Origin of the sequence: Aciduricibacillus chroicocephali (assembly GCF_030762805.1) — a bacterium.
GTDB lineage: Bacteria > Bacillota > Bacilli > Bacillales > Amphibacillaceae > Aciduricibacillus > Aciduricibacillus chroicocephali.
Map to the genome: position 1 here is coordinate 1,911,873 of NZ_CP129113.1, position 230,686 is coordinate 2,142,558.

The following is a 230,686-nucleotide window of genomic DNA, read 5'->3' on the forward strand; positions in this document are numbered from 1 at the left end:
CAGTGGAAGGCACATAAGCTTCCGGCTGATAGTAGTCGTAGTAACTGACGAAATACTCAACCGCATTGTTAGGGAAAAACTCCTTGAACTCACTGTACAACTGCCCAGCAAGCGTTTTGTTGTGGGCAATGACAAGTGTCGGCCGATTGATTTCATTCACAACGTTGGAAACAGTAAAAGTTTTACCTGTACCTGTAGCGCCGAGAAGCGTCTGATGCCGCTGTCCAGCAAGAACTCTTTCCTTAAGCTCCTGAATCGCTTTCGGCTGATCTCCCTGCGGCTTGTACTCGGACACAAGCTCAAACTTGTCATTCACAAGGCAAACCCCCATCTATCCATATATTTTATCCGCACCATTTGTGTGGCCGGTAAGATTCGTACTTAAAACGCTATACTCCATTTTACCATATTACGAACAAGTATTCTCGCAAACGAACTTGGTAAAACAAGAAAAAACGGACGCCCTTTTCCAGACGTCCGTCTCAATTAACCTTGTTGAAACTCACTCATTCTTCTAGATGCATACTTCTGGTCATACGGTTCTCCAACTAGGACAAGTCCGAGGTGACGGTGATCTGTATCATAAAGCGCCGTCTGTTCAAATCGCTTCTCTCCATCATGGCCAATCACTTCCAGCTTGCAGAACGAACCGCTTGTTAGAAGTGCCTCTTCTAGATCAGCCACATTGGATATTTTTGTCCCATTAACTTTAGCGACGCGCTCCCCGACTTGGATACCTCCACGAGAAGCTGGAGAATTAGGCAGTACATCAAGTGCCATCAGCCCATCTTTTCTCTCATGGAAAATTGGATTGCTTCCTTGCTCACGTCTCCGCTGCTGGAAGTGAATCCATTCTTTGCCGAGGAAGGCGAGAATAAATGCTAATGGCGCTATACGGACGTCATAAATGGAAATACAAGCAACAATGACAACTGTAAAACCGACTGTCAGCAGCTGTTTTGCCAATCTAGCTCTTTCGGTAACAGGCAGATCGCCGTGTACTCGGTAGCTGAAACCAATAACAAACGGGATTAGCATAAGTCCGTACGTATTCCCACCGATTGTGACAGCTGGCCAAAAAGTCGATGAATGCTCGATTGCTCCTAAAGGAATCAATACGAAGAACGGAACAATGCCCATCTTTTTCAGTTGATGTCCACCAATCCATCGCCCTCTTTTACCAAGTTCAAGGGAAGGGAAAGATTCATTCGATTTCGTCCGTTTCAACATAAGTGCTTCACCGATAATGAGCAGTCCGGCAAGAATCGCCAGACCCGAATAGTTGACGCCATGTGGCAGAGACTCATTCAGAAATCCTGCAGTTCCAAACCAGTATGGCAGTATGTATAAGGCAAGAGCAGCGAGTACGATTGTATATCCGGCTGACAATAAAGAAAAGCGTATTGTAATTCCAAGAAGAACGACAGCCAGATTCACAACAAGAATTGTTTCGTATGAAAATACAAAACCAGCTCCAAGCATGATGATGCTAATGATAAGGCCTGCAAGAAGCGTGAGGCTCCAAACACCTTTTGTCTCAGCAAGCAGCGGTTTGACCATAATTCCAAAATCAAGTCGTTCACGCCTGATCCGCTGCAGGCTTGCGAAGAACATGATAAAAACTGCCAAATATAACATCGGGTTCAGGAAAACCCGCCCAATGCCTTTGACCAATTCCAAGAGCCAGGATTCAACCATTCTCCCGCCCCCTTCCTGAATCATTTACTCTACATATTTTAGCACAAACCGGCCGGACATGCCCATTTGGACAAAAGGAAACCCTCCGCACTGAACGCTGCGGAGGGTAACTTTCTATTTATAGAGTGTATCAAGAGCTTTTTCAAGCTGTTTGTCGTCTTTGCCTTCGCGAATATGATTGACGACTTCTGATTCAATCTTTTCCGTTGTTTGTTTATCAGCCTTGCCTGTTATTTTTAGTCCATTGCTCTTCTGGAAAGCCTTGACTGCTTTTTCGGTCTCCTTGCTGAAATAACCGTCAGTTCTTCCTGGGTCAAATCCAAGTCCCTTCAGCATGATCTGCAAGTTCTCAATGTCATCACTTGTATGGTCGACTGTCAATACTTTATCAGCCTGTACAGGATTGGCATAGTAATACTTTGGTTGTTTCTGTTCAATCGTCGGTTTGACCCCCTTTTTATGGATCCAGTTGCCATCTGGGGAGAGCCACTTATAAAATGTCAGCTTGATTGTACTGCCATCACCTAGCGGAACAGCCTGCTGGACAGTACCTTTACCGAAGCTTTTCGTTCCGACAGTATCATAGCCTGTTTCTTTCAACGCTACAGCTAGAATTTCAGAGGCAGATGCGCTACCTTCATCAGTAAGCACTGAAATTGGATAGTCTTTTTTCTTCTTCAAGTCGGAGTAGTGTGGCTCTTTATTTCCTTTACGATCCTCAATCTGGACAAAAGGCTTGTCATTCGGAACAAAGTTCCCAAGGATATCCTCGACTGAGTTCAGCAGACCTCCTGGATTTCCTCTTACATCGATGATCAGTCCTTGCATGCCTTTTTTCTCAAGTTTCTTAAGTGCCTTGTTGAAATCATCAGCCGTCGTTTCTGAGAATGAAGTCAGTTTAATGACGCCTGTTTTCTTGCCATCAACCGTCTTCATGCTTGATTCAACAGTTTCCAAAGGTATTTCATCCCTCGTGATTTCCTTGCTGAAAGCACTTTTTGCACCAGGACGCTTGATTTCCAGCTTTACTTTAGATCCCTTTTTGCCCCTGATCTTCTCAACAGCTTCATTTAAATCGAGTCCCGCAATGCTTTTACCATCGATTTTAAGGATTTGGTCTTTCGGACGCAGTCCTGCTTTTTCGGCAGGTGAGCCTTTGATTGGGGATACAATCGTCACTTTGCCTTCCTGCATGCTTACTTCCGCACCAATTCCTTCAAATGATGCTTCGATCTGTTCATTGAACTGCTTCATCGTCTCTGCATCCATATATGTACTGTATGGATCCTTGAGCGCCTCAAGCATCCCTTGAATCGCACCTTCAGTAAGTTTCTTGTCGCTTGCCTTTTCAACATAATGTTTCTGAATCAGCTTATAGGCTTGGTTGATTTTTGCCATGGAGGCCGATTGATTGCCGTCTTCTGCTTCACCCTCTGTCCCGTTATCACTAGGGACAAGACCAATTCCTTCTTCCTGGAATTTCGCAATTGACCATCTGATGCCTGCGTAACCGCCGGCGGCAGCCCCGATCAAGAGCATAAGTATGAGCAGCAGGACGATCTTTGTCCTGTTTCGTTTCATGATATCCACACCTCTTTAAGCTACTTTGTTCGTCCAACCATTTTACCAAAAAAAGACGTCCCACAGTAAGTGTGACGCCTTTTTGTAAAATATATGCTTTTGATTAACAATTCATGATTCGTAATCAGCTTATGGCAGTACTGTTGCCGGGTCAATGGAATTGCTCTTCGCTGCGTTCCAGCCACCATGATGGACTTCGAAGTGAAGATGTGGACCTGTTGATTGACCTGTGTTTCCAATTGCACCAACAAGATCACCCGTATCCACATGTTGACCTGCACTAACAGAAATCTTGCTCATATGTGCATAAAGTGTCGTATATGTTGTACCGCCCATAGAGTGGGCAATCAATACAACATTTCCATAACCATTCATCTGTCCATCATTCGGTGTGTTTGTAGAAATAACAACACCTGGAGCTGCTGCTTTGACAGGAGTCCCTATTACATTTGCAATATCAAGCCCTGCATGCAATGTTCCCCAGCGATGTCCGTAACCGGATGATAGAGCTCCTGATGCCGGCCAGCTGAACTTCGCACTTCCTCCCGTTGAAGGCACACTGCCTGAATAGCTGCTCGTCCCTGAAGAGGATGAGGTTGAAGCTGAAGTTTGATGCTGAGACGATCTTGCTGCCTGTTCTTCAGCTTCTCTCGCCTGACGTTCAATTTCTCCTTTTTTGCCTTCTGCAAGAGAAATGGCTTTATGTACTGCTTCTTCCTGAGCTGCAAGAATTCTCTGTTCATCGTCAATGCTAACTTTGAATTCCTCAAGATGCTTATGTTCTTGTTCAAGTGATGCCATAAGCTTATCTTTTTCAGATTTTTGGTCATCTAGTGAAGCCTTCAAATGATCGAGATCTTTCTTTTGAGCAACAAGCTTTTCTTTCTTATTCTTCTCTTCGGATTTTTTGTTTTCAACAGATTTTTTCTTGCTTTGAAGTTTTTTCTTATCTGCCTCAAGTTCTTCCATGATCGTTTTATCTTGATCCATAATTGTGCCAACAGCGGTTGAGCGGCTTATGAAGTCTCCAATATCTTGGGAGCCCATGAGAACTTCAAGATATTTGATCGTTCCGCCACTTTCCTGAATGGACTTCATACGATCTTTAAGAATTTCTTCACGTTTTTTAATTTTATCTTTCAGTACTTCGATTTCATCATGCAGCTTGCGAATTTCTGTTTCAAGTTTCTTAATCTGTTCATTCGTTTTAGTAATAGACTTTTTCTTATCATTAATCTTCTTAAAAGTCTTTCCGAGTTCTTCTTCCAACTCACTCAGTTGTTTTTCCACCGTTTCCTGCTTACTTTCATTTTCATTCAGCTTTGCTTCAGTGTCTTTCTTATTGCCAGAAAGATTCGCTTTCTGTTCTCTAATGTTGCTTTTCTTCTTGTTCAGATCATCAATTTCTTTCTGAACATCACTAGCGGATTTTGCTGAAACCGTATGAATCTCAGCTGTTGTTCCAACTCCGATTAGAAGCGCTGGAATGAGCAGGCAGGCACTAAGTTTATTTTTCAATTCCGTATGCTCCTCTCTTCAGCATAATTTGCGATATTGTTTGATTTGTATTGTATGAGGTTATATTTTAAGGAACTTCCGTATACTCATGACACTGCCCCAAACACCAATCAAGACGCCAAGCAATATTACGATAATGGATAGCTCAAATGCGAACGGGTTATATGGAAGCAGATCCATGAATGAATAACTGATTTTCCCTTTGACGTAATGATCAAGATAATAATAGCCTGATAGAATCAGGATAATCGGGACAACTGAACCGAGCAGTCCGAGGAGCATGCCTTCAATGAAAAATGGCCAACGGATAAATCCATTTGTCGCACCAACCAGTTTCATGATGCCAATCTCTTTGCTTCGTGCCATAATTGTCAGTTTGATTGTATTTGAAATCAGGAAAATCGCCGTGAACAGCAAGCCAACGATCAGTACGATTCCAATGGCTCGTGCGTATTTATTAAACTGGAACAGGCGCTTTACTGTTTCTTCTCCATAATTCACTTTCTCTACATAGTTCATCTTTTCGATAGTCTTTGCTTTAGCAACGGTATCTTCCGGATTGGATGTTTTTACTTTATACACGTGATTCAGCGGGTTATCCTTCTCAAAAATTTCCCACGACCGAGCATTATCTCCGAAGCTTTTCTTAAGCTGCTTTAACTCGTCCTCCTTGGAAGAGAAGACAACTGACTTCACGCCATCCATCTGTTCAAGCTCTTCTCCAAGAAGTTTAATATCAGCTTCATCGGCCGTATTATCAATTAAGACATCGATTTGAATATCTTGTTCTACCTTTTTTGCAATCTGATTCAAGTTAAGGATGATCGCAAGTGACGCGGCTACAAGGACTAGCGTTGTCGTAACCGCTGCAACTGCGGCTACTGTCATCCAACCATTACGGAATATGTTCTTCATCGCTTCTCGGGCATGACGTGAGAGTGTACTAAATTTCATAGCCATATTCCCCCAATGCCTCGTCTCTTGCAATGGTACCGTTCTCAATCGCAATGACTCGTTTACGGATTGTATCGACAATCTCTCTGCTGTGAGTCGCCATGATTAAAGTCGTACCCCGACGGTTGATTTCCTCGAAGATCTGCATGATCTCCCAAGATGTATCTGGATCGATGTTGCCTGTAGGCTCATCTGCAATGACAATCTTCGGACGGTTAACAATTGCCCTTGCAATCGAAATCCGCTGCTGTTCCCCACCAGAAAGCTCATCCGGCAAGAAGCGGGATTTGTTCTTCAACCCGACAAGATCCAGTACTTCCAAGACGCGTGTTCGCATAGTGGAAGGCGGAGCTTCAATCACTTCCATAGCAAAAGCGACATTTTCATAGGCTGTCAGTTTCGGCAACAGCTTAAAGTCCTGGAAGACTACACCAATGTCCCGTCTCAACATCGGGACTTGTTTCTCTTTTATCGTTGAAAGTTCTTTTTCATTAATAACAATATCTCCAGCGGTCGCTTTTTCTTCTCTATATATAAGCTTGATAAATGTCGATTTGCCGGCACCACTTGGACCGACAACATAGACAAATTCGCCTTTATCAATTTCGACATTAATGCCGTTTAGCGCCGTGACCCCATTTCCATATGTTTTGTATACATTTTTCATTGAAATCATCTGCACTGCATACCACCTTTAATTCCTGTGTAAACCGGTTAATTTTAAGTCGTAATTTTATATGTATTTGCTTAACGAACAAGCTAGCCTTCTGGCAATCCACCTCATTATAACACTATTTATCAACGCATTCCGACACAAAAACATTACATTTACATTTCATATTGAAATACTTTTCGACAAAATGAAAGGCAAAAAAGCAGAGACTGCTGATCTGCAGTCTCTGCTTTTTTTGGAATTACTTATGTTCGGCAAGCCATGTAGAAAGAATACTGATATCACCATCGGCAAGGTTTCCTTTAAAGCCAGGCATGCCGCCTCTACCTTTTTCAATGATTTTCTTGATTTCACTTTCACTCAGCTGTGAACCAATATTTTTCAAGCTTGGACCCGCTCCGCCAGACAAATCTTGTGCATGGCATGAAGCACAGTTGTTGGAGAATAGTTCTTCTGCTTTTGCAGAATCTACTTTGCTTTCTCCAGGTGTTGCAGGTTTAGATGTTTCAGTTTTATTATTGTTGTTTTTCTCTTTGCTGTCAGAATCATCATTTCCGCATGCTCCAAGTACTAGAGCGGAGCCAAATACAATTGCCATAAGCCATTTCTTCACGATTCCATTCCCCCTTAGTCGGTTAATAGTTTCCTAACTATTATAACCGAACAAGGAAGAATTAAACAGAGAAGTCCGGGATATTAAACATATCCCGGACGATAGAAAGAGACTACTTTACTTGTGAACGCAAGTATGCATCAATAAACTGATCAATATCGCCATCCATAACACCTTGGACATTACCAGCTTCGGTATTCGTACGATGGTCTTTTACCATTGAGTAAGGATGGAAAACATATGAGCGAATTTGGCTTCCCCAGCCGATTTCCTTCTGTTCTCCGCGCAATTCAGCGACCTCTGCCTGCTTCTTCTCCAGTTCAAGTTGATGAAGCTTCGCCTTCAGCATTTTCATAGCCTGCTCACGGTTCTTAATCTGAGAACGCTCAGACTGGCATGTGACTACTGTATTAGTTGGAGTATGGGTAATCCGTACAGCAGAGTCAGTAGTGTTAACGTGCTGACCACCTGCACCACTTGAACGATAAGTGTCGATTTTAAGATCGTCTGACTTAATCTCGATATCTACATCTTCAGTAAGTTCTGGAATAACATCACAGGATACAAAAGATGTATGACGACGACCTGAAGAGTCAAACGGTGAAATTCGGACAAGGCGGTGTACACCTTTTTCTGCTTTAAGGTAACCATAAGCATTATGTCCCTTGATCATAAGAGTGACACTCTTTACACCAGCTTCATCACCAGGAAGATAGTCGAGTGTTTCCACTTTGTAACCTTTATCTTCTGCCCAGCGCTGGTACATGCGAAGGAGCATGCTTGCCCAATCTTGAGACTCAGTTCCTCCCGCACCTGGATGCAATTCCAAGATGGCATTATTCGCATCATATGGATCGCTTAAAAGCATTTGCAGTTCAAAATCACCGACATCGTTTGTGAGTGTTTGAATTTCTTGTTCTAGTTCTGCAAACAGTTCTGCGTCATTTTCCTCTTTGACAAGTTCATAGGAAACTTCCAAGTCATCCAGACGGCCTGCAATTTCTTCAAAGCTGTTCACATAACTTTTAAGCCCGTTTGCTTCATTGATGACTTTCTGAGCTGATTCCTGGTCATTCCAGAAATCTCCCGCAGACATTAGTTCTTCAAGTTCGCCAATTCTTGTTTTCTTCGTATCGAGGTCAAAGAGACCCCCTAAAATCTTCGACGCGCGAAGTTATTTGGTCAAGCTTCTGTTTAATTTCGGATAGTTCCATATGATTCACCTCTTAATAGTTTTCGCCCAGCTGTCGTACATGTATCTTTATCCATTGCCATGGCAATTTTTATATTTCTTGCCGCTCCCACAAGGACACGGATCATTTCGTCCAACCCGCTCACCATGTACAATTGGCTTTTTCTTCTTTTCTTCTTCATTTGTGCCGCCGCCTGCGACTGCTTGCGTGTTTTTAGCAACTTCTTCACGTTCAATGTTTTCACTTTCAGCCACTTGGGCTTTCATAATATAAGTTGCCACTTCTTCTTCAATTTCAGCAACCATCTGATCGAACATCTGGTAGCCTTCCAATTGATATTCACGAAGCGGGTCGTTTTGGCCATAGGCACGCAAATGAATTCCCTGACGCAACTGGTCCATCTGGTCGATATGATCCATCCATTTTGAGTCGACGGAACGAAGCACGATCACCTTTTCGAATTCACGCATCTGCTCTGGCGTCATTTCTTCTTCTTTCTCATCATAACGCACTTTTACTTTATCCATTAGAAGATCCGTGATTTCTTCAGGCTCTTTGCCTTTCAGTTCATCAACTGTCAGATCACCTTGTTCAAGCAAATTGTTTTCCGCATACTCGACGATTGTATCCAATTCCCAGTTGTCCATGTCTTCATCAGTAGTATGAGCACTGACTTGTCTGGAAATTGCTGAGCGGATCATCCCCTCAACAATTTCACGGAGATTTTCATCAGCTTCAATTACTTCAAAACGCTGCTTGTAAATAATCTCACGCTGTTCACGGAGTACATCATCATAGGAAAGGATTGTCTTACGTGCATCGAAGTTGTTTCCTTCTACACGTTTTTGTGCGGATTCGACAGCACGGGAAACCATTTTGCTCTCAATTGGCTGTGTATCATCCATGCCAAGCTTCTCCATCATTGTCTTCAAGTTGTCAGAACCGAAACGACGCATAAGCTCATCTTCCATGGAGAGATAGAATAATGATTCACCTGGATCTCCCTGACGTCCGGAACGACCACGAAGCTGGTTATCAATACGTCGGGATTCATGACGTTCTGTTCCAATTACACAAAGCCCGCCAAGTTCTTTAACACCTTCACCTAGCTTGATGTCTGTACCGCGGCCAGCCATGTTTGTCGCAATCGTTACAGAACCGCGTTCTCCGGCTTTTTCAATAATTTCGGCTTCACGATAGTGGTTTTTCGCGTTCAATACATCATGTTTAACACCAGCACGTTTCAGCATGTCGCTAATCAGTTCGGAAGTTTCAACTGCAACTGTACCTACAAGAACAGGCTGTCCCTTTTCATTGCGCTCCTTAATCTCTTCAACGACAGCCTGGAATTTACCCGGCATTGATTTATAAATAAGGTCAGCGCGATCATTTCTCGCAATTTCACGGTTCGTCGGAATTGAGATAACATCCATATTATAAATATTACGGAATTCCTCTTCTTCCGTCTTTGCTGTACCAGTCATACCAGCAAGCTTCTTATACATACGGAAATAGTTCTGGAAGGTAATAGAAGCAAGTGTCATGCTTTCATTTTGAATCTGAAGTCCTTCCTTTGCCTCAATAGCCTGATGCAAACCATCACTATAACGACGCCCGGCCATAAGACGTCCAGTGAATTGGTCAACAATTACCACTTCACCGTCCTGTACTACGTAATCGGCATCCCGCAGCATCGCAACATGAGCTTTTAAAGCTTGGTTGATATGATGCGTCAGAGAGACGTGTTCAAGGTCAAATAAGTTCTCGATATGGAAGTAACGTTCAGCTTTATTAATTCCTTCTTCAGTAAGCTGGACACTCTTTGTTTTAACATCATATGTGTAGTCATCTTCTTTACGCAGCAACTTAACAAACGCGTTCGCCCGCTGATAAAGTTCAGCAGATTTCTGAGCTGTACCCGAAATGATAAGCGGCGTTCTCGCTTCATCAATCAAAATCGAGTCGACCTCATCAATAATTGCAAAATTAAGCGGACGCTGAACCATTTGTTCTTTATAAAGGACCATATTATCACGCAGATAATCAAAGCCAAGTTCATTGTTCGTTGTATAAGTAATATCACAATTATATGCTTCAGCTTTGGCTTCACTCGTTAGCTCATTTGCGTTCAAACCAACAGTCAGTCCAAGGAATTCGAATAGTTTACCCATTTCCTTAGAGTCGCGCTCAGCAAGATATTCGTTCACTGTGACAACATGGACACCTTCACCGGACAGCGCATTCAAATATGCAGGCATAGTAGAGGCAAGTGTTTTACCTTCACCTGTCTTCATTTCTGCGATATTGCCCTCATGAAGAGCAATGGCTCCCATGATCTGCACAGGGAAAGGACGCATGCCAAGCACACGTTTTGCTCCTTCTCTTACTGTCGCATAGGCTTCAGGAAGCAGCTTGTCCAACGACTCTCCGTTTATGAAGCGTTCTTTATATTCAGCTGTTTTTTCACGCAGCTGTTCATCTGTAAGTTTTTCAAAATCCGGTTCAAGGGATTCTATATGATCGGTTATTTTGGAAATTTGTTTAAGTTGTCTCTTGTTGCCATCGCCAAAAATCTTTTTTAATAAAGACATGATATGCGCGCTCCTCAATTGGTCATCTGGTCACATACTGAATCTAAATAATCAATAATCAACAGCCTATATGATAACATTTTATCTTTACAGATGACAACTTTGACCCTCTGCTGTGCACTGCAGATAAAAAGCGAAAGAGCCGTTCAGGAGATGAATCGGCTCTGTTCGCTATAAAAGAGGGGGAGTTACGAGGGAGATGAGGGAAGCTTTTCAAGCTATGCTGATCTTAATGGGCAGGAGTGGGAACTGGGGGATGTCCCGCGTGTCTCGCAATTTGCTGTTTCGCCGCGAGATCAGATACTGCCTTGTTTAATGATGCAAGCATATGCAGCAATTGCGTAATCACTTCTTCATGTTGGGAAATTTTCTGTTCCAGTTCAGAACAGATGCATTTCTTCTTATTTTGCAATTGCACATACCTCCTTTGGTCTTGCTGAATTATTTATAACATAGGTAAGACAGCCTGGTCGAATAGCCAAATATTGCATTCGTCACTTTTTCGACATTATACTATCTTTTTCTTATGCGAATTCGACATAAATACAGTCGTAACATGTCGAATTAGCGTCGAATCTATTTTCCAAATTTAATATTCAGAATAGCGTTCACTTCTTTTCGACAAAGAGACGGATTTATTGTAGATTTGAGTATTATTTTCGTGGCCAATGCAAATAAAAAAAGCCTTTCTTGTAAGAAAGGCTTTTTATCAGCATATGAAATTAGCTGGGCTCAATCAGACCATAGCGGCCGTCATTACGACGATACACGATATTCGTGCTGCCATTTTCAGCATTTTCAAAGACGAAGAAAGCATGCCCAAGCAAATCCATTTGCAACACAGCTTCTTCAGAGTCCATTGGCTTTAAATCGAAACGCTTAGTACGTACGATTTCAACACCATCTTGGTCATCCTCTGCAACGACCTGCTCATTCGCTTCCTGTTCCAATTCAGCGAATACAATCTTTGCACTGCCTTGTTGGCGGTTTTTACGATTCACTCTTGTTTTATATTTGCGAATCTGGCGCTCCAGCTTATCAACAGCCAGATCGACAGCTGCATACAGGTCATTATGTCGCACATCGGCGCGCAACAGTAAATCAGTCATTGGAATAGTAATCTCAATACGTTGTTCATCATTAAACACACTCAAGTTCACATGGACATCAGATGTTGGTGTATGGTTGAAATATCTCTCCAGCTTACCAACTTTCTTTTCGATGTAAGTTTTAATTGCGTCGGTTACTTCTACGTTTTCTCCACGAATATTATATCTCATCAAAAATGTCCCCCTTTTCGTCCTTGCCAATCTACTTTCCACAGAGGGTCGGATAACTCCTGCTTTACCTCTTAAATGACCAAGTTTCGTCAGCTTAAGGACCTAAGTTCCATTACACTAATCCATTCCCTTTACATTAGGTACACAAACATTTTATTAGAGAGGTTTTGAAAATATTCCGAGATTATTTCTTGCTGTCAACGTACATACCGTCCATGGACGCTACATGCCTATATGGGTTTTTATATTGTTGTTTAGAACGTTTCTGTTGCTTGAGATCCTTCATTTCCCTTTTTAATTCTTCGAAAAGCTCGGTCATCCTGACTTCAATACGTGTATTCAGTGGAATAAGCTCTTTTCCCATATTTGTTTCTTCTTCAGTGAAGGGAGGCTGAAGTTCTGCCATGAGAACACCGCGTTCTTCAATGAGTTCGGTTGCTTTGCTAATCAGGATATCACGATCGTCTGCATGCTCATCGGAATGAAGGAGTTCATCAAGCTTTTTAGAAACATCCATAATCACTTTAAGGCGATTCATTACACTTCTGCGCCTTGCGCGTAAGTTACCTGACGTGTCTTCTGTATGACCTGCTTCCATGTATCACGAAACTCGACAGCAAGATCCATAACCTCGTCAAGCGCCTCTTCATTATTCTGGATATTCGCTTCAGTCAGACGGTTCAGCATGAAATCATAAAGAGGAGCGAACTGCTTTGAAATCTCTACTTTCGGATCCAGAGTAATCATCAGTTCACGGATGATATTCTGTGCTTTCTGTATATGCGTGTTCTTGCCTTCAATGTGATTAGCAGCCATATCTCTCTTCGCCTGCTTGATGAATTTGATGCAGCCATTATATAGCATCAAAGTAAGTTCGGCACCTGTCGCTGTATTCACTGCGTTGTTTTGATAAGCCTGATGTGGCTTGTTCATGTTCCTCACTCCTTAGAAATCCTCGGCTGTACTACTGCCCGCCGAATTGTGAAAGCATCTGAGCAGACTGCGAATTCAGTTTGTTAATAGCCTTCTCCATTGCATTGAACTGGTTCCAGTAGCGTGTTTCAATTTGGGTAAGTTTTTTCTCAAAATTGGAAATGCGCTTATCTAAATCTTTCATATTTTTACCGATTGTATATTTCTCTGTCGTATCGGAAGGCTTACCTGCACGTTCGTTGATTTGATCTGTAGTGGTCTTAATAGAAGCTCGCAATTTTTTTATAATCCCTGCATCAGTACCTTTTTCATCAGAACCGTTAGCTGTAAATAGTTTCATGACAGCATCCGGATCTTCAGCAAGTGCTTTGCGGAGCTTGTCTTCAGAACCATTTTCCAAGACAATCTTGCCGCCATCCATATAGTTCTTTGAAGTACCGAGGCCAAGGTCGCTAATTGATTTATACTTTCCATCTGTGTTAACCTTCGAGTAAAAATTACCTCGCATGGAGAAGAGCGCATTTGTAATTAGACCTTCGCCCTTAAGCAAACCACTCTTGGCCTTCTCTTCCCATTGTTTAATCTGGTCTTCAGACATTTCCTTCTTTTGCTCATCCGTAAGTGGCTGGAAGTTACGATACTTTGCTTCCTGTTGCGTGCCATTTAACTTTTCTACGACTTCATTATATTTGTTAATGAATTTCATAACATTGTCGAATGCTTTATCGGTATCGTTTGTGACAGAGAGTTTTGCCGGGCCTTCCTTTGTTTCATTTTTGAAATTGAAAGTAATACCATTTAGTTCATAGCTGTTGGTTGGAGAAGTAAGATCAAGCCCATTATTATAAGTGAATACAGCGTCTTCAGCCGCAAAGTATTTTACGGCCGGTGGTTTGTCAGGAATATTGGGATCTACCTCGCGAGATCGCCCAAAACCTAAAATATCATTAAAAAAGTCAGCTCCATCACTATTTTCATATTTGCCGAATGAAATTTCTTCATCTCTATGCTTTCCAGTATAAGTTGTCTCCATTACTATTTGACTTGATTTGTCATCATAAAACGCCCGGATACCAGCGTCTTTATCATTAATTTTTTTTAAAACACTTTTAATTGTGTCCTTTTCAATGTCTATTTCAATTTCAACCGGTTTATCCGGATTATTACCTGTTGTAAATGTTAATTTATTACCTGTGAAATTTAGATCCTTCAATTTTTTATCAATATTAAAATCACTATTTGTAGATTGGTCACTAATGATCATCTCGCCTCTAGCAAGATTTTTCACTTCAATATCATAAGTACCATCTGTCGCACTTGAACTCCCAGTCGCTGTCACAGCACTCTCTTGCGTTGAGCTAACATTTTTTATTTTGTAGCCTGTTGAAAGGCTCATGTCGAAGAGCATTTTATCAAGTTCAGCCAAAGACTTATTAATATCTCTGAACCCATCTCTCTGCCAAGTCAGCTTCTGGTTCTGCTGCTTCATCTTATCAAGTGGCATACGTTCAGCCGTCATTAATTTTTTTACGAGTTCTTCCGTATCAATACCGGATGCGAGTCCGCCAATTTTCATGTTCATTCGCCCCTTTTAAAGCTTTCTGTCCTGGAAGATTCCCATGAATTCAGTCATGGCCGCGTACATATCCAGTACTTTCTTTGAAGGAATCTCCTTCACTACTTCATCTGTTGATTTATCAATGACAACGACATAGTATTCATTCAGCTTTTCATGGAATCTGAATTCTATGTTCGTCTGAAGTGGTTCAGCAATCTCATTGAACCGGTCAACCGCTTTAATGACTTCAGATCGATTTGTACTGTCATCCGCTTGTCTTTCACCTGTACGTTGAGCTGGTGAAACGGGTTGCGGCTGCATTGCCTCATTCGCCGCATTCTGTTTCGCTATCTCCGGTGTGAGTCCTGCCTGTTCAATCCGCATCGTGCCAACTCCTCTTATCTAATTCTACTCACTAATATTATCGGCTTGGCATTATGTAGATTGAACTGTTTTTGGAAAGTTCCTCAACCCTCAGTCTTATTTTTTGATAGAAGCTGTAGGACATTTGCTGGCATATTCGCTGCTGCGCCGTTCTCCTTCTGAATATCAAGGTAAATTTCCTTGCGATGAATATCTACAGACTTTGGAGCATGAATGCCGAGTTTCACTTGCTCCCCTTCAATGGCAATGATCTTAATTTCAATGTCGTCGCCAATTTGAATAGATTCATTCACTTTTCTGCCTAGTACAAGCATTACGCTTCCTCCTTCATGATCGGCGTCTTAGTTACATAATGATCAGTTGTGAGGATATGCTGTTTAGCCAGCTGCTTGTTCACATTTATGAGAAGTGGGGCTTTCAAATTAATTGTGCTCTTCGCAAATGGATCACGAATTGTAACGATACCGTATATCGCCACATCTTCCGGTTGTTCAATTTCAAGTGACTCTTGTACTGCTTCGTCTATCTCCACCTTGTAGCTTTGGTCAAAGTGATAAGGGCTGGCAACGATGAAGGCAAGTTCAGGAGTCTCAGCCGACTGCAATACTTCAAACATTCCGCCATCTGGCAAATTCATGAGGACAAACCGCGTCTCCTCCTGAAAGCCAGGCAATCCATGAGGGAAATGAATTATCTGTTTCTCTTCTATTGTCAGTTCGCCCAAATACTTAGTATGAATTTGCATAATTCCACCCTTTTTCAAAAGTTTGTTTTATTATTTTCCCGGAAAAAGATTTACAAAATCTATATTCAGTTCTGCCTTTTGAAGCATGCCCACTTCAACACGGCCAGGAGTATAGGTCATTTCAGGCTTATTTATCTGTACGTCAATACGCGGTTTCTGAGGGGTCACCTGTATATCCAGGTCTGCCGGTTCATAATTGATTTTCACCGAACCGTAAGATGGGACAAATTTAATTGCCAGTGTCTTCATTGGGGGATTGGCATAATTAACAGCTTGAGAGACGAGTGGATTTCCACCATCTTCAATGCGCATCAGCTCCGTCCCTTCAGCTGCACGTCGACCAATTCCCTCCTGTATTGCCTGCATCCCTTCTTGGGCAAATTTATCATTCCTGCGCAAAATGCTCATCAAGTTCATTTCCTCAAAAGCTTTTGACTGGTCAATTGTCAGTTTTCCAGGCTTTGTATGCATTGTGATTTCCGCATGTGGCTGTTCAATTGATAAATCTGCTTGCGGCTGGCGAATCTCCTGCTTTGCGTTGATGGTTTGCAGAGAAATTTGGCCTAGCTTTGATTCCATTCGTATCTGTGGCAATTGCATATGCTCTCGCCTCCTTATGTACTGTCATGAAAAAAACCTGGACACGCCTCATGCAGGTCCAGGTTCTTTAATTATCTTAGAAAATCGACGAGGGACGGCTGCATGATACGCGCACCTGCAGAAAGCGCTGCTCTATGCATTGTCTCTTGTGTCAGCAGATCCGTAATCGCTTTTTCATAGTCAACGTTTTCGTTTTTGGACATAATGTCCTTCGCTGTTAGCTCTTGTTGAGAGAGTCGGTTTTCGACCAGATCAAGTCGATTCATACGGGCACCCAAGTCGGCACGAGCGTTAACGACCGATTCAATGTTCGTATCTATTTTAGAAATATATTGATCTATATTCGCACTATCAGAACTTTTCAATGCCTGAGAGAAATTATCAATATTCGCAAAGAAATCTCCGCCAAAAACTGTCTGCCCATTAACATTCGCTGTCAATTCAACTCCTGGGGAAATTGGAACTTTAACAGGTTTTTGATCAGCAAAGCCAGCACTTGGCTGTCCATCACTACCAAATGGAGGTACTGTCGTATTCGTTCCATTAAAAATATATTTATCGTTCACCTTTAAGTTGGCAATCGACATCAAGTCTTCTTTAATCTGATCTACTTCTTTAGCAATATTCTCAAGTTCATCTTTACTATTCGTACCGTTGGAAGCTAGTGTTGCAAGCTCCTTAAGACGCTGCAAACCTTGTGTTGCATGGTCCAATGCACCATCCGAGTTATCCATCCACTGATGTACTTCAGCTGCGTTACTGCTGTATTGCTCAGCCTGTACTAGTTGTGACCGGTATCCTAGCCCCTTGATTGCAATGAATGGATCGTCGGAAGGCTTCGTAATTTTCATACCAGTATTCAATTGATCCATATACTTGTTCATGCTATTAAAACTTTTAGTCAAGTTATTCAGCATGTTATTCGTCATCATGCCCTGTGTAATTCGCATTATCGATTACCTCCCTACAAGACCCATACTGTTAATAATTTTATCAAGCAGTTCATCCATAGCAGTCATGCTTCGGGCTGAAGCATTATATGCATGCTGAAACTTTAGTAGATTTGTCATTTCTTCATCAAGGGATACGGCACTGACAGAAAGACGGTCATTTTGAACATTAGCTTGTTGAAGTGCAGTATTTTTTGCATTACGGCCAGCCTCTTGCGTATTAACCGCCAATTCTCCAATAAGTTTCTGGTAATAAGTTTTTACAGAAGTATTAGTACCAAGACCGGATATTGGTTCAGTAATAACATCAGACAATTTGAGCATATTTTGGCCATCGCCTTTATTATTGGCCTCTAGGCTGGCAGCTATCGCATCCGTGTTTTGCAAAATTTCCGAGCTTACGTTAATATCGCTCGCTTTTGTTCCTGTGAAGAAATTGCGGCCTGTTGTACCGTCCAACCCATATCCACTGCTGTGTATCTCATTGAATGCTTTGATAAATTCACTTGCCATTTTATCTAAATCGGAAAGCATTTTTGTGTAGTAATTCTTGTCGCCGTTCTTAATCCCATAATTCTCCGATAGTGCTTTTAATGAACCATCTACTTTATCAATAGGAACGACTGTGTCACCGAATTTTATTTCCGAAATTGAATTATTTTCACCGTCACCGTAAGCTATTGTGAATTTTTTCAATTCGCTATCTGCCTTTGTCATATCGCCTTTAGTTAATAGGCTAAATGCAGGATTAAATGAATTTCCTGTTGCATCCTCCAATTCAATATTGGCAATTCCATCAGCTATATCCAATGAACTGTTGGAGCTCTTTTCATAAGTTACCTTGATATTCACAATTTGAGATAACTGATCAATGAGAACATCGCGCTGATCATAAAGATCATTTGGTAAATAGCCATGTGGTTCAATCTCGCTGATTTGTTTGTTCAATGAGTTGATTTGTCTTAGCAGAGAATTGGCATCTCCAAGTTTTCCACTTGTACCATCAGCGTCACCAATTTGAGTTTTTAGATCTGTGCGGATCCCTTCCAAAGAAGTTGATAGGTATTTGAATGTTTCTGCAACCGCAAGGCCCTTATTAGCCACAACATCACGAGCACCTGAATTCGTAGCATTCGTCGACAACGACTGCAAAGACTTCCAGAAGTCATCGAGCACCTTATTCAACCCATCGCCGCCTGAGATTTCGTTCATAACACTTTCCATACGTGAGAGTGCGTCAGTCTTTGTTGACCAATAAGAAGCACGGCTCGTTTGGGAACGGTATTGTGTATCCAGGAAAGAGTCGCGCATGCGCTGCACAGTTCCTGCCTTAACACCTTGGCCGATCTGGCCTGGCATTTGCGGACGGTTTCGTGATGCAGACGGGTATGGTGAGAGTGTTTCAAAATTGACTCGTTGTCTTGAATAACCTTCTGTATTGACATTGGAAATATTGTGGCCTGTTGTGTAGAGACCCATTTGCTGGGTGAATAGCGCCTGCTTGGCCATCTCCAAACCGTGGAATGTGCTCATGTCGCTGCTCCTTTATGTTTCAAAGTCTTATTTTAGATTAATAGACTGTAATGCATTTCCTGCCCCAAATGAACGCGAGTTACTTTGACAGTCTTATAAATTTATCCGGCATTCAGCTAGGACAAAGAAAAACCCAACTGAATGGGACTTTTCTTTATGCTTTGGAATCGAATACGGAACGGTTGCCGCTTTTTTTATCCTTGCCGCTTCCGTAATTCATTGTATTAATGGAGGGGCTGAGGAGATTGAGAGAGTATTGTATGAATTGCATGGATTGCTCGACAAGCGCTCTGCTTGCCTGCTCCTTGGATTTAAGTTCGGCGAGTTTCTCCGTCAGTTTGACAGCGGCCTTCTCAAATTTCTGCTGGTCAGTCTCTGAATCAAGACTGTCAAGAATAGCTGTCACTGTCACTTCCGGCAGGCCGCGCTCTGTTGCATATCGTTCTGTCGCTTCTGTACGTCGCTTCTCGCTTTGCTGCAGCTTCTGGACAAGCTTGCGTTCCTTAATAAGAACTTGCTGCAAAGCGGGAATATCATTATTGATAATTGTCTGCGCTTTTTCATCTGATGTTGCAATCAGTTCGTCATGTACGTCTGAAAGCTCATCCATTGTACCGATCATCTCTTGCAATGACATATCATTTCATCCCTCGCTTACTGTGGCTTTGTCCAGAAGTCGATCATTTTGCCGGCTGTCTTTTTTAAATCTATCTTATAATTTCCTGATGACACTTCGTCTTTGATTTTCTCCACTCGGGCCGTCCGTTCCGTGTTCGGTTGCTGCTTTTCAAGCATCTTCTGAGCTTCATTGGAAATCTGAAGCTTATCTTCCTTGCCGATACCTGCTGTACTCTTCGGCTGTCGGTGAATCTGATTCTTATAAGGATTAAAATTCGTCTGGTTCGGTCCATGGATTTTCATTTTAACAATCCTCCTTCTTGCGTTTATTCCCTTATTCCACACATATCTATTATTAATATCGGCAAATACTTAGCCGATGTTTAGCACGATTTGCTTGTTCAGTTCTCTCGTTCCTTATCAATTGCATAATAAACTGATTTTGTCTTTTCTGCTTCTTTCAGTGCTTCCGCCTTTTCCGTAATCAGGTCATATTCATTCATATCATCAAGTATCCGTTGACGGCATGAGTTGCAAAGCTTCCCTTCAATTATCGGATTGCCGCACTTTTCACAGCCATAAGTAAGATTCGGAAAATCAGTTGCACGCAGACGCTTTTCTTTAATGAACTTAATGATCAGATCTTCATCAACGTCTGTCGCTTCGACGATTTCGAGAATTGTTGCCTGTCGGTTCTTCCGCACGCTCAGGAATTTATAAACCATTTTAAAAGCCGCTTCTTCTTCTTCATAGCATTTTCTGCAAATATTACGCAAACCTTTTGCGTAAACATCACCGCATCGTACACAGTTCGCCAGTTCCACCTTGGTTCCCCCCCAGAAATCTATTAAATCAATTTATATTAAATTAGCCGCGCACGAGTGTAAGGCTCTCAACACGTGGGCAGCCAGCTCTTTTTAGTACAGCTGCTGCCTTGTGCAGCGTAGCGCCTGTTGTATATATATCATCGACAAGAATGACCGGCTTTTCAACCTTTTCTTCAATGATAAATGGATTCTCTGCAGTAATTCGTTCCCGTCTCGTTTTCTTGGACTGTTTCTCTCCATGCACACGGCGTAGCAGCAGGGCACTTTTCTTAGGGATAAAGCTCGCCAATTGCAAAGCCTGATTGAATCCCCGCTCCGCAAGCCGTTCTTCACTAAGTGGAATTGGGACAACAATCGTTTTTTTCTCTGTGCCCAGCTTTCTGAAGGCATCGTTAATATCTTGCATGAAGCTGAATCCTACTTCGTAATCACCACGGTATTTCCACTGATAAATCATTTCCTTCATATGGCTATTATAAGTGTAAACAGACTGATTGCCATCCAAAAAGGGAGTTCCATTGTTTATTTTCTTCCAATACAAACAATCCTCACACGCCCCCTTGGCTCCAAGCTTACTACACCGCCGACAACAAGGGGCTTTGATCCGCTCCAACTTCCCACTGCAATCTGGACATAAACTTTGGAGCGGAGAAGGGGTAAAAATATTCGACCAGCTAAGCTGCTCCTGATGATCTTCAAGGCAAAAAGTACAAAGCATCAGAATCCCGCCCTTCTGTTCATTTCAGTAATTGACCGGACTGCCTTCATCATTCCCTCTGTTCTACCGTCATGGAAAAAGCAGACTTCCCCGTCCGGGTCGTCCGAACTTCTGCCTGCCCTTCCGGCAATCTGAACTAGAGCCGCTTCATCAAAAACTTCGTGACCAGCATCAATTACCGCCACATCTACAGATGGGAATGTAACGCCTCTTTCCAATATCGTAGTTGTGAGTAATATCCTCGTTTTCTTATTTCTAAAATCAAGAACCTTAGATTCTCTATCGGGATCCTCTGCATGTACACTTTCCAGGTCGGATACTGATGCAATATGTCCTTCATCAATCAGACGCGATACAATTTGCTCTTGCATTTGATCAGCGAGCTTAATAGTCGGCACAAAAATCAAAAGCTGTCGCTGTTTATTTTGGCGTTTCTTGAGCCATTTGAAAAATGTATGTGGCGGCATAAATCTTTTAAGGGATTGTTTTATAAAGAGGGAGTTAACTAATTTTGGAACAGGCAGGGGATTGCCATGAAAACGACAGGGGATGAAATGGTGGGGCAGTTTATTTCTACGAATTCGAGCAATTTGTGAAGGACGCGGAGTGGCAGTCAGATAAATAGTTGTACAAACAGGCTTCTTCACATGGTCGGTAACTTTATGGAGCTGAGGATCATTATGATAAGGAAAAGCGTCCACTTCATCGATGATCAGCACGTCGAAAGCTTGGCGGAAGCGGAGCAGCTGATGTGTTGTTGCAAGGATAAGCTGGCCTGTAGCAGACTTATCAGCGCTTCCTCCATATAGTGCCTGAATTCCCGTCTTCGCAAAGGCAGAACGGAATCTTGGAAGAAGCTCTCTTATAACATCAGCTCTTGGAGAAGCAAGACATACCCTTTTTCCAAGCGTCAGCGCTTTTGCTACTGCTGGGAAAAGCATTTCAGTCTTACCCGCTCCGCAAACTGCCCAAAGCAGCAGCTCTGACTGCTCCTGGGTAATCGCAGCGGCAGCAATGTTCGCTGCTTCCTGCTGCAGAGGCGAAAGCTGTCCATTCCATGTGAGTGGCGAGGATACTTGCTCCCAACGTGGTTGCGAGCCAAGCCATTCATAAAGGGGTTCACATTCCATCATACGGCCCATTTTAATACAGTGACGACAATAGCGATGTTGGCTACCGCATTTCGCACAGGGAATTGTACCGAACTTTGCAGGATGATCATTAAAGCATCGACCACAACAGAGAGATAAAGCACTGCGGACAATTGCCGGTACCGGGTGTAGCAATCCTGCTGAGAGCAACTGTTCAATTTCTGTTTTCGAAAAAGGAATTTCTGAGCGGAGAAGCCGTTTACCGGCAAGATGTTGAGCAAAACGAAGTTCTTGTTCAGAGGCAATATTAAGTGGAGTCATTATTTCTTAAGGCACATCCTTTCAATATTCCTCCGACAGTCTTTTCACTGCCGGAGATCAGATTATTCATTCAAATACCAGCCAATACCCAGGGCCCCTTCACCAAGATGTGTACCGATTACAGGACCGAATGTGCTGAGAATTGTCTCAACCTCTGGAAATTTCTCACTGAATGCCATCTGGAGCTCTTTTACCATCTCCAGAGCATTTGCATGAATAAAGGTAACCTTAGCAAGTTTTCCAGTTGCCGCATCCTCTTCAAGCATTCCCATAATAGTCGCTATTGCTTTTTTGCGGGTACGAATTTTGGCAAACGGCACAATGACTTTATTTTCAACATGAAGGATTGGCTTGACTTGAAGCATGCTGCCGATTAGCGCCTGAGCACTGGATAAACGGCCACCCTTTTGCAGGTTTTTCAAGTCATCGACCATGAAGTAGGCGCGGAGGGTCTTCTTCATTTCTGCAAGCCGAGCACAAATTACATCAGGTGTCTCACCATCCTGTGCCATTTTCGCTGCTTCCAATACGTAGAATCCTTGAGCCATACAGCTGATTTCGGAATCAAAGCCGAACACTTCCAATTCCTCTACCATAGTGCCTGCGCTTAAGACAGACTGATAGGTTCCGCTAATACCACTCGACAAATGGATGCAAATGCATGCATCGTGTTCTTTCGAAATTTCTTCCAATGTCTCTACAATGAGACCGATTGGGGGCTGTGACGTCTTAGGCAGCTCCGGTGTGCTCCTCATCTTCTCATAAAAAGCTTCTGTTGATAAATCGAGACCTTCACGATACGTTTCACTCTCAAAATTGACACTGAGCGGTACCGTATAAATATTATATTGTTCCAGTAAATTGTCTGGTATGTACGCTGTCGAATCTGTCAGGACTGCAGTTTTCATCCTAACCGCTCCTTTCAATAATTCAGGCAAAAATCAAGGCCCGGGGGCATGCCTCCCGGGCCTGTACATTACTTCATTTCAACCCAGCCTTTTTTAATTGCTGTGACAACGGCCTGAGTCCGGTCTTTAACATTCATTTTCTGTAAGATGTTACTAACATGGTTCTTGACTGTCTTTTCACTAATCTCAAGAGATTCAGCAACTGCACGGTTGCTTTTACCTTCAGCAAGCAGCTGTAGCACTTGGCACTCGCGTTTTGTCAAAACGTGCAAAGGTTTCTCAAAGTCTGGAATCCCGCCTTCTTCCCGATCATTAATATGAGCAAGTTTGCGGTATTCGCTGACGATATTATGCGTTACCTTCGGATGGAGATAGGAGCCGCCTTCTGATACGACGCGAATCGCTTCAACTAGTGCATCTGAATCCATTTCCTTGAGAAGGTAGCCTTGAGCACCGGTACGAAGGGCACGCATGACATAATGCTCATCGTCATGGATGGAAAGGATAATTACATTCGTATCCGGGTAGTGAGCAATAAGTTCACCAGTCGCTTCAACACCGTTCATTTCCGGCATGTTAATATCCATTAGTACGACGTCCGGCTTATGTTGAGCTACAAGTTCACGAGCCATCGATCCGTCATCGCCTTCTGCGACTACACGGAATCCCGGTTCGAATTCAAGAATCCGTTTAACCCCTTCTCTGAAAAGTTTATGGTCGTCTATTAGTACAATATCAATATCTTTAATCGAGTCCACGATAGATTCTCCCTTAGCTACATGTTTTTTAACGAACTTGCGACATAATCATTCAGATTCACTTGTCCATTTCTTATTATCGTCATAAAGTCTATCACATTTAATAGGGATTTGGGCTGTTTGTTACAAAACGGTCATAATACATTTGGGACTTGGATAATTACCGACGTCCCTTTTCCAACATTGGATTTGACCTCCAGTTTACCATCCAGCATTTCAACCCGTTCACGCATACCAATCAGTCCAAATGACTTATCTTTCTTCTTAGACGTATCGAATCCTTTTCCATCGTCCTTGATTAGCAATGTAATGTTATCCTTTGTTATTTCCATCTTTATCTGAATTAGTTTGGCATCAGCATGTTTAATCGCATTTTGCAATGATTCCTGAACGAGGCGGAACAACGCGACCTCATACTTGGAATCGAGACGCCTTTCTTCACCGATCATTTTAAATTCGATATTCGTGTTATTGTAATCAGCTATTGTATCGGCATATTTCTTCAAGGTTGGAATCAACCCAAGATCATCAAGAGCCATTGGTCGGAGATCGTAAATGATTCGCCGTACTTCATATAATGAAGAACGGACCATCTTGCGCACACTCTTAATTTCCTCAAGAGCACTCTGGGCGTTCCCTTTCTTATAGGCTCGCTCAACTAGTTCGGAGCGGAGTAGAATATTCGCGAGCATCTGGGCTGGACCATCATGAATTTCACGGGAAATACGTTTTCGTTCTTCCTCTTGAGCCTCGATAATCTGCAGTCCGAATGCTTGTCGCTCACGTGCCTCTTCGATAATGACATTGACCTTCTTGAAGTCATCACTCAAGTAATTAAGCACTACCGATATCTTGCTCGCAACATCCTCGGCCCGATCAATTGTCTGCATGAGTGAGACAAGACGTCTTTCAAGAGAGTCCCTTTTGTCACGCAGTGTCCGCTCCTCTTGCCTCAGCATGATAAGCCGTGTCTGAAGCAAATGCGTTGAATCATATACTTCACGAATTTCCTTTTCAGAATATCGGTCGAAGTGCTTGCTTACTTCAGCAAGTTTTTTACGTGAATTACGTACTTCTGTCTCGAGTTTGTTGCCTGTATTGATATATTCAAGAACACGTTCTTTTGTAATCTCAATTTCCTTCAACAGCGTAGAATGTTCTTTACGCGCTTCTTCGCTTATTTCAAATATTTCATCCTTGGAATTTTGAACGACTTCAACCATTTCGTCTATGACGGAGTCGATTGCGCCGTCCTTAAACTTCTTCAGCAAAGGCAATCACCAACTTATGTTATAATCATTCGCAGATGGTTTCTATTTTAACAGGGTCGTTATGCCCGTTATTTAAGACCGTTGACATGGGTTGTTTTTCTTGGTTCCATATACTGAGATTTTGAGCAATTTTTTTATGCTCATCTTTTTATTATAAACATTTCCTGCATAAATACTACAATCATAGCTTGCTTGGAGGTTAATGGAATGCTTACAAATTACCTGACAGTCAACCTGCATGGCGAGGATGAGCAAGTGATCCAAAAATCACGTTTTATCGGTCATGTAGCTAGAACGGAGACCGAAGAAGAAGCATTGCAGTTCATCCAAAAGATTAAAGCCGAACATGCTGCAGCGACCCACAATTGCTCTGCTTATATGATCGGTGAACATGATTTGATCCAGAAAGCGAATGATGATGGGGAGCCGAGCGGTACTGCAGGAGTCCCAATTCTTGAAGTGCTGAAAAAACAAAAGCTGAAAGATACAACAGTTGTCGTTACGCGTTATTTTGGAGGGATCAAGCTTGGTGCTGGTGGCTTAATTCGTGCTTATAGCAGCACAGCTTCTTTGACACTTGCCACAACTGGCATTGTAAGAAGACAGCTGATGGATGGTTTCGCTGTATCTGTCGAATACCCATTGCTCGGCAAACTGGAAAATGCTCTGCGCCAGTCTGAGTACGCATTGGAAGGAATAGATTATCAGGAGAAAGTGATTTTTACCGTTTATGCCGAAACCGAAGATGCCAAGCGTTTCGTTGAATGGATGGTCGATCTAACAAATGATCAGGCACATATTGAAACACTTGACTCCAAATATATCGATATTCCACACTCATGAAATAAAAAAAGAAGCTGCACTCCTCAGTGCGGCTTCTTTTTTACTCAGCTGCTATATTATCAGGTACTTTTGAATATGCAGGCTCGTCAACAATCAATGTAAAGTTCGGATGCTTCTTCAATATAGAAGCTGGGAATTCCTCTGAAATCTCACTTTCCATGAAAGCGAGTACTGTATCTGCCTTGTTCTCTCCAGAGATAATCAGTACAACTTCATCTGCGTCCATGATTGTTTGGATTCCCATTGTAACAGCCTTTGTTGGAACTTCATCCAGACTGTTGAAGAAGCGTGAATTCACTTCTCGTGTTGACTCATCGAGTTCCACGACATGTGTACGGCTGTCAAAGGATGTCCCTGGCTCATTAAAGCCGATATGTCCATTAATTCCGATACCCAGGATTTGGATATCTATTTTCCCAGCTTTTTTAATTTTATCCTCGTACGCTTCACAATGCGCCTGCAAGTCCTCGTCTGTTCCACTCGGTACAAATGCCCGTTCTGCTGGCAAGTTTATGTGATTAAACAGTTTGTCTTTCATATAATACTGATAGCTGCCCGGATGCGTTTCATCCAGACCGACATATTCATCCAGATTGAAACTCGTAGCGTTTGCAAAAGTAATCTCACCTGCTTCATAGCGTTCAATCAGGCATTTATAAAGCCCTTCAGGTGTAGAACCTGTCGCCAATCCCAAAACAGGATGTTCAATATTTTTTATTTTTTTCGTTACAATATCGCAAGCAGCTTTACTTAGCTGTTCATAATTTTTCACTTTTAAAATCTTCAAACTAAATGTCCTCCTCTGCCTGACTTTGTCGAAAGCCGGTATAAGCTGATTATTTTCTTACTGGTTGTGCCTGCAATTCGCCGCCTTTTATGAAATCAAGCCCCTTCACAAGAGCTTGTATAAGTTCTTCGGAAGTGTCAATTCGGCTATTTTCAGTTTCGTTTATCAACTTTTCCATTAATGTTTTTATCTTTTCACGTTCTTTCATCAGGATTCCCTCATCTCGTCTTTAGTGAAAACGCGACAAGCGGGGACTCCTTTCCGCAGAGTTACGAATTCACTAATTACTTCGCTATTATACTTGAATAAACCTTGATTTTCATTTTAATTTTTTTACGTTTTCTTTATATTCACTACATACAACATGTTATGTTCCCAATTATCCATTCGGGAAAACCATTTTCCATTCAATTTTGCCAAGAAAAACTATTTTGTGACTCTGTTCTCAATTCAAGTACAGATTCCTCAAAAAATTACAGACAAAATGCAATTTAATTAGACTAAAAGCTCTATATCTACTATAATTTAATCAGAGATTCGACTGCTTTTTCACCTAAGATCATTCTCCAAGACCTAAAAGAGAGCTGTTCTGATAATAATCAGAACGGCTGTTTTTCATAAAATGGCATTCCGCCCCTGCTAATTGGAAACAGAATCTTATAACCTGACATCTTTTGTAAATAAGAAATGGAGGAATACGTATATGAGCAGAAAAATCTGGACATTATCCCTATTGCTTTTCACTATTTTATTGCTCTCCGCCTGTTCCGGTGATCAGGCAACTCCAGAAGAACAGCTGCAAAGCTATATTGACCATTGGAAAAAAGAAGAATTTGATAAAATGTACAGTATGGATACACACAAGTCAAAGGAAAAATATCCAAAATCAAAAATGTCTGACCGTTACGAAAAAATATACAAAGAGCTCGACATCAAAAATTTAAAAATCACATACAAGAAACCCGATGAAGATAAATTAAAAATGGAATTGGAAAAAAATCATGCTACATTTCCTATCAAAGTAAAAATGGACAGTACGAGTGGTCCGATTTCATTCACTGCCGATGTTCAATTGAAACGTGAAAAAAATAAAGATGGTAAGGAAAACTGGTACGTCAACTGGAATCCGGGACTTATATTCCCAGAAATCAAAGATGGCGGATCTGTCACTCTAGCAACACTGCCAGCCGCACGCGGGGAAATTCTGGATCGTGACAAGATGCCACTAGCAATCAACGAGAAAGCGTACAGGATCGGTATTGTTCCCGAACAATTTGGCACTGACTCAGCAAAGATGCAAAAACTCGCCTCCCTGCTAGGCATTTCTGTAGCTGATATCAAAAATCAACTGAATCAAAGCTGGGTAAAGCCAAATCTGTTCGTGCCGCTCAAAGTCATCTCTGAAAATTCAGCAGCACTTGAAGAACTCCCTTCCCTTTCAGGAGTCACGTATGAAGAAACGACAAGCCGCACATACCCTGCCGGTCCTGCCGCGGCACATCTGGTTGGCTATGTAGGCAAAATTAATGCCGAGGAATTGAAAGAAAAAGGGAATGACTACACTGTAGACGACATGATTGGCAAACGTGGGTTGGAAAAGCAATACGAGGATGAACTTCGAGGCAAAGACGGCTCTAAAATTGTTGCCACTAACTCGAATGGCGAAGAGAAAGTGCTTGCACAAACCGACTCTAAAGATGGTAAAAATATTGAATTAACTATTGATAGCAGACTTCAGGAGAAGATTTACAAATCTTATGGTGGTGATGCAGGAACATCTGCTGCAGTCAATCCGAAGACAGGAGAAGTACTTGCACTTGTCTCCAGTCCCGGATTTGATCCTGAAGAATTCGTAACAGGCATCTCTTCTTCACGCTTGAAAGCACTGGAAGATGATCCTAAACAGCCGCTAATCAACCGCTTTAACCTGACATATGCCCCTGGCTCTGTCATGAAACCGATCAGTGCAATGATTGGGTTGGAAAACGGCTCTATTAAATCAAACGAAACGATGACAATCAATGGGCTTGAATGGGGCAAGAAGAACTGGGGCGGCTATAAAGTTCGCCGTGTTACTGGTTCTGGCGGTAAGCCTGTTGATGTTACAGATGCACTTGTCCGCTCCGATAATATTTTCTTCGCTCGAAAAGCTGTTGAAATGGGCGCAGATCAATATGTCAAAGGCTTAAAATCATTTGGATTTGGTGAAGAAATTCCCTTCTCTTATCCGATTAAGAGGTCTCAAATTTCCAATAACGGAAAGCTGGACAATGAAGTCCTGCTTGCGAATACAATTTATGGCCAAGGTGAGATTCAGCTCAGTTCCCTGCATGTTGCACTTGCATATGCACCAATTATCAACAATGGAATCATGCCAAAACCTCTTCTCCTTTCTACAGATGAAAAAGGAAAAGCATGGCATGAAAATCTTTTAAGCAAAGAACATGCTGACGTTATGCAGAAAGCTTTACGCAAAGTTGTCACAGATGGTACCGCGGCGAAAGCGAAAAACGCTAAAGTTGCCATATCTGGAAAAACCGGCACTGCCGAATTGAAGAAATCCCAAAACTCGACAGGCCATGAAAATAGCTGGTTCACAGCCTATCCGACAAAAGAAAAGAATGTAGTCATCTCGATGATGGTTGAGAAGGCTGAAGGACGCGGCCATATCGTAGTTGAACGTGTTTCATCCATTCTGTCTTCAAAAAAATAAACGTAAAAAAGAAGGGACCTACTGTAGCGGGTCCCTTCTTTCAGTTCTATTTATCAAATCAGTTGCTTTCCATTGCTGCTTCATCGCGGCGCAAACGTTCTTCTTTGGACTTCTGAGCCTGAACCTTCTGCTCGGATGTACCGAGGCGATCCCATGGGAACAGGTTTTCCAAGAAGAGTGCAAGAATAATACCGACGAGAAGACCGCTAGATACGAGCGGACGAATGAAGTCAGGTATTGTTGCAAAATAGTTCGAAGGCATTGTCATGATAATGATACCAACAAACAATGGAACAGCAGAGCGATAAACGTTTAGAGTATTAAATGTAACTTGCTGGAAGAATCTCAAAGATGAATTGAAAATTTGTGAGTAAGATACAAACAGTGCCGCACTTCCGATACTTAGTGGAAGCAGCGAGAAGAAGTGTCCAACTGGCGGAATGACACCCATGATGAAGAACATGAATCCTCCAAGAATGAACGGTGTACGTTTGAAATCACCAGTCTGGTTCAAGAAACCGATCGATGATACATATGGTGAATATGGAACGAGCCCGAATACACCTGCGAAAACAGTTATAATTCCAGTCAAAGAGAAGGAAGCACGATACTGCTTATTTGTAGTGAGCTCATTGTACATTTCATCTGTACCTTTTAAAGCTCCAAACGTATTTGCGGAGTTAAGAAGCCCAGCAAGCACAGTCGTAATAATGATTCCTGTATTCCAAACCGGCTTTCCGAATGGGAAGAGTTCAAATCCAAAGCCGCCACCGCTGCCTGCTCCTGCCCCTTCATCAGAACCGAAGATGAGTGTATAAACAATCCAGCCAGCAACGATACCAATTAGCAAACCATAGCGACGTATGCTTGTCGGTGCCTTAATTGAGATCAAGATGACAAGGATAGCAATAACAATTGCCAAACCGGCAACTGGCATATTAATGCTCGCTTCTTTAGCTGCATTACCAAACGGAATGCCGAGCATACCCTTAAGGAAAATACCGCATAGCTGTGTTGCGAACAAGAACATGAACACACCCATGACTCCAGGATTAAACAACTTCGCGATACGTGGTCCCATGCCTGTAATTCCGATGAGAATCGTCAATACACCGGAAATCATAACCCCGATTGCCAAGCTGCCACCAAGTTCAGTCAATGGAACACCTTGAGCCGATGCAGATGTTACAAGTGTCAGGATTACTCCCCACCAAAGACCAGACTGGCCTTCCATAAGTGCTCTACGGTGTCCAATTAATGCTTGGAGCATACAGGCAATACCTGTAACGATGAATGAGAGCTGAAGCAATGAAACAATCTTCTCTGAAGAAAGTCCGAACGCCGCTCCTACTGTTATAGGAATAACTACAATATTGGTGAAAATGAAAAATAGCCACTGCAACCCCGAAATCCAGTTTCCTGATTTCGTTAATTCCTTCATAGGTATACCTTCTTTCTATAAGTGAGAAAAACTAAGAAACCTTAAAAAGACCGCAAACATGCATTAGACAAACTGTTTACCCGCCTTTATGCCGATCAGCATTCCAATGATCGTATCAATGCCGGATGTATGACCGATTTTCTCCATTTCCTCAAGAGCTGAAGAAAACTGCTGTCCATCCCCGTTAGAAAAAGCCATGCAAAGATTTCGGATCGAAGCATGAAAAAAGCCACGCAATGCATACAGAAGATATTCACACGCAACTGGAGTCGTCCGTTTCAGCCCTTGCTGTTCCAGGTATTCCTTAAGTGTAGCTCGCAAGTCCAGAGATAGAATACCCTGCATCTCCATGCTCGCAAGCAGACCCGTCATCATATCATCACCACTTGGTGTCAATCCAGGCCCTCTTCCAATCCAGTAATCATATACAGCCTTCGGAGCATCACTAAAATTCCCTTGGGCGAGCATTTCCAGGGATACAATTCGGGATTCAAATTCTGTCTGTGGAGAACGACCATGAAGCAGATAATTGAGGAGTGAAGTCTGTTCTTCATCCGAATTAATTAAGCCTGCACGAAAACCATTTGCGGAAAGGTGCTCTGCACAAATAACAGAACGTTTGTATAACAAATCTGCATCCGGTTCGTCATCTGCAAGAGCCATATCATGGATTTCTGCGATAGAAACATCAACGGTAATTTTATTACCAATAGAAATCTCTTGTTTATCTGACTTCCAATGAGCTTCTTTTTCATTTCTGACAGAAGCCGTTAACAATGTGGCAAGACTGCCGGATACCGAAATCCCAAAAGGAGATAACCCATTTTCACTTGCACCAATATGTATGAGCCGATCACCGAAAATGAGGTTAAAACTGTTATTGAAGACACTGTGAACCACACCACTCGGGGATTGATCCATAACTGAAAAAACATGACTGCTGGCGTCCTGTGTCATAATGCGCATCTGCATCACCTGCTTTGCTTCAACATGCAACAATTCATATGGATCCTAAAGCTGATTCGGAAATCATTGCATTCAGGCAATTGCATTCCGAAAATACCGATCCGAAAGATTCCATATGTCCACAAACAATTATACGTTATTCCCCCCTGTTCGTCATCCTTATCCGGCAATTTTCCAACGTTTTTACGACATTTGCGAAATCTCCCGAAAAAACCCGCTCACAATTGAACGGGTTTCTGTTACAAGCTATGTTATTGTTTCGGATATGTGAGGAATTCGCCTATTGCTCCTTCTTCAATCCCACGGTCGAGTTCAAATATCGTATTTCCACGTAAAATGGTTCTAGTGACACGACAATTGATTTTCGTACCTTCATAGGCGCTAAATTTATTTTTATAATATAGATTTTCGCTCTTCAGTACATAGGATGCGTCCGGATCCAGTAAAACTAGATCAGCATCTTTTCCTAAAGCGATTTCTCCTTTTTGCGGCAAGTTGAAACGACGGCAAGGATTATATGTTATGCATTTTACAAATTCATGTACTGCCATGTTATGCTCGTTAACAGCAAGATCAAACATGAGATCGACGCTATTTTGACAGCCGCTAATTCCACCCCAAGCTTCAAAAACGTTGCCCTGTTTCAAGTCTTCAGTACAAGGTGAATGATCGGATGTAATCCACGCGACATCTCCAGCCTTTACTTTTTCCCACAGTCGTTTTTGCTCATTAAGATCTCGAATCGGAGGTGAGCATTTTGCCTTATTACCAATACGAGCAAAATCATCTGTATTAAGAGCTAGATAATGGGTGCATGTCTCCATCGTAACGTCGAGTCCTTCTTCCTGTGCTGACTTGATCATTTCGACACCTTCTGCGCAGGCAACATGCACAATGTGCAGTTTACATCCCGTCTCTTTAGCAAAGAGCAAGCAACGCTGTATTGCTTCAAGCTCTGTTACAACGGGTCTAGAAGCTACATAATCATAAACAGATGTTTTCCCCTTATTCACCATTTCAATTGCCAAGTTATCCGTGATAGACGCATTTTCGGAATGTACACAGAGAATGCGGTCAAGCTCGGCAAGTTTTTGCATTCCTTTATAAAGTGAATAATCATCAATATCCTTGAAATCTCCAGGTATTTCATCGTTTCCACATGTCGCAATAAAAGCTTTAAAGGCTAGAACTCCTGCATCCGCCAGATCTTGTAGATCATCCAAATTATAAGGAACAAGACCGCCATAGAAACCAACATCTATCCAGGTCTTACCCTTTGCTGCCTCCAGCTTTTTATCAAAAGCCGTTTTGCTAGTCGTTGCCGGAAGTGCGTTTAGCGGCATGTCGACACAAGTCGTAGTTCCACCTGCAGCCATAGCCTTTGTAGCTGTTTCAAAGCCTTCCCACTCTGTGCGTCCGGGTTCATTAATATGAACATGTGTGTCAACCATGCCAGGCATCACATATTGACCTTTCGCATCCAGAACCTCTTCAGCTGCATCTTCATCAAATTGGTCCGCTATTGCTGCAATCTTGCCATCCTTAACTGCAATCTCTGCCGAGCGGCTCTCATCCCGAAAAACGACAATTCCATTTTTGACGATCAAATCATATTTCAAGCAGCATGCTCCTTTCCATTATTTCATTTGAGTATAAGTAGGTAATCAAACAACTTTTCCCCATTCTATACCTTTACCAAACAATGTAATCTGCATACAAAAAGAGGACCTCTCTCCGAATGGAAAGAGGTCCTCTAACTGATAAAAATTATTCAGCGAACGGATCTTTATGATCGTATTTATTGTTATGAACAACATCAGAAACGAGGTAGTTGTATACGTCATCAACGATTTCAACACCGTTTTCTCTGTTCTTCTCTTCACGAGCAGCACTACGCTGTCCAGGCCAGTTAACCATGTCATAACCTTCAGCAGGTTTAGAGTCGTTAAGCTCCTGCATAGAAGCTGAAAGATGCTCTTTGAATGACTCGATATCAGTGAACTTAGCAGGATCGATAACGATATGCAATTGACCAAGGTCACGACCTTTTGTAAGGTCTGCATACATAGAAGAAACGTGTTTACCGTATGGAAGGCCAAGAAGGATACCAGACAAAACGTCTACCATCAACATCAAGCCATAACCTTTAGGACCAGCGATTGGAAGCAAAGCTTTAACCGCAAATGGATCTGTTGCAGGTGCGCCATTTTCGTCTACTGCCCAACCCTCAGGAATGCTCTCTTTCTTAGAACGAGCGTGAAGGATCTTACCCCATGCTTGTACAGTTGTAGCCATATCGAAAGTAACGATTTGACCGTCTTTACCAGGTGCTGCGAAAGCAATTGGGTTTGTACCGTAATAAGGCTCAGCTCCACCATAAGGTACTACCATTGGGTCAGATTGACACATAGAAATACCGATTAGATCTTCACGAGCAGCCTGATCTACGAAGTAAGAAAGTGCTCCACTGTGGCTGATATGTTTCATACCAACAACTGCGATTCCGCTTTCCTTCGCAAGTTTGATTGCTTCTTCCATACCCTTAATAGCAGCAACGTGACCTACACCGTTGTCGCCTTCGAAGATACCTGATGCAGGACCAGTTTTCTTGAATTCGAATTTAGGGTTATGTGTAATACCGCCTTTAGCGATACGCTCTGCATAATATTCTACGCGCATTGCGCCGTGTGAATGATAACCGCGCATGTCAGCATGTGCAAGAACGTCTGCAACACCAGCAGCATGTTCTTCAGTCAGACCTGCTTTGTGGATTTTGTTTTTGATAAGTTCTTTCAGCTTTTCTTCTGAAATTCTAACCAATGCGAACACCTCTTTGTCGTTTTTATGAAGCCTTCTGTTATGTTGCGCGTGTCAAGCTGTTTTAAACCTGCATGCACAGTTTACTATCTTTCATTTAGATAATAAAGGAAAAAGGTTTATTGTTCGGAAACACGCTCTAAATTCATCATATCATAAATAAAAGTAAACAGCTAGGAATAATACAAAATCGTATTAAACCCTTATCTCATTCCAATTAAGAGTAAAGACAAAAAAGACAAGCAAAAGCTCTGCTCCTCTTCCTTGTCGATTAAATCAGGAAGGGACGGTTAGACGCCGTCCAATTCCTGTTTCTCTCAGAATGCCCCGTCTTATAGTTCTGGATCGCGGTGGCAGTCTTTGGAATAGATGTATGAAATGCTTTCACGGCCTACTGCATAGCAAGCTTGCAAGCAGTATGGAGCCATGTAGATGTAGTCATCTTTTTGTACTGGGAACCATTTGTTATCAAGGTTGTACAAGCCTTCTCCGGAAAGAAGATATGCACCATGCTCTTGGAAGTGTGTTTCAACAAATGGATGGTTACCAGTCGGCTTGAACTCAAGAATATGCATGTTCATGTCAAAAGCAAAATCTACAGGAAGAAGATCCTGGATTAGTACGTTTTCCATGTCATCATAAATTTCTTGTTTAATATCATTTGTATTACCAGTAACAACCCAAGGCTTCTTGCCGCCTTCAAGTGGAGTGTACTTTTGCTTGAAGAGGAATAGCTTTGTGTCTTCGTCCTGAGCGTTTTCGAACTTCATTTGAACGCCTGGAGGGCAGTACAAGTAACCGCCTTGTGTCAAGTCATGCTTCTCTTCACCAGCAGATGCGCTGATTTTACCATCGATTACATAAACGAAAGACTGAACATCTTCCTGGCCAGCAAAACCAGTTGTTTTACCGCCCTTATGCAATGTCACGATATAGTCTGCGAAACGTGCACCAAGACGTGGTGAACCAAGAATTGACATTGTTGTGTTTTCGAATTCAGGCAATACGTTGTTCACAAGACCTTCTGGAGGAATGATTGCGAATTTGCCTTGTTCGAATACTGCTCTGCTCTCTAAAAGACCTTTAGGGTATCCCATTTTACATACGCTCCTAAATGAATATTTTTAAACACGTCTATTCCCAAATAGTGGGCAGTGCCCCCAATTTGGGAATAGAGTGCCTATCTTTTATAACTTAACCAACCTTACAGGCTGATGATTGTGCCGCTTTCGCCGCGAAGTGCTGCATCAACTTTTGAAAGTGAGCCGATGATCGCTTTAGCGCCCTTACGGCTTTTAGCGAAGTTAAGAGCTGCTTCAACTTTAGGGCCCATGCTGCCTTTAGCGAACTGGCCTTCAGCAACATATTTTTCAACTTCTTCAACTGTAACAGTTTCCAAAGCCTTCTGGTCTGGCTTGCCCCAGTTTACAAATACGTTTTCAACGTCTGTAAGGATCATGAATACGTCTGCTTCAACTTCTTCAGAAAGCTTGTAACCACTGCGGTCTTTATCGATTACTGCTTCAACGCCTTCGTAGCCGTTAGAAGTTTCAGCAACAGGAATACCGCCGCCACCAGCTGCAACAACGATGCTGCCGCCTTCTGCAAGTGTTTTAATAGCGTCTGCTTCAATGATTTTAAGTGGCTGTGGAGATGGAACAAGACGACGGTATCCGCGGCCTGCATCTTCCCCTACGCTCCAACCTTTTTCTGCAGCAAGCTTTTTCGCTTCTTCTTCAGAGTAGAAAGGACCGATTGGCTTAGAAGGATCTTTGAAATCTTCGTCATCCTTAGATACAACTGTACGAGTGATCAAGTTTACAACGTTTTTATCCAAACCAAGTGCTTTCAATTCTTCTTCAAGAGCCTGGATGAACATGTAACCGATGAAACCTTGAGATTCTGCACTAAGTGCATCAAGTGGCTGTGCTGGAACAACATCTTTAGCTTCTTCGTTCTGAAGAAGGATGTTACCAACCTGAGGACCGTTACCGTGCATGATAACAAGCTCATAACCGTCTTTGATCAATTTAGCAAGATACTTTGCAGTACCTTTGATGTTGTTATACTGGACTTCGAAAGTGCCTTCCTGACCAGCCTGAAGAATCGCGTTACCGCCGAGTGCAACTACTACTTTTTCGCTCATGTTATACCTCCGAGTAGGAATGATTTGGGTCAATTCATAATTTGGGGCATGCAAGGCTGCCCGTCGACAACTTTGCATACCCGCAAATATATTTTATATTCTTTCAGAAAAGGTAATCTGAATTAAGCTTCTACGCCGTATTTCTCAGCAAGAGCTTCGATTGCTTTTTCGAAGCAGCCAAGTGGAACACGTACAGTACCGGCACCAATCTGACCTTTACCAGCAACTTTGTTTGCAATACCAGTGTTGATAACAGGAGTGATTCCAGTTTCAACTACTTTGCGAAGGTCGATACCTAGGCAAGCGCCTTGGAAGTCCCAAGTTGGGATTGAAAGGTTAGGGTTGTTAGCAATACAGATTTCGCGCATTTCATCAGATGTGTTGATTGCATCAGAGAATCCGCCAGTACCTACGAAACGAGTTACACCAGGTGCTGCGATCATAGCCATACCACCTACGCCATAAGCTTCAGTGATTGCTGAGTCACCCATGTCAGGGCAAGCATCTGCAGAGCTGTAGCCTGTGAAGTACAAGCCATCTGGAGTGTTAACCGGTGCAGTGAACCACTGGTCTCCAAGACCGGAAACTTTAATACCGAACATGTGGCCGTTACGTGCCAAGTGAGTTACGATTGAACCTTCGCCAACTGTTAGAGCTGAGTCCATAACTGCTTTAGCAGAAGCCATCATGATGTTCAAGAAGAACTGATCTGTGTCAGCCAAGAACTTAGTAACTTCTTGCAATTCTTTTTCTGAAAGACCAGCAGTGATCAAGTAAGGAACGATCTCTTTAAGGAACAAAGCAGAACCTGCGATGTTGCGCTGGTGGAATTCGTCACCCATTGTGATTGCTTTTGCAACAAGTACGTTAACGTTCATGCCGCCTTCGATTTGAGCAAGAGCCTTAGAAAGAGCAGGTCCAAGAACATCCTTCATCCAGTTCAAACGGTTGATAACTTCTTCGTTGTAAGCACCGAAACGAAGAACCGCACCGATACCTTCGTTAAGGTTGCAGTATGCACGACGTCCGCTAGCTTTGTCTTCTACAACAACAACTGGGAAGTTTGCAGAAGTGATACCGCCCATAGGGCCTACTGCGTTTACAGAGTGAGCAGAGATGAACTTGATTTCGCCGCCTGCAAGCATTTTGCGAGCTTCTTCTTCGTTGCTAGCCCAGCCTTCGAAAAGTACTGCACCAACACAAGAACCTTGCATAGGATCGTTCATGTCTTCCCACTTGATTGAAGGACCTGAGTGAAGAAGAGCCTTTTCGTTCAATTCGGAAATTACGGATTTTGCAGGAACTACGTCCAGCAAGAATGGCTGGGATTCAATTACTTTCTGGATTACCGCTTCGTTTGCTTCATCAATCGTTTTGTAAGTCATTTTAATCCTCCTGTTATATAAGCCTGTATTTGAAAGCTCTCTAAAATTGGAAGTGTTGTTCTTATTTCTTGTAAAGCTGGTTTACAAGGCTAGCCAGACGCTTGTCTCCGCCTGCGATCGGCTTCCACTGGTACTGGACAACTTGTCCGCCATTATCTGAAACTGTCTGTGCGAAGCTCTTAAGACCAACGTTGATAACACGTGGCTTGCTTGAGAGCAACTCAGAAACTTTTTCAAGATCGGCTGACTTTTTGCTTTCTTTATCAGAGATTGTAATTTCACCGTTCAGATATTTGATAAGGTCTGCAGCAAGCTTTGTTGCTTCGGCATTTGATTCAAGAACGATCACGCCAGCGTCTTCAAGCTTGTCAACCTGATCCTGATACACTTGTGGATCCTGAGCAGTACCAGTAACGGAAGCGATTGCGATGAATGCTTTGCCTTCTTTAGCTGCAGCTTCTTTAGCTTCTTTAATTACAGGAGCGAATACGCCTGCCATGTCCTCGTGTGCACCATAACCGATTACGTTGTCAAGAAGGATGACTGCTGTTTCAGCGTCTTGTGCAGCTTCTTTAACTTTTTCAACACGGAATGTTGGATCGATCATAGGGTGTGCGCGGCCTTGTGTATAAGCGTCATCACCAAGGTCAATGATTTCATGTCCTTCATGCTTAAGCATCATACCTTCAGGGTGTTCTGCTGAGCCTTGAAGTCCGAATGCATCTTCAGTGATCATAGCAGCTTCAAGTGCCAATGTACCACCACAGAAGTATCCTTTGATGAAGCGTTGGCTAGCATTTGCTTTGATTTTCTCGATGTCGTCAGCGTTTTCCTTGACGATCTTATCGATAGAACCGCCAGTGCTTTCAGCAAGTTCAAGTGCAAGAATAGCTGTATCATGCAATGTCCATGCATACTGAACGTTGTCATGAGCTGCAGCTGGCTTGTCACCCATGAAGATTGCTACGACAGGCTTAGACAAAGTCTTGAAGACTTCGACAACCTTTGTTTTAACTTCTGGTGCTGGTGGCTTGGAGATGTAAACGATGATTTCTGTTTCAGGATCCTGATCTAGTGCACGCAAGCCTTTGATTGTTGTCAAAGCGCCGATGTCAGCAGACAAGTCACGTCCACCAGTACCGATTGCCTGAGAAATTCCACCGCCATGGTTAGCAATGATTGTAGAAACTTCCTGGATACCTGTACCAGATGCACCAACGATACCGATGTTGCCCTTTTCGATAACGTTCGCAAATGCGATTGGAACACCATCAAGGATACCTGTACCACAGTCAGGACCCATTACGATCAAGCCGAGCTCGTCAGCGCGTGTCTTCAAAGCTTTTTCATCTTCTACGCTTACGTTATCGGAGAAGAGGAATACGCTTAGGCCGCGGTCAAGAGCTTTGTTTGCCTCAGTTGCTGCATGTTCACCAGCAATTGAGATAACAGCAAGATCAGCGTTTGGAAGCTTGTTAAGAGCCATGTCCCAAGTACGTACAGTAGAGATGTCGTTTTGTGCAGACTCTGTAGCCTGGTTAGCTAGGTAGTTGTCAGTTTCTTCGACAACGTTCGCGGTCGTATCTTCGCTATCAGTGTCAACAACGATGCAAAGATCACTTGGAGCTGCATCTTCCAGCTCTTCAGTATAAAGGCCTGAACCTTTGAAGATGTCTTTGTTGGCAGGCGTACCCATCATAACCTGAATCTTGTTTACGCCTTCAACACTTGACAAGTGATTCGTCAGTAGCATCAAGCTTACTGAGTCTTGATATGTGTTCTTCTTAATCACAGTAGAAAGCAAGTTGTTCACTCCCAAGCCTAGTATTTTGTAGTGCTTTTCAGCTCCATGAGTCATGAGCCTACTTTAGAATTGCATTACCTTATCCAAATGCTCCACAGTCTACTTTAGCGCATTTCGCCATATATTCAAGCGATACCACTTGAATTCAGACAAAAAATGCAGAAGTTGTAGAACATATTGGTCAGGGTATCTTTTCCGCTCAGATCATAACCGTACGGAAAAGCGCATTCCAGTTCAGACCGAAAGCGCCCAAAAGCGGGCTGAACCGATTGTTCCGGCAGTTTAGCCGAGTTTCCGGAGAACGACAAAGCCATGTGTCCAAGTGCAACTGGAATGGAAAGTATGCCGCAGTTTGCGTCCATTTTCGCCAAACATGATCATATGTATGCCGCAAATCTGCCGTTCCTCCTGCCGAACCCCGCTGGAGATAAGCAGACAATGGGAATAGTTCGTTTTATTGCATAAAAAAACGAGCAATCCAGTCTTTACCTGCTCAACTTCCGCAGTAATTTGTCTTTGCTCATCTGCCTGCAGATTCAACTTCTCGAACGCTGCCGGAAGTTTGGCGTCTGCCTTTCTAGTTTACTCATAATCGACATATAAAGTCATTGTTCATAGTAGATAAATCTAAGTACCTTTTTTATGCATAATTAACATATTACACGAAGGCTATTTTGTCCTATTTGCGTTCAACTTCCACATCATTGCACTCTCACTGTAAAGTATGCCCCTTCTCTCTATCAATAATCCGCTCATATATCCTTGGTATATGAAAAAAGCCGCCTCCCCGAATTGGAAGCAGCTTGTTGTAATTCAGACAGATTTTTTGATAGCGGTTGTGCAAGAATTTCAGACATGCGATAACAAGCGCAATAATCAAGACTGACGGTCTGTACAATAGTTATTTAGCCAAAGTAATCTCGGCTGTCGCTACTATGACAACTGTTCGAAATTCTAATATTCCTCTTCAACTAAAACTCCAGCAATTTTTGGACATTCTTCTTGAAGCAGTGAAGTATACTCCTCTGTCTTATATGGCTCTTCGAGTCGCTCCATGATCTTCCCAGCCTCTTTCAGCCATTCAATACCTTCTCCCGCCTTCTTTTTGTATCGTCTCGTCACACCCTCTATGATATCTGCGTACTTTTCATCTGTTCCAGGATTAACGAACAATTCATACGTGTCGATTACTTCCTGCCCCGAATCGTTCGGGTCAGGATTGAAGGCATGAGGGTCAGTCGCATCGAAAATAGCGTAATCCAGCTCTGGCACACGAATCATGTCTACACTTTGAGGATCAAAGCTGCAGTGATAAAGCTCCAAGTTCAACCCTTTTTCAAGACATGTGTTTGCGATACGTTTCATCAGGGTAGATTTACCTGTACCCGCACGGCCGTGAACAAAGTGAATCCGAGATGTGCGGTTTATAATTTCAGGAACAATATTGACAATGCCATCAGGCGTATTCGTTCCGAACATACGACGTTCAATTTGGGGTTCCTTCTGTCTGTCTGATACTTTACCTAGAAGGAGATCTGTGATTGTTTCTGCAACTTCATCGGCTTTTTCGAAGTCCATTTCATCTCCATAAACGGACTCCAGATCATCATGAATTCTTAAACCGGCTAATAAGGCGTCATAAGCTTTATTGCATACTCCTTCTAAAAGCCGGACTTCTGCTGCATCTGGTTCGTTTTCGGCAAAATGGACATCGAGCTCGATACGAATCAATTTACCAAGCAACTTTGTTGGTAAATTGGCACTATCGGCAATTGTATTCGTGAGAATAGCTAGTGAATGATCTCGAATGATCACTCCTTCTAAATATTCCTTACCATCGGGACTAAGCAGGACTTCATGTTCCGAATCGGCCACTGATTCCAGACAAGCATGAAGAACACTCGTTTTCACTGTTTTTGACACATGATCCAATACACAAATCCGCTCAATGCCAATGAGTGTTTGCTCAGAAAGCAAATTGATGAACCCTTTGGATGTATGACCGGTCAAATAATAGGGAATACGATACATGGGGAACCCTTCCTTCTGTAAGATGCTCCAGTCATTATATGCATTCCTACTGCATACTATGCCGGAACATGTGCAGCTACTTTAAAAAACAAAGAGGTGTCTTGCCATGGAAAAGAGAAAAAGAACCGTATTTTACAGAAATAAATATTTCTGGATCATTCTAATTATCGCTGCGATCATACTTTGGTCACTCAGCACAGTCATTTCTGGAAGAAGAGCATCTTTGACAAACAATCTAAATTCAATGCCTGCGACGGAACAGCATATTACAGTTCCTTCATCTGATACAAATATTAACCTATAGCATATAGAAATGCCGATTAGCTGTTCAATTAATTGTCCTGCTTAATATAGCAGCTTTTGCTATAATGGTATGGAATCAAATATATTGGACCGGCATGCCACAGTCGACAGCCATGCCTCTTAACGTTGGCATGGCCGGGCGAATGGCCCGGAAGATCGTGGAGGTAGAACGATGGGGATTATCATAGTTGACGATAATAAAGTCAATCTGTTCGTAATGGAGAAGATTCTAAAAGCAGCTGGGTATGAAGAATTTGAATCATTCACATCCGCTCAATCTTTATATGATCATTTGCAGCTGGCAGAACCTGTCCAGGAACCGGTTGAGGCTGATCTTATCCTCCTCGACATCATGATGCCGGACATTGATGGTATCGAAGCATGTAAGGAAATCAGGAAGCATGCCCGTTATAAAGACCTGCCAATCATCTTTGTCACCTCATTGGATGACAGTCAAATATTGGCCAAAGCATTAGACGCGGGCGGAACGGACTATATATCAAAACCAATTAACAAGATGGAGCTGCTAGCTCGTATCCGTGCTGCTCTGAGACTGAAGAAGGAACTCGATCTTCGCAAAGAAAGCGAGCTAAAAATACATAGGGACCTCAAGCTCGCGGCCCGAGTGCAACGCGGCCTACTTAATAAGCCGATTAGTGAAGACATTCGGATTGACGTAACATACAAGCCGTCCTCCGCTTTGTCTGGCGATATGTACTATTGGCAGAAATTCGACGACAACCGCTATGGAATCATGCTGTTCGACGTCATGGGCCATGGAGTCTCTTCTTCACTCGTCTGCATGTTTGTCTCTTCGATTTTACGAGAAGCTATGAAAAATCTCAGGGAACCAGAGCTCGTTATTAAAGAGTTAAACCGTCAAATGTCACTACTTGATCAGGAAACTTCTGATATCCCGTTTTATTTTACAGCTATATACTTAATCATTGATCCTCTTCGAAAAACCGTTGAATATGTGAATGCCGGGCATCCTCCCGGCTTCTTGAATATTGATGGCTCACAGACTGTAGCACTATCAGGAGGCAGCTGTGCCATCGGCTTCTTTGATGAGATCAAAGTTAAAACTACAACTGTCAGCTACGAAGATCATATTCAGATTATGCTGTTCACAGACGGAGTTTACGAAGCAATGAAGCTTGTAGAAATAGAAGCTGACAAACATCTTGAAAAGGTTACTTCCGAAGATTGGGGAGACTTAGCACCTTCACTGGATGATATTACACCTCACCAAAATGAACAGCCTGATGACATTTGTCTAATCACCATTCAAGTTAAATAACAAAAGAAAGACCCAACTTCATAGAAGTTGGGTCTTCTTGCGGTAAATCCTATTTTGTTCATTGAAGTCCTCATAAGCGTTGGAAATCGTGGTAAACCTTAGAGTCTCTTTATCCCCAAGGCCCAAAAATCCTCCGTCTGAAAGGCTATTGTAAAATAGTTTCTGCACCTTCGCCTGCAACTCAGAGGAAAAATAGATGAGGACATTCCTGCAAATAACTAAATCGAATTCATTGAATGTATAATCCGTCACAAGATTATGCTGCCAAAAAATCATATTCTCCATCAAAGCAGGGTCGATATAGGCTGCATTTCGATCAGCTGTATAATACTCAGAGAAAGCCCTCATTCCCCCGGCACTAATATAATTTTTCGTATACGCCTGCATTTTGGCGAGTGGGAACATACCCTGCCTCGCCCTTTTCAAGATATTGTCATTAAAGTCTGTCGCGAACATGACAGAACGTTCATAAAGCCCTGCTTCCTTCAGCAAAATAGCCATCGAGAAGACTTCCTCTCCTGAAGAACAGCCAGCATGCCAAATACGAATTTCGGGCAGCTTGGCCAATTCAGGCAATACTTGCTCCCGTAGTGCCCGGAAAAACTCCGGGTCACGGAACATCTCTGTCACATTTATGGAAAAATCATTGAGCAGCTGCTGAAGAAAACCTTTTTCATGAAAAGCCTTATCTAGAACCCGGGTTACAGTAGGAATATTATCGATTTTCATGCGATTTAGCACTCTTCGGGTAATGGATGACTTGGCATAACCACGAAAGTCATAACCTGAAAGTTGAAAGATTCCTTCCAGCAGCAGGTCAATTTCCATTTCAACCTGGGGGTTTGATTCCATTTCTTCTTCCCAAAGATGGTAGGCAGTCATTACTGTACTTCCTCTCCAACCGGAGCCAGCCAAACACGCATTGCTGATAACAGCTGTTCCATGACAATTGGCTTGCTGATATAGTCTGAAGCTCCTGCCTCAAGACATCTCTCACGGTCCTGTTTCATCGCTTTTGCCGTCAATGCTATGATCGGCAAATTTGTGTACCCCAACTCATTTCTCAATGTGCTGATTGCTTCATATCCATCCATTCGCGGCATCATAATATCCATCAGGACAATATCGATGTCAGTACGTTGCTGCATTGTTTCAAGACACTCAATTCCATCTCTTGCTTCTATGACATGCATACCATTCTTCTCAAGCACTTTCTTCAAGGCAAAGATATTACGCGGATCATCATCCGTAAGCAACACATGCTTGCCTGCAAATATATCTATGTCATCCGGGATAGCATCTGTTCGAACTTCTACTTCTTCTGTAGCAGCTACTGTTGCAAGCGCAGTTTCTCCGTAAATTACTTTTGCAGTATCTTCCTGACTCCAATCAAGCAGCTGAATATCTTCTATCCCTTTTTTAAGACTAGGGACGAGAACGGTGAATTTGCTTCCTTTACCTTCTTCACTTTCAACCATAATCGATCCACCAAGAAGTTTTGCAAATTCAGCACAGATTGAAAGCCCAAGTCCTGTACCGCCATACTTGCGGCTTGTCGCACCATCCGCCTGCTGGAAAGCCTCAAAGATAAGCGCATGCTTTTCAGGGGGAATCCCGATACCGGTATCCGACACAGAAAGCGCAATCCATTCGTCGCTCACTTGGCGCATGCTTTCTGCCATCTGACTATCCGTAATGGCAGTAAGCTGGAGTTTAACCTCACCAGCCTCGGTGAACTTAAGCGCATTTGATAGCAAGTTTTTTGCAATCTGCTGGAGTCGAGTAGAATCCGTATGGAAAATCTCCGGTACTTTCGGATCCTTTTCCACAACAAGACTAATGCCCTTTTCAGCAGCCTGATGATTAAATTTCAACTGAGTCAATTCAGCGAATTCACTCGTATTCAATTCATCAATGACTACTTCAATCTTTCCAGCTTCAACCTTAGAAAGGTCAAGGATGTCATTGATTAACCCAAGCAGATCTTTACCCGAAGACTGGATAATCTTCGCATATTCCGCTGTTTCACTCTCTGCCTCTTCCGCTTCATATAGCATTTCTGAAAGAATGAGAATGCTATTAAGCGGTGTGCGCAATTCATGTGACATATTTGCCAGGAATTCAGATTTATAACTGGAACTACGACGCAATTCATCATTCTTGTCTTCAAGTTGGCGTTTCGCCATTTCAAGCTCAAGTGCCTTTGATTCAGCTTCGGTCGTGCGATCTTCCAGCTGGTCATTCGTAGTTTGCAGCTCTTCTGATTGCATGCGCAATTCTTCTGATTGTGTTTGCAGTTCCTCATGTTGAGCTTGGAGCTCTTCGGTCATCGTTTGAGAATCTTTCAGCAATCGTACTACTTCCATTCGATTCATAACACTATGAACAATTACTCCAAACGTTTCACTGATTTCTTGGAACAGCATTATGTGGTCTTCCGTAAAATGATCCAACGTCGCAAGCTCAAGAATTGCGACCGCTTTACCTTCAAAGATGACAGGCGCCACAAGAATACTCTTCGGTTTAACTTCTCCAAGTCCAGAACCAATAACGCGGTAATTTTCAGGAATGTCCTGAATAATATGCATTTGCATTTCTTCAGCACATTGACCGATAAGACCTTCACCGGCCTTAAAACGTTCCCGTCCGATGTTTTCGGCACTGTCGGCAAAAGAGCCGACCTTTTCATATTCAATACCGTTCTCGCATTCCTGTCTAATATAGAATGCTCCCATTGCTGCGTTTGTATTTCTCGCCATTTGCCCAAGAAACTCTTTCGCCAATATATCGATCAAGGCGACACCTTGGACAGATTTCAGTATTTCCGCGACACTAACTTGCAGCCAATCACGCTTTTCCATAATATCAAGCAATTCATTCGTCGCTTCACCAAGATCTCGAATTTCGTCTCTTGTCTTCACATGAATACGTTTCTTAAGATCCTTGCTCGAATGAGCGAGTCCGCGAATCGTATTAGTAACACTATTTACAGTTCGAGTAATGGAACGAGCTGTCACATAGGCGATTACAATACTTACACCAGCAATAAGAATAAGGACACTGAATAGGCCAATGGTAAGATTCTTATTTCGCTCATCCAATTTAGCAACATGCTTTTGTGTAGTCATCTGTTCACTCTTGCGAAATGCTTCAAATTGGCGGCGACGCTTGTTCATATCTTCCTTACCCGGATCTTCGGACAGCAATGCTTCTATTTCTTTGCGGTTGCCATCTTCTCTCGCAGCGATTGCAGGCTCACCTGTATTTTTAATCCAATCACGGATCGTTGTCTTAATTTCCCCTAAACGCTTAACCTGCTCTTTGTCATCTCTCAAATAATCAGCTAATTCAGCATAGCTGTCTTCCCACTTCGACAATGCATTGAAAAACGGATTGAGATATGTTTCCTTTCCCGTAATCAGATAACCACGCTGACCTGTTTCCATATCAATGAAATAACTCTCCAGACGGTTAGCCATATTATTGACATCCATCTCATGCTTAATGATCTGATTTCTTTCAGCCTGCAAAGAACCGATCTGCATGTTTAATATTAAGAAGACTATGACGAGACAAACAATTACTCCTGCATAGCCGATAATAATCTTAGGTTTAATTCCGAACTTTCTGCTATCCTTCACAGCTCCCCTTCTCTCCTGTTTGCTAGATTCCATATTTCCATTATAGCCTATTTCTCAGCATTATTGGAGTGTGAAAATCTTTTTCTACTCACCGATAAAGAAAGAACAGCACGCGGTTTAGCTACCGCGTGCTGTTCTTTCGATTGATCATAATGCTGATTTATTGAGTTTTTTCTTATCATCAAAAACATAGCGATTTCTTCCGACAAGAGCACCAAGAATTGATAGAACAAGGACAACTGCCAAAATAACATAAAGCGGCGCTGACCACGTTTGCGTTTTATCATAGAGCAACCCAAGCAGCGTTGGCCCAAATGCAGAGAGAAGATAACCGAGCGACTGGGCCATCCCAGATAATTCTGCGGCATCTTTTCCTGTTTTTGCTCGTAAACCAAAGAATGCGAGTGCAAGGGAGAAGTTACCATTTACAGAGAGACCGATAATTGCTGTACCAATAATCATCACGATATGTGAATGACCAAGAAGCAATGTTAAATAACCGACAAACATGGCGACACAAAGTCCAACTGCAAGAGCACTTTGACTCTTCACTCTATCTGCAAGCACAGGCACTATGAAGCTTGCAGGTAACCCGATAAACTGCATAAAGGAAAGCATCCATCCGGCTCCGGACTCAGTATATCCATTACTTTCCAATATCGCAGGAAGCCACGTGATTGTTACATAGAAAAGAAAGGCTTGCAAAGCCATAAAGAATGACATTTGCCAAGCTAACCCCGATTTCCAAATTCTGCGATCATCGATATAATCCGGCTTTTGCTCCTCAGCTTTATGTTTTCTTTGGGATTTGGTTAAATGATTCCTGCGGTTTTCTTTTATAGCAAGAAAAATCCATACCGCTAGGCCAACAATAGCTGGAATTACCCAAATAACCAATGCCCACTTCCATCCCCATCCAAGACCTTTCGCGAATGGAACACTAAGTCCGGAAGAGATTCCTGAAACACCGCTCATTGTCGTGGAGTAGACGCCTGTCATCAAACCGACTTTCAGTGGGAATTTATGTTTAATGACTCCTGGTATGAGAACATTCATAATAGCAATCCCAGCACCAGCGATCAAAGTACCTAGGAACAGAAATGATAGAAGCGAAACAGACCTGAGCAGCATGCCGCAAATCAGCATGAGCATACCTGCAACAATTGCTAGTTCATTCGTCAATCTCACTCCAACTTGTGGGGCAAGTGGAGACAAAAAGGCAAAGGCTAGTAAAGGCAATGTCGTCAAAAGACCCGCCATCCAATGCGCAAGTCCGTAATCTGCACCAATTGTCTGCAGAAGCGGACCTACTGCAGTAATAGCAGGGCGCATATTGGAGGCTGCCAAGATAATCCCGATAATTAGAACAAATTGATAGACCTTTAAATCCTTCTCGTCGACCAGAAGTTTATTTTGCTTTTCCACAGGCAAGGCTCCCTTAATTTAAAACTTTATTACCAGCTTAGCATAATGCCCTTTCAAGAAAAAGTACGTAAGAAAAAGACGATCGTCCCCTTATCGGGTTCGAATCGTCTTTTTGAACTGCTATTTTATATCTTTTCAGGCAGTACTCTCTTTTGCATTATTTTCTTCCGAAGCCTCGTACTCTGCTACTGGATCATAGTTTGCACCATTCAACCACCAGTTAAGAAGGAAGCAACCTACACCGGCTACTACCGGACCAGTACCAATTAGCATTGCAGCAAGCTGAGGAAGAGATTTGAATGTTTCATCAGAAGCACCTGCGCAAGCAAGAGCAAGACCGATACCAACACCGATAATCAACTGGTTTGAAGCCTTTGTTAGGTCGTCTTTAGCCATCATCTGCATTGAAGCAGCCATTAGCATACCGAACATCGGAACCATAGCTCCACCAAGAACAGCTGAAGGAATCATTGTTGTAACAGCCGCAATTTTAGGAACAAGACCGAGCAATACGAGAATACCACCACCGAAAGCAACTACATAACGTGATACAACTTTAGTAAGGAATACAAGACCTACGTTCTGAGAGAAAGTAGAGTGGTTGAACGAGTTGAAGATACCACTGATAATACCGCCGATACCTTCTGCGCGCAAACCTTTCTTAATAATCTCACCATCAATACGCTTGCCAGAGACTTCACCCAAGGCGAAGAATACACCAGTAGATTCAACCATAATAATGATCCCAACGAGAGTCATCGTCAAAATTGCAGCAATATCAAACTTAGGAACACCGAAGTAGAATGGCTGCGGCAATGAGAACCAGCTAGCATCCTTAAGACCAGATGGGTCAACAAGGCCAATAAACGAAGCAAAAATTGTACCAATAACTAGTGATAGCAAAATTGCACAAGACTTAACAAAACCTTTAGCATAATGGTTTAGCAACAAGAACACACCGAATGTGAAAGCTGCTGCTGTAAGATGCTGCCATGCACCAAAGTTTTCTGCGCTTCCGCCAGCTGCGTTACGCATTGCAACAGGCATCAACGTAATACCGATAACGAGTACTACAGAACCGGTTACAATCGGCGGGAAGAAACGGACAAGCTGTGTTGCAAACTGTGAAAGAACGGTTATGAGCACCCCAGCTCCAATTACACCACCAAGGATATAAGTAAGGCCCTCGGTTCCTCCGCCATGCCCTGTACCTATCGAAATTGCCGGACCAACTACTACGAAAGAAATTGCCATTAATGCCGGAAGCTTCGCACCTACAAAGTTACCAATCCCTAGAGTTTGGATAAGTGATACGATACCACATGTAAACAAGTCAAAAGAAATCAAGTATACGAGCTGTTCTTGCGTTAGACCCAATGCCCCCGCAATAAGAATCGGAACAGCGACTGCTCCCCCATACATTACCGCTACGTGCTGCATACCGAGTACTGTAGATTTACCAAAACCGAATTTCTCATCTACTCTTGAGTTACTCATTTTGGACCCCCTAGTTTAATAAAATTTAGCCAGATCCCCACTTTACTAGGAACCCTTTACAGAAATGACCCGTCCTTAAAGTTGAATAGATAGATAAAGTGCTTTTGCTTTTTGGAGAAAATCAAACTTAGAAAACGCTTTCATTTCTCCCGCGGGCATTCCTATTTTCTATTTTTTTAATGAGGAAATGCCAACCCCCCTCGGCAATAAGTTTGGCTCGCTGCGATCTGTAATATTGTTAATAGTTCAATTGCTTGTTCGCTTGCTTGCCTGCTTTATCCTATTACCCGACTCTCGGCAAAATCACTCCTTTCAAATTAAAAATAAATATTTTTTACTAAGTGTGATTATTGAATAAATTTCTGCCAAAGTTATTGTAAACGCTTTCAATCGATAACTGGGTCTATTGTAATCCATAAAAACAGCTATGTCATTGTTTGTAATGCACAAAATAGAGTTATTTTCGTTGTACAACTTAAACATCTAAATTATTTTTTTATCACTTTTGTTTAAACTATTGGTTAACTTGAACAAACAAAAAATTAAACACTGTCTGTTGCAGCCAGACAGTGTTTATTCTTTACTATAGTATATGAGCATCAATTTCTTTTACAAGCTTAACAATCTCAGGTTTGCTTACTTGAGCACTTGCTCCGACCTTTTCCCCTTTATGGAAGAGATCGTCTGTAATTAATGAAGAGAAGATAATTACGGGGATATTGCTCAACCGCTCATTCTTTTTAACTTTGTCTGTCAGATGATGGCCATCCATCTGAGGCATTTCCAAATCAGTTATGATGCAATTGACCTCTTCTGAAGGTGTAATGCTTTCATCATAGGCAAGCGACTCGAGATGATTCCAGGCATCTTTACCATTTTCAAAGAATTGAACACGATCATAACCTGCTTCTTCAAGGGTATCTCTCAAAAGCTGGCGAAGTATTGCTGAATCCTCTGCCACAATCAAGTTCTTAATTGAGCGTTCCCGTTCACCAAGCACTTTAAGACTTTGAACATTAATACTCGCCTCTGGGCTAATTTCAACAACAATCTTTTCAAAATCAAGAAGCAAAGACATTTCGCCTTCCAACTTGATAATACCAATCGTGTATGCTTGCTGCCCTGCAGAAAGCTCATCAGGCTTTTCAATTTGTTCCCAAGATATCCGGTGGATTCTTGAAACGCTGTGAACATGGAATGCCACTTTAAGCTGGTTCAGTTCTGCAATGATCAACTTGTCCTTCTCAGGATTATCTGATGGAGGAAGGTTGAGAACTCTTGCAAGGTCGATTACCGGGATAATCTCTTCACGCAAACGAATAACACCTTCCACATTCGGATGAGCATTCGGTGTATCCGTGATCGGCAAAGGAACAATGATTTCCCGTACCTTCAACACATTAATTCCAAATGATCCAGAACCAACATGGAATGTCACCACTTCTAATTCATTTGTACCGCTCTCCAACAAAATATCATTTTGCATAAAATCTCCTCCAAATCACGGTATACGCACATTCCTGCGCTTAACAGGTGATAATACACCTAGTATAACAGGTAATTTTTCCTATTTCCATAGCGACTGCAATGATTGTATCTGTTGATGTTTTATTATCGGCAGATTGAGCCCGCTTTGTAAGCTGTCTGCAAATAATATTCAGCTGCAAACACAGTTCGTTACTACATTTGCTGGTTTCCGACTTTTCTTTTGAGGATAAAGCTTTATTTTGTTGAATATTGCCCAGGAAATAATCGAATGCTGAATTCCTCTGCCACTATTCGACTGGCAGGAGTCATATCTGTCCTAATCGATGTAAACGGACCATATTGTTCACATTGATACAAGTGCTTAGGAACAAGCATTTTTCTAACAGTCCCACCTATGTATTATTAATATATAAGCATAACGACAACCTTTACTTGCTGAACGACTAACACCCTAACAAATTTTAGGGAAAAAGATTGGGATAGTAACTTAAAACAGGTGGAATTTTTGGTTAATTATCCTTATTATTAAAATATATTATTTTTTTATTTGAGCACTTATTATATTTCATTTTCAAAATCTTCATTACACTATCCTGTACTGAAAGGTGTGGACACCATGAATGATTTGTTCAAAGAGAACGAATTGGAAGTACTTCATGAAATCGGCAAACGATTGAAATCTTTTCGAAAGTCTTGCGGCTTTACACAAGAAATGCTTGCTTCAAAGGCAGGATTTTCTCGCTCCTATTATTCCGACATTGAAACAGGCAAACGGAATATTTCAATATTGAACCTTTGCAAATTGACTATTGCATTGGATATATCCTTAAGCGATCTTTTGCTACCAACTAAAGAATATGCAGCTCAGAATGAGTTGGAAAAAGGACATGTTATAGATCCCTTGAAGCAAGCTTCAGTGGGTAACATACTTCTATAGCTATCATTTTGCTTTATGAATGTCCTGAATGAGTGTTTCACCGCTTTCCTTTAAAAAACAATTCACAGTCTCTAATCGTTCTGCACGGACACGTTATACTTTATTCGTAGCTTACAATGAAATATTTTGACCATAACGCGTCAGCTTACTGAGCTTTTAAAAAAACATACAGGGGCTTGGGGCTGTGCGTTATGGCATTCCTCAACATATACCAGAAACCCGCTACCCCTCATAACGCTTTTTTCTTACGTTTAAGCGAGGCAATTACTATTTCAACACTCCTATTACAGAGATATGCACTTATACAACTCTTCGATGACATGTTTGCCATTACAGAAGAAGCATAATATTTTACCTTGGCTTTTTTGATTTGCTTTTGTTCAGGTTTACAATAAGAACCATGTATAATATATATAATCCTATGAGACTACTGCCATTTCCTAAAAGATGATGCTGTACCCTTGTTTGCCTTTCAACTGCCGATATGGTTTACTGGAATTGAATAGAATCGTGTATATGCGAGGCACTGGGGGAGCATTATTTGCTGAGAAAGAACTTGGTTCTTGACCCTTTGAACCTGATCTAGTTCATACTAGCGTAGGAAAGTGGCTCCAAATCTCAACTGCATCATGACCGTTTCGTATGAAGCGTCAGAGCGTGGCACCTCCAAATGCTGTTGGTCTTTGCCACTCTTCTCCCTTCATCTCCCGCTTTCGCCAATTATGCATGTCACGCATTCTATAACACTCTTTAAAATAATTAAAAGGCGGAGATTTTTTCATGGCGAAATTCAGCGAACGGCTCTGGAAAACAGTTGAACCTGTATGGCGTTCCTATCTTCAGCACCCTTTTGTTAAAGGAATCGGTGATGGATCCCTCGACAAAGAGAAATTCAAGCACTACATGAAACAGGATTACATTTATTTAATTGAATATTCACGCATTTTTGCGCTTGGTGCAGCAAAAGCAAATGATTTGGAAACAATGACAGCGTTTGCAAATCTGCTGCATGGCACACTGACAGTAGAAATGGATCTGCACCGAGAATATGCAGCTGAGCTCGGCATCTCAAACGAAGAGTTGGAAAACACTGAACCGGCAGCTTCAATGACATCTTATACAAGCTATATGCTCAACAAGAGCCAGCTAGGTGGTGTTGAGAATGCAGCTGCTTCAGTTCTCGCTTGTGCTTGGAGCTATCAATTCATAGGTGAATCGCTCGCTGCAATACCAGGAGCAACAGAACATGAATTTTACGGCAAATGGGTTAAAATGTATTCATCCCAGCAATTCAAAGAGCTTACCCTGCAATGTATTGATCTTATTGATAAAATGGCTGAAGGCAAATCTGATTCAGACCTTGCAATCCTTGAGGATATCGTTGTCAAGACAAGCTACTTCGAGTACATGTTCTGGGAAATGGCAGAAAACAAGGAAATGTGGCCGGTTGCAGCTACTGCCGACTATGCAACGACAAGATAGACTTGAATCTTGTAAACAGGCAGCATTCCGGAGGTGCTACGCTTCTGAAAAAAGAACTTCATATTATATCTGATATTATATTTGATGAGCATGACTTCATTGAAACAACGAAAGAAATTCATCCTTTTATCACTGCTGTCCATCTCAGGGTCAAGGCATGGTCGGCACATAAATTGTACACCTTGGTTGAACGCCTCACTGAAAAAGGGATTCCTGGCAATAAGATCTATATCAATGATCGTGTTGATGTAGCAATTGCTGCTGGCACAGGCGGTGTACAGCTCAATTATCGAAGCCTTCCTGTTAGTAAAGTAAGAGAAGCCTTCCCTTCTATCCGTGTCGGGAAGACGATTCACACTATTGATGAAGCAAAATTGGCTGAATCAGAAGGTGCCGACTATATAATGTTCGGCAAAATTTTTGAGGAAGTTGCTTCATTGGATGCACATGAACAAGGTTTCGAAAAACTCAAAGAGCTGTACGAAGCAGTTAACCTCCCAATTATTGCTTATGGTGGTATTACAGCACGCAATATTGAAAGTGTTCTTCCTTACGCTTCTGGCATTGCAGTAGAGTCAAGCACTTGGCAAGCCGTCGACCGGCCTGTTATGATCAAGCAATTTTATAATTTGCTAATGCCTGATTGACCTGTGCCAACTTATAGAATACTTTCAAACTAGATACAAAAGGTGGAAATCGGCATGGCAGACAAAATAACAAATATGAAAAACTCTGATTCTGCAGCGAATGACCGTTATTCGCGGCAGATTCTTTTTTCTCCAATTGGTAAAGCAGGACAAGAGGAAATTGCTCGAAAACATGTCCTAATTATCGGAGTTGGTGCACTTGGCACGTCGAATGCTGAAATCCTGCTGAGGTCCGGAGTTGGCGAAATGACCATTGTCGATCGGGATTATATCGAATTTAGCAATCTTCAACGACAGCAGCTGTTTACAGAGCAGAATGCCATTGACCGAACCCCCAAAACCGTCGCAGCGAAAGAACGCCTTTTGAAAATTAGGTCATCGGCTACCATTCATGCGCATATCATGGATGTGAATCCTGAAACGATTGATTCCCTTACCGAAAACGTTGATTTGATTATTGATGCAACAGACAACTTTGAGACGAGAATGATCATTAATGATATTTCTCAAAAGAAGGGTATTCCTTGGATTTATGGAGCTTGCGTGGCCAGCTATGGAATCAGCATGACGATTATTCCTGGTGAAACACCATGTTTGCATTGTCTTATGGAAACTGTACCGTCAGCAGGTGCTGCAACATGCGATACAGCAGGCATCATCGCACCAGCTGTTCAAATGACTGTTGCTCATCAAAGCGCCGAAGCTTTGAAAATCCTTTCTGGCAACTTGAATGCATTACGCCGCAAACTCATATCATTTGATTTATGGAATAATGAGTATGCACAGGTCGGCGTGAGCAAAGCACGCAAAGAAGACTGCCCTTCCTGCGGCTCCCATCCTTCCTATCCATTTTTACAGTGGGAAAACCAAACGAAGACTGCTGTTCTTTGCGGCCGCAATACTGTACAGATCAGGCCTGGGACCAACCATCCTCCGAATCTTGAAAATTTTAAGGAACAGATTGAGAGACTTGGCATCCCTTATGAAGCCAATCCGTTTCTCATCTCATTCACCGTTGACTCATTCAGGATCGTTCTGTTCAAAGATGGCCGTGCTCTTATCCACGGTACAAAGGATATTAGTAAGGCCAAAACATTGTATCATCGGTTTATCGGGTAATCGCTCAGGGAATAATGATGCAAGCAACCTAGCAACCTTATTTATTTGTCAAGTGTTGCATTTTGGTAACATTTTGTAGAAGATTGCAATGATTCTATTTCAAACTTGGTGATGGATGCTATAATACAAGCGATCCATTTCCTAAGAAGGGTGGGAAAATATGCGTTTCCCAAATCAGCTAAAGAGTCCCCAGTCATTCAGCAGCGAGAAAGGGATTGCCAAATTACCGCTTGTCCTTCTCGTTGCCGCAGTTTTTGTCATTGGATTGGTCGCCTTTCAACTTTTCCATTCTGCTTCATCTGAATATACACAGGGAGAGCAGAAAACCGATAGACTGCAGCAATTGAAGCAGCCTGTTGCAGCGAAGGATAAAGATCAGTCCATAGCCGCTCCGCATGATCGGACAGGCAATAATTCATCTGTACACTCTAAATCTGTATCCCAATCCACTGCAAATGTTTCCGCTGCGGTAGGAAAGGAACAAACTGCAAACGATCCACACAAATCTTCTTCAAGAGCGGATGTTTCCACTGTAGCAAGTAAAGGACAGACTGCTCCTAGGACCGCAGAGGAAAATACCGTCGAAGTAAAACATGGACAAATGCAACTTGTATTACAGCCAGAGGCCGGACAGCACCAGAAGAAAGCAGTTGTTGCTCAACCGAAGCCCGATGTTCAATCGAAACCTAGCAATCAATCTAAAAATTCAACAGTAAACAAGAGTACAGCAAGTCCTAATAAGACTACTCAATCAGCAACTAAAACGGAAACATTTGCCGAGATGATTACCCGTGCACGTAAATCTTTGTTCACCATCTACAATGTGCAAGACACTTCTGCAGACGAGTACACCATCTTGCAAGGTTCAACATTCCTTTATAACAATAAAGGAATGCTCGTCACGAATGGTCATGTTGTAGAAGGTGCCAAAACAGTAAGCGTTTTGGCGGAAAACGGCAAAAAATATAAGGGTACTGTCATTGGTTTTGCCTACAAACCTGATGTTGCTCTCGTGTATGTGCCGCAACTATTGGGAATGAAGCCCTTCCCTATCGATACGAAGAAATATGGTGTCGATACGCAAGTCGCTGCAATCGCCAATCAACTCTCTGTCAAAACGACAAAAGGAAAAATCATCGAGACGGATCTTAATATGAAAACGAGTGATAATGACCCGTATTTCTATCCGAAAATGTATGTAACAAGTGCAGCGACGCCGCCAGGTTTCAGCGGTGGGCCACTTATCTCGATAAAACAAAAGAAAATCATCGGCATCAATTCTCTTCACAGTCTGACAGAGAACTCAATTGGATACAGTATGCCATTCAATGAGGCGGAAAAGCTTCTTTCCAAATGGAGCAAGAAGCCAATGACAGAAAAAGAAATCATGGCACTTTATAAGAATCCTTCCGCAGGCGATAAAACGACTGCAAAAAGGACTACTGTTAAGAAGTCTGCTGTGAAAGAGAGTCAGAAAAAAGTCTCTGCAGAACAGAAACAAATTTCGGCTCCTCAAAGCTCCAAGCTAAACACAGCCCCAGCACCAACTGAAAAGACAAGCAAAACTTCAGATGTAACTAAGCAAACACCTGGTGACTTGGAAGATCAAAATGCACAAAATGAGGCTACTGTGACGTCTGCAGCAGGAACAAACAAGGAAGATACAGATTCTCAAGTAATTACATCTGACACTGATGAAGAAAAGTCTACGGAAGAAAACTCCGGAGACACTGTCAGCAATTCAGGAGTAGCTTCCAGTAAAAGCGTAAGTGAAGAAAATGAATCAGATAAAAGCATAACATCTGAACAAAACGATTCACAGTCAGCTGAAACTCTTCCAGCATCGGAACAGACAACAGATAAACATAATTTAGAAAACGAGTAATTGAACAATACCGGGAGAAACCCAGCCTGTGCTGGGTTTCTTCTTTTATTTTAATTTGACAGATACTATACATAACTTGAATAATTGCAGGAGACATTTACTTTAGGAGGTGTAAAAATGCAATACATCATTGTGGCAATTGGCGGATTTTTTGGTGCCCTAGCACGCTATTCCATTGGGGTAATCGAAACGAACAATTACCTCTTCCCAGTAAGTACACTGACTGTGAACCTCATAGGATGCTTGTTTCTCGGATGGTTCTCCACATATGTTGCGGGCAAGTCTCCTCACCCACGTCTTGTTCTATTAATTGGAACAGGTTTTACAGGGTCTTTTACAACTTTCTCCAGTTTTTCAGTCGAAACTTGGGAATTGATTCAAGGAGGCCATGTGCTCATTGGCTTAATGAATATTGGTGTTTCCATCATCGCTGGCCTCCTCCTCGTTCTGATAGGTATGCACTTAGCCAAGGCAATGTTGAAGCAGTCTGCATCTTCATGAACTTAAAATTAAGCTAAAGGAGTGATTCAATTGTTTTTACTCGTTGGAGCTGGCGGAATGATTGGTGCTTGTGCAAGATTCGGCCTCGGCGGATGGATCAATCGCAGCTTTCCACAAGCTTCCCCATTCCCTATTGGTACATTCATAATTAATGCAGCCGGTTCATTCCTTCTTGGACTTCTTGCCAACTTACATATTCACGCAACTATTGGAACCGGATTATGGCTATTCCTCGGTGTAGGTTTCTGTGGAGCTTTTACGACATTTTCTACTTTTGGAACAGAGGCGATGGTCCTATTGGAAACAAAGCGGCTTAACCTGGCAGTTTTGTATGTCATTGCATCGGTAATTGTCGGTATCTGTTTTGCCGCAATCGGCTTCTTAATATAAAATTCTTGATTTATCGAAACTTCTCCCCTCTCTTCGGCATTAATGGTATAATATACCTATTACTATAGAATTATGCCGAAAGGGGATATTATTGCATGTTCTGCAAACATTGCGGTTCTGAAATGCCGTCTAAAGGTGCACAATGTTTCAAATGTGGCCATAAAAAAAGCCAGCCTCTCAAAATGCTATTTATCTTTTTACTCTTCCTCTCCTGTTCTGCAGCGGCTGCAATAGGCGCTTATATGTGGGGAGACTTCAACGAACCCGGTAAGCAACAAGTTGCTGCCGAGAAAACACCTAAGCAAGAAAAGAAAAGGGAAAAAGCAAATAACGTAATACAGCCTGTAGCCTCTGCCAAAAAGCTTCCGGTTAAGCAACAAAAGAAATTAACTGATATTATTTCTTCGGCACAACAAACTGTCTACACCATTTACACAGATTCTGCACAAGGGTCAGGGTTCCTATATGACAGCAAGGGACATGTCGTTACGAATGCCCATGTTGTTGAGGGTACTATTAATCTCGAAGTGAAATCGAAGAGTGGAAAAAGCTTTTCAGGTAAAGTGATTGGTTACTCCAACGAAATTGATGTTGCAGTCATATCTGTGCCAGAACTCTCAGGCAGCGTTCCTTACCCGATTGAAAAACAGTCCCAGCTCGAAATCGGTGAGGAAGTCATCGCTCTAGGCAGTCCACTTGGAATGGAAAACACAGCAACAATGGGTCATATTACCGGTAAAGACCGGAACTTTACAATCGGCCATTATACATACAGCAACCTCTATCAGACATCCGCTCAGATTGCTCCGGGATCAAGTGGAGGCCCACTCGTCTCCCTGAAGTCTGAAAAAATTACAGCGATCAATTCTGCACAGAGCACAGAAGCAGCATCCATGGGGTTCAGCATTCCAATTCCGAAAGTATCTGCACTTATTCAGTCGTGGATAGATAAGCCTATGTCAGAAGATGATATTGACAATCTCTTCTATGGGGAAAACGGATCACTCTTCTTTGAAGACCTTTGGAATTATGAAGGATACTTTGATGATGGTGATTACTCAGATGACGAAAACGATTACGACTACTGGGAATATAATGAGGAAGATACCGACTACGGGAATTACGAAGAACCATATGAGAATGAAAGCGATGATAGTTATGAAGATTATGAAGGATTGTATGACGATGAAGAAATAATAACAGAAGACGACTTCATTTCAGAGGATGAGGAAGATTATTCCGATGACATTCTTGATGAATTCGAAGATGAGGACTACGAGGAAGATGTTCCAGACGGTACAGACCAGTCATATGAAGTATATAGTGAACAAGTTACTGACTAGTCCCTCACCAATAAAAGAGCCGAAAATGGCTCTTTTTTTCATAGATAGCTTGCAATTTGCAATCTATCGAAAGAAGATGTATTCTTCAAGATATTCATATCAAATTAGCAGACTTCAGTATATAATAGGGGTCAAAGCAATTGATTTCCGAAAGGGAGATGTAGAATGGAATGTCCAAAATGTGGAAAATCCGTCTCTAAAAAGGATCCCTTTTGCCCTCATTGCGGCAATCGATTAAAACATCCTTTTAGAGCGATTTTCATCACAACGCTTGTTTTCATTGTGGCGATGAGCATCGCGATTGCAGCATTCTGGTTCAAAGATGGTGTACCAGGAAAAACAAAGCCATCAGCAAAAGAAGAACCGATCGCAATCTCGAAGGAAGAAGAACATGCCACGGAAGCGATTAAAGACAAGACGAAAGAAGAACCTGTAAAGCAAGAGACGTCCGAGAAGAATACCTCTGGCAGTTCTGATGAATATATCCAGGGTGCTGATGCACAGCCTGAACAGCCTAAAATCGAAAAGCAGACGATGAATCTTGAGAAAAAAGAAGACATCACGAATTATATCGATTCGGCTAAAGAATCTGTCTTCACAGTGACAACACCAGAAATGCAAGGATCCGGATTCCTTTACAATTCTAATGGCATCATCGTAACAAACGCACACGTCATCGAGGGATGGACAGAAGCTACAGTGCATTCAAGCACTGGAGAGTCATTTACCGGTAAAGTAATCGGTTATTCGAACAAGACAGACGTAGCAATTGTTCAGGTTCCTGAACTCGCTGGACGACAGCCATTCCCTATCGATACGAGCTCGTCTATTAATATTGGGGATGAGATTGTTACACTTGGCAGTCCGCTCGGCAAAGAAAATACTGCAACAATGGGATATCTGACTGGTACAGACCGAAGTTTTATCATCGGAACATTCACCTATGATCATCTATTCCAGATTTCTGCCCCGACGGCCCCTGGTTCAAGTGGTGGCCCACTCATTTCAAAGAATTCCAGGAAAATCATTGCCATCAACTCGGCACAGAGTACATCCAATGTTTCCGTCGGATTTAGTATTCCAATCAGCCAGGTTTCCAGTCTCATCGATGGCTGGATCAGTAGTCCAATGAATGAAAAGCAACTGCTTGCACAATTCTATGGCATGGACGGCGAATATGTATTCGGCGATGATTGGGAAGCGGAAGATGGCCGCTTTGAAGATGGAGACGTCTCCAAAGATAAAGATCATTATGATTACTGGGAATATGATTATGATCAATACTGGAAAGAAAATGGTGAAAAGGCTCCTGACAGTGAGCAAACAGAGCCTGCACAAGGAAATGACAATACATCACCAGCAGATAATAGCGGGCAGGATAACAATACGCCTGATATCCCGCAGAACAGCAATCCAGATCAATCTAATGAAAAAAATCAGAGCGAGACACCTGATTCACCTCAAAACAATACAGATCAGAACAAGGATTCTAGCAATCCGCAAACAGATCAGGAACAGCAGCAATCACCTGACTCTGCTAACGCAGCCTAATAGCATGTTTCAAAGCACGTTTCACTAATAGTGAAGCGTGCTTTTTTTATTTTCACATATTACGCTCATCTATCATACGATTAAGGCCGTCAGCTGTTTCAGAAATGGAATTAGCAGCTTCCGCAATCTCTCTGATGACTAGGTCGAACGCATTCAAGTCTTCCTGAATGCTTGCATTATGTTCCTGATTCTCCGCCATAGACTGATCGATTTTCTCAAATGCTTTCTCTGTGCTATGCATCTGCTCCCTGACACGCAATACATACTCTTCAACCTGCTGAATAGAAGCCGCATTGACAGAAATTTGTTCGTTTGTCTGATTAATCAGTTCTGTGACACTCGTAACTGACTGAGCTGTCTGTTCTGCAAGTTTGCGTACTTCATCAGCAACAACAGCAAAACCTTTTCCATGTTCACCAGCTCTTGCAGCTTCAATCGATGCATTCAAAGCAAGCAAGTTTGTCTGATCAGCGATGGATTTAACCATAGCAACAATATCTTTAATTTTAGTCGAAGTTTCTTCCAAAGAGGACATGTCCTCAGCTACGCGCTGTGTGCTTGCTTTCATGTTTTCCAAGGAATCATTCATGTTCGTCAGTCGCTCACGGCCTTCATCAGCAGCCGCCTTCGCTTCCTCAGCTACCTTATTGCCTGCTTTGGAGTTCTCTGTAATGGTACGCACCTGAACAGTCATTTCTGACATGGATGTGTTTGTCTCTTCAGAAAGTGCAGCGAGTTCTTCAGACGTATGTTCAAGCGAAGAGACCATTTCTCTTCGTGTCTGTTCTTCTAAATCTTTCAAACGGGCAACTTCATCATCATAAGCTTCAAGAACGACTTGCTGTTCCAAGTTGATCAGTTTGTTCACAACAGTCATAGCAAGCAGCTGATCTTCAGAAGTTGAAAAAGTATCGCGAATAATTTTCGTCATATTGTAGGAGATCTTTTCAAATGATGCGATATACCATTTTTGCATCAAACCGATATGGACATGGATCTTCGCGATGACTCTACGCTTTTCAATGAATGCTTCATTCATGACACCCGCAAACATTTCGATTACGTGACGGCTCAAAGTCTTCTTAAGTCGTTCAATAGAACTATGTTCTTCAATAATCTGCATTAGCTTTGGATTAATGTTAAGATTATCATAGAAATCATCAATAATCATTTGGATATTCTCTTGAACGTAAGGTTTCAACACTTGAGCTATCGAAAAATCAACCATTTCCAAATGAAGCATTTTCAATTGCTTTTCGAGATCAGAACCCCTCGGCACCTCTACTTGTGGCTGTTTATTCTTGCTCAGCTCCAACAGTACCGGCTGCGACACATCTGTTCTTTTAAATAACGTAAAAGCCATCTGTCCATCCCCCTTATCCGTAAAAAGCCATCTCTCTATTTCTCTACTTTCTATAATGGCATATTTTCTTGGTTCTTTCCACCTAATTTTAAAAAACAAAAGAAGGATACATGTCCCCTCTCAAGAAACATGCATCCTTCTAATTAATCATTTAGATTTTTGGAGCAATGACAAGTCAATCATTCCCTTTATTTTGCTATTCGGAATGTAATTCGCTTGCTTCGAAACATTGGCCATCTCCTGAACAACTTTCTCATCTACTTTGTCCGTCACTTTCATTCTCGCAAAAGCAGCATCAAGTTCATCAGCAGCGAGTGCCTGTCCTGTCAGCTTCTCAATATGTTTGCTCACAAGCTTCTTAGCCTCATCCGGATGTTCATTGATAAACTGGATAGCCTCTTCATGCGCCTTCAAAAAAGCTTCGGCTTGCTTCTTATTGTTCTTAAGATAACCTGAACTTGTAGCGACTACTGTCACAGGCGTATCTTTACCCCAGGCAAAGTCTTTCCAGTCGGCAATAATCTTGCCTCCTTGCTTTTCAAGCGCATATCCCCAAGGTTCTGGAACTGCCGCTGCTGCTACAGAATTTTGGCGGAACAATGTAGGCATATCTGCTGGTGCTGTTGGATGGAGCTCAACTGTGCCGCCATTTGTTTTAGCTTTCAGTCCAGCGGATTTAAGCTCGTCCCGAAGCATCAGATCTTGTGTATTACCCAAACCCGGAATAGCAATCTTCTTGCCGTCAAAATCTTTGATACTGTTAATACCAGATTTCTTGCTTGCGACAAGTACCGCGCCACCATTGGCCGCTCCGGAAATAATATGATAGTCAGGTGTCTTTGTATAATGATTGAGTACAGGACCCGGTCCTGTCGTTCCAATATCAATTGCGCCTGTTGCCAAAGCTTCCATGAATAGGCCGCCTTGTGTAAACGTCTTTGTCTTAATTTTTACGCTACCGAACTCTTTCTCAAAGTACCCTTTTTCCAAACCGACAATTGTCGTGATATGAGTCATATTCGGGAAATAACCAATTGTTACTTCATTTTTGCCTTTAGCTTTTTCGCTTGCATCCCCATTGCCGCACGCAGCTAATAGACTAGTCAGGACGATCGTCCCAATCAGGATTAACAGTCGCTTCATCATCATCTCTCCCTGTATTCAATACTGATGAGGCATGCTTCACACATGCATGCGGCTGCAGAGGACTGCTCACGCGCTTATTTGAAGTTCAAATTAAATTACTTCGCTTCTTTCAAATACTTCAAGTCAACAAGACCTTTAACATCATCACTCGGAATGTAATCAGCCTCTTTAGAAATCTTAGCCATATCTTGGATGACTTTTTCGTTTACATCTGTTGTAACTTGCAAGTGATCAAAGGCAACATCAACTTCTTTTGAATCGAGTTCCTTGCCAGTCAAGTCTTTCAAATGCTTGATTACAAGCTTCTTCGCCTCATCTGGATTGTCCTTAATGAATTGAACGGCTTTCTTATGAGCAGAGAGGTACTGTTTGACCTGGTCTTTATTTTTCGTAAAACCATCGCTTGTTACGACAACTGTGTTCGTAGAATCTTTACCCCAGGCAAATTTATCCCATCCAAGGATTACATTACCGTCAGCTTGTGTCTCAAGCACATATCCCCATGGCTCTTGTGTAGCTGCTGCGTCAACTGCGTTTTGTTTGAACAATGTTGTCGTATCTGCAGGTGCTGCCGGATGTAGATCGACTGTTCCACCGTTTGATTTTGGCTTCAAACCAACTTCATTCAAAGCTTTTCGCAACATAACATCCTGTGTACTGCCGATAACCGGGATTGCAACTTTCTTGCCATCCAAGTCTTTTAGACTGTTGATTTTCGCATCTTTATCAGCAACAAGGACTGCTCCACCGTTTACCGCTCCAGAAACGATATGATACTTTGGATCCTTAACATAATAATTAATTGCAGGACCTGGTCCAACTGTTCCGATATCGATTGCATTTGTAGCCATCGCTTCCATGAACAAGCCGCCATTATTCACTGTCTTTGTTTTAATTTTAACATCCTTGCCGAAAGCATCTTTGAAATATCCTTTTTCAAGACCGACAATTGTAGCAATATGAGTAAGGTTCGGGAAATAGCCGATCGTCACTTCCTTCTTCGGCTCTGAAGAACCTCCATCATTATTCCCGCAAGCTGCGAGAAGTCCTGCAAATAATGCTGTAATCAAAATAAGTGCAAACTTCTTTTTCATTTTTTCTTTCCCCCATTTTTTTCTATCTGGCCTGCTAATTAGGCTGTTGTAAGTCCCCATTTGCGCTGTACACTTCGTTCGAGTCTAGTAAAGACAACATTGTCAATGATCGTACCAATTACAGCAATGATGATCATTACTGAAATGACAAGATCCATCTGTCCAAGTGAACGCCCCATATCAAGCAATTGCCCAAGTCCTCCGCCAGCTCCAAGCAGCTCTCCTGCCATTAGTGCACGCCATGAGAAGGCCCATGCGATACGCAATCCGGAAATAAGCTGTGGAACGGATGCTGGCAATATGACCGTCCGCAAGAAATGGAAGCCGCTTGAACCGAATGTTTTCGCAACACGCTGATACAACGTCGGAACATTTTTAAAACCACTGGCAGCACTTGCTGTCATTGTCCAAGTCGCTCCGATTGTTACGATGAATAAAATCGAAACATTATTCAGGCCAAACCAGATAATCGCGAGCGGGAACCAGACGATGCTCGGGATTGATTGCAATGCTGTAACGAGAAAACCAAGTGTGTCCTCGACAAACTTCGATCGCCAAATAAGATAACCAAAGAATAGACCAAGGATAATTGCAATAACAAAACCGAGTAGAAGCCTTCCAAGACTCATACCGATTGCTGACAGAATTTGACCGTCCACAATGCCACGGAACAATGTTTCGAATACTTGAGTAAGACTCGGAAACATGAACGGTGGGAGACCGGAAACTCTAGATGCCACTTCCCATATCACCGCTAGTATCACGATGAATCCGATTCGTCTCAAAGCTGTAGTCATCTCCCATTTCCTCCTTCAATACCTTCTCTATTTCATCTTGCAGCGCAGCCAGGATTTGTTGTTCCAGATGCAAAGTAATATCATCCGGTGTCACACCGTCCTTAGTTGATTTCGCTGAGAATGTTGCTTTAATTTTTCCAGGTCTTGTCGCAAAAACGACTATTTTGCTTGAAAGCAGTACAGCTTCCCTAATATTGTGTGTAATAAAGACGATTGTGATTTTTAGCTTTTTCCATATTTCAAGGAGCTCTTTATGTAGCACCATGCGTGTCTGTTCATCCAATGCTGCAAAAGGCTCATCCATTAATAGAATATCCGGCTCCATGACAAGCGCTCTTGCAATAGAAACCCTCTGTTTCATACCTCCTGACAGCTGATGCGGATAGGAGTGGACATACTTGCTCAAATGTACTAGTTTCAGAGTTTCCATCGCTTTTTGGTCAGCATCTGCTTTGCTCATGCCCTTTAGCTTCAGTCCATATGTAACATTCTCAAGGACGGTAAGCCATGGGAAGAGACCGGCTTCCTGAAAGACAACAACCCGCTCAGGTCCTGGTCCTTTAACCGGTTTGCCATCTACAAGGATTTCCCCCTTGTCTGCCTTATCAAGTCCGGCAATCAAATACAGCAATGTAGATTTTCCACAGCCTGAAGGGCCGACAACTGAGAGAAAATCCCCTTTATTCACGTCCAAGTTGATGTTATCCAGCACCTTGAAAGTGCCGCGTTCCCTGCTCGTAAAGCTCTTCTCTATGCCATCAATTTGCAAATACATTCCGATCTTCACCTCTTTATTTCATGCACCTCTGGATGCAAAATTCTTAAGTTAGTTATAACCGATAAAATTAATTGGTTTAGTTGTTAATTAATAATCACTTATTTGAAACTTTTTGTCAACTGAATTCTCAAAATTTTTAGCCTGGCTTTATTAGGTAGCAGAAAAACAGCTTGCCCCCTTCTTTAAGGGGCAAGCTCTGCAAATATCTATTTCACTTTAAGCCAGGCACGTCCTTCCTGCCACTCTACAGAAACCGGGTAATTGAAGAAATCTGACAAACTCTCTTCTTTTAAAACATCTTCATTAGCTCCTTGGGCATAAACCTCCCCACCTCTTAAAAGGAGTGTATGAGAAAACACCGGAAGAATCTCTTCTATATGATGGGTGACAAGTATAATGGTCGGTGCCTTCTCTGATCGTGCAAGTTCATTAATTGTCTTCATTAACTCTTCCCTTGATAGGAAGTCGAGCCCATTTGTCGGTTCATCCAATATAAGCAGTTCAGGGTCTGCCATCAGTCCGCGTGCGATAAGCAATTTCTGCTGTTCACCTTGGGAGCAAGTTTCATAACTGCGGCCGATCAAATGTCTTACCCCAATGCGTTCCATCAGTGCAAACGCTTTTTCAAAATCCCGCTCAGTCGGCATATCATACAATCCTACAGATGCGAACTTACCGCTTACGACTACATCCTGAGTGTCGGTAGTTCCTTGGATTCTAGCACTAAGGGATGAGCTGACCCAGCCAATTCGCTTGCGAAGCTCCCTTATATCGGTTTTCCCGAATGTGCATCCAAGCACTTCCATCTCACCTTCTGACGGCCAGATATAGCCATTTATCATATTAAGCAGTGTCGTCTTACCCGAACCATTCAATCCGAGAATTGCCCAATGTTCCTTACTATTAACTTCCCAATTCACATCATCAAGAATTTTCTTGCCTTCACGCTGCCATTTTACATTTTTAAGTTTGATGATCGGCTCCAAGTCACCACTCCTTTTCCGTAAATTTCAAATTATCTTTCTACTATTATCCTGTAAAACTAAGATGTTTTTCAAGCAAAAGAAAAAGGCTCGGCTTATGCCGAACCTTCAGCTCTATTTTTGCATGGTTTGAAGCTGATCGAATGCTTTTTTCAAATCATCGAGCGTCTTTTCCTGCTTGTTCTTGTCTTTTAACATTGAGTCCGACAGGCGATTAATCTGTTCGAGCTGCTTCTTTACGTCTTTATCTTTTGTTTGCTTAATAGCTGTTGATGCTTGCTCTTTTACCTGCTTTGCAAAAGCCTCTCTATCAGCCTTCGCATTCGCTGCTTTGCCCTGCAATTCTTTCCATTTAGCTTGGGCATCTTCAGCAGCCTGCTGCATTTGATTGGCCTGCATTTGTGCAGCTTTAAGCTTTTTCTCAATTTCCTTACGTTTCGCCTCAGTTAAATTCTTCTGCTTCAGCTGTTTCGCAAGTGCATCTGCCTTTTCTTTTGCTGCCTTTGCATTCTTCAGCTTTGCCTCGACATCTGCCCGTTTCTTCTGCAAGTCTGCAGGAACGTTCATTTGCAAGTCACCCGTATCTTGGTCCAGTCGTGCCTGAGCTTCATTGATCCAGTCATCAATAGCTTTGAATCGAGGGCCCGCCTTGTTCTGGTCAAACAAATCAGTCAGGTCACGAACATCAGCAAGCGCATTGAGTCGATTCAATTTCTTATCAAATTCACTTAGATTCGTATAAAGCTGGCCCAATGCCTGAGCATCTCCGGAAAGCGCAGTTTGTATCAGCTGCTGCAGCTGATCAAGATATTTCACAACATCACTCGAGCAGTTCGCACAGCCTGCTTTCGTCTGCTCCACTTGCGTATTCAACTTATCCAAATCTTCCTTAATATTACCGGTATTGAGTGCCGCTCCGTCAAACGCACCTTCTGCAGCAATGTGATTCATTGTCGCATGCATGCTTTTTGTCTGGCGTTTTAGCTTATCAAGTTGTGGAGCTTCTTTCGGATTGCTCTGATCGAGTCCAACCTTTGGAAGTTCCACACTGAATTCGTTTTTGGAATTATTTTTATCCGCTTTTTCCGACTCTTTTTGTGTATCTGCTGAATTTTCCTTGACCGGGTTGCTGAAGTAAATAAACAATCCAGCCGCCACAACTGCGGCAATAGCAGCCACAAATCGGATTATATTGCGCATGATTCATTTCTCCTGTCCGTAAGTTCGTACTAACAAAATACCATATTTCACGCAAAAAACCCATATTCATGAACGAACTGAATGTACATATGTCAAATCGGTTATGGAAAACAATTCTGAAACATGCAATAATAGTTGAAAATATCCCCGTAAATTGAAAAGAGGGATCGATTTTGACAAACAGGCAAATTTCCGAACGAGTTCAATCTAAAACAAATTCACACACCAGATTGCAAACACCAGAAGCTTTGGTAGGCGAATTGATGCGGACACCTGCGCCCCCACCGTCGCATCAGCTCATCGTTCAAAAAATACTTAGGCTGCTGTATACGGCAATTGGCGAGACTCATGTCATTCTGCAAGCACCATGTGACCTGCAGCTTACGATGAATAAGTTCAGGCAGCCTGATCTCATGGTCATCTCACGCCATAGGAAAGACATCATTGCTGAGCACGCCGTCATTGGTCCGCCTGATGCAGTGATTGAAGTGTTGTCACCTTCCAGCCGCCCACTCGATTGCCGTGAAAAGATAAAAGACTATGCAGCCTTTGGCATTAAGGAATATTGGATTGCAGACCCAGATCAATACACGCTTTTACAATACATCCTTCCAGCTGGAGGCATCCAATATATCCGGGCAGCAGCATATCAAGGTCATGATTCTGTACATTTCCATCAATCAGCGGACAAATTATTCGTAGCTGATGATTTATGGAGCGGATTTTGATCGATTATACACCTGATTAATCTAGACCATTCAGACGCTGTGCCCAGATCGCTAGCTGTAATGTCAAAGCATCGTGGAAGACACGCGGGTCATAGCCTGTCAGTTCACGTACTTTTTTCAATCGATAGTTCAGCGAATTCCGATGCACGAACATCGTTTCCGCACATTTGCCGATGTTCAAATTTTCTCTAAGGAAAATTTCCACCGTTTCAACCAGTTTTGCCGATAGGCCATTCAGTACCCTGTCGGCAAACTGGCGTCGTGCTCGATCGTTCAATCTGTTTAACAATGCTTTCACTTCAATTTCTGCATAAGAAACCAGATCGGCTTCCGATCCAAGTTTTAATGCGCAAAGAGCCTCCTCATATGTGTAGCGGATTTGCTGTTCATCAGCCGCTATCGACCCATGCCCTATTTTCAAAATGGCCGAACCGCCGTTTTCATCCCGCATAATTTTTTGCAGTTTCCTTCTGAACCCATCTTCAGGCATATGCATACCCAATATGAAAATTCTCTGTACACTAATAAAGCCGAATATCGCTTCCGCCTTGCTGAAGTTCATTTCCAGATGCTGAAGCAATTCAGTTCTGCTCGTCTTTTCCAAGTTCACTTCTGCGACAGCAACTTGATAGGGACCTTTCAAATAAGTTCCAAGAATCTGCAGTCTTCTCTCTGCCGCCCCAAGATCGAATTCTCCATTAATCAGTTCATTAAAGATCACTTCTCTTGCATGCTGCTTCCATTCTGTTCTTTCCTGCATCACAGCTTGTCTCAGCATCATTTCCGTACTCATTTTGACAAGCTCTCCAATTTCCCGAATTTCTTCAGGCTCTCCTGTAATACCAATTACCCCGACAATTCTGCCATCAAATTCAATAGGTAAATTTATTCCAGGCAAGGCACCTTGGAACCGACCGATATCATCTGACTGAACAATCATTGCATGTCCTGTTTCAATGACCTGTCGTGCCGCAGCATGTATATGGTTTAACCGACTTTCATCGCCACTTGCAATGATTGTCCCTTTATCATCCATAATATTAATATTCCGATTTAGCCTGGTCATCGTTTCCTTAACGATTTGCCTTGCTATTTCCTCTGTAAGCATAAGAGCCAACTCCATCTATCCGCTTTTTGTCCAGTATATACAAAAAAACAAATGTGACATACTATTTTTTCATTTATGATGCACGATGAATATTCAATCCGGGTTTCTTATAATGAGATTAAAGATAAATGAAGGAGCTATTTTTATGAAAATAATACTTGCCCCTGATTCCTTCAAAGGAAGCCTGACAGCTCCAGAGGCGGCTGAAGCAATGGCCAAAGGCGTGCGCAAAGCGATGCCTGAGGCAGAAACGATAGAAATCCCTCTAGCCGATGGCGGCGAAGGGACAGCAGAAAGTCTTGTCGCAGCAACTGACGGACGAATGGTCCACGTCATTGTCACTGGACCACTTGGGAAACCAGTGGAAGCTGCTTATGGAATACTTGGCGACAATGAAACTTGTGTAATAGAAATGGCTCAAGCTTCGGGCATCTGCCTTGTCGATCCAAATGAACGGGACCCACTGAAAACAACAACATTTGGAACCGGAGAGCTTATCCGCAACGCATTGGATAAAGGACTGCGCCGTTTCATCCTTGCACTTGGCGGAAGTGCCACAAATGATGGTGGAATCGGCATGCTTCAGGCACTCGGCATGAAGTTGCTCGATGCAAAAGGAAAGGATGTCCAATATGGCGGTGGCGAACTCGTCCGTATTGAAACAATAGATGACAGGCTGTTTGATGCTCGTATAGCAGAAGCAGATTTCCTTATTGCAACCGATGTCCAAAATCCGCTCGTCGGTCCAGATGGAGCTTCACATGTTTTTGGCCCCCAAAAAGGTGCAACATTTGAGGTGGCAGAATTGCTTGATACTCATCTGACACACTGGGCAAATCTTGTCGAGGAGAAGACAGGCATGCGCCTTCATGACCTTCCTGGAGCAGGTGCTGCAGGCGGAATCGGCGGTGCTTTCCAGGCATTCTTCCCATCAAGAACGAAACGTGGGATTGACCTAGTCATCGAGTATGCCCGTCTTCATGAACATTTGCCTGGTGCTGATTGCGTCTTTACCGGTGAAGGGCAAATTGATTATCAGACTGCTTCGGGAAAAACCCCGATGGGTGTCGCCCAAGCAGCACAAGCTTTCAATATACCTGTCTTTGCGCTCGCAGGCTCTGTTGGCGAGGGGATTGATACGCTCTACGAATACGGCATTACAAGTGCCCATAGTATTGTTTGCGGGCCCATTTCACTCAAACAGGCAATCACGAGAGCGGCAGAGTTTGTTGAACAATCTGCTGAACAGATTACACGTATATGGCTCGCCGGCCAATCAACAAAATAATTTAAACATCCGGAGGTAGAAGTCCCATGCTTTTCGCCATACTAGCTATTGGTGTCATACTTATTATCGTAGCGACTGCTACATTTAAACTTCATCCGTTCCTTTCTTTGATTCTGGGAACATTATTTGTCGGTATCGCTTCAGGCATGCCACTTGCAAAAGTTGTTGAAAATATGAACGCCGGCTTTGGAAGCATCATGGGCGGAATCGGACTCGTTATCGTGTTCGGTACGATCATTGGTACAATCCTTGAAAAGACTGGTGCTGCATTAAGAATGGCTGAAGTTGTATTGCGTATTGTCGGTCCGAAACGGCCACAGCTTGCAATGAGCCTGATCGGTTATATTGTTTCCATTCCTGTATTTTGTGACTCAGGTTTTGTCATTTTGAACAGCTTGCGCAAAGCACTCGCTAAGCGTGCCAACGTTGCTCTCGCATCAATGTCTGTAGCACTTGCCACTGGACTGTTCGCAACTCATAATCTTGTTCCGCCAACACCAGGTCCAATTGCGGCAGCTGGTAATATCGGTGCAGAAAATTATTTGGGCACTATTATTCTTATTGGTCTTATTACAGCAATACCTGCAACAGTAGTCGGTTATCTTTGGGCTACTCGCGCTGCGAAGAACATCACAATTGATGATGCAGATGATATTCTTGATTATGAAGAAGTCGTAAAGTCATTTGGCAAAATGCCATCAGCATTCGCTTCATTCTTGCCAATTGTCTTGCCAATCGTTCTAATCGGTCTTGGTTCTGTAATTAGCTTCTTTGAAATGAAAGGAAATGCAGCGGCGTTCTTCAGCTTCCTTGGCCAGCCGGTCATCGCTCTAATTGCCGGTGTCGTCGCAGCACTCTTCCTATTGCCAAAGTTGAACGAAGAAACTTTGACAAAATGGATCGGCCAATCATTGCTTGACGCTGCTCCAATTCTCTTGATCACTGGTGCTGGCGGTGCATTCGGAACGATCATTAAGGAAACTGGTGTCGCAGATGTCATCCAGTCATGGAATCTAGCTGGTTCACTAAGCGGCGCATTGTTCTTGCTCATTCCATTTGTTATTGCCGCTGCCTTGAAGACTGCACAGGGCTCTTCAACTGCTGCACTTGTCATCACATCTTCCCTTGTTGCTCCTCTGTTGCCGCAGATGGGTATTGAAGGTGCTGTGCCGCTTGCACTTGTCGTCATGGCAATCGGTGCTGGTTCTATGACAGTCAGCCATGTCAATGACAGCTTCTTCTGGGTCGTTACAGAATTTAGCGGTATGAAAGTAAAAGATGCCTACAAAGCTCAGACAATGGCAACATTGTTGCAAGGCGTCGTTACAATCCTGTTCACTATGCTGCTTTGGATCATTCTTGTTTAAATAAAATAAAAAGAGAGACTAAGACAGAAATGTTTTAGCCTATAGAAAACCCGAACTAAGGCAAAAAATAAAATTGCCTTAGTTCGGGTTTTTCATTTTCGAGTATTGATTCTCAAAAGTATTTTGAGGTAAGCCGTCGCTACGAAAATAATGCTCGCTTTCCTGCGGGCAAGCACTGAGCCATTTTGGCGCAAGCGCCTCACCGTCTCAGTATGCTTGTTCTTCCCGCGGGAGTCTCGCATTTTTTCTACGCTATGTCCAATGTTCTATCTAGGATTGAAGTGGAAGGCGACGACTCCAACGGGAATAGCATGAGGTGAAGATAAATATTCCAGGCGTTCTTGCCTGGAATTTAGCTGAAGCCATGCCCGTGGAAAGCGTTCGCCTGCAGCGGAAATCCGGCGGTTTGCAACCGATACCTTACCATATTGTAATCTGATTCTTTGTGCGTCTCTTACATATGCAATTTTAGTTATGAACCAGCCTATTTTATCATTTTCTTATGAAGCACTCTTGCTAACTGTGGACAGTCTTTTCGCTTTTGCTGATGTAACAAGACGCATGCTTGTCGAAAGCATCAAAACAATAAGAACTGCACACGCAAGAGTTGAGAAGAAGAAAGCGACACTATTTGCTGTAAGTGAGAAAATGATTGGTGATTTCCCAGCATCAATGGCAGCTTTTTTGAAGAATATAACACCAGCTACAAAATGCCAGAAGTATCGTGCTGCTCCACCTATAAAACAGCCGAGCACTACGTAGATAAGCGCAACTCGAGTTTGCCCTTTCGCAGCTGACCGCTTGATCAGTCCGCTGAATAGTCCTGCAAGTCCGACTGAAGCAAAAGCAAGTCCATATTCAACGAAGGCTTGAGCCGGTGACAATATCCACGCATCTCCAAACATAATTTGCATCATTTCCCATAGGAAACCTGCGATAACACCGGATAGTACTCCCCATCTGAATGCAACGATGAAAACAGGCACCATGGCGAATGAAATCGAAATGGATGGACCAAATTTCAAAGATGGGATTGCGATATCAATTACTAAAGCAAGACTGGCAAAAATAGCCGTCTCAATCATCGCCTGCAACGGCAATTTCCTCATAAAAAAACCTCCCTGGTATATTTAGCGCACCATAGGAGGGATATGTCTTCAGGATACTTCAAGGCACATGCCTAGAAAAAAGCATGCATTTTCAGTATCACCACATCCCTGCGCTAGTCCTAACTAACAGGTTCAAAGGGTCAGAACAACATGTTCACTCTCAGCTCATGGCTCCCCTTGTGGAAACAAGTTAATGATTGTCCTCATTATATTATATTGGTCCACAAATGAAAAGCTGAATATTCAGCCGGCAGACTTAAAAACAATTTTCCTTATCCTTTTCAAAACAAAAGCAATATTTATTTCGTATAACGAATTTGATATTGTATTTAAAGCATAATTAAGGATTCAAAATTTGAAATCTGCATTTTATTTTCATTTTTCCGTGTTCGCCTATCCTTGAACTTCCTGATAGAATTAGAAGCGGATATTGAATAGGAGGACATGTTTATGACACAAGCAACGACAGCACCAGCTCCGAATGAACCGCTGTACAGAAGGGCTGTCTATACGTTCAGCTCGGCACATTTTCTGAATGACTTATGTACGACAGGCCTTGTGCCCGCACTGATCGTTATGTACAAAGAGGCACTGAATTTAAGTTTTACTGAATCTTCATTAATTGTTTTGATATCGTATCTTACTTCTTCTATTTCTCAGCCATTTTTCGGCATGCTGACGGACAGGACGCCACGTGTATGGCTTTTCACTGCAGGGGTATTCTGTACAATTGGCGGCTTGGCCATGACAGGTGCTGCTACATCTTTTGGCTGGCTCCTCATTTTCGTCGCCATTTCAGGTTTCGGTTCAGGAGCTTTTCATCCTGAAGCTTCGCGTGGGACACATCTTGCATCTGGAACTCATAAAGGGCTTGCGCAAGCTATATTTCAAGTGGGCGGTAATGCAGGACAAGCTTTTGGCCCACTGATGATTCCGCTCCTTTTGATTCATACAGGGCTTCGCGGCCTGCTTTGGCTAATTCCAATCGCTTTTCTCTCCTTATTGCTGACAGCCCCGATGCTCGGCTGGATGAAGGAGAAAGTAGCAGATGCTGCATCAAAGAAAAAAGAAATCCGTGGACGCAATAACATTCCTGGGGCCATTCTTCTAATTAGTGTCATTGTCCTACGTTCTTGGTGTCAGCTTGGAGTAGTTGTCTTCCTGCCGTTCTATATGACACATCTCTCACTTGCGGCTTCAGAGACACTTAATTTTGTTTTTGTCGGAGCCGGGGCACTTGGAACTTTCATCGGTGGCATCTTCTCTGACCGAATCGGGCTGAAACGGCTTATGATTGGCTCTATGCTCGTTGCAACTCCATTTGCTTTGCTGCTGCCACATTTACACGGTGTTTGGACCGTCTTGATACTTCTTGTATTCGGCTTTTCAGTACTTGCATCCTTCTCGGTGACAGTTGTTTATATGCAACGCCTTTTACCGCGAAACATTGCACTCGCCTCTGGCTTATCCATTGGTGCTGGTGTAGGTGCTGGCGGAATCGGCTCTGTCTTTATGGGTTCTGTCGCGGATGTTTTTGGCGTGGCGACAGTATTTACAATACTCTCTTTACTTCCTCTTGCTGGTGCACTGATCTCATTCTTCTTGCCTGATGATCGTACTCAAGCAGTATAAAAATGCGGTTTCCGGAAAAACTTCTTCCGGAAACCGCATTTGCTTAGCATTTGCTTACTTTCACTTTCCTTTTACACGTGCCTCTGCAGCTTTACTTCTCTCTTGTGCTTCCCTGTCTTCTGTATCTGCCAGTTCTTCAGAAAACTCGATATCCATACCGTCAGATTCTTTTACCTGATTTTTCGGCGTCTGTGCCAAATGCCTATTGCCACGTTTTGTTGCATGCTCGTCTCTGCCCATTTTGAAATCCCTCCATGTTTAACAGTGGTATTTCGACCTTAGTATGGTTTGTACTAAGCTATTTATGCTTTAAAACAACAATTGGAGAAACTTGTCTGGAGCTATCGGTGCCTATAGTGAGCACGAATCGCATTATGAGGAATTGTATGGTATGACCAACGCTGCCGTGCCCAGATGAGCCCAGTAACAGTTCTGCTAAAAATTTCAAAAGGATAGAACCAATAATTCATTCCGTTAAATTGCCAAATATACGTGTAACAGTATTTGCAATTCGCAATTCCCTTGGCCCCGTTTTGCCATGAAGGACATGGCGGTACATAGGTTGGTGGCTTTGATACATCTGTATCCTGTTTCCGCTCCTCCTTTTCTGGCTTATCCCCTTGCACCTTTTTTCCGCTTTCTTCAGCAACAGTCGTTTTTTTATATGACTTTTCTTTCCTTTTCTTATCGTCATCCATGAATTTCCCTGATAAAGATGGACGTTCAGTAATTTCTTTTTCATCATTTTTTCCTAGCCTGGATAATTCATTTTTAGTTCTTTTCAACTCATTGATATTGTCTTTATGACTTCCCCCCTCATGAAATTCATGCTCGTTTTTGCACATTCATATCCTCCTCTTCAAAATATCTTATAACCAGCATATTTCCTGGGGAATCTTTTGGTGAGAAACGAAAATAATACGGGCTTAAAGTCATATACTTATTTTAAAAATCTGCTATAATTTTCATATTAGGAGTGCGAAATTTGAAAAACTATGCTATTATCCTTGCAATTCAAATTAAAACAAGCCTTTAGACTCAAATAAAATCTCTTTGGACGGGAGAATTGGACATGATTATGCAAGGTAGCTATAACCCTTATATTGTAGCCCTTTCAATTATCATCGCTGTGCTTGCTTCATATTCTGCACTAATCATAGTAGGAAAAGTTTCCTATTCAGAAGGCAAAGCTCGTATATTCTGGCTTGCTGCCGGCTCAGTCGTTATGGGAAGCGGCGTATGGTCAATGCATTTTGTCGGGATGCTGTCATTTCAGATGGGAATGAAAATGCAGCATGACATTGCTCTTACACTTACTTCTATGGCAGCAAGTATTTTCTCCGCTTTTATCGCTTTTTGGATCACTGCTCAGAGAAAAATCAAGGGTACCCGAATTGCCGTCGGCGGCCTTGTAATGGGCAGCGGCATTATTACGATGCATTATATAGGTATGGAAGCTATGCAGATGACGATGACGATTCAGTATGATCCTGTCTGGTGGACGATCTCAGCTGTAATCGCACTGGTCGCCTCCTATGCAGCTTTGTTCCTGTTTCTCCGTTTCCGTAATAGCCACCGTGCTTCCATCTCAAAATGGCTCTCCTCTCTTGCAATGGGCTTCGCGATTTGTGGAATGCATTATTCCGGCATGAAAGCGACGATATTCAAATCGAAGTTACCTATGCCCAACGTCCATACTGGCATGGATAATGGGTTGGATCCTGTCCTACTGTACGGTGTAACAGTCATTATCTTTATTCTTCTTCTCACTTCATGGGGAGCTATGTTCTTTGAGCGACATGTGCTGGAAAGACTTGCCTATGCCGATAGCATCAGCGGACTCCCAAACCGGAATGATATGAACCGCCATTTCCATTCAAATGCTGGCAGTACCGATACAGCTGTACTCTTCCTTGACCTTGATCAATTTAAAACGATTAACGACACACTGAACCATGTCATCGGTGACAAACTAATCGCAGAAGCCGGACAGAGATTGAAACATTTGCAAGGCGAGGATTGTGAAGTATTCCGAATTGGCGGCGATGAGTTTCTAATCGTTGCAAATTTCTCCAATGAAATGAAGGCAAAAGCGCTCGCTGAACAGGCTTTAAATATGATTGAACGTGTATTCCATATCGGTACGAATGAATTGTACATTACAGGAAGTATCGGTATTAGCATTGGCAAAATTGATGAATATGAGCATTCTAATCTACTGCGCGAAGCTGAAACGGCGATGTATGAGGCGAAGCAGCGCGGAAGCAACAGCTATGTCATATACAATGAAGAGCTTGGAAAACGAAAGACACGCAAATTGAAATTGGAGCATGATTTGCATCAAGCATTGGTAAAAAATCAGCTTTTCATTACGTATCAGCCACAATGGAACGTAGTCGATAATCAGCTTAGCGGGTTCGAATCTTTGTTACGCTGGAAACACCCCACAAAAGGGCTTGTATCTCCTGCAGAGTTCATTCCAATTGCTGAAGAAACAGGCTTGATTATCCCAATTACAAAGTGGGTTATAGAAAAAGCATGTCATCAGGCACGGCTCTGGTACGATCAAGGCTGGAGCCAGTCCATTGCCGTTAACCTCTCCATTCGTATTTTCCAGAACGGACAGCTTTTTAGTTGGGTGGAAGAAGCTTTGGGAAAATCTGGGCTGCCCCCTCACATGCTAGAATTGGAAATAACCGAATCGATGGTCATGCGGAATATGGATGACATCATTAGACAGTTGGAAGATGTACGGCAACTCGGGGTCCGGATTTCACTGGATGATTTCGGTACAGGTTATTCTTCGATTGCTGTTCTGGACCGCATCCCGATTGACTGTCTGAAACTCGACCGCCTGTTCACGAATGATCTTGAAACGCCCAATAAACACGCTATTGTCAAAGGGATCATTCGTATGGCGAAAAGTCTTAAGCTTGATATCGTTGCTGAAGGTGTGGAACATCAGGAACCGATTGATATTCTTACAACACTAGGCTGTGATGTCATGCAAGGATATTTCTATGGAAAACCGATGACACCACCGGAAGTTTCCGAGTGGTTGGCCGATTTGAAAAACAAGTCATTCGCTTTTGCTCATTAATAAAACCCGTGCAAAAGAAGCTTTTTGTCGCGTGCCGGCAGGAAGCTTTTTTGCATTTCAAAACCAATATCGGGTAAACTGGTACAATATGCATAATGAATCGAAAGAAGGTTGATTTAATGAAGAATATGGTAGGAACAATCCAGCATATGACCGTATCTGGTGTGACAGGTACGGGCTACATGCTTGAAAATAATTTTGGACGCGTCCATCTTGATCGTGAAGAATCACTTGCTGAACTGGAAGCAGGTGATTCAACAGAAGTTTTTATTTATCCGGAGAAGTCAGGAAAACTTCGAGCATCAGGGAAATTGCCTGAAGCCTCCCTTGAGACATATGGTTGGTCTGAAGTGGCTGGTACTGTTAAAGGACTCGGTGCTTTTGTTGATATTGGTACAACTACAGAAATTCTCGTTTCTGCAGATGATTTGCCACTTTTCGAGCAAGTTTGGCCTAAGAGTGGAGATAAATTATTCGTGAAATTGGAAACAGACCGTAAGAATCGACTACTTGCAATCCCTGCTTCAGAAAATGTCATCGACGATATTCGCGAATGGGCTCCTGATCAATTATATGGACAAACTGTAAAAGGACGCGTCTATCGCACGAGCAAAGAAGGTACTGCCATTATTACAGATGAAGATTACCGCGGCTTCATCCATCATCAGGAGCGTAAAGAAGAACCTCGCCTTGGTGAGCTCGTTGAGGGACGCGTAATTGACGTGAAGGAGGATGGCACATTGAATCTCTCTCTTCGTCCGCTTAAACAATACAGCATGGGCGATGATGCTGAGCAAATTCTTGAATACTTGCAGGGCAAGGGCGGCAGGATGCCATTTACAGATAAGAGCGATCCTGAGGATATACGCACTACTTTCCAAATAAGCAAGGCTGCTTTCAAGAGAGCACTTGGCAAGCTAATGAAAGAGAAGAAAATCATACAGGAAGATGGCTGGACGTCAATTGCTGATAATGACGAAAAATAATAAAAAGGCGGCGGATTCTGCTTATCCGTCGCCTTTTTTTATTAATGCTTTGCTGTAAAGTCTGCAAAATCAGCATGTGCTGCCTGTTTTAAATCAGCTGGTTTCAATTCCATCTGCATGCCCCGCTTGCCTGCTGAGACAACCATAGTGTCCAGATTTTCTGCCTGTTGGGCAATGAATGTCGGGAACTGCTTTATCATGCCGATTGGTGAGCAGCCTCCTCGGATATAACCTGTCGTCTTCTCAAGGTCCTTCATCGCAAGCATTTCGACTTTTTTATTGGAGCTTGCACGAGCGAGTGCTTTCAAGTCAATTTCGTCATTTGAAGGCAGACATGCGACGATGACACCAGTTTTATCACCAGTTGCGACAAGTGTCTTAAAAACAGGAAGACCTGCTTCTTCTGCAGCATTCTCCGTATCTGGACTGTCCCCCTTCCATGGGTATTCATGGATCTTATAGGCAAACCCCTGCTGCTCAAGAATCCTCATTGCATTCGTCTTATGTAATTTTTTCTTCTTCATCTTCATTCCTTCTTTTTTGAGCATTAACTTTAGCATACCATGATGCATTGCCTCATTTGAAATGGTCTGCAATCATCTCAGCTGCAGCGATTATGAGATCGAATGAATCATTGGGCTGTGCAGCACGCAGGAACTTCATATCCAGTTCGGAACACAATTCTTGCAAATCATAACCGATATCAAAGGCAGTCTCGATGTTCTCTGCCAGTGATTGCAAATCGGCCGCAATAACAGCTTTGCACCCTTCCTCAGACTTTTCACGAATAACTTCCAGAATATCAGGTCCTGACCACATGTCTCTATTCCTGCCAGCACTCCGGTATGCTGTTGAATATTGTTTAAGTCCGGCTATATCGGCAACAGCGGACGCAAGTTCTTTCAGCAGCTTGTCATATGACTCGCGCTGCGTTGCCTTTCCAGCCACACTATGAGCTGTAAAAATCACTTCTGCATGGGGTTGCAGTTTTTCGGGCAGCCAGGTCCATGCTGACTTAGCACGATTGGCAAGTATGTTTACCCAGCGCTCATCAATATGTTCAGGAAGAATCGTATGTACCGTAACTTTCTCTGCCTGATTTAATCGTTTCAGCTCCTTCTCAACGATTTTCTCATTCAGTAAAGCTTCCCGCTCCGTCACAATCGGTTTTAATGTGAATAAATAGATTCCCGTCACACCATCTCGAAGCATTTTCTCTACAGTTCTATCTGCAAAAGGTGCAGTATGCCGAAATGCTGAATACACAGGCAACTTCATTCCAAAACAGCGGTCCAATGCAATCTCGATACTTGTTGCTTGCCTCTTCGCAATACTGCCGAGTGTCTCTCCAGTACCATGATGGTAAAACTGCCTCTCTGCCTTTTTCACGACAGCCCTGCCGACTGATTTGCGATGGTGGATACTCGCATAGTAAGCACCGATATCATCCATAGATTCCGGCGCACCATACCCCATCAATAAAATCGCTTTCAAGAAATTCTCCTCCTAGTCAATCATCTTAAAATGAAAGCATCGTATCTTCGCTCATCAGCTTTCCCCTTAAACGAACCTGATCAGAACGGCTTCAACATCATAAGTACAATAATGACAACAAATATTCCGTTAATGATGTTCTCATAGAGATAGACTTTTTTTGCGAGTGGCCAGTAACCTTCCGGAATATCCTCACCATCATGTGCAGCAAGCATCGGCCTGATTTTCTTTGTTAATGGTGAGAGGAGCAATGGGCCGAATGCAAGTGCCACGAAATAAAGAACAAGACTTAAAACATACCAGCCTGTCCGGAATAGATAAGGATTGATCGCTCCCATTGAAAGTCCTGTTACAAGGAGGATGATTCCGCCACTCATGACTATTAGGTGCAGTCTGCCTCGCAATTGGTAACTATGGCGCAGCTCTGCAATTTTATCTGTCTTCGTTAATATGTAGGTCATGATAAATCCAGGGCCAAGTCCCAAGATGGCCGAAATTACATGGATTAGGACAAGTAGCTGATAAAACGTCATATGAGCATCTCCCAACTGTGCAGCTTCTAATATCATTATACTAGTTTGAGAGAAAAGTAAGGCGAAGAATACTCTGCCTTCATGACTAATTTTTGACTCTTGCTTTTTCGGTAGCATCTTTAGTACTTTATATTCTGTTCACATCTCTTTTCCCTTTAGAAAAATAGCAAATTAAAGGCCCCCTTCCATGACGAAAGGGGACAATAACAATTCAAAAACTATTCCATTTGCATCTCATTTTTCAGTCCGCTTACATACATTCTTCCTTCAAGGCTTGTCATGCCTAGCGCTTCACGGGCGACACATTCTGCCTTTTCAACCTCTTCATTGCGAATAAGCTGACGCAATTCAGCGTTGACTGCAGGCTCAGGAAACTCTATCTGGTATGCGATCTTATTTACCTTTTGTTCCATGAGACTCAGACGTTCCTCAAGGTTTTCCATTTTTTTATACAGAACGGTGCTTGCTACAATAAGCACTATGGCTACAATCACAAGTTCAATCATCTGTGTTGTCCTCCCTTCACTCTAGGATGTCTATTTGTGTTGTAACGTTGCTTTTCATATTTCTTAAATTCCCGGCATGACAGTATGTCAAAACTTCTATTCCCCTTACATTCCCTCTAATATCCTTAAAATGATAACAATATTACGATTCCAATTTTCTGAATTCCATGATATAATCCCTATTAAACAAATTGGTTTTAACGATTTTAAGTACATGGAGGGTTTTGTAATGTCTTTTTTTAAGAATCTGTTTGTGGAAAAATGCCCGACTTGCCAAGTTCCGCTCATCAGCCAATCGACAGCATTTCCTTCACAAATCGTGAAAAGCTGCCCGAACGGACACTACGAGAAAGAAAAGCACCCGGCATTTGATATTTGGGTGGAAACAGAAAAGAAAGAATAGCTTGAGAAGGGGTTGGAGAATGAACTTCCAGCCCCTTTTGTTATGGTACAATCAATTCAATACATATTCGCTCCGGCCTTTTGAGTTGAAGAGAAAAGATTTGTCAGCTCTTCAGAAAATGATGAAAGCCAAGCTGAATATTCAGAACGGAGGATTTTATGAAATTATATACAAAGACTGGCGACCAAGGCGAAACGGCACTTATCGGTGCCCGTGTGGCGAAAGACAATATTCGGGTGGAAGCTTACGGGACGATTGACGAACTGAATTGTTTTGTCGGATCTGCTGTGGCTGAGTTGGATGCCAATCATTTTGCAGATTTGCTTGAAGATCTGGAAACAATCCAGCATGAGTTGTTTGATGCGGGCTCAGATTTAGCCAACGTTACTGCAAAAAGAGTTTTGAAATTAAGTGAGACAGCCGTTACCAATCTAGAAGATCGCATTGACACACTTTCTGAAGAAGCTCCAGAAATCGAGCGATTCATCTTGCCCGGCGGGACAAAGGCAGCGGCTGCTCTCCATATTGCCCGGACAGTTTGCCGGCGTGCAGAACGCTCTGTCGTTACGCTAATCAACAAGGAAAAAGATGTTCCTGATGTGCCGCTCCGTTATTTGAACAGGCTATCGGACTATTTCTTCGCAGCTGCCCGCGTCGCCAATTCTCGAGTCGATGTGAGAGATGTCGAATATGTGCGCAGCGCAAAGGTTTTTCGAAATAGCAAAAAGCAACCTTAAGACAGCTGAAACGTTATTTTGTTATAATAGCTAATAAGGATTTCTCTATAACGAAGGAGCCTATTCCATGACAAAAGTGAAGATGAACGTTCAAACAGCATATCACGGAGATCTTTTCCGTGCTGGTAAAGTTTATGAAGTTGACGAAGCAACAGCTGAACGATGGATTAAAAGCAAAATTGCCGAAGAGGCAGAAGAATCGAATCAGGATTAATAAACAAAGCCGTCCCCTTTAGGTCGGCTTTTCTTTATGCAAAATCAAAAGGTACAAGGAATTCGAGATGGTTTGGCAATACCTGAATGACAGAAGGTGTCCTAGTATTGATTTCTCCATCCATATCGATATCCTTTGCTGAATCTGTAATGATTTTGAGTTCTCTCGCCTGGAAGTAATCAAGTTCTGTCAATGCTGTTACATCAGTATCCGGATTTTTCAAAGACATGAGCTCCCGTAGTGAAGCGAGGTTCGAATTGCGGGCAATCAGAATATCAAATATTCCATCCCGGGGATTAATTGAATTGATTGGAAGCCTCCTTGTTCCGACAAAGCAGCCATTTAGAACAAAGACAAGGACTGCCTCTCCTTCCCTTTTCACCCCTCCATCCGCATGAATTTCATATTGAAACGAGTCTGCTTCACGAATCGTTTTCAATGTACTCATAAAATAGCTGAGTACGCCAAAACTTTCTTTCTGATTCCCATCGACATTCTTTGATGTGTCTGAGACAAGTCCAATTCCCCAGAAATTGAGAAAATAGTCATCATTCGACTTCCCAACATCAATAGGTATCAATTTCCCTTGAGCTAAAGACTCTGCCGCTTCAGACAATCTTTGTGGAATATTTAAGGTTCGGCTGAAATCATTAGAAGTTCCACCAGGAAGAATCGCGATGACTGGCCGTTTCTGAAGAGGGGCAATGCTGTTAATTGCAGTATGGACAGTCCCATCTCCGCCAAGAAAGATCATCAGATCGACTAACTCTGCCATGTTTCTGCATTTTGTTTGTAAATCTGATTCTGTTTCGGTACTTATAAGAGTTAGCTCATCAATGACCCTGCCAAGAATGGGCACAGTATCAGCGAGCTTCTGTTCCACATCCGAATCCCCAGCAATCTTATTGTAAAAAAGGACTGCCTTTTCGAAATGCACCATCTTCCAGTCCTCCATCTTTTTTTATTTTGTCCACATTATTCCCTTAATGAATAAATGAAAAACTGCCTCGGCCCTTTCTCCAATCGTGTATGGTCTTATTCAAAATCGGGAAGTACTAAATAATCATGGTTGAGAGAGGCGGCATATATCATGGGTATCATTGAATTCTTCAAGAGAGGCAATGTTTCCTCAGGCCTTGCTGCGCTCGGCAATCTCGTATTAACAATTATTAAAGGGATTGCGGCAGCGATTAGTGGAAGCGGTGCGATGTTCGCGGAAGCTGTCCACTCAGGTGCCGATACGCTTAATCAGGGACTTGTCTTCTTCGGCAGTGCACTAAGTGAAAAAAAACCAACAAAACGATTCCCGACTGGATTTGGAAGAGTCGTCAATCTTTTTGTTCTAATTGCGGTAATTGTCATTGCCATTATGGCTTATGAAACGATTCTGAAAGGCTGGCATCTAACTGTTCACCCGGAGGCTTCTGGAAGCCTTTGGCTCTCGATGGGTGTCCTTCTGTTTTCTGTCATGCTCGATGGCATCGTGCTTGTTAAGACGCTTAAGGAGATTAATCATGAATCCGGAGCTAACCTGAAAGGGTTCGGAATTGTGACTGGAGCGCTGCCCCATCTGCGCTACGCCGCTCCACCGACACGTCTTGTTTTTTATGAGGATCTCGTTGCCACACTCGGCGGACTCCTTGCTATGGCTGCTATTGCGCTTGCCCATATAACAGGACAATTTTTCTGGGATGGTATCGGTACGATGCTAATCGGCATTCTTCTGATCATCATCGCTCTGAAAACGGGATATGACAACACAATTGGGCTTATTGGCGTGGCAGCACCCAATCTTATTGAAGAACGCGTAGCAAGGGTCATTCTGTCGGATGATGACGTTGATGACATCGACAAGATGCGCATCGTGCAGGAAGGCCGATTGTATCATGTCGAAGTGTATGTCGAACTGCGGAAGAACCTTTCTTTAAGTGAAGCTGATGATATTATGTTTAAACTAGAAAAAGAAATATTGAAAGATGCAGCAATTGGTGATGTAACGCTCGGTATCTTTGAAACGGATGATAATCCGGAGTGGCCAAGAGTGTAGGAGACAATATAAAAATGAGCCTGTTTCCAATTAGGAAACAGGCTCATTATTTTAACGTTCTGAGAAGAATTTCTCCGCTTCTTCAAGGAATTTCTCCTGTGCAGGATCAAGGTCGTATTCCTCGACAATTGCATCAACAGGACAAACAGCCTGACAAGCCGCGCAGTCGATGCAAATATCCGGATCAATATAAAATTGTTCCGGTCCTTCTTCGATACAGTCAACCGGGCAGACGGAAACACATTCTCCCGCCTTCTCGCCGCGGCATGGATCAAGGATGACAAATGCCATTTCTATTCCCTCCTTCTATTATCGTATAGCAATTCAAAACGTGTCATGAACACGCTAAATAAGAACAATATAGGAAGAATTCACTAAAACTCTTCTCTTCTATGATACATCACACTTCATATCAAGTAAAACAAGCCTACTCTTAAGTTTCGAAGTACAATTCTCGATGCAAACCACAGCCAGGATTGAATTCAGCTTTACAATTCGGACATTCATAGCCGCTCTGAAAATATTGGTTCACTGACAATTCATTTCCGCAACTGCCACAAAGGATCGCTTTTTCATCAAACTTTGCTTTCGGCCATACTTCTTTTTTTCCGCATCCAAATTCCACATGACATTTGTAACAAGGATAGTATTTACCGCAACAATGGAACTTGATCGCAATCCGGTCATTTTCCTTATGATAATGGCTACAGCGTGTTTCTTCATCAATTGCCCCAGGCACTTCATGACCATGAATCAACATATGAAGCCCTCCGATATATAAAGATTGTTTTAGTCTATAGGCAGACGGGTACATTTGCATGAATGTGAACATGTACAGTGTCGTACCTACTCCCGATATGTCCAGCTGGATTGTAAAACTTGAGGATGCCGTTCCGGAAAATCAGTACAATTCTCAAGTTGAAGCCATTGAAGCAGCTACAAAACTCGCCAAAGACAACGCACCGAGTAAGATAGAAGTTTGGGATAAAAACCATAACATGATTGATAAAAAAATCTTTTGATATTCATGCCAAAATCCGGTCTGCCTGAAGACAGAGCCGGATTTTTTATTGTTTAGTCTTTCTTTAGCTTAGCCAGTGCCTCGGCAAATGGATTGTTTGAAAAGCTGTCTTCTTTTTTCATGTACTTATTCATGTCTTTCTTCGACACCCGTGTATTCTGATGCTTCTTCTTCCGCTCCTGGAATGTCGAAAGCTTCTCTCTATGTCCGCATGTGCAGAAGAACATCTGGCCTTCACCTTCGCCACGCATTTGCATCCGCTTGTGACAGTTCGGGCAGCGGGCATTCGTATTGCGGGAGATGTTTTTCTTATGACCGCATGAACGATCTTGGCAGACGAGCATCTTGCCGTTCTTATTCTTAATTTCAAGCATGAGTTTGCCACAGTCCGGACATTTTGTACCTGTCAGATTATCATGCTTGAATTTAGTTTCCTCAGACTTGATTTCTGCGACGATTTCTTTCGTATATTCTTTAATGCCGCTAATGAATTCCTTATGCTTCAAACGCCCATTCGCAATATCTGTGAGCTTTTCTTCCCATTCAGCTGTAAGTGCGGGACTCTTCAAGTCTTCAGGAACGAGGTCAAGCAATTGACGTCCTTTGGATGTGAGATAAATATTCTTCCCTTTCAATTCCATATACCCTGTGTTGTATAGCTTCTCTATAATGTCGGCTCTTGTCGCAACCGTACCGAGCCCACCAGCTTTCGTCATCGTCTGCTGGAGATGCTTATCTTCCCCCTGCATGTAGCGGACAGGGTTTTCCATTGCGGATAGTAATGTACCTTCTGTGAATCTTGCAGGAGGTTCAGTTTCTCCACTTGTCTGCTTTAAATCAGGAGATGGGAAGCTTTCGCCTTTTTTCACATCTGGAAGTCGGCCAGCACGCTCTTCATCATCAGCTTTGTAGCTGCTACGTGCATAGATCTCCTTCCAACCTTCTTTTGTCACAATCGTCCCTTTAGCTGTAAAAGTATCCTGTCCTATTTTGCCTTTAACTTGTACTTCTTCATACTCATGCGGATCAGACAGAACAGCAAGGAAACGCTTCGTTACCAGATCATAAATTTTCCGTTCACTTGCATCGAGATTCTCAAGGTACGCTGTCTCCTCTGTCGGAATGATTGCATGGTGGTCACTTACAGCCGCATCATTTACAACAGACTTCGGCAAGTTGAATTTCTTGTTCATGAGTTTCTTCGCAAATGGTGCATAATCACTCGTAGCACATGCCTTCAACCGCTCCGGCAATGTCGGCACAAGGTCAGTCGTAATGACGCGGGAATCTGTACGCGGATATGTGAGCAATTTATGCTGCTCATACAGGCGCTGCATTGTGCGCAATGTCTCTTTACCCGAGAAGCCAAAAAGGCGGTTGGCATCGCGCTGAAGTTCAGTCAGATCATACAGCTGCGGTGCGTGCTTCTTTTTCTGTTTCTTCTCGACGTCTTTGATTTCCAGCTCTTCGCCTTTCATTCCGGCAAGCAGTTTGTCAGCCTTCGCTTTGTCAAAGATTCTGCTATTTCCCTTCGCACCTGACCAGCGCAGCTTCAAGCCGTTCTTTGTGGAAGCTTCTATTCCGTAGTAAGTACGTGGTTGGAAGCTCTTAATTTCTTCCTCACGTTGGCGAATCATGGCAAGAGTTGGCGTCTGTACCCGACCGCCTGATAGCTGAGCATTGAATTTCGTCGTCAATGCGCGTGTCGCATTGAGCCCGACAAACCAGTCTGCCTCAGCACGGGCAATCGCTGAATAATAAAGATTCTCATATGCTTTGCCAGGCTTCAGATTTTTGAAGCCATCTTGAATCGCTTTATCTGTAACAGATGAAATCCAAAGACGCTTGACTGGCTTGTTGACCCTAGCCTTTTCAATGATCCAGCGGGCAACGAGCTCACCTTCACGCCCTGCATCTGTTGCAATGACAATCTCCCCGACATCTTGGCGTACGAGCTGGGATTTTACTGCCTGAAACTGTTTACCTGTCTTCTTCATGACGACCGTGCACAAATTGTCTGGCAGCATCGGAAGATCTTCAAGATTCCAAGTCTGGTATTTCACATCATAATTTTCCGGCTGAGCCAATTCCACAAGATGGCCAAGTGCCCATGTAACAATATATTTTGAACCTTCAAGGTAACCGTTCCCCTTCTTCGTGCATTGGAGCACACGGGCAAGGTCACGACCGACAGAAGGTTTCTCTGCAAGTACTACTGTTTTCATCATTCATTCACCCTGCTTTCTCACAGCATTATAACATAGGAAAGGGCTGGAAAACGAAGCTGAGCCCTATCGTTTTCTATAGAAAAAATCCTGCCCTTAGGACAGGATTTCACTTACATCCATATTATTTCAGCTGTTCATACTGATCTTTCATATACTCATAATTCATCGGTCCAAGACGCTTCGCTTGGATTCGGCCTTCCTTGTCCAAGAAGTAAGTCGTTGGAATGACTCGAACCATGTATAGCTCTGACACTTCAAGCTTTTCATCGAGCAGAATTGGGAATGTAAGGCCGTAATCCTTTATGAATTTCGGCACATTGTTTTTGCTCGATTCATTGCGCGTCAGATTAACAGAAACAATCGGCATTTTTGTATCCTTATAGAACTTCTCCATATCTGGCATTTCCGCCTGACAAGGAGGACACCAAGTACCCCAGAAGTTCAGCATGGCTGGCTCACCGCGAAAATCGGACAGCTTCTTCGTTCCACCGCCATGTACTTTCAGTTCAAAATCAGGAGCGATATTGCCGATGTTCAGTCCGACTTCATTTGGGTCGCCTTTCTTAGTCTCTTCCTCTTTCACTTCGTTCTTAAGATCAACATTTGTCTTGCCGACTGTTTCTGCTTCTTCAACTTCGTCAGCTTCTTTATTTTTGACCATTGTCGTATAAATGGTATAGCCGAGCATAAGCCCGAGTATGCCGAGAAATAACCATTTTTTCAAACGGGATGTCCTCCTTTAATGCACTTTCCTTTTTTTGACGCTCAATCCGTACAGGCCAAACAGCAGAAGAATGATCCAGAAGATCAAACCTGGATAGAACTGAAACAGATACCCTCTCCAGAAGAAGCCGAGAATGATCTGCCCTACAGCAAATGCTGCAAGCAAGCCAAATGCAAAAAATGTACGATCTACTCTGCCCTTTGCAAAAATCATGATAATAAGCAGAATCGCATAAAAAATGAGATATGCGATGTTCACAGACTGCATCCCTAGTACAAAGTTAAAGAACCCAAACAAAAACTGTCCAGAAATGATAACCATGAGTGAAGAAAGCAGAATGTCCGGCCATGGTCTGCTTTCGCCTTTTCTTGAATAATGCCAGACAATATAGATTCCAGTCATGACAAGCCCGGCATACAAAGCATATTTGCCCGCCGGGTATACAAGACCTGCTTGAGGATTCTTAATAAAGAGCGGGAAATTCGTAATAATTTTGCCAATCCATAATGTAATAATTAAGCTCAATGTTATCGTAAACAGATCGTCCTCGCGGGCCTTCGTCTCTTTAAGACTGGGAAATGGTGAAAATATCCTGAAAAAGACGAGTCCTAGAACGAGACTCAGGATTGTGACGAGCATCGGACCTCTGAAAATAAAAGAGCCGCCTGCCATATAGAGAATCATCAATATTCACGCTCCCATCCATTACAGTATGTCCGTAAACGAAAGCTTATGCAAAAAAAGCAGATCAATGTCCGGCGAAAATATCAAACCAGATTTTCACAGCAATGATGAAAATAAGCGCCGCTAAGGCCTTTTCGAGAAACTTTGTATTCATTTTCTTGCCGACTTTTGCCCCTAAAGGCGATGCGATTAAACTTGCAATAATCATAACAATTGCTGGGATAAATAGAACCTGGCCCATAATGAGCTTGCTCCCTGCAGAGCCAATTGACGATAGAAAGGTAATTGCAAGAGAGGAAGCAATCGCTGTACGTGTCGGCAGCTTAAGCAAAGTGAGCATAACCGGCACAAGCAAAAATGCTCCACCAGCACCGACTATTCCGGCACCGAGACCGACGATGAAGGCTGACGATATGCCAAGAAGTCTATTAAAGTGATCGGTGCTGTATGCAAGATCATCTTCTCCCCCATGTGGAATGATCATCATGACAACTGCTGCAAGTGCAAGCAAGCCATAAACGATATTGATGCCACTTTCAGGCATAGCTGAGGACATAAAGCCGCCTGCGAGACTTCCAAGAAGGACACCGCCTCCCATATAAATGATGACCTTTTTATTCAAATAGCCACCTTTTCGGTAAGCAAGGGCACCGACAACTGTCGTAAAGAGAACTTGTACTGCTGTAATGCCTGATACTTCATGAGCAGTAAAAGAACCAACTCCAAGAGCCGTTGGAATCATAAGCAGCATCGGATAATTGACAACCGCACCTCCAACACCAAGCATGCCAGAAACAAAAGAGCCGATAAAACCGATCATGAAAATGATAAGAAGCAATATGATGTCATAATCCATGGCGCGCATCTCCTTATATGAAAAGAGACCCGCAAAAAACTTGCGGGTCTGAAATTTTAAAAGATCTAATAATGTTGCCAGTTATTCTGTTTCGCCTTCCCAAGCAAGCATGCCACCAGCAACGTTTACTACCTTATAACCTCTTTGTTCGAGGAACTCTGCAGCACGGCTGGATCTTCCCCCGGAACGACAAATGAGATAGTTCACTTCGTTCTTATCAAATGCATCCAAATTATCTGGAATCTTGTCCAATTCGACATGTTTGGCACAAGGGATTTTCCCTTCTGCAACCTCTTCATCACGTCGAACATCGTATACCTTAAGTTTTTCGCCTTTTTCAAGTTTTTCCTGCAAATCCTTTGTTGAAATCTCTTCCATTATGAATTCCTCCCTAATAAATGAAATGGATTATCTGCTTTTTACAAGCAGATTAACAGCTTCGCGAATTGTTTCTTCGGAGTCCTGTCCCTTCGCTTGATCTTCACGGATACAAGCTTCGAGATTCGTACTTACAACAAGTGCGGCAACACGATCAAGTGCATTGCGTGCAGCAGAAATCTGGGTGACTACATCACGGCAGTCTTTGCCTTCGTCCATCATACGGAGAACGGCACGAACCTGCCCTTCCACTCGTTTGAGCCGGTGGATCATCTTTTTATCATACTCCAAAACGCCACCTCCGAATTCTTTTTCTAAAATTATTATATACCCCTCATAGTATACTGTCAACCGATTTAGAAGCATTAACTGATCAGATAGACATATGCCCAGTCCAAATGCATGGGCTGCCCATACGTATAGATAAACAGATTGGAGGGATCGCATGCTTTATTACACTGGTTTATTATTTCTCATTATCGCTGTGAGTCTGGATGGGTTCGGAGTCGGCATCACATACGGCATGCAAAAAATCCGCCTCCCGCTTCTTCCTCTGCTGATCATTATGTGCTGTTCCGGAACAGTTGTCCTCGTTTCGATGACGATCGGCACTTGGCTCACAACTTGGATCAAACCGGAAATCACCGAGAAACTTGGCGGCCTCATTCTGATTGCTATCGGTCTGTTCTCTCTGACGAATCTGCTACGCCAAAGTAAAAGATCGAGCAATCCAAAGTCACAATCAGAATCTCCAAAAAGAAGTGATTTCATTACCGTTATGGGTACGCCCGATCGTGCAGACTTGGATAAATCCGGTTCGATTTCGGCAAAGGAAAGCCTTCTTCTCGGGATCGCACTCGCTCTCGATGCTTTTGGCGCAGGGCTTGGTGCGGCCATTATTGGCTATACACCACTGCTCACCGCTGTACTGATCGCTCTTATGAGCGGAACACTTCTTTTCCTCGGAATGAAGACCGGACTCTTTCTCTTGCGCAGCGACCGGCTTGCGCGCATGGGGTTTCTACCGCCCCTCTTGCTCATGGCACTTGGCGCTTTCAATTTACTGTCAAAGTAAAATCAATATCAGGTGCGGCATCACTTTGACCGTACCTGATATTAAATAGCATCTTCAAATGACACAGTGTGGATCCTCGAATAGTTTTTCTACAAAACTCTTTATTTAAGCAACTAACTATATCACCTTTTACCACATTTACTTATCTAAATCCTTTTTAAAAACATAGCTTACTTTGTCGTAATTTACATTTTCATAGAAACGATGGGCATCGGCACGGTTAAGTCCCGAACTTAACGCGACAGATGAGAAGTTGTGTTCTTTTGCAAACTCTTCCACGAAATGAAGCAGTTGTTCACCATAGCCTTTGGACCTGAAAGATGCATCCGTGACGAGGTCGCATACCCAGATAAATCTGCCATAATATAGTGTAATCATCGGCTTAAAGCCCGTCACTGCAACGATTTTTTCATCTTCAATCAAGGCGAACATGCGGTAGTTATCCTTCTGGCGAGCCTCCTCGACAAGGCGTAGATATGCTGTTTCATCCAAGTGCGTTCGCAATTGCTTCATAACTGGATAGGCTGCTCGCATCTCTTCTTTTGATTTCAGCTCTTGAATCATTTTTTCACTCCTTTTTGTTGATACATACCCTTTCAAGTCTCAACTTGTCAAAAAGGCAGGAAAAAGATTTCGACAAAAATCATGTCAAAACGTTTAACAGAACAGTAATCGACAAGAAGCTGAAAACTGTCGTAATTAAGGTTGCGCTAGTGACAAGATCCGGCTCGGTGTCGAATTCAATCGCGTACATTGTGGCAGAAGCCGCACTCGGCATTGCTGACATGATAATCATGATACCGCCAATAATTGGACCAATTCCGAGAAGTTCAACGAATCCCCATGCAATTAAGGGAGATACGATCATACGCACACTTACTGAGGAGATGAGCACTTTCCAATTGAAATCCAAAGTACGGATTGTTGCCAGCTGCATTCCGAGAATGACCATCATGAGTGGAATGGAGCCATCTCCAACAGTTTTGATCGTATCGTACACAGGATCCGGCAGACGGATTTGAGCAGCATTCAAAATAATTGCGATAATTGCTGCATACGTCGCTGGCATCTCAAACACTTTACGAATTGCTCGAGCCATTCCCTGCGCATCCCTATTGGCAAAATACACTCCGAAGAAATTAATGACCATAGACTGAATGACCATATAGAATACTGCAAAAGGAAGTGCTTCCTTCCCAAACGTGAAAAGAATCATTGGAATGCCATAGTTGCCGCCATTCATAAAAGCAGTAGAAAGAATGGATGCACTCTCCACGGATTTGGTCCAGCCGAATATTTTGCCGAGCAGTTTGCTAATCATCACCATGACAAAAAGTAAAAATAAGATAAAGACAATCATGATCGTATAGCGCTGATCAAACTTTGCTTCATATAAGGAAGAAAAGAAGAAAAGCGGCATGAATATGTATATCGAGACAGTTGAGACTTGTTTAACTTGTACTTGCTTCCAGCGTTGCAGACCGTAGCCGAGCGCGAAGACTGCCATAATCGGCAGCATAACACTAAAAAATATCCCCATTTTTATTACATCTCCAGTTGAGTTTAAAATTGATTCTCTATGCTTTTTAATGCAAAAAAGGAAGCGTCATTTCCCGCTTCCTTTCGGTGAAAAATATTGAATTAAGCTTCCTGAGCAAATGCATCTGCAGTCGATGTTACGATAAAACCGAATGCTGCAGCGAACAGACAAGCCATTCCCCAGCCGCCAAGACCGGCACCCATGATGACAGTTTTCTCCATAATGCTTGCCAGAAGCAAGAGCACTAGTCCTCCTGCAAACAGGATAGCCCCAGGTGCATAGGCAAGATAAGCCGATTTCGGTGTTGCTTTAAGTATGATAAGTCCGAGAATAATTGAAATGACTATGAGCACGCCGCCAATTGTGAAAACGGATTCAATCACAAAATCACCTCATTCGTTTTGGTCATATATACCAAGTTTACAGTCGAATGATTATAAAGTCAAATTAGTCTTGAAATTCTGCAGCATTGATTTTCACAAGTAATTTTTCAATAAAAAGCCGGACACCTCTAGCGTCCGGCATTGTCTTATAACTTGAATGAACGTGTTGCTGTAACGGCTTTTTTCCAGCCAGCGTATAGCTCATTGCGTTTCTCTTCAGTAAAAGCACATTCGAATGTGCGGTCAATCTTCCACTGGTTCGCAATATTTTCTTTCGTATCCCAGAATCCTACTGCGAGCCCGGCAAGATACGCTGCTCCAAGTGCCGTTGTCTCTTGGACAACCGGGCGTTCAACTGCTTCTCCAAGCATATCGCATTGGAATTGCATGAGGAAGTCATTCTTTACCGCTCCTCCGTCCACTCGCAATGTTTTCAAGTCAATTCCTGAATCGGCAATCATTGCATCGAGAACGTCTTTCGTCTGATATGCAAGCGACTCAAGTGTTGCCCTGATGAGGTGATCTTTTGTCGTTCCGCGTGTCAGTCCGAATACAGCACCTCTTGCATCACTGTCCCAGTACGGTGTTCCGAGACCAACAAAAGCTGGAACGAAGTAGACACCGTCCGTGGACTCTACGCGTTTTGCGAATTTTTCAGATTCCGGTGCTGAATTGATAATTTTCAATCCATCCCGTAGCCATTGAATTGCAGAGCCGGCAATGAAGATAGACCCTTCAAGCGCATACTCTATTTTCCCGTCAACAGCACAGGCAAGTGTAGTCAGCAATCCGTTCTGGGATTTCACACCTTTTTCACCTGTGTTCATCAGCATGAAGCAACCAGTACCATAGGTATTCTTTGCCATACCTTTTTCAAAACAGGCCTGACCGAACAATGCCGCCTGCTGGTCTCCTGCGATACCTGCAATCGGAACTTCTTCACCGAGGAAATGATAATCGACCGTGTGGGCATACACTTCGGATGATTGGCGTACTTCCGGCAGCATGCTTTTTGGCACATTGAGAATCTCAAGCAGTTCATCGTCCCACTTCAAATCATAGATGTTGAACATAAGTGTCCGGGAAGCGTTCGTATAATCGGTCACATGAACTTTTCCACCTGAAAGCTTATACACGAGCCAAGTGTCGATCGTTCCGAACATCAAGTCGCCTTTTTCAGCCTTCTCACGTGCCCCTGTGACATTATCCAAAATCCATTTCACTTTAGTCCCGGAGAAATAAGCATCAATTAGCAAACCGGTCTTGTCACGGAAAAGATCATTATACCCGGCTTCACGCAACTCCTTGCAGATGCCATCCGTCTGACGAGACTGCCAGACAATTGCGTGATAAACAGGTTTGCCCGTATGACGGTCCCATACGACTGTCGTCTCGCGCTGGTTCGTAATTCCGATTCCCGCAACTTGGTCTGGACGGACATCCGCTTTTCGGAAAACTTCCGTAATACAGTTCAATGTCGTTGTCCAGATTTCATCCGCATCATGTTCAACCCATCCTGGATGCGGGAAAAACTGTTCGAACTCCGACTGTGCGACCTCTACGATTTCACCATCTTGATTAAATAGGATTGCCCGTGAACTTGTCGTTCCCTGATCCAGCGCCATAATATAATCTTTCGCCACACGATCAACCTCCCCAAATGTATCTGTTTACCTTATGCGTGCTCCTTTTTTGAGTTTACAGAAGCAACAGCCGCAAGGGCAATAATAATGACAACCACAGTAAAAATCCAGAATAGCGTGATAAAGTTATTTTTAAATACAGCCTCATAGAAAGAAGCACCGTACAAGCCGCCTACGATTGGACCGACAATTGGAATCCATGAGTAGCCCCAATCAGAGCTGCCCTTTCCTGGAATCGGCAAAATCGCATGCGCAATCCTTGGTGCAAGGTCACGTGCCGGGTTGATTGAGAATCCAGTTGTACTTCCGATCGTAATACCGATTGTTGCTAGAAGCAGACCAATAATAAGCGGATTCCAGCCATCCTGGAACTGATGCGCCCCAACGAACAAGATACCGAGCACAAGAATAAATGTACCGAATGTTTCACTAAGCAAATTTGCTAATGGACTGCGGATTGCCGGTCCAGTAGTGAAAACGCCAAGCTTTGCAGCAGGGTCTTCTGTTACACGCCAGTGCGGCAAGTATTGCAAGTAAACAAGAATTGCACCAATGAATGCACCGATCATCTGTGCCAAAATGTACAATCCGACTTTGCTCCATGCAAACGTTCCAACAGAAGCAAGCGCTAATGTTACCGCCGGGTTCAAATGCGCTCCCGAGAACTGTCCTACAGCGTAGATTGCAACTGAGAGTGTAAGTCCCCAACCAAGCGCGACAAGCAACCAGCTTCCGCCGACGCCTTCTGTTTTTGTTCCTCTAAGAGAAACAGCGGCAACAACACTGTCACCAAGGTAAATCAGAATCATTGTACCAATCAGTTCAGCCATAAATTCCGACATGGCTCACTCACTCCTTCTTGATGCGTAATTTTGTCAAGTCATGAAAGAAGCTACTGACAATAAAAGAAACCAAAGAGAACAGAAAAAAACCCGTCAGTGCATACAAAGCATTCCGATCAGGAAAATAAACGCATATGACGAACGAGCCTGGCTTCATTACATGAACTTGCCTTTGAAATATAGTCCATTATTTACCTTATTGTCAATGAATCAGAATATGATTAAAGGCGGAATTACCGTCTTCATATATAGCATCTCCCTCCATCTGAATTTCATGAGAGATAATCTGTATCTGATTTGTGAGCAACCTGCCAGGCTATTACTCGAAATATACCCTATTCAGTTCGCTCCTATGCCATAACAGAAAAACGCCCTCCTCTTAAATAGAGGAAGGCGGTGATTGTTAAGCAATTTCATCCCAATTATCAACATGCTCTTCAAGCTCGACCTCTCTGCCGCGTGAAGCAATCGCAGCTCTGAAGAAGAGTGCAACTAGAATGACTGAGATGATTGAAGCACCGATATAGGATACTTTCATCGATAAACCGAAACCGATTGGCTGGTTGAGGATATAAGTCGTAATAGCCATGAGCATAAATACACCTGGAATCAAAGGAACCCAATAATTTTTCCTTGCCATGAACAGATACATTGCCCCAACGAAGAGGGCAATTACTGCTGTTGTCTGGTTTGCCCAAGAGAAGTAGCGCCATAAAATTGTGAAGTCCACTTGTGTCAAAATAATGGAAATAACAAAGAGTGGCACCGCGATCCAAAGTCTGCTCAAAATTTTCTTTTGAGAGAAGTTGAAATAGTCAGCGATGATCATGCGAGCACTTCGGAAAGCCGTATCTCCAGAAGTGATCGGCAACACGATAACACCTAGAACAGCTAATGTTCCTCCGACAGCGCCGAGCATGAGAGTAGAAACTTTGCTTACGACAAGAGCCGGGCCTCCAGCTGCAAGTACTTCATTCAAGCCTTCTCCTCCATTGAAAAGACTCATTCCCGCAGCTGCCCAAATCATTGCAATGATTCCTTCTGCGATCATCATGCCATAGAAAATCCAGCGTCCCTGACTTTCCCTTTCAGTCGTCCGGGAGATGATTGGCGTCTGTGTAGCATGGAAACCGGAAAGTGCCCCACATGAGATTGTAAGGAAGAGCAACGGGAATATCGGCAGATTGTCAGGATGCAAATTTTTAAGCGTCAATTCCGGGATTGGTGCCCCAGTCATGATCAGGCGAACTCCGACACCTACTGCACTAATAACGAGAAGAAGTCCGAAGATCGGATAAAGACGCCCGATGATTTTATCAATCGGCAACATTGTAGCAAGAATGTAGTATGCAAAAATAACTGCAATAATTACGCCGAAAGCCATCCATCCGTTCATCAGATTATGAAGAAGTTGTGCTGGTGATGTCGCAAATACTGTTCCTACAAGGACTAGTAATAGAAGTGCAAACAAGTTGACGATATGTTTCATGAACTTTCCGAGGAATTTCCCCGCCAGCTCTGGAAGATGAGCACCGCGGTTGCGAATAGAAATCATGCCGGTCAAATAGTCGTGTACCGCTCCAGCAAAAATCGCTCCGAATACGATCCAGAGAAAAGCGACCGGACCATATAGCGCACCCATGATCGGACCGAAGATCGGACCAACTCCAGCGATATTCAGCAATTGGATCAGTGCATTCTTTTTCTTATTCATCGGTACGTAGTCAATACCATCTATGCTTGAATAAGCTGGTGTCTTTCGTTTTTCTTTGACACCGAACATTTTCTCGATGAATTTGCCGTATGTAAAATAGCCAATAATCAGAATGACAATACCAGCAAGAAATGTATACATCGTTGTAAAACCTCCTTAAGTTGTCCCGGCTTATTGCCGGTCTGTAATAAATTATATGTGAATTACTTGTGACAAGAAACCATTTCCCGGAAAATTATGCAAAAGAAAACCTGCATACCCCAATAATGGGATATGCAGGTTTTCTTAGGTTCAGCAATATTTCGCAAATGCGTCTCGCAAGTTTTTAATGATCTCTTCCTTATCTGCATCTTCAATTTCTTCACGTGGAATGAAGTGGATAAGCTCTCCGCCTTTCATTAAGGCCATAGAAGGTGAAGACGGCGGTGTTGTCGGGAAATAGCTGCGCAGTTCAACTGTCGCCTCACGATCCTGACCAGCGAAAACAGTAACGAGATTATCCGGACGCTTCTCACCTTGAACAGCTTCAATGGCTGATGGACGAGCCAGGCCTGCTGCACATCCGCAAACAGAATTGATAACTACGAGGCTCGTGCCAGTTTCATTTGCGAAGAACTCGCTCACTTCTTCAGCCGTTGTCAATTCAGTAAAGCCTGCATTCGTCAATTCATCACGCATTGGCTGTGCGACTTCTCTCATATATTCAATAAATGGGTTCATTTTAATTGCTCCTTCTTATATAGCTTAGATATATAATAACAGAATTATGGGACAAATCAGCACGGTGAAGATGCAAAATGATTAATTTTCAATTGTTTTTCCGGATATCTTTCCAGTGAATTCGAGAAAATACTCAATCTGTTTCATCGTTCGTCCATAAGTATCCTCGTCAAGGATCGGCTGCTCTGATTCTTTGTCAATTTCCTTATCAATCAGGTAGACACCTTTCAAATTATGTGCCTTTAGGGTAGCCAAAAGTGGTTTCAGCGAGTACTCCAATGCAAGCAGATGCGCTTTCGAACCGCCCGTCATAAGTGGAAGCACTGGTGTTCCTTCAAGAATATTCATCGGCATCAAATCGATTAGTGCTTTCAGAGCTCCTGAATAGGCTGCCTGGTATACTGGTGATCCGACAATGACGCCATCTGCTTCACGTAAAATATTGATTATATTAAGGATCGCCGGACTGTCAAAGCGGCATTCCATCAAGTCATGTGCCGGTACATCGCGAACAGATATATAAGAAACATCACACCCGCGTCCTTCCAGTTCATTGGACAAAAAACGCAGAATACAGTCTGTTCTCGATTGCGCAAAAGGACTGCCAGATATGATTGCAATTCTGTTCATCTCGCTCCCCCTTCCCTTTCAGTATGCTGAATTGCATTAAAAACGATCCTGCCTTATCTATATGCAAATATATCTTATCCGTACTGAAACAGCAGATGGAACAAGCATCTGCCGCCCAATCTTGTAAATAATTTGTATAATTTTATCCTATCATGGAATGAGAACAGCGGCAACCAATTGAGAATGAGGGGCTGAGATGGGCAAATATGCTACAATGGCACTGACTATATATTAGAAGAGGAGTGTCCGGTCCAATGTACAAAGTGCTATTCCTTGATATCGATGGAACAATTTTGAAGCCTGACTACTCATACGATTCCTCCACAAAAGAAGCGATTGCCAAAGCAAAAGCGAACGGTGTTGAAGTATTCCTTGCGACCGGCAAGCCGTTTTATGAAATCAAGTCTCTTGCCACTGAACTGAACATTACGTCATTCATTAGCTTCAATGGCGCCTATGCGACAATGAATGGAAAGGAACTGTTCAAACGCCCGTTTAAGAAAGAGCTGGTAGAACATTATCTCCGTCTAGCCAATGAGAATGGCCATGAAATTGGACTATATACTGATCATAGAAGTGAATACACCGATCTCTATGCATCAAGTGTACAGAAATTCACCAAAGCACTTCATATGACAGAGAATGCACAGCTTAATCCGAACGACATCCCTCCTGCTCTAGGCGTTACACTTATGGGAGTTAACACCGAAGAAGAGTTGGAACCATATCTCATTGACCCTTCAGTCCGCCTTTCACAAGTAAATGTGTATGGAACTGAAGATTGCTACGATCTTATACGCCAGGATGTGAATAAAGGAATTGGCGTAGAGCATGTCCTGAAAGAACTTGGTCTAAATAAAGATCAGGCTATCGCATTTGGAGACGGCATGAATGACAAAGAGATGCTCCAGGCTGTCGGCCATAGTTTCGCAATGGCCAATGCGAATCCAGAGCTTTTCCAATATGCAAAGTACAAAACAACATCTGTTGAAGATTCAGGCATTGCGAAAGGTTTGGAGAAGTTGGGCGTAATCTAAACGAAACAGGGCTGCATTATGAATAGCAGCCCTGTTTTTAATAATTACTCAGTTCCCCATGATAAAATCTGTTTTTCCACTTTGATCATCAGAAAGGTAACCTGCCTCTTGTAGATTGGTTCTCCACAATGCTTCAATCTCTTCAGCCTTTACTGCATTTTGTTCCTTGGTTGAAATTTCTACAATTTGATCGCCCTGTTTGTTCCACACTTCAATGTCTGCCACATAACCGAGATAGGAACCTTCATAAGTAGCTGCTTCAGCCGGGCCAAATACTGTTGCTTGTTCCATAGCTTGTCTATACAATACCGAACCGTACCAAGCTTCAATTTTTTTAGGAACATTGTCGATGAACAGCTTTTTTGCGGCCTCACTGTCAAATGCTTCATAAGATAAAGCTGGTGTCACTTTAAATTTCTCTTTGCGACTTATAGTGAAAATGCGCTCTCCGCCTTTAGCATCAACTTCGAACTTATAATTCGATTCATCTCCGCTAAAGCCGTGGGCTTCAGCTTCGGCAATCGCTGCGTCAAGGCTGCCTGGTAACTGTTTCTTATAGGTAATATCAAATTTCTTCTCATCCTTATACAATCTGATACGATGCTGAAAACCCGCTCCTTTGAACTCTTTTGAAGGAGTATCCAAATAGTAGATCTTTAGCGTTTTTCTCTTTTCAGCTGAAAAGATGTCCATGAGGGACTGCTCATTGAATTGTTCGGGCTTCAGATTGAATTTGATTTCATGACCTGGTTCAATAGCCGCTTTTACTTGAGATGGAGCAATCAAACAAGCAATTGATATGATCAGGAATAATCCTGTCTTCCATACGAATCGGACGATTGTTGGACACCTCGCTTTTGAATACTTTCAACTCATTTACGTAAGGACTGTGAAAAAAGATCCACTCATTCGCTCGAATCTGTTTGACCAGATTGCGAAGATCAGCCTTGTCTGGATGCGTCTTATAGAAAAATTCGATACACCTCCCTTCATGGTTGAACTGCTCATATAAAGGAGGCTTCGAGTATCCAGTTACGATAAGCTTTGCATTGGGGCAGGCTTCATAAAGTCTTTCAATCATTTCTTCATCTTCACACACAAAACAGATGGAGTTCGAATCAAATGAAAACTTTTGAGTTAAACAAGTTTGGTTAAACGTATGAATTAAAGATGCAAGTCCCTCTTTCAAATAAACACCGGCATTTTCATATGCTACAAAAAAAGCATGCAACCGGTTGTCGACAAATATTTCTCGCTTCCCATTCTGAAATAAATAAAGGGCCCAGTCGGCAGTCTTACCGGAGAAGGAAGATGGAATGATGAATGGGCCTTCTTTCGTCTTATCGATATAGTCCAGCAATTGTCGTAAAGTATCCGGATTGTTTATATCTTTTTCAATATGACCGCTGTCCATAAGAGCCAATCTGTAATCTGTCTCTCCAAAATCGGGCAAATCCGCTTTATGCAAGTAAGAGTCTGAAACATAGTCTCCTGAATAGAAGATCGTTTCGCCGTTGAGTTCGATTTCATACCAGACACTGCCTAGCAGATGACCTGAAAATCCCCACCGAAAGCGAATGTGTTCATTAACGACAGACCATTTTCGGTACGTTTTCAAATCCAATGTCTTTGTCTTTGGATGAAACTTGCCAAGCTGATCTGCTGTTTGTTCACTCATAATAATTGGAGCATGACTTCCCCATTCATCCAACACATAAAGCGCTCCAGTATGGTCAATATGTGAATGGGAGATAAAGACAGCCTCTAGCTTTTCCATATGCTCCCGGTTCAAGCTCGGCAATGTCTTTTCCAAATTGTTCGTAACACCGCAGTCCAGGAGAATGGCGCTCCCTGCATTTTCAACGTAAAAGCAATTGCGCCCGTATTCACCGACACCTCCCAATATTTCCACTCTAAACATTTGCCCGTTCCCCTCTTCTTTGCACCCAGTCGAGCAAGAACATGAAGATGACTGTTATCATGACTGTAATGACAGCAACTGCCATTCCAACACTCGCATTCCCCTGTTCAAATTGACTGTAAATAAAGGTTGCCCCTGTCTCTACCGAAGGCGGAAGGATCAGCAGGCCAGCAACAAGTTCACGCATTGAAATGATGAAAGTCATCATCATGCCAGCCAAAATCCCCGGCATAAGCAAAGGGATGATGATATGGCGGTACACATCCCAAAGATTCCTCCCGAATATGGAGGCAGATTGGAAGATTGAGTCATCGAGCTGAGCGAGTGAAGACTTCGTATATTGAATTGAGTATGGGAGAAACAGTACACAATAAGCGACAACGACCATTGCTTTCGTGTTGTAGATCGTTGCCGGCAACCAAGGAGCATTCCAGAACATGATCAGACCGACAACGAAGACAATGCCAGGAATGATATTCGGCGTTAGACTGAAAAAGTCGAGCACTTTCTGCTTTTTTGTCTCCCCTTTCTTTATGTAAAGAGCAATAGCAAAACCTAAAACTGCCGTCACAATTGCTGTTGTGACAGAAAACATGAGGCTGTTGAGGAAAGCTGTCAAACCGGCACTTCCACCGGTAAACAGTTCCTTATAAGCATCGAAACTGAAATTCCCCAATACCAACCCTTCACCACGTACTTTTTGCAAAGAAGTGGCAATGATTGAGAAGTAAGGTATCCCGATAGACAGAATAAGAATGATACTTGTGAAAATCCATGAGAACAGTGTAATCGGCCATTTCTCTTCTATTGTTCGGAGTGTTGCGGTCTTTCCGGATAGAATGCCAAATGCATATTTGCGTCCAAGCAGATTTTGCAAATACCAGACAATAAGACAGACTGACAATAGGAACAGAGAGAGTGAAGTTGCCATTCTAATGTCGACAGGCCATTTTGATAAATAGGCATGGATTTCAGTAGTGAATACTTTGAATCCAATCCTACTGCCAAATGTCGCTGGGGTTCCGAATTCAGCAAGCGTCTTGATAAAGATAAGTAGAACACCGAGGATATAGCTTGAAGCGAGAAGCGGCAGGACGATCTTGAACCAGTTTTTCACCCGGTTTCTTCCAAAGATCTCAGCAGCATCAAGAAAGGACCCATTCATCCGAAGATACGCATTCCTTAACATCAAATATAAAAATGGGAAAAGATGCAGGCTCATGATCAGCACCATTCCAAAGATTGAAAAGAAATAATCGGACATCCACGATGCTGCGGGGATGATTTGCTGTAGGAAACCATTTTTCTGCATGAACAGTATCCAGCCCATCGAGCCAATATAAGGTGGTGTCATGAACGGAATCGTCAAGACAATATCGAGCCAATTGTAGCGGCTAAGACTGGTTTTCGTCCTGATCATCGCCATCGGCAAGGCGATGATCGTTGTACCGATCATGACAAAAATACCAAGGAGCATAGAATTGCCAAGCGTGCGCAGGACAGCACTGTTTTCAAACAGTTTTCCGACCTTTGTCAGATCAAGCCTGCCTTCTCCTATAAATGTGTACATTACAATTGCAATCAAAGGGGCGATCGCAAATGCGGTAACGATAGCGAATAAAATTGTAAATGATCTTCTGCTTTCTATAATCATGAATTTTTCACCCCACTTGAAAAAGTAAGAGCTGAGACATTGCTCAGCTCTATTGTCTTATTAGCGGAACATGTCATTGAATTTATTCAAGACATCGACCTGTTTCGCTTCAGAACCTTTCCAGTCCACTTCAAGTTGAGGAATCTCATCTAGAGCGGCTCTGTTTTTAACGGCAATGTCCTTATTGCCCGGCAGCAAGTACGCATCTGCTACTAGTTTCTGACCTTCATCAGATAATAGGAAGTCGACGTACGCCTTCGCACCTTCAACGTTTTTGGCATCCTTCATGATTGCAACTGCACGCGGACTGATGACTGTACCGCTCTCAGGGTATGTAATTTCAACAGGCTCCCCTTCAGCTTTTGCTTTATAAGCCATATAATCGACACCAGAAATGGTCGCATCTTTTTCGCCAGTGATGACAGATTCAAGTGCTTCTTTATTCGCGCCGTTCACTTGCAATTCGTTCTTCTTCCATGACTCAATCGTTTTCCAGGCTGATTTATCAGCTGCTGCGTACCCGAAAATAAAATCAAGGGCTGAACCGGAAAGGCTTGGATCAGGCATGTTCAGTTTTCCTTTCCATTTGGAATCAGCGAGGTCTGTCCACTTCTTCGGTCCATCTTTAACGTTCTTCGTGTTGTAGGCGATACCTAAAGCAGAGGCACTGTAGACATGATAATACCCTTCTCCATCAGACCAGTCGAAATTAATTTTGTCAGCATTCTCAGCATCCTTGTATGCTTGTAGCTGGTCGGATTGCTTTAATCCATCCATAGAAGCTGCTGAAGCTAGTACGACGACATCAGCGACTGGATTATTTTTCTCAGCTTCGAGTCTGGAAAGGATTTTGCCAGTTGTGCCCTGGAACATTTCAATCTTCTTGCCTGTCTTCTCTTCAAAGGCTTTCTCAATGTTTTGTGCCAGTCCGTCAGGTCCAGCCGAATAGACAGTAAGCACCTTTTCCTCTTTTGGCTTGGCACTTGCTTTTTCAGAGGACTTATCTGTATTACTGCCACAGCCTGCAAGTGCGAAAGTAAGTGCCGCTCCTGTCACCGCAAACATTTTGAATGTATTCTTTTTCATTGAATTCCCTCCAGCTGATAAATTTGTTTTTCATCAATAAAGACTTCCAATTGCCTTCCATCTTCAAGTGGCGCATTTTCATAGAAACGCCACTGCCTTCCTTCCACTTCAGCCTGAACGAGATAGCGATCGCCGACAAATGTACTCTTCATGACACGAGCCTGCTTCGCAATTGATCCTGGCCTTTGATTTCTCGAGATTGCTTCCGGGCGAACGATGAAGTTTCCAACACCGAACCAGTTCACTTTTCCGATAAAATCTGCAACATATGGTGTTGCCGGGTAACGGTAAATTTCTTCCGGCGTACCGATTTGCGCAATATTGCCACCGTCCATTACGATAATCTGGTCAGACATCGCCATCGCCTCCGACTGATCATGTGTGACGAAGATGGCTTGGCAGTCCTGTTCATGGATAATATGCATGATTTCTTCTTGCATTTGTTCTCTCAGCACAGCGTCCAAAGCAGAGAGCGGTTCATCGAATAAAATGAGTCTTGGCTTGATTGCAAGAGCTCGTGCCAGAGCGACACGTTGCTGCTGCCCTCCCGAGAGTTCACCAGGACGGCGTTTTTCAAATCCTTTCATTTTAACGAGTTTCATTACTTCATCTACTCGTTGAGGAACCTCTTTTTTCGGTACAAGCCCTTTCAAGCCAAAAGCGATATTCTCATAGATTGTCATATGGGGCCATAATGCGAAGTCCTGGAATACCATGGCGACATTCCGCTTATTCGGTTTGACGTTTTTTCGTCTTTCGGAAGAGTAGATCACCTCATCATCAAACCGAATTTCACCTTTTGTCGGCTTTTCAAGACCAGCAAGAAGCTTCAGCAAGGTCGTTTTCCCACATCCGGACTGCCCGAGAATGGTAATGAATTTGCAATCCAGTTCTGCTGAAATCGGCTTTAGCGCCTGAGTACCGCCATACTTCTTTTCAAGTCCTTCAATTGAGATCTTCATATCGCCAATCCTCCTTTGCCTAACTCCACTATAAGGTTGGAATATTTAGACAATATTAACTTGGCGTCAATATCTCATTAAAAGAATTCTAATAGATTGAATAAGAAGCAAGAATTTATCTAATTTACTTCAGGAGGTTAAAATGAATTTATTAAAATTGAAGGTACTCTGTCTCCTCGTCGAACATAAAAAGCTGGCACCGGTTGCTGAAGCACTCGGCCTAACCGCTCCTACTGTCTCTTTTCATCTCCGCTCAATTGAGGAAGAATATAATATCCGCCTGTTCCGGACAAACCCAGGAGGCTACAGACTTACGGATGCAGGCGAAGCCTTTTACCATTATGCTCAGCAAATGGTTCAGATCCAAAAAGATCTTGAACGATTTATAATGAATCTCCATTCCGGCAATACGGGTTCCATTAAACTCGGTGCAAGCGGACTTCCCGCTCATATATTCATGCCCGACCTGATCAATGCGATGACCGAGGCATATCCTGAAATCAAGATTTCTCTTGAAGTGAAAACCGCTCCTGAGATTGAGAAGAAACTCGCACTCCAAGAGCTTGACTTCGGCATCATTATGGAAACACAGCAGGAGTCGCCAACGCTTGCCTACGAGACAATCGGTGAGGATATGCTCGTACTTGCTCATAGTCCGGAGCATGATCTAGCAACAAAAAAGGACATCTCGCTTACAGATCTCCTTGAAACAAAATTGCTATTGCATGCTCCTTCCAGCTCAACGAATCGCTTCATTAGCAAGTGGTTCGGTGAATCATTCAGCTCTTCTTTACAAAAAATTGAACTTGATTCCGTAAGTACAATTAAGAAAATGCTTTTCAATGGGAAGACTGCCGCTTTTCTATCTAATGCTTTCATCGAGAAAGAAATCCTTTCGGGAGAGCTGGTTCAAAGAAAAATAGAAGATGTTCAACTTAAGCGAAAAATCCAGCTTGTCTACCCAAAATCACGCTTGGACAGCGCTCTTGACACATTCATTAAGGAAACCGTACGTGAACTTGCACTCAAGAGATAGCTTTCTTGCAATAAAAAAGGATCTGCTCGCCAGATTGCGAGTCAGATCCCTTTTTTCAATCTTCCAATACTGGGTATACCCCATTTTCATCATGTGTTTCATTGCCTGTGAGCGGCGGGTTGAACACACAGATTAAGCGCATGTCTTCTGTACCGCCATACAGATTATGCTCATCATGCTTGTCAAGCGCGTACATGATGCCTGGCTTGATATGATAAACATTACCGTCTTCCTTGCCGTCAACAAGTGTCTCAACACGGCCATTACCGGAGATGCAATAAACAGCTTCAAGATGATTCTGATACCAAATATGAGTTTTCGTTCCGGCTTTGATAATTGTCTCAGTCAATGTGAAGCCCATATTGTCCTTGCGGTAAAGCATGCGGCGGCTTGCCCAGTTACCGTTTTCTGCAATTGTTTCGTCTTTTGATCCGATGATTTCTTCCATATTGCGAATGATCATGTTGCTTCCCCCTGGTATTGTGATTTATTGATGTGATCGTTTTAATGGCTAATGCATTACGAGTGAGCTCTCTTCCCCTACGCCCACTCGCATACACAGTCTACTTAGGCAGATAGCCCGCGTTTGCGGATGACTTCCTGGATCGATACGTCCATAATTTCAATGCCTTTTGCGAGGCCATCTTTTGAAATGACAAGCGGTGGAAGCAACTTCGCAACTTCGTCTGATGGGCCGGATGTCTCCATAATCAAACCACGCTTGAACGCTTCTTTGCACACTTCTTCTGCAACTCCGTCTACGCCACAAGCAATTCCTTTCATCATGCCGCGCCCGCGAAGTTCACCTTGGATTTCTGGATATTTGACGATAAGATCTGCCAGCTTATCACTGATAAACTCGCCTTTCTCCTGGATTTCCTCTTCAAATTCATCATTCGCCCAGAAGTTTTTGATTGCTTCTGTCGCTGTGATGAAAGCCATATTGTTGCCGCGGAAAGTACCATTATGTTCTCCCGCTCCCCAAATATCGTGTTCAGGCTTGAACAGTGTAATCGCCATTGGCATTCCATAACCGCCGATCGACTTGGAAAGGCAGACAATATCCGGGTCAATGCCTGCTTTCTCAAAGCTGAAGAAAGTACCCGTACGACCATTGCCAGCCTGAACATCATCAATGATAAGAAGGATATCGAAACGTTTTGCGATTGCTTCGATTTTGCGCAGCCATTCGAAACTTGCCGCGTTAATACCACCTTCTCCTTGCACTGTTTCCACGATGAAAGCAGCTGGAATGTCAATGCCGCTTGAACTGTCTTCGAGAAGTTTTTCAATATAGGCAGCAGAATCGATTCCGTCCATATAGTTGTCAAATGGCATCGCAACTGCGTTTGTCAGTGGCGTGCCAGCTCCTGCACGTTTGGAAGCATTCCCCGTTACAGCGAGTGATCCCATCGTCATGCCATGGAAGCCGTTCGTAAAGCTGATGACAAGGTCGCGTCCTGTCACTTTGCGAGCCAATTTCAACGCACTCTCTACTGTGTTTGTTCCAGTCGGTCCAGGGAACATCACTTTGTATTCAAGATTACGCGGTTTCAGAATGACATCATTAAAAGTCTCCAGGAAGTTCTTTCGTGCGATTGTCCCCATATCGAGAGAATGTGTAATTCCATCAGACTCGATATATTCAATTAGCTTTTTCTTCATTAAGTCATTGTTATGGCCGTAGTTCAGCGTACCGGCACCTGCGAAGAAATCGATATATTCATTTCCGTCTACATCCCATAGCTTATAACCTTTGGATTTCTCAAATACTGTCGGGAAGCTGCGGCTATAGCTGCGTACCTTTGATTCCAATTCTTCAAATGTCTTCATACTAGCTTCTTGAACAAATACACTCATTGATTACATTCCTCCTGTTTTTTGTTTGGTTTATTTATTAAGAGGTCCGATGAGATGGATGAGCTCATCTTCATGACCCTGTTCGGGAAAATCCTCTGCCTTGAAACAAGGCATGATGTTGAGATTGGCATTCCATTTTCTAGAGAGTCCTCGGAATAGCCGCTGTGAAGGTATATTCGATGGAGATATCGTCGCTTCGACGAACTGGACATCCTGCAAGGCGTCCTGCTCAAGGAGATGTTGAAGCATTTGCGTGGCCAAACCTCTTCCACGTTCACTCTTTGCCACAGCTACTTGCCAGACAAAAAGTGTATCCGGGGATTCTGGCTTGATGAATCCGGAAATGAAACCGACAATCTTGTCATTTTTCTCCACCACAATTGATGTTTTTGCGAAATATGTGCACCACATCAAGTATTGGTAGGATGAGTTGAGATCGAGAACTCCTGTACTTTTGACAAGTTCCCAGACTTTCTTTCCATCATCAAGCTCCGGTTCGCGAAATAAATCACGGGGAGCTGCATCTTCGCCTTTCTTTCTTTCTATCACTTTAAGAATAACTGTCCACCTCCGGAAAATTAAGCTTTCTCTGAATCTCCAATATTTACGATTTGGAAATCCTATAGTTAAACTTTAAAGATTTCCCATTTAATTCGCAAACTGGGTTAAACAGCATATGATGTGCTATACCGTGCTTAATCGAATTTATAATAGAATAATCTGACTATCATCCATTTTCCTCCGTATTCGCCTCATATCCTCCCAAATTCCGTATTTTTAATGTAATTTTCTGTATTTTATATATTTTTATGTAAAATCGTTTGTGCAATTTGCTTGTTCATTGTGGAAATTGCATAATGGCTAGGCTTTATAGCCAATTAAACGTTCTTATAGAACACTTGAAATTATTTCTACATTAAATAGAAGAAAAACAGAGAGACTGCCAACCAAGATTATCTAAAATTTGGAGAGGAAAGGGTTTACTTTTCTAAGTGGCAAATTTATAATTGACGAGAAGAGTTGCCCTTGGCAAACTTATTATTGCATACGCAAATAAAATAGCTTAGTCATTATATTTTGGGAGGGGAAAATATGAAAGACGGTATAAGTGTTTCAGACTTGACCGTTTCCTACTATGGCAAAACGGTCATAAGCGGGATGGATTTTAAATTTGGAACAGGAAAGCTCATCGGTATTCTCGGACCGAACGGAGCCGGCAAATCAACTATGCTTAAAGCAATGCTCGGTTTGATTCCTAAGGACAAAGGAACGATAGAAATTGAAGGAAAGCCTCTGCATCAGATACGTAAGCAAATTGCCTATGTTCCTCAGCGTTCTAATATTGACTGGGATTTTCCCATAATCGTGAAAGATACAGTGCTTCTCGGGACATTTCCGAACCTAGGTTTACTGAGACGCCCCGGCAAAGCTGAGAAAGCGTTCGCAATGCAATGTCTTGAGAAAGTCGGCATGCAGGAATATGCGAAGAACCAAATTGGAGAACTATCTGGTGGCCAGCAGCAGCGTGTTTTTCTCGCTCGGGCACTGGCACAGCGTGCAGAGTATTTCTTCCTTGATGAACCATTTGTCGGCATTGATGTGACAAGTGAGAAAATCATCATTGATATTTTGAAAGCGCTTCGTGATGAAGGTAAAACGATTTTCGTTGTCCATCACGACTTGTCAAAAGTACAAACTTACTTTGACAGCCTTCTGCTCATGAACAAGCAGCTGATCGGAGCGGGAAATGTGGAGGAAATCTTCCAGCCTACGTATATGGAAAAAGCATATAATATGCCATTTGGCGGTCATATGCTGGGGGTGGAAAGCTGATGGAATTTCTTTACGATCTTACCCATTATGAGTTTTTGCAGAAAGCTTTTGCGACCTCTGTAATGGTTGGCATCATTTCAGGTGTCATCGGCTGCTTCATCGTCCTGCGCGGCCTTGCCCTAATGGGAGATGCGATTTCACATGCTGTTCTGCCTGGTGTTGCAATCTCCTACATGCTGAGCATCAATTTCTTCTATGGTGCCGTCGCAACCGGACTTCTCACCGCTTTCGGCATCGGTCTGATTAGCCAGAACAGCCGGATTAAAAGTGATTCTTCAATCGGAATCGTTTTCTCCGCATTTCTCGCAGCAGGTATCATTCTGATCACACTGGCACATAGCACAACCAATCTGATGGTCATTCTTTTCGGAAATGTGCTCGCTGTAAGAACGAGCGACATGTGGATTACTCTCATCATTGGTACCATCGTATTGCTCGCCGTCATCCTGTTTTATAAAGAACTGCTCATATCCAGCTTTGACCCGACGATGGCAGCTGCCTATGGATTAAAAACAAAATTGATTCACTATGCATTGATGTTCCTACTGACACTAGTTACAGTCGCTTCGATGCAGACTGTAGGAGTCATTCTCGTTGTATCTATGCTGATTACACCGGCTTCAACTGCATATTTGCTGACAAACAGGCTATCCATCATGATTGCACTTGCAGCAATGTTCGGCGCATTGTCGGCTGTAATTGGTCTGTACTTCAGTTTTAAATTCGACCTGCCTTCTGGTCCGGTCATAGCACTTGCAACAACTTCATTCTTCGCGCTTGCTTTCCTCTTCTCTCCGAAACAGGGAATTGTTTTCCGCAAGTTGCGTTCACGTAAATCAGCAGCTGCTTAAGCTGCTTTAAAAATTAAAACAAAGGAGAATTAGAAACAAATGAGACGTTTTTTCCAATTATCCATTCTGACACTCGTGACAATCTTCTTGCTCGCTGCCTGTAGCAATGACAATGATAAAACATCGGGCAAAAACGGCAAGCTTAAAGTCGTCACCTCCTTCACAATTCTTGCGGATATGGCGCACGAAATTGGCGGTGATAAAGTCGAAGTCCATAACTTAGTTCCGACTGGTACGGACCCGCATGAATATGAGCCTCTGCCAAAAGACATCAAAGCAGCAACAGATGCAGATGTTCTGTTTTACAACGGTTTGAATCTTGAAGGTGGCAAGAGCGGCTGGTTCCATAAAATGATTGAAACCGCAGGCCAGCCCGAAAACAAAGTATTTAAAGTAACAGAACGTGTCAAACCGATGTATTTGCAAACGGAAGGTGAAGAAGGCGAAATCAATCCCCATGCATTCATCGACCCTGCCGTTGGTGTAAAAATGGCAGAGGATATGACAAAAGCATTTGTAAAAGTCGATCCGGACCGCAAAGACCATTATGAGAAGCGTGGCAAGGAATATGTTGAACGCCTGAAAGCAATTGACAAGGAGTATACTGAGAAGATTAATGAGATCCCTGAGAAAAACCGTATACTCGTGACAAGCGAACGCGCCTTCCAGTATATGACGAGCCATTACGGTCTCGAAGAAGCATTCATTTGGGAAATTGACACTGAAGAAAATGGTTCACCAAAGCAAATTAAAGACCTAGTCAACTTTATTAAAAAACATGATGTTCCTGTTCTCTTCATTGAATCGAATGTAGACCGTCGTCCAATGGAAACTGTTTCAAAGGAAACCGGCGTACCATTCTCCAAGAAGCCAATTTACTCTGATGAAATCGGCCAGGCTGGTGACGAAGTCGATACGTACGTCAAATATCTCAATTACAATATTAAGCTCATACATGACGAGCTGAGTGAAAAGTAAATTAAGATGAGGGATTTCTTTCCGGCTGGATAGAAATCCCTCTTTTTTATGCTTCTTTCTTCACATATGGCCCCTTGTTATATACGGTTTTCTCTACCTAACTGTTTTTTCTTTCGAGAAACTTTTTTCCACATTCAGAGATTTTTTCAAAAAACACCCCATAAATTGGATGCTCGCTTAGTACTCTATGAACATCCGGACAAGAACGAAAGATTTTAGCGCTAAAATCTCAGAATCAGAATACATCCATAAAACTAAAACGAAAGCGGATCACACATGCAGAAGCGGCCCAAACGCTTCAACAGTGTATCAATCCGCACAAAGGAGACGGAATATTATGAATAAAAAGACAAAGGCAATCGCAGCAGCAGGACTTAGCATGGCATTCGTAGCACCACTTACTGTAAGTGCACAAGTAGCTCCAGCAAAAGCGGATATCTTCGAAAAGAAAGCTGACCTATTTGAGAAGAAGGCAGAAATTGCTGGCCAGTATGGTAATACAGAAAAAGAAGCAGCGTTCCAGGCAAAAGCTGAGATCTTCAATAAAAAAGCTGATTACATTAATTCAAACGCTGATACTAATTTCAACTTCAGCGGCTACGGTTACCAAAGCAAGGCAGACATCTTCATTAATAAAGCTGAGCTCCTCAAACAAAAAGCTGACTTGGCTGAAGCAGCTGGCAACACTGAGAAAGCAGACGCTCTGAATGATAAAGCGGACATGTTCGAAAAGAAAGCGGTAGCTGTAACTGGCGCGACAACAGCGCAGCCTCTATCCGAATCAGCTCCAGAACAACTTTCATTCAGCTCAACAAGCTCAAAAGCTGATCTATTCGAGAAAAAGGCTGAAATCGTAAAAGAAAAAGCGGAACAGGCTGAAGCCAACAGAAACACTGAAAAAGCCGATGCTTTGAACAAGAAAGCGGACATGTTTGAGAAGAAGGCTGAAAATATTTCAGCACAGCCATCATACAACTATGGCCAGCAGTACAAGAGCAGCTCTAAAGCTGACATGTTCGAAAAGAAAGCTGAAATTGTGAAGGAAAAAGCGGAACAGGCAGCCAAGTACGGCAACACGAAGAAAGCTGACAATCTGAACAAGAAAGCTGAGCGCTTCGAACAAAAGGCCGAGCAAGCATCTAGCCAGCCAACTGCATACGGCTATGGCTACCAGGACAAGGCTGATATGTTTAACAACAAGGCTGACATCATGCGTGCCAAAGCTGAGCGTGCCGAGAAATACGGTAATACTGAAAAAGCTGATTCCTTCAACAAGAAAGCAGATCGCTTCGAACAAAAAGCAGACCACTTTACTGTCTGATTCCTAATCTATATAATGAAGGCTCCCGTCTATACGGGAGCCTTATTTGCGTAAAGGAAACTTTTTTGCGCTAATTGGAGTATGTTCTCTATCTCCAGTTATGTTCCCGTAGACTCACATGCATTCCGATTGGTAAAATGGGAAAACAATAGAGAAAGGGTGGTGAAATTTTTGAAGGACGGTGCACGTGCAGTAGTCACTGCAACATGGGTCGGCATTATTGTGAATGCTTTCCTCACTATATTGAAAGCTGTTGGCGGAGTTCTTTCTGGAAGCCGTGCGCTCATCGCTGACGCGCTTCATTCCGCTTCTGATATTGTCGGGTCAATTGTTGTGCTGCTCGCAGTTAAAATCGCCAACAGGCCACCTGATAGGGAACATCCATATGGACATGGGAAAGCGGAAAATGTAGCTTCTCTCATCGTCGCCATATTACTTATCATCGTAGGGGCAGAAGTCGCTTATTCATCGGGAAAGATTTTCTTTGGAGAAAGGCCTGTCCCACCGGGTAAACTTGCCCTTGCCATCATTATCATTTCCATACTTATCAAAGAAGTACTCTTCCATTATAAGTATCGTCTTGGCAAAAAATATAACAGTACAGCCTTAATAACAGAGGCTTGGCATCACCGATCTGATTCACTTTCTTCGCTTGCCGCACTAATCGGTATTGGTGCCGCAATCCTCGGAGGAAAGTTCAATATTCCTTGGCTCCTATACGGAGATGCTGTTGCTGGACTAGCTGTATCACTTATCGTTGTGAAAGTCGGTTACTCGCTTGCCAAGGAGTCTTCCCTCGTTATTATGGAAAAAGTGCTGGATGATGAGTCTGTTGAGCCGTATATTCATACAGCTTGCAGCATTGACGGTGTAAGAAGAGTCGATACAATCCACGCCCGCACACATGGCAGCTATCTTGTCATCGACTTGAAGCTGGGCATCAATCCAGACCTTTCTATTGAAGAAGGCCATCGTATTGGAAAACGAGTTAAGAAGCAACTGATGGAAAAACATTCAGAAGTTGAGGATGTACTCGTTCACTTGAATCCTTACAATGACAAAAATTAAAAAAGATAGCGATGCCTGTAACCCGCATCGCTATCTTTTTTAAATATCCGGTAAAGGGGCTTTTCTTCGTTGCTGTGAAAGAAAGATAAAAACACCAACAAGCACGATACAACCGCCAAAGACTTGTAAAAGCGTGACCTGCTCATGAAGCAGAATTGCTGCTAGTATAGTCGCTCCAACCGGCTCCCCCAATACACTCATCGAAATCGTTGTCGTATTTACATAGGATAGAAGGAAGTTGAAGATAACATGAGAAAGTGATGGGAAAATGGCGAGCAAAATAAAGATCCCCCACTCCCCTCTCTCATAACCTGTCATCGGCACACCTTTCACCAAGTTAAATAGATTCAACGCCAGTCCTGCAAAAAGAAAAACAGAAAAACTGTAAATCCAGTGAGAAATGCGTTTCACTTTATTCTGACCAATAAGCAAATACCCGACAACAGCAATGACACTTAGAAAAGAGAGAATATCACCAAGAATGGCCAAGCGGCTGCCATGCCCAAGGTCTCCCCATCCGATTAGCATAACGCCGGCGATTGCCAAGCCAACTGAAAGGATGACACGCAATCCAGCACGTTCTTTATAAAAAATAAATCCGCCTAGCAGCGCAATAATCGGTTGCAGTGCAAGAATCATTGTAGAACTGGCCACTGTTGTCAGATCAAGAGAACCGAACCAAAGCGCAAAATGGAAACCGAGACAAAGTCCTGATAATGCTAGAAATCCCCATTCCGACTTGGATACGCGGACAAAATCATGACGCTTTCGCCAAACAAATGGAATAAGCAAAAGACTCGAAAAATACATCCGGTACATACTTGTCACTGTCGGAGGAGCATCCGACCATTTCACAAAAATTGCTGAAAACGAAATTGCGATGATTGCTGCAAATAATAGCAATCCAATCTGCTTCTGTTTCAATTGTTCACCTACATCTCATGATGGAATTATTATGAAAAATGTCGGTATTATTTTATCACGTTAAAGTTCGCCTCTCTGATAACAGTCTATTCTCAATTTTATGTAAACACTCAGAAGCCCCCATCAATGCTTGAGTAAAGCATTGATGGGGGCTCGTCTTTAATATTACATATTCGTATCGATCATTGGTGTATATCCTGCTTCAGCAATCGCTTTTTCCAAGTCAGCAAGCGTTACTTTTGCATTATCAAAGTCTACAACCGCTTTACCAGGATTGCTTGTTACTTCCACATTGTTAACACCTGGAAGCTCCTGCAAAGCATCTTTTACTGATTTCTCACAATGATCGCAAGTCATGCCTTCTACACTAATTGTTTGTTCCATTCTATATCTCTCCTTCAATTAAACTGATATCTGTTTGCCACTAGCGGCAAACGAATGTATTAACCTTAGTCTCTAATACTATTTCCGCTTTTAAATTTTTCGAAACATCCGTACATTTCACTTTTCAAATCTAGTTTATAAAAAACACCATTCTTTTGAGTGACATCTTCTAAAAGCGGGAAGAAGTTTAAAACAAACGATCGTTTAATATGAGGAGGATACCAATGGTTAGAGGGCTAAGCATAGTCGTTTTGCTGCTAATCGTTGCAATTGCGATCATGTTTTTGACAGGTGCTTGGCAAAGCAGAGGTCCTGGATTGAACAGTCGTATGAAGCAGCGTTCCATGCCTGAGGGGAAGAAACAGATTGTGCTTCGAAAATTGATTCATGCTGGAAAAGAAGATGAAGCCATTCGGAAGACACAATTATTTTACGGAATAACAAAACGAGAGGCAGAAGACTATATAAGAAATCTGAAGAAGGAGACATTGAGGTAACTTTATTAACGCAAGGAGAAACAACATTATAGTCGGAGAACAGCTGGCGGACTGGTTCCGTTTATTCCTGCTGTTTTTATTCGTACCGACCTGGACACGACAGCCGCTGAATATGGATGAGCGGCTGTTTATTTATCATCATTCTTCTTTTAGTTTCTGAATGAGCCGATCATACTCTTCAAAGGTGATTTCACCTTTTGCGAGCCGCTCTTTCGCAATATCGATTGCATGCTGTCCACCAGACTTCGTTTCAATAAGATCATTGTAGATATTTCCTCCACTCTTCGAACCTGTACGAAATATTGCCATGGCTCCTACAATGATCAGAGCGATTGTGACTAGCCACAAAATCATCCCCATACTACCCATATAGTTCATCATAGTACACCCTCCCTTTACGTTTCTTTTATTCCCTTGATAGCCTGCTTGAATTAGAAAACAACTTAATTATTGGATTATCTTTTTTAAAACAAGACTACAGACAGGGTTGCGATCGGACCAATTAGCAACAATAGAAGAAAACAGTTAAGCCCGCTCCTGTTCTTTCCTTGAGTAATTCCGGTTCATTAAAGCCAATGTGAACCAACATACAGCATATTGTTCATATCGGCTAACCCGTTTTATTCCCAACCTTTTTCATTAGAGTACGTTTCGTAATCAAAGTAAGGGATATAATCCATTTCATGGCCAGTTTTTTCTTCGTATGCTTCGCTTGCAAGTTCCAGGAGTTCCTCGAATTCATATTCATAGTCAATACCTTGCATTAGGCTAGGATCCTTCAAACAGGCTTCGTAGAATTCCTTGCCTTTTGCTACACAAAGGCAGCGTACATAAAGGAAGAAATCGGGAGAGAAGTATTCTTCTCCATCAATGACGCTCTTACTCATTCCATCGGCATGCTTTTTGGTATCAAGGTTATACAACTTACGGGAAAGTGTTTCCTCAAATTGCTCAATCTGTTCTTCAGAAAAACTAAGCAGTTTCTCCATAGCTTCCTCTAGTGGTTCATCAGCGTCCAACTGAATTAAATCAATCACTTCCCAAAAGGTTTTATCTGGCATGATATTCACTTTATTTTGCATTTGAATTCTCTCCCTCAACTTTTCACATTTGTTTAAAAGATATCGGTGAATAATTTAATTATCAATCTTGGTATGAACAATATCATATCAAACAAAGCTTCAAGGACTGCATCTACAATGTTTTCTCTTGCCTCTTTCCATTTACGCTTCTTACCCATCCTTATTTCTCCACCTTCGGCAAATGCATTATCCCAATGGTCATAAAAAACGACAAATTAAAATTGTTCTCGTTGTCATCCTATTTGATTGATTACCTCTCATTCCATATCTTAATTTTCTATTGTATAGCCAACCTGATGTAATCTTGATGTAATCTACTTACGATAGATGAAGCATTTAAGCTCACGAATGCTCCATGAATTGTGCTCAGACTACTTAGCTGGATGTAAATGGTGAAAGTGATATAACCATTATTTAGTTTACCAGTTAATTCATAAGTTCCCAAGACGTTCATATCAATTCGACTTTTTCAGCATTTGAATCAGTCACCCTCGCAATAGCTGTAACATCAGTCCAAGCAGTACCGTTTGTGCCAGCAAATTATAAATAATGAAGATTGACAAACATATTAAAAATTAATAATATGTACTCATACACATATTAATAAATTCTAATATATACTGGAGGTATGTCGAGATGCTGGACACAGCTTTGGATACTAAAGTTCAATTCCTTCATGGCTTTTCACACCGGACTCGCATCCAAATCCTTGACCTGTTGCGGACTGGTGAAAAAACAGTCTCTGAAATCATGCAATCAGTTAGCGGCAGCCAGTCAAGCATCTCCCAGCATCTTGCATGCCTGCGCGGATGCGGACTTGTCAGCGGGAGACAAGAAGGTAAATTCATGTACTACAGCTTAAGCAATGAAAACATTCATAAGCTGCTCAATATGTTTGACGAAGTGTTGACCGATGTCGCTAATGACGTCAATTCCTGTCAGCATCAAATTAACGATTAAGGGAGGATTTTTCAGATGGGTAAATCTTGCTGCGGACACGCAGAACAGACAAAATCGGGAGGCTTTGCCGTACACGATTCAAAATGTGAAAACGGAAATAATGGACAACTAGCAAAAAGTGCTTCTGCCAATAGTGGTGATTCATGCTGTGGAAGTGATGACTCAGGCGGTTCCGGGTCAGATGATGAAGATGATTGTTGCAGCTCACATAGCAATCATCATTTAAACAATTCCAACCATGAACATTCGCATGCTGATGTACCAGTCCGAACAAAGGAAGTAATTCAGAAGAAATATAAGGTCGATGGTATGGACTGCCCTTCCTGTGCCGCTTCTATTGAAAAAGCGCTGAATGGCAAGGATGGTATCATCTCTGCGACAATCCATTACAGTGTTGGCAAGCTTAATGTTGAAGGCTCTAATGATGCAGCATTCATACAAGTAGAAGACATCGTCCGCAAACTCGGTTTTCAGATTGAGGAAGAAAGACCGAATCGTCATGAACGCGTGTATGACGTTGAAGGGATGGACTGCTCTAGTTGCGCACTGAGCATTGAAAAGCATTTGAACAGTTTTGATGCTGTACGAGAGGCTCATGTCAACTTTGCGTCTGGTACACTGACAGCCGATCATAGTAACCCATCTGAGGAAATTATTAAAGAAATTGAAAAGCTAGGCTACAAAGCTCGATTGAAATCAGCTGCTAAAGAAGAAACAGATTCCTCCCTCCTAAAAGGTTATGGAACGATTATTTCTTCAGGAATCCTGATTGCAGCTGGCTTCGTTATTCAACATACAACTGCACCTGCTCTTGTATCCATTTTGCTTTACGCAGCTGCCATTGTCCTTTCGGGTTACAAACCTATGAAAAGCGCATGGTACGCCGTGAAAAGCAAGTCACTCGATATGAATGTACTCATGTCCTCTGCTGCAATCGGAGCAGCGATTATCGGTGAATGGTTCGAAGGCGCGACCGTCGTCTTCCTCTTCGCTCTCGGCACTGCCCTGCAGACGAGCTCCCTTGAGAAGACACGCCGCTCCATCCGTGGCTTGATGGATCTTGCTCCTGATGAAGCTTGGGTAAAGCAAGGTACAGAGCTTGTAAAAAAACGAGCAGACGAAATTACCATCGATGAAATTATTATAATCAAACCAGGTGACCGTATTCCGCTTGACGGTACGATAATCGAAGGTCATTCGAGTATTAATCAAGCACCAATTACTGGTGAATCAATCCCGGTTGAAAAGCAGATTGGTGACACAGCTTTTGCAGGTACAATCAATGAGTCTGGTTCTTTGGAGATTAAAGTGACCAAACTTGCGAATGACACGGCAATTGCTCGAATCATTCATCAGGTTGAGGAAGCTCAAGATCAGCGTGCACCAGCACAAGCTTTCATTGACAGGTTCTCTCATTATTACACACCGATTGTTTTTTCAATTGCTTTGGCGCTCATCGTTCTTCCACCACTTTTTGGCTTCGGAACTTGGAGCGAATGGGTGTATCGCGGACTCGCATTACTTATCGTCGCTTGTCCTTGTGCACTCGTCATATCGACTCCAGTTGCCATTGTTTCAGCAATTGGCAATGCCGCCCGCAACGGTGTTCTAATCAAAGGTGGCACATTCCTAGAGAAAGCTGGCACTATTGATGCCATCGCTTTTGATAAAACCGGCACACTTACTGAAGGCAAGCCACAAGTGACAGATGTTATAACTAATGGCGTAACGGAATCCGAGCTGCTAGAAGTCGCCTTCACCCTTGAAGACTACTCAACACACCCGATTGCCAAAACGATTGTCGCTCATGCGAAAGATAAAGGGATTAAAAAAGCAGAAGGCCATGCTTTCAGTAACTTGACGGGCAAAGGCGTGCAAGCTGAGATTACTGGAACTATTCATTATGCCGGAAATATTAAGCTGTTTGACGCGCTTGGAACAGATTTAAAGATAATTCGTGAACAGGCTCTCGCTTTTCAAAAAGACGGCAAAACGATTGTCATTATTGGAACTGCCGAAAAAGCACTAGGTATCATCGCTGTTGCTGATACGATTCGTGAGACAGCTGTCCGTTCGTTGAAAGAACTCCGCAAAACCGGTGTGAAACAGCTCATCATGCTCACTGGTGATAATAAAGGAACAGCAGAAAAGGTTGCGAACGGTACAGACATCAACCGCTATTTCGCTGAACTGATGCCTGAAGATAAAGTAAAAGCAATCAAGCAGCTCCAGCAGGAAGGTCATCATGTCGCCATGGTCGGTGATGGAATCAATGATGCCCCTGCTCTTGCAACTGCTGACATTGGTATCGCAATGGGCGGCGCAGGAACAGATACAGCAATGGAAACAGCCGATATCGTACTCATGGCAGATAATCTAGAACAACTGCCTCATACGATGAAGCTGAGCCGCCGTGCTTTAAACATCATTAAGCAAAATATATGGTTCTCCATTTTGATTAAACTTGCAGCCTTAGTTCTAATTGTTCCTGGCTGGCTTACTCTGTGGATGGCCGTCCTGAGCGATACAGGTGCAGCCGTTATTGTTGTACTGAATGCACTAAGATTGCTAAAAGTGAAATCTCGCTAAATGTAATATGGAGTTGCTCCCCTGTACAGTCTAGTACGTGGGAGCAACTCCTATTTTTATGTAATGAGATCTAACCGGATTTACAAACGTTCTACTACTCGCACATAACTCTGTGCTCTCTCCGATCCCCTCTCTACTGTTCAATACAAAAAAGCCATTCAACGGGTTAAGCTCAACCCGCCGAATGGCTTTTTCAATCTTAATTATTCAGTTTCTTCCCGCTTGAAGTAGTCAGTGACTGCTCCTTTGGAAGCGGAAGTAACGTTGTGCGCATATTTGCCAAGTACGCCTTTCTTGTACAATGGCGGTGCTACGAATTTCTCTTTACGATTTGCAAGCTCTTCATCGGAAACGTCTACGAGAATCTCCTTAGTGGAGGAATCGATTGTAACAACATCGCCTTCTTGAAGAAGTGCAATCGGTCCACCTACTTGAGCTTCTGGCGCAATATGTCCAATTACAAGACCGTGTGTACCACCTGAGAAACGACCGTCTGTAAGGAGGGCAACTTTTTCACCGAGCCCTTTACCGACGAGAATCGCAGAGATGGAAAGCATTTCTGGCATACCCGGTCCGCCTTTTGGTCCTACATAGCGGATTACGAGAACGTCGCCTTCATTGATTTCGTTGTTCATAACAGCTTCTGTTGCTTCAGCTTCTGTATCGTATACACGTGCAGGGCCTGTATGACGTGTAACTTTAACGCCGGATACTTTGGCAACAGCACCTTCAGGAGCAAGGTTTCCTTTCAATACGATCAAAGGACCATCCTCACGCTTCGGCTTGTCCAAAGGCATGATAACTTTCTGACCTTCAGTAAGATAAGGAACATCTTCAAGGTTTTCAGCAATTGTTTTCCCAGTTACTGTGAGACAGTCGCCATGCAGGTAGCCTGCTTCAAGAAGTAACTTCATGACAGCCGGTACCCCACCGACATTACAAAGGTCTTCCATGACATACTTTCCGCTCGGCTTCAAATCAGCCAAATGTGGAACTTTCGCCTGGATGATGTTGAAATCATCAATTGTCAAATCTACATCGATTGCATGAGCAATGGAAAGCAAATGCAGGATTGCGTTTGTAGAACCGCCAAGCGCCATAACAACTGTGATCGCATTCTCAAATGCTTCTTTCGTCATGATATCTTTTGGATAGATTCCTTTTTCAAGCAAAGTGTATACTGCTTTACCCGCGTCATAGCAATCATCCTTCTTCTCTGGCCATTCAGCCGGATGAGAAGAACTGTAAGGAAGGCTCATACCCATCGCTTCAATTGCAGAAGCCATCGTGTTCGCAGTGTACATACCACCACATGAACCCGCTCCAGGACATGCATTACATTCAATGCGTTTCAACTGTTCATCAGAGATATCTCCGTTGTTATGCTTACCAACGCCCTCGAAAACAGATACAAGATCAATATCTTCTCCGTCTAGCTTCCCTGGGGATATCGTACCGCCGTAAACGAACAATGCCGGCACTTCAGAGTTGGCAATTGCAATCATGCAGCCAGGCATATTTTTATCACAGCCGCCAATAGCAACAAATGCATCAAGGTTCTCAGCACCGACTACTGTCTCGATCGAATCAGCAATGACGTCTCGACTTGGAAGTGAATATTTCATCCCGTTCGTACCCATGGAAATACCGTCAGATACAGTAATTGTGTTGAAGATGAATGGCACAGCACCAGCTTCACGCGCTCCGTCTTTCGCACGCAAGGCAAGGTCGTTAATGTGCATGTTGCATGGTGTTACTTCACTCCATGTACTAGCAATACCGATCATCGGTTTCTTGAAATCGTCATCTGTCAATCCTACAGCACGAAGCATCGCACGGTTCGGTGCACGCATGACACCATCAAATGCTTTACTGTGATGCCTAAGATCCTGTTTGTCCTGGCTCATTACTGGCTCCCCCTCCAAAATAAAAAATTCGCCTTGTTGTGCGAATTGTTATCGTTCGGTTGAAAATCACTATTTTCATAGACTTTTCATAAAAATGTGATTCGTCAAAAATATAATTATTATTATATAACCATTTTTCTAAAAGTTCAATGGACTTTCAGGTTTTCTCCTTTATTGTCGATTCAGGGGGAATTAAGTCCTATTTTGTTCGATTTGTAAAATATATTAAATTTTCACTGAAAGCGCTTCATTTTTGGTGCCAATGTCCGATATAATAGAATACAAATATAGGCAATATTTCTTAAGGGGTGAATCACCGTATGCTCAAACGTTTTAATTCTTCCATAAAGGCAAAAATTACAGCTCTGCTGCTGGCTATATCGCTTGGTCCACTTATTGTCGCAACAATCATCATAAGCTCCCAGTCGAACGCGGCCATACATAAGGAAGTCGAGGGCATGCAGACGAATAAGGCGCGGGACAATGCCCAATACATTAACAGCTGGCTTGAACAAAAGATTACAGCCATGGAAAATGTGATCGGTGCACATCCCGAATTCGCAAAGGGAAATAAAAAAGACATCATGCCTGTTTTGAAAACGATCGCAGAGGCGGATAACGATGTTAAATGGTACTCCTTCCTCAATGAAAAAGGGACTGCCCTTTCAACACTTGGCAAGACTGCAGAGGTAAGTGATCAGGAACATTTCAAAACAGTGAGCCAAAACAAAGAAACATTTATTTCCGATGTATTCCCTGATGTGAACTCAGGTAACAACATCCTGATTATTGACGTGCCGATCATAGATCAGAACGGCAGCTTTGCGGGGGCCGTCCAGGCAATTCTTGATCCTGCTCAAATTCTCACACTTGTTGATTCCATTAAAATTGGAGAAAGCGGGTACGGATACCTCGTCTCTTCTGAAGGAAATGTTCTCGTACACCGAAATGAGAGCAAAGTCGGAAAACCAGTTGCATCCGGAGCTGCATTCACAGAGTATAAACGTGACATACTCTCCAAACCGAATGGCTTTATGACCAATGACAATGACACGATTGCTTTCCAGCAAGTTGCCCTTCCAGGCTGGCATCTCGTGACTGTTGCACCTAAGAATGAAGTATTCGCCAATGTAGACCGTATGCGTTTCGTATCAATACTAATCATTGCTGGCTTTGTCGTACTTGTCGCAGTCGTTTCTTATGTCCTTGCTCGTTTCGTAATCCGCCAGCTTTCCGGCATTATTGGCATCATGCAAAAGGTAGCCAATGGCGACTTGCGTGAACGCCTCGATACATCAGGGACAGATGAAATTTCTCAGGTGAAAAAGAATATCAATCAGATGCTTGATGCTTTCTCTTCCCTTGTCAGCAAAATTACATCAACGACAAGGCATGTTGCTGCCTCATCAGGAGAATTGGCTCAGATTTCACATGATTCGTCACAAGCTTCCACGGCCATTTCACAATCCGTTGATTCAGTAGCAGACAGTTCAGAAGCACAATACCAGGCTTCTGAACAAGCAGCAGCTGCTACAGATGAAATGGCGCTAGGAATTATGAATATTGCCGAATCCGCTATTCAAGTCTCTTCATCGGCACAACTTGTTTCAGGACAGGTCGAACAAGGCAACAGCGATGTGAAGCAAGCGATTGGCCAAATTACGGTCGCGAGCGGCACAGTTAAAGAATCTGCTGCTATTGTACAGTCCTTGAAAGAAAAATCGCAGGAAGTGCATCAGATTATTACGCTTATTTCTGAAATAGCCGATCAGACGAACTTGCTCGCACTTAACGCTTCCATAGAAGCAGCACGTGCTGGTGAGCATGGTCAAGGCTTTACAGTTGTCGCGAATGAAGTGAAAAAGCTTGCCGTTCAGACAGGTGATGCAACTGTTGATATCCGGAATATTATTGATGAAATCATCCAGTCTACTGGTACAGCTTCAGAATCGATGAACGATGGTCTGGAAGAAGTACAGAACAGCATGGGTCAAATAGAGAAGCTAGGTGGCATATTTGATTCGATCCGTAATGCATTTAATGATGTGAATAGCCAGATTGAAAGTGTATCTTCACGTGCAGAACAAATTTCTGCAGGCACTGAGGAAGTCTCTGCTGCCACTCAAGATGTGACAACAGTATTCAAGACTGTTTTGGATGAGTTGAATGAAGTTGCTGCATCCGCCAAACATCAGAGCGAAATGGATGCAAGCATTGCTGCTGCTTCCGAGACATTGACACGCATGGCAAATGAACTTGAAGAACTTACTCAAGCGTTTAAGATTACTGAATAACGCGGATTCAATAAAACACAAAACCCACATCGCAAAAGCGATGTGGGTTTTATTATGCAACTAGATAAGGCATTTGTTTCTAATTAACGGAATTCAGCAATACCTTTGTTCGCAAGTTGCTGGATTGTAATGTCATCCATTGGCGGATTATGCAAGCCTGCTCGTACATCACGGTAGCAACGTTGCAATGGATTTTTGGCAGAAAGACTCCGTGCACCGACAATTCGCATTGCAAGGTCCACAACTTCCATCGCCTTATTGACGACAATCAGTTTCGCCACTCCGAGTTCTTCGCGCATCGCCATCCGTACATCTGCATCCCCGTCATCCCATTTGCGTGCCGTGTTGAAAAGAAATGTACCGCTCTCCATAATGCGAAGTTCAATTTGGCCAATCCGTTCTTTAACAGATGGAATGTCTGCAATTGTCCCTTCCATATCTCCTGGCGAGTAGCTTGTTGAGAATTTCAAAGCTTCTTCTCGCGCTGCCAAAGCAACACCATAGTAAGCTGCTGGTATGTGAAGGAGCCATCCTTGAGAAGGTTTCGGTCCAACTGGCCGATATTCAAGGAAATCATCTGATTCAAGTTTCACATTTTCAAAAACGACGTCCTCGCTACCCGTACCGTGCATGGCAACTGAATCCCAAGTATGGATCACTGAAACGCCTTCATGTTTGCGGCTGACGAGGAAATTCCCTACCTTCTCTGTACCTTCAATCGTAGCACTAACGATGAAATAATCGAGAATTGGTGCCATTGTTGTGAAGCTTTTACGCCCATTTAGAACCCAGCCGGATTCTGTCTCTTTCGCTGTCGTTAAAGGCAGATTTCCCCATGAAGGGCTTCCGGATGCAGGCTCAGATGCCGCATTGTTTACAAGGATACCATCTTCGATAACCTCTCCAGCTAGCTTATTGAATTTCCCATCAGGCCATGGATCATTTTCTCCAATATTCTTCATGACGCTCATATGCCAACCGATTCCAAGCCCAGTTGCTCCATCAGCTTTGGCAATCTCCACTTGCAGCTCAAGAAGCTCAACGAGTGAAATGCCAGTACCGGCAAAACTCTTCGGTATAGCTAGTGCCGGGTAGCCGCTCTTCTTCAAGTCTTCGAAATTCTCAAAAGGAAATCTCCCTTCCGCTTCCGCCTTCATTGCTCGTTCGCGGAAAGGCTTTACAATTTCTCTTAAATGTTCTAGCCGTTCTGCATGTGTCTCAAGTTCAGTCAGTTTCATCTTCCAAAGCCTCCTGCTTGCACCATGTAATTGCTTTCATTATAACATCCCTATTAGTAGTATTCATTGGATAAGCTATTGTAAAGACGTTTGCCGCCGGCGCAATGCCCGAATATTTGGAAGCGCAATCCCAGCAAGAACAACGAGGACACCGATCCACTGGACGACCGAGACATGTTCCCTTAAGACAATGACAGACATGAACACTGCCGTTGGGAGCTCTGAAGAACTTAAAATAGTCCCCAGCCCGCTACCGATATTCGGCATGGAAATGCTGAATAGGAGCGGTGGCAAAATAACTCCGAAGACACCAAGAAGCAGAGCATATTTATAAAGGCCCTCGCCTACAAAAGAACCGTCAATCAGAAATCTTGGTGGGAATATGAGACTTACAACAATAAATGCACCTGTTGACATGAGCATGCTTTTCGTCAGTGGCGGCACTTCCACACCGACCCGTCCGCTCAAGAAAATGAAAGCCGTGAAACTAATCGCTGCGAGAAGCCCCCAGATAATACCAGGCAACGGCATAGATATTTCTTTTACATTCAAAATTCCAGCCGCAAGCAGTGAACCGACGAACAGAATCAGAGCTGAAAACCATTTGCCTTTCCCCGGCACGCGCCGATCTAGTATCCACTCTGCAAACAGACCCATCCATGAAAATTGGAATAGCATAATAATTGCAATTGATGCATCAAGGTATTTCAATGACTGATAATAGCAAAGGCCAGAGCCTGCCATTGCAATACCTGAAGCAAGCAACTTGAATACCATCGACATTTTCATCTTATATTTCTTGCGGAGCAGAACGATGATCCATAGCATAGCCGCACCACCGAAAAACTGCGAACCAACGACTTGGGCAGGAGTGAAACCTTGACCATAGGCAATTTTGACAAAGGTGGACAGTATCCCAAAACTGCATCCCCCAAGAAAAGCAAGCAACGCGTAAATCCATTGTTTATTAATAATAAAACCCTCCTTCTAGAATTCACAGAACATGCACGAAACAGACTAATTCGGAAAATAAGTGATTTTTTTTCAATGAAGCAAACATTAGGAGTATAATGATACTATAGATACAAGGACAGGACTCGAAGTACCTGCCGAGCATGATATTTTTTTATAGTACAATAATAAATGAAACTGAGATTTTTTTAAATGTTAGGAGAAGATGAGGCATGAGTAATCAAGAAATCAAAGTAACACTTTCAACATCAAAGAAGGAAAAGCCGAAATCTGACCAACTTCCTTTTGGCAAGTACTTTTCAGACCATATGTTCATCATGGATTACAAGCCGGAACTAGGATGGTATGATCCGCGCATCGTGCCATACGGTCCTATTGAGCTCGATCCTGCAGCAAGCATCCTTCATTATGGACAAACAATCTTCGAAGGCATGAAAGCATATGTGGACAAAGATGGCGGCGCACGCATCTTCCGTCCCGAAATGAATGTAAAACGCCTTAACCGCTCCAATGACCGGATGTGTATTCCTCAAGTCGATGAAGACATCGTTCTTGAAGCAGTTAAGAAAATCGTTTCTATTGACCAAGATTGGATTCCAAACGCTCCAGGTACAGCGCTCTATATCCGTCCGTATGTATTCGCAACTGAGGCGAACATCAACGTCGTTCCATCCAAAGAGTACAAGCTAATGATCATCCTTTCTCCTGTTGGGGCATACTTCAAGGAAGGCCTAAACCCTGTTAAGATCGCTGTTGAAGATAAATATGTCCGCGCTGTCCCAGGTGGAACAGGTGAAGCGAAAACAGGCGGAAACTATGCAGGCAGCTTCCGCGTACAAGAGAATGTAGCCAAGAAAGGCTTCTCTCAAGTTCTTTGGCTTGATGGTGCGGAACATAAGTATATTGAAGAAGTCGGCGCAAGTAATGTCTTCTTTAAGATTTCAGGAGAAGTTGTGACACCTGCCCTTACAGGAAGCATCCTTCACGGCGTGACACGCGACTCCGTAATCAAATTGCTTAAGCATTGGGGCGTTCCTGTTACAGAACGAAGAATTTCTATTGAAGAACTATATGCAGCTTCACTTGAAGGCCAGCTTGAAGAAGCGTTCAGCTCAGGAACTGCTGCAGTAATTTCTCCGATTGGCCAGCTTACATGGAAAGATAAAGATCTTGTTATCAATGATAATAAGATTGGTGAGCTCACACAAAAAGTATATGATACGCTTACTGGCATCCAGTACGGTACAGAAGAAGATGTCTTCAACTGGGTTACAGAAATCAAATAATCTTATAGAAAGAAGCTGCATCTCCAGTCTCCTTACAGACTGCAGATGCAGCTTCTTTCTATATATTCGTGAACGCTGTTCAACTTGCATTATGTTATAATATGGAATAACTCATTTTTAGGGCCTTTTATATTTGTAAGCGTTACCAAATTATGCAAGGAGTTGGTTCCTTTGAAAAATGTATTTTCCTCCATGCAGTGGATGTTCTTCATTCTTGCCAATATTGTTGTCATCCCTGTCTCAGTCGGTGCTGCCTATGGATTGCCAGTTGCAGACATTGCGACTTTGTTGCAGCGGACGTTTTTCGTAATTGGTATTACTTCCCTTCTCCAAGGTTTATTCGGTCATAAGCTGCCGCTGAATGAAGGACCGGCTGGATTGTGGTGGAGCCTGTTTCTCATTTTTGCCGGAATGGTTGCATCAGGCAAGCAGGAAGCGAGCATTGTCCTGCGCAGTCTCGAGCTCGGAATTTTCATCGCAGGAGGAATTTTCCTATTACTCAGCGTGTTCCGTCTCATTAATCCGATTAAGAAACTTTTCACACCGCTTGTAACAGGTACATATCTCGTCCTGCTCGTCAGCCAGCTGTCAGGACCTTTTGTTAAAGGAATTCTTGGCGTCGACTATTTGTCAGATCGGCTTGATCCGAAAGTAGCCATCACAGCTGTTATTATTCTCATTTTGACAGTGATCCTGGCGAAGAGCCGCTTTAAGTTCCTTAGCAGTTATTCCATTTTAATCAGTCTTGCTACTGGTTGGATTCTGTTTGCACTTCTTAAAATTACAAAACCGATGAATTTGGAAGTCCATTCTTTTATATCTGTGCCGAAAGTGTTCACTTGGGGTACTCCAACATTCGATGCAGGCATTGTTCTTACATCCATTTTCACGGCTTTCCTGCTGCTTACGAATCTTGTAGCGAGTGCTGAGGTTGTATCTAAAGTGAGCGAAAGCAAAGAGCCGGTCAACTACCCGCGCTCGACATTCATTATGGGGATCAACCATTTGATCTCAGGGGCCTTCTCTGTCATTGGTGCTGTTCCGCTTGGCGGAGCTGCAGGTTTTATTGCTACAACCCGTATTAAAGAACGTCTGCCGTTTCTAATCGGAAGCACAGCAATTATGTTGATGAGTTTCTTCCCGGTCTTAATGGCGTTCCTTGCTTCCCTGCCCGTCCCTCTCGGGTATGCGACAATCTTCCTCGCCATCTCCAGCCTGATTGGACTTGGTTTGAATGAATTGCGAACGGCACTGCAAAATCCGGATGCACCAGCTATTATCAGCCTTTCACTTATGGGAGGCTTCGGGCTGATGGCTGTTCCAGAAGATGCACTCAGCACATTGCCTGAACTTCTCGTATCACTTGTAAATAACGGACTGATCATCGGTGTCATTATCGCTATCGTCCTGGAGCAAATTTTCAGGAAACGTCAGGCGATTCAAGAAAGACGGCAGACAGCTCCATGAATAAGAGAGCATGGACCACGTCCATGCTCTCTTTCTATTACAAAATCTGTCCAAGGAAATTCTTCGTCCGTTCTGATTGTGGGTTGCTGAAGATCTCTTTCGGTTTTCCTTCTTCCACAATGAGACCATCATCCATGAAAATAACACGGTCGGCGACTTCACGGGCAAAGCCCATTTCATGCGTTACAACGACCATCGTCATTCCCTCTCGTGCAAGTCCCTTCATTACTTCAAGCACTTCCCCGACAAGCTCTGGATCAAGAGCTGAGGTTGGTTCATCAAAAAGCATTGCCTTTGGCTCCATCGCAAGTGCTCTGGCAATCGCGACGCGTTGCTGCTGCCCTCCTGAAAGCTGGCTTGGATAATTGTCCGCTTTGCCGCGGAGACCGACTTTATCAAGTAATTTATATGCTTTCTCTTTCGCAGCAGCCTTGCTGAGCTTCCGTACCTTTTGAGGAGCGAGGATGATGTTATCGAGCACTGTTTTATGCGGGAACAGATTGAATTGCTGGAACACCATACCGACTTCTGTACGGATTTCATTAATATTCACTTTACGGTCAGTCAAATGCTGCCCTTCTATGATGACATCACCATCTGTTAATTCTTCCAGCATGTTCAGACAGCGGAGAAATGTACTTTTCCCTGATCCGCTCGGTCCGATGACACAAACAACTTCAGATGGTTTGATGCTGCAATTGATTCCTTTCAGTACTTCCAAATTTCCGAATGACTTATGCAAATTCACAATCTCAATCATACGCTCAACCTCCTCTCCATATAGCGCAGAATGAATGAAAGACTTAATGTAATGGCGAGGTAGAAAAGAGCGACTGTCGAATAGATTTCAACCGCATTGAAATGGTTCGCAGCAATCTGTCTCCCCTGGAAAATAAGCTCCGGAACTAGGATGACTGACAATAGCGACGTATCTTTAATGCTGATGATGAACTGATTGCCAAGTGGCGGGATCATTCGGCGGAAAGCCTGAGGCCAAATGACATGGCGCATTGCCTGTCCCCTTGGAAGTCCGAGAGAACGTGCTGCTTCCATCTGTCCCTTATCTATTGAAGCGACTGCCCCGCGGACAATTTCCGCTATATAGGCACCCGAATTGATAGCAATAACAATAACCCCTGCAACGATGGAGTTCATTTTGAAACTGCCTCCATCGAGAATACCTTGGTTGATGATAAGCGGCAGAGCGAAGTAGATCCAAATCGCCTGCACTAGTACAGGCGTGCCGCGGATGATTTCAATGTAAACTGTACAAAGTCCATAAAGAAATTTGTTCCTGGATATACGGCCAAGCCCAAAAATGATGCCAAGGACGAAGCCGATCGCGATGCCGAGCACTGAAATGAGCATCGTATAGTAAAGACCTTTACCAAGCTCAGGCATATAATCCAGGACTCCTGCCCAATCAAATGTGGACATATCGAGTTCCTCCTTTTTCAGATGGGAAAAAGGCGCAAGCGCACGATGGCTGCACCTTTTTCACACAATCAGTTCTTATTTGCTCTCTTTTTTACCGAAATATTTTTCGTTGATTTCATCGTATTTACCATTTTCCTTCAGCTTCTTCAAAGCATCATTTACAGCATCGACAAGCTCTTCTTGCCCTTTCGCTACAGCAATGCCGTATTTCTCAGCCTGGTACTTGTCACCGACCATTTTAAGGCTTTCACCTTTTGTTTTGATATAGTAAGCAACGTTTGGCCAGTCATAAAGAATTGCATCGACGCTGCCGTTTTCTACTGCAAGGTATGCCTGATCAAGCTGCTCATACTCTTTAGGAGTTGCTCCATCAAGATGCTTCTTAATATAATCCGCACTTGTGGATCCAAGACGTGTTGCGATTTTCTTACCCTTCAGATCGTCAATGTCCTTAATGTCTTTATTGTCCTGCTTCACACCAATACCTAGACCTGACTCATAGTAAGGATCGCTATAGTCAATCGCTTTTTTGCGTTCTTCTGTAATTCCGATTCCTGCAATCGCCATATCAAAAGATTTCGTTTGCAGTCCTGGAATGATGCCATCGAAGTTCGTCGTTTTGAAATTGACATTGAATCCTGCTTCTTCAGCAATCGCCTTCATCAGATCAACATCAAAGCCTGTCAATTTACCATCCTTCTGGAACTCAAACGGGACGAAGGAATTATCTGTTCCGACTGTGTATGTATCCTTTAGCGCTTTTTTCTTGTCCCCTTTGCTCTTGCTTTCTTCATTTCCCCCGCCACATGCGGCAAGTAGCAGTATAAGTGAAGCTGCTATAACGAGAAATCCCCAACCCTTTTTCATTCTGTTTTTCCCCCTTGTCTAAGTTGAAAAGTGAATACCCTCTAAATAAAAATATGAAATATTCAGTCTTTCATTCTCGAATTTTTTACCCGTTCCTTCTTCTTTCCAAACTGAGCCTTCCAATTTTTTTCTATTTTTTATTTATAATTAGGATTTAAGTCCGATATATTACTAAAGGATTTAGTTTAATTAGAGGAGCCTTATTATGAGACAAAAGAATATGATTACGCGCAAACTTGGCTTTATTATTATGGGGATTCTGCTATTTTCTATCGGCGTTATCTTTGTTTCTATGTATAAAACGAACTATGATGAAATCAAAAAGTCAGCCGGTGTCGAGGCTTACGGATGTGCTAATATCACTACTGCACTGATCAAGCCTTCTGACATTGAGAAAATCAAAGCCGGAAATACGGAAACAGCAGACAAGGTCGGCAAAGATATTAGCTGGACTGTACAGCATAAAGACATTTTTGCCGGACAGTACATCATGGATACGAATGGTAAACTGCTCGCGGTTGATGACAATCTGCTTAGCCAAGGTTTCCATCCTGGTGATCAGTTCCAGATTTCAGAAGAGGATCTTGATCATTTAATGACTGCGCGTGCTCCTGTTTATTCCGACATCTATGAATTTGGCGGAATGAAACGCTTGACCGGCTATGCGCCTATTTTTAAAGATCATGACCCGGACAAGGAAATTGTAGCGATTAGTGCAATCGATTTTGAATCCAATATTGTTGGTACAAGAACTTGGGATATGATTAAAGGAAGCTTCCTGTTCGCGATCATTCCAATTCTTCTCGCCGGATTTGCTACAATCTATCTCATTAAGAAAACGACAGAACCACTAAACCCGATCATTCAATTTGCAAGCAGAGTCGCTGACGGTGATCTCACTGTGGAGAACTTGCCGATCCTGCGTAAAGATGAAATCGGTCAACTTTCCGGAGACTTGAACACGATGGTCGACAATCTTCGCAGCATCATAGGTGGTGTATCGGCCAATGCTTCCCAGGTTGCCAACTCTGCAGAGGAATTGTCGGCAAGCGCCGAAGAGATTTCTGTCTCAGCAGAGCAGAATCTTGCCTCTACACAGAATGTACGCCAAGGTTCTGATGAACAGATGAAGATTGTCCATGACAGCAATAACATTCTATCGACGATTTCTGAGAAGACTCATACAATCAGCAACAAGGCGGAAGAGCTTTCTGCAGCTTCTATCGATACTTCTTCCAAAGCGGAAGAAGGAAATCGGGCCATTTCCGAATCGATCGCTCAGATGGAACGAATTAATGAACGTTCAGGTCATATGACCGCCTCTATGAATACGTTGAGTGAAAAATCAGCTGAAATCAGCAATATCATTACATTAATAACGAATATATCCGATCAGACGAACTTGCTTGCCTTGAATGCTGCGATTGAAGCTTCACGTGCTGGTGAAAACGGCAAAGGATTCGCTGTTGTTGCCGATGAAATTCGTAAGCTCGCTGAGCAATCTTCAAGTGCAACGAAACAGATCAGCGGACTCATACATGAAATTCAGTCTTACACTGAGCAAACTGTCGTTGAATCGGAAGAAAGCATGCAAGCAGTTAAGGATGGAACAGAATCAATTCGCAATGCCGGTACATCCTTTGGTGCAATACATGAAGCAGTAGGATCTGTTTCAAATGAAATCAGCAGTATTCATCAAGATATTGAATCCATTTCTATAGACATCGGCGCAATTGTAGAAGCGATGCAGCAAATTGAATCTGTCTCGGAACAGAATGCGGACAACACTGCTCAAGTCCTTAACGAGTCAGAAGACCAGGCAGCTGCTATAGAGGAAATCACTTCCCTTATGGATCGTCTATCTCATATGGCTGAAGAATTGGATAAGCAGACACAGCGTTTCAAACTTCAATAATAAAAAGGCTCGGATTAGATTCCGAGCCTTTTTACATGTAAAAAATATTCATATTGCAAATAGCGGAAAATAATGTAATAATACTTCTTAATATGTCTATTTATCTATTTAACTTGCAATTATATAGGTACATAATCACGAAACACAAACTGAACATGGTAAAGGAGTTTGGAACATGCGTAATTTTGAGGTAGGTAAGAAACTGGTTTCCCTTATCGTCATTTCGGGTTTACTGCTTCTTATAATAGGCGGAATTGGATACGCTTACATGCGTTCTATGGCCAATGATACAGAAGCTATGTACAAAGATCAGCTTCTTAAAATCAACACCCTGGCTAAAATAAAAAGCAACGACCTCATCATGGACTCTTACATGCTTGAGACCATGCTCAGCGATGATAAAGCATTCAGAGAAAGCAAACAGAAGCAAATTGAAGAATTGATTCAGACTAATATTAGTATGGAAAGACCAGAACTATTTTCCGAGGAATCTGTCAGCAGTGAAGAATACGGGGAAATTGTCGGCGGTTTTTCCGAACTGAGACAGCACTCACTTGACCTAGCTTCAGAAGGAAAAAGCAAAGAGGCCTATGATTTCTATGTGAACAGTGTAAAGCCGCAGCGTGAATTACTTAGTGATTCCGCTAATAAACTCGCTGACTACCAAGAGAAGCGTGCAGAAAAACTAAATGAAGAGAACAATAAAAAATTCGGACAAGCGACCTTCTTCTTCGTCACAATCATTATTGCAGGCATTCTAATACTTTTAGCATTTGGAATATTTGTCACACGCATGATCACTGTCCCACTTCAAGAAATCGGTTCTCTTATGAAGAAAGCTGAAAAAGGAGACCTGACAGGCGTAGCAACTTATCATTCAAAAGACGAACTTGGTCAGCTTTCAAGTTCTTATAACTATATGATGGAAAGCTTACGTGAAACGATTGCCTGTGTTCATCAGAGCGCTGACATGGTTGTCGCCGCTTCGGAACAAATGAGAGCAAGTTCGGAACAAAGCACGGAAGCAAGCACACATATCGCTTCAACAATCCAGGAACTTACAGTTGGCTCTGAGCGCCAGCTGCGCAGTGTTGAGGAAAGCACGGATGCTGTAGAGAGAATTTCCGAATATGCAAACAACATTAATAGCAATACTGCTTCTGTATCTACTAACGCTAATGATACAGCGCGCATATCGGCTGAAGGAAAAGTTGCTATCGACAAGATGATCAAACAAATGAATGAAATTAACGATAACGTATCCGGCCTTAATAACATTGTCCAAGCTCTAAGCAGACGCTCTGCCGAAATCGGCACGATCAACGATGCGATTACAGCGATTGCCGATCAGACGAACCTGCTTGCATTAAATGCTGCAATTGAAGCAGCAAGAGCCGGTGAACAAGGAAAAGGCTTTGCTGTCGTAGCGGATGAGGTACGAAAGCTTGCTGAACAGTCCGTTCACTCTGCAGACCAGATTGCAGCCTTGATTGCAACAATCCAAAGCGACACTGAAGAAACGCTCGATTCCATGGCAAAGACTTCAGAAGGTGTTCTCATCGGAATTGAAGTCGCAAGAACAGCTGGAGAATCATTCCACAATATCGAGAAAGCGATCTACGGCGTAACAAGCCAGATTGAAGATGTGGCATCGGCCATTGAGCAATTGACGAATGGCACGCAACAAGTCGCCAACTCAATTATGAATGTGAAAGATGTAGCAGAAGGAACAGCTGCCAGCAGCCAGACAGTTTCTGCAGGTACTGAAGAGCAGCTCGCTTCCATTGAAGAAATCGAAGCATCCTCAAGCAATCTTGCCAATATATCAGAGGAACTCCAAAACGCAGTTTCACGTTTTAGAACAGTTTAATTAGAATAATATTCTTTAAGCCCTCCATCCTTTAAGGACTGGAGGGCTTTTTTCGAGTATATTCAACAAATTGACCCATACATCTTCAAAATTAGGCATAAAGAACCGATACTCATAATATAAAAGTCATAATAAGGAGATTACATCATGAATTTTTTGCAAAATTTAAAAGTACGGACGAAATTAGCTATTCTAGTCATCTTTGCCTCCTGTCTCGCTGCAGCTCTTGGCCTCGTTGGTCTGGCTTACATGAAAGACATGGGCAAAGATACGAAAGAGATGTACCAGGACCGGCTCCAGCCAATTCAGACAATCGGTAAAATGCGTTCAAATAATAAAGCGATGGACAGTTACATGCTGGAAGCCATGCTATCTAAAGATAAAGCATATTCGAAGCAGCTTGTTGATCAAATCGATCAACTCGTTCAGGAGAATATTAGCATGGAAGACCCTTCATTCTTTAAAGAGGGTGTTCTGAGCTTTGATGATTATGGGAAAATTGTTGATCAATTTTCAGAAGCCCGAAAGAAATCACTCGATCTGGCAAAGGAAAATAAAAACAAAGAAGCTTATGAAGTCTATGTAAATGAAGTAAAAGCAATCAGTCAGCAATTCGATGATTCTATAATTAAACTGAGAGAATACCATGAAAAAACGGCCAAACAAGTTGACATTGATAATGATGATAAAATCGCCAAGGCTAGCTGGACACTGTTCTCCCTCATCATTGTTGGCATCATTCTTCTTATTGCATTTGGCATGCTCGTTTCCCGTATAATCACCCGCCCTCTTTCGGACATATCAGGGTTAATGAAATACGCTGCCGAGGGCGACTTAACGCATAAAGGCGATTATCAATCCGGGGATGAACTTGGACAACTGAATGCTTCCTATAATCATATGATGGACAGTATTAGAGATACGATCAGTAAAGTAAACGAGAACGCTGAAATGGTCGTCGCCTCCTCTGCCCAACTGAGCGCAAGCGCCGAACAGAGCACACAGGCAAGTACACATATTGCTTCTACAATTCAGGATCTCGCTCAAGGATCGGAAACTCAGCTCCGAAGTACAGAAGAAAGCGAAAAGGCCATTCACGGCATTACAGAGTATACGAAACAAATCAATGAGAATACAAATGCTGTGTCTGCAAGTGCCAAACAGTCAGCAGAACTTTCTGCTGAAGGTGAGAAAAAGATTCGTGAAATGGTTGACCAAATGCAGACTATAAGCAATAATGTCGCAGGTCTCGGCAAAGCTGTTAAAGCTTTGAGCGAACGTTCTGCAGAAATTGGCAGTATTAACTCTGTTATTACGAATATTGCCGACCAGACAAACTTGCTTGCTCTAAATGCGGCTATTGAGGCTGCACGTGCTGGCGAACATGGAAAAGGCTTCGCCGTCGTCGCAGATGAAGTACGTAAGCTCGCAGAACAGTCTGTGAACTCTGCCGATCAGATCAAAGCATTGATCGGGACAATTCAAGATGAGACTGAAGAAACGCTTTCCAATATGGATGAAACGATTCGCGGCGTAGAAGTTGGCATTCAAGTCGCTCGCTCTGCAGGAGATTCCTTCGCTGAAATCGAACAAGCCATCCAGCAAGTATCAAATCAGTTTAATGACGTTGCTCACGCGATTAATCAGCTGACGGACGGCTCGCTTCAAGTGGCCGATTCCATTCGCAATGTAAAAGAAGTTGCAGAAACTGCAGCTGCAAGCAGTCAGACTGTATCAGCAGGTACAGAAGAACAGCTTGCTTCCATGGAAGAGATTGAGACTTCAGCGAGCGGTCTTGCGGAGATTTCCGAAGAACTCCAGCATGCTGTTAAACGTTTTAAACTATAATTCCAAACAAAAAAGCATTGTCCTCGCAATATATGAGGACAATGCTTTTTTACTAATAGATTAGCCAGATGAGCGGCTGTGTAATAATCGATACAACGATAGAGGAAAGCCCCATCGCTACTGTTCCGGCCGCTCCCTCTTCTTCAGAGTGTTCCATCGCCATCGCAATTCCAATCGCGTGGGAAGCACAGCCAATTCCGATTCCCTTCCCAAGGAAATGACGAATGCGTGCCAATTTAAACAAATACGGACTCATAACTGCCCCACCAATCCCTGCGAACATAACAAAAACAGCAGCGAGTGCCGGCACACCCCCAATTGTATGAGCGATATCCATCGCTACCGGAGTCGTAACATTCTTTGGTGTAAGTGAAAGTGCAATTTTTTGATCAATATGAGCCAACTTTGTAAGAATAAGTCCACTTGCCACCCCCGATATTGCTCCAACGACAACACCGGACAAGATCGGGACGATATTGCGTTTCAGCATATCCCACTGTTTATAAAGCGGATATGCAAGTGCAACAACAGCAGGGCCAAGTAAGTGATTGATCCAATTCGCTCCTTGTGCGTACACATCATAAGGAATACGCAAGACAAATAGTAAAGCGATGATCATAACTGTTCCAATGAGCACCGGTATCGTAAAAGGTCCGGGGTATTTTTGACTGATTTTGCGGGCTAACATATAAATGAAGATCGTGCCTATTATAGATAGGATTCCTGTAACAAATGTCAGCATTGGCTCCGGCCTTCTTTCCGGCGAATGAGCACTTGTGTAACGGCTCCGCCGATCAACATGACCATCGCTGTGCTCACTAAGGCGATGACAACAATCCAAATTCCCGCTCCTTTGAACAGATCAAGATACTCGATTGCTCCAACCGTAATGGGCAGAAATAAAAGTGGTAAATGCCTAATAAGCAACGAGGCCCCTTCTTCAGCCCATTTCGGCTTGAAAATACCTGTTAGCAAACAGAATAAAAACAGAAGCATCCCTATGACACTTCCAGGTATGAAAAGGTGAAGTGCATGCTCAATCCATGTACCTAACCAATAAAATACAAATAGGATGGCAATATGAATAACCAATCGCAGAACTTGCATGATGAAGATCCTCTCTGTCATAAAATATGAAATACTTACCTATTATATCATTTTTCATGACAGAGAGAGGGTTCCCCATATATCAATTAAGTCATGGCCGAAAGTCTCCTCCGGCGCTCTTCATCGTCGTGCATCTCTACTATCTGTTTCAAACCAAGATGAATCATTACATAAATGAAGAACCAGGCTACCGCTATTAAAAGCAGTACTGCATACGGCCAGCCGATCATATCCCACAGCGCATGAAGGACAATAGGAATGATGAAGAACTTCAGGAATTTTGAGCTGAAGAAGTGATGTGGAGCGAGCTTTTCCGATCCTTTTGCATACATAAGTGCCGCTCCACCAATTGCCGACCAGACGACATGCCCGCCAACTGATTGCCAGCCACGCAAGAAGATAATTTCAAGCATGGAATCAAGTCCCTCTTCGTACATGTAGCGAAACGCATATCCTGCAGACTCAAACGCTGCGAATCCGGCCCCGATCGCTGCACCGATCAGCAGTCCATTCAATATATAGATCGGGTTCATCCGTTTAATGAAATAGGCGACAATCGCCAGTTTTCCAATTTCCTCAATAACACCAACCATAACAGCACCGACCACATCCATATTCTCCACTGGAAAAATTGAATATAGAATAAGTGCTGCGACAAGTGACGCCGCTCCTCCTACAAAGAAGAGCTGTGCAGTTTCGTAAATACTTACATTTTGCGGCGCATTCATTTCCCAGAAGAATATAAGTAGTGCAAAAGGTCCTGCGAATGAACCGACTACAATCAACCCCGGCAAGGTGTTCTGATTATTGAAAGAATTGATGCCGATATAAAGCAATATGTACGTGAGGGCAAAAATTAGAAAAACACGGGCAAACAGCCATGGTTTCGGCCATGTTGCTTCTATATCCCTAAGCTTCGGAGTTGTCGCTCTCGTACCAGCAGCGAAAAGCATCTCTGCCTCATCCTTCGTATGCTTCTCAAAAACTTCCGAAAAAACTTGCTCCACATTCATTTTAATCTTGCGCCTGTCACCGACATACCGATCCAGTTCTTTCTTCGCAAAGCTGGACCGCATTGCTTCCGAGAAATTTTGTGAAGCTTTCTCATTAATACGGTGCGGACTCAGTTCTTCTGATATTTCTTCCGAGTGAAGAATGGCGCGAACCTTTTCCTTCTCCAGCTTGGCACCGCATGCCTGACAATAATTATCTTTATCATAATTGACGTGTTCACCACATTGATGGCAGTACATGCACATGCCTCCTTTTTCTTGCATAGCAATAGTATCATTTGGCAGAACAAAATTTATTATGCATATTGATTAAGACTTCTCTTTAAAATGGCGACAATAGCCTTTTTCTTGCATAGACCACTTCTCCATAAGCAGACCACATGCTATTCCAGCAGCTCTCACACGCAAACTAAACCGTTCTTCCCCATCCAAACCGATCAGAAACACAAGCACCCCCAATAACAGCAATGCGAGTCTTTTGAAGCCGTGCATTCCGAATCGCCTCTCATTTTGATTTTTCCTATTATGACATTTTGTTTCAAAAATTGCATACTGTGAAAATATAGTATTAAATCTCTTTTTATGATTGAAAAGATTCATATACGGTTGGCATTTTGATATTTTTGTAAGTATTTGAATTGTAAAAAACGAAAAAACAAATGTGGATTTTTGGAAATTAATCTGCTAGTCTAACATCAATCTTTATTAAGAAAAGCCACTCGCACTGTTAACTATTATGCGGATTACAAAATCAACAATTTCAGAAACAAGAGGGATGCATATGAAGAATCAATATGTTTTTGGGCTGCTCATGCTGCTCGTATTATTAAATGGCTGGCTAATTTTAATCGCGGATCTGCCCTTTTCCAAAATAGATTTTATCCTGGCTGCCATGTCTCTTGTCATTATGACCGCATTACCCGGCCGTTTCATTTTCCTGTATCTCGCCATTGTCGTCCTAGGCTATGGAGGATTTCTGACTGGCTATTCATTCTGGTTCCATGAAACCGGAACAATTCAGACGCAGTATATTTATAATCATTTGCTCGTGACAAGCTTCCTCCTTCTGTATTGGGTGCTTATTTATCAAATCAAGGCGCTTACTACTGAAAATGATACGCTTGCCCTGCGGATCGCCAAGTTAGAAAAGATTGATAAAGATACACAAATTCTGACGCCAGATGAATTTCTTTATCAAGCACGTTTTATCCTTTCATCGACAAGACGTCATAGTGAAGCGTGGCTCGTCGAAATGGATATTGAAGAAATATCAGAATACGCTCAGGAAAATCTCCAGGAGTACTTGGAAGCGATTGTTCTCGATTCTGTACGTGAGCAGTTTGATATCGTAACAGCGACACCTGGGAAAATCTTCTTCATCCTGAAAGAAACTCATGAAAATGGTGTAGAAATCGTCCTCGATCGTATTAGACAGAAACAAAAGGAAGCACTGAATCTAGTGAATTCGCCGTATACAGTCCATTGGGGACGTTTTACAGATGAAAATCAACTCGAGAATATCGAGGGGGTCATAGCATGACGAGTCTATTGTTCATCATCATGCTCTTCTTCTGGCTCTTGCTCATTTTCTATTCCTGGATGACTATTTCCGGTGTATGGTTCCGTTTGCGAAAAAAAGAAAGAAAACAGCTTGAGCATTACCCGAGCGTCGCGTTGCTCATTCCTGCCCATAATGAAGGTGTCGTTATCGCGAAGACTCTCTCAGCCATGGCAAGGCTTGAGTATCCCGGCAAGCTTGATGTCTATCTGCTCAATGACAACTCACAAGATGAAACTGGAGAAATTGCTGCTCAATTTGCGGAGATTTTCTCCCATATCCATCATATAAAAGTACCACCGGGCGAGCCAAAAGGTAAATCACGTGTGCTCAACTATGGCTTGTCCATATCTGAGTCGGACTATTTCATCGTCTATGATGCAGACAATGAACCGGAACCAGACGCATTGCGCCTGCTCGTCGAAACAGCTGAGACTACTGAGAACGCAGCAGGTGCGGTCGGTTATGTGAAAACAAAAAACGTTGCAACGAACACACTCACTCGCATGATTGCACTCGAGTTCCAAGTTTTCCAGCTGCTTATGCAATGTGGACGCTGGGCGGCCTTCAAGCTCGGTTCACTGGCTGGAACGAATATGCTTTTGCGCCGTTCCGTTCTTGAGGATGCAGGCGGTTACGATCCTTATGCTCTTGCTGAAGATGCAGAGCTTACGATCCGTCTAACCGCAGCCGGCCTCCGCCTCCCTGTCGTTCCCGAATCGCACACTTGGGAACAGGAACCGGAAAATCTGAAAATCTTCATTAAGCAAAGAACACGATGGTTGATCGGTAACATTTATCTATTGGAAAAATCATTCCATGATCTTTCACATTGGAGGGGACGCACGTTCATCCTTTCTGTGCAGCATGTTCTGACGTATCTGATCTTTATCCTGCTATTGCTTTTCTCGGATGTTTTCTTTATTATGAGTTTGCTCGGTTACACGCTTCCAGAAATGAAAGCACCGCTCCTCATTCTCTGGTTCATGAGTTATATCGTATACACGACTCAGCTGCTCAGCGCGATTGTCGTGGACAGAAATGTAAGCTTTACGAATATTATCTTTGTGCTCATCATGTATTTCACTTATGCGCAAATATTCGTCATCATGCTCGTCCGTGCATTCTATATTTACATCAAGAGCCGCATCCAGAATAAAACAATCGGCTGGGATAAAACACAACGTTTCAAGAGTAAGGACCAACAGACATGAACAAACAACAGATCATTCTCGGCTGCGCTATCTTCATCATAGCCGCAGCCGCTATCTTCATCTATATTTATTTGCACACCGACCCGGTAACGCGCAAATCACGTGAAACTTTGAGAACAATTAAACACGAATATATGAATCATCATCATATGATTCATGCATATCCAGGTAAAGTGGACAGCCAATATCTTTCGGAGAGTGCCGGGTTGTACATGAACTATCTCGTCAAAACTGGACGTGAAGATGAATTTGAAGAATATGTAGAGGAATTCAAGGAACAATTTCTAATCGAAAAGAATGGGCAAGTTTTTGTAAAGTGGGAACTTGATACAGGCGCCCATGTCAATGCGCTCATTGATGATATGCGTATCGTCGCTGCGTTGAACCGGGGAGCTCGACTCTTCTCCAATTCGAAGTATACGACCCTTGCCGACAAAATCGTCGCCGGCATCAAAAGCAAACAGCTACGGGATGAAACGGTCGTCGATTTCTATGATTGGAAATATGATAAACCCGCTGACCGCATCACATTAAGTTATTTGACAGGCGACTTCTTCCATTACTTTTCCGGTAATGATCGTGAAAAACGGTTCCTGGAAAATGCGACTGTATCAGGAAACGCATTTTTCCCGGAATATTATAAGATCTCCGTAGATTCAGGCCAATATATAAGCAAGAGAGAAGTCCATATGGTCGATCAGATACTCATCGCGATGAATCGTAAAAACCTTGGCTTCGATTCACCACGATTCCTCAGCTGGCTAAAAGAAAAATGGCAACAGGAGCATAAAATTTACGGACGATATGACCGGAGCAGCGGCAACCCTTCCGTCAAATATGAATCTCTATCTGTCTATGACTATATGCAGAGGTATCTTGATCAGGCGGGTGAACACGAAATGGCGAAGGAAACAAGAAAACGCATGCGTGAAATTGCCCCGGAACGTGACCTTGGCGAAACGCATTTCTTCGACTATATCCATTACCGTTTTATAACTACGAAATAAAAGAAAAGGAAAAGAGCAGGCAGCAGATTAACCGCTGCCCGCTCTTTTTTTCATGAATCCGCCTTGCTGCCGAATGACGATGATGAATAAAATCGTCCCAAGCACCATGAACGCACCACCTACAGAAAACAACGCAAGAGCCAAATCCGGGGCCTGACCGTAAAGCGTCAAATAAAAGGCCAGAAGCAAAGCCGGCGTACCGAACTGGTAAAACCAGAAATGAAACAGAGCAAGAATATGTTCCGAGATACAAGGACGTTTCTTGTGAATCAAACCCGCAAGCCACATAATGAGCCCGCCAACAAGAATTGTTGAACCGATAAGAATCATATGCAGTCCGGCTTTCACAAACAACGTCGAAACCCAGGCGGCAATACAGAGGGACAAATAGACAATCGCAGTACGATTCCAGATCTTTGTCATTGAAAAACACCTCCTGCTATTAGTAAATGCAGGAGGTGCTCTTTGTTTTCCGGTTATTTTATGATATTGGGGTGTTTTGTTTTTTGAGATGGGTTGGATTCTGCTAATTTTTGTATGGATTCTAATAACTTTGCGTGGAATTCAGCACCTCATCAAAATAAAAAGCGCAGCGAATCTGACCCCTACTGTCAAACCCGCTACGCTCATCTTACTTATTTTCTTGTTTTCAAAGCTTTCAATGTCCGGACATCCGGTGAACCGGCAAGACCGGCAGAAACATGGAGGTCAGATAAGAGATGCTCAAGTACATTGCTGACACCATTTTCACCGTCGATTGCGAGGCCGTACATGAATGGTCTGCCGACAAGCACTGCATCTGCTCCGAGTGCGAGCGCTTTGACAACGTCAGCACCTCTGCGAATACCTCCATCAAAAAGAACCGGGATTTGACCGTTGATCTCCTCTACGATGGTAGGCAATGCTTCTGCAGAACCGATTACTCCATCGAGTTGGCGGCCACCGTGGTTGGAGACTATGATGCCATCTACACCGTGTTCAAGTGCAAAACGCGCATCTTCCGGATCAAGGATACCTTTCACGATGACAGGAAGGCCAGTCGCTTTCTTAATCTTTTCAATGTCTTTCCAGTTCAATGTCGGATGGGCGAAATTCTCGACGATTCCGCGTACAATCGTGTCATCGTCAGTTCCGTCAAGATGACTCATAAATGCTTCATCATTTTTAAAATTGGCTAGACCGTATCCTGCCTTAAGCGGTGAAAATTGATTTTCCAAATCTCGTTCACGCCAGCCGATCAGCACCGTATCAACAGTGACGACAATCGCATCATAGCCAGCCTGCTCTGCACGGACCGCCATATTAATAGATACATCCGGATGTCTTTCATTCCAGTAAATCTGATACCAAAGCGGATGATCAGGTACCTCTTTAGCGATTTCTTCAAGTGAAAAAGTCGAAGCTGTACTTACGATCATTGGCACTCCATGTTTCTTCGCCGCTCTCACTGTTGCAAGCTCTGCTTCTGGATGAGCAAGTTTCTGCATGCCGATTGGCGCAAGGAAAACCGGCTGTTTATATGTATTACCGAACAGTTTCACACTAAGGTCAATGTTTCCGACATTTTGCAACATGCGTGGGACAATTTTCACTTGTTCCAATGAAGTTCGGTTATTGCTTAATGTCTCTTCTCTTCCGGCACCCGACTGAATATAATCGAACGCCTCTTTAGGAAGAACTTCCTGCGCTTTCTTTTCTACGTTCTCAAACCGATATGGGAAATGTGTCTCCCCATCAATATGTTTCATGAGCGTATCCTGCTTTTTGCTCATATGACTGCCTCCTCTATTTTCAACTCAATATAGTGAGTTTACAAGAAAGATAGAGAATTCTCTCGTTTTTTGCCTTATTATTAAGAAAATTAGCCCCAAGAACAAAATAAAAGCACCCCCGCCTTGAAGACGGGAGTGCCATTTCCTCAATTATGCTACGTGACCTTTACTTTTGCCAGATTTACGTGCTTCCTTGCGCTTGCTCCACCAAGTGGAATAACTACAATTCATCCTCATTACATACCTGATTTTATAAGGCTTTTAAGAAAAACTCAATCAGAAAAAAGGGCAGACAGGCTAGTCTTTTTTGTTGTAAGAGGTTATTGGAAAATTATGTATTATAATCTATTTTTGTAGTATAATAGGTTCTACTGTAGGCTTAAAGGCGGGGTAATTTATATGAGTAACAAAAGAAGAGATCTAACACCTCATGAGAATTCAATATTACTTTCAGAGGTTGAAAATATGTGCCCTTTTTGTGCAAAACCACTTATGTATGAGAAAAATGGTAGACAGTACAAACTATGGGAAGGCGCACATATTTATCCTCTTAATCCTACAGAATCAGAGATTGAATTATTAAAGGATGAAGAGAGATTACATGAAGATGTAAATAACATAAAAAATTTTATTGCATTATGTGGTGATTGCCACAAGAAGTTTGATAACCCAAGAACTTCTGAAGAATATAGGTGGTTATTAAGTATTAAGAAAAACATATTGTCTAAGAGTGAGACTAGAGCAAAATATGCTGATTATCAAATTGAATTAGAAATAAAGGAAGTCATTACAATGCTTGTAGAGGAATTTAATGAGTGTACTCTTAAGCAGTTAGAGATGCAAGCATTAAAATTAGATGAAAAAGCAAATGAAACATTGACTAGAATAACAAAGATGAGGATAAGAAATGAAATAACTGAATACTTTTATTATATAAAAGAGCAGTTTGCTCATTTAGATAGTCAATATCCTAGATCATTTAATGCAATAGCCTCACAAGTTAGTGCATTTTATAATAGTTTAAGCAGAATTGAGTCATCTCAAGAAGTGATTTATGGGCAACTTACTGAGTGGCTCTCTAAAAAGACTGGCAACAGTAATTTAGGTGCTTGTGGAATTATAATTTCTTTTTTTGTTCAGAATTGTGAGGTGTTCTCATGATAGTACCTAATAAGGTAATTAGTTTTAGTGAATCCACTATTGGGAAAATGCCAATTATTCTTGAGTATTTATCAAAGCAAGATATGACAGTAAAGGAGTTATTCTTTACAACACAAGATTACTTTGAGGAAATTGATGAGTTTATTTATTCACTTGATGTTTTATTTCTACTTAATGCAATTAAAGTAGATTTTGACAAAGGAGTAGTTACCTATGTTGGAAAAAATTAAAAGTACAATATTTTTAAAGGGAGCTATAGATTTCCATCAGGGCTTGAATGTTGTATTAGGTGATAATAAAGGGTCTAACTCTATAGGTAAATCAACTTTACTTATGATAGTAGATTTTGTCTTTGGTGGTAATACATATATTTCGCATAATAGCGATGTTGTAGCAAACTTAGGTCATCATGAGTTTGGGTTTACTTTTAATTTTAACAATACTAAATATCATTTTGTTAGAGATACCAAAAATCCAAATGCAGTATATAAAAGCAACAATAGTTATGAAAAACTTGAGGAATTAAAAGTTATGGATTTCACCAAGATACTAAAGAGCCTATATGAATTGGAATCAGACCAATTAACCTTCAGAGCTGCTGTCAGCACCTATTCTAGAGTTTGGGGGAAAGAAAACAATAATGTTAAAAGACCCCTACATAGCTTTGCTCAAGAAAACTTTGGTCAAACGGTAACAAAATTGATTAAGCTTTTTAACAAATATGATGCTATAGAATTACAGGATAGGGAACTAAAAAAACTAGAAGACCAAAAGCAAGTCTTAAATAAAGCCGGCACTTACAAATTAATCCCCAAAATAAATAAAACTAAGTTTAAAAAAAATATAAAAGAAATAGAATCTCTAACTGAAGACATTGAAAGGCTAGGAAAAAGTGCCTATATTCCCTCGTGTGATATTAGTGAGATTATTTCTGACGAAATGATTTCTCTTAGAAAAATGAAGAAAAGGCTTATAGATGAGAGAGAATATTATATTTCTAGATTAAATAGGACAACTAAGACTATAAAAAATTCTGCAGGTGCTGGGTTTGAAGATCTTTTTGAATTTTTCCCAAATGTAAATGTAGAAAAATTGCAAAATATAGAATCATTCCATCAAGGAATCAGTTCAATTCTTAGTGATGAGTTAGAAAATGCAAAAAAAGAATTAGCAAGTAAAATAGATGAATTAGAACAGAAAATTAATAACGTTATTGAAAAGCAAGCACAGCTATTAAATCCTGATGAAGAACTTACTGTATTTATTGACAGCTTAATTGAATTGTCAACTAGGCTAAAGAGCCTTCAATTAGAAAATCAGTATTACAAAAAGTTGTCAGAAATAAAAGAAGATATTGACACTAAAAAAGGTGAGCTTCAGGAGTTAAAGAAGAAAATAATTGAAGAAATTAATAAAGCAATCAATACAAAATTAAAGAGTATTAATGACTTAATTCATGAGGACAAAAGAACTTCACCTCAATTAAATTTAACCTACAATAAATATGACTATGAAATTGTTGATAACACAGGAACCGGTAAAGCTTATACAAACTTACTAATTTTTGATCTTGCTATTTTAACACTATCTAAACTGCCTTTTATTATACATGACTCTTTCTTATTCAAGAATATTGAAAAAGAAGCTGTTGAACAAATAATCAATTTTTACAACAAACTATCAAAACAAGTGTTTATTGCGATTGATATTATTGATATGTACAACAAGGAAACCCAGAGAATTTTAAACAAGAAAAAAGTAATTCAATTATCTAAAGATAAGTTGTTGACGATCAAAGATTGGAGAGATAGCAATAAGGAACAGACAGAGTAATGAGGAGCTAAGTCAAAACTTAGCTCCTTCTACTTTTTATAGGATGCTATTCATATTTATTTTTAGAGCTTGATAGCTTTTAGTTAACCATAAATACAGGAATACAGTGAATGAGGTAAAGCACTTGATTAAAGATACTTTTGCTAAATGAATAGAACCTTATGCATATTTGCAACCTTATTCCATTGGAAGATACTCTAAAGCTATTTTTAAAATATCTCTTAATTATTTTAAAAAGTAGTATGAGCAATTCTATAACTCTGAGTTTCAAGCCAACTTTTTAGCTGGCTCCTCTCTACTTATCCTTACTGCTTTAGTTAGATCTTAAATAGTTTATTAAGTATATTAATCTCTCTCGAGGATTTCAGGTTAACATATTGCTCTCAAAATGGATGTATGAGAAATTTACTTTCTTCTTTCCTTCAACACAGGTTCCGCCACATCATAAATGACCGGTTCCTGCTGCTTCAAGTCTGAATACGTATTAATAATTTCAGGATTATAGATTACTTGAAGTCGGGAGTCTCTGCGCTGCTGTTCGGCCAGTCCTTCAAAATAATCGGTGCTGCTGATTTTGTAACTGTTTGTGAAGCTTGAGCTCTTGGCACGCCCGCGAATTGCGTTGAGAACAATCCGCTTAGCGGAGATGCCACCCTCAATGCGGATATTGGAACCAACCCCATACATTTCGAAGTTCTGCTTTGAATAGAAATAGCCTCGAATGTTACTAGGGACATCCTGATTGACACTATTGTTGCTGATTTTCACTTCACCATTGGAGAATACGATGAGCGAACCGGCTTTTCCATTTGTATTTAACCCATTGATTCGCGTGTTCTGTATCGTTACAGAGCCATTGACATAGATTAGCGCATTCAAACGTGCATCCGCACCTCTGATTGTCAAATTCCCATTCACAAATATAGGCCCAGACAAATCAATTTTGTCATACTGAGACGAATCATATGAAGTGCTGCCATTTCCAATCGTCAAGTCTCCTCCGACATACATCCCTTTTTCCGTTGTCGTCAACTGGGGAGTCGTGCTCGAATTACGAAGGCTAACATTACGATCTGTTGCGAACTGTTTAAAAGTATTGGCACCACTCAGCGTGAAATTCGTAATCTCAGTACAAGAAGACTTGTTACATGTCTTTCCATAGGCAAATGCTTTTTTGCTACTAAGTTGGCTCCCGGATATTGTACTGGAACTTAAAGTAACGTCTGAATCACTCATGCCAAACTGATAGACCTTCTTCTGTCCGGAAATATCGATTTCCTGGCGCTTCGGACTCCGTTTGATCAGGAGCGGGCTCGTTGAAAATGCTGAGCTTACTGTCGCTTTTCGATAAGTAGTACTAGGAAAAGTTGAACGTTGAATATGCGTACTGTAAGACCCTGGCGGCGGAGAAAATGTATACGCCTCTCCCCCAAGCACAAGCCGTGAACTGCTCTCATTCTCACTTTGAACTGCAGCCGGATAAAGTGATGGAATCCACTGTTCACCACCAAGATAGGCGTATCCATAATTCGTTGTAATGAGGTCGCCATCCACTTTCATATCTCCTGCAATTGTAACGCCTCCGTGCATGAATAGATTTCCCTCTCCGTTACTGCACGTCTTCCCACCAGGCTCCCCGCAATCACGGTTTACTCCGATTGCATATTTCAAACTTTCTGGAATCGGGGCCGCTCCTACCTCAAGTTCAGAACGTAAATCCCGCACAGTATTGCCCGCCGTTCCATTGCTTAGGAACGTGACAATCCGGCTCGTTCCATTACTATTCGTTCCCGGTGAAACCTTCTCAACACAGGTGGCATATTTACCCGTTTGGCCGGTGTCCGTAATGATTTTACCACTCCCGCACATATACTTGGATAGAGCGCTGTCTAGTACTCCAGAGAAGGCACTAGCTGTGAGACCTTCTGTTCCTAAGACATTCTTAAGATCTGACTGAATTTCTTCAACTACTCGATCAAGTCCTTTTTCTGACAGTTCTGTAGCCTGTGTGACATCTTCTCGTACATCATCCCGTTTCATCCCGTTCGTTGTCATCGCAACGAGCAGAAAGGCAAACATGAAGAAAAGCGTAGCACATAGTAATACGAGAATGAGTGTGTATCCATCTTCGGCTCTCCCTTTCTTCATTAATTTGCCCCCTGTCCGTCTCCTGAGTCGGGAATAAGTCCGATTACACTTCTAAGCTCAAGCTGTTCCCCATCTTTCTCAAGGACGAGATTGATTTCATATTGGTCTTCCTCTGTCTCGGTAATTTTCGTTCCATTTCCATTACTTGTTTCCGGTACTAGGGAAATTTCATTGTCTTTCGTATGAATTTCCCCTTCTCTGCTAAATACCCTACCGTCATAGAAACCGAGCTTTTTGCCGTCTTTTAACAGAAAATAATAGTCTGGTCCTGCAAGTTCCCTGCTTTTCAAATCGCTTACCTTCAGAACATACAGGTCGCGAATCATACTGCCCATGATCCAGTCCGCTTCATCACGCAAATCGCCCTCAGTCCGTATGCGTTCATACGTCTTGAACCCTGAAACCATCACCTGTGACGCGATTCCAATGATGATGCTTCCAACAACAACGACTGCCAATACTTCCACAAGTGTCAGTCCGCGCTCATTTTTCATTGGATATTCACATAGCCTTCTATTTGATTCGTCACGCGATTCTCCTTGCCTTGAACGGTGACAAGTACATTGACAAGACCTAGCTCCTTCTCACGTGGTGTCTGGGAAGCTTCGACCGTAAGCATATATGTCTCATCATTTACAAACGGTTCATATAAACTGCGACACGTATCATTTGTGCAAGCAGCGGCTGTCATCGTTTTCGGAAAAGTACCTTTGTCGACAAGGTAACTCGCAGGGTCCAACTGCATTCTTTCCATCGCCCCTTTGCCTAAATTAATCGCAACAAGGCGGTCATTATTGGAAATGGCCGCCTTGTTCAGATATAGCATTAAATTGTAGACACCTGCCAGCAAGACGGAAAGAATGACAAGAGAAGCAAGCACTTCAACTAGAGTGAAGCCATGTTCTCGGGCTGGATATTTACATTCCTTGCGTTTCATATCCTTCACGCTCCTTCATTCATAGCTGACTACTTTTTGACAGGTCCGTCGTAATAAAACGTTATAAGTTCGACTGTGCAAGTTACCGTCTCATCTGGATTCTGATCGAGAACGAGTTCTGCTTCAGCCGGTTTCTTAAATTCCAATGTGTTGACTAGAGTGACACGATCGAGTTTCTCAACCTCTTTCATCAGCATATCGAAATGCTCGTAATCCGGAGAAGCGACTTCCATGCGCATTGCAATCGTATGTAGATTTTCCGGTGCTTGCAATTCAAGCTGTGCCACCTTGTTGTCCGCGCTTGTCCTTGCTTCCGAATCTACCGCCCCTGATGTGTCCTCTTCATCGGTACTCGTCGCTGTATCATCATTTGTCCCGGCATTTGCATCCGGTACAGCATCGTCTGGATTCGTTGTATCCTCTTCCTTATCTGGGAGAGGCAGGTCACCATCATAGGCAAACTCAATCTTGTCGATTCGACTCATACTGATTGCTTCGATTTCTTCAAGCGAACGCATCAGCTCATCAAGTGAAGGATTGAGCGGCATCTTAGCCTTATAAAGAGTGGACTCATCCTGTCCTGAATCTGGACTGTTCTGTGCTCGTTTCTTCTCCGTTTGGAGATTGTCCACTTGCTTCTGCAGATTGAGAGCTTCTGCTTCATTTGCCGATTTCTCATCTGTCATCGGCTTGAGAACCGCAAAGAAGAGTACGATGAGCAGAATCAGAATCAGACCGGCGAGGGCAAGATATAAATTTCTTCGTTCCTGAAACTGCTCATTCATTTGCGGCGTCCTCCATTCCTTTTTCTTTTTCATTCGCCTGGTCTAGCTTTGCTTCATCAATGACGAATGAATATGTGACTTTATAGCGTGGCAATACGGAATAGCGTGAAACGGTTGAAGCCTCTTCCTCGTCTGCTCCGTCTTCATTTTTCAAACTGAAGCTCTCAACGTTTTCGACACGTGCTTTTTTGATGTAATCCAACTTTTCAAGAGTTGCCATATAGTCGGATGCCTTCTTCATCGTTTCGAATTCATTGACGACTTTTACTTTACCAAGATCGTAGTCAAACTCCGACAAATAACTATGTTCCGGCAATGCGCCGACCAATCCGTTCAAAAGTGTGGATGCCGGCAAACGACGTTCGTCAACAAATCTCGCCGCTGAGACGAACGGATCCCTTTGCTTATCCCTAACTTTGTTCAAGCTCGTCTGCAAAGCAAGGCGTTCATTCTCCAATTCGGCCTTTTGTGCATTCGCTGCTTCAAGGTCGTTCTTCGTTTTGAAATAGAAGAAAATCATGATTGCCGATAAAAGCAAAATTAGAATAAGGCTAATTAGAAATATACGATAAAGCATAGAACTACGCCGTCTCTCTTTGAACGGCAACAGGTTGATTTCAGGCATGCGTTCATGCATTGAAGACTCCTCCCTTCAATGCAAGGCCGAGTGCTGGAATGAAGGAGGCTCCGACTGGCTCTTCATCCGCTTCGGTCATAATTTTTTCTAGGTGAACGACAGGAAGATCGAAGCGATTCTCGATTTTGCGTACGAATGTATGCAAGTCAGGAGAGTCACCGGTAATGATAATTTCCTCTACCTGCTTACTTCCCCCATGTTGTGAAAAGCGGTAAAAGTTCATGACACGATCGAGCTCGCTGATCTGGTCTTCCATCATGCCAATCAAATTCGTTTCATCGCTTTGATACGACCAGTTGATCCATTTTGTGTACTTCGTGTCATACGTCCAGTCTTCCATTCGAATATCAATTTGCTGGAAACGCATGAACTCAATCCGATTTTCGTGAAAAATGCTCAAGTTTGTCCCAGTAAGGTTTAGCTCAAAGAACAGGGAAACGCGTGACGGGTTCAAACGGTCACTTTGTAAGAAATAACGATAAACACCGAGTGGCTGGACATCTGCAGCGACAGGGCGCAAGCCACAGTCTTCAAGCGTCGTCGCATACTTGATGACTTCCTCTTCAGAAGCTGCAAAAAGTGTGCCGACCTGCTTGTCCCCTTCAACGAATTCTTCATGAATGTGCACATCCAGTACGGGTCGCTCGAATGGCAGATGAATTGTATTACCGACTTCCATGAGGAAATGATCTTTCACTGCTTCTCCTTCAAGCTCTGCAGGAAATTCCACCCGACGCATAATCACAAGTGAATTCGGTACATTAAATCGGCAATCACATGATTTCAAGCCGCATTCTTTAACAAGTGTTTTCATAAATTCATAGAAACCAATCTCATCGACAATTTTGCCGTTTTCAATCAGTCCCGGCTCCAGTGGCCGTTCGGCAAGCATTTGCACCGAATCAAGCGTGGATCCCTTATTTTCAACGATTCGGACGACATAATCATCTATGACAATATTCGCCATCCGGCTCGACTTCTTCAGCGAAAGCATGCTACCACTCCAGACTGTTATGTAAATCGATTGCGCCAAATGTACAAAAAGCCAATTGGCGTGAAACTTCTGCTTTAGAAAGCTGCTAGCATTCCTGTGGCTACGTGACGACCTTGCACCTGAAAGGTCTCAGTCCACTCGTTCTCACCACGACAGACAATTCTAGTAACAGCAGTGTCATAAAACGTGGCGCTATTGACGACTATGATTCTTGCAACTTTCTCTCGCTCAGTCCTAATTGTTCTTATGGAACATTTGTAAAACTACTGATCATTAAAGGGAAATTTATGTATATGACAATTTTAACAGATTTTTGTCTATTTCATTACAAAAAACATCAGGAGAGTCAGAAAGCTGAGGATTGTCGTAATTGGCAGCGTTCTATGCCTTTCTCCACTAGATCCCTTTATTTGATTAAATAACCAAATAACCATTACGAGCACTATACCCGGTATTCCAATAAATAGGCCATTTACTGCAGCGAGCAATGCATATTCGTTTTTGCGGCTGCCTTGCTGCAAACGATTGATTAAGGTAAAGATAATATAGCCGGCTAGTGCGCCGAGCCAGGGGTTCCACCATGTCTCCATTGGAATGAATATCCGCAAGAGGACACCAGTACCTAGGAAAAAAAGAAGCACCTGTCGCGGAATCGTGCCGCTGTCCAGGTCTGCAATGGCAAGGATAATGACGAACGAGATGAGTACAAGCGCAACCACCAAATCCTTTGACCATCCCGTCAAAATTGGCGAGATCGTAAAAAGACTCGCTGTAAGCAATTCAAATATGGCATACTTCGGCGATACGGATGTTTTACAATTACGACAGCGTCCTCTCTGGATGATCCATGAGAAAACCGGAATCAGTTCAAAAGCTGTCAGCGTGTGACCGCATTTTGGGCAGTGTGAACGCGGATGAACGATTGATTTACCATGGGCTAGGCGGATGCCGACGACGTTGTAAAAGGATCCAAAAATGAGGCCGAAGATGAATAGGTAAGTGTAGAGTAAGGGTTCCAAAAAAATCACCTTTCAATACTATTTAATCATCGTTTATTAGGAATCTTTATTTTTCAAAACATATTTTACGAAATTTTATTTAATATTCTAGGTTTAATTAAGAGTCCCTGGTTTTGCTAATCAGGGACTCTTGGACTCTTGTTAGGGGGTTGTCGTTTCAGTCGGTTCAGCTGGTTCAGTCGTATTAGTGGAAAGGTTCTTTCCACAAGCTTTTCTTCCCTCTTTATTCAAGTTTTCCTCAGTTGAATTAATAGTACATTTACTGTCTGTATCATTAAGTTTTACAACATAAACTCTAGAATCTTTAGTTCCACTTGCAGTAACTGTACCAGCAGTTCCATATGGTCCCTTCTTCCAAGGATCTGTTAGCTTTGATAAAGAACCTTCGGATTGAAGAGTAGCTGCAGTTACACCACCACTACCACTACCGATTTCTCCACCAGAAGATTCATAAAGTTTAGCTGCTGTAATCATTTGCTGAGCATTCGCTACCTGAGCATCTTTTTTAGAATTATCAATTACATTACCAATAACAACAAACGCAATAGCCGCTACAATCGCCAAGATTACAACAACTGCCAAAAGCTCGACAAGTGTCAAACCGCGCTGGTCTTTCTTCAATTTTTGCATGTATTTTTTAAACATACCGTTCTCCCCTTTTTCTTTAAGATTAATTAGTTCTAAATTTTTTTCGTTTCCCCATTCCGGATTTATCTCTATGTTTATCCGGTCCCTCTCCCTGCCCTCACCTCCTTAAAGGTGTTGTTTTTACTATGTTTCTACGCAAATCAACGAGTTTAGGTTAAAGTACTAACCAGCGAAGGAAAGAGGCGAGACTCCCGCGGGAAAAACAAGCTTACTGAGACCCTGCAGGCGCTCGCGCCGAAGCGGCTCAGTGCTTGCCCGCAGGAAAGCGAGCTTCTTTCCTAAGCGGTAGCAGTTCCCTTACTTAATCTCCGTAAAGATCGAGAACATTGGAATCATAATCGACAGAACAATAAACCCAACGACCGTCGCTAGAATAATAATCATGACTGGCTCAATCAATGACTTCAATGAATCGACTGTCCGATCGACGTCATCTTCATAAAAGACAGCAATCTTTTCTAACATGAAATCGAGAGAGCCTGTCTGTTCGCCAATCGCTGTCATTTGTGAAACAAGCGGTGGGAAAACCCAGCTCTTCTTTAAAGGTTCTGATAGCGCTCCGCCCTTCTCCAAATTGTCACGTGCTTCACGGACAACTTTTCCGATGACCGGATTGCCGACGACTTTCTCGACGATGCCGAGTGCTTGCAAAATCGGTACAGAGCTGGAGAATAATGAACTTAGTGTGCGTGTCATACGGGCTATTGCCGCTTTCTGCAACAACTTCCCAAAAACCGGCACCTTCAAAAGACTCAAATGAACACTGTAATTAAACTGCTTGTTGCTTTTAAAGAAATAAATAAAGACTGTAACCGCAATCGCAACTACAAGCAATGCAAGCCACCATAGTTTCTGGACGAATTCACTAATGGACAATACAATCTGAGTGATCGGCGGTAAGTCGCTTCCGAACTGAGCGAACATCTGAGTGAAGTTCGGTACGATCGAAAGCATCATGAAGAGCACAACGCCAACGATAAGTACCATGAGGACGACTGGATAGGCCATCGTCGACTGGACTTTCTGCTTCAATGTGTACTGCTTCTCGAAGTAATTCGCCATCCTGTCGAGCGTTTCATCCAGGTTACCAGTCATTTCTCCGGCACGTACCATGTTGACGAACAATGCCGGGAAAACCTTCGGGAATTTCTCAATCGCATCTGAAAAAGCATGACCTTCCCGGACATCCTGTTCCACTTTTACAAGAGCTTTCCTCAACCCTTTGCTTTCAGTCTGCTGGGAAAGAATATGAGTTGCCTCGACAATCGGAATCCCTGCTCTGATTAATGTTCCGAATTGTCGGCTATAGATGACAAAGTCGCGGTTCTTCACACTCTGGCCGCTCCCAATGGAAAGGTTGCGGTTGAGCAGTGTCGCTTTCGTCTCATTAATTTCACGCAGGCTGATTCCCTTATCACGCAGTTCTGTCATCGCTTCTTTCTTTGTGTCAGCCTCGATCGTTCCGCGCTTCACGTTACCGCGGCGAGTACGGCCGACATACTTATAAACTGTCATTAATTGTCACCTGTCCTGGCCATGTATGGTTCTACGAGTTTAAGATCTACGAGACTTTTCTGGAGCAATTCCTGTATCGACATCTGCATCGTATGCATGCCGAGCGCACGACTCGTCTGCATTACATTCGTAATCTGGCTCACTTTGCCATTTCGAATCAGGTTGGCGACGGAAGGATTTCGAATAAGAAGTTCCGTAGCTGCCACCCTGCCTGCTCCGTCTTTCTTAGGGAAGAGCCTCTGGGAAAGTACACCTGCGAGCACATCAGCAAGCTGGATACGTATCTGTTCTTGCTGTCCCGGCGGAAAGACATCAATAATCCGGTGAATCGTTTGCGGAGCACTGTTCGTATGCAATGTCGCAAGGACGAGGTGCCCTGTTTCCGCTGCCGTAATTGCTGTTGAAATCGTCTCAAGATCGCGCATTTCACCGACAAGAATGATATCCGGATCCTGACGCAAACTTGCCCGCAAAGCATTGGCGAAACTGTCTGTGTCAAATCCTATTTCACGCTGGTGCACGAGCGACTTTTTATGAGAATGGGTATATTCAATCGGATCTTCCAATGTGATGATATGCTTTGAAGTATTTTTATTAATAAAATCAATCATTGCTGCGAGTGTCGTTGATTTCCCCGACCCCGTCGGACCTGTTACAAGAAAAAGTCCTTGCGGAGACATCGCAATCTTTTCCAACACTTTCGGCATTTTCAAATCTTCAATGGAAGGGATATGGCTTGGTATAATTCGCGCGACAATCGTTGTATTCTGCTTCTGGCGGAAAATGCTCAGACGATAGCGGGCAGCTCCTTGCAGATGATAGGAAGCATCTACCTCACCCACTTCCTCGAAAGTACGAAATTCATTTTGCGGTAATAAATGGCGAGCCATTTCAATCGTATCTTCCTCTGTTAGCAATTCATCGCCAATAAGGCTGAGCTTGCCATCCATGCGGAATACAGGAGTTGAACCGACTGTCAGGTGTACATCGGATGCTCCCATTTCTGCTGCTTTCCTGAGCAAAGTATCGATATCATGCATCGGTTAGCCTCCTAATCAAGAGAAGTTACACGGAGTACTTCCTCTGTTGTCGTCAAGCCTTCAAGCACTTTCATAAGTCCGTCATCAAGCAAAAATGCCATCCCTTGCTGCATAACGTAGCTCTTGATTACATTGCTGCTCTCCGATTGCATGATCATCTCTCTGATTCTGTCATCTAGTATGAGTACTTCATGCAGAGCGACTCGGCCGCGATAACCTGTGCTATTGCAGCTTGCACAGCCAATACCTCTCTTTACCGGTTGTGGTGCCAAACCGTGCGAAGCGAAAATCTCTTTCTCACGGTCAGTCGGCTCGAATGTTTCGGCACAGTCACGGCAAACACGGCGAACGAGACGCTGAGCGACAACTCCACTAAGTGAAGAAGCAATAAGGAAAGGCTCAATCCCCATGTCAATCAGACGAGTCAATGCAGCGACTGCACTATTCGTATGCAAGGTACTCAGGGCCAAATGTCCTGTCAAAGAGGCGCGAACTGCAATCTGCGCTGTCTCCGCATCCCTGATTTCTCCGATCATGACGATATCCGGATCCTGACGGAGGATCGAACGCAGTCCACTTGCAAAAGTCATGCCGACTGCTTCATTTACTTGAACCTGGTTGATGCCTTTAAGCTGATACTCAACCGGGTCCTCAATCGTAATAATATTGACTTCTTCGCTGTTTAATCGGTTCAGCGCCGCATATAAAGTAGATGATTTCCCGGAGCCTGTCGGGCCTGTTATAAGAACAATCCCATTCGGCTTGTCGATCATTTCTTTGAACTTCTCCATATTGCTGTTGGAGAAACCGACACGTTCCAGCTGGTCAAGCGCGTTACTCAAATCGAGTATTCGCATAACGACCTTCTCGCCGTATACAGAAGGCAATGTCGAAAGTCGAATATCAATTGGCTTATAATTAACAGTCATCTTAATGCGCCCGTCCTGAGGAATACGGTTCTCAGTGATGTTCAGATTCCCCATGATTTTAATACGGGCGATAATAATATTTTGCATATGCTTCGGCAATGTCCGTTCATCATGAAGCACCCCATCAACTCGATAGCGGATTTTCAGTTCCGTATCTTGCGGGTCAAAATGGACATCACTTGCTCGCTGTGTGACCGCATTACCAATAATCTGATTCACAAGCCGGACAATCGGAGAATCCTCATCGGCTATGCCAGCGTCTTCAAGATTATCCTCCGGTCGCAATTCATTCATCACTTCATCCAGTGATTCCTGCAGATCATAAAATTTCGATATCATCCGGTACAGCGCGTCTTTAGTCGCGATGACAGGGACAATCTGAAAATTCGTTGCCATTCTCAGTTCTTCAATCGCGAAGTAATCCATCGGGTCACTCATTGCTACGAATAGTTTTGAGCCCTCAATTTTGATCGGGATTAGGTTCTCACGCTTAGCCATCTCCTGAGGCACAAGTTTTACAGCCTCAGGATCAATTGGATATTGCAGAATATTGATATGTGGAATGCCAAGCTGGTACTCCAGTACTTCGATCAGCTGCTGCTCGGTGATCAGCCCTTCGCGAAGAAGGACGTCACCGAGCTTTTCACTTGGAAGCTTTTCTTTCAATGCTTCTTCAACTTGAGCTTCTGTTATCAAACCGGATTCGACAAGCAGATCTCCTAGTCGTTTTCTGGCCAAATCACTTCATTCCCTTCAGAATGCCGTTCAATTCTGGGCTCTTCGTAATTGGAGCAGACTGATTGTTGTTCACGACGCCATTTTCAGTGAGAAACTTCAGCAGCCATCCAGACATAATTTCACTTTCATTTTTGCAACGATCTTTGCCATTCGGTCCTTGGACACGGACGCAATCATCGCGAAGGCTGTCAATCAAGGCTTGCTTCATTTGCGGAGAAGCCTGTGAAATCTGTGGTGGTACATTGCTCACTTCTGGCAAATTATTGTTCTGAGTGGAACTGCTTCCTGTCCCAGGACTTACTGGTGTACTCGTATTCGGTGTCGTTACCCCTGGATTCGTTGTTCCAGGTGCAGTAATACCCGGTGTAGTCATTCCTGGTGTTCCTAGTGTTCCATCAGTGCCAGGTAAAGTCGTTGTACTTCCAGGAATTGTCGTCCCCGTTGTGCTATCTGAGCTGTTCGGATCCGTTACTCCTGGTGTCTGAGTCTGACCTGGGATAAGTGTTCCATCAGGTGAAGTAAGATTTTGTTCTGGAGCTGTCACTTCTTCCTGAGAAGATGTCATAATAATTTGTGGTTTTGGCAAGTAGCTGGCGCGACGGACAAGCTTCTTATCAACCATTGTTCCATCTGCCGCTTTATGAACTCGGTAAACATCGACTTTCTTACCGTCTTCTCCCTGTTCCTCTGTCTGTTCAACACCAGCTGGTAGGGATGGATTGTAACGATAGACAATGCGGGATGTAATCGGCTGCTCATTTTCGAGTTGGATTACATAACTTTCTTCCATAGGAATGGCTTGAAGCGACATTTCCACCGTGTCGCCAAACACATCTCCTGCGATTTTGTAAGAACGGCCATCCCCGTTTACAAGAATGAGATCTTCATTCATTTCCTTGTTGACGCCGGCTTCCATTCCCGGTTTCGCATATTCCGGGAGTTCATTTTGTGAATGATGTTCTGCGATTGTCATGTCCGTGCTTAGAGATAGCTCAAACAAAGCGGTTGCCAGGAAATCGAGCTCCTGAGTGCGCTCTTTCAATTCAGCAGGCAATTTCACTGTCTTCAAAAGGGAAAACGTACTATCAGGCTTAATTGTCTTGCCATTCAAATTTTCGACAAGCTGGACGAGAGCTGCTGCATTTGTTCCACTTGGAATTTTATAGTTAATACTGGAAACTGGCTGCAGCATTGTCTCCGCTTTCTCCATGTAAACAATGCTCGGTCCCTCTTCCCCAAGCATCGATGCCACTTCTTTAGCTCGATCAAGCGTCTTTTCCTGATCCATTCTTGATGGCAAGTCGACTGACCGCTTGTTCACAGTTACAGCTAGCGGCACATCCGTCCGGTCGGGCTTCAGGAAAAATGTCGACCAGCTTCTTTTCGTCTGATCCCGGAAGTCATTCCATGAAGCTTCCACATGGAATTTGAACACATTGCGTGGAATTTCATATGTTTCATACTTACTTTTAAGCTTTAATGTACCGCCATCCATCCAAGTTTTAATCTCCTCATTGATTAGAGCTTTCGCATCTTCCTTATCCAGCCCTTCAATTGGAATGCCACCGAGTGTGGAGCCATCCGGGTCTCCTGCAGCTGCGCTAGCGAACACACCGTGTCCAACTGTTGTAAAAGTAAGCAAAGAAGCTAACGCCATGCCCGTCATCCATTTTCGTAGTTTCATTGAAATCCCGCCTTTTCTGCTGCTATAAGACGGCGCTTAGGCCGATCAATCTGTGTACAATAGTATCTTACATGTAAGGTATACATTGCTTTGTGAAAAATATGTATATTTGATTAAGAATTATAGGAAAATAGTCCCTTTAAAAAGGATTCCCCCGGTAAAAAATGTATGTTAATGTGAATATCTTACCAACGTGCAAATCCTTACGTCAACTAAATCTTTGGTGAAAAATGACGAAAAGACTTCTATAAGAAAAAGCCTCCTCATTGTGTGACTTTTCACCCAATGAATCCCCCATAAAACTCCAAAATCGGTGAACCAAAGAAGTAGGCTATTAGGGTGCCAAATACAATATAAGGACCGAATGGTATCGCTTGCTTCCGCTCCGTACGTCCTGTCATTTGCATAATCAACCCAATCACAGCACCGAATAGGCAAGCAAGGAAGAATGCTAGCAGCACTTCCTTCCAACCAAGTACAATGCCAAGGACGCCAAACAGCTTCATATCCCCTGCTCCCATACCACCACGGGAAACGAGGATTATAATGAAGATAATGAAGTATCCAATAGCACCTCCTGCAAATGCCGACCACCATGGATCCAACGGCTCCAAAATCCTCAGTACAATGAATATTGGCAAAAATAATAGCAAGACGCGATTTGGTATAACCATTGAAAGGAGGTCAGTCGTAAATATCATGATCAGCATGGTAAGCAAAGCAAGGGACACAATAAGCTCCGCGCTGTATCCATGTACGCTGTATGCAAGTATTGCAAGCAGACCACTTGTAACTGAAAGGATGGTTCTCCTTAATTTTCCTTTTACCTCAAAATTGAGACGTATAAACAACAACCAACCCTGTTTTTTTGAAAGTTGTGGCCCAACTTCTTCCCCATTCTCATAAAATGAAGCTAAACGAGCTCCGACACAGTCTGCATAGTATCCAAGCGCAAGGCCTATGAGCAAGAAGGTTGTGAGATTTAGAATGTCCATGGGTATGGTCCTTTCTTTGGTTATTGGGCTGAATCTGGCTTTTCAATTTCAATTTTGCTTATTTCAGTTATTTCTTTTGATTTTTCTTTTGATTTGGATACACCTAGAGCTGTCACTGTAACTTGCCAAGTGTTCCTATCTATAATAGTAGATTTAATTTGATAAAAATGAGTTTCATCTAAACTGATTAGCGGGCTTTGAATGTTTTCTATATTCGCATAAAATTCATTTCTCATTTGCTCTTGTGTTTTCTTATCTTTTCGAGTGATATTTGCTTCCAGGTCTTGTTCATACAGTCTAAAAGCATCACTGACTTTTTCTCCCGCACGATCCAGCCCCATCCTCGCAAGATTCCTAGCATCAATTGCCTGATCCGTCAGTTGAATCTGCTTTTGTGTATTAGTCATCTGAGCTGCAAGGACCGTAGCAAAAATCATTAGAAGCATAATGATACCAAGTACAACAACGAGTGCTGCTCCATGTTCATTTTTTAATCGCTTCATTAATCATTCCCTCCATTGTAGAAAGCAAATGATTCCATGATGAAACCGGTCTCCGCATTTTTTATTGCAAAATGGACACGCATTAATTTTTCACCAACTTCTTCATTGTCCAAGCATGCGTTCATACTTATCTCATACTCCACTCCATTTATGGTTTCTTTTTTAGAATATGAGTCAGCTTCATTATCTGAAGTTGACAGTATGACTGGTGAATAACCAACCGAACAATTTGGTTTTTCCTTATATAATTCAGCCAGTCCGGAGTACTTTCCTTTATATATTCCGTGTGCAACCTTTGCCGATAAGTTGCTTGATACGAGTTCCTTCTCAGAAGCTTTTGACCAAGTGATCATTTGTGGAAAAATTGAGAGAAAAACCGAAATAACGACCGCAAGCAGGACAATAGATGCTATAATTTCTATAAGTGTAAAGCCGTTTTCAGGACTATTAACCTTATATCGCATCAGTAATTCGGCCCCCTTCATCCAGATATTAACTTCATTATAACAGCTTGCAAGGTGCTTTTGGCATTTATATGTGGAGTAAAAGAAAGGATGCAAAATACCCAATGCTGAATGATGAAAAAGGTCTCTCACTTGTTGAAATCCTAGCAGGAATTGTCCTGCTTGGTATTATCACAACCCTCACCACGATAATCCTCACAAACTCATTTGATAGGAAAGAAACAGCTGGTAAGCAGATTAGTCTAACGCAAGAAACAAATGAAATGATAAGCAGTTTAAGAAACGAATATTTTAGAGAAGAAAATATTAATAATTACAAAAATAATCAAAAAGTCTGTTTTAATAAGGGAAACTTGGATATTGATTTAGAAAAAACAAATAAATCCATTCTTGAAGGACCCTATCCAAATGGGGAATTTGAGCAGTTGGAGGATAACATCTGCCTAACTAACTTCGATTACTCAGAACCTGTTGAATTTACTCTTTATACTTACAATGATAAAAAAGAACTTCATGTCAGCTCGCTCCTTCCTCGGCGTATTCAAATAGGAAGCGAATCCAATACATTGGCTGGCTGTGCCATTAAACTAAATAAACCTACAGTATATGATACGCTTCCTTGCACAGCAAAAGGAGATACTATATGGACTGGTAAAAGGACATCCTGTAAAGAGACCGTCATACAAGGCAACCTATTATCAAAAGGAGCCCTAGATGAAAGTTCCTTAGATGATAAAACTTTGTACGTCAGTAAAAATGCTTGTTTTGCCAATTCAATACAACCTAGAAATGCAAAGATAGAAATAAAAAGAAATGCTGAATTCACTAACCAAGTTGAATTCGAAATAGGCAGTACATTAACTGTTCGTCACAATGCAAAATTCAGTAATCAGCAAACACAATTTTATGACGATTCTACTTTCAAGATCTATGGAGATGTGATATTCGAAAAGGGTCTGCAAACACAAGCTAGCGTTTTAAAGAATCTATATATAAAAGGAGATGCAACATTCAGCGGGCCATTCCAATTAAAGAATTTTACACAATTGCAAATAGATGGCTTTGTAACCTTTAATGAAATTGTCGAATTGCAAAACCAGTCTGCTTTAAATATAAAGAAACACACGCTTTTTAATAAGGAAACTGATATAAATAAATCTTCTGTTCTTATAGACTCAAGTTTAGATTCTCTTAGCGGAAAATTTCATCTAAGTAACGGTTCAATACTAAAAGCAAATGGGGACGCTAGGCTTAAGACTAGTTCTCTACAAATAAGTGATGATTCAATATTTTGTGCTAGAAGTATAGATACAGGAAAATACCAAGGTAAAGTAAACATATCCAATAAATGTAACTAGATATAAGGAGAATTCACACCATGACCAACAACGAAAAGGGTCTCTCACTCGTCGAAGTCCTTGCTGGCTTGGTTCTGCTTAGCATCATTTCAACTTTGACGACAATGATCTTAATTAATGTTTTTAAAAGTAATGATACAGCTGCGGAAGAAATCAGCATCAAACAGAATGCGAATGTGATGATGAGTGAATTCCAGCGACAATATTATGAAACGGCAGATACTACGCTCTGTTTCAACCCGCCTGCCGGACTTTCAATCGATAAGAAAACAACTGTTGATAATGGCGGGGCTCCGATTGAGATGGATGAGAATTATTGTGTTCACGATGTTGTGCGTAAAGAACCACTTAATGTTGATTTATATGTAAAAGGTAATAACAGTAATAAACAGCTGGCACTTAAAACAACGCTTGTGAAAGGTGGCCAGCAAAAGCTAACGAATACCGATACTGTACCTGATGCACCTTGTCCAACCAAACGTCCAATTGACTATATCGACCTTACGAAGCAAAAGGATTCTTCCCTTCCTTGTAATGCGACTGGAAATTACATATGGAATGGCAAATCATCTTGTCAAAAACCACCTAAGATTGATGGCAACCTATATATCACAGACGAGTTTGAAAAAGATAACTATAATCTGAATGTAACGGGGACGGTTACTTTTCAAAATGAAGTCGATCTAGATAAACACAGCACTCTGACAATTGGCAAAAATGCTTGTTTCAATGATGAAACACAATTTGATGACAGTACAATCACTGTCGGGGGCTCTAGCATTTTTGCTAATGAGTTTGACATGGACAACAGCAATATGAACATCGTTGGCAATGCACAATTCTACCGGGAATTTGACGTTGATGACAGCGAGGTAACGATTGGGGGCAATGCGGAATATTTCAATGAATTCGATGTGGAGGACGGTAATATCCGTATTAGCGGGACGGCTGTTTTTCATAAAGAGTTTGATTTCGAAGGCGAAGATCAAGATGGTGATAATGATCAATCGAAATATCTCGTCAGTATTGGCAATGGTGCAACGTTTAAAGATGAGTTTGATTTTGATGATGGCACTTTGAAAATTATAGGCTCTGCTGAGTTTTCTAGTAAAGCAGATTTTGATGAAACATTCGTCAACATTGGTGGACTTTCCAGTTTCTTGGGCGAGGCTGATTTTGAGAAGAGTACTGCAGCACTCGGCTCAGCTTTCTTTAATAGTAAAGTAGAGATTGGTAAAACATCCATGACAGTTGCAAAAGACCTCACTTCCAAGTCTGTTGAATTTAAAATAAAAGACAAATCCTCACTTCATGTTTTAGGTACCTCAACTTTCAGTAAGAGACCTGAATTAAGTGACGATAGTACAATCTGCCTAAAGAGTGACCCAGCTTCTAGCAGCCGCTCCTGTCCTAATTAGAAAAGGAACCCTCGCCATGTTGGCAGGGTTCTTTTTTTCGGTTACAGGAACTAATTAAAATTGTTTCGCCCGCCTTCTGCTTTTCATGAGACTATCATCTCCTTCCCCCGCCCCACAAAAAATCCCCTGCCCTCTTCGGACAGGAGATTCCCTAACTTTACAAACTATGAAACTGTCTCTCCTCCATTTGCCGCTAATGCTTCCGCTTCCCGAATTTCATCAGGGTGCGTACCACCGAGGTCCAGCTTTTTGCCGAGGATGAGATAGCTAAGTTCATCGTGACTGATTGCATTGTATTCTTTACGTTTAGCCATATAGAATACAATTCCAAGTATAGCCCAGATAATCAAAGCAATGAATGCTTGTTTACCCATGAATGCTGGCGAGCCTGGGATAAGAAGCAAGAGGATAAATCCAATACTTGCGATTGCTCCGAAACCAGAGATTCCCTTCTTAATCGGTGATGCAACAAGGGATTCCCCAGCTGCTGCGTCTTTTTCAGACCATGTGAACAATTTATACGCTGTTAGTGATGTATAGAAGTAAGCGATGGATACTCCAATTGATGACATATCCACAATCCACAGAAGTACTTGGCGTCCAAAGAATGGTGCAATCATCGCAATGGCAACTGTTATGATGACAGCTGTCTTAGGCGTACCATGTTTGGCGCTTGTTTTACCAATAAAACTAGGCAATACTTTTGCTCGTGACATTGCGAACAGAAGACGGCTCGCAGATAGGATAAAGCCGTTCAATCCTGTGAAAATACCCATTACGAGTGCGATGGCAAGAATAGCAACACCGCCGGTCCCGACAACGCTTTTAATTGCATCAGCTGTTGCCCATGTGCTGGAGCTCCCAGAAAGCTTCTGCCAAGGTGCTGTAATACCTGCTGCAAAAATCATGACACTGTACAACAACGCGGCTACGATTAAAGCAAAAATAATTAATCCGAATGCTTTTTTAGATGAAAAATTGAATTCCTCAGCAGCCTGCGGAATGTTGTCAAACCCGACAAACGCCCAAGGTGCAATGGCGACAATGGACAAAATTGCAGCCCATGGTGCCTTATCTGGTGTGAACAGAGGTTTTAGATTTTCAACATCTGTATTTGGTGAAGCACCGAGCCAGCCTGCAATCGCAGCAACACCTGCAATCATGATGACACAGAAGATGAACTGCATGCTTCCAGAAAGACCGCCACCTCTTGTATTCAAATAACCGAAGATTGCTAGAAGAACGACAGCGATCAGGATTTCTGGCAAATACACATTCCATCCTGCAAGTTCATACATGCGCAAGTTTTCGATAACAGACGGGAACAAGAATTTGATCATAAGTACGAAAGCTGATGCATTCAATGCAACGATACATATATAACCGAATGTCAGGAACCATGAGCAGAAGAATGCATGCTTCCGCCCCATTCCAATGAAGGCGTAAGCGAATTCACCGCCTGATACGGGGAATTTATGAATGAGGAATCCATAACTGACCGCAATCAGCATCATAAGTACTGCTCCGATTCCAAATCCGACCATAACACCGAGTGGTCCGGCCTCTCCCATCCAAGTCGTCGGCTGTACAAATGCACCCCAGCCAATGGATGAACCAAGAGCAATGGCCCATACCCAATGAGGCTTTAATGATTTATCGAGTGTTTCCCTATTTGGTTTATTTGGTATTCGAACCTTTTCCTTCTTCATCTTTTTTCTCCTTCTCTTGGCAAGTAGCCAGGACGTTTCCTCTCTTATAACCGGAGAAAATAATTTCTAAACACGTCGCAGGATGTCAATTTGTGGCGGTTCGATATTTGTTTCACTTTTGTGCATGCTGGGAAAAGCATAAGCAGACTAATAAAAAAAGGAGACGATACAAATGGCAGAAGAAAGAAGAAAAGATGGAATGGATCACAAAATAGAAGGTGCTGCCGACAAGATGAAAGGCGAAGCAAAGGATCAGATCGGCCAGCTTACTGATGACAAATCAAAGCAAGCAGAAGGCAAATGGGATAAATTGAAAGGCGAAGCGAAAGACTCGCTTGGCAATATGAAAAATAAAATGGATCGGGATTGATAGAAAAAATGGCGGTCGGACTATTTTCCGGTCGCCATTTTTTATTCAATTTATTAAGAGGTCTTTCTACCGAACCTTCCCCAACATAGCCACTCTACTATCACCCTGCTTCTCAACTGCACATTTCCCAATTTAACTATTTCGTGCTTTTCTGTTAATACTGGATTCATGATTAAAGAAAATATAATATACTAGAAAAGATGACGATTAAAGTTGGTGATTTTTTGCATAATCATATGATAGAAAAATTGAATTTTGAACTAGAGTACTTGAAGAAATCCAATTCGCGTACCGCAATCGCGATTAGTACGACAGCTAGTCATGCAGCTCCCTTTCTTCTGTTGCCACGGAGACAAGCCGACGGTGTAGCTCTTAGCAGCTTCATGATCAATAATGAGACTCTGCTTAAGGGGATTCTAACGTTTTTTGATGGTGAAGTTGACAGCATTCTCATTGATGTCGAACCAAAACAAAAAATTCGCCTCATGCCGATTGCAGAAAAAACAGTCCGAAAATCTCACCTTGTTGCCATGAAGCCGAACGATGTAACACTTGAATCATGCGCTCTTCTCATTCATCACTATCTTGGTGAGAATCTGGAAGAGTTCAGATTTCTTATTCTTGGTACTGGCAACCTAGCCGGAAAAACGGCTTTGCGCCTTGCCGAAAATGGAGCAGCGGTATATATTGCAGGCCGTTCTCCTGAAAAAGTAGAAAAACTGCTCGGCGGGCTGAATTTGATGCTGCCTGCTCATGCCAATGAGATTCAAGCATGTCGAGAGGAAACAGGAACAATGGATGCCGTCATTTCCTTCATTTCAGGCATATGGGAAAATGAAGAGCTGCTTGAATCTGTAATTGAATCAGACACATTGCTCATCGACGGCGGAATCGGCAATTTCTCATCACACTTCCTGGAAAAGATGCTTGCCCAAAATGTGCGGATGACACGGCTTGATACGCGGATTGCCCTGCCACATCAGTTGCTAGGAATGCACGTTTATCCAAAGGACTTTTTCGAAAAGATTCATGGAACCGAATTTATTGAAGGAATCCCGGTCGCAGCAGGTGGTTTCGTCGGACCATATGGAACGGTTATCGTGGACCGGATTCAGGAACCGCAGCAAGTCATCGGCATTGCCGACGGGAAAGGAGGAGTAATTAGAGATGGAGCAATTGAAACACGTGGACAACATGCAGTCGACAAGGTCAAAAAAGCAATTTCAATTATTTATTAAGCGTTTGTTTGATATCATATTTAGCTTAATCGCCCTTATCCCATCGAGCATCGTCTTTCTGATCGTCGCCATTATGATTATTAAAGAAGATGGTCTTCCCGTCTTTTTCAAGCAGAAACGGAGCGGCAAGGATGGAAAGACATTTCTTATGTATAAATTCCGCTCTATGAAAGTTCAAAAAGCTAGTGAGACTTCTGTTTCAAAGCCAAGTCCCTATAACTGGACAGATGGCGTGCCAGATGATTTCGTTTTCAAATCCGCTACATCTGCCAATCCGAATGTGACACGGACAGGAGCGTTCATCCGCAAGTACAGCCTCGATGAGCTTCCTCAGTTCATCAATGTACTTAAAGGAGAAATGAGTATAGTTGGGCCAAGACCGGAAATTATTGAAATAACAAAATGCTACAATGCCGAACAACGACGCCGCCTGCTCGTAAAACCTGGTATTACGGGGCTCGCACAAGCGAATGGGCGCAGCAACATGGATCATGGCGAGAAAATGAAATGGGATCTCCGTTACGTCAACCATTTCAGCATCTGGCTCGACTTCAAGATACTGCTAAAAACAGTCGGACAAGTGTTTACTGGAAAAGGTTCCTTTTAGAACTGTCCAAAGCCTGTCGTGTACGAATTGAGCATAAACATTGAGCTGGAGTTCAAATGAACCAGCTCTTTTTTTGGCTTTTGTTGCAGCTCGCATATACGCTCTCCCGCTCATGTACCACAAAATAAACCCAGGCCCCCTGTCATTCGACGGGAGGCCTGGGTTTTCTCTATATATTAGGATTCCAACAAACCTTGAAGATAATTGCTCGCTTTCTCCCGGTGATGTACACCGAGCTTACTATAGATCGAGCTAATATAATTTTTCACTGTTCCTTCTGTCAGTTCGAGCATTTCTGCCATTTCCCGGTTCTTTTTGCCTTCCATCAGATGGTTGGCCACTTCAAGTTCTCTTTTTGAAAAAGTGATATTTTCCTTTTTCAGCTTGTAATCAAGCATCTCAACCTGGTTATATCCGAACTCTTCAATACGTTTTGCAATCTGCTTGATCGCTTCTCCTGTAAGGACAACCTGATCATTATATACGTCTCGGATGGACAGGATGAGCCTTTCGGGAGCAAGGTCTTTCATTAGGACACCATCCGCTCCTGATGCCAATGCTGTGATTAGGAACTTTGGATCTGGATTATTGGAAAGCAGGACAATTTTGATGCTTGGATCTCTCTCTTTAATGCGCATCGTAGAATCTATTGTATCTGATTCTCCCAATTGTGGATCCATCAAGATGATATCTGGAGATTCCATTTCAATCAATTCAGCAGCTTCCTCCCCTGTAGAAGCTGAGCCGATGACATGGATATCTTCTGTACTTGAAAGAATGGCTATGATGCCCTCTCTAAGAAGCCGCTGATTTTCTGCCAGCAGAACTTTAATCATCCATTCTTCCCCCCTTTTAATATTGTGTCTCTTTCTAGAACAGGAGTTTGTCCCTATATGTTTATTGACAAATACCTAGCTGTGAAGTTAAAGTGAAACCTGACTGCAAGGCTATTCTATCGTTCGGATGCCCCTCCTGCTAAAAATTCTTTTCTCTATTTTAGCAGATAACCGCTTACAGACAACATAATATGAGGATTTCCGACTTCATTTTTCACAAATTTTTCCTAATAGCAATTATAATTCATTGTTTTATAGACGATATAAAAGGGAATCTCAAATTTTTGTCCAAATGTATTCAGTAGGGCATTCGATTATATGAGTCAAATCGACTGGGGAAGGATGTTGAGTTTGCAAAATAAAAAAATGATATTTTCTGTCACAGCGACTGCAGCCATAGCCGCCTCATTTGCTGCGGCGGACAAAGCTGAAGCGGCGACTTACAAAGTCAAGAGTGGTGACACCTTGTCAGTAATCGCAGCTAAGTACAAGACGACAGTTGTTTCGCTTAAATCTGTCAATAAGCTCAAGAGTGATACAATTTATGTTGGGCAAACTTTGGAAACTGCCGCAAAGCAGACTTCCTCTACTTCTACTTCGAAAAAGCCGTCCAAAACAAGTTCGACAGCGCAATATGTTGTCCAAGCTGGGGATTCACTGTCCAAGATTGCTTACGGTCATGGTCTTTCCATTGACGAACTAATGAAGTTGAACAATCTATCCACAACTTTGATCCGACCTGGGCAAACTTTGAAAATCGTTGGTACCGGGGTTGCACAATCTGATAAGCCTGTACAAGTAACACCAACAAAGCCTAATGTAGAGAACAAACCTGCAACACCTCAACCTACCCAAGGTACGGCGTATACTGTTGTAAGTGGCGATACTCTTTCTGGCATTGCAAGCAAGACAGGCATTACAGTTGCTGTACTCAAATCTTTAAACAATCTTTCTTCCGACATTATTTATGTAGGTCAAAAACTTACTTTGAAAGGCTCTTCTTCCAGTGGTTCTTCAGGCACAGGAAATGTTCAGCAGACTGCCAAGCCTTCACAACCCGGTTCTTTCAATGTAAGCTCCTTGATTTCTACTGCCCAATCACAAATCGGTACTCCTTATGTTTGGGGCGGTTCGGCTCCTGGAGGTTTTGACTGCAGCGGTTTCATTCATTACGCATATAATAGTGCAGGAAAAACAATGTCCCGAACTTCTGCGGCTGGTTATTTCAACCGATCAGCTTATGTAACAAAACCACAGCCTGGCGATCTCGTTTTCTTCAAAGATACATATGCAAGAGGCATCTCTCATCTTGGAATCTATCTCGGCGGCGGCGACTTCATTCATGCCGGCGGCGACAGAGTGCAAATCTCCAATGTGAACGATTCCTATTGGAGCAAGCATTTTGATAGTTACAAACGATTCTACTAATACTTAAAAAAGAAGCAGTCCGGTACTAAACCTGGACTGTTTTTCCTATTTTCAAACAATTCTATCGGGAATAACTCCCGTTTATATTACATAATATTTCAAAGAAGACGGACTTTATTAACAATGTAACAGTCACATTACAATACAATTACAAATCGCCTATTAGTCTATTAACTTGCCAGAAGACTTGGTATGATGATGTTGCTTTAGTAAATAGTGCTAAAACAAAAACAGTCAAATTAACTCAATAGACAACTGCAAAAAAACATAAAGTTTCAAAAATCTGCAAGACAATTCTGAGGGGGATTTTTTACATTGCGTTATAAAAAATTGATTATGTCCGTTACAGCTACTGCAACAATCGCAGCTTCATTCATTGGTGCCGGTTCAGCAGAGGCAGCAGCCTACAAAGTCAAAAAAGGCGACACTTTGTACTCAATCGCTCACAAAAACAAAACTTCAGTATCCAGCTTGAAATCAATTAATAAACTGAAGAGCAGCAATATCAAAGTCGGACAAGTACTTCAAACGACTGCAAAGAAAAAAGCAGCTTCCAGCAAAACGAAAGTCGCAAAGTCAGCTGCTGTTAAAACAGCTTCAACAAAAGTATATACAGTTAAAAAAGGCGATACACTTTACAGAATCGCTACAAATAATAAAATCAGCGTCAACACGCTAAAAGCATGGAACGGTTTGAAATCCAACAATATTAAAGTCGGCCAAAAGCTAACAGTTAAAGGCGGCAAAGCTGTTAAATCTTCATCTGTTAAGCAAACTTCAAACAACGTAAGCTCTGCAGGCTACGATGTGGACAAGCTTATCTCAGTTGCTAAAGATCAGCTAGGCACTCCATATGTGTTCGGTGGTTCTAGCCCAAGCGGTTTCGACTGCAGTGGTTTCATCAGCTATGTTTACAACAAAGCTGGTAAATCTATCGGTCGTACTTCTGCAGCAGGCTTCTATAGCAAAGCTTCATCAGTAAGCAACCCTGAAGTTGGTGACCTTGTATTCTTCGCTGGTACTTACAAGTCAGGTATTTCACATGTTGGTATCTATATCGGTGGCAACCAGTTCATCCATGCTGGCGGCGACAGAGTTCAAATTACTAGCTTGAGCAACTCTTACTGGAAGTCTCATTTCCACAGCTACAAGCGTTTCAACTAATCTTGTTCGGTTAAAGCAGATCCGTGACGACGGGTCTGCTTTTTATTTACCCGCTATTTCGACAGATAAACACGAAAAACGAATCCGAGTCAACAAATTTGACCCGGATTCGTTTTTATTCAAATATAAAGCCTCTCGTCTTCAATTCTTCGCAAGCAGCATCCAACTTATCCTCTGTCGTTGCTGCAATCGTATGAAGATGCAAACCATCTGTCAGCTCCAGCAACAAGGATGCGTTTGTCATTTTCAGCGAGCGGACGAATTTCTCTGCCTCCTGCCGATTCGTTATGTTCAGGATGCCGGTCAAATCTCCATAAACCGGATGTTCAACCCGGACATCATAGACATAGGCACCGCAATCGACAATTGCCTGTAATTCTTCCAAAGTTTCCTCAGGCTTATGCCGACAGACAATTGTACGTTGTTTCATCCCATCGGTTTTCTTTTCCATCATATAGACATACCCTTGGCTCGTTGCGATGATCGGTTCTTTTTTTGCTTTCAAAAGTGAGACATCCTGAACGATGATCTGCCTGCTGACATTTGTCATGTTTGCCAGCTCTCTTCCGGAAATCGGCGTCTCAGCTTTCTTTAACTGATCCAGTATAAATACCTGGCGTTCAGGTCCGGTCATTTTTCTACTATTGTCCACACCTGCTACTTCCCTTCTTTTCTTCGCTCTATATGCGTACCTTATCTTTTCTATTATAGAACGTGACGAGCGCCTCTTCCAGTTTAAGTAGAGCAGTCTCTAATGACTGTTCATCTGTCGAACGTCCAAAAGAAAGACGGATGAATTCTTTTGCTTCCATGTCACTGCGGCCAAGTACTTTCATAGCGCGTGGTGGTGCTGATTGTCCGACAAGACAAGCACTGCCGGTCGAAATGGCTACGCCGAGCCGATTCATCTCAAGCATCGCATACTGGCCCTCCATCCCGATAGGCCTGAGTGCTAACACATGCGGCAAATGCCAGGCAGGATCCGGGTGCCCTTCTATTGCTACCTTATGAGTTAGGCGCTGAAGTTCATGAATAGCCAGATTACGCAAATTTTCCAATCTTACTGATTCCTCAAGACTTCTTTCTACTGTCCATTTTGCTGATGCGGCAAAAGCACAAATTCCCGGGACATCAAGCGTTCCAGCACGAAAACCGCTCTCATGTGTTGTCCCTTCAATCTTCGGCAGCCAGCGAACTCCTGGACGGATGTAAACTGCTCCAATTCCTTTAGGTCCGCCTATTTTTGAGCTGGAAATAGAAATGCTGTCTACCGGAAGTTCAGCTAGGTTAAGAGGCTTTTTACCAAAAACCTGTGCACAGTCGGAGTGCAGAACAACATCAGCTTCCCGGCAAATGTCACCTATCGCTTCAAGCGGTTGTATCGTTCCAATTTCTCCGTTTCCATAATGGATGGAAGCCAGAATTGTATCTTCCCGGATTGCTTCTCTAATCTCTTCTGGATTCACTTGTCCATATTCATTGACGGGAATCCATGCAACTTCAAAGCCTTGCCTTTCCTTCTCTCTGAAATAATTGTAAACGGAAGAGTGCTCAAGAACAGTCGTAATGAGATGGCTCCCCTTCTTTCCCTGTCCTTTTATAATAGATTCCAGTGCGAGTTCATTAGATTCAGAACCCCCTCCTGTAAAATAGATTCCTTCCTTCTCTCCTCCAATTAAACGTGCAATCATGGCGCGGCTCGCTTCGACAAGTTCCGCTGCAGCTGTCCCCGTATTGTGGAGACTGATTGGATTACCAAAAAACTCTCTAGCTACTTTTGTATATACATCCAATGCTGTTTCTGTCATTGGTGTCGCTGCTGCATAATCAAGATAAATCACACCTGCACCCACTCTCTTATCGACATTTTTCTCGTATTATACGAAAAGCCTTGCCTTCCATTTAATCTTATGTAAATATTGGTGTCAAGACAGTTGTAAACTATTTGTATATTTCAAAAACCAACACCAAAGAGGTGCGTCCATATGAATGACCGTATCATCATCATTGGCAGCGGCATTGCTGCACTGGCCGCGGCTGATATTCTTTGCAAGACTAAAAATGTGATTATCTTCACAAAGTCACAAGTGTCAGATGGCAATTCAGTACTTGCCCAAGGTGGTATTGCTGCCGCTATTGATAAACAGGACAGCTGGCAGGAACATTTTGAAGACTCGCTCACTGCTGCATGCATGCACGCGGACTCTGCCACTCTGGAACTTCTCGTTAAAAATGGTCCCGCCTGCATCAAGAGACTGATTGCCAAAGGAATGTCTTTTGATAAAGATGCTTCAGGTCAACCAGATCTTGCACGTGAAGGTGCACACGGCAAGAGAAGAATCCTTCATAGCGGCGGAGACGCAACAGGACGTAAACTCATGGAATTGTTTATAAATGAATTGAAGGATAGCCCAAACATTACATTTCATGAAAATGAACTGGCAATTGAACTCATTGTTGGGGATGAGGGCCGGTGCTGTGGTGTGTATACGCGTAATGATGCTGACCGGCTGATTGCTCATGAAGCCGATGCTGTCATTCTTGCAACAGGTGGAACCGGGTCACTGTATAGTTGCACTTCGAATCACCCGAATTGCACAGGAGACGGTATTGCGATGGCTTACCGGGCAGGAGCTGAGATTGCTGATATGGAATTTATCCAGTTTCACCCGACGATCCTGCATCATGATGGAGAAAGCCTTGGCCTCGTCTCCGAGGCAGTCAGAGGAGAAGGTGCCATTTTAAAAAATGAATTGGGCGAAGCATTCATGGAAAATGTCCACCCGCTCCGTGATCTTGCTCCCCGTGATGTCGTTGCCAGAGCGCTCCATATGCAGTACCAAAATGGTCACAAAGTTATGCTTGATATATCACCGGTACGTCATTTCAGTAAGCGATTCCCGACAATTACAGAGATGTGCAGTAACAATGGAGTTGATGTGGAACAATCCTCTATTCCAGTCATGCCAGGTGCTCATTTCCTGATGGGTGGTATTAGAGTGAATCCGTACGGAGAAACTTCTTTGCCTGGACTTTTCGCCATTGGAGAGTGTGCCTGCACAGGTGTTCATGGCGCGAACCGGCTTGCAAGCAACTCTCTTTTGGAGGGGCTTGTATTCGGCAGCTTGACTGCGGGACGATTGCTCGATCATAAGCATTTCGAGGCGACCGTACAATCAAATCTTCCAAACAGAAAAGAACCATACAATGATCCAAAACTTCCTGAAATAGAAGAAATTCAGCAAAACATGATGCACTACGCCGGGCTTGTCCGCGATGAATCCGGTTTAAAAAAGCTGATTGCCTGGCTTACACAGCATGATTTTCTTAGTCTGGACTTGCGCCGCTGTTCCCGAGAAGCTGCTGAGAAAATCAATATGCTCACAACTGCTTGGCTTATCGCCACATCAGCGCTTGAACGGACGGAAAGCCGCGGTTCACATTTCCGGGCCGACTTCCCGGTAAGCAGTATAGATTGGCAAGGGAAACGGATCATTCACGAAATCTCAGAAAAAGTTTCTGCGACAGCAATATAGGAAGTGAAAATGGAGGAGAATCAGATGAATTTGTTGAACTTGCGCACAATGCTCAAATCCTTTCTCTTGGAGGACATTGGATCTGATGATTTGACGAGCAGCGCGATTTTCCCGCCCAACCTCGATGGAGAAGGTTATTTTGCAGCGAAAGAACATGGCATACTAGCCGGCAGTGAAATCATACGTGAGACATATCAACTGCTGGATCCATCAATCCGTGTGGAGCTTCTTCTATCTGATGGCAGCGAAGTGAAGCCTGGTGATAAAATTGCGTGTGTTTTCGGACCAATTCGGCAACTGCTCTCCGGTGAACGGGTCATTCTCAATCTCATGCAACGAATGAGTGGCATTGCAACATTAACAAAGGAATGTGTAGAAATCCTTAATGATCCTTCCATCCGTATACTAGACACGAGAAAGACTACACCCGGATTACGGATGCTCGAGAAATACGCTGTTCGTGTTGGTGGCGGCTGGAATCACCGGTTCGGCCTTTATGATGGCATTATGATCAAAGACAATCATATCGCCTTTTGCGGCTCCATAACAGAGGCGGTACATAAAGCGCGATCTCATGCCGGGCATATGGTAAAAATAGAAGTCGAGACCGAATCATCGGAACAAGTTGAAGAAGCAGTCGCTGCAGGAGCGGATGTCATTATGTTCGACAATCAACCTCCAGAAAGTGTCCGTGAATTGGTCAAACTAGTTCCAGAGCACATTTGGACCGAAGCATCCGGCGGAATTAATCCACAAAATCTGGCAAGTTACCGCAATACCGGTGTTAACGGAATTTCGCTCGGTGCTCTCACCCATTCTGTACGGTCACTGGATATTAGCTTTTTGGAAAAAGGCGGTAAGCCACATTATAAAAAAGTAGTATCTCTATCAAATCATGAAGGAGGCGGCGTACATTGAGCCTGCTCGAACTTTTGCAAGGTACTGAAAATCATCTGCTTCCTGCCCGTTACTCAGCTTTAAGTGATGATGAGATGGAACAACGCATTTGGTCTATTAAACATAAGATGAAAGAAAAGCTATACATCCCCGGACACCATTATCAGAAGGATGAAGTAATTCAATTCGCAGATGCCGCGGGTGACTCATTACAGCTCGCCCAACTGTCAGCTGCGAATAAAGAAGCAGAATTTATCGTCTTCTGCGGTGTGCACTTCATGGCGGAAACGGCTGATATTCTGACAGACTCTCATCAAAAAGTCATTCTTCCTGACATGCGCGCCGGCTGTTCAATGGCCGATATGGCGAATATTACACAGACAGAACGTGGCTGGAAAGTGATGCAACAAACATTTGGAGATACGATTCTGCCTCTTACATATGTGAATTCGACTGCCGCAATCAAAGCGTTTGTCGGACAGCATGGCGGAGCGACTGTCACGTCTTCCAATGCTAAGAAAATGCTCGAATGGGCATTTACCCAGAAGGAACGCATCCTCTTCCTTCCAGACCAGCACCTTGGACGGAATACGGCTTATGACCTTGGCATTCCACTTGATGAAATGGCAATCTGGAACCCAATTGCTGAGCGCTTCGAATATGACGGGGATGATTTGCAAAAGGTAAAAGTCATTCTATGGAAAGGACATTGTTCAGTCCATGAGAATTTCACTGTTGCCAATATCGAAGAGATCCGTCGGACAAAGCCGGAAACGAATATTATCGTCCACCCGGAGTGCAGCCGTGAAGTTGTCGCACTTTCCGATTATAATGGCTCGACGAATTATATAATTAAAACATTGGAAGCAGCTGAGCCTGGAACGAGTTGGGCTGTCGGCACAGAGATGAATCTTGTAAACCGTCTTGCAAAAGAACATGCGGATAAAGATGTTTTCTCACTGAATTCTATGATGTGCCCTTGCCTTACAATGAACAGGATTGATCTCGCTCACTTGCTTTGGTCCTTGGAATCCATTGAAGAAGGTCTCGTTCGCAACCAGATTATTGTTGATCCAGAAGTATCCAGATGGGCTGTTCTCGCCCTTGATCGCATGTTGGAAAGAGCATGACAAATAAGCCGTCCATCCCCTTATTAAGAGGGGTGGACGGCTTATTCATACTGGACGAAATGGCTGCATCTTATCAGGCAGCTTCCGGACCGATTCGATGAGTACATTCATTTTCCCTTCAATTCTATGCAAGAGATAAAATGTGACCATTATCGGGAAACCGACATCTGTGACGAGCGTAGCCCATGACGTATCCATGATCATGCCTCCTTTTTCTCTTGAAAAAGCCGGGCCGGCAATTTCTTGCCAGCCCGCTTCAGTTAATTCACTTCAATTTGTTCCACTTTCCGTTCAACAATCCGGGCGTCTACTTTTTTGACAAAGTCGCCGCCGGGCGATGTGAACACGCTGTTAGCAATAATTTCATCCATGGCAGCTGAGACGAGGAGCGGATCTACCGGTTCGCTCGGCTCTGTTATCGAAAGGGTACTCACCTTCCCCATCTCATTCTCGAACCTCAATTCCAATGTCTTCAATTGCCTAACTCCTTTCTATTATGTTTCTCTTAAGCTTTGACGATTTGCAGGTCGTCTCGTCTTTCCAATCTTGCAAGATCAAACTTTTGCAAGCCTGTAATCGCTGTTGCTACTGCAAGCAATTGTGCTGCCGTAGCACTTTCTTTGATGTTGTTGTACGTTCTCGTCTTGTAGATCGGCTGGCCAGTGTCAATATCAACACCGTGCTGTTGAATCAAGCGTAATTGAGTTTGGTAACGCTGTGCAATTGCCATATGTTCATCGCCTCCCTTCACCTCTATAATCGTGAAGTCAGTCGTTGAGGGGGCGTTTTTAAGAAATAAAAAACGACCAGTCTCGACTGGTCGCTGAATCTGAATCAGTTGTCTCCTACAATTTCTTCAATGAAGGCTTCCCATTTCCTTGCACACTGATCTTCATTATAATGCCTTCTAATATGGCGTCTTGCATTTACTCCCATTTCCATACAACTGGATGGATTCCGATACATATAAGCCATCTTTTCAGCAAGAGCATAGACATTGCTATTCTCCATAATATATCCTGTATGGCCATTTTCCACAATTCCCGATTGCATGTTGCTCTTCTTGGAGCAAACACCTATAACAGGGGTCTCGACAGACATACTTTCCATTGCAGGCAAGATTCCTTCACCATCACTGGAGATAATGATTGAAAATAGGGCTTGCTCACATATTTTAGATTCTTGAACAACAATCGTACTAAAGTCAGTCACTTCTTGTAGCCCAAGATCCTTTTGAAGCTTTTGAAAATGGGGTTTGTCACTTTCTCGTCCATGCAAATGCAGTCGAACAGCAGCATCTTGCATATAAACGAGTTGAAATGCGGTCATGATGAGTCGGTAATCTGTTTTTTTACTCTGATACATAAGCCCGACAGCAAGCCGCTTATCTTTTTTTCTTCGTTTAAATAGCCGGAATAGCCTTCTATCTTGTCTGGGGCAATGTGGGACGACATACATTTTATCTTCATTGCCGTACTTCCTGCCAAGCTCTATTTTCTCCGTCTCTGAATGGAGGAAAAAACCATCGAATTCCGAGAAATCCTGCATAGCCAAGTCATCGTTCAACTCTCCATCACCTGTTTTGGACAAATTGTTGAGGCGCATAATTTTGGCTACATCTTTAAATGCGACCTCTCGTAGAATCTCATCCGTCTCTCTACTATTCGATACTGTAACTGGCCGATCTGCACCTTCAAGCATTTTATTCAGCCAGTTCGCTTTTAGCCTCGCTGCGGATTTTGAAAATTCCTTGATAATCATTCCTTTGTCATTCAGGAGATGGGCTCGGTCAAACTCCCCGGTGAACCGGTCGTACCATATGGACATATATGCCTTGCCCTTCTTGTTGTAATAGATTTCCTGACGTCTTTCATCCATTGTCGCACCGATATATGTCTTCCTTTTCAGCTTGCCCCAGGGATTGTAATCCTCCCGGTAGCATCTGAACGGATCTTCCATATATTGAATCTGCGCCAGTGTCCCTGTCTTACCAAGGATAATGCGCTTAACGACCTTGCCCCGGCTCTTAATTTCATAGATGCTATCGGAGATTTTATCTATATGCCCCTGTTCTTCAAAAATCGCCACATCGAACACCGGCATTTCTTTTTTCACGAGTGAAGGCCGGCTGTATCCTGCCAGCTCCTCATGCATATTGCGGATGGACACCCGTTTATCGAGTGACGTTTGCAAATAGATTTCTGACCGCAGCAATGGGTAGAACCCATTAAAATCAAATGATAGCAATGTTGTCTCAAACCCTCTCGCCGCAAAAAGCGAGGCTTGCTTGATTGTTTCGAATGCAAGGCTGCTTTTTTCGAAATCCAATGTTTCTGCGAGAAAGAACATCTTCGGTTTCTGCATTCAGCCGGCCTTCCTTTCACTGTTTCCAAAGCGCTGTTATATTTAAAGGAGGTTGCAGCTTGAAACAGACGATTAGTGTATATCTCTACGTATACCCTTAAATCATCATGTTTCAACACATTTACCCATAATTATCTATATCGATTTTCTGCTGCGCTTCACATCAAAACATGCGAGTATTATACCAATCACGCTTAACAGAAGGGATAATAGAAAATAAGGTGGCCTGTAATGCAGTTCTATCTTATTAGAGCCATTTTCTAGAGGCAATGCGGTAAATGCATAATTCGCCTGGAGAATCGGACGTTTCTTTCCGTTTACTGTTGCTTGCCAGCCTTTCTCAAACGGGACCGGCAAAATAAGATAACTGTTCTCTTTGCCATTGTTCACCTTTGCACGTAATGTGCTGCCTCCATTCCAGTCAAGCTTTCCTGGAGATTCACCTTTACTTTGAACAGTTTTACGCAACAGACTGTAATCTTCCCCTTGCACTACAAGATTGCTTAGCGTGTAGCTTCCTTTAGGCAAGCGAATCGATACCGTCTTCTCACGTGGTATGCGAATTGTCAAATCGTCAGCGAATGTCCGATAAATCGATGTATTCGCTTTGCGCAAAGTATGATAGTCATTGACGGAGAGCTGATATTCATGCGGACTCGTATTCACGAGCCTTTCAAGGTGGAAGGAAACATAGAGATCTTTAACATCTGCGGGCAATCCTTTTACATTGATGTCAATGCCGCCTGTTTTCCCCTTCACCTTAAGCACTTTGCCGTCATACACAGCTCGATCCGGCTTGATTGAGAGATTTTGTTCTATTTTTAGCTTGGGAGCTTTGGAGAAATCACTAGCCTGGTTTTTATCCAAAATGACTCCGTCAAGCATTGCATGTTCTCGTTCCAGCATCGTGCCATCCTCAAGACTATCCTTACTGTAAATGCGGCTAGTCGTACGCATGAATGGGAGCATATTTTGATTGCGATAGGCAGCATAGCTTCCTTTTTCGGCGATTTTTTTAAAGCCGTATGGAACCGTCGCTTCTTCGCCCTTTTTAATAAGCATGTATTTTCCATTCGTGAGTGCATATAAATTTGCCCGCCCGCCCATCGTCGCATAACGGCTGACGCTTTCACGCTTCATATCAATTTGCAAGTTATCTAGATAGAATCGAAGCAGATGTTTGTTCAGGATGCTCGAGTACACACTCATCCCGAGGAACTGTTCAACGATTGGTGTATTGTTCCGTGTTGGAATCATCCAATCGATTCTTGCATGGGAATCTTTCTCTGCTTCCTGAATTTTGCGGATAAGCGCAACCTGGTCAGAGCCGATATATTTTTCACTCTTCATCATAGATTCTGTCGGCAATCGCTTTGACTCATCTCCTGCAAGCTCACGGACCTGGAATTCATAAGCAGTTCCGACCGAGATTGCAATAAGCAGTCCGGCAAGTAGCAGACGTGAGCCAGGACGGTTTTTAAAAAGGAAAAAAGCGATCAAGGCTACATAGACGATGGCGAGTCCTGTAAGCAGGAACGACTGACGCCAGTCCTCGAAACTGAGCAGGTACATATTTTCATCTTGGCGATAGAACATGTAATAGAGCAGTCCCGCTCCAATGAACGCGATGCCCATCTGTTGCCATTTCACCCTGTCAAGCATGTCCAGGCCAGCAGCCGCAAGTCCACCTGCGGCAAACCCGAGGAAATACTCCCATCTGTACTGAGGAGCGGAAAAACCATTGAACATACTCGCCACCATCGGGCTAAGATGCATAATCATGCCAAGAATCACAAGAATCGCAAAGAAACGGAATTTCTTGTTCCTGTAAAAAGAAAACAGGAAAAGACAAAAAACCGTAAAGGCGAGTATAAGGATGACCCTTCCTGACAATAGAAGATTATCAGGCATTTCAAATAGCGGGATTTCTCCTTTGAACGGTGGGCGCTCATTGTTCAAGTAGCCGTATGCTGATGGAATAAAGGAGACAGCACTAATGAGAAATCCAATTAGCCCCGATTTGACGAACAGCCACAGCTGCCGCTTCCATCCGAGCTCCCCTCCATCAGCCCGCACTAAGAACCGAATGACAATATAGATGCCTCCCAACAAAAAGTTGACATAGGCAAAATAGAAATTATCGAAAAGACTAATTCCTACCATTACAGTGAATAGGCCAATCTGTCCCCTTCGAATAATCCGCTCCGCCCCAAGTAGAAGTAGCGGCAACCAAAGCATCGCATCGGCAAAAAAGTCCCAATACATAATATGGCGGAAATAGATGATGCTCGTTCCATAAATGGCTGCAGCGAGCAAAGAAGCCACTTTGCTGAATTTCATATAGCGGAAGTAGCAGAAACTTGCAATGAGAATTGCCGCAAGTCTCAAAGTGCTTGCAACGAGAATTATATTTGCCCAATAAAATAAATCGGGATGATTAATCAGACCGGTAATTTCGAATAAATATGTAATACCGCATTGAATCCAGAAAACGATGGACGTTGCGTAATAATAGCCGAGCTGGGAATAAGTACCCCCTCCAAGCCCGAATCCTTCATTGTAAAAGAACTCGCCTTTTGAATATTGATCATAGAGCATTTGCTTGAATGGCAGCATTTGCGACAATCCATCGCCCGATCCTGTAAAATATCGGCCATCCAGCCATTCCCCAATGAGAAACAAATGACTCGCCAGCGAAATAATGAGAGCTGCTCCCGTGACGAGACTTGCATATTTCCAGTTTCGTTTATTCATATAGCGCCTCACGAGACTTTAAGTATTTTTCCAGTCATAAAGAATGTAATCGGTACGGTGAAGAACAGAGCTGCAATTGGCGCAAGACTTGCATTGAGACCAAGCATGTCGACAAATAGATAAAGAAGCGCACTCGTAATAACCGTATTCGCTGCCTGGGTCAGCGGGTAGCGAATGAACTTGCTCCAGGTCGGCTTGACTCCATATGTATAATGCGTGTTCAGGAAGAACGAGACAACAAGACTAATTGCAAAGGCAATTATGTGTGCTGCAAAGTAATACACCCCAAATATGTTGAGCAGGATGAGATACAGCGCATAGTACGTTGCCGTGTTGATACAGCCGACAACGACGAATTTAAAAAACTCATGCTGAAACAATCGCATATTTTCTTTCCTTTCATTGCTTTATAGATGCGGCAATACGCACATGAAACAGGTGTCTTGCCTTTTGCCCCATATTGAATCGCAAATCTGCGCCAAAGCGCGCAGCAATCCCATTCACATATGTGGGATTGCGCACAAGACCTCCAACTCCCAGCAACCGTAAGCATGTAATCTAACTGCAACTAGACTCGTGCTTTGCGCTGAAAGGCTTCAGCCGCTTTAGCATGCAAAGTACTCGTCTCAGGTTCTACGTTAACATTGCTCACTTTTACGAGATAATGCGGTCGTTTTTTCGTTTCATTGTAAATCCGCCCGATGTATTCACCGATAATGCCAAGCGAGACGAGCTGGATGCCGCCTAAAAACAGTACTGCTGAAATGAGTGTGAAATAGCCTGGCACATCGACGCCATGCTTAATAATCTGCACGAATGTCCAACTAATATAGCCGAGTGATAATAAAAGAATTAGTGCACCAAGATAGAAACAGAGACGCAAAGGTTTGGAGTTGAATGCGACGATGCCGTCAATTCCGTAGTTAAGCAGTTTACCGATCGACCATTTCGTTTCGCCTTCCTGACGTGGCACGTTTTCATAGCTGATCGTTTTCCGCTCCAGACCGATCCAAGCATAGAGGCCTTTGGAGAAGCGATGGCCTTCTGTTAACTCAAGCAAGGAATTCACCGCTTTGCGGCTGAGCAGGCGAAAGTCTCCTTCTCCATCGGTAAGTTTCACATCAATCGCTTTATTGACCATTTTGTAATAGAGCGAAGACATGAAGGAGCGGGCCTTTGAGTCACCTTTTCTATCTCGTTTGGCCACAACTTGATGATAGCCTTCCCTGTATCCTTTAATCAGCTCGTGGATGAGTTCCGGCGGATGCTGCAAGTCAGCGTCCATCATAATAACTGCATCACCGCGTGCGTTTTGGAGGCCTGCAAAAATAGCGGCTTCTTTCCCAAAATTACGTGTGAAAGAAACAAATTTAACACGTGGGCATTGGAACGAAAGTCTTTCAATCGTCGCCAATGTGCCATCTGAGCTTCCATCGTCGATAAATAATATTTCATAATCCAATTCTGGATAAATGCGCATTTCGTCTTTAATTGCTTCGCAAATACCATGAATGTTCCGCTCTTCATTATAAGAAGGGATTACGAAAGAAATGGCTGGAACCTTCATCATTTCACCTTCTGAACATATTATTTTGTATTTGTTTCCGTTGAATATGCGTTCAAACAGTATTTAAAGTAATTGCCTATTTCGATGAATCTTAAACACTATCCACAAGCTATAGAACTTAATTTTATCATGTTCAGCCGTTTTTTCTTAGTAATCTTAAAAATTATTACTAAAAAATTACAAAAAAGCATCCTCTCCCCATTGGGACAGGATGCTTTTTCAATATCAATTATCAAACAATGCTTTAACAACACGTTCCGAAGCACGCCCGTCTTCCAAATAGCAGAATTTGTCAATGAATTCATCATAATTGTCAGCCGGCTGGAATCCGTCTTGTTCGATTTTTTTCACTTCTTGGATAAGCCCCTCTGTATCTTTCACAAGTGGACCTGGTGCTTTTTCTTCAAAGTCAAAATAGAAGCCGCGTAAAGTATCACGGTATTCATCAATATCATATACGAAGAAAATCATCGGTCGGCGCAAGTTCGCAAAGTCAAAGAAGACAGAAGAATAATCCGTAATCAAAATGTCGGAAATCAAATACAAGTCGCGAATATCATCATATGTCGAGCAATCGTAGACAAAACCTTCATAGGCACTGATATCGAGATTCTCGGCGACCAGATAGTGCATTCGCAAAACAATGACATGAGTATCTCCGAATTCACGCTGCAAGTCATCCAAATCCATCTGCAAGTCAAACTTATAGGCACCTTTGCGATAGAACTGGTTGTCACGCCATGTTGGTGCATAAAGAATTACTTTTTTATCAGATTTAATTCCAATTCTTCTCTTAATACGTCCTATAGTCCACTCATCGTTCGCATCATATAGATAGTCATTACGCGGATAACCAGTCTCCAGGACTTCTTTATCGAATTGGAAAGCTCTGCGGAAGATTTCTGTAGAGTACCCATTCGGTGAAACGAGATAATCCCACTTCGCTGCTTCAGATGTGAAGTTTCTCTTATATCTCTCTGTATCTGTTCCTGGCATATGGACCTCTTCCATATCAGCCGCGAGACGCTTCAGCGGCGTCCCATGCCAAGTCTGTACGTACGTCGTATGCTTTGGCTTCGGAATCCAGAGCGGTAGACGTGCATTTGTTACCCAGTGTCCGGCACTTGTCATGAGGAACAGCCACTTAATGGAGAAGCGCCGTACATACGGGACGCCCGCCTCTATAAATTTCTCCATATGTCTGCGATCAGCACTCCAGATTAACTTATAACCACGGGTTGATCTCGTCATGTATTCATAAATTGCACGCGGATTATCACTGTACTGCTTCCCATGAAAACTCTCAAAGATAACAAGTTTCCGGTTTACTGGATTCACCTTTGCCATCACTTTAAATGCTAGCTGGTAAATTTTTTGCATTCTTTTACTGCGAACGACTTGTACGACTTTTTTACGTGCTTTTCCAATACGTCTCTTAACCGGCTTGTAATAGCTGGCCTTTACGGATAAAAATTTTCTTTGCTTTGTCGGTTTGCAGGTTATTGTAAATGTTGTGTCGGCATATTTATATCGTCTTCTGCTTTGTCCATTAATGTTGTTAACGTTCATCGTTATGCGCCTGCTCTCGAGGACAGCCTGTTCACCACTTTCCTTCAGCACGACCTTTAAGATAAATGAAAAGGATCCAGATCGTGCAGTTTGTACAAACGTTTTCAAAGAGATAGATGTATAAAAACCATTATCCATCACCTTAGCTGACCAGATTTTACCTTCATATAAATCCGGCAAACTTGTCAATGTAGCAGGGAATACATATTCAGTTTTTGTTTTGTTTTCAATCGCTACGATTTCCAGTCTTTTGATATCCTCAGAGACAAGGTCACTGAAATGATATAGACCGTACAGTTCAAGCTCATCATCTTCATTAATTTCAGCATGATCGATACGTGCGAACAGTCTTTCCTCTTCCGTTTTGAATGCGATATTATTATTTTTTGTCGTAAACGGATGAAGTATAAGCCCGTCGCCCAGATGAATCTGAAGCAGCTCAATATAATCGTTATTGCTCTTAATTGTAACACGCTTTTCCTCTTCGCCCTCTGTCATAACGATCATCGGTAGGATTGCGCCGGCTTCCTCGAATGTATTCAGCTTGCTTTCAGTAATCTGAAGCTCATATATAAGATATTGTTCCGTATCTTCGATGACTGTATGCGGGATTTCCACATTCTCGGTAATCCCATTCTGACTGAGAACAAACTCATAGCTTTCCCATTTTTCTAGAAAAGCTTTTTCCATTGCAACAGACAGAATATACGTTTCCCCACTCTGTCTGATTTCTGTGAGCTTCCTGTTTTGCAAATTCATCTCTCTTTGCCTCTCCTTAATTACTGCACTAATGATTATGATTTTACCATATGGTTGTCAATAAATGTCTATACGTTCAAGCAAAATTATTCCAAGCTATTTCAGACTTGTTTTCCTCTCCATTTTCGGACAGATTATATGTTATAATTACCGATAATATCAAAAAGAAAAACATCGAAAGGACGGACAGACATGAAAAAGGTCATTACGTACGGCACATTCGACTTGCTTCATACAGGTCATATTAATATTCTAAAGCGCGCTAAAGATCTTGGCGATTACTTGATTGTCGCTGTATCTTCAGACGAATTTAACGCACTTAAAGGAAAGGAAGCATATCACTCATTCGAGAACCGCAAGCATATTCTCGAAGCGATTCGCTACGTCGATGAAGTGATCCCTGAACATCACTGGGAACAGAAAGTCGATGACGTGAAGAACCATGATGTCGATATCTTTGTCATGGGTGATGACTGGGAAGGAAAGTTCGACTTCCTTAAAGAGCATTGCGAAGTCGTCTACCTGCCGCGCACAGTAGGAATTTCAACTACAAAGATTAAAGAAGATTTGTTGAACGTCAACAATGGCTAATATTCAAAAGCACCGCCGGAAGCACAATGCTCCGGCGTGCTTTTTTATTTTTTGAATCGTGCGAGGAACATGAAATGAAATACTGTCATTAGCCGCAATATACGAGCTGGTTGCCTAAGTGCTCTGTACGCCCATTCCAGATTCAGCTTGATCCATATGCCAGGAGCGCGCTTCACTTCACCTGCCAGTACATCGAAGCTGCCGCCAACACCCATAAAGAGCCCTTTTTCGAATTGATCCAGATGTTTTGCAATCCAATTTTCCTGCCTTGGCAATCCGAGTGCAACGAAGACCATATCGGGATTCGCCGTCTTTACTTGCTCCAAAACAGTATCATCTTTCAATTCAAAAAAGCCGTGATGGCGCCCTGCAATCTTTAAGTTCGGATGAAGCCGTTTCACTTCCTGTACAGCTCTCTCATTAACTTCTTCAGCAGCTCCAAGGAAAAAACAGCTGTACCCTTTTTCTTCTGCAATTTGCAGGAGATTCCGCATGACATCATAACCGGCAATCCGCTCTGGAAGTGGTTCCCCTTTCCAATCAGCAGCTTTTACGATTCCTATTCCATCTGCAATTGTATAGTCGGCACGCTGTACTGCCTGTCTATAGGATGCATCCTGTCTCGCCTTCATGACGATTTCCGGATTGGCAGTAACAATGAAGCGTCTCTCCCCGTTAACAAGTGCAGGCAGAAGCATCTCTTTCATAAGTTCATTTTTTGTTACTTTCAAAAAATCAATGTCCATAATCGACACAGTTTCTTTTATATCCACCATTTGAAATCTACCTTTCAACAGCATACTCCATATTTCCCGGGCAATAAATGACGAGCCGGTTAGATATATGCCAAAAGTTGCTCTTTGTTATAAAAATGTAATTTACGAATATGCATATACATAGTACAATTGAGATTAGCCTGTATTGAAAGGCAGCCTAACATTTTTACGATAACTGAATAGAAGTGCTTTTACAATATATTTAAACTGATGAAGCGTCAAGTCGTTTCATACCCAAGGGAGAATAAGAAATGGAATATCCACCGCGCAGCTCCAATACACGCATGGTACAGCGCCGCAGGAAGAAGAAAGTCAGAAAGGTTCGCAAGCGGATTGTTTTCATTCTGATTCCTTTGCTTCTTCTGTTTCTCGGTGGTGTAGGTTATGCTGCAGTACTGTATACGAAAACAGGGAACATGTTTGCCGGTGCTTTCAAGAATGATGGACGGGATAAGTCTTCACTGAGGGATGTTGCAGTTAATCCGAAATTCGACAACGTATCAATCTTGATCATGGGTGTCGATTCCAGTAATGTTCGTAACAATGCAGATCATGCAAGAACCGATTCCCTTATGGTCGCTACTTTAAATAAAGACAGGAAGAGTGTTAAACTCGTTAGCATTCCACGTGATTCCTACGTCTATATACCAGGGGTCGGCTACTCTACAAAGATTAATCACGCTCATGCTTTTGGAGGAACAAAAGGTACGATTGAAACAGTTGAGAAACTGCTAGACATTCCAATTGACTACTATGTAAAGGTCAACTTTGAAGCGTTCATCGATGTAGTTGATGCATTGGATGGAGTCACAGTAGATGTGCCATTCGAATTCAAAGAACAGGATTCCAAAGATAAGGCTGGTGCAATTCACCTCTATCCAGGAAAGCAGAAGCTTGATGGCGAGGAAGCACTTGCACTTGCACGTACTCGAAAGATTGACAATGATATCGAACGCGGCAAACGCCAGCAACAGATCATCAAAGCCATCATTTCGAAAGCATCTTCAATCAGTTCTGTGACAAAATACGATGATATCATCGGTGCAGTCGGCAAGAACATGACGACAAACCTTACATTCGATGATATCAAAAGCTTGATTGCCTACGGCGCAACCGGTAAACCGGATATTGAAACGCTGTCTCTAAAAGGACGCGATTACATGCCGGGAGATACGTATTACTACCAGCTTGACGGTGTAGCACTCACTACTCTCAAGCACAAACTGCAACGCCATCTTGATGTTCCAATCAAGGACGATGGCGATGCCGTTACAGAGACATACGATCCGGTAACGAATGAAACGAACAATGTACAACAACAGCAAGCTACTCCAGCCCAAAGCGGGCAAAATGGACAGTACAACAATGGGCAAACGACGAACTATAATTCCACCAATGGATATAACGAGCAAGGTGGAACAGGAAACGGTTCGATCAATGGTCAGTAAATAAAAAACAGCGTTCAAGCTTCTTCGGAAACTTGGACGCTGTTTCTTTTTTTATTGGTCCTTCGATAATTCAAACAGCCTTTTTTTTCAACCCAGTGAGCAAAGAACACGACAGGAAAAATAAGGAATATAAAAGGAATGCCTAGACAATGTACTCCATGTTATAGAAAATCTACTTAATGACGTCTTCGAGCTTTCTATTATAGACTAGCAATAAAGAATATATTGTTATTGGGAGAGATTGTTATCATTAAAGAAATTGATATTTCCGATCCACAGGTCGCAAAAGAAGTATTAAGCGTACAAATTCCCTCATACCAAGTGGAAGCAGAATTAATAAAGTCTTATGACATACCACCTCTGAATGATACGATTAAGAGCCTGCAACAAAGTGGAGAATTTTTTTATGGCTACTATATAAATGAAGAATTATGTGGAGTCATCTCATTAAAAATAAATAAAGGTATATTGGATATCCATCGATTATTCGTACATCCCAACCACTTTAGAAAAGGAATTGCCAAGCTATTATTAGAATATATTCAAACTCATTTAAGAGAGTTTGAAACGATTACCGTATCGACTGGCTCTATGAATATACCTGCTATAAACTTTTATAAAAAAAGTGGATTTACCAAGGTAAAAGAGATAATGGTGGATGGCGGTCTATCTATAACCCTTTTGGAAAAGAAATACAAAAGAACACATCAGCCTTAATTAAAGACTGATGTGTTCTTAACTTTATACCCGCTTCGTCGTTCCCTCTCTCAGGACTCGGACGAAATTGGTAAGCGGCTTGAAATTCGTATTGATGAGTTCCAGACTCTCGATAAGAAACTGGACCGTTATGAGTGCAGTCAATGTAATCATGATTGCACCCCATACAGTTGCCATAGAGAACAGGATCGCAGCAATACTGAACATGCCGCTAAGCAAATAGATAAATAGAACTGTTTGTTTATGTGTAAAACCGAAACCGATCAGGCGGTGATGCAAATGTGCACTGTCGGGTTTTGACATTGGCTGCTTATTCACATAGCGTCGTACCATTGAAATCAAAGTGTCTGAAATCGGCACACCGAGAATCAGAATCGGGATGATGAACGAAATGATTGTTACATTCTTGAAACCGAGCAGTGAAAGCACTGCAATCATGTATCCAAGGAACAATGCACCTGTGTCACCCATGAAGATGCGCGCCGGATGGAAGTTGAACTTCAAGAATCCAAGTGTGCTGAACAGTAGGATGACGGCCATTGTGAATACATAGACATTGCCCATGATCATCGACATAAAAGCAATCGTCAAAAGCGCAATCGATGAAACCCCTGCAGCGAGGCCATCAAGTCCGTCAATCAGATTAATTGCGTTCGTCACACCGACAATCCATAGAATCGTAATGACTGTGCCAAGGAAGCCGAATTCAAGCTTTCCCCCGAATGGCAAGTTGATGAAATGCAGCTGTATATCTCCACCAAAAACAATCATGGCAGCAGTAAGCAACTGAACGAGCATCTTGAATTTTGCCGACAAATCGTACTTGTCGTCAAAAATGCCAAGCACAATCATAATTAATGCCCCGCCCATAATGAACCAATGGAAACGGCTTGTCGGCTGCAGAATCGCTACGCCGATACAAAAACTTATGAATATGGCAAGACCGCCCATTGTTGGGGTCGGCTGCCTATGAACTTTGCGTGCATTCGGTTTATCCGTTGCATTGATTTTCAAGGCGAACTTTATAATGAATGGAGTGATGATCAGTGAAGCTATTAGCGTGATGCAGGCCAGCAATACAATTTTTATCATGTGCGCCCACCTCTTGTGTTCATGGCTGCGTCTTAGCAGCTTCATAGTCTTATTGTTAATTAGCCATACACACAGGGTTCATAATTACTTAACAATACCCCGATATAAACCATTATACACAAGAGAATGAGTGAAATAAAGAGATTCTTGATACAAAATGAGACAAGATACCTGTTCAATATCTGTTAACCTTCAAGATTAGCAAAGAATATTTTTAATCAATAGGCTTGATTTACCAAGCTTTTTCCCCCATCTTCTCAATAGCCTCGCATATTCTCTCCGATGCTTTCATATCTTTATATTTAAGGAACTTTGAAGCACGTTCCTTATATTCCTCTTGCATCTCAAAATTACGAGCCGCGTAAGTATCTACAAGTTTTGTGACAGCGTCTTCTTCCTGTACGATCTCTCCAGGAAGAACTTGTTCCATATCGAGGTGGGAACCTTTCTTTCCGATATAGCGCTCCCGATCGAACTGATAGTAGATGACAGGTTTCTCCAGGAAGCTGAAATCAAAGGCGACACTTGAATAGTCGGTGATCATCATGGCACTTTCCTTCAAAAGATTTTGCACTTCCACTTCTCCCTGAGTAATGACACGTACCGGTGCATCCTCAAAGTACTTCGTAAAGTTCTGCATGTTCGGATGCAGGCAAAATACGATATCGAATCCATACTTCTCTGCCATTTCATGCAGTTCGGTATTGTTGATGAGGTTCTTGTATCTGGCAAAGTACTCGCTCTCTTCAAACTGTTCTGCATTGCTGAGCCATTCTCGCCAAGTCGGAATAATTAGCAATTGGCGCTTTTCTGGAACATCCTCTGCAAATAAGCTATCAAAACGTGAAAGTCCTGTGACAGCGATATTGCCCGGCTTGTAATGAAGGTCATCTGTTACAATCTGTTTTTCAAAATCGGAACTGACAATAAACAGATCCGTTTTAAACGTTCCAGATTTTGCGCTGTAGAATTCTTCAATGTTTTTGACACCGAGTACGCCATGCTGCAAGAACACTTTCTGCGCCTGCACTTTCTCCTTGAACTCATCTGTCCGCAAAGGATACAAATATTCCGGATGATGCGACCCGATAATACGTGTCGCCATCAAGGTGTACAAAATATGATCCTCAGATTTATAGATAAGGATATTCCCATACTTCTCAACGTTCTTCAGTTCAGGCGAATCCTTCTCGATTACATAGTAGACATTCTTCTCCGGATGATGCTCGCGCATATATTTGAAAAAGTGGTATCCCGTGTCCTGTGCTTTATAAGGACGCTCCCCGACAATCCAAATATCCTTCCTCGCATAAAAAGGACGCAGGAGATTGAGCCGCTTCATCGTCTTCTCAAGATAACGGTAGCTTTTCGCTGTGAATTGTTCCAGCTCCAGAGACAGATTCTGATAGCCGATTGTATAATACGGGCTTACAATATATGTATACTTCGAGCCAGAAAGCGCAGTTGAATTCAGATGCTGCTCGGCTTCATCAGATGGTTTACCGACACGTACGGTCAATGGCTCTTCGAAATCGTGATAAGCCATTTCCACGAAAACATCCAATACATCATCTTCCCTTACATATGGCTGCAACATTTCATTTAAATTGATTTGATTGTCAATCATATAATGATTCAGGCCAAAATTACGTACCGTCTCTTCCTCCAATAGTGCACAAGAGACAGGCGCGGCATATTCAGACGCGTTCTTTCGGCTTTTGAACAGAATCCGGCTGTTCTTGACCAAGGAATTTTTCGTCATGATTTTCATCTGCAGCTTCATGATCCCTTCTGCAAAATCAACGCCTATAATTTCTGTTTTCCCATACGGCTTCGCTTCACCATTTACCATAAAGGATAGATTGCCTTTAATTGTGACAAATAGGAGGCATTGCTTCCCTGCCACTTCGACTGGATCGAGACTATTGATATATGTCTCTTCGAACTTACCAAGCCTGATTGGATATTCTACTGTTTCATTGCCTTCTGCATCTTCACCAAAAGAATATTTTTCCGGGTTTTTCTCAAGCTTTTTCTTGCTGACAGAGGAACGAGGCGCACGAACGACGAAGGAAAGGTCGTACGTAACATTCTCGACTTCGATCAACTCAGGATGCGCAGCTATATCGAAGGTGAATTTCAGCTTGCCATCTTCCTGCTCCGAATGGATGTCCATCACATAACGATCGTACCCTTCCTCGCGGGGTATGAAAAGCAACTGGCGAATTTCATGATCGGGCTTGGATAGTTGTAGATAAATTGAATAAAGTCCCTCTAGCTGTTCGACTATTAGGCGTTCTTTCAACTTCTTCTTTTCATTTGGTAGATTCATTATATAAAACTCCCATGCTTCGCTATTTTTCGATTATATTCTATTCATTTCCATTATACAGAAAAAAAGTGCAATTTCCCCTTTCATCGATTGTAAAAGGGAAATCGCACTTTCAATTATTTACTCAAAGATACGATCGACAACACGACTAGCTGCCGCTCCATCTTCAAGCTGGCAGAACTTTTTCTGGAATTGTTCGTATTTTGATGCATATTGCTGTTTCGTCTCATCAATATGTTCAATAGCTGCAATTAACTCATCGGTATCGTTCAGCAGCGGTCCAGGTGCTTCCTCTTCGAAGTCAATGTAGAAGCCGCGCAAATGATCCCGATAGTTCTCCAGATCATATGTGAAGAATAGCAACGGCTTGTCTGTATTGGCAAAGTCGAACATGACAGAGGAATAGTCTGTAATCATGAGATCTGCCGCCAGCATAAGCTCCTGGATATCCGGATAGCTGGAGACATTTTTAACAAACTCACGTTGCTCTTCCTCGATAATGACCTTACTGCTGACAACGACATGCATGCGAAGCAGCAGAACGTATTCATCTCCAAGTTCTTCTTGCATCTTTTCAAGGTCCATAGCGAGTTCGAATGAGAACCTATTCTTCTTTCCTGTCTGGTCATCACGGAAAGTCGGTGCATAAAGGATTACTTTCTTATCCTCCGGAATATCAAGATTTCGTTTAACGATTTTCGCTATTTCATCTTTATCCTTGCGATAGAAAATATCGTTTCGCGGGTAACCGACTTCAAGCATTTCTCCTTCATAGCGGAACGCACTGCGGAATGCCTTGCTCGCATACTCACTCGGTGAAATGAGGTAGTCCCAGTTCTTCACCGCTGCTCCTACACGATCCACATAGCCCTCGGTTCTGCCATGAACGTTTTCAAGATCATACAGCATCTTCTTGAGTGGTGTCCCATGCCATGTTTGCAAGTAAGTCGTTTCCGGACGTTTCGTAATATATGTCGGGAAGTTCTGATTGTTCACCCAGTATTTTGCCTTGGCAAGATAGTAATAGTAGGCTGGGCTCAAACGCTTGATGAAAATGGTATCGTCATCAGCGAAACGACGTACCTTCTTATTGTAGACCCATACCTTTTTATATGGCAGACCTCGCTTGACAATTTCTTCATAAATGTAGCGCGGACTGTCGGAATACTGCTTGCCAAGACCGCTTTCGAACAAGATCAGCTGCTCGTCCGGCTTGATGAACTTCTTCGCAAAACGGTAATATCGTTTCATCATTGGGAAGTAGAATCTTCCTCTTCTGAAGCGATTGATGAACATTCGGACAAACTCATTCCTCTGTATCATTCTTTCCGTAAGCGTACGTCTCGCCGCACTCTTTACTGCTGCATATATACGATCTGATGATTTCTCATCTTTGTACTTGAGGAACCTCGATGCGCGTTCCTCATATTCCGGAAGCATCCGGAAATTATCTGCTGCATACTCCGTCAGCTGATCAAGCACTTCTTCTTCTGTGTATAAAATTTCCCCAGGAAGGTCAGCGTCAAGATCAAGATGGGAACCTTTTCTTCCAATGAAACGGCCTCTGTCAAATTGATAGTAAATGACCGGTTTTCCAAGAAAGCTGAAATCAAAGGCTACGCTTGAATAGTCGGTAATCATCATAGCGCTCTCTTTAAGCAGCACTTGCACATCGACTTCTCCTTGGCTGATAACACGCACTGGCGCATCTTCGAAAAATGGTGTGAAATTCTGCATATTCGGATGCAGGCAAAAGACAATTTCAAAATCATATTGTTGAGCGAGCTTATGCAATACCGAACTGTTCACTAAGTTCCGATAGCGCTCAAAGTATTCGCTCTCAACAAATTGTTCCTCATTAACGAGCCAATCCCGCCAAGTCGGAATAATTAACAACTGCCTTTTTTGAGGCACATCATCTGCAAACAGGCTGTCAAAACGTGAAAGTCCTGTAACTTTGACTTCATTCGGTTTATAGCCAAAATCATTGACGACCATTCTTTTCTCACGATCGGAGCTTACAAGGAAGAGATCTGTTTCAAAGCTTGCCGACTCGGCACCATACAGATTCGTCATGTTCTTTGTGCCAAGAACTCCGTGCTGCAGGAATACCTTTGGTGCTTTGACCTTTTTCTTGAATTGCTCAGAACGGAGCGGATACAAATAGTCGGGATGGTGCGAACCGACAATTCGGTTAGCCATCAGTGTATGATAAATATGCTCCTTCGATTTATGGAACAAGATGTTACCGTACTTCTCCACATTTTTGCGTTCAGGAGATTCCTCATCAATGACATAGTAGACGTTTTTCTCAGGATGGTTCTCTCTCATATATTTGAAGAAATTATACCCGGTATCCTGAGCTTTGTATGGACGCTCACCGATGAGCCATATATCCTTTTTCAATTGGAACGGACGAATTATCTTATAGCGCTTCATCATCTTCTTCATGTAGCGGTAGTTCTCTGTCGTGAACTTTTCCAATTCCAAGGACAGATTCTTCTGCTTGAATGTGTAATAAGGGCTAACCGTGTATGTATCCGACCCTTTGGACAAAGAGGATGGCTGAATGCGGAAGCGTGCCCGGAAGCGTGGTTTGCCTACTCTGACGATGACTGGTTCCTGAATGTCATGGTATGTCATCTCAAAGTAGATATCGAATATCCCGCTTTCCTGCAGATACGGTGCCAACAGCTCATTCAGATTGATATCACCTTTGATTATGTATCGGTTCAGACCGAATTTACGAACAGTTTCTTCAATTATATGAGTATAGCCAATCGGGGTTCCGAACTCCTCCCCGCTTTCCCGGCTTTTGAAAACGATGCGGCATGATTCAATCCATGAATTTTTCGTGAAAATTTTTGTTTCCAGACGGAGAATGCCTTTTTTCATTTTCATCTTGTTGATCTGTGTCTTTGTATTGGATTTTAATTCATTGTTTACAGAGTATGAGATGTTGCCTTTCAGTGTTTTGAAAAAGGCACAACTCTTCCCGTCAATTTCCACCAGCGGAAGCTTGCTCGTATTCGTCTCTTCGAATCGGCCGAGCCGGATTAGATATTCTGCGTATTCCATTCCTGATTCATCTGTTCCAAGCTTGTAGCGATCTGCGTTATTTTCCAATTTCTCTTCATTAATCATGTCTTTCGGTACGCGTACAAGTATGAACAGATTATAGACATCTTCTTCTGTTTCATACAGGCCAGGATGATCGGACAGTCGGAAGGAGAATTGATACTCGTCGTCTTGCTTTCCGGTGGCGTCTATTGTGTAAGTATGCTGTTCTTCATTTCTTGATAAGAAAACAAGCTGCCTGATCGTATAATCACGATTGGCAAGGCGAATAGACATGGAAATTCTGTCATCCTTCTGCCTCAGTGAAATATATTCTCTCAACCTTCTTTTTGAACTCATTTGAAAACTCCTATTTTAAACAATTTGCCGCAGCATAATACTGCTTATTCATTAAGTATAATCAAAAAAATGCATTCTTACATCACAGTCATATTAAATTATACAATTTCAGTTTAAAATAGGGCAAAAGAAAGAGCCATGACTCCACAGTTACTTGGAATCATGGCTTCTTTTCTCTAATGGCTTAGCGCTTTCTTCTCAAAGTTCTGCGCTTTGCAGCGAGCCGTTCATTCTGTCGCTCGGCCGCTTTCTGCCTATAGGCGTCTTTCTCTTTTTTGGACATCTTGCGGAAACTATTGACGAATTCCTCATATTTCGGCAAAACTTCATCAACAGGGCCATAGTCTTTAACCATGCCATATTCCAGCCATAGGATTTTATCACAGAAACGCTTCATCTGGCCGATTGAGTGACTGACGAAAATCATCGTCTTACCGGCTGCTTTGAATTCCTTCATTTTTGCTAGGCTTTTCTCAGCGAAAGCTTTATCACCGACCGAGAGCGCTTCATCAATAATAAGGATGTCCGGATTGATTGTGACCGAAATGGCGAAACCGAGACGTGATTTCATCCCGCTCGAATATGATTTGACGGGCTGGTCGATGAATTTCTCCAGCTCTGCGAATTCAATGATCTCAGGTTCTAGCTCTTTAATCTCTTCACGTCTGAAACCGAGCATGAGCATTTTCAGTTCAATGTTGTCTCGGCCTGACAATTCACCTTTGAGTCCAGAGGCTACAGCAATAAGCGCTGCCTCTCCGTTCAGCTTCACTTCGCCTGTAGTCGGTGGCACAATGCCAGCAATGATATTGGACAAAGTCGACTTACCCGATCCGTTGATGCCGACGAAACCGACGACATCTCCCTTGTCGGCGGTGAAACTTACATCCGCAAGTGCGAAGAAGTCATCGCCGTAATTCTTTGGGAGCAGAAGATCGAGCAGACGCTCTTTCTGGTTCTCATACAATTTGTATTTTTTAATAACATTTTTTACTTCAATAGCCTTCATAGTTCATCACGGCCTTTACAGATAGTCGATCAGATGGCGGCGGAACTTCACGTGCAGCTTCGCACCGAAGAGGAAGATAAGGATGACAACCGCCCAGAAATAAAGTGTATACTGCCAATGCTCGAGGAAATACCAGCCGGTTCCAAAGAATGCGGCACGGTAGCCTTCGATCAGATAGTAGAGCGGGTTCAGCTTCAAAAGCGTTGCAACCGGTCCCGAGAGAACCGTCGTCATCTGCCAGAGTACCGGCGACAAATAGAGTCCCATGCGCAATGTAGCGTTAAGGAGCATATGCAAGTCGCGGACAATCGTGGACAGTGTCGAAGTGACGAGCGCAATTGCATAAACCAATGCTGTCGTCCCGACTAGAAGATAAATCAGCTGCAAATAATAAATATTGATGTAGAATCCCGACAGCTGGAAGATGAGTATCGCGATGACGAGCATGAACAGATGCACATATAAATGTGAAACAATGATATAGGCAGGAATGACACTCATCGGGAAGTTCATCCGGGAGAGCATGCGCAGCCTTGTATAAATGGATTTTGATCCTTGAATCGTCGACTGGTAGAAGAATGTCCATAGGATAAAGCCGACAAGCATCCAGTTAATGAATGGAGCGTTAATCCCAGGCGCGACCTCTACAGCTGCTCGCTGACGAATGCTTCCGAAAACGAACCAGTAGATGAGTATCTGGACGACCGGGTTTATAATTTCCCAAAGGATCCCAAGGTAGTTGCTTCTGTTTTTGCTGATCAGTTCATAAATCGATAGGCGCCTGATCAGATAGAAGTTCTCAAGTTGTTCTTTCAGTACAATTAATGCTGATTTCATATATTATTTCCCCCATGCTAATGGCTGGAACCTGTAACCAATTGTCCAATAGTCTTTATTTTACCCATCCACCCATCATAATGCAACGACGAACTTGTCGAAGCTTCTGCAAGAGCGGTCCACCCATTGTAATGCCATGGACGAATTCATCTTTAATTACCCGCTATCTAAAGATTTAACTCAAAAAATTAATGGAACATCATACATAATCATAAATGAAATGGCAGAAGCTTCTATGGAGTAAATGTTAAATGAGGTGAAAAGTATGGATATGTCCAATCATCATTCAATTGATCAATCAATAATGGATTACAAAAAAGGCAGCAGTCACTTGCATGAGGCATTGCCTGAAGTAGCCGGAGCTTACTTCAACTTTACAGAGGCCTGTTTCGAAGAAGGTGCACTTGATAAAAAGCAAAAACAGCTCACTGCTCTAGGTATCAGCATTACGAAGCAGGATGAGTATTGCATCCTTTATCACGCTAAAGGAGCAGCTGAGGCAGGAGCGACTGAGGCGGAAATTATGGAAACAGTTGCTATCTCAGCAGCACTTGGCGGAGGCGCTGCATTCGCTCAAGGCGTAACACTTGCACTTGATGCATACAATCATTATCAAGGACCTGCTGCACATTAAAAAAATGGCTTTATCCGTTATGGATAAAGCCATTTTTCTTCTTACTGTATATGACTGGAATGAATCCAGACTGTTTTCCCATTTAGTGTACCGCGATACCAAATATTTTTGCCGACGCTTTCAGTCAAATTAACGTAAAGAGTGGCACCTTTGAATCCTGACAAGTCGCTGTAGACAAGGTTTTTCTTGCCGCCCCAAGCTTTATTGTAGGCAACGCCTTTGCCGAGGAGTTTTTTTTCTTTAGACTCACGATCAACACCAAGGTGGCTGTGTGTAGTCAAGTCACTTGCGCGGACCCAGCCGACAAGTCCTTTGCTTGCTGATGCTCTTGTTGTAAGCAAGTAGTACTGTGTTTTGTCCTTATATGCTTGTTTCTTAATATAGTAGACTTGATTTGTGTACTTCGTTCCTGCAGTCAATGCTGTTTTATCAACGCCTGGTGTTGCATAGATCTTCACACTGCCATTTTTGATGTGGCCAAGACGGCTTGTCTTATGCTCATGATTGGAACCATCGCCTGGCTCCACCCATGAGGAGTGGATCCAGACTTGCTGTCCATCTAGCATACCTCTGTACCATACATTGTTGCCGACTTTTTCAGTCAAGTTCACTTCAAATAGCTGGTCTTGATGGTCATAATCGTTGAAAACGAGGTTCTTCTTCGCTCCCCACGCTCTGTTATAAGCAACAACTTTACCTTTTACATAAAAGACTTTAGCTACTCTGTCGACGCCTTTATGAGCGTATGCTTTAACATCTTTGCTGTTGACCCAGCCGACCACATTCTTCGTTGCGGAAGCACTATTGCTGATCTTGTAGAATGTTTCGCCATTTAGAGTCGCTTGCTGTTTGATGAAATAAGTACGATCCGTATACGTAGTTCCTGCCTTGAATGAACCTTCATCTGTATCAGGAGACTTATAGATTACAGCATCTTTGCTCTTAATTTGGCCAAGTTTGCTTGTCTTCGCTTCTTTCAAAGCTGTCTGCTGTACGTCTTGTGAAGCGATATCTCTGTACTTCGCCTGTACGAGCCATGTGAACTGAGTCCATGAATAGCCATACTGGGAGAAGTAGCCGATTGGATCGGTATGATTCGTTCCGCCAAGGTATCTGCTTACTGCATTGTGCGACCAAAGTGTCCCGCTGCCGCTACCTTCAGCACTTGTTACTGGCAGGTTGTACTGATAGAGCAAGCTTGCCAAGTAATTCGCGTAGTTGTTGATAGAACGTGCGAATTTGTCAAAAGTGGCCTCTCTTACAAGCTCAACGTGTATGAAACGTTGGTTGGCATAATAGCCGCCGCCCCATGCACCATAATTCGTCGGGTGAATCTCAATAACATTGCCTGAATCTACGAATGCGTGGACAAAGGCGTTGTTGTAGTTGCGTGTCATATAGGCGATTTCGCCGTCAATTGTTGAATTCGGGTTCGCAGTTTCATGAGCTACGACACCCTCTGGCTTATTGTAACGATAGCTGAACTTCGGAAAGCCTTTGTAGCTTTTTGCTACAGTTGCTGTCGGTAGATTCTTGCTGTCGATATAGCTGTTCACATTTGGATAAGCAGCGGATCTGGCTACTCTTGGCTGAGGTGTCTCTTCTTCATGTTCACTTGGATTCTTTTCTGATCCGTCACGCCAAGCTTTCGGAATGTACTTCAGCTCGTCCTTGCTGAGCTTACCGATGTCTACTCCATTGACAACTGTGCCTTCCTTGATGCCTGTTTCGGGATTTACTTTCTCGCTTACTGCTGTTTCAGCGAATGCTGCTCCGGAACCGATTGACGAGAATAGTAGAAAAGAAGCGATGAATACTGCCGACTTTCTCATGATTTCCTCCTTCAGTATGGTAAAAATTGTCGTCTCTTGTTTATAATCGGATATTTCTGGGTAAATGTGTTCAAAATAACAAGATTGTTAACCAATTGTAACCTGACTGTAATATAACAGTTTTAAAAAGGAAAACAGACCTGGGAACAGTTACTCGCAAACTGTTCTGGTCTGTTTATCCACTTGTAGGACTGGGTTAGTTGAATTTAGGAATGATCAGATCGATTTTGTAGTTATCGACAAGGCTGTAAAGAGCGTACATTTTACTCGTTTGCTTATATGCCCAACCGATATCTGTTGCGTACTGGTGCCAGACAGAACTGTTTTTGTCAGCATAGTCAACGTCCCAACGCATTTTGTACAAAGTGTTCTGACCTCTGTAAATATAGTTCTCACCGACAAATTTAGCTCCGCCGATAATTGCCTTTCGCGGTGTGTCCCAGCCATTATTGTAGGCCGTTTTTATACCGCCATTTAATGCATCACTGTCTATTGCTCCGATGCCGTACATATTGTAAACTTTGACACCCGTATTACCGTAGACATTACCGTTTGCCAAACTCGATGTTCCGTTGCCGGTTTCCAGAAGGGCATGGGAGATGAGATATACTTCATTGACGCCGTATTGTCTGCTTGCTTCAATAAAATCGGCACCTCTGCCTTCAAGAATTCCCTTTCCTTTTAGAATCTTCTCGTTCACTTCATTCGCATCAAGGCCAGCTGAAGATGAGAGATCCGCGAATTGCAGAGAGCTCTGCAGATCGCCAAGGAAATTGGACGGATCCATATAGTATTCAACGTGATAGCGCTCAGCTGTTCCCCAGCCGCTACGTACACCAACTTGATACCAGACAACTCCATTCACATTCTCGCTCGCCATAATTGGAAGAACTTCTCCTGTATTGGCGACTTTCTGGACGCCATATGCTGTACCTGGACCGCGACGAATGTTATAAGCCGATTTGACCGTTCCTTTTCCATCTTTGACGGTTTTGAACGCATCACCTGAAATCCAAAGACCGTAGCGATAGTCAGTCTGTGGGTTTTTCACCATTTGCATATCAACCATCTGCTGCAATGTCTTCTGATACTGAGCGTAAGTGCGTGTAACGTCTTTCACTGTGTTGGATGTCTGACCGACAAGATTCAGATGGGCAGAATGAATCCAGACTTGCTGTCCTTGAAGAATACCGCGGTACCACTTGTTCTTACCAACCGTTTCAGTAAGGTTGATCTGGAAATCTGCACCTTTCAGGCTGGATAGACTGCTGTAAACGAGGTTCTTCTTACCGCCCCATGCTCTGTTGTAAGCAACGCCTGAGCCTTTAAGCGTGGCACTCATCTTCTTCTTGCTGTAGCTCTTGTGCACATAGGATGTAAGATCACTAGACTTCACCCAGCCAATGATGCCGGATGTACTGCTTGGGCGATTGCTAATCAAATAGAATAGAGTTCCATCCACATCTGCCTGCTTTTTAATGTAAAAGCTTGTACCTGTATACTTAGTTGTTGCTTTCTTTGCTGTGGACTCATCGCCCGCTGTTGCGTAGATGAGAACATTCGCGTTTTTCAACTGGCCGAGACGGCTCGTTGCAGATTCGGAAGATTGTGTAATGGCCTTTTCCAAGTGACTGGAATGAACCCATACATTTCGTCCGTTCAGCTGTCCTCTGTACCAGATGTTATTACCGACTTTTTCAGTCAAATTGACCGTGAACTGCTGACCTTTGTAAGAAGACAGACTACCGACAAGGAGTTTTGGTCCTCCCCATGCTCTTGTATAAGCAACACCTGTACCTTTGAAACGAAGCAGTTTCTTCTCACGATCAACACCTGTATGGGCATAGGTTTTAATATCACCGGATGCCACCCAGCCGATTGTACCCGTTGTGCTGCTTGGTTTGTTGCTGATCAAGTAGTATGTTTTATCTCCATAAGAGGCTTGCTTCTTGATGTAGTAGGCTGTTCCCGTGTATGTAGAACCCGCCTTAAAGCTTGTCGAATCGTTACCGATTTCTTTGTAGATGACTGTATTAGTGGAGCTGATTTGCCCGAGACGGCTTGTTGCGGTCTCGACCGGCGTAATGACTTTCGCGGATTTGGCTACTGTCGCTTTGCGTGCTTTTGGCTCGAGGCTTTGCACTTGAGCTTTTTGCTCTGTATCTTTTTCAACAGCAGGCTTGTTTTGTTCTGCCGATGCCGTTTTATCCTCTTGTGCTGAGGCTGTAGTTTTGTCCTTTTGTGTTGAAGCTTCTTCCTGAGCGCTGCTTTTCTCAGTCTGTTCGGCGTCTACCCAGAACTTGGCGCCTGTTGCCTGTTCTTCTGCTTCATACCAAGTCTTGCCGGAGTATTTGACAGCAGTTTTCACAACATAGGACTGTTCTTTGTTCGCTTCGACCTCTTCTGTCTCCGCTCCCTCGCCTTTCCAAGGCAGCTCTTTGTATAGCTTAGCTCCCTCGATCAGAAGAACTGATTCTCCATCAATCACTTCAAGCTTCTCAAACTGGAAACTTTCAATATCGGATTCTCTTGCCCATCCGATTTTTTCGGCTTCTTCAGTAAGATCACTTTGAAGCTCGTAGTATGTTTCACCATTTACTTCTGTTTGCTTCGTTATATAGTACGATTTATTCAGAAGAGCCTCGTCAGCTTCGTGTGCATTCTGTTCTTCACCGGGCACTTCATAAAGGAGAATACCCGCTTCACTGATCCGGCCAAGACAGCTCGCATCTGTAATGTCGAACTGACCTTCCGTTGTTGCAGCTGATGTATCTTCTGCTGTAGTCGAATGATTGCTATTAAGTTGATCTGTAATCTGGATTGCTTCATTTTGAGCGGGCTTTTCGGCCGCCAGTGCGGATGTCGGCACAGCCATTCCGAATGTGATCGCAATAGCTGATGAAATCGATACAAACTTTTTCATTGTTACCTCCTGTACTGAATTGGCAGTCGCGCGTTGCTGCTTGTCCGTCAATTCACCTCCAGCCTCCCATTTAAATGAGTAGCCAATTAATGCTATCGCATGAACATATATGCAGCTGGCCTTTAATGCCAATTAAACTGTATCGCTTGCAGAATCTGCCTGAGAGTGAATGACACGTAGATTGTTTTCTGGAAAACATGGAAAATCCGACCAAGTTGTAGTTCGATTGGCCGAAACTGCCCGGTCACCCTATTTATGTCTTGGTTGATTGTGCCATCTGTCTGCTTCTAGTCTATCTTACCTTTAATGGCATGTTTTTTCTATACCAAAGTATACATTTTTATGATATGCGACCTTTTTCAGCAACTTGTTTTGGCAGTTCATATAGTAGTATCATAGATTGAAATTCCTATTACCGGAGGGTTTAAAAAGATGAAAAAATTGAAGGAAACGGCTGTTATGTCGCGTGTTAAAGATGTTTAGAGAGCTCGTAATTTCCATATACCTCTTCTTTTGCCGGGTCTTGTTTATTATATTCCGCATTTTACCACTGCGGGAAAGAACTGTTCTTGTCGCTTCTTTTCCAGAAAATAACGCTTATGTAGCTGAAGCGCTTGCAAGAAAAACCGACGAAGAGATTCATATACTTTGCACATTCCCATTAGATAAACTACAACTGAAGAAATCTGGGAGATACTACCTGATTCAGTTCAGTCTGAGAAATCCGTTTAGATGGCTGAACAGCATGAGGCTCATTGCGACGAGCCGGACTGTTTTTGTCGATAATTATTTCGGCTGGCTTGCAGCGAAGCCATTCCGCTCAGGTGTTCGTTGTGTACAGTTGTGGCATGCAGCAGGGGCGATCAAGCGTTTTGGACTCAAGGATTCTTCTATTGAAAGAAGATCTCCCCGAGCTCATCGGCGCTTCCGAAAAGTGTATGATACGTTCACTCACATTGTTTGCGGGTCTGAGAAAATGGCAGATATTTTTAAAGATGCATTTGATGTGGATGACAGCAGGCTGCTTCGGACTGGTGTTCCGAGAACTGACTTCTTCTTTAATGGTGAAGCGCTTATGAGAAGCAACGGGAGAGTCAGGGCAACATATGACTTGCCTGACAAGCAAATCATCCTATATGCCCCGACGTATCGTGATGAAGAATTACAAATTTCGAAGCTCGCAATTGATTTGAAAGCGATGGAAAAGGCACTTGGTGATACTCATGTGTTGCTGCTGAGACTGCATCCTGCTGTGGAAGTCGATTTGGATGTATCAAATGAAGGCTTCGTTCGAAATGTTTCCAGCTATCCAGACATTAGTGAATTGCTTGCCGCTGCTGATATTTTAATCAGCGACTACTCTTCCATTCCTTTTGAGTATGCATTGCTTGGAAGGCCGATGATTTTTCACGCCTATGATCTCGTCGACTATGAGCACTCACGTGGTTTCTGGGAAAACTATGAATCACTCGTTCCCGGTCCAGTCGTCGCCATGACAGAAGAGATTATAAGAGAGATCAGAGGTAATGATTTTGATTTTGAAAGAATTACTCACTTCAGCTCAGACTGGAATACATACTCAAATGGCCATTCAAGTGAACAGCTCATTGATTATTTTTATGAACAAGAAAAACAGCAGAACGCAGCGCATCTTTAGGATGCTTTTGCGTTCTGCTGTTTGTTTTCTAATATTTTTTACGGCTGTCTGGACTGACGATGCTGCGCTCTTCCTCATCCGCATGTTGTGCTTCACCGACAATACCGGCACCGGAATCTTCTCCCACATGACTGCCCAATCCTGATTTCGGACGATTCTCAGCAATGTCTTTATGTGGCGTTTTTCCAATCTTGCGCTGCAACTCCTTGTCCTTGATGGCGCGGTCCTGTTCCATTGCTGCTTCCGCTCCGACCTTCGAACTGTAGGCGTCCATCGGATCTTTGTTAATCGGTCTTCTTTGTCCAATTCCAGTGCCATCTAGATTATTGCTTTCACCGGCATGCAGTCGGCTGTAGTCACGATCAACGAATACGAGAATATAGCCTTCACGTGACTCCCTCGCAAAATCTTCTGCCTTGCGTGTGGGGATGCCCATGCGCTCGAAAGCTTCACGTACCGGTGCATCTCCTCTAAGGAAAGCTTTTAGCTGCTCAAAGAGACTGCCTTGGTCTGCGACTTCAAGTTCCACATCCGTGCGTCCCCGGACCATCTGGATGTCATCCGCTTTATGAGAAACGACATAGATATCCGATCCATTGTATCCTTCTTGCTTCAGTTCATGGATCTTCTCGAGAACTTCCTGTTCATTTCGATACGTACCGATATATTTCTTTTCATGTTCCATCTGTTCTTACCTCCTATTTTCTTTTCATAGAAAACAGCTGCCCGTAAAATGCGGAACAGCTGTTTTTCTTCGCTCATGAATTAAAGAAGAGGATCTCTGTCATCACGGCGTTTATTTGTCAAATTAGCTTCATTTGTATCACCAGTCCGGTCGATGTCCGCTTTCTCACGTCGGACTGTTTCGTCGATATGTTCTGTATCCACGACTTTTTGCTTGCCAATGACGATTTCTTCATTGACTACTGGGCGTTTCGTAACGTCCACCTTTTCCTGTTTCACCGGAATATGAATGTTCTCTCCGTCATCGAATACTTCATGACCATTTGCTGGTGTCTCGTTTACAGGGCGGCGCTCAATATGCACTTCTTCACGTTGAACAGGCACGTCCATTTGCTGACGCTCCGTTTCTACATGTTTGTTAACATTGACTTCACCGGTTTCTACCATGTTCTTGTCAACATTCAGGCGTTCTTCATGCAGACGCATTTTCTGCTCATCTTCATTATTGCGCAATGCAGGGCCTTTACGGAATGGCTCGACTTTGTCAGCACCAAGACCAGTGCCCATACCAGCACCCATATCAGTAGCATCTCTGCCAATCAGATTGTCATCGCCTAGACCTGTTGCTCTTGTATCTTTATTAACGTCTCGACCAATTCCTGAATGGAAAGGTTTCGTTGTATCTGCGCCGAGCGTCTCATTCAGACGTTCCTCTCGAGTTTTGTGCAATCTGCCTCTTTCTGCTTCCGTGTCTCTATCCAGAACTGCTTCGGCACCTACTCTTTGATGGAGGTTCGGAGCGCCAGTTACAAGAGGATCCTCATCTACACGAGAATTCGCTGTATCCATTCCCTTGCCGTGAAGTCCTGTTCTCTTTTCATCGAAACGTTTACCTTGGTCACGGTCAGCGAATAGAAGCAGGCCGCCCGTTTGTGCTTCGCTATAGTAGCGTCTCGCTTCTTCATCGGAAAAGCCCATGCCGGATAGTGCTTCCATAACAGGTTCTTCTCCTGTGAAGTAACTCTTGAACTTGTGCATCCAGCTCGTATTTTCCGGGGATGTCAAATCAACATCAGTTTGGCCTCTAACCATAGATACTTTATCTTCATTGTTTGCAACTACGTACAAATCATCTTCTTTAAAACCTTGCGCCTTCATTTCATTGATTTTATTAAGCAATTCACGTTCACTGCGATAAGTTCCAATATACCTTTTGTTGTCATTCATCATAATGTTGTAGCCTCCTAATATTTTTGGAATTCAGTGTTTATGTGGTTGTGGTAATGTATAGCCGTATTTTCAAAAGATGAAACCCGCCCATTTTTTTCCTGCAAGGACTATTTAATGTAGGTACAAGTTTTTGTAAGGTATTTTTTACTTTCAATGCCACCCTGTTCAGCTTATAATTAGGGACGCATCATGACGGAACGGAGAAGTGATTCCGCCTGGAGGAATGAAGTATGGAGAATAAATTATTTATCGCACGTGTTTGTACACTGGCCGGAAAAATCATGCTGAAGAGCGGAGCGGAGACGTACAGAGTTGAGGATACGATGAATCGGATTGCTTCGGCTTATGGTTTGCGCAATGCTCAAAGTTACGTAACACCGACAGGGATCAACTTTTCTACTGGCTTCGCAGACCCTTCGAATACAATCCGGGTGTCTGAACGATCGACGGATTTGCATAAAATCACAGAAGTGAACAGCATTTCAAGAAAAATTGATGAAGGCGGCCTTGATGCGATAGAAGCATTTCGTCTTTTAAAAGAGATTGAGAAAGCAAGGCTCGCTTTTCCCGAGTGGATACAAATCATCGCAGCTGCATTGCTTAGTGGCTGTTTCGCGATTATGTTCAACGGTACATGGCCGGACTTCCTTCCAGCTTGTGCAGCAGGCGGGATTGGATATACCGTTGTACTCTGGATTGCGTCAATGATTGATGTAAGGATTATCGCAGACTTCTTTGGAAGCTTTGTCATTGGCGTGCTCGCTGTCCTATTCATAAAAACCGGGCTCGGCGTCTCAATGGACATCATCATTATCGGAGCCGTCATGCCCCTCGTACCTGGTTTGCTCATAACGAATGCTGTCCGTGACCTGATGGCAGGACATCTGCTTTCCGGGATGGGAAAAGGCGCCGAGGCAGTTCTTACAGCTTTCGCAATCGGCTCAGGTATTGCGGTTGTACTGTCTTTCATTTAAGGAGGAGCACATGCTTGATATCATTGCCCAACTCGTAACGAGTTTTATCGCTTCAGCCGGCTTTGCGATTTTGTTCAACGCGCCAAAACGGACACTCGTCCAATGCGGAACGATCGGTATGCTCGGCTGGATTTTATATTATTTACTTCATGAAAGTGAGATGGACGCCGTCGGGGCTACACTCGCAGCAGCTTTGCTTGTCGGGGTACTCAGCCAACTGGCAGCCAGATTTTACAAGATTCCAATCATCATCTTCAACGTAGCAGGCATCATCCCCCTTGTTCCGGGAGGACTTGCATACAATGCGATGCGCCAATTCGTTGAGGATGACTACAATCTCGGCCTTCAGCTTGCGACAAAAGTTATGCTCCTGTCCGGTGCGATTGCACTTGGTCTTGTTTTCTCTGAGGTAGCCAAACAGATTATAGATAAACAGAGGAAGCAGAAGAGAGATAAGGAAAGAGAAAGAAAATTGATGCGCTGAAGTTGCGGACTTCACATTACAAAAAGGGAGCTGCCCTTAAGTCTATATAATGACTTAAGGGCAGCTCCCTATTATATTTATTCCTGTTCCGCAGCTTTCTCTTTTCTCTTCTTCATCACTTTATCCGAGAGGTCGTCAAGCAATGTATAGACAACTGGAACGAATAGCAATGTAAAGATCGTCGATACCGTCAGTCCAAAAATGATTGTGACGGCAAGGGGCTGCTGTGTTTCCGCCCCTTCTCCAAGTGCAAGTGCGAGGGGAACCATGCCGAGCACAGTTGTGAGTGTCGTCATAAGAATCGGACGAAGCCTGCTCGGTCCAGCATGAAGAATTGCCTCATATCGACTCATGCCGTTGCGTCGCAGTATATTGATATAGTCCACAAGAACAATTGAGTTGTTCACGACAATCCCGGCAAGCATGATCACTCCAATTAGAGCTGGTATACTCAACGGCAATCCGGTGATGAACAAACCTCCGAATACCCCAATTGTCGTAGCAGGCATCGCGAACATGATAATGAACGGATAGAGGAAGTTCTCAAATTGAACAGCCATTACAGCATAGACGAGGAAAATCGAGAATATGAGCGCCAAACCAAGGTCATGGAATGATTTTTCCATGTCGGCTGCCTGGCCACCAATTTCATATCCGTAACCGTCTGGGAAATCTATCGTATCGAGACGGCTCTCAATATCCTTCGTTACACTTTTCAAGTCTCTGCCTCCGCCAATCTCACTTGTGATGTTGATTTGCGGCTGTTGATTTTGCCTCAACAGTGTGACTGGGCCTTCCTGTTCCTCCATAAAGGCGATATCTTCCAACTTGACTGTTGTGCCCGCCGGCGTTTCAATATCAATATTTTTCAGGTCTTTGATACTCTGTCTGTTTTCTTTCGGATAATAGAGTGTCACATCCATCTCATGGCCCGCTTCACGGTAGCGCGTCGCAAATTGACCATTGAAATGCGCTTCGACCTGACTGGCTACTGCTTCCTCATTCAGACCATAGTCAGCAGCTTTCTCCTCATCCACTTGAATCGCCATCTGCGGTACTGCAGCTGTAACGGAAGATTCCGGGTTGCGAACACCTTTCACATCTGCAATTTCACGGAGTACACGATCTGACAGATAGCGCAGCTCCTCATGTTCCAGGCCATGCAACTCGATTTGAACCGGACTTCCAGTACCCATTCCTTCTTCCGCTCCGCTTATTGCGATATCGGCTCCTTTGATACTACGCATCTCTTTATTGAGCTGCTGGATCAATGCATCAGTTGAAATGGTTCTGTCAGCTGCCGGGACAAGTTCGATACGGAACGTCGCTTCATTACTCGTTCCGCCCATCCTTCCAAAACCACCGCCACCAACACTTGTATAATTCGTCGTGATGATGTCTCTATGCTTTTCCAACTTCGCATTTACTTCGTCAGTAATATTCTTCGTATGCTTTAAAGAGCTGCCTGGTGGTGTTTCCACCTTAATCTGCAGCTGCCCCTGATCACTCGACGGCAAGAATTCCGCGCCAATGAAAGGAATTAGGAAAAGACTTGCCACAGTGAGCCCGAGTGTTACAAAAATAGTTGTCTTTCTGAACTTAAGGACTTTTTTGAGCGCTCCCTGATATTTATTCGTGAACCAATTGAGCACACTATTGAACCAGTATCGTCTGCCACTATCCTCAACCGCCGCTGCTAACAGCTTGGAAGATAGCATTGGAACTAGCGTCAGCGCTACAACGAGCGAAGCGATCAACGAATAACAAACCGCAAGAGCAAGCGGTGTAAAGAGATCCGATGCGACCCCTTTCACATAAATGATCGGGAAGAATACAACCAATGTCGTCGTCGTTGAAGCGATAACGGCAGGTGCAAGCTCAGAAGCTCCTTTAGTTGCTGATTCATACAGAGAGAAACCGCGCTGTCTGTATGAATAGATATGTTCAAGAATGACAATGGAACTGTCGACCATCATCCCGATTCCAAGTGCAAGGCCTCCAAGCGTTAAAACGTTCAGCGTTTCACCTGTAAAGTACATGAGGGCAAATGTGGAAATAATTGCAATCGGAATCGACAGGCCGATAACGAGTGTCGCCCGTACACTTTTCAAGAACAGAAGCAGAACTATAACAGAAATCAGACCGCCAATAATCATATTCTGGATGACTGAATCAATTGACACCCGGATAAAATCAGAGGAATCGAGAACAACTTTTGTCTTGACCCCTTGCGGCAAATCTTTTTTCAAATCACCGAGTGCAGCGTGCATTTCATCCGCTACTTCTACGATATTGCTGTCTGTTTTCTTCATAATGGAAAGGACGATTGAAGGCTTCCCGTTTACGAGTGTTACAGTACTCGCCTTTTTGTATGCATCATCCACTTTGGCGATATCAGAGAGATGCAATCTTTCCCCTCTGCCATTCTGGACAACAGTTGAACGGATTTCTTCGATATTCACAAATTCACCAGTCACCCGGAGTTGAAGATCTTTTGTACCTTTTTGAATCGTCCCAACTGAACTGGCATGATTGGCACTGTTCAATGCCTGGCGGACAACCTGGGCATCGATTCCTTTTTCATGCATTTTGTTTTCATCCAGGATGATTTGGATTTCTCGTTCTTTCTCGCCTTCTGCTGTTACAGATGCGACACCTGTTTGCCGCTCAAAGTAAGGAATTACCTGATCCTCAGCAATCTGCGTCAGGCTTTCGGCGTCCTTGCCGGCAAGACTGATCCACATGACAGGCAGCTGATCCGGGCTAAACCGCATAATATTCGGTGTGCCTGCACCATCGGGAAGTCCTCCTTTTGCCTGATCCACCTTTTCCCTGACATCAAGAAGGGCCTGGTCAAGATTTGTCCCATTTTTGAACATCATGATAACGAGAGATGATCCGGGTTGTGATTGGGACTGAACCTTCTCAATTCCTTCTACTGAACTAACCGCACCTTCAATCGGACGGCTAATCAGTTTCTCTACATCAGCTGAAGCCGAGTCACCGTATGTAGTTGCAACAACAGCTACAGGCAAATCGATTTTGGGGAATAGTTCGATTGCCAGGTTACGCAGAGAAACAATTCCAAGCGCAATAACAGCGAGAACAATCATAATGACCCCGACGGGACGCTTTACGGAGACATGTACCATTTTCAAAGCGATAACCTCATTTCCAAACGTTTCTAATTATATGAACTGGCAGCGCACTGTTAGTCTGCCATATTTTGCAATTGATTGCCCCTTTAGTATAGCATTTGCCAAAAGACAATGTTAGCGGGAAACACCGTGCCTGTAACTCTCATCCTTCATCAGGATTCAAAAACAACTGATAGGCCATGCCGGCAATCACTTGAGCCGTCTTTTTCCGCTGATTGTCGATGATTCGGGCGGAAACATGAACTTCCAGAGTCGAATCATCATTGAAATGAATCATTGCATATTTGCCCAATGATACGCAGTGCTTAATTGCGTAGTAGGATAGCCAAATATTATGTTCGTTCTTGTCCGATGCAATCGGGAACATATACAGTCCGTACAGCGGCTTGACCGGTGCAGGCAGCATGTTGTTCGTACCGAGCAGTGATGCGGCTGCACGCCTCCTCCCTGCCAGTGTCGCGCCAAACCGAAGGCAGCTTTTCTCAAGTATATGCAAAGGTTTTTGGATAGAATAGCATTCTTTCTCAAATTCAAGTATTTTAGTCCTGTATTGACCTTCATTTACTGTAAGGAGCGCTTTTGTATTTCTCGTTACGATATATAATGTTCTCTCCTCCTGTGATTATCTACCCTTATATATTATCAAAACTATAAACTTTTTGAACCATCTCATTGCTTTTATAGGATATATGTCTTATCATAAAATTAACTATAGTATACAAAAGGAGTGTTCAGGAATGGATGTTGCCGCTCTTTCCATATCCATGTCAAATGCACAATTGCGAAATGATACAAGCATTGCGCTCATGAGCAAGGCAATGCAGGTGTTCTCGCAACAAAGTACGGACCTCGTTGATTTGATGACAGACCAAGGGCCAGCCGCTCCTCATCCTGTCGCTGGCAACCGTATCGATACACAAGCATGATTGTACAAAATAATAAAAAGCCCGCTCCTGCGTTAGCATCAGGAGCGGGCTTTTAACTATTATTGTATAGCAAACATGATTTCCGCTTCGCAGGCAACTTCCCCGTCAACTGTTGCGCGTCCTTTACCTTTGCCAATTGCACCCTTCAAACGTGTGATTTCCACTTCAAGCTTCAACTGGTCACCCGGCTTCACCTGACGTTTGAAACGGCATTTGTCAACACCCGCAAGAAAACCGATCTTACCTTTGTTCTCTTCTTTGCCAAGCATTGCTATTGCTCCAACTTGTGCCATTGCTTCTACTATCAGGACACCTGGCATAACAGGATAATCCGGGAAATGTCCTTGGAAGAACGGTTCATTGATTGAAACATTTTTAATTGCAACTACACGACTGCCCTCTTCTACTTCAAGAACTTTGTCCACAAGCAAAAATGGGTAGCGATGCGGGATAATCTGTTTGATTTCTTCAATTTCCACTATGTAATCTCTCCTTGGTTTATGCATGTTTTTATTTAACTCTGCAAATATTATATCAAAATAATGTTTCAAGTATTGAAATCTGGGTAAATTAAGAAATACATATCACAGAAAAATTGACCACCGATTATGCTGCTTGCCACAACTACAAGAAATTTTCAATCTCATTCAACAAAGATACGTGATATGTAGGCAGCTACAGGTCGGCTATATAAAGGAGGTCAGGCACATGCTTTGGACAATTTTCGTCATCCTGCTTATCCTATGGATTCTCGGATTCTCGTTCAAAATTGGCGGCGGACTTATTCACATCTTGCTCGTTATCGCTGTAATCGTGTTGATCGTTCGTCTTGTCACTGGACGAACTCCGTAGATTAACGAAAAAAGCGTTCTCTATATGAGGACGTCTTTTTTCATGTTCATATATTTTACCTTTAAATATTTTAATGCTATAATATATATGTAACATCTTGAAAGGGGTCTTGAACATGGGCAGATTACAGGACAAAATCGCAGTAATTACAGGGGGCGCTTCTGGTATGGGAGCGGCAATGGCAAAGCTTTTTGCCAAAGAAGGTGCAACAGTCATCGCTGCTGATATCAACGAAGACAACCTAAAGAAAATCGCAGAACAAGAGAATGTCGAAGGACTTCGTCTTGACGTAACTTCAGATGAAGGCTGGGCTGACTTTGTCAAAACAGTCATCGATAAATATGGCCGTATTGATATTCTAATTAACAATGCAGGCATTACATCAAACAAGCCACTTGATCAGATTACTGAACAAGATTGGACATTGTTGCATAAAATCAACTCATTTGGTCCTTTCCTCGGCATCAAGCATGTCGGTGAAGAAATGAAAAAAGCTGGAAAAGGTGCAATCGTCAACACATCTTCATACACAGCCATTATCGGATCTGGCTTCAATCCATATTCAGCATCAAAAGGCTCTTTGCGCGCAATCGCAAAAGCAGCTGCTGTTGAACTCGGACCACATAACATCCGAGTGAACACTGTATTCCCTGGTGTCATCGAAACACCTATGATTGCAGGAATTGGTGAATATAAAGAAGCAATGGACCGTTTGATCCAAGCAACACCTATGAAACGACTCGGACAGCCTGAAGAAGTAGCCAACGCCATCCTCTTCCTAGCATCCGACGAAGCTTCCTACATCAACGGCGGCGAACTCGTAATCGACGGAGGATACGCTGCGCAGTAACCTAGTGTGAAAGCGGCTCGACCAGAAACGACACTCATAAGCATTTCGCTGGAAAGGTCCTGAACTTGGACCTTGTAGGAGAAAGACTTATGACGCAAGTTTCTAGCCGCTTGAACCGGATGACATCAAGTGTGAAGATGGCTCTTTCAGAAGTGAAGCTCATAAGCATTTCACCGGAAAGGCAATGGTTTTGATGCCTTGTAGGGAAAATACTTATGACGCAAACTTCTAGCCATCTGAACCGGATGACATCAAGTGTAAAGATGGCTCTTTCAGAAGCGAACGCATAAGCAGAATTGCAAAGGGCTGGTGATCTTTCCAGCCTGCAGCAAAGCTGCTTATGTCGACAGCTTCTAGCCATCTGAACCGGATGATACCTGGTGTGAAAGCGGCTCGTTTAGGGGTGACACGCGTAAGCAGAATTACGGAAAGTTTGTGGTCTTTCAAACTTGCAGTAAGACTGCTTACGTCGCGAACCCCTAGCCGCTTGAACCGGATGTAATCAAGTGTGAAAGCGGGACGCTTAAACAGGAAAAAATCAAACCAAACAATGAAAAAATCCGTTCTGTCTCCATATGACTGAACGGATTTTTAAATTTATATTTTCTAAGCTCTTACCAAAGTGACTAAATGTATTCATTTAATCTTAATAACACAAAAGCTTGCTTAAATTACTTCACAGGCGACAATTCATCCTCAGTCACCCATTTATGATTCTTAACTTCTTTTCCCCCGGTTGTTGGATCATAATCGATCATGTAAACAGTAGTCTGTTCAGCAGAATCGATTACAGCATTTGCACCTTCCATGCCTTTCATATGATCCGCTACAATGACAACTTTATCTCCAGGCTTTAGATCTTTATCGCCAGCATCTTTTATTTCCTGTTGAACCACCCATTTATGATTCTCTACCCTTTTTCCACCTGTAGTCGGATCATATGAAACAACGTATGCCGTTGTATCAAAAGCTCCGACGATTGTTGCTTCTGCACCTTTCATGCCTTCCATGTGATCCGTCTCAATCATCGCTTTGCCGCTGACAGGGTATTTGGGATTTTGTGCTTCCTTTAGCCCTTTAGGGATTTCTCCAGAATCGGAATGTTCCATCATACTATGGTCTTCTTCCATATCGGAGTGGTCCGTTTTCGAAACTTTTTCTGTCTTGTTTTCATTTTCAGTCGTTTGCTGCTTTTCTTCTTTTTTGTCATTTGCTCCATTATTTTGGCCACATGCCGTGAGAATTAACATGAGGATCAAAACAATACCAAAAGTAAGCTTTTTCAATTTCATCACCTCATATCAAATTATACCCTAAGTCGGTATCGACTCTGTCACCCTTTGTTACTAAATTCCAACAAAACTCAAATAACAACTTAATTCCCGCCTAACCGATTACTTTTAAAGAGTGTAAGGAAACGAATGCTTTTTAAAAGGGCTTTGTATGCAAGCTCCGTATGCAATTCTAAAACAATCGTAAAGCAAAAATTGGCTAGCGTGAGTTTGGTATAGTACCTCCCTCACACCAGCCAACGAGCTGCTTGATCCGAATTTTCCGTAGAAATATAAAGTCGGATCGATTCTTTTGTCTTTTTTACTCCCTACTCGTCACCAAATCAACGATATGGCTCCAAGTATCAAATTTCAATGCATCTGTCGGTACTCCATCACCAACGACACCGTAACCAATAATAGCTCCAATCAGAAGCGCCATGAGACTAATAGTAAGTAGCAACACAATTCGCAGCCATATAGGGATGGACTGAGAATGTCCCTTTTCTACCCTCTTCTGCTTTCGGGAGCCTTTCGCCGGAGCAGGTTTGCCCGAAGCAGGCACCCGATCAACCGCAGCACTCATAAAAAACCTCCTAAAAACAACAAGTGTGAAAGCGGCTCGTTCAGAAACACCGCTCATAAGCATTTCACCGGAAAGGTCCTGAACTTGGACCTTGTAGGAGAAATACTTATGACGCAAGTTTCTAGCCGCTAGAACCGGACGTAACAAGTGTGAAGATGGCTCGTTAGAAGCGAACGCAAAAGCAGATTACTTGGGGATGTTGTCTTTCCTATCCTGTAGCAAGACTGCTTATGTCGACAGCTTCTAGCCATCTGAGCCGGATGACAACAAGTGTGAAAGCGGCCCGATTAGAAATCAAACCCGACCTTATCTCAGCTGATTCACAAGCCCTTCCATCTGATCGCCCATTGTAAGTGTACGGGCGTTAAAGGAATAAGCTCGCTGAGCAGATGTCATATCTGTCAGTTCTTTGGCAATATCAACATTGGCCATTTCCAAAGCGCCCCCCGTAAGGAGCTCTTCATCTCCGCCCGCAATCGGACGAATGATTTCATTAGCGTTAGCCGATTCCGGCAGACGGAACATATTGCCTGAGGCAGATTCAAGGAAGCGTGGACGTACAGCTTCCACAACATCAAGTTGGCCTTCGACTTGTTGTTCGCCATTACGCGTTACGACGATATCGCCATTCGATTTGAAAGCAACATCCTGGAATCCTGGCTGAATGACAATCGGCCCGTTCTTACCAAGTACTGGATCGCCATCCTTCGTAACAAGCATGAGATCCCCATTTTGATTAGCTGGGTTCAGATAAAATGAACCGTCTCTCGTATAAAGCGTTTCTGTATTTCCATTACGCGTCTGCTGAACCTGGAAAAGAAGATTCTTCTTATTCAATGCAGCATCCAGCGTTCTTCCTGTTTCCTTGACTGTTCCCTGGCTCATATTCAGACTGATAGCCCCAAGACGCGCGCCTGTACCTGTACGGATCATATCCGGTGAAAGCCGGCCTACCGCGTTTTCAGGAGCCGTCAGGTTATTGATTTCACGATAAAGCAAGGAGGAAAAGTCCGACTGTTTCCCTTTGTACCCCGCTGTATTCGTGTTCGCCAAATTATTGCCGATCAAGTCCAGTTTGTTCTGCAGCTGGCCCATTGTGACCGCTGCCTGTATCATCGTCTGAGACATCTTTTACCTCCTAGCCGATGCGGCCGATTTCTGATACGGCCTTGCCCATACTCTCATCATAAGCTTTTAGCACACGCTGATTCGTTTCATAAACCCGATAAGAATCCATCATCCGTGTCATTTCTTGCATGACGTCTACATTCGAACCTTCCAATTCACCTTGGCGGACTGCGACTTGTGCATTCCCAGGCAACGGTGTACCTTCACCGCGGAACATGTCCTCGCCTTCCTTGGCAAGTTGATTCGTATTCTCTACGTAAGACAATCCAAGAGGCACTTGACGGCCTTCAAGGTCAATGACCCCTTCATCACTTACTGTGAAATCCATGCCGTCAGTCTGAATTCTTCCGCCATTCCCATCAAGCACATAATAGCCTTGATTTGTGACGAGATAGCCTTGTTCATCGACTGTGAAATTACCGTTTCGTGTAAAGCGCTGTTCACCGTTCTTCTCCACCGTGAAAAAGACACTTCCATTTTCATCCGGCACATTCCCCTGCATAATAGCAAGATCCGTCGAGACACCTGTTTCGCGCAAATCGCCCTGTGAAAAATCAGGTAAGACTTCCTGAACATAAACACCTGTGTTCATAGACCCGATTCGCTGGTTCGCTGCGACATCAAGTCCGCGCTTCACGGGAATCTCTTTAGACTGCATGCGCTCCATAAGCATTTCCGGGAAAGCCTTCAGAACACCGCGGTCAGCACGGTAGCCCGGTGTATTGACGTTTGCAATATTATTGGACATTGCTTCCTGTTGGCGCTGTTGGGCAATCATGCCGCTCGCCGCTGTATAAAATCCTCTAAGCAACGGAAACACTCCTTGCTATTTAATCAGCTAATTTTAACATATATTCAACTCGGAAGTATGAGGCTCAGATAACCTTTGACTTCTCCGCTTTATCAATATTTTCAAGCAAAATTCCGGTACCTTTTGCTACACAATGAATCGGCTCGTCCGCAATGAGAACCGGCACTTTCAATTCTTCCGCAAGCAGTTGGTCGATTCCGTGAATAAGCGCGCCGCCCCCTGTCAGAATAACACCGCGGTCGATGATATCAGCAGAAAGTTCTGGTGGTGTATGTTCAAGCACTGTCTTCGCAGCCTGAACAATGAGTGCAACTGATTCACGAAGTGCTTCTTCAATCTCAGCAGAACCGACTGTAATTGTTCGTGGCAAGCCAGAAACCATATCACGGCCGCGAATTTCGATTTCTTCTTCTCGAGAACCTGGGAAAACTGTTGCGACATTGATCTTAATCGTCTCAGCTGTACGTTCACCGATCAGAAGCTTATATGTTCTCTTAATATGCTGCAAAATTTCCTGGTCGAACTTGTCACCGGCCATTTTGATGGACTGGGCCGTTACGATATTACCCATGGATAGAACAGCGACATCTGTCGTACCGCCACCAATATCCACTACCATATTACCGCTCGGCTGGAAAATCTCCATGCCGGCTCCAATCGCTGCCACTTTCGGTTCCTCCTCAAGGTAAACTTTCTTGCCGCCTGATTTCTCAGCCGCTTCCTTGATAGCCTTCTGCTCGACTTTCGTAATATTCGTCGGGCAGCAGATCAGCATCCGCGGCTTCGTGAAGAAACCTTTTACATCAATTTTATTAATGAAGTGGCGCAGCATAGCCTCAGTAACATCAAAATCGGCAATGACCCCGTCTTTAAGTGGGCGAATCGCCTCAATATTACCTGGCGTACGTCCGACCATGCGGTATGCCTCCGTACCGACTTCAAGCACTTTTCCAGTATTTTTGTCCATTGCAACTACTGATGGTTCATTTAGGACAATTCCTTTACCTTTCACATGGATCAGCACGTTGGCTGTACCCAGATCTATTCCAATATCTCTCGCGAACATCAATTTGGCTCCTCCTGTATGCAAAACATTGCTTCATTCTCTATATGATTACAATTATATTACAAATTTATGAAGTAAGTATATCTCTACTAATCTATATTAACACAGATAATAAATATTAATATGTAAAAATAAGCAAAAAAATAGGGAATTGGAACGATGAAGTAGTTAAAGTGTTCCAGATTAGAGGGTAGGTGAATCGGAGTCGCCCCGTACCTGAAAGGCCGGGGCATGTCGTCAGTAATATCAGGTCACTTGCGGCGGTCTATTGACTCGCTCTCTTTCCAGGAGGCAGAACTCCGCTCCATCTCGGTATTTCTTCTTCGTTGCTTCACCGCCGCGCAGATGACGGATTGATTTATGATACTCAAGAATCTCCTTCACCTGCTTAGCAAGGTCTGGATGAATCTCGGGCAGCCGCTCCGTCAAATCTTTATGGACAGTGCTCTTGGAAACACCGAATTCTTTTGCAATCGTCCTCACTGTTTTCCGTGTCTCCACAAGATGTTCCCCGATTCGCAGAGTCCTTTCCCTGATGTAATCATGCACACCTTTTCGCCTCCCTGATGTCATATTGTCCGAGGGGCGTGCCCAGACGGGGCGATGTGTGCGGCAGTTTTCTGATTCATCAGCTGCAAGTTATGCAATATTCACTTTTAAACCGGTTTTCATGAAACATGAGCATCCAGCCTGAATATGCGAAATGACTGACATAGGGCGATGCTTTCGGAAGTCTTACTGGATCAAGAGAGGTTTTTTTAAAGCACACAAGCGCTCACCTCGAATGTGAAATGTCTGACTGACACTAAGTTATGAATGGACCAGCCGGATTATGATTCACTTACTTCTCCGTTGTTTGCAAAATCGGGCGCAATTGATGTTCTTGCTGTTCGGCTGGCGCAGCAATTTCCTCCGCAGTACACAATGAATCCCACACATGCGGTGCTCCATGACGCATAGTAAAAATCCTATCTGCCATCGCGATTGAATCCTTATAATCATGAGTAACAAAAATTGTTGTCGTCCCTGCTTTTTTGATAATCTCTCTAAGCTCATTGCGAATCTTGATCTGAAGATCGGCATCGAGATTGCTAAAAGGTTCATCAAGCAGCAGCAATGACGGTTCCGGGGCAATTGCTCTCGCAAGTGCGATCCTCTGCTGCTGCCCGCCCGAGAGTTCATGCGGATAGCGCTTTTTGAACCGTTCCATTCGGACAAGTTCCAGAACTTCCTTCACTCGCTGACGTTTGTCGCCTGACTTCATCTTCTTCAATCCAAAGCGTATGTTTTCTTCCACTGTCATATGAGGAAAAAGCGCATAGTCCTGGAACACCATGCCGACGCCTCTCTTTTCAGGCATGACAAAATGGGAGTTGTCGACAATTGTTTTGCCGCCAATTACAATTCGCCCACTCTGCGGCATTTCCAGACCTGCCAACAGACGAAGCAATGTGCTCTTTCCGCAGCCACTTTCACCGAGTATGGAGATGATCTCGCCTCTTTCAATATCCAAGTTGAACTTTTCGATTGTCATTTCTTTCGAACCATGGTGTGAGAATGCAAGATCGCTGATTTGTACATACATGTAATCATTTCTCCTTCTCAAGTAAATTGTAAGTTACGTAAATGGCGATCGCGCTGATCGCGATAATTAAAAGCGATGGCAAAGAAGCTTCGTGTATCTGCTCATCACTTGCATATTGGAAAGTCTTCGTGGACAGCGTATTAAAATTGAACGGTCTGAGCACAAGTGTTAGCGGCAGTTCCTTTAGTATCTCAATAAAAGCAAGGATAAATCCTCCGCCAACTGCTCTTTTGATTATCGGAAAGTCCACTCTGAAAAATGTCTCTGTTACGCCTGCACCAAGTGTCCGTGATGCTTCCATATACTTATTGCCGCTCTCTTCAAAGCCGGCTTCAACCGAATTGAAACCAACAGCGAGAAAGCGGATCGTATAGGCTGCAATGAGGAGCATTAGACTTGTACTAAGCAGCAGCTTCGGCTCTAGACCTGCCATTTCGTAAAATGAAAACAACAGCTGATCAATCGCTAGAAACACTGTAATCGTTCCTACTGCAATGACGGTCCCAGGTATGGAATAGCCAAGCAATGTCGTGCGTGCTGCAATACGAGGAACTGGAGAAGGATGCATCCTTGAGAAATTCACAACAATCAACGCAAAGATTGTAATGAGCGCGGCACCGACACTTGCGACAAGAACTGAATTCATAACGAGTGATTTGAACTCAGGGTTCGCAATTTTCTCCCATGTAAGGACCATCCAGTCAATAAGCTGAATGAATGGAATTAGAAAACCGATTCCAAAAAAGATGAAACAGTACAAAGTTGCGATTGCAGCTTTCAAGCCCCTTAGTCTTATTGGCGAAAGCTTCTTAGCCTTGGCAACCGAATAGCTGTAACGTCTGCGTCCGCGCATTGCTTTTTCCAATAATAAAAGCCCAAAAACGATGAACATGAGCGTTGCTGACAACTTAATAGCCGCATTGAGATCGCCTAGACCATACCAAGTCTGGAAAATTGCTGTCGTAAATGTAGGAATCCCAAAATATTGGACAACTCCGTAATCATTCAGCACTTCCAACAGGACAAGGGTGACACCTCCGACAATTGCCGCTCGTGAAATCGGCATAACAATCCGAAAGAACACACCAATCGCGCCGCTTCCAAGCAAACGGGCATTTTCGACAAGGGTGGCAGTCTGGTTATGTAAGAATACCCTTGTGACAAGATACACATACGGATATAAAAACAACGTAAAAATAAAAATCGCACCGGGCATTGTCATAATATCAAGCCTGTCCGGCTGCAAGACAATATCAAATTTATTACGCAATGTCACTTGAACAACACCTGTATAATTCAGCATGCCATTGAACGTATAAGCTGCGATATATGGCGGAATGGAGAGAGGCAGAATGAGCGCCCATCTGAAGAAATTGCGCAGCGGGAACTGATAAGCTGCAACAATCCAGGCAAGGCTTGTCCCAAAGAGAATTGTTAAAAAACCGACAGAAACGAGCAGTATGCTAGTATTCTTCAACAGCTCCGGCAAGATATGCTCTCGGATATGGTTCCAATTCTCAGCCTTTTCAGTAAAGAAATTAAGTAAAATGGAGAGATTCGGCAAGAGGATGAGCATGATAATAATTGCAGTCAAGAAAGTCCACATGTTCAAATAACGTTGTAATGTGTATCTAAACTTCATTGCGTACACGTCCTTAATTTACATAAACATTTTGAACATTATAGCAAATAACAGATTAAATAGGGAGAAATGCTGTATCTTGTCGACACAGCATTTCTGAAAAAACATATTAGCCAGGCTTATTTCCAGCCGACTTCGTTCATTATTTTAATTGCTTCTTCATTGTTCTCGCCTAATTGTGTCAAATCGATGTCTTGCTCTTTAAAGTCTCCCCATGACTTCAATAGGTCAGATGTTTTTGCATCTTTATTGACCGGGTATTCAAAGTTTGTTGCAGAGAATTGCTCTTGCTGCTCAGGCTCAGACAAGAACTCAATGAACTTGATTGCATTCTCTTTATTCTTGCTTCCAGCCGCAATACCAGCACCACTTATATTCACATGTGTACCTGTTGTATCTTGGTTCGGGAAGACGATGGCAAGCTTCTCAGCTGCTTTTTTCTCTTCTTCTTCTTCAGAGTTAAGCATTTGACCGAAGTAGTAGGAGTTCATAACCGCAACATCCCCCTCGCCTGCAGCTACTGCTACAGCCTGATCGCGGTCTCCGCCTTTCGGAGCGCGAGCCATGTTAGCAACGATGCCCTCTGCCCATTTCTTCGCTTCATCTTTTCCATTCAATGCGATGAAGGAAGCGACGAGTGACTGGTTATAGATGTTGTCAGAAGAACGGATAAGCACTTTGCCTTTGAACTTGTCTGTAGCAAGTACATCATATTCCTTAATATCTTCAGGTTTTACACGCTCTTTGTCATAAGCGATTACTCGAGCACGTTTAGTAAGACCGTACCATGCTCCGTCATCATCACGGTACTTATCAGGAACGTTTTGCTCAAGCGTCTTAGATTTGAAAGACTGAAGCAGACCTTTATCTTTTGCTCTTGCAAGTCGTCCGGCATCAGCTGTAACGAAAACATCAGCTTCTGAAGCCTTGCCTTCACGCTCAAGTCTAGCAATCAATTCATCATCTTTGGCAGCGATTACATTTACTTTAATGCCAGTCTTCTTTGTAAAGCGATCATATAGTTGCTGATCTGTATCATAATGTCTTCCAGTGTACAGGTTAAGTTCCTTTGACTCTTCCTTTTTTATACCGGTACTATCTTTATCTTTGCTGGCAGAATCGTCATTGTTCCCACCACATGCTGAAAGCGCCAATAGAGTAATGATTGCTAAAATGCTTAGAATCCACTTTTTATTCAATTGTTTTGACCTCCTAGTTTAATTGATAGTGATAATTGTTATCAATAGATATATTGAAATCTTATAACGATAACAGCTAGTAGTCAACTTTATTTTCAAAATGTTTTAACATCTATTAACTTTGTTCATACTTTGTTTACATTCAGCAAAAAATCCACGAAACAAACTTCGTGGATTTTTAACAGTTACTATTTTGCTTCATCTTGTTTAACATCTTCATCTAGCTTCGTTTCATCAGACTTTTCTTCTGCCGGTTCTTCTGATGACTCTTTAGATGCTTCAGGCTTCGTTTCTTTTACCTTCTGCCCTTCGTCTCCAGCCTTTTCTTCAGCCTTCGCTGGTTCGAACTCATTAAGCTTTGAAAGCGGCTTATTGAAGAAGTCTTCAGGGTTCACTTGCTGCTTCTCTTTGCGCAGTTCAAAGTGGACATGGTTGCCATTATCCTTCATGAACAAGTTCTTGCCTGCTTCACCAATCAATTCTCCTTGGCTCAGCTTGTCGCCTTCTTTAACTTTCACTTCGCCCAGGCTTGCATAGTATGTTGTAATGTCATTGCCATGATCCATGACTACTACATTACCAAGCAACGGATTTTCCTTCACTTCGGAAACTTCTCCGCTAAGTGATGCAACTACATCAAACGGCTCGCCGTCCGGCATGCTGATGCCTGTACCAGTGCTTTGATAATAACGATTTTGGAATAGGATGATACCATCTTGCTGTGTCTTCTTATCTGCATCATAGCTGTAGAATTTCGTTACAATCTCTGCCTGTGCTTCATCAGCGACTGGCATGTGGATTTCTTCCTGCTGCTCCATTACTGGTGCCGCATCTTCATTATGAGGGTTCGTAGATGCATCCTTGCTGTTCTGCGCGTCCGGAACCTGACTGTCAGCGTTCTGATACCAGACAACTGCTGTCAGGAGCAATGCTGCAACGGCAAGATACAACGCCGGGAAAAACCACTTCTTCTTAAACATCTGACTCCATTTGTTTTTTGGAGTATTGTTATTTTCTTCTCTCATCAGATCATCACCTCAACAACCATTCTGAACAGATCGAGAGAAAACTATACACATTGTGGAAAAAATTTCTGAATAAAAAAAATAGGAGCTGTCTCACAGTCTCAAAAAAAGACTTGTGGACAACTCCTTGCCATATTATCTTGATACGAGTTTCGTTGCAGCTTCTTCAACCGGACGAATCTCGATACCTTGATAGTAATGCTTCACAATCTGCTTATAATCTTTACCTTCTTTAGCCATTCCATTAGCTCCGTACTGGCTCATACCGACACCATGTCCGTAGCCCTTTGTCTTGAAAATAAAATGATCGTTCTTCTGTTCAATTTTGAAATCACTCGAAGGCAATCCAAGCAGCTCCCGGATCTTCTTTCCGGAAAACTTGCTGCTGCCCAGTTTCACTTCTGCTACACGACCGCTCTCAGTACGTGTCACTTCAAATGCTGCTGCCGTACCTCCAGAAAGGTCGATGCCAAGTGCATTGCCGACTTGAGTGCGGGTGAACACTTGCTGATCTTGGAACTTCGGCGACTTCTGATCCCAAGGACTTTTCACACTACGCAAATAAGGAAGTTTCTGTCCCCAATAGTCTTCCGAATTCTCCGTGTATCCATTGCTTGTGGAGAAGAATGAAGGCGTAATCGGCTCTTTATGATAAGTAAGAATTTGACCAGCAGTAGATGCGACTGCTTTCTTTAGCTTTTTCATCTTATTGTCGTACTCACTGCCCCATACTTTTCTCAATTCAGTATCATTTTTATAAACTTGATGCTGTACTGTATCTGTCACTTGGGCGCCACCTTTATTACTGTTTGAAAGTAAATGGTTGACGATGTACGTTCTGGCCGCAAGCGATTGTGCTTTCAACGCTTCCATTTCGAAGTCTGCCGGCATTTCAGAGGCGACTACACGTGTTACATACGTTTCCAGTGGCACATTTTCCACTTGCTCTGAAGCCGTTCTCATAACTGCAACAGAAAAAGCGGATTCCGGCTCTTTCACTTCGCTTTTCCCAGTCTCTTTCTGTTGCTTCTTCAAACCAGCTTCCAAGTTTCCTACCGATGCATCACCAAAAGAAAAAGGAACGACAACGAGTGTCGGAATTAACAATATGACGAGCAGCATTCCAGCTGCAATCAGACCTGAGTTCCGCAGCTTCTTCTTGCGTGCAGTGCCTGTTGCGCCCAGCTTCGGGCTGTTGCGATTGCGCATTTTCTGCAATGCCTCATTTTTGAGCTGTGCTTTGCGCTTCGCTTCTTTCAGTCTCTGTTTATAATGCTGTGACGAGTGCTTCAATATCGACTGCCTCCTTTTTTCCAATCAGCTGTTTCGCCTATTTACATTCTATGAATCAGTGGAAAAAATAGAACCCGAATCAGCAGACTCCCGGAGCAATCTCCAGCTTGCGCCTTGATGCTGAAAGAATTGCTTTCACTCCGAGTGGCACAGGCTGGTTCGGTTCACAATGGCCGATTGGCACGCCTTTCATGACTGGGATGGGCAAACATCCAAAGTACTCATTGAATACTTCCTCAGCTGTAAAAGAGGGTCCAGATCCAGTCGGTTCCGCATTGGCGAAATCACCAAGGACAACC

General features: G+C 43.0%; 221 protein-coding genes and 2 riboswitches (2 of these 223 only partly in view). Of the genes, 67 read left to right on the plus strand and 154 right to left on the minus strand.

The genetic code is table 11. The features are described 5' to 3' along the window. From uvrB to QR721_RS10150, 28 genes are all read right to left on the minus strand, one after another. Nucleotides 1–316 carry the start of an excinuclease ABC subunit UvrB gene (uvrB, locus tag QR721_RS10015; RefSeq protein ID WP_348026517.1) on the minus strand. The gene continues 1,667 nt to the left of window position 1, outside the view, so the window shows 316 of its 1,983 coding nt (coding positions 1–316); it begins with the start codon at nt 314–316; its stop codon lies off the left edge, out of view. A gap of 170 nt (nt 317–486) precedes the next feature. Continuing rightward, entirely contained in the window at nt 487–1,698 is a 1,212-nt protein-coding gene (locus tag QR721_RS10020) for a PDZ domain-containing protein (RefSeq protein ID WP_348026519.1), read from the minus strand. A gap of 114 nt (nt 1,699–1,812) precedes the next feature. Then, on the minus strand, nt 1,813–3,279 hold the full coding sequence (locus QR721_RS10025) for a S41 family peptidase (protein WP_348026521.1): 1,467 nt from the start codon (nt 3,277–3,279) through the stop codon (nt 1,813–1,815). Nucleotides 3,280–3,408: 129 nt separating this feature from the next. Next, nucleotides 3,409–4,797, minus strand: coding sequence for a murein hydrolase activator EnvC family protein (locus QR721_RS10030; protein WP_348026523.1), 1,389 nt, complete (start codon nt 4,795–4,797; stop codon nt 3,409–3,411). A 60-nt stretch (nt 4,798–4,857) separates the two neighbouring features. Then, on the minus strand, nt 4,858–5,751 hold the full coding sequence (gene ftsX, locus QR721_RS10035) for a permease-like cell division protein FtsX (RefSeq protein WP_348026525.1): 894 nt from the start codon (nt 5,749–5,751) through the stop codon (nt 4,858–4,860). Further along, nucleotides 5,741–6,427: a cell division ATP-binding protein FtsE gene (gene ftsE, locus QR721_RS10040; RefSeq protein ID WP_348029828.1), complete on the minus strand. Its 687-nt coding sequence runs from the start codon at nt 6,425–6,427 to the stop codon at nt 5,741–5,743. Before ftsE ends, ftsX begins: the two co-directional genes overlap by 11 nt. Before the next feature lie 238 nt (nt 6,428–6,665). After that, nucleotides 6,666–7,037, minus strand: a complete 372-nt coding sequence (gene cccB / locus QR721_RS10045) for a cytochrome c551 (protein WP_348026527.1) — start codon at nt 7,035–7,037, stop codon at nt 6,666–6,668. A 112-nt stretch (nt 7,038–7,149) separates the two neighbouring features. Further along, a protein-coding gene (gene prfB, locus QR721_RS10050; RefSeq protein ID WP_348026529.1) for a peptide chain release factor 2 occupies nt 7,150–8,251 on the minus strand; the annotation gives its coding sequence in 2 pieces (ribosomal slippage) (nt 7,150–8,178 and nt 8,180–8,251; 1,101 coding nt in all). A gap of 47 nt (nt 8,252–8,298) precedes the next feature. Continuing rightward, nucleotides 8,299–10,824, minus strand: a complete 2,526-nt coding sequence (secA, locus tag QR721_RS10055; RefSeq protein WP_348029829.1) for a preprotein translocase subunit SecA — start codon at nt 10,822–10,824, stop codon at nt 8,299–8,301. Nucleotides 10,825–11,050: 226 nt separating this feature from the next. Beyond that, nucleotides 11,051–11,233: a hypothetical protein gene (locus tag QR721_RS10060; protein WP_348026531.1), complete on the minus strand. Its 183-nt coding sequence runs from the start codon at nt 11,231–11,233 to the stop codon at nt 11,051–11,053. Nucleotides 11,234–11,543: 310 nt separating this feature from the next. Continuing rightward, nucleotides 11,544–12,101, minus strand: a complete 558-nt coding sequence (hpf, locus tag QR721_RS10065; protein ID WP_348026532.1) for a ribosome hibernation-promoting factor, HPF/YfiA family — start codon at nt 12,099–12,101, stop codon at nt 11,544–11,546. A 184-nt stretch (nt 12,102–12,285) separates the two neighbouring features. Further along, a complete protein-coding gene (fliT, locus tag QR721_RS10070; protein WP_348026534.1) occupies nt 12,286–12,639 on the minus strand; it encodes a flagellar protein FliT in 354 nt (117 codons plus the stop codon). Continuing rightward, entirely contained in the window at nt 12,639–13,034 is a 396-nt protein-coding gene (fliS, locus tag QR721_RS10075; RefSeq protein ID WP_348026535.1) for a flagellar export chaperone FliS, read from the minus strand. Before fliS ends, fliT begins: the two co-directional genes overlap by 1 nt. 31 nt (nt 13,035–13,065) lie before the next feature. Next, nucleotides 13,066–14,610, minus strand: coding sequence for a flagellar hook-associated protein 2 (locus tag QR721_RS10080; RefSeq protein WP_348026537.1), 1,545 nt, complete (start codon nt 14,608–14,610; stop codon nt 13,066–13,068). A 15-nt stretch (nt 14,611–14,625) separates the two neighbouring features. Continuing rightward, nucleotides 14,626–14,976, minus strand: a complete 351-nt coding sequence (gene flaG, locus QR721_RS10085) for a flagellar protein FlaG (protein WP_348026539.1) — start codon at nt 14,974–14,976, stop codon at nt 14,626–14,628. A gap of 83 nt (nt 14,977–15,059) precedes the next feature. Beyond that, complete coding sequence (gene csrA, locus QR721_RS10090) at nt 15,060–15,290, minus strand: carbon storage regulator CsrA (RefSeq protein ID WP_348026543.1); 231 nt, start codon at nt 15,288–15,290, stop codon at nt 15,060–15,062. Then, complete coding sequence (gene fliW / locus QR721_RS10095; RefSeq protein ID WP_348026545.1) at nt 15,290–15,721, minus strand: flagellar assembly protein FliW; 432 nt, start codon at nt 15,719–15,721, stop codon at nt 15,290–15,292. The genes csrA and fliW overlap by 1 nt, the downstream gene beginning before the upstream one ends. A gap of 30 nt (nt 15,722–15,751) precedes the next feature. Continuing rightward, nucleotides 15,752–16,321, minus strand: coding sequence for a DUF6470 family protein (locus QR721_RS10100; protein WP_348026547.1), 570 nt, complete (start codon nt 16,319–16,321; stop codon nt 15,752–15,754). 71 nt (nt 16,322–16,392) lie between these two features. Further along, nucleotides 16,393–17,271, minus strand: coding sequence for a flagellar hook-associated protein FlgL (gene flgL, locus QR721_RS10105; RefSeq protein ID WP_348026549.1), 879 nt, complete (start codon nt 17,269–17,271; stop codon nt 16,393–16,395). Nucleotides 17,272–17,277: 6 nt separating this feature from the next. Continuing rightward, a complete protein-coding gene (flgK, locus tag QR721_RS10110; protein ID WP_348026551.1) occupies nt 17,278–18,804 on the minus strand; it encodes a flagellar hook-associated protein FlgK in 1,527 nt (508 codons plus the stop codon). Between the two features lie 154 nt (nt 18,805–18,958). Then, complete coding sequence (locus QR721_RS10115; protein WP_348026553.1) at nt 18,959–19,441, minus strand: flagellar protein FlgN; 483 nt, start codon at nt 19,439–19,441, stop codon at nt 18,959–18,961. A gap of 17 nt (nt 19,442–19,458) precedes the next feature. After that, nucleotides 19,459–19,725 (minus strand): flagellar biosynthesis anti-sigma factor FlgM, encoded by a 267-nt coding sequence (gene flgM / locus QR721_RS10120; RefSeq protein WP_348026555.1) that lies wholly within the window; start codon nt 19,723–19,725, stop codon nt 19,459–19,461. A 98-nt stretch (nt 19,726–19,823) separates the two neighbouring features. After that, on the minus strand, nt 19,824–20,246 hold the full coding sequence (locus tag QR721_RS10125) for a TIGR03826 family flagellar region protein (protein ID WP_348026557.1): 423 nt from the start codon (nt 20,244–20,246) through the stop codon (nt 19,824–19,826). Between the two features lie 43 nt (nt 20,247–20,289). Continuing rightward, nucleotides 20,290–20,754: a ComF family protein gene (locus tag QR721_RS10130; protein WP_348026559.1), complete on the minus strand. Its 465-nt coding sequence runs from the start codon at nt 20,752–20,754 to the stop codon at nt 20,290–20,292. A 212-nt stretch (nt 20,755–20,966) separates the two neighbouring features. Further along, nucleotides 20,967–22,379 carry an ATP-dependent helicase ComFA gene (locus tag QR721_RS10135; protein ID WP_348026561.1) on the minus strand — a complete coding sequence of 471 codons (1,413 nt, stop codon included), beginning with the start codon at nt 22,377–22,379 and terminating at the stop codon, nt 20,967–20,969. A gap of 62 nt (nt 22,380–22,441) precedes the next feature. Next, entirely contained in the window at nt 22,442–23,287 is an 846-nt protein-coding gene (locus tag QR721_RS10140) for a DegV family protein (RefSeq protein ID WP_348026563.1), read from the minus strand. Nucleotides 23,288–23,355: 68 nt separating this feature from the next. Continuing rightward, nucleotides 23,356–24,045: a response regulator gene (locus QR721_RS10145; RefSeq protein WP_348026565.1), complete on the minus strand. Its 690-nt coding sequence runs from the start codon at nt 24,043–24,045 to the stop codon at nt 23,356–23,358. Nucleotides 24,046–24,179: 134 nt separating this feature from the next. Continuing rightward, nucleotides 24,180–25,316, minus strand: a complete 1,137-nt coding sequence (locus tag QR721_RS10150; protein ID WP_348026567.1) for a sensor histidine kinase — start codon at nt 25,314–25,316, stop codon at nt 24,180–24,182. A 207-nt stretch (nt 25,317–25,523) separates the two neighbouring features. On the opposite strand from QR721_RS10150, the gene QR721_RS10155 reads away from it, so the two are divergent. After that, nucleotides 25,524–26,159: a YigZ family protein gene (locus QR721_RS10155; RefSeq protein ID WP_348026569.1), complete on the plus strand. Its 636-nt coding sequence runs from the start codon at nt 25,524–25,526 to the stop codon at nt 26,157–26,159. A 40-nt stretch (nt 26,160–26,199) separates the two neighbouring features. On the opposite strand, the gene nagB is transcribed toward QR721_RS10155, so the two are convergent. Together nagB and QR721_RS10165 are read right to left on the minus strand one after the other, a co-directional pair. Continuing rightward, on the minus strand, nt 26,200–26,946 hold the full coding sequence (gene nagB, locus QR721_RS10160) for a glucosamine-6-phosphate deaminase (RefSeq protein ID WP_348026571.1): 747 nt from the start codon (nt 26,944–26,946) through the stop codon (nt 26,200–26,202). A gap of 49 nt (nt 26,947–26,995) precedes the next feature. Further along, nucleotides 26,996–27,154 carry a hypothetical protein gene (locus QR721_RS10165; RefSeq protein ID WP_348026573.1) on the minus strand — a complete coding sequence of 53 codons (159 nt, stop codon included), beginning with the start codon at nt 27,152–27,154 and terminating at the stop codon, nt 26,996–26,998. A 495-nt stretch (nt 27,155–27,649) separates the two neighbouring features. Between QR721_RS10165 and QR721_RS10170 the strand changes: the two genes are divergently transcribed. Further along, nucleotides 27,650–29,659: a penicillin-binding transpeptidase domain-containing protein gene (locus tag QR721_RS10170; RefSeq protein WP_348026575.1), complete on the plus strand. Its 2,010-nt coding sequence runs from the start codon at nt 27,650–27,652 to the stop codon at nt 29,657–29,659. 58 nt (nt 29,660–29,717) lie between these two features. Here the strand turns inward: QR721_RS10170 and QR721_RS10175 are convergent, their stop codons facing one another. From QR721_RS10175 to QR721_RS10215, 9 genes are all read right to left on the minus strand, one after another. After that, nucleotides 29,718–31,100 carry a uracil/xanthine transporter gene (locus QR721_RS10175; RefSeq protein WP_348026577.1) on the minus strand — a complete coding sequence of 461 codons (1,383 nt, stop codon included), beginning with the start codon at nt 31,098–31,100 and terminating at the stop codon, nt 29,718–29,720. 63 nt (nt 31,101–31,163) lie between these two features. Continuing rightward, the gene (locus QR721_RS10180; protein ID WP_348026579.1) at nt 31,164–32,099 is read right to left on the minus strand and encodes an oxamate carbamoyltransferase subunit AllH family protein; all 936 of its coding nucleotides are present in this window, start codon (nt 32,097–32,099) and stop codon (nt 31,164–31,166) included. Between the two features lie 218 nt (nt 32,100–32,317). Continuing rightward, nucleotides 32,318–33,685, minus strand: coding sequence for an allantoinase AllB (gene allB / locus QR721_RS10185; protein ID WP_348026581.1), 1,368 nt, complete (start codon nt 33,683–33,685; stop codon nt 32,318–32,320). Nucleotides 33,686–33,833: 148 nt separating this feature from the next. Continuing rightward, a complete protein-coding gene (allD, locus tag QR721_RS10190; RefSeq protein WP_348026583.1) occupies nt 33,834–34,886 on the minus strand; it encodes an ureidoglycolate dehydrogenase in 1,053 nt (350 codons plus the stop codon). 329 nt (nt 34,887–35,215) lie between these two features. After that, entirely contained in the window at nt 35,216–35,980 is a 765-nt protein-coding gene (gene allE, locus QR721_RS10195) for a (S)-ureidoglycine aminohydrolase (RefSeq protein WP_348026585.1), read from the minus strand. A gap of 107 nt (nt 35,981–36,087) precedes the next feature. Beyond that, the gene (gene arcC, locus QR721_RS10200) at nt 36,088–37,029 is read right to left on the minus strand and encodes a carbamate kinase (protein ID WP_348026587.1); all 942 of its coding nucleotides are present in this window, start codon (nt 37,027–37,029) and stop codon (nt 36,088–36,090) included. Nucleotides 37,030–37,151: 122 nt separating this feature from the next. Beyond that, entirely contained in the window at nt 37,152–38,414 is a 1,263-nt protein-coding gene (locus QR721_RS10205; protein ID WP_348026589.1) for a YlbE family protein, read from the minus strand. A 61-nt stretch (nt 38,415–38,475) separates the two neighbouring features. Then, entirely contained in the window at nt 38,476–40,227 is a 1,752-nt protein-coding gene (gene fdrA, locus QR721_RS10210) for an acyl-CoA synthetase FdrA (RefSeq protein ID WP_348029830.1), read from the minus strand. A gap of 945 nt (nt 40,228–41,172) precedes the next feature. Further along, the gene (locus QR721_RS10215; RefSeq protein ID WP_348026591.1) at nt 41,173–42,249 is read right to left on the minus strand and encodes a hypothetical protein; all 1,077 of its coding nucleotides are present in this window, start codon (nt 42,247–42,249) and stop codon (nt 41,173–41,175) included. Nucleotides 42,250–42,355: 106 nt separating this feature from the next. Here QR721_RS10215 and QR721_RS10220 point away from each other — a divergent pair, with 106 nt between their 5' ends. After that, nucleotides 42,356–42,553, plus strand: coding sequence for a hypothetical protein (locus tag QR721_RS10220; RefSeq protein WP_348026593.1), 198 nt, complete (start codon nt 42,356–42,358; stop codon nt 42,551–42,553). 171 nt (nt 42,554–42,724) lie between these two features. Continuing rightward, a complete protein-coding gene (locus QR721_RS10225; protein WP_348026595.1) occupies nt 42,725–43,852 on the plus strand; it encodes a PP2C family protein-serine/threonine phosphatase in 1,128 nt (375 codons plus the stop codon). Nucleotides 43,853–43,870: 18 nt separating this feature from the next. Here the strand turns inward: QR721_RS10225 and QR721_RS10230 are convergent, their stop codons facing one another. From QR721_RS10230 to QR721_RS10250, 5 genes are all read right to left on the minus strand, one after another. After that, on the minus strand, nt 43,871–44,734 hold the full coding sequence (locus QR721_RS10230; RefSeq protein WP_348026597.1) for a CheR family methyltransferase: 864 nt from the start codon (nt 44,732–44,734) through the stop codon (nt 43,871–43,873). Continuing rightward, the gene (locus QR721_RS10235; protein WP_348026599.1) at nt 44,734–47,493 is read right to left on the minus strand and encodes a CHASE3 domain-containing protein; all 2,760 of its coding nucleotides are present in this window, start codon (nt 47,491–47,493) and stop codon (nt 44,734–44,736) included. The genes QR721_RS10230 and QR721_RS10235 overlap by 1 nt, the downstream gene beginning before the upstream one ends. Before the next feature lie 147 nt (nt 47,494–47,640). Continuing rightward, nucleotides 47,641–48,918: a CynX/NimT family MFS transporter gene (locus tag QR721_RS10240; RefSeq protein WP_348026601.1), complete on the minus strand. Its 1,278-nt coding sequence runs from the start codon at nt 48,916–48,918 to the stop codon at nt 47,641–47,643. Nucleotides 48,919–49,053: 135 nt separating this feature from the next. After that, nucleotides 49,054–50,415 (minus strand): nucleobase:cation symporter-2 family protein, encoded by a 1,362-nt coding sequence (locus tag QR721_RS10245; protein ID WP_348026603.1) that lies wholly within the window; start codon nt 50,413–50,415, stop codon nt 49,054–49,056. A 583-nt stretch (nt 50,416–50,998) separates the two neighbouring features. Beyond that, nucleotides 50,999–51,901 carry a chemotaxis protein gene (locus tag QR721_RS10250; protein ID WP_348026608.1) on the minus strand — a complete coding sequence of 301 codons (903 nt, stop codon included), beginning with the start codon at nt 51,899–51,901 and terminating at the stop codon, nt 50,999–51,001. Between the two features lie 618 nt (nt 51,902–52,519). Here QR721_RS10250 and QR721_RS10255 point away from each other — a divergent pair. The 9 genes from QR721_RS10255 (at nt 52,520) to QR721_RS10295 (ending at nt 61,758) form a co-directional block, all read left to right on the plus strand. Beyond that, nucleotides 52,520–52,840, plus strand: a complete 321-nt coding sequence (locus QR721_RS10255) for a helix-turn-helix domain-containing protein (RefSeq protein WP_348026610.1) — start codon at nt 52,520–52,522, stop codon at nt 52,838–52,840. 518 nt (nt 52,841–53,358) lie between these two features. Beyond that, nucleotides 53,359–53,461, plus strand: a riboswitch (TPP riboswitch). Between the two features lie 159 nt (nt 53,462–53,620). Next, the gene (tenA, locus tag QR721_RS10260; protein WP_348026612.1) at nt 53,621–54,322 is read left to right on the plus strand and encodes a thiaminase II; all 702 of its coding nucleotides are present in this window, start codon (nt 53,621–53,623) and stop codon (nt 54,320–54,322) included. A 2-nt stretch (nt 54,323–54,324) separates the two neighbouring features. Beyond that, nucleotides 54,325–54,969, plus strand: a complete 645-nt coding sequence (locus tag QR721_RS10265; RefSeq protein ID WP_348026614.1) for a thiamine phosphate synthase — start codon at nt 54,325–54,327, stop codon at nt 54,967–54,969. A gap of 54 nt (nt 54,970–55,023) precedes the next feature. Beyond that, entirely contained in the window at nt 55,024–56,088 is a 1,065-nt protein-coding gene (locus tag QR721_RS10270) for a thiazole biosynthesis adenylyltransferase ThiF (RefSeq protein ID WP_348026616.1), read from the plus strand. 160 nt (nt 56,089–56,248) lie between these two features. Next, the gene (locus QR721_RS10275; RefSeq protein WP_348026618.1) at nt 56,249–57,973 is read left to right on the plus strand and encodes a trypsin-like peptidase domain-containing protein; all 1,725 of its coding nucleotides are present in this window, start codon (nt 56,249–56,251) and stop codon (nt 57,971–57,973) included. A gap of 117 nt (nt 57,974–58,090) precedes the next feature. Then, the gene (crcB, locus tag QR721_RS10280) at nt 58,091–58,474 is read left to right on the plus strand and encodes a fluoride efflux transporter CrcB (protein WP_348026620.1); all 384 of its coding nucleotides are present in this window, start codon (nt 58,091–58,093) and stop codon (nt 58,472–58,474) included. Between the two features lie 21 nt (nt 58,475–58,495). Next, nucleotides 58,496–58,864 carry a fluoride efflux transporter CrcB gene (crcB, locus tag QR721_RS10285; RefSeq protein WP_431189498.1) on the plus strand — a complete coding sequence of 123 codons (369 nt, stop codon included), beginning with the start codon at nt 58,496–58,498 and terminating at the stop codon, nt 58,862–58,864. A 95-nt stretch (nt 58,865–58,959) separates the two neighbouring features. Beyond that, nucleotides 58,960–60,207, plus strand: coding sequence for a trypsin-like peptidase domain-containing protein (locus tag QR721_RS10290; protein ID WP_348026624.1), 1,248 nt, complete (start codon nt 58,960–58,962; stop codon nt 60,205–60,207). A gap of 165 nt (nt 60,208–60,372) precedes the next feature. Then, nucleotides 60,373–61,758 (plus strand): trypsin-like peptidase domain-containing protein, encoded by a 1,386-nt coding sequence (locus QR721_RS10295; protein ID WP_348026626.1) that lies wholly within the window; start codon nt 60,373–60,375, stop codon nt 61,756–61,758. A 52-nt stretch (nt 61,759–61,810) separates the two neighbouring features. Here QR721_RS10295 and QR721_RS10300 read toward each other — a convergent pair whose 3' ends face one another. From QR721_RS10300 to QR721_RS10330, 7 genes are all read right to left on the minus strand, one after another. Beyond that, on the minus strand, nt 61,811–63,121 hold the full coding sequence (locus QR721_RS10300) for a globin-coupled sensor protein (RefSeq protein ID WP_348026628.1): 1,311 nt from the start codon (nt 63,119–63,121) through the stop codon (nt 61,811–61,813). A 147-nt stretch (nt 63,122–63,268) separates the two neighbouring features. Next, nucleotides 63,269–64,264 (minus strand): aliphatic sulfonate ABC transporter substrate-binding protein, encoded by a 996-nt coding sequence (locus QR721_RS10305; RefSeq protein WP_348026630.1) that lies wholly within the window; start codon nt 64,262–64,264, stop codon nt 63,269–63,271. 98 nt (nt 64,265–64,362) lie between these two features. Then, entirely contained in the window at nt 64,363–65,361 is a 999-nt protein-coding gene (locus tag QR721_RS10310; RefSeq protein WP_348026632.1) for an aliphatic sulfonate ABC transporter substrate-binding protein, read from the minus strand. Nucleotides 65,362–65,399: 38 nt separating this feature from the next. After that, on the minus strand, nt 65,400–66,158 hold the full coding sequence (locus tag QR721_RS10315) for an ABC transporter permease (RefSeq protein WP_348026634.1): 759 nt from the start codon (nt 66,156–66,158) through the stop codon (nt 65,400–65,402). Then, entirely contained in the window at nt 66,091–66,933 is an 843-nt protein-coding gene (locus QR721_RS10320; RefSeq protein ID WP_348026636.1) for an ABC transporter ATP-binding protein, read from the minus strand. Before QR721_RS10320 ends, QR721_RS10315 begins: the two co-directional genes overlap by 68 nt. Nucleotides 66,934–67,142: 209 nt before the next feature. Then, nucleotides 67,143–67,922 (minus strand): ABC transporter ATP-binding protein, encoded by a 780-nt coding sequence (locus QR721_RS10325; protein ID WP_348026638.1) that lies wholly within the window; start codon nt 67,920–67,922, stop codon nt 67,143–67,145. Nucleotides 67,923–68,033: 111 nt separating this feature from the next. After that, nucleotides 68,034–69,119, minus strand: a complete 1,086-nt coding sequence (locus QR721_RS10330; protein ID WP_348026640.1) for a hypothetical protein — start codon at nt 69,117–69,119, stop codon at nt 68,034–68,036. A 173-nt stretch (nt 69,120–69,292) separates the two neighbouring features. Here QR721_RS10330 and QR721_RS10335 point away from each other — a divergent pair, with 173 nt between their 5' ends. Beyond that, nucleotides 69,293–69,847 (plus strand): Uma2 family endonuclease, encoded by a 555-nt coding sequence (locus QR721_RS10335; RefSeq protein WP_348026642.1) that lies wholly within the window; start codon nt 69,293–69,295, stop codon nt 69,845–69,847. Nucleotides 69,848–69,863: 16 nt separating this feature from the next. On the opposite strand, the gene QR721_RS10340 is transcribed toward QR721_RS10335, so the two are convergent. After that, entirely contained in the window at nt 69,864–70,955 is a 1,092-nt protein-coding gene (locus QR721_RS10340; RefSeq protein ID WP_348026644.1) for a CdaR family transcriptional regulator, read from the minus strand. 145 nt (nt 70,956–71,100) lie between these two features. Between QR721_RS10340 and QR721_RS10345 the strand changes: the two genes are divergently transcribed. Next, nucleotides 71,101–72,243 carry a glycerate kinase family protein gene (locus QR721_RS10345; protein ID WP_348026646.1) on the plus strand — a complete coding sequence of 381 codons (1,143 nt, stop codon included), beginning with the start codon at nt 71,101–71,103 and terminating at the stop codon, nt 72,241–72,243. Nucleotides 72,244–72,269: 26 nt separating this feature from the next. Then, on the plus strand, nt 72,270–73,610 hold the full coding sequence (locus tag QR721_RS10350; protein WP_348026648.1) for a GntP family permease: 1,341 nt from the start codon (nt 72,270–72,272) through the stop codon (nt 73,608–73,610). A gap of 500 nt (nt 73,611–74,110) precedes the next feature. Here the strand turns inward: QR721_RS10350 and thiT are convergent, their stop codons facing one another. Continuing rightward, nucleotides 74,111–74,719 carry an energy-coupled thiamine transporter ThiT gene (thiT, locus tag QR721_RS10355; protein ID WP_348026650.1) on the minus strand — a complete coding sequence of 203 codons (609 nt, stop codon included), beginning with the start codon at nt 74,717–74,719 and terminating at the stop codon, nt 74,111–74,113. An 88-nt stretch (nt 74,720–74,807) separates the two neighbouring features. After that, nucleotides 74,808–74,907: riboswitch (TPP riboswitch) on the minus strand. 262 nt (nt 74,908–75,169) lie between these two features. On the opposite strand from thiT, the gene QR721_RS10360 reads away from it, so the two are divergent. Beyond that, entirely contained in the window at nt 75,170–76,351 is a 1,182-nt protein-coding gene (locus QR721_RS10360; RefSeq protein WP_348026652.1) for an MFS transporter, read from the plus strand. Between the two features lie 60 nt (nt 76,352–76,411). Here the strand turns inward: QR721_RS10360 and QR721_RS10365 are convergent, their stop codons facing one another. Then, complete coding sequence (locus QR721_RS10365) at nt 76,412–76,591, minus strand: YfhD family protein (RefSeq protein ID WP_348026654.1); 180 nt, start codon at nt 76,589–76,591, stop codon at nt 76,412–76,414. Nucleotides 76,592–76,692: 101 nt separating this feature from the next. After that, complete coding sequence (locus tag QR721_RS10370; RefSeq protein ID WP_348026656.1) at nt 76,693–77,196, minus strand: hypothetical protein; 504 nt, start codon at nt 77,194–77,196, stop codon at nt 76,693–76,695. A 227-nt stretch (nt 77,197–77,423) separates the two neighbouring features. Here QR721_RS10370 and QR721_RS10375 point away from each other — a divergent pair, with 227 nt between their 5' ends. Both QR721_RS10375 and QR721_RS10380 read left to right on the plus strand, forming a co-directional pair. Beyond that, nucleotides 77,424–79,451 carry a bifunctional diguanylate cyclase/phosphodiesterase gene (locus tag QR721_RS10375; protein WP_348026658.1) on the plus strand — a complete coding sequence of 676 codons (2,028 nt, stop codon included), beginning with the start codon at nt 77,424–77,426 and terminating at the stop codon, nt 79,449–79,451. Between the two features lie 119 nt (nt 79,452–79,570). Then, entirely contained in the window at nt 79,571–80,437 is an 867-nt protein-coding gene (locus QR721_RS10380) for a CvfB family protein (RefSeq protein WP_348026660.1), read from the plus strand. Between the two features lie 41 nt (nt 80,438–80,478). Here the strand turns inward: QR721_RS10380 and ybaK are convergent, their stop codons facing one another. The 4 genes from ybaK to QR721_RS10400 form a co-directional block, all read right to left on the minus strand. Next, entirely contained in the window at nt 80,479–80,961 is a 483-nt protein-coding gene (ybaK, locus tag QR721_RS10385) for a Cys-tRNA(Pro) deacylase (RefSeq protein WP_348026662.1), read from the minus strand. Nucleotides 80,962–81,013: 52 nt separating this feature from the next. Next, on the minus strand, nt 81,014–81,931 hold the full coding sequence (locus QR721_RS10390; protein ID WP_348026664.1) for a ferrochelatase: 918 nt from the start codon (nt 81,929–81,931) through the stop codon (nt 81,014–81,016). Between the two features lie 80 nt (nt 81,932–82,011). Then, nucleotides 82,012–82,464: a DUF2269 family protein gene (locus QR721_RS10395; protein WP_348026666.1), complete on the minus strand. Its 453-nt coding sequence runs from the start codon at nt 82,462–82,464 to the stop codon at nt 82,012–82,014. A 218-nt stretch (nt 82,465–82,682) separates the two neighbouring features. Beyond that, entirely contained in the window at nt 82,683–82,970 is a 288-nt protein-coding gene (locus tag QR721_RS10400; protein WP_348026668.1) for a hypothetical protein, read from the minus strand. A gap of 229 nt (nt 82,971–83,199) precedes the next feature. Between QR721_RS10400 and QR721_RS10405 the strand changes: the two genes are divergently transcribed. From QR721_RS10405 to QR721_RS10415, 3 genes are all read left to right on the plus strand, one after another. Next, a complete protein-coding gene (locus QR721_RS10405) occupies nt 83,200–83,373 on the plus strand; it encodes a hypothetical protein (protein ID WP_348026670.1) in 174 nt (57 codons plus the stop codon). A 158-nt stretch (nt 83,374–83,531) separates the two neighbouring features. Continuing rightward, nucleotides 83,532–84,110: a cob(I)yrinic acid a,c-diamide adenosyltransferase gene (locus tag QR721_RS10410; RefSeq protein WP_348026672.1), complete on the plus strand. Its 579-nt coding sequence runs from the start codon at nt 83,532–83,534 to the stop codon at nt 84,108–84,110. A 67-nt stretch (nt 84,111–84,177) separates the two neighbouring features. Next, complete coding sequence (locus QR721_RS10415; RefSeq protein ID WP_348026674.1) at nt 84,178–84,324, plus strand: hypothetical protein; 147 nt, start codon at nt 84,178–84,180, stop codon at nt 84,322–84,324. Between the two features lie 34 nt (nt 84,325–84,358). Here QR721_RS10415 and QR721_RS10420 read toward each other — a convergent pair whose 3' ends face one another. Next, nucleotides 84,359–85,264: a diacylglycerol/lipid kinase family protein gene (locus QR721_RS10420; RefSeq protein WP_348026676.1), complete on the minus strand. Its 906-nt coding sequence runs from the start codon at nt 85,262–85,264 to the stop codon at nt 84,359–84,361. A 150-nt stretch (nt 85,265–85,414) separates the two neighbouring features. Between QR721_RS10420 and QR721_RS10425 the strand changes: the two genes are divergently transcribed. Beyond that, nucleotides 85,415–86,371 (plus strand): cation diffusion facilitator family transporter, encoded by a 957-nt coding sequence (locus QR721_RS10425; RefSeq protein ID WP_348026678.1) that lies wholly within the window; start codon nt 85,415–85,417, stop codon nt 86,369–86,371. A gap of 51 nt (nt 86,372–86,422) precedes the next feature. Here QR721_RS10425 and QR721_RS10430 read toward each other — a convergent pair whose 3' ends face one another. Continuing rightward, nucleotides 86,423–86,662 (minus strand): ferredoxin family protein, encoded by a 240-nt coding sequence (locus QR721_RS10430; RefSeq protein ID WP_348026680.1) that lies wholly within the window; start codon nt 86,660–86,662, stop codon nt 86,423–86,425. 142 nt (nt 86,663–86,804) lie between these two features. Beyond that, a complete protein-coding gene (locus QR721_RS10435; RefSeq protein WP_348026682.1) occupies nt 86,805–87,131 on the minus strand; it encodes a CHY zinc finger protein in 327 nt (108 codons plus the stop codon). 58 nt (nt 87,132–87,189) lie between these two features. Between QR721_RS10435 and QR721_RS10440 the strand changes: the two genes are divergently transcribed. Then, a complete protein-coding gene (locus QR721_RS10440; RefSeq protein ID WP_348026684.1) occupies nt 87,190–87,393 on the plus strand; it encodes a DUF2188 domain-containing protein in 204 nt (67 codons plus the stop codon). Nucleotides 87,394–87,445: 52 nt separating this feature from the next. On the opposite strand, the gene QR721_RS10445 is transcribed toward QR721_RS10440, so the two are convergent. The 6 genes from QR721_RS10445 to QR721_RS10470 form a co-directional block, all read right to left on the minus strand. Next, the gene (locus QR721_RS10445) at nt 87,446–89,620 is read right to left on the minus strand and encodes a DNA topoisomerase III (protein ID WP_348026686.1); all 2,175 of its coding nucleotides are present in this window, start codon (nt 89,618–89,620) and stop codon (nt 87,446–87,448) included. Nucleotides 89,621–89,741: 121 nt separating this feature from the next. After that, nucleotides 89,742–90,344: a TlpA family protein disulfide reductase gene (locus tag QR721_RS10450; protein WP_348026688.1), complete on the minus strand. Its 603-nt coding sequence runs from the start codon at nt 90,342–90,344 to the stop codon at nt 89,742–89,744. A gap of 15 nt (nt 90,345–90,359) precedes the next feature. After that, a complete protein-coding gene (locus QR721_RS10455; RefSeq protein WP_348026690.1) occupies nt 90,360–91,031 on the minus strand; it encodes a hypothetical protein in 672 nt (223 codons plus the stop codon). Between the two features lie 61 nt (nt 91,032–91,092). Then, a complete protein-coding gene (locus QR721_RS10460; RefSeq protein WP_348026692.1) occupies nt 91,093–91,884 on the minus strand; it encodes a sulfite exporter TauE/SafE family protein in 792 nt (263 codons plus the stop codon). Nucleotides 91,885–91,965: 81 nt separating this feature from the next. After that, the gene (locus QR721_RS10465; RefSeq protein WP_348026694.1) at nt 91,966–92,262 is read right to left on the minus strand and encodes a rhodanese-like domain-containing protein; all 297 of its coding nucleotides are present in this window, start codon (nt 92,260–92,262) and stop codon (nt 91,966–91,968) included. A 30-nt stretch (nt 92,263–92,292) separates the two neighbouring features. Continuing rightward, nucleotides 92,293–92,553 carry a metal-sensitive transcriptional regulator gene (locus QR721_RS10470; protein WP_348026696.1) on the minus strand — a complete coding sequence of 87 codons (261 nt, stop codon included), beginning with the start codon at nt 92,551–92,553 and terminating at the stop codon, nt 92,293–92,295. Nucleotides 92,554–92,707: 154 nt separating this feature from the next. Here QR721_RS10470 and ytaF point away from each other — a divergent pair, with 154 nt between their 5' ends. Next, nucleotides 92,708–93,337, plus strand: a complete 630-nt coding sequence (gene ytaF, locus QR721_RS10475; RefSeq protein WP_348026698.1) for a sporulation membrane protein YtaF — start codon at nt 92,708–92,710, stop codon at nt 93,335–93,337. Between the two features lie 138 nt (nt 93,338–93,475). Here the strand turns inward: ytaF and QR721_RS10480 are convergent, their stop codons facing one another. From QR721_RS10480 to ssuE, 8 genes are all read right to left on the minus strand, one after another. Further along, the gene (locus QR721_RS10480; RefSeq protein ID WP_348026700.1) at nt 93,476–93,901 is read right to left on the minus strand and encodes a GNAT family N-acetyltransferase; all 426 of its coding nucleotides are present in this window, start codon (nt 93,899–93,901) and stop codon (nt 93,476–93,478) included. 79 nt (nt 93,902–93,980) lie between these two features. Further along, nucleotides 93,981–94,877, minus strand: a complete 897-nt coding sequence (locus QR721_RS10485; protein WP_348026702.1) for an AEC family transporter — start codon at nt 94,875–94,877, stop codon at nt 93,981–93,983. Nucleotides 94,878–94,978: 101 nt separating this feature from the next. After that, complete coding sequence (locus QR721_RS10490) at nt 94,979–95,260, minus strand: hypothetical protein (protein WP_348026704.1); 282 nt, start codon at nt 95,258–95,260, stop codon at nt 94,979–94,981. 146 nt (nt 95,261–95,406) lie between these two features. Next, the gene (gene glpK, locus QR721_RS10495; RefSeq protein ID WP_431189545.1) at nt 95,407–96,885 is read right to left on the minus strand and encodes a glycerol kinase GlpK; all 1,479 of its coding nucleotides are present in this window, start codon (nt 96,883–96,885) and stop codon (nt 95,407–95,409) included. Nucleotides 96,886–96,935: 50 nt separating this feature from the next. Beyond that, entirely contained in the window at nt 96,936–97,745 is an 810-nt protein-coding gene (locus QR721_RS10500; RefSeq protein WP_348026708.1) for an MIP/aquaporin family protein, read from the minus strand. Nucleotides 97,746–98,148: 403 nt separating this feature from the next. Then, nucleotides 98,149–99,600 (minus strand): carbon starvation CstA family protein, encoded by a 1,452-nt coding sequence (locus QR721_RS10505; protein ID WP_348026710.1) that lies wholly within the window; start codon nt 99,598–99,600, stop codon nt 98,149–98,151. Nucleotides 99,601–99,750: 150 nt separating this feature from the next. Then, complete coding sequence (locus tag QR721_RS10510; RefSeq protein WP_348026711.1) at nt 99,751–100,179, minus strand: BrxA/BrxB family bacilliredoxin; 429 nt, start codon at nt 100,177–100,179, stop codon at nt 99,751–99,753. An 81-nt stretch (nt 100,180–100,260) separates the two neighbouring features. Then, nucleotides 100,261–100,809, minus strand: coding sequence for an NADPH-dependent FMN reductase (gene ssuE, locus QR721_RS10515; RefSeq protein ID WP_348026713.1), 549 nt, complete (start codon nt 100,807–100,809; stop codon nt 100,261–100,263). Nucleotides 100,810–101,063: 254 nt separating this feature from the next. On the opposite strand from ssuE, the gene QR721_RS10520 reads away from it, so the two are divergent. Beyond that, nucleotides 101,064–101,846 carry a Cof-type HAD-IIB family hydrolase gene (locus tag QR721_RS10520; protein WP_348026715.1) on the plus strand — a complete coding sequence of 261 codons (783 nt, stop codon included), beginning with the start codon at nt 101,064–101,066 and terminating at the stop codon, nt 101,844–101,846. A 48-nt stretch (nt 101,847–101,894) separates the two neighbouring features. Here the strand turns inward: QR721_RS10520 and QR721_RS10525 are convergent, their stop codons facing one another. From QR721_RS10525 to QR721_RS10545, 5 genes are read right to left on the minus strand one after another with little or no spacing between them, the layout of a single operon-like run. Continuing rightward, complete coding sequence (locus tag QR721_RS10525) at nt 101,895–102,539, minus strand: hypothetical protein (protein ID WP_348026717.1); 645 nt, start codon at nt 102,537–102,539, stop codon at nt 101,895–101,897. A gap of 58 nt (nt 102,540–102,597) precedes the next feature. Continuing rightward, nucleotides 102,598–103,767, minus strand: coding sequence for an MBL fold metallo-hydrolase (locus QR721_RS10530; protein ID WP_348026719.1), 1,170 nt, complete (start codon nt 103,765–103,767; stop codon nt 102,598–102,600). Continuing rightward, on the minus strand, nt 103,760–105,421 hold the full coding sequence (locus tag QR721_RS10535; protein ID WP_348026721.1) for an ABC transporter permease: 1,662 nt from the start codon (nt 105,419–105,421) through the stop codon (nt 103,760–103,762). Before QR721_RS10535 ends, QR721_RS10530 begins: the two co-directional genes overlap by 8 nt. A gap of 60 nt (nt 105,422–105,481) precedes the next feature. Then, nucleotides 105,482–106,507 (minus strand): ABC transporter substrate-binding protein, encoded by a 1,026-nt coding sequence (locus QR721_RS10540; RefSeq protein ID WP_348026723.1) that lies wholly within the window; start codon nt 106,505–106,507, stop codon nt 105,482–105,484. Beyond that, nucleotides 106,504–107,469 (minus strand): ABC transporter ATP-binding protein, encoded by a 966-nt coding sequence (locus tag QR721_RS10545; RefSeq protein ID WP_348026725.1) that lies wholly within the window; start codon nt 107,467–107,469, stop codon nt 106,504–106,506. Before QR721_RS10545 ends, QR721_RS10540 begins: the two co-directional genes overlap by 4 nt. 142 nt (nt 107,470–107,611) lie before the next feature. On the opposite strand from QR721_RS10545, the gene QR721_RS10550 reads away from it, so the two are divergent. Next, nucleotides 107,612–108,505 (plus strand): LysR family transcriptional regulator, encoded by an 894-nt coding sequence (locus QR721_RS10550; RefSeq protein WP_348026727.1) that lies wholly within the window; start codon nt 107,612–107,614, stop codon nt 108,503–108,505. A 55-nt stretch (nt 108,506–108,560) separates the two neighbouring features. On the opposite strand, the gene QR721_RS10555 is transcribed toward QR721_RS10550, so the two are convergent. The 3 genes from QR721_RS10555 to ectA all read right to left on the minus strand — a co-directional run bounded on the left by QR721_RS10555 (nt 108,561) and on the right by ectA (nt 110,914). Continuing rightward, complete coding sequence (locus tag QR721_RS10555; RefSeq protein ID WP_348026729.1) at nt 108,561–108,968, minus strand: ectoine synthase; 408 nt, start codon at nt 108,966–108,968, stop codon at nt 108,561–108,563. A gap of 104 nt (nt 108,969–109,072) precedes the next feature. After that, nucleotides 109,073–110,365 carry a diaminobutyrate--2-oxoglutarate transaminase gene (gene ectB / locus QR721_RS10560; protein WP_348026731.1) on the minus strand — a complete coding sequence of 431 codons (1,293 nt, stop codon included), beginning with the start codon at nt 110,363–110,365 and terminating at the stop codon, nt 109,073–109,075. Nucleotides 110,366–110,395: 30 nt separating this feature from the next. After that, nucleotides 110,396–110,914, minus strand: coding sequence for a diaminobutyrate acetyltransferase (ectA, locus tag QR721_RS10565; RefSeq protein WP_348026733.1), 519 nt, complete (start codon nt 110,912–110,914; stop codon nt 110,396–110,398). A 543-nt stretch (nt 110,915–111,457) separates the two neighbouring features. Here ectA and QR721_RS10570 point away from each other — a divergent pair. From QR721_RS10570 to QR721_RS10590, 5 genes are all read left to right on the plus strand, one after another. After that, the gene (locus QR721_RS10570) at nt 111,458–112,198 is read left to right on the plus strand and encodes a metal ABC transporter ATP-binding protein (protein ID WP_348026735.1); all 741 of its coding nucleotides are present in this window, start codon (nt 111,458–111,460) and stop codon (nt 112,196–112,198) included. Beyond that, nucleotides 112,198–113,049, plus strand: a complete 852-nt coding sequence (locus tag QR721_RS10575; protein WP_348026737.1) for a metal ABC transporter permease — start codon at nt 112,198–112,200, stop codon at nt 113,047–113,049. The genes QR721_RS10570 and QR721_RS10575 overlap by 1 nt, the downstream gene beginning before the upstream one ends. A 39-nt stretch (nt 113,050–113,088) precedes the next feature. Continuing rightward, on the plus strand, nt 113,089–114,027 hold the full coding sequence (locus QR721_RS10580) for a metal ABC transporter solute-binding protein, Zn/Mn family (protein WP_348026739.1): 939 nt from the start codon (nt 113,089–113,091) through the stop codon (nt 114,025–114,027). A 337-nt stretch (nt 114,028–114,364) separates the two neighbouring features. Then, complete coding sequence (locus tag QR721_RS10585) at nt 114,365–115,348, plus strand: hypothetical protein (protein WP_348026741.1); 984 nt, start codon at nt 114,365–114,367, stop codon at nt 115,346–115,348. 162 nt (nt 115,349–115,510) lie between these two features. Further along, on the plus strand, nt 115,511–116,416 hold the full coding sequence (locus QR721_RS10590) for a cation diffusion facilitator family transporter (protein ID WP_348026743.1): 906 nt from the start codon (nt 115,511–115,513) through the stop codon (nt 116,414–116,416). Between the two features lie 39 nt (nt 116,417–116,455). Here the strand turns inward: QR721_RS10590 and QR721_RS10595 are convergent, their stop codons facing one another. Beyond that, nucleotides 116,456–117,340 (minus strand): DMT family transporter, encoded by an 885-nt coding sequence (locus tag QR721_RS10595; RefSeq protein WP_348026745.1) that lies wholly within the window; start codon nt 117,338–117,340, stop codon nt 116,456–116,458. 165 nt (nt 117,341–117,505) lie between these two features. Continuing rightward, the gene (locus QR721_RS10600; protein ID WP_348026747.1) at nt 117,506–117,724 is read right to left on the minus strand and encodes a heavy-metal-associated domain-containing protein; all 219 of its coding nucleotides are present in this window, start codon (nt 117,722–117,724) and stop codon (nt 117,506–117,508) included. 224 nt (nt 117,725–117,948) lie between these two features. Here QR721_RS10600 and QR721_RS10605 point away from each other — a divergent pair, with 224 nt between their 5' ends. After that, nucleotides 117,949–118,221: a hypothetical protein gene (locus QR721_RS10605; protein WP_348026749.1), complete on the plus strand. Its 273-nt coding sequence runs from the start codon at nt 117,949–117,951 to the stop codon at nt 118,219–118,221. Between the two features lie 138 nt (nt 118,222–118,359). Here the strand turns inward: QR721_RS10605 and QR721_RS10610 are convergent, their stop codons facing one another. The 3 genes from QR721_RS10610 to QR721_RS10620 form a co-directional block, all read right to left on the minus strand. Further along, nucleotides 118,360–118,602: an SHOCT domain-containing protein gene (locus QR721_RS10610; RefSeq protein ID WP_348026751.1), complete on the minus strand. Its 243-nt coding sequence runs from the start codon at nt 118,600–118,602 to the stop codon at nt 118,360–118,362. 239 nt (nt 118,603–118,841) lie between these two features. Then, complete coding sequence (locus QR721_RS10615; protein ID WP_348026753.1) at nt 118,842–119,303, minus strand: DUF4240 domain-containing protein; 462 nt, start codon at nt 119,301–119,303, stop codon at nt 118,842–118,844. A 32-nt stretch (nt 119,304–119,335) separates the two neighbouring features. Next, nucleotides 119,336–119,461, minus strand: a complete 126-nt coding sequence (locus QR721_RS10620) for a hypothetical protein (protein ID WP_348026755.1) — start codon at nt 119,459–119,461, stop codon at nt 119,336–119,338. 478 nt (nt 119,462–119,939) lie between these two features. On the opposite strand from QR721_RS10620, the gene QR721_RS10625 reads away from it, so the two are divergent. Together QR721_RS10625 and QR721_RS10630 are read left to right on the plus strand one after the other, a co-directional pair. Then, on the plus strand, nt 119,940–120,263 hold the full coding sequence (locus QR721_RS10625) for an ArsR/SmtB family transcription factor (RefSeq protein WP_348026757.1): 324 nt from the start codon (nt 119,940–119,942) through the stop codon (nt 120,261–120,263). Between the two features lie 15 nt (nt 120,264–120,278). Further along, complete coding sequence (locus QR721_RS10630) at nt 120,279–122,852, plus strand: heavy metal translocating P-type ATPase (protein WP_348026759.1); 2,574 nt, start codon at nt 120,279–120,281, stop codon at nt 122,850–122,852. Nucleotides 122,853–123,055: 203 nt separating this feature from the next. Here QR721_RS10630 and ilvD read toward each other — a convergent pair whose 3' ends face one another. Next, nucleotides 123,056–124,759 (minus strand): dihydroxy-acid dehydratase, encoded by a 1,704-nt coding sequence (gene ilvD / locus QR721_RS10635; RefSeq protein ID WP_348026761.1) that lies wholly within the window; start codon nt 124,757–124,759, stop codon nt 123,056–123,058. A gap of 320 nt (nt 124,760–125,079) precedes the next feature. Between ilvD and QR721_RS10640 the strand changes: the two genes are divergently transcribed. Next, nucleotides 125,080–127,053, plus strand: a complete 1,974-nt coding sequence (locus tag QR721_RS10640; protein WP_348026763.1) for a methyl-accepting chemotaxis protein — start codon at nt 125,080–125,082, stop codon at nt 127,051–127,053. Between the two features lie 83 nt (nt 127,054–127,136). On the opposite strand, the gene QR721_RS10645 is transcribed toward QR721_RS10640, so the two are convergent. Then, nucleotides 127,137–128,291 (minus strand): acyl-CoA dehydrogenase family protein, encoded by a 1,155-nt coding sequence (locus QR721_RS10645; RefSeq protein ID WP_348026765.1) that lies wholly within the window; start codon nt 128,289–128,291, stop codon nt 127,137–127,139. 75 nt (nt 128,292–128,366) lie between these two features. Beyond that, the gene (locus QR721_RS10650; RefSeq protein WP_348026769.1) at nt 128,367–129,239 is read right to left on the minus strand and encodes an EamA family transporter; all 873 of its coding nucleotides are present in this window, start codon (nt 129,237–129,239) and stop codon (nt 128,367–128,369) included. Between the two features lie 236 nt (nt 129,240–129,475). Here QR721_RS10650 and QR721_RS10655 point away from each other — a divergent pair, with 236 nt between their 5' ends. Together QR721_RS10655 and QR721_RS10660 are read left to right on the plus strand one after the other, a co-directional pair. Next, nucleotides 129,476–130,549 (plus strand): branched-chain amino acid aminotransferase, encoded by a 1,074-nt coding sequence (locus QR721_RS10655; RefSeq protein WP_348026771.1) that lies wholly within the window; start codon nt 129,476–129,478, stop codon nt 130,547–130,549. Between the two features lie 171 nt (nt 130,550–130,720). Further along, a complete protein-coding gene (locus QR721_RS10660; RefSeq protein WP_348026773.1) occupies nt 130,721–132,016 on the plus strand; it encodes a purine/pyrimidine permease in 1,296 nt (431 codons plus the stop codon). Between the two features lie 37 nt (nt 132,017–132,053). On the opposite strand, the gene QR721_RS10665 is transcribed toward QR721_RS10660, so the two are convergent. The 3 genes from QR721_RS10665 to QR721_RS10675 form a co-directional block, all read right to left on the minus strand. Beyond that, nucleotides 132,054–132,776, minus strand: a complete 723-nt coding sequence (locus QR721_RS10665; protein ID WP_348026775.1) for an amino acid ABC transporter ATP-binding protein — start codon at nt 132,774–132,776, stop codon at nt 132,054–132,056. Then, nucleotides 132,773–133,453, minus strand: a complete 681-nt coding sequence (locus QR721_RS10670) for an amino acid ABC transporter permease (RefSeq protein WP_348026777.1) — start codon at nt 133,451–133,453, stop codon at nt 132,773–132,775. The genes QR721_RS10665 and QR721_RS10670 overlap by 4 nt, the downstream gene beginning before the upstream one ends. Nucleotides 133,454–133,528: 75 nt before the next feature. After that, nucleotides 133,529–134,320, minus strand: coding sequence for a transporter substrate-binding domain-containing protein (locus tag QR721_RS10675; RefSeq protein WP_348026779.1), 792 nt, complete (start codon nt 134,318–134,320; stop codon nt 133,529–133,531). 205 nt (nt 134,321–134,525) lie between these two features. On the opposite strand from QR721_RS10675, the gene QR721_RS10680 reads away from it, so the two are divergent. The 3 genes from QR721_RS10680 to QR721_RS10690 all read left to right on the plus strand — a co-directional run bounded on the left by QR721_RS10680 (nt 134,526) and on the right by QR721_RS10690 (nt 139,953). Further along, nucleotides 134,526–136,235 carry a methyl-accepting chemotaxis protein gene (locus tag QR721_RS10680; RefSeq protein ID WP_348026781.1) on the plus strand — a complete coding sequence of 570 codons (1,710 nt, stop codon included), beginning with the start codon at nt 134,526–134,528 and terminating at the stop codon, nt 136,233–136,235. 175 nt (nt 136,236–136,410) lie between these two features. Then, entirely contained in the window at nt 136,411–138,105 is a 1,695-nt protein-coding gene (locus QR721_RS10685) for a HAMP domain-containing methyl-accepting chemotaxis protein (RefSeq protein WP_348026783.1), read from the plus strand. A 147-nt stretch (nt 138,106–138,252) separates the two neighbouring features. Beyond that, nucleotides 138,253–139,953: a methyl-accepting chemotaxis protein gene (locus QR721_RS10690; RefSeq protein ID WP_348026785.1), complete on the plus strand. Its 1,701-nt coding sequence runs from the start codon at nt 138,253–138,255 to the stop codon at nt 139,951–139,953. Nucleotides 139,954–140,005: 52 nt separating this feature from the next. Here the strand turns inward: QR721_RS10690 and QR721_RS10695 are convergent, their stop codons facing one another. The 4 genes from QR721_RS10695 to QR721_RS10710 form a co-directional block, all read right to left on the minus strand. Further along, nucleotides 140,006–140,695, minus strand: coding sequence for an LrgB family protein (locus QR721_RS10695; protein ID WP_348026787.1), 690 nt, complete (start codon nt 140,693–140,695; stop codon nt 140,006–140,008). After that, nucleotides 140,689–141,060 carry a CidA/LrgA family protein gene (locus QR721_RS10700; RefSeq protein WP_348026788.1) on the minus strand — a complete coding sequence of 124 codons (372 nt, stop codon included), beginning with the start codon at nt 141,058–141,060 and terminating at the stop codon, nt 140,689–140,691. The genes QR721_RS10695 and QR721_RS10700 overlap by 7 nt, the downstream gene beginning before the upstream one ends. Before the next feature lie 86 nt (nt 141,061–141,146). Then, nucleotides 141,147–142,313 (minus strand): PrsW family glutamic-type intramembrane protease, encoded by a 1,167-nt coding sequence (locus tag QR721_RS10705; RefSeq protein WP_348026789.1) that lies wholly within the window; start codon nt 142,311–142,313, stop codon nt 141,147–141,149. Nucleotides 142,314–142,382: 69 nt separating this feature from the next. Further along, complete coding sequence (locus QR721_RS10710; RefSeq protein WP_348026791.1) at nt 142,383–142,565, minus strand: hypothetical protein; 183 nt, start codon at nt 142,563–142,565, stop codon at nt 142,383–142,385. Between the two features lie 289 nt (nt 142,566–142,854). On the opposite strand from QR721_RS10710, the gene QR721_RS10715 reads away from it, so the two are divergent. From QR721_RS10715 to QR721_RS10725, 3 genes are read left to right on the plus strand one after another with little or no spacing between them, the layout of a single operon-like run. Then, the gene (locus QR721_RS10715) at nt 142,855–143,613 is read left to right on the plus strand and encodes a hypothetical protein (RefSeq protein ID WP_348026793.1); all 759 of its coding nucleotides are present in this window, start codon (nt 142,855–142,857) and stop codon (nt 143,611–143,613) included. Beyond that, the gene (locus tag QR721_RS10720) at nt 143,610–144,845 is read left to right on the plus strand and encodes a glycosyltransferase family 2 protein (protein WP_348026795.1); all 1,236 of its coding nucleotides are present in this window, start codon (nt 143,610–143,612) and stop codon (nt 144,843–144,845) included. The genes QR721_RS10715 and QR721_RS10720 overlap by 4 nt, the downstream gene beginning before the upstream one ends. Continuing rightward, the gene (locus QR721_RS10725) at nt 144,842–145,852 is read left to right on the plus strand and encodes a hypothetical protein (RefSeq protein WP_348026797.1); all 1,011 of its coding nucleotides are present in this window, start codon (nt 144,842–144,844) and stop codon (nt 145,850–145,852) included. Before QR721_RS10720 ends, QR721_RS10725 begins: the two co-directional genes overlap by 4 nt. 27 nt (nt 145,853–145,879) lie before the next feature. Here the strand turns inward: QR721_RS10725 and QR721_RS10730 are convergent, their stop codons facing one another. Both QR721_RS10730 and QR721_RS10735 read right to left on the minus strand, forming a co-directional pair. Then, a complete protein-coding gene (locus QR721_RS10730) occupies nt 145,880–146,275 on the minus strand; it encodes a hypothetical protein (protein WP_348026799.1) in 396 nt (131 codons plus the stop codon). Nucleotides 146,276–146,487: 212 nt separating this feature from the next. Next, nucleotides 146,488–147,624, minus strand: a complete 1,137-nt coding sequence (locus QR721_RS10735; RefSeq protein WP_348026801.1) for an alpha-hydroxy acid oxidase — start codon at nt 147,622–147,624, stop codon at nt 146,488–146,490. A 399-nt stretch (nt 147,625–148,023) separates the two neighbouring features. On the opposite strand from QR721_RS10735, the gene QR721_RS10740 reads away from it, so the two are divergent. From QR721_RS10740 to QR721_RS10750, 3 genes are read left to right on the plus strand one after another with little or no spacing between them, the layout of a single operon-like run. Then, on the plus strand, nt 148,024–148,785 hold the full coding sequence (locus QR721_RS10740; RefSeq protein ID WP_348026803.1) for an ABC-three component system protein: 762 nt from the start codon (nt 148,024–148,026) through the stop codon (nt 148,783–148,785). Beyond that, complete coding sequence (locus QR721_RS10745; protein ID WP_348026805.1) at nt 148,782–149,015, plus strand: ABC-three component system middle component 7; 234 nt, start codon at nt 148,782–148,784, stop codon at nt 149,013–149,015. Before QR721_RS10740 ends, QR721_RS10745 begins: the two co-directional genes overlap by 4 nt. After that, nucleotides 148,999–150,618 carry a DUF2326 domain-containing protein gene (locus tag QR721_RS10750; RefSeq protein WP_348026807.1) on the plus strand — a complete coding sequence of 540 codons (1,620 nt, stop codon included), beginning with the start codon at nt 148,999–149,001 and terminating at the stop codon, nt 150,616–150,618. Before QR721_RS10745 ends, QR721_RS10750 begins: the two co-directional genes overlap by 17 nt. A gap of 405 nt (nt 150,619–151,023) precedes the next feature. Here QR721_RS10750 and QR721_RS10755 read toward each other — a convergent pair whose 3' ends face one another. The 15 genes from QR721_RS10755 to QR721_RS10825 form a co-directional block, all read right to left on the minus strand. Then, nucleotides 151,024–152,766, minus strand: coding sequence for a hypothetical protein (locus QR721_RS10755; RefSeq protein ID WP_348026808.1), 1,743 nt, complete (start codon nt 152,764–152,766; stop codon nt 151,024–151,026). Further along, on the minus strand, nt 152,766–153,260 hold the full coding sequence (locus QR721_RS10760; RefSeq protein WP_348026810.1) for a prepilin-type N-terminal cleavage/methylation domain-containing protein: 495 nt from the start codon (nt 153,258–153,260) through the stop codon (nt 152,766–152,768). Before QR721_RS10760 ends, QR721_RS10755 begins: the two co-directional genes overlap by 1 nt. Next, nucleotides 153,257–153,703, minus strand: a complete 447-nt coding sequence (locus tag QR721_RS10765) for a type IV pilus modification PilV family protein (RefSeq protein WP_348026814.1) — start codon at nt 153,701–153,703, stop codon at nt 153,257–153,259. Before QR721_RS10765 ends, QR721_RS10760 begins: the two co-directional genes overlap by 4 nt. Before the next feature lie 29 nt (nt 153,704–153,732). Beyond that, the gene (locus tag QR721_RS10770) at nt 153,733–154,488 is read right to left on the minus strand and encodes a hypothetical protein (protein ID WP_348026816.1); all 756 of its coding nucleotides are present in this window, start codon (nt 154,486–154,488) and stop codon (nt 153,733–153,735) included. Further along, nucleotides 154,481–155,125 (minus strand): hypothetical protein, encoded by a 645-nt coding sequence (locus QR721_RS10775; RefSeq protein ID WP_348026818.1) that lies wholly within the window; start codon nt 155,123–155,125, stop codon nt 154,481–154,483. The genes QR721_RS10770 and QR721_RS10775 overlap by 8 nt, the downstream gene beginning before the upstream one ends. After that, nucleotides 155,118–156,119, minus strand: coding sequence for a type IV pilus biogenesis protein PilM (gene pilM, locus QR721_RS10780; RefSeq protein WP_348026820.1), 1,002 nt, complete (start codon nt 156,117–156,119; stop codon nt 155,118–155,120). The genes QR721_RS10775 and pilM overlap by 8 nt, the downstream gene beginning before the upstream one ends. 317 nt (nt 156,120–156,436) lie before the next feature. After that, complete coding sequence (locus QR721_RS10785) at nt 156,437–157,138, minus strand: prepilin peptidase (protein WP_348026822.1); 702 nt, start codon at nt 157,136–157,138, stop codon at nt 156,437–156,439. Between the two features lie 141 nt (nt 157,139–157,279). After that, a complete protein-coding gene (locus QR721_RS10790) occupies nt 157,280–157,783 on the minus strand; it encodes a type II secretion system protein (RefSeq protein ID WP_348026824.1) in 504 nt (167 codons plus the stop codon). Nucleotides 157,784–158,083: 300 nt separating this feature from the next. Then, entirely contained in the window at nt 158,084–159,301 is a 1,218-nt protein-coding gene (locus QR721_RS10795) for a type II secretion system F family protein (RefSeq protein ID WP_348026826.1), read from the minus strand. Continuing rightward, nucleotides 159,301–160,341: a type IV pilus twitching motility protein PilT gene (locus QR721_RS10800; RefSeq protein ID WP_348026828.1), complete on the minus strand. Its 1,041-nt coding sequence runs from the start codon at nt 160,339–160,341 to the stop codon at nt 159,301–159,303. The genes QR721_RS10795 and QR721_RS10800 overlap by 1 nt, the downstream gene beginning before the upstream one ends. Nucleotides 160,342–160,352: 11 nt before the next feature. Further along, a complete protein-coding gene (locus QR721_RS10805; protein WP_348026830.1) occupies nt 160,353–162,008 on the minus strand; it encodes a GspE/PulE family protein in 1,656 nt (551 codons plus the stop codon). Nucleotide 162,009: 1 nt separating this feature from the next. Further along, the gene (locus tag QR721_RS10810; protein WP_348026832.1) at nt 162,010–163,692 is read right to left on the minus strand and encodes a G5 domain-containing protein; all 1,683 of its coding nucleotides are present in this window, start codon (nt 163,690–163,692) and stop codon (nt 162,010–162,012) included. Between the two features lie 278 nt (nt 163,693–163,970). Continuing rightward, on the minus strand, nt 163,971–164,687 hold the full coding sequence (locus QR721_RS10815; protein WP_348026834.1) for a prepilin peptidase: 717 nt from the start codon (nt 164,685–164,687) through the stop codon (nt 163,971–163,973). Between the two features lie 20 nt (nt 164,688–164,707). Next, nucleotides 164,708–165,190: a hypothetical protein gene (locus tag QR721_RS10820; protein WP_348026836.1), complete on the minus strand. Its 483-nt coding sequence runs from the start codon at nt 165,188–165,190 to the stop codon at nt 164,708–164,710. Continuing rightward, nucleotides 165,190–165,654 carry a type II secretion system protein gene (locus tag QR721_RS10825; protein ID WP_348026838.1) on the minus strand — a complete coding sequence of 155 codons (465 nt, stop codon included), beginning with the start codon at nt 165,652–165,654 and terminating at the stop codon, nt 165,190–165,192. The genes QR721_RS10820 and QR721_RS10825 overlap by 1 nt, the downstream gene beginning before the upstream one ends. A gap of 104 nt (nt 165,655–165,758) precedes the next feature. On the opposite strand from QR721_RS10825, the gene QR721_RS10830 reads away from it, so the two are divergent. After that, nucleotides 165,759–167,012 carry a hypothetical protein gene (locus tag QR721_RS10830; protein WP_348026840.1) on the plus strand — a complete coding sequence of 418 codons (1,254 nt, stop codon included), beginning with the start codon at nt 165,759–165,761 and terminating at the stop codon, nt 167,010–167,012. A 20-nt stretch (nt 167,013–167,032) separates the two neighbouring features. Continuing rightward, nucleotides 167,033–168,430 (plus strand): PulJ/GspJ family protein, encoded by a 1,398-nt coding sequence (locus QR721_RS10835; protein ID WP_348026842.1) that lies wholly within the window; start codon nt 167,033–167,035, stop codon nt 168,428–168,430. A 164-nt stretch (nt 168,431–168,594) separates the two neighbouring features. Here QR721_RS10835 and QR721_RS10840 read toward each other — a convergent pair whose 3' ends face one another. Then, entirely contained in the window at nt 168,595–170,139 is a 1,545-nt protein-coding gene (locus QR721_RS10840) for an APC family permease (protein WP_348026844.1), read from the minus strand. Between the two features lie 172 nt (nt 170,140–170,311). On the opposite strand from QR721_RS10840, the gene QR721_RS10845 reads away from it, so the two are divergent. From QR721_RS10845 to QR721_RS10855, 3 genes are all read left to right on the plus strand, one after another. Next, a complete protein-coding gene (locus QR721_RS10845) occupies nt 170,312–170,509 on the plus strand; it encodes a CsbD family protein (RefSeq protein WP_348026846.1) in 198 nt (65 codons plus the stop codon). A gap of 248 nt (nt 170,510–170,757) precedes the next feature. Beyond that, nucleotides 170,758–171,747: an NAD(P)-binding domain-containing protein gene (locus QR721_RS10850; RefSeq protein ID WP_348026848.1), complete on the plus strand. Its 990-nt coding sequence runs from the start codon at nt 170,758–170,760 to the stop codon at nt 171,745–171,747. Beyond that, entirely contained in the window at nt 171,677–172,354 is a 678-nt protein-coding gene (locus QR721_RS10855; protein WP_348026850.1) for a sugar transferase, read from the plus strand. Before QR721_RS10850 ends, QR721_RS10855 begins: the two co-directional genes overlap by 71 nt. A 176-nt stretch (nt 172,355–172,530) precedes the next feature. On the opposite strand, the gene QR721_RS10860 is transcribed toward QR721_RS10855, so the two are convergent. Next, a complete protein-coding gene (locus QR721_RS10860) occupies nt 172,531–173,190 on the minus strand; it encodes a response regulator transcription factor (RefSeq protein WP_348026852.1) in 660 nt (219 codons plus the stop codon). A gap of 342 nt (nt 173,191–173,532) precedes the next feature. Here QR721_RS10860 and QR721_RS10865 point away from each other — a divergent pair, with 342 nt between their 5' ends. Both QR721_RS10865 and QR721_RS10870 read left to right on the plus strand, forming a co-directional pair. Next, on the plus strand, nt 173,533–174,618 hold the full coding sequence (locus QR721_RS10865) for a C40 family peptidase (RefSeq protein ID WP_348029831.1): 1,086 nt from the start codon (nt 173,533–173,535) through the stop codon (nt 174,616–174,618). A 315-nt stretch (nt 174,619–174,933) separates the two neighbouring features. Beyond that, nucleotides 174,934–175,782: a LysM peptidoglycan-binding domain-containing protein gene (locus QR721_RS10870; RefSeq protein ID WP_431189499.1), complete on the plus strand. Its 849-nt coding sequence runs from the start codon at nt 174,934–174,936 to the stop codon at nt 175,780–175,782. A 115-nt stretch (nt 175,783–175,897) separates the two neighbouring features. Here the strand turns inward: QR721_RS10870 and QR721_RS10875 are convergent, their stop codons facing one another. Next, the gene (locus QR721_RS10875) at nt 175,898–176,434 is read right to left on the minus strand and encodes a transcription repressor NadR (protein ID WP_348026854.1); all 537 of its coding nucleotides are present in this window, start codon (nt 176,432–176,434) and stop codon (nt 175,898–175,900) included. Between the two features lie 28 nt (nt 176,435–176,462). Continuing rightward, the gene (locus QR721_RS10880; RefSeq protein ID WP_348026856.1) at nt 176,463–177,623 is read right to left on the minus strand and encodes an IscS subfamily cysteine desulfurase; all 1,161 of its coding nucleotides are present in this window, start codon (nt 177,621–177,623) and stop codon (nt 176,463–176,465) included. A gap of 144 nt (nt 177,624–177,767) precedes the next feature. Here QR721_RS10880 and nadB point away from each other — a divergent pair, with 144 nt between their 5' ends. Genes nadB through nadA form a run of 3 tightly spaced genes read left to right on the plus strand, consistent with a single transcriptional unit; the run spans nt 177,768 to nt 181,345 of the window. Further along, on the plus strand, nt 177,768–179,318 hold the full coding sequence (nadB, locus tag QR721_RS10885) for an L-aspartate oxidase (protein ID WP_348026858.1): 1,551 nt from the start codon (nt 177,768–177,770) through the stop codon (nt 179,316–179,318). A 24-nt stretch (nt 179,319–179,342) separates the two neighbouring features. Then, nucleotides 179,343–180,236, plus strand: a complete 894-nt coding sequence (nadC, locus tag QR721_RS10890; RefSeq protein WP_348026860.1) for a carboxylating nicotinate-nucleotide diphosphorylase — start codon at nt 179,343–179,345, stop codon at nt 180,234–180,236. Continuing rightward, nucleotides 180,233–181,345 (plus strand): quinolinate synthase NadA, encoded by a 1,113-nt coding sequence (gene nadA, locus QR721_RS10895; RefSeq protein ID WP_348026862.1) that lies wholly within the window; start codon nt 180,233–180,235, stop codon nt 181,343–181,345. The genes nadC and nadA overlap by 4 nt, the downstream gene beginning before the upstream one ends. 45 nt (nt 181,346–181,390) lie before the next feature. Here the strand turns inward: nadA and QR721_RS10900 are convergent, their stop codons facing one another. From QR721_RS10900 to QR721_RS10935, 8 genes are all read right to left on the minus strand, one after another. Further along, nucleotides 181,391–181,543 (minus strand): YvrJ family protein, encoded by a 153-nt coding sequence (locus tag QR721_RS10900; protein ID WP_348026864.1) that lies wholly within the window; start codon nt 181,541–181,543, stop codon nt 181,391–181,393. Nucleotides 181,544–181,605: 62 nt separating this feature from the next. Next, nucleotides 181,606–181,821 (minus strand): DUF2922 domain-containing protein, encoded by a 216-nt coding sequence (locus tag QR721_RS10905; RefSeq protein WP_348026866.1) that lies wholly within the window; start codon nt 181,819–181,821, stop codon nt 181,606–181,608. 29 nt (nt 181,822–181,850) lie between these two features. Then, nucleotides 181,851–182,075 (minus strand): DUF1659 domain-containing protein, encoded by a 225-nt coding sequence (locus QR721_RS10910; protein WP_348026868.1) that lies wholly within the window; start codon nt 182,073–182,075, stop codon nt 181,851–181,853. A gap of 104 nt (nt 182,076–182,179) precedes the next feature. Continuing rightward, nucleotides 182,180–183,709: a glycosyltransferase gene (locus tag QR721_RS10915; RefSeq protein WP_348026870.1), complete on the minus strand. Its 1,530-nt coding sequence runs from the start codon at nt 183,707–183,709 to the stop codon at nt 182,180–182,182. A gap of 135 nt (nt 183,710–183,844) precedes the next feature. Beyond that, nucleotides 183,845–186,463: a YfhO family protein gene (locus tag QR721_RS10920; protein WP_348026872.1), complete on the minus strand. Its 2,619-nt coding sequence runs from the start codon at nt 186,461–186,463 to the stop codon at nt 183,845–183,847. Between the two features lie 8 nt (nt 186,464–186,471). Continuing rightward, a complete protein-coding gene (locus QR721_RS10925; RefSeq protein ID WP_348026874.1) occupies nt 186,472–186,849 on the minus strand; it encodes a GtrA family protein in 378 nt (125 codons plus the stop codon). A 182-nt stretch (nt 186,850–187,031) separates the two neighbouring features. Beyond that, nucleotides 187,032–188,030 (minus strand): glycosyltransferase family 2 protein, encoded by a 999-nt coding sequence (locus QR721_RS10930; protein WP_348029833.1) that lies wholly within the window; start codon nt 188,028–188,030, stop codon nt 187,032–187,034. A 225-nt stretch (nt 188,031–188,255) separates the two neighbouring features. Further along, complete coding sequence (locus QR721_RS10935) at nt 188,256–190,358, minus strand: CDP-glycerol glycerophosphotransferase family protein (RefSeq protein ID WP_348026875.1); 2,103 nt, start codon at nt 190,356–190,358, stop codon at nt 188,256–188,258. Between the two features lie 192 nt (nt 190,359–190,550). Here QR721_RS10935 and tagD point away from each other — a divergent pair, with 192 nt between their 5' ends. Further along, a complete protein-coding gene (gene tagD, locus QR721_RS10940) occupies nt 190,551–190,949 on the plus strand; it encodes a glycerol-3-phosphate cytidylyltransferase (protein WP_348026877.1) in 399 nt (132 codons plus the stop codon). 44 nt (nt 190,950–190,993) lie between these two features. Here tagD and QR721_RS10945 read toward each other — a convergent pair whose 3' ends face one another. Continuing rightward, nucleotides 190,994–191,743: a WecB/TagA/CpsF family glycosyltransferase gene (locus tag QR721_RS10945; protein WP_348026879.1), complete on the minus strand. Its 750-nt coding sequence runs from the start codon at nt 191,741–191,743 to the stop codon at nt 190,994–190,996. Between the two features lie 233 nt (nt 191,744–191,976). Between QR721_RS10945 and QR721_RS10950 the strand changes: the two genes are divergently transcribed. Beyond that, nucleotides 191,977–193,173, plus strand: a complete 1,197-nt coding sequence (locus QR721_RS10950; protein WP_348026881.1) for an LCP family protein — start codon at nt 191,977–191,979, stop codon at nt 193,171–193,173. A gap of 231 nt (nt 193,174–193,404) precedes the next feature. Further along, nucleotides 193,405–193,890 (plus strand): GNAT family N-acetyltransferase, encoded by a 486-nt coding sequence (locus QR721_RS10955; RefSeq protein ID WP_348026883.1) that lies wholly within the window; start codon nt 193,405–193,407, stop codon nt 193,888–193,890. 24 nt (nt 193,891–193,914) lie between these two features. On the opposite strand, the gene QR721_RS10960 is transcribed toward QR721_RS10955, so the two are convergent. The 5 genes from QR721_RS10960 to QR721_RS10980 form a co-directional block, all read right to left on the minus strand. Next, nucleotides 193,915–194,982 (minus strand): glycosyltransferase family 4 protein, encoded by a 1,068-nt coding sequence (locus QR721_RS10960; RefSeq protein ID WP_348026885.1) that lies wholly within the window; start codon nt 194,980–194,982, stop codon nt 193,915–193,917. Nucleotides 194,983–195,214: 232 nt separating this feature from the next. Then, nucleotides 195,215–197,314, minus strand: a complete 2,100-nt coding sequence (locus QR721_RS10965) for a CDP-glycerol glycerophosphotransferase family protein (protein WP_348026887.1) — start codon at nt 197,312–197,314, stop codon at nt 195,215–195,217. 120 nt (nt 197,315–197,434) lie between these two features. After that, nucleotides 197,435–200,731, minus strand: a complete 3,297-nt coding sequence (locus QR721_RS10970) for a CDP-glycerol glycerophosphotransferase family protein (protein ID WP_348026889.1) — start codon at nt 200,729–200,731, stop codon at nt 197,435–197,437. 184 nt (nt 200,732–200,915) lie between these two features. Further along, complete coding sequence (gene tagH, locus QR721_RS10975) at nt 200,916–201,740, minus strand: teichoic acids export ABC transporter ATP-binding subunit TagH (RefSeq protein ID WP_348026891.1); 825 nt, start codon at nt 201,738–201,740, stop codon at nt 200,916–200,918. A gap of 15 nt (nt 201,741–201,755) precedes the next feature. Beyond that, nucleotides 201,756–202,577, minus strand: a complete 822-nt coding sequence (locus QR721_RS10980; RefSeq protein WP_348026893.1) for an ABC transporter permease — start codon at nt 202,575–202,577, stop codon at nt 201,756–201,758. A gap of 265 nt (nt 202,578–202,842) precedes the next feature. On the opposite strand from QR721_RS10980, the gene QR721_RS10985 reads away from it, so the two are divergent. Next, complete coding sequence (locus tag QR721_RS10985) at nt 202,843–203,211, plus strand: carboxymuconolactone decarboxylase family protein (protein ID WP_431189500.1); 369 nt, start codon at nt 202,843–202,845, stop codon at nt 203,209–203,211. Nucleotides 203,212–203,252: 41 nt separating this feature from the next. Here the strand turns inward: QR721_RS10985 and QR721_RS10990 are convergent, their stop codons facing one another. Both QR721_RS10990 and QR721_RS10995 read right to left on the minus strand, forming a co-directional pair. Continuing rightward, nucleotides 203,253–205,043 (minus strand): N-acetylmuramoyl-L-alanine amidase, encoded by a 1,791-nt coding sequence (locus QR721_RS10990; protein WP_348026894.1) that lies wholly within the window; start codon nt 205,041–205,043, stop codon nt 203,253–203,255. Between the two features lie 196 nt (nt 205,044–205,239). Further along, complete coding sequence (locus QR721_RS10995) at nt 205,240–207,966, minus strand: N-acetylglucosaminidase (RefSeq protein WP_348026895.1); 2,727 nt, start codon at nt 207,964–207,966, stop codon at nt 205,240–205,242. A 475-nt stretch (nt 207,967–208,441) separates the two neighbouring features. On the opposite strand from QR721_RS10995, the gene QR721_RS11000 reads away from it, so the two are divergent. After that, entirely contained in the window at nt 208,442–209,623 is a 1,182-nt protein-coding gene (locus QR721_RS11000; protein ID WP_348029835.1) for a CDP-glycerol glycerophosphotransferase family protein, read from the plus strand. A 28-nt stretch (nt 209,624–209,651) separates the two neighbouring features. Here the strand turns inward: QR721_RS11000 and QR721_RS11005 are convergent, their stop codons facing one another. Next, the gene (locus QR721_RS11005) at nt 209,652–210,308 is read right to left on the minus strand and encodes a YflT domain-containing protein (protein ID WP_348026897.1); all 657 of its coding nucleotides are present in this window, start codon (nt 210,306–210,308) and stop codon (nt 209,652–209,654) included. 80 nt (nt 210,309–210,388) lie between these two features. After that, nucleotides 210,389–211,537 carry a YsnF/AvaK domain-containing protein gene (locus QR721_RS11010; protein WP_348026898.1) on the minus strand — a complete coding sequence of 383 codons (1,149 nt, stop codon included), beginning with the start codon at nt 211,535–211,537 and terminating at the stop codon, nt 210,389–210,391. Between the two features lie 230 nt (nt 211,538–211,767). On the opposite strand from QR721_RS11010, the gene QR721_RS11015 reads away from it, so the two are divergent. Both QR721_RS11015 and QR721_RS11020 read left to right on the plus strand, forming a co-directional pair. After that, on the plus strand, nt 211,768–212,511 hold the full coding sequence (locus tag QR721_RS11015; protein WP_348026899.1) for a threonine/serine exporter family protein: 744 nt from the start codon (nt 211,768–211,770) through the stop codon (nt 212,509–212,511). Between the two features lie 10 nt (nt 212,512–212,521). Next, nucleotides 212,522–212,995 (plus strand): threonine/serine exporter family protein, encoded by a 474-nt coding sequence (locus QR721_RS11020; protein ID WP_348026900.1) that lies wholly within the window; start codon nt 212,522–212,524, stop codon nt 212,993–212,995. A 77-nt stretch (nt 212,996–213,072) separates the two neighbouring features. On the opposite strand, the gene QR721_RS11025 is transcribed toward QR721_RS11020, so the two are convergent. Further along, nucleotides 213,073–216,153 carry an efflux RND transporter permease subunit gene (locus QR721_RS11025; protein ID WP_348026902.1) on the minus strand — a complete coding sequence of 1,027 codons (3,081 nt, stop codon included), beginning with the start codon at nt 216,151–216,153 and terminating at the stop codon, nt 213,073–213,075. A 142-nt stretch (nt 216,154–216,295) separates the two neighbouring features. Then, a complete protein-coding gene (locus QR721_RS11030) occupies nt 216,296–216,751 on the minus strand; it encodes a competence protein ComK (RefSeq protein ID WP_348029836.1) in 456 nt (151 codons plus the stop codon). A gap of 139 nt (nt 216,752–216,890) precedes the next feature. Here QR721_RS11030 and QR721_RS11035 point away from each other — a divergent pair, with 139 nt between their 5' ends. Further along, a complete protein-coding gene (locus tag QR721_RS11035) occupies nt 216,891–217,079 on the plus strand; it encodes a YjfB family protein (RefSeq protein ID WP_348026904.1) in 189 nt (62 codons plus the stop codon). Between the two features lie 59 nt (nt 217,080–217,138). On the opposite strand, the gene fabZ is transcribed toward QR721_RS11035, so the two are convergent. Further along, the gene (gene fabZ, locus QR721_RS11040) at nt 217,139–217,585 is read right to left on the minus strand and encodes a 3-hydroxyacyl-ACP dehydratase FabZ (RefSeq protein ID WP_431189501.1); all 447 of its coding nucleotides are present in this window, start codon (nt 217,583–217,585) and stop codon (nt 217,139–217,141) included. 202 nt (nt 217,586–217,787) lie between these two features. Between fabZ and QR721_RS11045 the strand changes: the two genes are divergently transcribed. Next, nucleotides 217,788–217,931 (plus strand): lmo0937 family membrane protein, encoded by a 144-nt coding sequence (locus QR721_RS11045; protein ID WP_348026906.1) that lies wholly within the window; start codon nt 217,788–217,790, stop codon nt 217,929–217,931. A gap of 115 nt (nt 217,932–218,046) precedes the next feature. After that, nucleotides 218,047–218,781 carry an SDR family NAD(P)-dependent oxidoreductase gene (locus QR721_RS11050; RefSeq protein ID WP_348026908.1) on the plus strand — a complete coding sequence of 245 codons (735 nt, stop codon included), beginning with the start codon at nt 218,047–218,049 and terminating at the stop codon, nt 218,779–218,781. A 228-nt stretch (nt 218,782–219,009) separates the two neighbouring features. On the opposite strand, the gene QR721_RS11055 is transcribed toward QR721_RS11050, so the two are convergent. From QR721_RS11055 to QR721_RS11115, 13 genes are all read right to left on the minus strand, one after another. After that, nucleotides 219,010–219,228 carry a hypothetical protein gene (locus QR721_RS11055; protein WP_348026910.1) on the minus strand — a complete coding sequence of 73 codons (219 nt, stop codon included), beginning with the start codon at nt 219,226–219,228 and terminating at the stop codon, nt 219,010–219,012. A 224-nt stretch (nt 219,229–219,452) separates the two neighbouring features. After that, nucleotides 219,453–220,073, minus strand: coding sequence for a YdhK family protein (locus QR721_RS11060; RefSeq protein WP_348026912.1), 621 nt, complete (start codon nt 220,071–220,073; stop codon nt 219,453–219,455). A gap of 301 nt (nt 220,074–220,374) precedes the next feature. Beyond that, nucleotides 220,375–220,638 (minus strand): DNA-directed RNA polymerase subunit beta, encoded by a 264-nt coding sequence (locus QR721_RS11065; protein WP_348026914.1) that lies wholly within the window; start codon nt 220,636–220,638, stop codon nt 220,375–220,377. A gap of 306 nt (nt 220,639–220,944) precedes the next feature. Further along, a complete protein-coding gene (locus tag QR721_RS11070) occupies nt 220,945–221,766 on the minus strand; it encodes a flagellar hook-basal body protein (RefSeq protein WP_348026916.1) in 822 nt (273 codons plus the stop codon). A gap of 10 nt (nt 221,767–221,776) precedes the next feature. Next, nucleotides 221,777–222,577 carry a flagellar hook-basal body protein gene (locus QR721_RS11075; protein ID WP_348026920.1) on the minus strand — a complete coding sequence of 267 codons (801 nt, stop codon included), beginning with the start codon at nt 222,575–222,577 and terminating at the stop codon, nt 221,777–221,779. Between the two features lie 64 nt (nt 222,578–222,641). Continuing rightward, complete coding sequence (gene mreB, locus QR721_RS11080) at nt 222,642–223,643, minus strand: rod shape-determining protein (protein WP_348026922.1); 1,002 nt, start codon at nt 223,641–223,643, stop codon at nt 222,642–222,644. Nucleotides 223,644–223,889: 246 nt separating this feature from the next. Next, nucleotides 223,890–224,192, minus strand: coding sequence for a sporulation transcriptional regulator SpoIIID (gene spoIIID / locus QR721_RS11085; protein WP_348026924.1), 303 nt, complete (start codon nt 224,190–224,192; stop codon nt 223,890–223,892). Between the two features lie 292 nt (nt 224,193–224,484). Further along, nucleotides 224,485–225,228: an ABC transporter ATP-binding protein gene (locus QR721_RS11090; protein WP_348026926.1), complete on the minus strand. Its 744-nt coding sequence runs from the start codon at nt 225,226–225,228 to the stop codon at nt 224,485–224,487. A gap of 4 nt (nt 225,229–225,232) precedes the next feature. Then, entirely contained in the window at nt 225,233–226,870 is a 1,638-nt protein-coding gene (locus tag QR721_RS11095; RefSeq protein ID WP_348026928.1) for an ABC transporter permease, read from the minus strand. Between the two features lie 119 nt (nt 226,871–226,989). Continuing rightward, nucleotides 226,990–228,069: a Fe(3+) ABC transporter substrate-binding protein gene (locus tag QR721_RS11100; protein ID WP_348026930.1), complete on the minus strand. Its 1,080-nt coding sequence runs from the start codon at nt 228,067–228,069 to the stop codon at nt 226,990–226,992. A 188-nt stretch (nt 228,070–228,257) separates the two neighbouring features. Beyond that, on the minus strand, nt 228,258–229,094 hold the full coding sequence (gene spoIIQ, locus QR721_RS11105) for a stage II sporulation protein SpoIIQ (RefSeq protein ID WP_348026932.1): 837 nt from the start codon (nt 229,092–229,094) through the stop codon (nt 228,258–228,260). Between the two features lie 135 nt (nt 229,095–229,229). After that, nucleotides 229,230–230,387 carry a stage II sporulation protein D gene (gene spoIID, locus QR721_RS11110; protein ID WP_348026934.1) on the minus strand — a complete coding sequence of 386 codons (1,158 nt, stop codon included), beginning with the start codon at nt 230,385–230,387 and terminating at the stop codon, nt 229,230–229,232. Between the two features lie 79 nt (nt 230,388–230,466). Beyond that, nucleotides 230,467–230,686, minus strand: partial view of a S66 peptidase family protein gene (locus QR721_RS11115; protein ID WP_348026936.1) — the 3' portion only. 701 nt of this gene lie beyond the right edge of the window; only the last 220 of its 921 coding nucleotides appear in the window; its start codon lies off the right edge, out of view; its stop codon occupies nt 230,467–230,469.

Coding starts and splice junctions, on each gene's coding strand:
- QR721_RS10435 (WP_348026682.1), bottom strand. CDS start 87,131: ATGTTGATTCATGGTCATGAAGTGCCTGGGGCAATTGATGAAGAAACA.
- QR721_RS10860 (WP_348026852.1), bottom strand. CDS start 173,190: ATGATTAAAGTTCTGCTGGCAGAAAATCAGCGGCTTCTTAGAGAGGGC.
- thiT (WP_348026650.1), bottom strand. CDS start 74,719: ATGAGGAAATTGCCGTTGCAGGCGATGATTGAGACGGCTATTTTTGCC.
- fliS (WP_348026535.1), bottom strand. CDS start 13,034: ATGAACAAGCCACATCAGGCTTATCAAAACAACGCAGTGAATACAGCG.
- ssuE (WP_348026713.1), bottom strand. CDS start 100,809: ATGAACAGAATTGCAATCATATCTGGCAGTCCTTTTGCGCAATCGAGA.
- QR721_RS10865 (WP_348029831.1), top strand. CDS start 173,533: ATGTTGAGTTTGCAAAATAAAAAAATGATATTTTCTGTCACAGCGACT.
- QR721_RS10215 (WP_348026591.1), bottom strand. CDS start 42,249: ATGTATCGTATTCCCTATTATTTGACCGGTCATACATCCAAAGGGTTC.
- ectB (WP_348026731.1), bottom strand. CDS start 110,365: ATGAGTGTATTTGTTCAAGAAGCTAGTATGAAGACATTTGAAGAATTG.
- QR721_RS10680 (WP_348026781.1), top strand. CDS start 134,526: ATGAGACAAAAGAATATGATTACGCGCAAACTTGGCTTTATTATTATG.
- ytaF (WP_348026698.1), top strand. CDS start 92,708: ATGCTTTATTACACTGGTTTATTATTTCTCATTATCGCTGTGAGTCTG.
- QR721_RS10630 (WP_348026759.1), top strand. CDS start 120,279: ATGGGTAAATCTTGCTGCGGACACGCAGAACAGACAAAATCGGGAGGC.
- QR721_RS10395 (WP_348026666.1), bottom strand. CDS start 82,464: ATGACGTTTTATCAGCTACTTGTCCTAATCCATGTAATTTCGGCCATC.
- QR721_RS10685 (WP_348026783.1), top strand. CDS start 136,411: ATGCGTAATTTTGAGGTAGGTAAGAAACTGGTTTCCCTTATCGTCATT.
- QR721_RS10765 (WP_348026814.1), bottom strand. CDS start 153,703: ATGAAACGCAAGGAATGTAAATATCCAGCCCGAGAACATGGCTTCACT.
- spoIIQ (WP_348026932.1), bottom strand. CDS start 229,094: ATGAGAGAAGAAAATAACAATACTCCAAAAAACAAATGGAGTCAGATG.
- glpK (WP_431189545.1), bottom strand. CDS start 96,885: ATGGCGCTGGATCAGGGAACGACAAGTTCACGGGCAATCCTATTTAAT.
- QR721_RS10510 (WP_348026711.1), bottom strand. CDS start 100,179: ATGAACCCATTTATTGAATATATGAGAGAAGTCGCACAGCCAATGCGT.
- ilvD (WP_348026761.1), bottom strand. CDS start 124,759: ATGAGCCAGGACAAACAGGATCTTAGGCATCACAGTAAAGCATTTGAT.
- tenA (WP_348026612.1), top strand. CDS start 53,621: ATGGCGAAATTCAGCGAACGGCTCTGGAAAACAGTTGAACCTGTATGG.
- QR721_RS10645 (WP_348026765.1), bottom strand. CDS start 128,291: ATGAAACTGACTGAACTTGAGACACATGCAGAACGGCTAGAACATTTA.
- QR721_RS10170 (WP_348026575.1), top strand. CDS start 27,650: ATGAGCAGAAAAATCTGGACATTATCCCTATTGCTTTTCACTATTTTA.
- QR721_RS10790 (WP_348026824.1), bottom strand. CDS start 157,783: ATGTTTAAAAAATACATGCAAAAATTGAAGAAAGACCAGCGCGGTTTG.
- tagH (WP_348026891.1), bottom strand. CDS start 201,740: ATGAAGGCTATTGAAGTAAAAAATGTTATTAAAAAATACAAATTGTAT.
- QR721_RS10290 (WP_348026624.1), top strand. CDS start 58,960: ATGTTCTGCAAACATTGCGGTTCTGAAATGCCGTCTAAAGGTGCACAA.
- QR721_RS10960 (WP_348026885.1), bottom strand. CDS start 194,982: ATGATAAAAATTGTATTGCTGGCCTGCATCACGCTAATAGCTTCACTG.
- QR721_RS10575 (WP_348026737.1), top strand. CDS start 112,198: ATGGAATTTCTTTACGATCTTACCCATTATGAGTTTTTGCAGAAAGCT.
- QR721_RS10460 (WP_348026692.1), bottom strand. CDS start 91,884: ATGGATTATGACATCATATTGCTTCTTATCATTTTCATGATCGGTTTT.
- QR721_RS10925 (WP_348026874.1), bottom strand. CDS start 186,849: ATGCGATTGTTTCAGCATGAGTTTTTTAAATTCGTCGTTGTCGGCTGT.
- QR721_RS10580 (WP_348026739.1), top strand. CDS start 113,089: ATGAGACGTTTTTTCCAATTATCCATTCTGACACTCGTGACAATCTTC.
- QR721_RS10725 (WP_348026797.1), top strand. CDS start 144,842: ATGAACAAACAACAGATCATTCTCGGCTGCGCTATCTTCATCATAGCC.
- QR721_RS10410 (WP_348026672.1), top strand. CDS start 83,532: ATGAAATTATATACAAAGACTGGCGACCAAGGCGAAACGGCACTTATC.
- QR721_RS10855 (WP_348026850.1), top strand. CDS start 171,677: ATGGAGCAATTGAAACACGTGGACAACATGCAGTCGACAAGGTCAAAA.
- QR721_RS11050 (WP_348026908.1), top strand. CDS start 218,047: ATGGGCAGATTACAGGACAAAATCGCAGTAATTACAGGGGGCGCTTCT.
- QR721_RS10550 (WP_348026727.1), top strand. CDS start 107,612: ATGAATTTATTAAAATTGAAGGTACTCTGTCTCCTCGTCGAACATAAA.
- QR721_RS10710 (WP_348026791.1), bottom strand. CDS start 142,565: ATGCACGGCTTCAAAAGACTCGCATTGCTGTTATTGGGGGTGCTTGTG.
- QR721_RS10305 (WP_348026630.1), bottom strand. CDS start 64,264: ATGAAGCGACTGTTAATCCTGATTGGGACGATCGTCCTGACTAGTCTA.
- QR721_RS10840 (WP_348026844.1), bottom strand. CDS start 170,139: ATGAAGAAGGAAAAGGTTCGAATACCAAATAAACCAAATAGGGAAACA.
- QR721_RS11035 (WP_348026904.1), top strand. CDS start 216,891: ATGGATGTTGCCGCTCTTTCCATATCCATGTCAAATGCACAATTGCGA.
- QR721_RS11010 (WP_348026898.1), bottom strand. CDS start 211,537: ATGATGAATGACAACAAAAGGTATATTGGAACTTATCGCAGTGAACGT.
- QR721_RS10535 (WP_348026721.1), bottom strand. CDS start 105,421: ATGATTATAGAAAGCAGAAGATCATTTACAATTTTATTCGCTATCGTT.
- flgL (WP_348026549.1), bottom strand. CDS start 17,271: ATGCGAATTACACAGGGCATGATGACGAATAACATGCTGAATAACTTG.
- flaG (WP_348026539.1), bottom strand. CDS start 14,976: ATGCGGATTGAACAGGCAGGACTCACACCGGAGATAGCGAAACAGAAT.
- QR721_RS10480 (WP_348026700.1), bottom strand. CDS start 93,901: ATGATTCAAGAGCTGAAATCAAAAGAAGAGATGCGAGCAGCCTATCCA.
- QR721_RS10900 (WP_348026864.1), bottom strand. CDS start 181,543: ATGGATACGTCATGGGCTACGCTCGTCACAGATGTCGGTTTCCCGATA.
- QR721_RS10020 (WP_348026519.1), bottom strand. CDS start 1,698: ATGGTTGAATCCTGGCTCTTGGAATTGGTCAAAGGCATTGGGCGGGTT.
- QR721_RS10825 (WP_348026838.1), bottom strand. CDS start 165,654: ATGCGATATAAGGTTAATAGTCCTGAAAACGGCTTTACACTTATAGAA.
- QR721_RS10295 (WP_348026626.1), top strand. CDS start 60,373: ATGGAATGTCCAAAATGTGGAAAATCCGTCTCTAAAAAGGATCCCTTT.
- QR721_RS10320 (WP_348026636.1), bottom strand. CDS start 66,933: ATGTATTTGCAAATTGATGGCATAGAGAAGAGCTTTACGAGCAGGGAA.
- QR721_RS10845 (WP_348026846.1), top strand. CDS start 170,312: ATGGCAGAAGAAAGAAGAAAAGATGGAATGGATCACAAAATAGAAGGT.
- QR721_RS10605 (WP_348026749.1), top strand. CDS start 117,949: ATGGTTAGAGGGCTAAGCATAGTCGTTTTGCTGCTAATCGTTGCAATT.
- QR721_RS10175 (WP_348026577.1), bottom strand. CDS start 31,100: ATGAAGGAATTAACGAAATCAGGAAACTGGATTTCGGGGTTGCAGTGG.
- QR721_RS10115 (WP_348026553.1), bottom strand. CDS start 19,441: ATGTCATTGCAAGAGATGATCGGTACAATGGATGAGCTTTCAGACGTA.
- QR721_RS11000 (WP_348029835.1), top strand. CDS start 208,442: ATGTTTAGAGAGCTCGTAATTTCCATATACCTCTTCTTTTGCCGGGTC.
- QR721_RS10520 (WP_348026715.1), top strand. CDS start 101,064: ATGTACAAAGTGCTATTCCTTGATATCGATGGAACAATTTTGAAGCCT.
- QR721_RS10135 (WP_348026561.1), bottom strand. CDS start 22,379: ATGACTCCACTTAATATTGCCTCTGAACAAGAACTTCGTTTTGCTCAA.
- QR721_RS10525 (WP_348026717.1), bottom strand. CDS start 102,539: ATGGACATCTTTTCAGCTGAAAAGAGAAAAACGCTAAAGATCTACTAT.
- QR721_RS10800 (WP_348026828.1), bottom strand. CDS start 160,341: ATGCATGATATCGATACTTTGCTCAGGAAAGCAGCAGAAATGGGAGCA.
- QR721_RS10485 (WP_348026702.1), bottom strand. CDS start 94,877: ATGGGGATATTTTTTAGTGTTATGCTGCCGATTATGGCAGTCTTCGCG.
- QR721_RS10830 (WP_348026840.1), top strand. CDS start 165,759: ATGCTGAATGATGAAAAAGGTCTCTCACTTGTTGAAATCCTAGCAGGA.
- QR721_RS10330 (WP_348026640.1), bottom strand. CDS start 69,119: ATGCGCAATATAATCCGATTTGTGGCTGCTATTGCCGCAGTTGTGGCG.
- QR721_RS10610 (WP_348026751.1), bottom strand. CDS start 118,602: ATGATGAACTATATGGGTAGTATGGGGATGATTTTGTGGCTAGTCACA.
- QR721_RS10300 (WP_348026628.1), bottom strand. CDS start 63,121: ATGGCTTTTACGTTATTTAAAAGAACAGATGTGTCGCAGCCGGTACTG.
- QR721_RS10205 (WP_348026589.1), bottom strand. CDS start 38,414: ATGACTTACAAAACGATTGATGAAGCAAACGAAGCGGTAATCCAGAAA.
- QR721_RS10230 (WP_348026597.1), bottom strand. CDS start 44,734: ATGACTGCCTACCATCTTTGGGAAGAAGAAATGGAATCAAACCCCCAG.
- QR721_RS10930 (WP_348029833.1), bottom strand. CDS start 188,030: ATGAAGGTTCCAGCCATTTCTTTCGTAATCCCTTCTTATAATGAAGAG.
- QR721_RS10445 (WP_348026686.1), bottom strand. CDS start 89,620: ATGATGAAAACAGTAGTACTTGCAGAGAAACCTTCTGTCGGTCGTGAC.
- QR721_RS10585 (WP_348026741.1), top strand. CDS start 114,365: ATGAATAAAAAGACAAAGGCAATCGCAGCAGCAGGACTTAGCATGGCA.
- QR721_RS10225 (WP_348026595.1), top strand. CDS start 42,725: ATGGGGATTATCATAGTTGACGATAATAAAGTCAATCTGTTCGTAATG.
- QR721_RS10350 (WP_348026648.1), top strand. CDS start 72,270: ATGCTTTTCGCCATACTAGCTATTGGTGTCATACTTATTATCGTAGCG.
- QR721_RS10935 (WP_348026875.1), bottom strand. CDS start 190,358: ATGAATTTGCAAAACAGGAAGCTCACAGAAATCAGACAGAGTGGGGAA.
- QR721_RS10820 (WP_348026836.1), bottom strand. CDS start 165,190: ATGAAGCGATTAAAAAATGAACATGGAGCAGCACTCGTTGTTGTACTT.
- pilM (WP_348026820.1), bottom strand. CDS start 156,119: ATGCTTTCGCTGAAGAAGTCGAGCCGGATGGCGAATATTGTCATAGAT.
- QR721_RS10910 (WP_348026868.1), bottom strand. CDS start 182,075: ATGGCAATTGCACAGCGTTACCAAACTCAATTACGCTTGATTCAACAG.
- QR721_RS10815 (WP_348026834.1), bottom strand. CDS start 164,687: ATGGACATTCTAAATCTCACAACCTTCTTGCTCATAGGCCTTGCGCTT.
- QR721_RS10440 (WP_348026684.1), top strand. CDS start 87,190: ATGAATGTGAACATGTACAGTGTCGTACCTACTCCCGATATGTCCAGC.
- QR721_RS10250 (WP_348026608.1), bottom strand. CDS start 51,901: ATGCAAAATGATATTTTGTTGGAGAGCGGTACAAATGAATTAGAAGTG.
- QR721_RS10995 (WP_348026895.1), bottom strand. CDS start 207,966: ATGAAAAAGTTTGTATCGATTTCATCAGCTATTGCGATCACATTCGGA.
- allE (WP_348026585.1), bottom strand. CDS start 35,980: ATGGGATACCCTAAAGGTCTTTTAGAGAGCAGAGCAGTATTCGAACAA.
- QR721_RS10600 (WP_348026747.1), bottom strand. CDS start 117,724: ATGGAACAAACAATTAGTGTAGAAGGCATGACTTGCGATCATTGTGAG.
- QR721_RS10835 (WP_348026842.1), top strand. CDS start 167,033: ATGACCAACAACGAAAAGGGTCTCTCACTCGTCGAAGTCCTTGCTGGC.
- QR721_RS10615 (WP_348026753.1), bottom strand. CDS start 119,303: ATGCAAAATAAAGTGAATATCATGCCAGATAAAACCTTTTGGGAAGTG.
- QR721_RS10555 (WP_348026729.1), bottom strand. CDS start 108,968: ATGATCATTCGCAATATGGAAGAAATCATCGGATCAAAAGACGAAACA.
- QR721_RS10165 (WP_348026573.1), bottom strand. CDS start 27,154: ATGAAAGAACGTGAAAAGATAAAAACATTAATGGAAAAGTTGATAAAC.
- QR721_RS10370 (WP_348026656.1), bottom strand. CDS start 77,196: ATGTGCAAAAACGAGCATGAATTTCATGAGGGGGGAAGTCATAAAGAC.
- QR721_RS10430 (WP_348026680.1), bottom strand. CDS start 86,662: ATGGCATTTGTCATCCTTGATCCATGCCGCGGCGAGAAGGCGGGAGAA.
- ybaK (WP_348026662.1), bottom strand. CDS start 80,961: ATGAAGAAGAAAAAATTACATAAGACGAATGCAATGAGGATTCTTGAG.
- QR721_RS10700 (WP_348026788.1), bottom strand. CDS start 141,060: ATGCAAGTTCTGCGATTGGTTATTCATATTGCCATCCTATTTGTATTT.
- QR721_RS10255 (WP_348026610.1), top strand. CDS start 52,520: ATGAATGATTTGTTCAAAGAGAACGAATTGGAAGTACTTCATGAAATC.
- QR721_RS10675 (WP_348026779.1), bottom strand. CDS start 134,320: ATGAAAAAGGGTTGGGGATTTCTCGTTATAGCAGCTTCACTTATACTG.
- QR721_RS10695 (WP_348026787.1), bottom strand. CDS start 140,695: ATGCTGACATTTGTTACAGGAATCCTATCTATAATAGGCACGATCTTC.
- flgM (WP_348026555.1), bottom strand. CDS start 19,725: ATGAAAATCCATGGACCGAACCAGACGAATTTTAATCCTTATAAGAAT.
- QR721_RS10540 (WP_348026723.1), bottom strand. CDS start 106,507: ATGAAAAAGAATACATTCAAAATGTTTGCGGTGACAGGAGCGGCACTT.
- QR721_RS10360 (WP_348026652.1), top strand. CDS start 75,170: ATGACACAAGCAACGACAGCACCAGCTCCGAATGAACCGCTGTACAGA.
- QR721_RS10405 (WP_348026670.1), top strand. CDS start 83,200: ATGTCTTTTTTTAAGAATCTGTTTGTGGAAAAATGCCCGACTTGCCAA.
- QR721_RS10025 (WP_348026521.1), bottom strand. CDS start 3,279: ATGAAACGAAACAGGACAAAGATCGTCCTGCTGCTCATACTTATGCTC.
- QR721_RS10665 (WP_348026775.1), bottom strand. CDS start 132,776: ATGATTGAGATTGTGAATTTGCATAAGTCATTCGGAAATTTGGAAGTA.
- QR721_RS11045 (WP_348026906.1), top strand. CDS start 217,788: ATGCTTTGGACAATTTTCGTCATCCTGCTTATCCTATGGATTCTCGGA.
- QR721_RS10655 (WP_348026771.1), top strand. CDS start 129,476: ATGAGTAATCAAGAAATCAAAGTAACACTTTCAACATCAAAGAAGGAA.
- QR721_RS10400 (WP_348026668.1), bottom strand. CDS start 82,970: ATGATTGAACTTGTGATTGTAGCCATAGTGCTTATTGTAGCAAGCACC.
- QR721_RS10750 (WP_348026807.1), top strand. CDS start 148,999: ATGTTGGAAAAAATTAAAAGTACAATATTTTTAAAGGGAGCTATAGAT.
- QR721_RS10340 (WP_348026644.1), bottom strand. CDS start 70,955: ATGCTTACAGAGGAAATAGCAAGGCAAATCGTTAAGGAAACGATGACC.
- QR721_RS10745 (WP_348026805.1), top strand. CDS start 148,782: ATGATAGTACCTAATAAGGTAATTAGTTTTAGTGAATCCACTATTGGG.
- QR721_RS11070 (WP_348026916.1), bottom strand. CDS start 221,766: ATGTCTCAGACGATGATACAGGCAGCGGTCACAATGGGCCAGCTGCAG.
- QR721_RS10775 (WP_348026818.1), bottom strand. CDS start 155,125: ATGCATGAACGCATGCCTGAAATCAACCTGTTGCCGTTCAAAGAGAGA.
- QR721_RS11005 (WP_348026897.1), bottom strand. CDS start 210,308: ATGGAACATGAAAAGAAATATATCGGTACGTATCGAAATGAACAGGAA.
- QR721_RS10570 (WP_348026735.1), top strand. CDS start 111,458: ATGAAAGACGGTATAAGTGTTTCAGACTTGACCGTTTCCTACTATGGC.
- QR721_RS10425 (WP_348026678.1), top strand. CDS start 85,415: ATGGGTATCATTGAATTCTTCAAGAGAGGCAATGTTTCCTCAGGCCTT.
- fabZ (WP_431189501.1), bottom strand. CDS start 217,585: ATGCATAAACCAAGGAGAGATTACATAGTGGAAATTGAAGAAATCAAA.
- QR721_RS10950 (WP_348026881.1), top strand. CDS start 191,977: ATGGAATATCCACCGCGCAGCTCCAATACACGCATGGTACAGCGCCGC.
- QR721_RS10740 (WP_348026803.1), top strand. CDS start 148,024: ATGAGTAACAAAAGAAGAGATCTAACACCTCATGAGAATTCAATATTA.
- tagD (WP_348026877.1), top strand. CDS start 190,551: ATGAAAAAGGTCATTACGTACGGCACATTCGACTTGCTTCATACAGGT.
- QR721_RS10500 (WP_348026708.1), bottom strand. CDS start 97,745: ATGTCGGAATTTATGGCTGAACTGATTGGTACAATGATTCTGATTTAC.
- QR721_RS10140 (WP_348026563.1), bottom strand. CDS start 23,287: ATGAAAACTGCAGTCCTGACAGATTCGACAGCGTACATACCAGACAAT.
- nadB (WP_348026858.1), top strand. CDS start 177,768: ATGAATGACCGTATCATCATCATTGGCAGCGGCATTGCTGCACTGGCC.
- hpf (WP_348026532.1), bottom strand. CDS start 12,101: ATGAGATATAATATTCGTGGAGAAAACGTAGAAGTAACCGACGCAATT.
- QR721_RS10810 (WP_348026832.1), bottom strand. CDS start 163,692: ATGAAACTACGAAAATGGATGACGGGCATGGCGTTAGCTTCTTTGCTT.
- QR721_RS10970 (WP_348026889.1), bottom strand. CDS start 200,731: ATGAGTTCAAAAAGAAGGTTGAGAGAATATATTTCACTGAGGCAGAAG.
- QR721_RS10345 (WP_348026646.1), top strand. CDS start 71,101: ATGAAAATAATACTTGCCCCTGATTCCTTCAAAGGAAGCCTGACAGCT.
- csrA (WP_348026543.1), bottom strand. CDS start 15,290: ATGCTTGTACTAGGCAGAAAAGTGAATGAATCTATTCAAATTGGCGAC.
- QR721_RS10415 (WP_348026674.1), top strand. CDS start 84,178: ATGACAAAAGTGAAGATGAACGTTCAAACAGCATATCACGGAGATCTT.
- QR721_RS10920 (WP_348026872.1), bottom strand. CDS start 186,463: ATGAATAAACGAAACTGGAAATATGCAAGTCTCGTCACGGGAGCAGCT.
- QR721_RS10690 (WP_348026785.1), top strand. CDS start 138,253: ATGAATTTTTTGCAAAATTTAAAAGTACGGACGAAATTAGCTATTCTA.
- QR721_RS11065 (WP_348026914.1), bottom strand. CDS start 220,638: ATGAGTGCTGCGGTTGATCGGGTGCCTGCTTCGGGCAAACCTGCTCCG.
- QR721_RS10420 (WP_348026676.1), bottom strand. CDS start 85,264: ATGGTGCATTTCGAAAAGGCAGTCCTTTTTTACAATAAGATTGCTGGG.
- mreB (WP_348026922.1), bottom strand. CDS start 223,643: ATGTTCGCGAGAGATATTGGAATAGATCTGGGTACAGCCAACGTGCTG.
- nadC (WP_348026860.1), top strand. CDS start 179,343: ATGAATTTGTTGAACTTGCGCACAATGCTCAAATCCTTTCTCTTGGAG.
- QR721_RS10100 (WP_348026547.1), bottom strand. CDS start 16,321: ATGCAATTGCCACAGATACGAATGGAATCAAAGCTAGGCCAAATTTCT.
- QR721_RS10155 (WP_348026569.1), top strand. CDS start 25,524: ATGCTTACAAATTACCTGACAGTCAACCTGCATGGCGAGGATGAGCAA.
- QR721_RS10760 (WP_348026810.1), bottom strand. CDS start 153,260: ATGAAAAATGAGCGCGGACTGACACTTGTGGAAGTATTGGCAGTCGTT.
- QR721_RS10640 (WP_348026763.1), top strand. CDS start 125,080: ATGCTCAAACGTTTTAATTCTTCCATAAAGGCAAAAATTACAGCTCTG.
- QR721_RS10505 (WP_348026710.1), bottom strand. CDS start 99,600: ATGTATACATTTCTTGCTGGTATTGTCATTCTGATTATTGGCTATTTT.
- ftsX (WP_348026525.1), bottom strand. CDS start 5,751: ATGAAATTTAGTACACTCTCACGTCATGCCCGAGAAGCGATGAAGAAC.
- arcC (WP_348026587.1), bottom strand. CDS start 37,029: ATGAGCGAAAAAGTAGTAGTTGCACTCGGCGGTAACGCGATTCTTCAG.
- QR721_RS10730 (WP_348026799.1), bottom strand. CDS start 146,275: ATGACAAAGATCTGGAATCGTACTGCGATTGTCTATTTGTCCCTCTGT.
- QR721_RS10980 (WP_348026893.1), bottom strand. CDS start 202,577: ATGAAATCAGCATTAATTGTACTGAAAGAACAACTTGAGAACTTCTAT.
- QR721_RS10315 (WP_348026634.1), bottom strand. CDS start 66,158: ATGACTACAGCTTTGAGACGAATCGGATTCATCGTGATACTAGCGGTG.
- QR721_RS10310 (WP_348026632.1), bottom strand. CDS start 65,361: ATGAAAAAGAAGTTTGCACTTATTTTGATTACAGCATTATTTGCAGGA.
- QR721_RS10990 (WP_348026894.1), bottom strand. CDS start 205,043: ATGAGAAAGTCGGCAGTATTCATCGCTTCTTTTCTACTATTCTCGTCA.
- QR721_RS10625 (WP_348026757.1), top strand. CDS start 119,940: ATGCTGGACACAGCTTTGGATACTAAAGTTCAATTCCTTCATGGCTTT.
- fliT (WP_348026534.1), bottom strand. CDS start 12,639: ATGAATCGCCTTAAAGTGATTATGGATGTTTCTAAAAAGCTTGATGAA.
- QR721_RS10365 (WP_348026654.1), bottom strand. CDS start 76,591: ATGGGCAGAGACGAGCATGCAACAAAACGTGGCAATAGGCATTTGGCA.
- flgK (WP_348026551.1), bottom strand. CDS start 18,804: ATGAGCACATTCCACGGTTTGGAGATGGCCAAGCAGGCGCTATTCACC.
- QR721_RS10270 (WP_348026616.1), top strand. CDS start 55,024: ATGGCAGACAAAATAACAAATATGAAAAACTCTGATTCTGCAGCGAAT.
- QR721_RS11095 (WP_348026928.1), bottom strand. CDS start 226,870: ATGAAGTTTAGATACACATTACAACGTTATTTGAACATGTGGACTTTC.
- QR721_RS10915 (WP_348026870.1), bottom strand. CDS start 183,709: ATGCAGAAACCGAAGATGTTCTTTCTCGCAGAAACATTGGATTTCGAA.
- QR721_RS10620 (WP_348026755.1), bottom strand. CDS start 119,461: ATGGGTAAGAAGCGTAAATGGAAAGAGGCAAGAGAAAACATTGTAGAT.
- fliW (WP_348026545.1), bottom strand. CDS start 15,721: ATGCAAATTCATACTAAGTATTTGGGCGAACTGACAATAGAAGAGAAA.
- QR721_RS10735 (WP_348026801.1), bottom strand. CDS start 147,624: ATGAGCAAAAAGCAGGATACGCTCATGAAACATATTGATGGGGAGACA.
- QR721_RS10545 (WP_348026725.1), bottom strand. CDS start 107,469: ATGAAGATCTCAATTGAAGGACTTGAAAAGAAGTATGGCGGTACTCAG.
- ftsE (WP_348029828.1), bottom strand. CDS start 6,427: ATGATTTCAATGAAAAATGTATACAAAACATATGGAAATGGGGTCACG.
- QR721_RS10245 (WP_348026603.1), bottom strand. CDS start 50,415: ATGAGTAACTCAAGAGTAGATGAGAAATTCGGTTTTGGTAAATCTACA.
- QR721_RS10220 (WP_348026593.1), top strand. CDS start 42,356: ATGGAAAAGAGAAAAAGAACCGTATTTTACAGAAATAAATATTTCTGG.
- QR721_RS10705 (WP_348026789.1), bottom strand. CDS start 142,313: ATGTACTGCCATCAATGTGGTGAACACGTCAATTATGATAAAGATAAT.
- QR721_RS10755 (WP_348026808.1), bottom strand. CDS start 152,766: ATGAAGAAAGGGAGAGCCGAAGATGGATACACACTCATTCTCGTATTA.
- QR721_RS10080 (WP_348026537.1), bottom strand. CDS start 14,610: ATGAAAATTGGCGGACTCGCATCCGGTATTGATACGGAAGAACTCGTA.
- QR721_RS10715 (WP_348026793.1), top strand. CDS start 142,855: ATGAAGAATCAATATGTTTTTGGGCTGCTCATGCTGCTCGTATTATTA.
- QR721_RS11090 (WP_348026926.1), bottom strand. CDS start 225,228: ATGTATGTACAAATCAGCGATCTTGCATTCTCACACCATGGTTCGAAA.
- QR721_RS10670 (WP_348026777.1), bottom strand. CDS start 133,453: ATGTCCACATTTGATTGGGCAGGAGTCCTGGATTATATGCCTGAGCTT.
- QR721_RS11020 (WP_348026900.1), top strand. CDS start 212,522: ATGCTTGATATCATTGCCCAACTCGTAACGAGTTTTATCGCTTCAGCC.
- QR721_RS10530 (WP_348026719.1), bottom strand. CDS start 103,767: ATGTTTAGAGTGGAAATATTGGGAGGTGTCGGTGAATACGGGCGCAAT.
- QR721_RS10380 (WP_348026660.1), top strand. CDS start 79,571: ATGAAGAATATGGTAGGAACAATCCAGCATATGACCGTATCTGGTGTG.
- QR721_RS10795 (WP_348026826.1), bottom strand. CDS start 159,301: ATGACAGTTTATAAGTATGTCGGCCGTACTCGCCGCGGTAACGTGAAG.
- QR721_RS11060 (WP_348026912.1), bottom strand. CDS start 220,073: ATGAAATTGAAAAAGCTTACTTTTGGTATTGTTTTGATCCTCATGTTA.
- QR721_RS10720 (WP_348026795.1), top strand. CDS start 143,610: ATGACGAGTCTATTGTTCATCATCATGCTCTTCTTCTGGCTCTTGCTC.
- QR721_RS10465 (WP_348026694.1), bottom strand. CDS start 92,262: ATGGAAGAGATTTCAACAAAGGATTTGCAGGAAAAACTTGAAAAAGGC.
- QR721_RS10275 (WP_348026618.1), top strand. CDS start 56,249: ATGCGTTTCCCAAATCAGCTAAAGAGTCCCCAGTCATTCAGCAGCGAG.
- QR721_RS10770 (WP_348026816.1), bottom strand. CDS start 154,488: ATGAATGAGCAGTTTCAGGAACGAAGAAATTTATATCTTGCCCTCGCC.
- QR721_RS10965 (WP_348026887.1), bottom strand. CDS start 197,314: ATGAATCTACCAAATGAAAAGAAGAAGTTGAAAGAACGCCTAATAGTC.
- QR721_RS10375 (WP_348026658.1), top strand. CDS start 77,424: ATGATTATGCAAGGTAGCTATAACCCTTATATTGTAGCCCTTTCAATT.
- crcB (WP_348026620.1), top strand. CDS start 58,091: ATGCAATACATCATTGTGGCAATTGGCGGATTTTTTGGTGCCCTAGCA.
- QR721_RS11015 (WP_348026899.1), top strand. CDS start 211,768: ATGGAGAATAAATTATTTATCGCACGTGTTTGTACACTGGCCGGAAAA.
- QR721_RS10985 (WP_431189500.1), top strand. CDS start 202,843: ATGGATATGTCCAATCATCATTCAATTGATCAATCAATAATGGATTAC.